Origin of the sequence: Acidovorax sp. LjRoot38, assembly GCF_964252975.1 — a bacterium.
Taxonomy (GTDB): Bacteria; Pseudomonadota; Gammaproteobacteria; order Burkholderiales; family Burkholderiaceae_C; genus Acidovorax; species Acidovorax facilis.
The window spans coordinates 397,285-565,139 of the sequence record NZ_CAXUPT020000003.1; the positions used below are offsets into that span (position 1 = coordinate 397,285).

A 167,855-nucleotide genomic window follows, 5' to 3' on the forward strand; every position below is an offset into this window, starting at 1 on the left:
CCTTGCTGGCGCCCATGCACCGCGATGTGATCACCATCCGCTGAGAATGTACCTATGAAAAATACTATGATTTTTGTAGCTGCTAGCGCTTTGTGGGCAAGCGCTAGCGCCGGAAATGTTCAAATCCAGGTGCTGGACCGCGACGGCAAGCCCGTGCCCGAAGCCGTGGTGGTGGTGTACCCCGGTGGCACGGGCGGCACATCGCCCAGCCTGCTGCAGGCCAACCCCACCATCGAGCAGGAAAAGATGCGCTTTGTGCCCGCCGTCACGGTGGTCGAGCCCGGTGCCACGGTGCGCTTTACCAACCAGGACCGCTGGGACCACCACGTGCGCGGTGCGGCGGCGGGCCTGGCGGCCGCGGCGGGCACAGCCAACAGCGGTTTTGAACTGCGCCTGGCGGGCAAGGCCGACGGCAAGCCTGCCAACTCCTTCGAGGTCAAGCTCGATATGCCGGGGGTGGTGCTGTTGTCATGCCACCTGCACGGCTCCATGCGCGGCCATGTGTTTGTGACGGATTCGGGCTGGACGCTGAAGACCGATGCCGATGGCATTGCCCGCTTTGCAGGCGTGCCGGATGGTGCCGCGCAGGTGCGGGTGTGGCATGCCGAGCAGTTGATTGATTTGCCGCGCAAGGCACTGAACGTGGTGCCGGGACCGGTGCTGGACACCGTGCAGTTGAGCGTGGTGCCGCGCGTGCGGCGGGCGCCACCGGCTGCGCCTCCCACTGCGCCTGGAGGGCCGATGGGGGGATACAGCCAGGGGCCTGCCGGGCATCTGGAACAGGTGGCGCATCGGCATTGATGGGCGAGTTGACCAGGCTACGACCAGCTCAGCCCAACCGATAGAAATTAGCAGTGCGATTTCGGAAATTGCTACCAATTTAATAGCTTCTAGCGCTTACTCAATAAGCGCCAGCACCAAATTTACCAACAACAATCCTCACCCCAGGCCCCGCAGCGCGGCACTCCCCGGCGCCAGCTGCTTCAGCTGCGGCCCCAAAGCAGCCGCCTGCTCGCGCCGCCCCGCATGGCACAAGGCCGACACCAGCATGCCCAGCGTGTCGCCCAGCTCGGGGTGCGTGGGGGCAGTCATGTGCAAGGCGTTGAACAGCTTTTCGGCATCGCCCCATTGCTGCGCACGCGCAAAGCGGCGTGAGAGGCGGGCCATGTCGTCCGGCTGCAAACGGGCACCGGGCTTGGCCTTTTCAAAATACGTGCGGTAGCTGGCGTGTTGAAACTGCAGCGTCTGCTCGTCGTGGGCGTGCAGGCGAAAGATGCGGCGCGCGGCACGGTGGAAGTCTTCGCCGTCGGGCCACAGCGATGCCGTTTTGAACCAGGCGCTGAGCACCGCCTGGTCTTGTGGGCGCAGCTTGGCCGCCGCGCGCCACTGGGCCAGGGCCTGTTCGAACTTCATGCCCTGCGCCAGGCGCTGGGCGTTGGCCACATGGGCGTCAAAGCCGTCGTCGGGCGCGGCGTCCTGCGTCACCGGCACTTCCATCGGTTTCTTGCGCAGCAGCATGGCCAGCGCCATCAGCGATGCGCCGGTCACCAGCCCGCCCAGGTGGGCCATGTAGGCCACGCCCTTTCCGCTCAGCCAGTGCTGCAGCAACTCGTTGGCAATCCACGCGGGCAACAGCAGCAACGCCGGTGCGGTCACGTAGTTGAAGTAGAAAAACAGCTGGTAGAAAAACCGCACGCGCCGCAGCCGGTACAGCACCGCGTACATGCCCATCAGGGCCGACACGGCGCCCGAAGCGCCCAGGCCGTAGCTGCCCATGCCCGCATAGGCCCAGCCCGCCAGCAGCGAGCCGCCCAGGCCACCTAGCAGGTAAAACGCCAGGTACCAGCCCCGGCCCAGTGCCAGCTCCACCGAAAAGCCGAACAGAAACAAAAACACCATGTTGCCGATGAGGTGTCCGGTGCTGCCGTGCAAGAAGGTGGCCGTGAGCCAGGTGACGGGGCGCAACTCCGCGTCTTTTTCAAAGTTCTGCGCCCACTTGCGGGTGAAGGGGGCTGGCATCCGGGCTTCGTACTGAGCGCGCGCGGCCTTCCAGTCGGTGTACTGCGGGTCTTCGGGTGGCACAAAGCGCGGGCTTTTCAGCCGCTGCTGAAAGCCGTCTTCCTGCTCCATCCAGCGCAACAGCATGCGATGGTCGCCCGCCTTTTGCAGGGCGCGGGCCTCTTTGAGGTGCTTGTCGCCGGTCTCTTCCAGCCAGGCCACAAAACGCGGGACTTCGATGGCGGGCAAGGGGCTGGCCACGTAGAAGGCGGCCGCCCGGTCCTGCGCCTTTTCTTCCGAGCGCTGCGGGCCCCAGAACACGAGCATGTTCACCAGGATCAGCAGCACCGTCATCCAGGGCGGGTTGCGCCAGGTGGGCCGGTTTTCGAGGGGGATGGCGTAGAACATGGATCAGTCTGGCAAGGGCAAAGGAGAGGGTCGCGCCACAAGGCAATGGGCCCTGCAGGATGGGCGCAAGCGTAGCAAACACCGAGAGGCTTTAGCGCACAGGCAACGGGCCATTGCCTGACGACGACGACGTCCGGATGGGGCGGCGTCCTACTCCTCGAAAAGCACGGGGGTCCAACGATGTTGGTTGGTCTTGTTTCATTACCCAGAACCCCCAGGAGCGCCCATGGCCCAAACCCCCACTTCGCGCGGCGCGGCAAAAAAATCGCCGTCTGCCCTGCCCTCTTCCACCCAGTCAGACACATTTCGCGGCAACGCAGGCGAGTTGCAGCAGCAAGCTGGTGGCAAGCACCCGGTGCTGACCACGCAGCAGGGCATCCCGGTGGCAGACAACCAGAATTCCCTGCGCCCGTCGCCACGCGGCCCCACGCTGCTCGAAGACTTCATCCTGCGCGAGAAGATCACGCACTTTGACCACGAGCGCATCCCCGAGCGCATCGTGCATGCGCGCGGCTCGGCAGCCCACGGTTTCTTTGAACTCACGCATTCGCTCAAGCAATACACCACCGCCAAGGTGCTGACGGAAGTGGGCGTGCAGACGCCCGTGTTCACGCGCTTTTCGACCGTGGCAGGCGGCGCGGGATCGGTGGACACACCGCGTGACGTGCGCGGCTTTGCCGTCAAGTTCTACACGCCCGAAGGCAACTGGGACCTGGTAGGCAACAACATCCCCGTGTTCTTCATCCAGGATGCGATGAAGTTCCCGGACCTGGTGCACGCGGTGAAGATGGAACCCGACCGCGCGTTCCCCCAGGCGGCCAGTGCGCACGACACCTTCTGGGACTTTGTCTCTCTGATGCCCGAAACCATGCACATGATCATGTGGGCCATGAGCGACCGCACCATCCCGCGCAGCCTGCGCATGATGGAGGGGTTTGGCGTGCACAGCTTCCGGCTCGTCAATGCTGGGGGCGACAGCACGTTCGTGAAGTTCCACTGGCGTCCCAAGCTGGGCATCCAGTCCACGGTGTGGGACGAAGCCGTCAAGCTGCAATCGGCCGACAACGACTTCCACCGGCGCGACCTGTTCGAAGCCATCGAGGCGGGCGACTTCCCGGAATGGGAGCTGTCGGTGCAGCTCTTCACCGAAGAAGACGCCGAGCGCTTCCCCTTCGACCACCTGGACCCCACCAAGCTCATCCCCGAAGAACTGGTGCCCCTGCAGCCTGTTGGCCGCATGGTGCTCAACCGCTGGCCCGACAACTTCTTTGCAGAAACCGAGCAGGTGGCGTTTTGCCCCGCCAACGTGCCGCCTGGCATCGACTTCAGCAACGACCCGCTGCTGCAGGGCCGCCTGTTCTCGTACGTGGACACGCAGCTGTCCCGCCTGGGCGGGCCCAACTTCACGCAGATCCCCATCAATGCGCCCAAGTGCCCGTTCCACAACATGCAGCGCGACGGTCACATGCAGATGCAGGTGCCCAAGGGCCGCGTTGCCTACGAACCCAGCAGCCTGCAGGGTGACACGCCACGCGCCTCACTGGCACAAGGCTTCCGCCACTTCGCTCAGGCCGACGACGGCGATGGCCGAGGAAAAGGCCGTATCCGCCCCGAGAGTTTTGCCGACCACTACAGCCAGGCGCGCATGTTCTTTCGCAGCCAGAGCCCGCTGGAGCAGGCCCACATGGCGTCGGCCTTGGTATTCGAGCTGTCCAAGGTAGCCACCGTGCATGTGCGTGAAGCCGTGGTGGGCCACCTGCAGCATGTAGACCACGACCTCGCCCAGCGTGTGGCCGACGGCCTGGGCATGCAGGCGCTTCCCCCCGCCCCGACTGCCGCCGAGCCAGTGCAGGACCTGCCCCCGTCACCCGCGCTGCGCATCATCGACCGCATGAAGCCTACGCTGCAGGGGCGCTGCATCGGCATCCTGGTGGCCGATGGCTCCAACGGCAACACGATCGCCAACCTGCGCAAGGCGCTGGAGAAGGTGGGCGCCACCGTCAAGATCGTGTCGCCCAAGGTGGGCGGAGCCGTGCTGAAAGACGGCACGCTGTTGCCCGCCGACGGACAGCTGCAAGGCACGCCATCGGTTGTGTTTGACGCTGTGGCCTCCATTCTGTCGCCCGACATGGGCGCATTGCTGGCCAAAGAGGCCGCCGCCGTGGACTGGTTCCGCGACGCGTTCGGCCACCTCAAGGCGATTGCCGCCTGCAAGGGCACCCAGGCCATCCTGCAAGCCGGTGGCATCGAGCCCGACGCAGGCGTGGTGGACCCCGCCGACGCGCAGGGCTTCATCGCCGCCGCACAGACCCGCCAGTGGGAGCGCGAACCCAAGGTCCGCACCCTCGCATGACGCATCCATCCCGTTCCCAACCCCACCACCCAAGGAGAAACCATGCCCAAAGCCCACTATGACAGCCACCAGCTTGATGATCTTGTGCTCCAGATGATGGAAACCGAACTCGGCGGCGAGCAGGTGTACCGCACCGCGCTCACCTGTGCCGTGAACCCCGATCTCAAGAAGGAATGGGAAAGCTATCTGGAAGAAACCTTGACCCACCAGGATGTGGTGCGCAGCCTGTGCGACACCCTGGGGCTGGACCCCGATGCGCAGTCGCCCAGTCGGGCGGTGGTCAAACACATCGGCGAATCCCTGGTCAAGGCCATGCTGCTGGCCAAACAGGGGGGCAACCCCGCCGCCGCCCAGTTGGTGGCCTGTGAATGTGTGGTGCACGCCGAGACGAAAGACCACGCCAATTGGGAACTGCTGGGCAAGGTGGCCGAGGTGGCCACGGGCGACGTGGGCCAGACGTTGAAATCGGCCCACAAGGCGGTGGAGAAAGACGAAGACCACCACCTGTACCACACCAAGGGCTGGTGCCGCGAGCTGGCCCTGGAGGCGCTGGGCCTGCCTGCCGTGCTGCCCCCTCCCGAAGAGGTCAAGAACGTGGAAACCGCCATTGGCGCATCGCGCGCCGAGCAACAGCGCGAAACCATGCTCTGACCTCAGCGATGCCGCAAGGCGGTGGTGCGCCGCCCGGCATTCGCTATTAAAAATATAGCTGCTTGCGCTTTACTGATAAGCGCTGGCGGCTATTTTTCTTTGGCACTTGTACCCTTAGTCCTACTTCCTGTTTGCCTCAACGGATCGTGGCTGGGGGCGCCGACGCCAGTTGGCCCAGTGCAGCCACCCCCACCGGCGGCGTAGCCAGCCAGGGCAGCACATAAGTGCGCTGCGCCAGGCCGTTGGCAATGCGCGCGGCCTGCTGTTGCTCGCCGACCAGGCGGGCCTGCAGCAGCGGGTCGCTGGTGCCCGTGGCCGCCACGCTTTTGTTGATGACCCAGGCCCAGGGCTCGATGTGGGCGCGGCGCAGGTCGTCCTGCAGCGCTGCCGCCTGGCTCACGGGGGTGACTTCGGGCAGCGTGACGATGACCACATGGGTCATGTCAGCGTCCTGCAGCCGCATGAGCGGGGTGATGATGTGTTTGGAGTTTGCGCTGCCTTCGTACTGCTGCGTCATCTGCCGGTGGTAGGCGCCGGTGGCGTCCATCAGCAGCAGGCTGTGGCCGGTGGGTGCCGTGTCCAGCACCACAAAGGCGCTGCGGGCCTCGTTCACCACGCGGCTGAAGGCGTGGAACACGGCCACCTCTTCGGTGCAGGGCGACTGCAGGTCTTCCAGCAGCAGGGCGCGGCCCGCGTCGTCCAGGGCCTTGCCGCGCGTGGCCATGATCTTGTCGATGTACGCCTGTGTCTCTGCGTGCGGGTCGATGCGGCCCACTTTCAGGCCGGGCAGGCTGCCGTCGAGCTGGGCTTGCACATGGGCTGCCGGGTCGGTGGTGGTGAGGTGCACGCTGTGCCCGCGCTGCACCAGGCCCACGGCCAGCGCGGCGGCGATGGTGGTCTTGCCCACGCCGCCCTTGCCCATCACCATGATGAGGCCGTGGCCCTTGGCGGCCAGTGCATCGGCCAGGGACGAGAGGGGTTCGGCCTGCAACAGCACACCCGCCGTGGAGGCAGGCGCGCCCAATGGCACATCGCCGCCCCCCAGCAATGCCCGCAGCGCGGGCAGGCCCACGGTGTCAAAGGCGCGCAGCGGCACCTCGTCGCGTGGCAACTGGGCCAGCGCATCGGGCATCTGGTCCATGGCTTGACGGCCCAGGGCCTCGATGGCATCGGCCACGGTGTCATGCCCCGGCTGGCTCGCATGGAACACGCCGTTGATGGCCAGGCGCTGGTTGGCCAGGCCCAGGGCGCGCAGCTCCAGCGCAGTGCGCGCAGCCTCCTGCATGGGGCGGGGGTCGGGACGGGTGACCAGCACCACGGTGGTCAGGGCCGGGTCGCTCAGCGCGGCCAGGGCGGCGTTGAAGCGCGCCTCCTGCATCTTGAGCCCCGAGTGCGGGCCCAGGCACGACGCCCCCCGGTCGTTGCCCGCCAGGAATCCGGTCCAGGCCTTGGGCAGGCTCAGCAGACGCAGCGTGTGGCCGGTGGGGGCCGTGTCGAACACCACGTGGCCGAACACGTGGCCGATGGCGCTGCCCTCGCTGGCCAGCAGCGCTGCAAATTCGTCGAACGCCGCGATCTCGGTGGTGCAGGCGCCCGAGAGTTGCTCGCGCACCGTCGCGCGTTCGTCGCTGGTGGCTGTGGCCTCCAGCTGCGCCAGCACACGCTGGCGGTAGGCCTCGGCGGCCGTGTCGGGGTCGATGTTGAGCATGTGCAGCCCCGGTACCCCGGGCACGGCCACCGGCTGGTTGGACAGCGGCACGCCCAGCATTTCATCGAGGTTGGAGGCTGCATCGGTGCTGACCAGCAGCACCTGCCGACCAGCATCCGCCAGGGCAATGGCCGCAGCCGTGGACAGCGAGGTCTTGCCCACGCCGCCCTTGCCCGTAAAAAACAGAAAACGCGTGGGCTGGGCGAGCAGGCCCAAGGTGGCGGGGGCGGCGTGTGTGGAAGTCATCTCACCAGAATGGCACAACCACCTGGCGCGGCCTTGAGCCAGGTCAAGGGCGTCAGTGTGCGTGCGCCGCCCCGCTCACCAGCGTCACGATCACCATGCCCGCAATCAGCCAGGCGATCTGCGCAATGGTTTCGCGCGCCGTGAGGCGCTTTTGCAGCTGGGGAATCAGGTCGGCCAGCGCCACATACACAAAACTGCTCGACGCCACGGCCAGGAAGTAGGGCAAGAAGTCCTGCAGCTGCCCCACCAGGAAGTAGCCCACCACGCCGCCCAGCGCCGTCACGGCGCCCGCCAGCGACACCTTGACCAGCGCCATGCGGCGGTTGGGGCTGGTCTGGCGCAGCACCACCAGGTCGCCCATGTGGTGCGGCACCTCGTGCGCCAACACGGACACGGCGGCAATCACGCCCAGGCGGATGTCGGCCATGAAGGCCGAGGCGATCAGGATGCCGTCGCCAAAACAATGCACGCTGTCGCCCGTGAGCACCGCCCATCCGCCAGAGCGCGGCCCGTGGTGATGGTGGTGCGCATGGCCGTGGTCATGGGCGTGATCGTGGTCTGCATGGACGTGGCCGTGGGTGGAGGGCTGTGCGTGGCTGTGCTCATGCCCGTGGTGCCACAGCTCGGCCTTGTCCAGCAAGAAGAAAAACACCACGCCCACCAGCAAGGTGGCAAACAGGTCGTGAGCGCCCGCCTGGCTCTCGAACGCCTCGGGCAGCAGATGCATGAAGGCCGTGGCCAGCAGGGCGCCCGCCGCCAGGCTCAGCAGGTGCTGGGGGCCCACGCTGTCGGTGCGCCCGCCCAGGCCCAGCCGCATCAGCAGTGCGGCCAGCCACACGCTGCCAATGCCCGCAGCCAGCGTGGCCAAGATGATTGCTACTAAAGTCATAGCTTCTTACGCTTTATAGATAAGCCACAGAGCTTATTTTCGTTCAAATCCCACGCCCCGGACGCGAGATTAAAAAAGCCGCCCCGGTGAGGGGGCGGCTGCGGGCGGATTGCAGGGTACCGGCTCAGAGGCTGAGAGTTTTTTGCCCGAGCCCGAAAGGTGCGTCAAAACGCAGCTGATCGAGGCGCAAAGCGCAGCCATAGCTCGGGCTATGGCGAGCATTTGCAACGACGAGCAGCGGTGCTTTGGCGCGCAAGGCGGGCATAGGCAAAAGACTCTCAGCCTCTCAGACTACGCCGTGCGTCTTGAACCAGGCCAGCGCCCGCTTCCAGCCGTCTTCGGCGGCTTCCTTGCGGTAGCTCGCGCGGTAGTCGGCATGGAAGGCGTGGGGCGCGTCGGGGTACACCACAAATTCCGATGCCTTGGCCTGCGGCGAGCCACTGGCCAGGGCAGCTTTCATCTTATCAACCGTGTCAAGGGGTATTCCGGTATCTTTTTCGCCATACAGGCCCAGCACGGGGGCCTTGAGGATGGGGGCGATTTCCACAGGGTGCTTGGGCGTGAGCTCGCTGGCCTGGCCCACCAGCCTGCCGTACCAGGCCACGCCCGCTTTCACGGGGCCATGGGCTGCGTACAGCCAGGTGATGCGGCCGCCCCAGCAAAAGCCGGTGATGCCCATGCGCGCGGCATCGCCGCCGTTGGCAGTGGCCCATTGCACCGCACCATCGAGGTCGGCCATCACCTGGGCGTCAGGCACCTTGGAGACCACTTCGGCCATGAGCTTGGCAATGTCGGTGTACTGCGACGGGTCGCCCTGGCGCGCATACAGCTGGGGCGCAATGGCCAGGTAGCCTGCCTTGGCAAAGCGGCGGCAGGTGTCGGCGATGTACTCGTGCACGCCAAAGATTTCCTGGATCACCAGCACCACGGGCAGACCGGTCTTGCCAGCAGGTGCTGCGCGGTAGGCGGGCACCTTGAAGCCGTTGACGGTAAAACTCACCTCCCCGGCTGTCAGGCCGTCGCTGGGCGTGGCTATGGCCGTCTGCGCCATGATGGGTGCGGCTGCCGCCGCATAGCCCAGGCCAAGGGCGGTCTGTAGCGCCGTGCGTCGGGTGGCGCCCGCCTCGGTGGTGCGGCCAGGCAAAAGCGCGCGTGCGTCGGAGTGGAGGTCTTCAGTGAGCATCGGTTTCTCCAGGGTGAAAGAAGAGGGGGCCAACAAGGGCGGTAACGGACGGAAGCCGCAGTCTAGGCGGTTTGGAGCCTTGCCGCATTTGCCGGTACCGCAAACAGGGGCGCACTGCTAGACTTTCTGCGAACCTGGGACCTACCAACCATGCCCCCTGCTCCACCGCCAGCGCGCGAAGAACCTCCGGCTCTGCTGACGGCGGTCGTGTGTGGGGTCTGCGGCATGGGTGGGCTGGGGCTGCTGGCCTGGGCGCTGGCCAGCCATGTGCTGGAGGCGCCAGTGCGCGCTGCGCTGGTGGCTGCCGGTCTGGCGCTGGGGGCCATGGCCGGCCTGCACTGGCAGCTTGCACGGCGTGCGCAGCGCTGCCAGATGGCGGCAGAGGCTGCACAGCAGGCAGCCCTGCAGGCCAGCGCACAGCTGTCGGCCACGCTCGACATCCTGCCCGACGGCCTGGCCATCTACGACGCGGACGACCGCCTGGTGCTGTGCAACACACGCTACCGCGAGGTGGCCCCGGGCATCACGATGGCGGTGGACTATGGGACACGGTTTGAAGACGTACTGCGCCGGGCCGCCGCTTCGGGCGAGATCCGGGACGCGCGACCAGACCTGGAAACCTGGCTGGCGGGCCGCATGGAACGCCACCGGTCACCGTCCGGCCCCGAAGTGCAGGAGGTGCGGGGCGACCGCTGGATGCAGCTGACCGAGCGCACGCTCGACGGTGGCGGCGTGGTGGTGCTGCGCACCGACATCACCGACACCGTGCACAAGGAACGCGCGCTGAAACAGGCGCTGGCCGACGCCGAACGCGCTGAGCGCCGCCTGCACGAGGCGGTGGACGCCATGCCCGCCGGCCTCGATATCTATGACGAGAACGACCGGCTGGTGCTGTGCAACAACTTCATGGCCAACCTGCGCCCGCACCTGCCCGTGCGGACATCGCTGGGCAAGACCTATGAAGAACTGCTGCGTGAAGGCCTCCAGCACGGCATTCCCGAAGAAGCGCGCGGCCAGGAAGAGCTGTGGCTGGCCCACGAACTGGCCCTGCGCGGCCACCGCCCTGGCCCCGAGGTGCGCCACTACCCCAATGGCGCATGGATGCACATGCACGAAAGCCGCACCCCCTCGGGCATGACCGTGGTGGTGCGGCTGGACATCAGCGACCTGATCGAGCAGCGCCAAAAGGCAGAGGAAGCCCGCCAGGAAAGCCAGCGCATGCGCCAGTTGCTGGAGCGCGCGGTGGAGGCCCTGCCCGTCAGCATCGAGATCTTTGACGAGCAGGACCGGCTGGTGCTATTTAACCAGCAGCTCTCGCGCATGTACCCCCACATGAACTACGCAGAGCATCTGGGCAAAAGCTTTGCCGACATCCTGCGGTATTCGGTGCAGCGGGGGCTGGTCCCCTCTGCCAACGGCCGCGAGGAAACCTGGATTGCCGAGCGCCTGTCAGAGCACGGCAGCCGCACGTCCAACCTGGTGCAGCGGCTGGCCGATGGGCGCTGGATCAACATTTACGAAACCCGCACCCCTGAAAACTATGTGGTGGCGGTGCGCCTGGACATCACCGACCTAATCGAACAGCGCCAGGCACTCGAAGCGGCGCAGGACGAAGCCCAGCAGGCGCGGCAACTGCTGCAGGACGCCATCGAATCGCTGCCCGAGGGGTTTGCGCTGTTCGATGCCGACGACCGGCTGGTGGTGTGCAACGCGCAGTACCGACGGCTGTACCCCATCTCGGCACCCATGATCTTGCCCGGTAGCACCTTTGAGCAAATTGCCCGCTACGGCGTTGAGCGCGGGCAGTACCTGGACGCAGTGGGCAACGAAGAGGCCTGGCTGGCCCAACGTGTGGCCGACCACCAGGCCGCCATCCAGTCCGTTTTGCAGCACCTGACCGACGGCCGGTGGGTACAGGCCGACGAACGCCGCACCCCCCAGGGCGGCATTGCCGGTGTGCGCACCGACGTGACCCAGCTGGTGCGCAAGGAGCAGGAGCTGGCCGCCGCCAACGCCAAGCTGGCGCTGCTGTCCACCACCGACGGTGTCACGGGCATCGGCAACCGGCGCCGGTTTGACGACCGTCTGGCCACGGAATGGATGCGCTGCGGCAGGCACGGCCTGCCGCTGACCGTCATCCTGATCGACATCGACCACTTCAAGCTCTACAACGACCACTACGGCCACCTGGCTGGCGACGAATGCCTGCGCCGCGTGGCCCAACTGCTGCAAGCCACCATCCGACGCGCGGATGAGGTGGCCGCACGCTATGGCGGCGAAGAGTTTGTGCTGCTGCTGCCCGACGTGCCGTTGCCCGAGGCCGTGACCGTGGCACAGCGCTGCATGGACAGCCTGCGGGATGCCGCCCTGGCCCACCCCCGCTCCCCCACGGCGCCCATCATCACGTTCAGCATGGGCATTGCGAGTGTGGTCCCACGCCCGGAGGCCGGGTCTGACACACTGGTGCAGGCGGCCGATGCAGCCCTGTACCGCGCCAAGTATGGGGGCCGCAACCGCTTTGAAGTGTTTGACCCGGGCGCATGAACAGGCCCGGCGCCGCTGACAGCAGCGGAGCCCTCAGCGTTTTCGTGCACCGCTCCAAGAACCCGCACCCGCCGATGACCTTCTTTTCCTTTCAAAGGCACTGTTGATGCACATCCTGCTGACCGGCTCCACCGGATTCATTGGCCACACCGTGGCAGCGGCACTGACCCGCGCAGGGCACACGGTGCACGGCGGGGTTTCACCCCGCCAGCGCACCGCGCAGCCGCTGCAGATCCCCATGGACTTTGCCCGCGACACCACGCCCGATGCGTGGCTGCCACGCCTGGCGGGGATCGACGCAGTCGTCAACGCTGTGGGCGTGCTGCGCGACAGCAGCGCACGCCCTATCGACGCCGTCCATCAGCACACCCCCGTGGCCTTGTTCAACGCCTGTGCTCAGGCGGGTGTGAGACGGGTGGTGCACATCTCGGCGCTGGGCATTGAAGGCAGCACCACGCGCTACGCCAGCACCAAGCGCGCGGCCGACGTGCATTTACAGGCCCTGGCCGCGCGGGGCGCCCTGAACCCCGCCATCCTGCGGCCCAGCGTGGTGTTTGGCAAAGGCGGCGACAGCAGCGCCCTGTTCATGAATCTGGCCCGCCTGCCCGTGGCGCTGTTCCCCGGCCCGATGCTCACGGCGCGCGTGCAGCCCGTGTCGGTGCACGACCTGGCCGCTGCCATCGTTGCGCTGCTGGGTCCAGCCATAGCCACCCAGGGCCTCATTGAATGCCCGGGGCCGGAAGCGCTGACCATGGGAGATTTCGTCGCCAGCCTGCGGCAACAACAGGGCCACGGCCCCGCCCGCGTGCTACGCCTGCCCGACGCGCTGACGCAGCTCAGCGCCCGCATGGGCGATGCGGTGCCCAGCGTGCCCTGGTGCACCGAAACCCTGAGCATGCTGGGCAGCGACAACGTGGGCAATCCGGCCGTGTTCGAGCAGTTGCTGGGGCGCAAAGGCGTGCATTACAGCCAGCTGGTGGCTACGGCCTGGCGTTGAAGGCCCACCCCGCGCGCCACCGTGCCTACTGCGGCACGTAGTCCGACGGGTACTTGAGCGAATCCACCAGCAGGTGCGGCATGCGCATGCCCAGGTTGATGCCTTGGGGCGGAATCGGCTGAGTGAACCACTTGTCATACAGACGGTGCAGCTCGCGGGTCTGGACCAAACGGCGCAGCTCGGCATCCACCACGGCCTTGAGTTCGGGGTTGTTGCGCTCAAACGCCACCGCATAAGGCTCGATGGTCATGGGCTTGCCGATGACCTTCAGGTCCTGCGGCTTGGTGTGGCTGGCGCGCAGGCCGTAGAGCAGCACGTCGTCCATCGCAAAGCCTTCGACCTTGCCGCTGACCACCCAGCCGAAGCCCTCGGCGTGGTCCTTGGCGGGCTCGATGCGCACGCGCACCGACTTGGTGGCAGCCTCGCGCGCCAGCGAATCAATGTTGGTGGTGCCCGCTGTGGATGCGAGTGTCTTGCCATCCAGGTCTTCGATGCGGGAATAAGGCTTGTCGCTTTGCACCACGATGCGCGACGAGGCAATGAAATGCGCAATGGTGAACGCCACGCGCTCACGGCGCGCTGCCGTGTTGGTGGTGGAGCCACATTCCAGGTCCACCTCGCCTTTTTCAATGGCATCGAAGCGGCTGCTGGAAGTGACCAGGCGGTAGGCCACCTTGGTCTCGCGCAGCTTGAGATGGCGCCCCAGCGCCTGCGCAACCTGAAGGCAAACATCCACGCTGTAACCCATGGGTGTTCCGTGGGCCACATAGGACATCGGCATGGACGATTCGCGGTGGCCGATGACCACCACGCCGCTGGACTGGATGCGTTGTAGCGTCTTCCCCTGGGATGGTGACGACGGCGCCGCCTGCGATGGTGCCGCCGCCTGTGCCAGCACCTTGCCGCCACCCGCCATGCTGAACGCAAGCGCAAGCACGGCCGCGCTCATGCTCCCGCCCAGCCTTTTTCCGACCGTCGCAACTGTCATGGTGTTCACCTTCAATCAAGAAGTCGCCACCCCAGGCAGACTGAGGACATGGCAAGAAAAAGGATTCGGCCGCTCACCAAGCCGACGGCAGTGCGCTGGGCTCAGCCCGCAGGATGGATGTGCCAGTAGGCATGCCGGGCCAGGGCCGAGGCCAGCACCACCGAGGGATTCACCAGCGAGAGCCCTTCGAGCCGGGGGTGCTCCGCCAGCGCCAGGGGAATCTCGGTGCAGCCCATGATCAGCGTGGACACGCCGTAGCGCTCCTGCAGCGCAATCGACACGGCCTCAAAGCGCTGTCGCGCCAGCGGATAGTTGCCCGCCTTCACGCCGTCGTAGATTCCCTGCATCAACTGCTCGCGCTCATGGTCGTCGGGTACAAAGCAGCCGATGCGCGCACGCTCCAGCTCACGCTGGTACAGGCCAGCGTCGTAGGCGCCGCGTGTGGCCAGTAGCCCCACGCCCTGCACCTTGCGCGCCGACAGCTCGGCTACCACCTCCTGCACGCCGTGCAAGACCACCATCTGTGGAAACCGCTGCTGCAGGATGCCGTGCCAGGCATGGGCCGTGTTGCAGGCAATCGCCACCACTCGCGCGCCCAGCGCAGCCAGCCGCCCGGTGGCCTGCAGCATGGGGTCTGCGGGCTGGTGCGCGCCGGGGCGCGTGTCGTTCAGCGCGGCCGTGCGGTCCGGTATGGGCACCTGCGCCAGCCAGTGCTCGGGGTAGGCCTGGTCGTGCACCGGAATGCCCAGCACCTCCATGCGGTCGGTGCAGGCCTGCACGAACAGGCGCACAAAGTCAGCCCCGGCGGCCGGGCCCATCCCGCCCAGAATCCCCACCACCTGCGGGGCGTGGGGGTGGCTTGCAGACACTAAAGACATGCGCGCTCCGGCTTACTGTGCGGGCTTGTCGCTTTGGGCCACCAGGTTCTCGCGCAGTTCCTTGCTCATGGCCAGGTTCAGGTTCTGGTTGCGCGGTGGCACGGGCGACATGAACCACTTGGTGTAGAGTTTTTCGAACTCGCCCGACTTCATCATCCCACCGATCACGCCGTTGACCAGCGCCTGGAACTGCGGGTCGTCCTTGCGCAGCATGCAGGCATAGGGCTCCACCTGCAGCGATTCGCCCACCACCGTCCAATCGGCCGGGTTGCGCTGGTTGCCCATCAGGCCGAACAGCAGGATGTCATCCATCGCAAACGCTTCCGCCCGCCCCGTTTCCACCAGCAACACGGAGTCGTCATGGTCCTTGCCCAGCACGATGTCCATGTCGAGGTTGTTGTCGCGGTTGTACTTGCGAATCACCTGTGCATTGGTGGTGCCCGAGGTGCTGGCCACCTTCTTCTTGGCCAGGTCTGCGTAGTTCTTGACGCCCGATGTCTTCTTGGTCAGGAGGCGCGTGCCGGTGTAGAAGTAGTTGATGGCAAATTGCACATCCTTGCCCCGCGCCGTGTTGTTGGTGGTGGAACCGCACTCCAGGTCGATGGTGCCGTTGGTCAGCAGCGGAATGCGGTTCTGCGAAGTGACCGCCTGCAGCCCCACCTTGAGGTCGGGGTTGTTCACACGCTTCTTCACGGCATCGACCACTGCGTTCGAGATGTCCACCGCAAAGCCCACCGGGGCACCGGGGCCCGAGAGGTAGCTGAAGGGCACCGACGACTCGCGGTAGGCCAGCGTGATCCTGCCCGACTCGGCAACCTTCTTGAGGGTGTCGGCACTGGCCATGGTGCTGGCCAGCAGGCCGGTGAGCACGATGGCGGCGGAGGTGACGGCGGAGAGCTTCATGGGAATCCCTTTGCGAAAAATCAGGTGGACGGTTGAAAAATCGAAACGCAGGGGCACTGTAAAAATTCGCGCCACACTTGAACAATTCATTTGCACGGGTACGTCATGACCAAAAGTTATGCCGCCGATCTGGTGCACACCGCCGCACCATCCAAGTGCCATTTTTCCCATTCCGCACGGCTGTTCCGTACTGTGTGCCTTCCATCGGTGCACACGCATAACTTCCCGGCATGGCTGCGCATGGCATTGGCATTGTTCAAAGGCCCGCCCTCACCCTACATTGACTTTCAGTCAACAACGTAGAACACACAAGATGCAGGTATGTGTCCTTGGCGCGGGCATCGTGGGCCTGGCCACCGCCTATGAGCTCCACCAGCGCGGCATGCAGGTGACCGTGATCGACCAGGCTCAGCCCGGTGCTGGCGCCAGCGGCGGCAATGGCGCGCAATTGAGCTACAGCTATGTGCAGCCCCTGGCCAATGCCGGCCTGTGGCACCAGTTGCCCGAACTGCTGCTGTCACCCCGCTCGCCCCTCAAGATGCGCCCGCAGTGGGACGTGCACCAGTGGCGCTGGGGCCTGGAGTTTTTGCGGGCCTGCAACCGGCGCACGTCCGAGCGCAGCACCCAACACCTGCTGACCCTGGCCGCACTCAGCCGCCAAGGTTTTGAGGCCATGCTGCAGGCCGAGCAGCTGGACTGCAATTTCTCCAACACTGGCAAGCTCGTGCTGTACAGCACCCCTGCGGGCCTCGCCGCAGCGCAGCAGCAGATGGAACTGCAGCGCGCCTGGGGTAGCGAGCAGGAAGCCGTCTCGCCCCAGCGCTGTGTGGAGATCGAGCCCGCGCTGCAGCACTACCACCGCAGCATTGCAGGCGCCATCTACACCCCCAGCGAATGCGCGGCCGATTGCCTGGCGGTGTGCCAGGGACTGCAGCGGCTGCTGGCGGCACGCGGGGTGCGCTTTGTGCTGGGCACGCGCGTGGAGGGCTTTGTGCACCATGCGCGGCGCATTGCAGCCGTCCAGACCAGCGCGGGCGCCATCGAGGCGCAGCAATTTGTGCTGGCCCTGGGGAGCGCCAGCCACCAGGCGGCAAAGACCCTGGGCTTTCGCCTGCCCATCTATCCGCTCAAGGGCTACAGCATCACGCTCGACACCACGGAAGCTCCCGGCGCAGCACCCCGCGTCAACGTGACCGATGCTGCGCGCAAGGTGGTCTTTGCACGCATCGGCCGGCGGCTGCGCGTGGCCGGCATGGCCGAGCTGGTGGGGCACAACGACCACATCCCCCCAGCGCGCATCCAGAGCCTGTGCGAGTCCACCAGCGCGCTGTTTCCGGGCTGCAGCGACTTCCGTGAACTGCGCCCCTGGACCGGCATGCGCCCGGCCACGCCCACGGGCGTGCCGCTGGTGGGACGGCACCCCCACGCACCGGAGAACCTGCTGCTGAACACGGGCCACGGTGCGCTGGGTTTCACGCTGGCCTTTGGCACGGCGGCGCAGGTGGCCGCATTGGTAGCGCCCGCGGCCTGACACCGCGCGGGCGAAGGTGCGGGAGCGCAACAGCGTCCTGCACAAGGCGCTATTCGGCCTCCCGCAGACCGACGGACTCCAGCGTCTCGGCCACCGCCTGGCGCATGCACTGCGTCATGGCGCTGGCCAGCAGCGAGCTGGGCCGGTTCACGGTGCGCAATGACTTGATGGGCACGGCAATGTGTGGAGCCAGCGCCAGCACCTCCACCTTGCTGCGGTCGGCCGACGCGGCCGTGCAGGTGTCGACCACCGCCACCGCATGGCCGTGGTGCGCCAGGGCCAGCGCGGCGTGGTAGGTCTGCACCGTGATCGCTGTCTGCAAGCCCACCCCGGCCTCCCGGCAGGCATGGTTGACCACCGTGCCGATGGGGTCACGCACATCGAGCCGCACCACCGGCGTATCCGCCAAGTCGGCCAGGTGCACCACGCCCGCAGCCACCAGTGCGGCATTGAGCATGCCCTTGGGCGCCACACACACCATGCGCCCATCGGCCAAGTGCTCTTGCGTGAGCGCGGGGTGAGCGATGGCGCTGAACACAAAGCCCACATCCGCCTCCTGCAACACCAGGGCCGACACGATCTGCGGCGAATGCAGCGCATCGATGGTGACCTTCACGTCCGGGTGCTTCTGCCGAAAGAACCGCAGCGCACGCGGCAGCACTTCGTAGCTCAGCGCCAGCACGCTCAGGATGTGCAACTCGCCCTCGCGCTGGTCGCCCTTGAGGCTGTTGGCCAGGCGCTGCACATCGTCGAGCTGGGTGAACAGGCGCTCGATGTGGGGGTACAGGGTCTGTGCCTCGGTGGTGGGCACCAGCTTGCCTTTGAGCCGATGAAACAGCGGAAAACCGAGCTGCAGTTCCGCATGGGCCAGGATGCGGCTGACCGCCGGCTGGGTGACGTTGATGAGGCGGGCCGCCGCGCTCACGCTGCCGGTGAGCATGACGGCGTTGAAAACTTCTATGTGGCGAAGGCGCATGGGCTAACAATGCAAGGAACAGGCCCGATGCGCAATCCTTGCATCCACCCATTGCGACTAAAACGGGGACTGGAGCAGCGCGATAGTTAGAGCGACATCGACAGCCGCTGCGCCATGGCCGCACGCCAACGCAGCAAGTGCGGGTGCTGCTCGCCCGGCTTGTGCTTGACCACACGCGCAAAGTCCACCGCCACCACCGCCGTGATGTCGGCCACGCTGAAGCGGTCGGTGGCAATGAAGTCGCGGTCCGCCAGGCGCTCGTTGAGCAGCTGAAAGAACTGCCCCACGCGCACCAGCCCCCGCTCGGCCAGGGCCGGAATTTGCGGGTAGTCCACCGCGCCGGGCAATGCCCGGTTGGCCATGGCGGGCGCGCTGTTGCGCAGCGCCTCGGCAATGGCCAACAGGCCCTCGAACTCCATGCGCCAGTTCCAGCTCGCAATCTCGGCCTTTTCTGCATGCGTCTCGCCCAGCAACGCAGGCTGTGGGTAGCGCGCCTCGACATACGCGGTGATGGCCGCGTTGTCGGTCAGCAGCAAACCCTCTTCGGTGCGCAGCGCGGGCACCGTGCACTGCGGGTTGATCTGGCGGTAGGCATCGCCCAGTTGCTCGCCATTGCGCAGGTCCACCTGCACGGTGTCGTGGGCCACACCCTTTTCTGCCAGCAGGATGCGCGCGCGGCGCGGGCTGGGCGCGGTGGTGCAGTCGTACAAAGTGATCATGGTGACGCCTTGCAAAAACACTCAGCGTGCGGGTGAAGAAGCTGCTGCCGCAGCCTCGATCTTGTCCTGCGTCTTTGTGTCAAAGTCGCTGGCGTCATGCCGCTCGCGCAACTGGCTGGCCAGGTCGCCCTGCACGCGGTTCACCTTGCGCCCCCGCTGCACCGCCGAGCGCTTGGCCACCTGTTCGGCCCAGCGCACCACATGCTTGTACTCATGCACCTGCAAAAACTCGCCCGCGTTGTAGGCCTGCCCTTTCACTAGCAAGCCATACCAGGGCCAGATCGCAATATCGGCCACCGTGTACTCATTGCCCGCCACGTACTCGGTCACGGCCAGACGCTGGTTCAGCACATCGAGCTGGCGCTTGGCCTCCATCGCATAGCGGTCGATCGCGTACTCGATCTTGACCGGCGCGTAGGCATAAAAATGCCCAAACCCTCCCCCCACAAACGGCGCACTGCCCATCTGCCAGAACAGCCACGACAGGCACTCGGCCCGCGCCGCACCGTCCTTGGGCAAAAAGGCGCTACCGAACTTCTCAGCCAGGTACATCAGGATGGCGCCGGACTCGAACACGCGCACCGGGTTGGCGGGGTCGGTGCGGTCCAGCAGCGCAGGGATCTTGGAATTGGGGTTCACAGACACAAAGCCGCTGCCAAACTGCTCGCCCTCGTTGATGCGAATCAGCCACGCGTCGTACTCCGCCCCGCTGTGGCCCAGCGCCAGCAGCTCTTCCAGCATCACCGTCACCTTCACGCCATTGGGCGTGCCCAGCGAATAGAGCTGTAGCGGGTGCTTGCCCACGGGCAGCTCTTTATCGTGCGTAGCCCCGGCAACGGGCCGGTTGATGCTGGCGAACTGGCCGCCGTTTGCTTTGTTCCATTGCCAGATGGCGGGAGGGGTGTAGGGGGTGGAATCGGGCATGCACAGCTCCAGGCAAATGGGATGGAAAGTGGCGGGATCGCCAGCAGTTGCCTGGGGAGTTTAGCGACGCGGTTTGTCCGCCGCTGGGCTGGGGCGAATACCACCGAAGCGCTTTGCCACATTGCACTGCCAGTGCTCTGGCGATGCAACTACCCCTCCACAAAAAGCGAGCTACCCCGAGTGGTCTCGAACCCGCATCAACCCGCCCAGCGCGGCACCCTGGAAAAGGTTGTTGAATAGAGCGCTCGGAGGCGCTGAGTTCAAGGGTTCAGGACAGAACAGTGTTGGCGTGAGACCTTGGTGATCAACGGGCCTGCCTGCTCTTTGAACAGTGCCAAGCTGCCACCCGCATCGTGCGCCACCAGCGCCTCAGCGCTTGCATACAACTCAAACAGCACGACCGAATGGGCGTTTTCGGTGGGCGTTAGCACTTCAAACTGCAGGGTGCCCGGTTCGCCTGCCAGGCAGCGCTGCTTGTGATCCAGCAAAGATTGCAGAAATGACGCTTTTGACTCAGGCTTGAATTCAATTGTTACGACGAGAGCGATTTTTTGCATGGGTTGCATTGATAGTTGATCGTCAACCTTTGACGGCTTGCCCAACGGGCCCTAGACCGCAAGCCGGCCGAGTGCGCTGGGCCCGGCATGGTACGGTGAACATGCAATTGACTGGAAACAGCTTGCAACTTCGAGCTGCAATCGTGGGGCTTCTCAGCCATTGATGGGGCATGGCCCGCGAATGCACTTGCACCGGGTGCCGCCCCCTGAGGGACAGGTCCGGATCTGGCCAGACATCCCCGCCAGCACACCCTAGCCTAGGCAATCCCCAACTTTCAGGAACCCACAATGCCCAGCCCCCTGGCCGCCCACTTTCGAGACCTTCACCATCGGCATGAAGTCCTTTTATTGCCCAACGCCTGGGATGCAGCAAGCGCCCACATTCAGGCGAGGGCGGGGGCCAAGGCAGTCGCCACGTCCAGTGCTGCCCTTTGCTGGGCCTTGGGCTACCAGGATGGCGGCGCGCTGCCCGTGGGCGAACTCCTGTCTGCCATACGCCGCATCGTGCGGACATTGGCCGTGCCGCTGACCGTGGACATCGAGGATGGGTACAGCGACAGCCCCGAGGAGGTGGCAGAGCTGGCGGCCGAAGTCCTCCGATGCGGGGCTGTAGGCATCAACATTGAAGATGGCACTGCACCCAGCGAAATCCTTGCAGAAAAGATTCAGGCCATCCGGTCGCGGACCGGCGCTGCGGAATTGTTCATCAACGCCCGCACCGATGTTTACCTGCGCTCCCTCGCCCCAGAGGGACCCGAGGCGGTGGCCATGGTCAATGCGCGGGCCAAAGACTATGCGAGCGCTGGCGCAGATGGGCTTTTTGTTCCGGGCTTGGTGCAAACGGCAGACGCTGAACAGATCGCCTCAGCAACGCGGCTGCCGCTCAACCTGATGCTGCTGCCAGGGCTGCCGGATGCAGAAAAGCTGGGGCGGGCAGGCATGCGCCGCCTCAGTGCAGGTCCGGCCGTGTTCCTGTCTGCCTACGCACAACTGGAGGCGGACACCACCGCGCTCATGGCGGGCGAAGGTGAGAGAATTTTCAGCCGTGCGCTCCCCTTCGCAAGCGTCAACGCTCTCTTTGCGCAATAGCGTGCACCTCTCCATGTGCTGTGGCAATGCACCAGCGCCGGGCTGTACACAAGCTGCACCGGCCCTTTTTTTCACCCGACTCCAACGCACCCATGCGACTCGTCGAAATCCGCTCCTACCAACTCAAGGCCCACACTGCAGAGGCCTTCCACCAGCTTGTGAGCGAGCGGTCCGTCCCCTTGCTGAGGCAATGGGGGACCGACGTGGTGGCATACGGTATTTCTGCACACGAAGGCAATGGCTACTTCCTCATCCGCGCATACCAGGATCGGGGCGACCTGCAGCAAAGCCAGGACCAGTTCTACGCGTCCGAGGCGTGGCGCAGCGGGCCGCGTGAAGAGATCGTGGCAAAGATCGAAAGCTCCCTGAGCACCCAGGTCTGGCTTTCTGCTGCCGGGGTCGAGGATCTGCGGGCCTCCAACACCGGTACGCAGGGGGCCTGATCCACGCGGCTCAGTGTGCCTTGTCCCAGTTCGGCCCCACCCCCACCTCGGCCAGTAGCGGCACCTTCAGCGCCGCCACTTCCGCCATCAGGCGCGGGATGTGGGTCTTGAGCCAGTCCACCTCGCTCTCGGGCAGCTCAAACACCAGTTCATCGTGCACCTGCATGATCATCTGGATGCTGGGCTTGTGGGCATCCAGCTCCTTCTGCACCGCCACCATGGCCAGCTTGATCAAGTCAGCCGCCGTGCCCTGCATGGGCGCGTTGATGGCGGCGCGCTCAGCCCCGGCGCGGCGGGGGCCGTTGGGGGAGTTGATTTCGGGCAGGTACAGGCGGCGGCCGAACACGGTTTCGACGTAGCCCATGGATTTGGCTGAAGCCTTGGTCTCGTCCATGTACTGCTTCACGCCGGGGTAGCGCTGAAAGTACTTGTCGATGTACGCGGCTGCGGCCTTGGTTTCGATCCCTAAGTTCTTGGCCAAGCCAAAGCTGCTCATGCCGTAGATGAGACCAAAGTTGATGACCTTGGCGTAGCGGCGTTGCTCGCTGGTGACCTGATCGACCTCCACCCCAAACACTTCGGCAGCGGTGGCGCGGTGCACGTCAAGCCCGGCGTGGAAGGCGTGCAGCAGCGAGTGGTCGCCACTCAGGTGGGCCATGATGCGCAGCTCGATCTGGGAGTAGTCGGCGCTGGCAATCACCCGGCCTGCGGGCGCAACAAAGGCCTCGCGCACGCGGCGGCCTTCGGGGGTGCGGATGGGGATGTTCTGCAGGTTGGGGTCGTTGCTGGACAACCGCCCGGTCACCGCCACGGCCTGCGCGTAGTGCGTGTGCACGCGGCCGGTGCGTGGCAGGGCCAGTTGCGCCAGCTTGTCGGTATAGGTGCCTTTGAGCTTGCTCAACGACCGGTGCTCCAGCAGCTTGGCGGGCAGGGGGTAGTCCTCGGCCAGCTTTTCCAGCACTTCTTCGTCGGTGCTGCGGGCGCCGGTGGCGGTCTTCTTCACCACGGGCATGCCCAGCTTGTCGAAGAAGATTTCGCCCAGTTGCTTGGGGCTGCTCAGGTTGAAGGGCTGGCCCGCAATTTCGTACGCCTCGGTTTCGAGCTGCAGGATGCGCTGGCCCAGCTCGTGGCTTTGCGCGGCTAGCGTGGGGGCGTCAATCAGCACGCCATTGCGTTCGATGCGGTACAGGGCCTCGCTGCTCTGCATCTCCAACTCATAGATGAAGCGCAGCTTGTCATCCGCCTGCAGCAGGGGCCACAGGGCGTTGTGCACGTCCAGGGTCTGGTCGGAGTCTTCGCACGAGTAGGCGGCGGCCTTGTCGACCGGCACTTGCGCAAACGGAATCTGGTGCGCCCCCTTGCCGCACAGGTCCTCATACGTGATGCCCTTGCGGCCGGTGTGGCGCTCGGCCAGGCTGGTCAGGTTGTGGGGCTTGTGCACTTCGAGCACGTAGCTTTGCAGCATGGTGTCGTGCGCGTAGCCCTGCACTTCAATGCCGTGGTTGGCGAACACATGGCGGTCGTATTTGATGTGCTGGCCCAGCTTGTGGTGCTTGGGGGTTTCCAACCAGGGCTTGAGGCGGACGAGCACTTCGTCCAACGGCAGTTGCGCGGGCGCATCGGGGCCTTCGTGCCGCAGGGGAATGTAGGCGGCCTCGCCGGGCTGCACGCTGAAAGATATGCCGACGATCTGCGCACGCATTTCGTCGAGGGAGTCGGTCTCGGTGTCGATGGCCGTGAGCGGGGCTTTGTGCAGGCGCTCCAGCCACTGGTCAAAGTCGGCCCAGTTGAGGATGGTGTCGTACACCACCGTGCGGTGCTGGGCCTCTTCGGCCACGGTGCTGGCGGAATGGTCGGCAAACAGGTCGCCGCTTTGGCCGGGCATGGCGACGGTGGGGGCGGTGGCGGCAGAAGCAGTAGCACCCTTGATGGCAGCAGCCAGGCCCTTGAAGCCGTATTGTTCGTAAAACGGCAGCAAGCCAGCGTTGTCTGGCGCGTCGAGCGTGATGTCGTCAAACGCGGGCAGGCCGGGGATGTAGTCGGCCAGCGCGCAGTCGGTCTTCATGGTGACGAGCTGGCGGCTCAGGGCCAGCTGGCCGCTGGCGATCGCCTCGCGCAGGTTGTTGCCTGCCACGCCCTTGATGGCGTCGGCATTGGCAATCAGGTTGTCGAGCGAGCCGTATTCTTCCAGCCACTTGGCGGCCGTCTTGGGCCCCACCTTGGTCACACCGGGCACGTTGTCCACGGTGTCACCCACCAGGGCCTGGTAGTCCACCATCAGCGCAGGCGGCACGCCAAACTCGGCCGTCACGCCTGCCACGTCGCGGCGCTTTCCGCTCATGGTGTCGATGATGGTGATGTGCTCGTTGACCAGCTGGCTCAAATCCTTGTCGCCGCTGGACACGATGACCTCAATGCCCTGTGCGGCCGCCACGTGGGCCAAGGTGGCGATCACATCGTCGGCCTCCACGCCGGGCACGGCCACTACCTTCCAGCCCAGCAGGTCCACCACCTGGTGGATGGGCTCGATCTGGCTGCGCAGGTCGTCGGGCATGGGCGAGCGCGTGGCCTTGTATTCGGTGTACAGGGCGTCGCGGAAGGTGGGGCCCGAGGCGTCGAACACGCACACGGCGTAGTCGGCCACCACCTCTTTGCGCAGGGCCTGCATCATGTTGATCATGCCGCGAATGGCACCGGTGGCAGGGCTTGTGGGGTCGCCCGGCACCGCCCGCAGGTCGGGCATGGCGTGGAAGGCGCGGTAGAGGTAGCTGGAGCCGTCCACCAGCACCAGGGTCTTTTTGTCAGTCATGCACGGATTGTGCACGGCCGGACTCCACCCAGGCAGCGCTCTACAATCGCCCGATGCGCGCTCTCTACCTCCTTTTGCTGCTGGGCATTGCCTCCGGCACCGCCCTGGCCCAAAATCCAAGCCAAAATGCCCCTCAGGGCACGACGGACAAGCGCGAAGCGCTCTCAAATCAAGAGCAATCTGCAGGCCGCACCAACCAGCGTACCGAGCGCATCCAGGTCGAAGACGCGGGCAGCCGCGTTGATGAGCTGCGTGTGGGCGGGCAAACACAGACGATTTCGGTGCAGCCCAAGACCGGCAACATGCCCGGCTATGAAGTGCAGTCGCCCGATGGCGCACGCAGCCGCGCAGGCAGCAACAGCGGCGCCGAGACCACCACCGCCCCGCGTGTCTGGAACGTGCTGAAGTTCTGAGGCCCCTGCGGCGACTGCGGTATTTGGCAGCGCCACCGCGCTGCCCCCATGAAGCCGCTGCACGCCCTGCCCTTCTTCTGCCAGTTTTTCATTTATTTGTAACCCCCTGAGCGATGGCCGTTTTTACCGAAGTCTCCAACACCGAGGCGCGCGAGCTGCTGCGCCGTTTGCAACTGGGTGAGCTGGTAGAGCTGCGCGGCATTGAGGGTGGCATTGAGAACACCAACTACTTTCTGACCAGCGACCAGGGCGAGTTCGTGCTCACGCTGTTCGAGCGCCTCACGGCGGCACAACTGCCGTTCTACCTGTACCTGATGAAACACCTGGCGCACGGCGGCGTGCCCGTGCCCGACCCGCGTGCTGACAAGAACGGCGACATCCTGCTCACCGTATGTGGCAAACCCGCTGCGGTGGTGAACAAGCTGCGCGGCAAAAGCCAGCTCGCACCCCAGGGCGTGCACTGCGCGGCCGTGGGCACCATGCTGGCCCGCATGCACCTGGCGGGGCGTGGGTTTGACCGGCACCAGCCCAACTTGCGCGGCCTGCCCTGGTGGAACGAAACCGTGCCCGTGGTGCTGCCCCACATCGATTCGGCCCAGGCCGCCCTGCTGCGGTCCGAGCTGGCCTACCAGAACCATGTGGCGGCCAGCGCCACGTATGCCGCTCTGCCCAAGGGCCCCGTGCACGCCGACCTGTTCCGCGACAACGTGATGTTCGATGGCGAGGAGCTCACAGGTTTCTTCGACTTCTACTTTGCGGGCGTGGACACTTGGCTGTTTGACCTGGCGGTGTGTCTGAACGACTGGTGCATCGACCTGGCCACCGGCGCGCACGACGCAGAGCGCGCCACCCGCATGCTGGACGCCTACCAGGCAGTGCGCCCGCTCAACGCGGCCGAACGCGAACTGCTGCCTGCCATGCTGCGCGCCGGTGCCTTGCGGTTCTGGATCTCGCGCCTGTGGGACTTTTACCTGCCGCGCGAAGCCTCGATGCTCACGCCGCACGACCCCTCCCATTTCGAGCGCGTCTTGCGTGCTCGCCTTGCACACCCAGTGCACGCCTGAGCCCTTGTGCAGTGGCCGGAATGGGCCGCTGGGGTAAATTCAAAGCTATTGCACTGCCATGGGCGGCCTTCTGGCTGCCGGCAATGCCCGGGCGCAGGCCCCACCTTTCTTCAGCAGCACCTTCATGAAACTCCACATCGTCCCCGCCCGCACTGGCATGACCTGGGTCAAGCTTGGTATACGGACGTTCTGGAAGCAGCCCATGGCATTGGCAGCGCTGTTTTTCATGACCATGGCGTCCATGTCGCTGGCCTCCATGATTCCACTGGTCGGCCCTGCGGTGGCGCTGATGCTGCTGCCATCGGCCACCCTGGCCATGATGGTGGCGGCAGCGCAAGCCTCGCAGGGGCGGTTTCCCACACCGGCCGTGCTGCTGGTGGCGTTTCGTACCGGGCAGCAGCGGCTGCGTGACATGCTGGTGCTGGGCGCCCTGTATGCGGCTTGCTTTCTGGCGGTAATGGGCCTGTCGGCCCTGATCGACGGCGGGCAGTTCGCCAAGGTGTACCTGGGCGGTGCCCAGCTCAGCAAGGAAGTGGCCGAAGACCCGGCGTTCCAGAGCGCGATGTGGCTCTCCATGGTGCTGTACCTGCCGCTGTCGCTGCTGTTCTGGCACGCCCCGGGGCTGGTGCACTGGCATGGCGTGCCGCCGGTCAAGGCGCTGTTCTTCAGCATCGTGGCCTGTGTGCGCAACTTCAGCGCATTCCTGGTCTATGGGCTGGGCTGGCTGGGCGTGTTTCTGCTGGGGGGGCTGGTGGTGGCGCTGGTGTCGGCACTGCTGGCCACGGCGGGGCTTGCGGCATCGGCGGCTGGCGGCATCATGGTGGGTGCCGCGTTGATGATGGCGGCGATGTTCTTCACGTCGGTGGTGTTCACCTTCCGTGACAGCTACGAGCCCCCTTCAACCCCAGAACCCGAGCCGCCCCATGACACACCACCACCCGACTCTCCTGCTCCTGGGCCGGACTGACAACGAGCTTCTCTGGCACCGGCGGCGCAGCCTGTTGCAGGCCGCCGCCGCATGGGTGGCCGCTGGCGGGTGGATGGCCGCGCAGGCGCAATCGCGCAGCAACATCGTCGAAGTGCGCGGGGATGTGCTGCGCAATGGGCAGGCGCTGACGGCACAGGGCAGCATCGCCGCCGGTGACCGCATCGAAACGGGGCCGGGCTCCACTGCCGTCTTTGCCGTGGGCAACAGCGCTTTCATGGTGCGGCAGAACACACGCCTGGCGCTGGAGGGCGACACGCCGACCGCCGTCAAGGTGCTGCGAGTGCTGACCGGCGCGGTGGCCAGCGTGTGGGGGCAAGGCACCGACCGGCAGGTGATTTTGCCCACCGCCACGGCGGGAATCCGGGGCACCGGTGTGTATGCCGAGGTGTTCCCCGAGCTGGACTACCGGGGCTACTTCTGCAACTGCTATGGAACGGTGGACCTGGCCGCTGGCAACGATAGCGTGGTCAGCCAGTCGGTCTACCACCAGTCGTTCTGGGCCGAGCCTGCGCCGCGCGACGGCCGCCTTCTGACCCCTGCAGGTGCCATCAACCACACCGACGAAGAGCTGGAGTTTCTGGCCGGCCTCATCGGCCAGCGCACGGCCTGGCAGATTGCCGGGCGCAAGGGCACCAAAGACGGCAGCGGGCAGATGAACTACCCCGCGCCCGGCGGCACAACGCGGGGAACCACACCGCCGGCACCCACTGCCCCCACCCGCGCCGTTCCACCGCCCCCCGGCGACACCAGCACCTACTGACCGCCGACCGCAACGCACAAGGCCCACTGGCCAGTGGGTTGCCCTGTTGGTGGCAACCCCCTGGCCAGCGGGCCGGGTCGGTCAAAAAACGAACTAGCGGGGGATCAGGTCCCGATCACGCCGCCGTCGTTCTTGGTGATCACGATGGTGGCCGAGCGGGGGCGCTTGCCTGCGCCGTAACCTGCGTTGGCGGGCCACTGGCTCTGGTACTTGGTGGCGTCGCCCACATTGGCCAAGGCGGTGCCTTCACCGGGGTGCTGGATGTTCACGAAGATGGCCTTGCCGTCGGGCGTTTCGGCCACGCCGGTGATTTCGCTGCCCTTGGGGCCGACCAGGAAACGCTTGAGCGTGCTTTCGGTGGCAGCCTTGCCCACGGGGGTCACGATGTCCAGCTTGGTGCCGTCGGTCTTGGTGTAGCTCAGCGTCTTCTTGCCGCCGTCACCCACCTGGCCGGGCACAGCGGCCAGCATCATGCAGTTGGTCACGTCGGTGTAGGCACCGTCGTCGGTCTGGATCCAGCAGATGCCAGTGGCCTTGCTGAAGGCCAGGCCGTCGGGGCTGGAGAAGTCCTGGTCAGCAGTCAGCGACGAGATGTTGACCAGCGCCTTGTCGGCCCCGGCTTCGGCGCCGAACAGGTACACGTCCCAGGTAAAGGCCGAGACCGAGGCGCCTTCCTTCATGCGCACCAGGTGGCCATTGGGGTTGCCGGTCTGTGCCGAGGTGCCCTTCATGTCGGTGTAGGCACGCGGGTTGGCGGCGTCTGGCAGGTACTGGCTACCCGTGGGGTTCACACTGCGGTTGCTGTTGTTGGTCAGCGTGAAATAGATCTCGCCGTTGGCGGGGTTCACGGCGTTCCATTCGGGGCGGTCCATCTTGGTGGCGCCCACGGCATCGGCCGCCAGACGGGTGTTGATGGCGATATCGGCTGCATCGGCAAACTTGTAGGCTGCATAGCCGCTGATGGCGGTGTTGGCCAGCGCCAGCTCGACCCAGGTGCCCGTGCCATCGGCATTGAACTTGGCCACATACAGCTTGCCGCTGTCCAGGTACTTGTCGCCCACGGCCATGCGGTCGGCGGCATTGGCATCGGCGGCATTCCACAGCGCGGTGGACACAAACTTGTAGATGTATTCGCCGCGCGAATCGTCACCCATGTACACCGACAGCGGCTTGCCTGCCTCAACCTTGCCAAACGCCGCGCTTTCGTGCGCAAAGCGACCCAGGCCCGTGCGCTTCTTGGCCATGCGGGTCTTGTCGTAGGCATCGATCTCGACGATGTAGCCCATGCCATTCATCTCGTTGCGGTAGTCGTCGCTGCCGTCCACCGAGGTGCCGGTCTTGCTGTTGTTCCAGCGCTGGTACTGGTCGGCGGAGCCGCCGCTCTCCCAGCCGTGGCGCGATGCAGCACCCTGGTTGCGGCCATAGCGCTTGAGGGCCGTGACGCTCTTGTCGTTGCCGCGTGCTGCATCGTCGGCAGCGCCACGCGTGAAGTAGCCAAACCAGTTTTCCTCACCGGTGAGGAACGTGCCCCAAGGCGTCTTGCCCGTGCCGCAGTTGTTCAGCGTGCCGCGTGTGGTGGTGCCCGTGGGGGAGAACTTGGTGATCATCTGCGCATTGCCACGCGCAGGGCCCGAGATCTCGATGGGGCTCAGTGCCGTGAGGCGGAAGTTGAGCGCAGAGTTCTGCACGTAGGCCCACTTGCCACCCGACTTGGCGACTTCGATCACGGCAATGCCGTGGATCGCCGTTTCCTTGTCGATTTCGGCCGCAGGGCGTGGCAAGGTGGTCGTGCCGCCGTTGGCATGCAGGAAGTGGGATGACAGCTTTTCGTCGGTGGTGGCTTCGTGGTTGATGGCCAGCAGCCCGCGCTCGATGGCGTTGTCGTTGCGCTTGCCGTCAGCACCCAGGCCAAACCATTCCATGCCGTCGTGGTGGTCACCACCGCGCTTGTCGAAGTCACCATCGGTGCCATCGTTCTTGTAGGCAGCCACGCCTGCTGCAATGGGGTCGCCCAGCGCAAACAGCACACTGGCGGTGTAGCCTGCAGGCACGGCCACCACGTCGGCCAGGCTCTTGGGCACCGCGCCAAAGCCCAGCAGCTTGGGGCCGGCAGGGGGTGGAGTCACTGCAGGGTCGTCGCTGCCGCCGCAGGCCGACACGCCAAAGCCCGCCAGCACCGTGGTGCCCACCGTGCCCACGCTGCCCCGCAGAAGGCCACGGCGCGACAGGCGAGCGCCCAGCACCGCATCAAAGCTGGGGTTGGCAGAGGTGTTGGAGTTCTCGTTGTTGAAGTCAATCGCCTGCTCTGGCGCAGCCACACGGTGGTTCATGGGGTTCCTCGGGTTGTTGGTTACAAAACCCATGGAGCGTAGAAACCGTGGGTGACATCGCCGTGAAGCTTTTGCGGCGGTTTGATGACAGCCGGTCCCTGCAAGCTGGTGGTCGCACCAGAGATGGACATACACAAATACGAATCACTACTATTTGTATAATCAAAACCTGCCTTCGCCCACCCAGCCACGCCCTCGCACCTTGTGGTGCACAGGCTCCCTCAGCCAGTGCGGCCCCTTCGTTGACCACCGCAGCGCCCTTGCAGGCCCAACCGCCTTCCATGCCATGGCCTGCGCGCCCCTTTGCCCCGGAGACCTCTGCATGCCCCATTCCTTTCTGAAGACCTCGGTCCTGGTAGCCGCTCTGGCCCTGTGCACCTATGGCACTCACGCAGCAGCGCAGGCAGGTGGTGCGCCGGCCCCGTCGGCCAACGCACAGGCGGTGAACACCAACATGGTGGCCGCGCACTACGGCCACCTGGTGCATGCCAACTACACAGACACGCTGAATGCTGCCAAGGCCCTGCAGGCCGCAGTGCTGGCATTCACCGCCAAGCCCTCTGCAGAAACGCTGGCCGAAGCCCGCAAGACCTGGTTGGCCGCACGCGAGTTCTACGGGCAGACCGAAGCCTTCCGCTTCTACGGCGGCCCCATTGACAACGACAACGGCCCGGAAGGCCGCATCAACGCCTGGCCCATGGACGAATCGTTTGTGGACAGCGTGCAAGGCAAGGCCACGGCCGGGCTGGTGAACAACCGCAAGTTCACCATCAACAAGAAGAACCTGTCCGCGCAGAACGAGCGTGGCGGCGAAGAAAACATTGCCACGGGATGGCACGCCATCGAGTTCTTCCTGTGGGGCCAGGACCTGTCAGACACCGGCCCGGGCAACCGCAGCTTTGAAGACTTTGTGGATGGCAAGGCCCCCAATGCCGACCGCCGCCGCCAATACCTGAACGTGGTGACAGAGCTGCTCATTGACGATCTCACCACGCTGGTGAAGGCCTGGGCGCCAGATGCCAAGAACAACTACCGCGCCCGCTTCGTCAAAGGTGGCCAGGAATCGGTGCGCAAGATGCTGGTGGGCCTGGGCTCGCTGTCGCGCGGCGAATTGGCCGGCGAACGGCTGGAAGTGGCGCTGAACAGCCAGGACCAGGAAGACGAGCACTCGTGCTTTTCGGACAACACCCATCGCGATGCGGTGACCAACGCACTGGGCATCCAGAACGTGTGGCTGGGCCAGTACAAGCAGGCCAACGGCACGGTGCTGCAAGGCCCTTCGCTGCGTGACCTGGTGGCCGCCAGGGACGCCGCGCTGGCCGACAAGACCACGCAGCAGATCGCCGCATCGGTGGTCGCCGCAGAAGGCATTCAGGCCCCGTTCGATCGCGAAATCATCGGCGGCAAGGACGCCCCAGGCCGCCAGCGCATCCAGAAGACCATCGACAGCCTCACACAACAAAGCAAAGACCTGGTCGCTGCCGCCAACGCCATTGGCATCACCAAGTTGACGCTGGTCCAGCCTTGAACATGCAGATCTCGCGAGCCAAACGCCGCCAGCGCGCTGTGCGCCTGGCGGCTGCCAGCACCGCCATCGTCGCGCTCGCCGGCTTCGGCAGCCTGGGCATTCCATCGCTGACGGCGGCCCCCCAACCCGACCCGCAGGGCGAAAAAACCGGCGGCGAGACCACCGTATTCGCCACCGGGCGCAATGCCTTCTCGTTCCCAGCCGCCAACCTGACCGATGAGGAACGCACGCGCTTTGTCATCGGCAACTCGTTCTTTCGCCGCAACTGGGTCGAGGCCCCTGCATCCACCAAGGCCCGTGATGGCCTGGGCCCGCACTTCATCGCGCGCTCGTGCGGTGGCTGCCACGTGCAGGACGGCCGGGGCGAGCCGCCAGCGATCTTCAACCGCCTGGGCGAAACCAAGGACCCGACCGTGGCCCTGCTGATCCGCCTGTCCATCCCCGGCAAAGACGCGCATGGCGGGCCCAAGCCCGACCGGGTGTATGGAGACCAGTTCAACAACGCGGCCATCCAGGGCGTCAGCCCTGAAGGGCGCGTCACGCTGCGCTACGAAACGATCAAAGGCCAGTTTGCCGACGGCATGCCTTACACACTGCAAAAGCCCGTGTATGGCTTCGCCGACCTGGGCTACGGCCCCATGCACCCGGACGTGACGAGCAGCCCGCGCATTGCGCCGCAGATTATCGGCGTGGGCCTCCTCGAAGCGATTGCCGAGGCCGACATCCTGGCCAACGCAGCCGACCAGGCCGCCGCGCCTGGCCCCATCAAAGGCCAGGCCAACAAAGTGTGGGACGCGCCCTCGGGCAGCACGATGACAGGGCGATTTGGCTGGAAGGCCAATGTGGCCACCATCGCGCACCAGACGGGTGGCGCTTTTCTGGGCGACATGGGCATCACGTCCCGCCACTTCGCGCACGAGACCTGCACCCCCGCACAAAAGGACTGCTTGGCTGCACCCAGCGGCAAAAGTGGCAAGGAAGGCGCCAGCATGCAAGGCCAGCCGGCTGTGGAGATCGACGACAAGACCCTCGCCGACGTGATCTTCTACCAGGCCACGCTGGCACCGCCCGCGCGCCGTAACGTCAACGATGTGCAGGTACAACGCGGTCAGGCCTTGTTTGCCCAGGCCCAGTGCGCCACCTGCCACCGGCCCAGCTACGTGACCAAAGAGGGCCCCTTCCCCACGCTGACCAGCAAAGCCCTGAACGGCCAGCGCATCTGGCCCTACACCGACCTGCTGCTGCACGACATGGGCGAACGCCTGGCCGACAACCGGCCCGACTTTGGCGCCAACGGCCGCCAGTGGAAGACTCCCGCATTGTGGGGCACCGGCCTGATCAAGGACGTGAACGGCCACACGCGCCTGCTGCACGACGGCCGCGCGCGCGGCGTGCTGGAGGCGGTGCTGTGGCACGGCGGCGAGGCCGAAGCAGCCAAGGACCAGGTGCTGAAAATGAAGAAGGCCGACCGCGATGCGCTGGTGAAATTTGTGGAGTCGCTATGAGTATTGACCCCCACGCTCCGCCGCTGCGCGGGTCGCTGCCCCCGAGGGTGCCGCGTTTTCACCTTGGGGCGGCCCGGCGATGAAAACATCCCTCCTTGCTGCCGCCCTGCTGCTGACCGCAATGCCCCCCGTAGCTGCGCAGGCCCAGACAGCGGCTGCCGCCCCCGCCTGGCAGCGCGAGGCCGTGCCGTTCTACGACACCGTACACGCGCTGCAGGGCATCTACGGGCATTGGGCCCTGCCCCGCGCCAAAGATTTTGACCAGAGCGCCCGCGCCCTGGCGCCCTCCGTGGCCGCACTGTGCCAGGCCCCGGCCAGTGACAGCAAGACGGCTCTGGCCGCAGCGCGCACAGCTTGGCACGCCACAGCGCGCGCATGGGAGCAGTTGACCGCTGTGTCGATAGGCCCCGTCATCGCCCGCCGCAGCCAGCGCGCCATCGACTTCACGCCCACCCGCCCCGCGCTGATCGAAAAAGCCATCGTCACCCAGCCCCAGGGCGCCAAGGCCTTCGAGCGCATCGGCACCCCCGCCAAGGGCCTGCCCGCGCTGGAATGGCTGCTGTGGACCCGCCCCGTGCAGCCCGGCAGCCCTGCCTGCAGCTACGCACACGAAGTGGCGCAAGACGTGGCACGCGAATCCACCGCCTTGCAAGCCGCCTTCACCACCGCCGCAGGCACCGACTGGGGCGCCGAGGACGAACAGGAGCAGTCCACCCAGGCCATCAGCGAGTTTGTGAACCAATGGGTGGGCGGAATCGAACGCCTGCGCTGGGCGCAGATGGAAAAGCCCTTGCGCGCCGCTGGATCGGGATCTGGCAGCCGCACCCCCGACTACCCCCGTTCTGCCAGCGGCGACACCCTGGCCGCCTGGGCCGCCACCTGGGCAGGCCTGCGCAGCGTGACCGCCCTGCCCGCGAACGCCGCCACACCCGCGCCTGGCGAGGCGCTGGTGCCGCTGGAGATGTATTTGCGCGGCAAGGGCCTGAACCCGCTGGCTGACCAACTGCACCAGGCCACCGGCAAGGTCGATGCATCGATGGCGCAGGTGCAAAAAGCGGGTGTGCAGAACAAGGCCGCCATCCAGCAGACCGCGAAGGATCTGGCCGCACTCAAGTTTCTGGCCGAATCCGAAGTGGCACCGGCGCTGCAGGTGAGCATTGGATTCTCGGACGCCGATGGTGATTGACCCCCACCGCCGCAAAACGCTGGCGGGGCTGGCGGGCCTGGGTGCGTGGGCGTTCGCTCCAGCCGTTGCGTTCGCCAGAAACAACGGCGCCGTGCATCTGGCTGCCGCGTGGGAGCGCGAAAGCAACTTCCACATCGGGCTGCTGTCCACGCAACCGGGCGCCGGGCAGCCGTTGCAGATCCACGCATCGCTCGAAGTCCCCACCCGCGCCCACGGCCTCTTTTTACTGCCCGATGGCTCGGTGCTGGCCACCGCCCGCCGCCCCGGCGACTGGCTGGTACGCTGGTGGCCCGGCCAACGCGCGGAGCCGCAATGGCTGTGGCAGGACGGTGAGCGCAGCTTCAACGGCCACGTTATCGCCAGCGCAGACGGGGCCCGTTTGTTCACCACCGAAACGGATGCAGAAACCGGCGCCAGCTGGGTCGGCGTGCGCGACGCCCGCACCCTGCAAAAAATGGCCGAATGGCCTACCCACGGCATCGACGCCCATGAGCTGACCTGGGACACGCGCACCACCAACCACGGCGCGCCCACCCTCATCGTTGCCAACGGCGGCGTACCCACCGCGCCCGAAACCGGCCGCGTCAAGCGCGACCTGCAAACCATGGATTCGTCCATCGTGCGGCTGGACGGCCACACCGGCCGCCTGCTGGGCCAATGGCGCCTGCAAGATCAGCGCCTGAGCCTGCGTCATCTGGCCTGGGCCCCCGATGATCGGACCCTGGGCATCGCGCTCCAGGCCGAGCATGACCACAGCACCGCCAAAGACGCCGCCCCCGTGCTGGCTCTGTTCGACGGCACCGCTCTGCGGGTGGTGCCCACGCCCGAGCACATCGCGCAAAGCATCCACGGCTACGGCGGCAGCATGGCCGCCACACCTGCGGGTTGGGCCGTGAGCTGCCCGCGCGCCAACGGTATTGCCACGTACACGCCACAGGGCGAATGGCGCGGGCTGGTGCCGCTGCCCGACGTCTGCCCGCTGGCTGTGCACGGCGGCGCGTTGTGGGCGGGCGGCTTGGGCGCCAGCCTGCAGAACGCGCAGGCCGCAGCGCCTGTGAGCCACGCGCATGGCCGCAGCCTGCGAGGCGTGCGGCTGGACAACCACTGGGTGTTGGCAGCGTAGAAAATTGAAGCCAAAAGTGCCTCTAGCGCTTGCTGGATAAGCGCTAGCAGCTATAAATAACTGAGCAAACCGCCTGCACGCCTACGGCTGGCGCGCAAAGCGCCCGGGCGCCAGCCCCACATGGCGGCTGAATGCGGTGCTGAAGGTGCTGGCCGAGCTGTAGCCCACGCGCGCGGCCACTTCGTCGATGCCTATGCGGCCGTCGCTGCCGCGCAGCAGCTTCTTGGCCAGCGCCATGCGCCAGGCCAGCAGGTATTCCATGGGCGGCACCCCCACGGCGCGCAAGAAGCGCTCAAAGAATGTGGATCGCGACAACGCCGCCTCGCGCGCCAGCGCGTCCACTGTCCACGACTGCTCTGGCGCGCTGTGCATCAGGCGCAGGCCCACCGCCACGCGGGCGTCTGCCAGGCCGCGCAGCAGCCCGGGGGGCGTACCCGCCTCGTCGCTCGACCGCAGGGCCTCGATCAGCAGCAACTCCACCAGACGGTCCAGCACCAGGTCTCGGCCGGGCAGCATGGCCAGGCATTCCTGCCGCACCAGTTGCACCAGGGTCGGCAGCCGCGCCACCCCGCGCACATGCAGCAGGTCCGGCAGCAGCGACACCAGCAACGCGGCGTCGGGCGAATCAAACTCAAAGTAGCCGCCCAGCATGCGCATGTCCGGCGGGCCGTCGGGCGTGCCATGGCGCAGCCCGTGCTCGCCATCGGGCGCTGGCAAACGTTGGGGGTCCATGAACACCGGCTGCGCCAGTGGCTGCTCCATGCCCGACAAGGTGAACCCCGGCGTCGCGGGCATCAGCACAAAGTCGCCCGCCTCCAGCGTCACCGGCTCTTGCCCCGCCACGGCCAGCACGCACTGGCCTTCCAGCATGGTGCAAAAGCTCGGACTGCCGAACTCCCCATAACGCACGGCCCAGGCGCCCGCGCCGCTGATCACCTTGGAGAACACGGCGCGCGGCCGCAGCAGCGCAATCACTTGGGCAAGGGGATCCACCACCGCCGGACTCCTACAAACAAAAATTGGACGTTTGATTGTAGTTAATCCAGCCTTGGCCCGATATCGTTGCACCACCTTCCATCTGTTCCCATCCACCATCCCCAAGGAGTTTCACCATGAAGACCATTCTCATCACCGGCTGCTCGTCTGGCTACGGCCTGGCCACCGCCCGCCACTTTCACGCCCAGGGCTGGAACGTGATCGCCACCATGCGCACCCCGCGCGCTGACGTGTTGCCCGCATCAGACCGCGTGCGCGTTCTACCGCTGGACGTCACAGCGCCCAACAGCATCGCCCAGGCATTACAGGCCGCTGGCCCCATCGACGTATTGGTGAACAACGCGGGCCTGGGGCTGTTCGGCGCCTTTGAGGCCACGCCCATGACCACGGTGCGTGACATCTTCGACACCAACACCTTCGGCACCATGGCGATGACCCAGGCCGTGTTGCCGCAGATGCGCGAGCGCGGTGCGGGCCTGGTGGTCAACGTCACCTCCAGCGCCACCCTGGCGCCCATGCCGCTGGTGGCGGCGTACACCGCAAGCAAGACGGCCATCGAGGGGTTCACCGCGTCGCTGGCCTTTGAACTGGCGGCGTTTGGCGTCCGCGTGAAACTCGTCGAGCCCGGCTACGCGCCCACCACCCAGTTCACCGCCAACGGCGCGGAGCGCATGCAGGGGTTGATCCCGTCCGCCTACGCTCCCTACGCCCAGTCAATCTTTGCAGCCCTGGGGCAGCCAGCCGCCGTGACGACCGAACAGGATGTGGCCGAGGGTGTGTGGGCGGCGGTGAACGATGCGTCAGACCGCCTGCGGTATGCGGCGGGGGCAGATGCGGTGGCGCTGGCGGAAGCGACGGTGGGTGAGCTTGCTGTGGCTTAAGAGCACCCAGCAAACCATTGCCACGCACCGGGCACCCGGCACCTTGGTCCAGTCACTCGTAATGGCTGACCGTGACGCTGTACAACACCCCTGGGCGTACCGGCTGCACCGTCACAGCAACAACCCCATCCGCCACAGACGCGTATTCGGCATAACGCACAAAGTAGCCGTTGTGCGCTTGCACAGCCTCCAGCTCCGATGGCTCCAACGCACGCTCTTGCAGGCCGTTTTGCAGCAGGTAGGCGTTGACGGCAACCACAGCCCGGCCCATATCGTTGCGGGCAACTTCAAACGACACCTCCGAGCGTGGTTGCTTGTTGCCGTCACCCACTGTTCCAAAGTACTCCGGCTCCGTCGCAACCCCCACCGCAGGAGCGCCGCGCACCAGCGAAGAAATCCCGAGGTAATAGGTGAGCGTGCCCCGCTTGGGCGTGAAGTCCTCTTGGGAGATGAGAAAGAGCCATGCACTCACCCAGAGTGCCAACGACGCGCAAGCCACCACGCTCAAGGCGATGCCGAGCACGCGCGGACCAAAATGCAAGCGCAGAAACCTGCCGACAAAACCGATCACCTTGGCATCAATCCACCACCGTCAACTTGGCCACGCTGAGCGCCAGCCACTTGGTGCCATGGCGCGGGAAGTTGACCTGCGCACGCGCGTCGTCGCCCGTGCCCTCGATGGCCAGCACCTTGCCTTCGCCGAACTTGGTGTGGAACACGTTGATACCTGCGCGCAGGCCGTGGGACGGCGTGGTCTTCTGCACGGGCACCGGTGGGCTGGCAAATGTCTCGGATTTAAAGCCAAATTGGCCTCTAGCGCTTGATGGATAAGCGCTACCAGCTCCTGAATTAGGAGCATACGATCCAAACCCTTGCTGCTTGGGCGTAATCCACTTGAGTGCGGCCTCAGGCAGCTCGTCAAAAAAGCGGCTCTTGATGTTGTAGCGCGTCTGGCCGTGCAACATGCGGGTTTGCGAGTGGCTCAGGTACAGGCGCTTGCGGGCGCGGGTGATGGCCACATACATCAGTCGGCGCTCTTCCTCCAGGCCATCGCGCTCGCTGGCGGAGTTTTCGTGGGGGAACAGGCCCTCTTCCATGCCGCCGATGAACACACCGTCAAACTCCAGGCCCTTGCTGGCGTGCACGGTCATCAGCTGCACCGCGTCCTGCCCGGCCTGGGCCTGGTTGTCGCCCGCCTCCAGCGCCGCGTGGGTCAGGAAGGCCGCCAGGGGCGAGAGGGTTTCGCCGGTGTCGGCGTCCACGATGCCTGGCACGGCGGGCTTCAGGGGTTCGTCCAGCACCGGTGCGTTGGGGTCCAACCCCTGGCTGACCGGGCTTTGGGCGCTTTGCGTGAGCGGTGTGCCATGTTCGTCCAGCGGCAGGGCGACGGCGTCGCGGCCAAATCCTTCCTGCGTGACAAAACTCTCGGCAGCGTTGACCAGTTCCTGCAAGTTCTCGATGCGGTCGGCGCCTTCCTTTTCGGTGCGGAAGTGCTCCACCAAGCCCGTGGATTCGAGCATCTGCTCGATGATGCCGCGCAGGTTCAGGCCTTGGGTCTGCTCGCGCAGCACATCGACCATGGCGACGAACGCGCCCAGGTTGGCGCCCGCCTTGCCGGGCACGGCGCTCACCGCGTCGTGCAGCGAGCAACCTGCGGCGCGGGCTGCGTCCTGCAGCACTTCGATGCTGCGCGCGCCAATGCCACGCGGCGGAAAGTTGACGACGCGCGTGAAGCTGGTGTCGTCGTGTGGATTCTCCAGCAGGCGCAGGTAGGCCAGCGCATGCTTGATTTCGGCGCGCTCGAAGAAGCGCAGGCCGCCGTACACGCGGTAGGGCACGCTGGCATTGAACAGTGCCGATTCGATCACCCGGCTTTGCGCATTGCTGCGGTAGAGCACGGCGATTTCCTTGCGCTCAAAGCCGTCGTTGCGCACGAGTTGCTTGATCTCATCGACCATCCACTGCGCCTCCGCCAGGTCAGAGCTGGCTTCGTACACGCGCACGGGCTCGCCCGCGCCCTGTGTGGTGCGCAGGTTCTTGCCCAGGCGGCGGCTGTTGTGGCTGATGAGGTGGTTGGCCGAGTCGAGGATGTTGCTGTAGCTTCGGTAGTTCTGCTCCAGCTTGATCTGGCGCTGCACATCGAACTCGCGCACGAAGTCGGTCATGTTGCCCACGCGCGCACCGCGAAACGCGTAGATGCTCTGGTCGTCGTCGCCCACGGCAATCACGCTGCCGCGCGCTTCAAAGCGCCCGCCCACCTCGTTGCCCGCCAGTTGCTTGAGCCAGGCGTACTGCAGCTTGTTGGTGTCCTGGAACTCGTCGACCAGGATGTGCGCAAAGCGGCGCTGGTAGTGCTCGCGGATGGGGTCGTTGTCGCGCAACAGTTCGTAGCTGCGCAGCATCAGCTCGCCAAAGTCCACCACGCCTTCGCGCTGGCATTGGTCTTCGTACAGCTGGTAAATCTCGACCTTCTTGCGCGAGTCGCTGTCGTGCGCCTCCACGTTGGCAGGGCGCAGGCCTTCTTCCTTGCAATTGGCAATGAAATACGCCAGCTGTTTGGGCGGAAAACGCTCGTCGTCCACGTTGTGCTGCTTGCACAGGCGCTTGATGGCCGAGAGCTGGTCTTGCGTGTCCAGAATTTGAAAGGACTGCGACAGGCCCGCCGCCTTGTGGTGCGCGCGCAAAAGGCGATTGCACAGGCCGTGGAAGGTGCCGATCCACATGCCACGCACGTTCACCGGCAGCATGGCGGACAAACGCGCCACCATCTCTTTGGCGGCCTTGTTCGTGAAAGTGACGGCCAGAATGCCACCGGGCGTGGCGTAGCCGTTTTGCAGCAGCCAGGCAATGCGGGTGGTGAGCACACGCGTCTTGCCCGAGCCTGCGCCCGCCAGTATCAGTGCGTGGCCTGCGGGCAGCGTGACGGCCGCCAGTTGCTCGTCGTTCAGATTGGCCAGGAGGGGCGATGCAGCCGAGGCCGCAGCAGCGTGTGGGGGCACCAAGGCTTCGGGTGCACCCGGGAACGGGTCTTGTGGGAACATGCGGCCATTGTAGAAAGCGCCCCGGCACCCTCCCCCGCCCGACCATGAAAAACATTGCCCGCACCCTGGCCAGCGTCCTGGTCCTCACTTACACAGCCTCAGCGCTGGCCCAGGCCAGCTGCAGCAGTGACGGCTTCCCACAGCCCGTGGCCATTTTCGAGCGCTTCATCAGTGCCGACTGCGAAGTCTGCTGGAGCGATGCGGCCACCCCCGCGCCCTCTGCCACGGCGGGCGTGGCGGTGCTGGACTGGATCGTGCCGGGCAAGGCCGGTGACGAAGCGCCCTTGTCGGCCGCCGCCACCAACGACGCCCTGGCCCGCCTGCAGACCCTGGGCCGCAAGCCCCCTGTCACCACCGATGTCCACACTGCGGCCATCGAGGCCGCCACGCCCGCCCGCCTGCGCGTGGCCCACGGCATGCCGTTCAACGACTACCTGGGCGCGGCCATCGCGTTCACGCCCGTGCAGCGCGCTGCACAGCGCAACGTCGCAACGCCCGGAGCCATGGACTTCTACCTGCTGCTTGTCGAATCCGTGCCTGCAGGCACCGAAGGCACGAGAGTGGCACGAAATATGGTTCGAAACATGCTCCACGGCACGTGGGAAAAGCGCGAAAAGCTATCAAAAAAAGAGCAAATGAAATGGATGGAAACCCGGTCCATGCGCATCCCGGAAGGCGCACAGGCCGAGCGGCTGCGCATGGTGGGCTGGGTGCAGGACGCTCAGGGCAGCGTCCTGGCGGCTGCGCAGTCCACCTGCCGATGACATCGGTGATAACGGTCATACCCGCACGGTTATAGGGTCTGCCAGGCAGGCGGGTAGAATCAATCACCGGGCCCAAGTTTCTTGACGCCCGGTTTTTTGTGCCCGAGCAATCTGCGGGGTTCGGAGCTGGCCACCACGCCAGTGCCCACAAAGCCGGTCCCAAGCCAAGCGCCCACGCCCGCGAAATCCTTCGCAGGCGACCTTTTCAAAGGAGCTTGGAATCTCATGGAAATCTTCGATTACGACAACGTTTTGCTGCTGCCCCGCAAATGCCGCGTGGAAAGCCGCTCGGAATGCGACGCCAGTGTGGAGCTGGGCGGCCGCTCGTTCCGCATCCCCGTGGTACCCGCCAACATGAAAACGGTGGTGGACGAAAAGATCTGTACCTGGATGGCCCAGAACGGCTACTTCTATGTCATGCACCGGTTTGACCTGGACAACATTCAGTTCGTCAAGGACATGCACGCCAAGGGCTGCTACGCCTCGATCTCACTGGGCGTCAAACGACCCGACTACGACACCGTGGACCAGTTGGTGGCACTGGGCCTCACGCCCGAATACATCACCATCGACATCGCCCATGGGCATGCCGACAGCGTGAAGAACATGATTGGCTACCTCAAGCAGCACCTGCCCAAGGCGTTTGTGATTGCTGGCAATGTGGCCACGCCTGAAGCCATCATCGACCTGGAAAACTGGGGCGCCGACGCGACCAAGGTAGGCGTGGGCCCGGGCAAGGTGTGCATCACCAAACTCAAGACCGGCTTTGGCACGGGCGGCTGGCAGCTATCTGCCCTCAAGTGGTGTGCCCGCGTGGCCACCAAACCCATCATTGCCGACGGCGGCATCCGCAGCCATGGCGACATCGCCAAGAGCATCCGTTTTGGCGCCAGCATGGTGATGATCGGCTCGCTGTTCGCAGGCCATGAAGAGTCCCCCGGCAAGACGGTGGAGGTGGACGGCGCTCTGTTCAAGGAGTACTACGGCTCAGCCAGCGACTTCAACAAGGGCGAGTACAAGCACGTGGAAGGCAAGCGCATCCTGGAGCCCATCAAGGGCAAGCTGGCCGAGACGCTGATCGAGATGGAGCAGGATGTGCAAAGCTCCATCAGCTACGCTGGCGGCACCAAGCTGATGGACGTGCGCAAGGTCAACTATGTGATCCTGGGCGGCGACAACGCGGGTGAGCACCTGCTGATGTAAACCAGCACCCGGGCCGAGATCAACGCGAGGTCAGGCCCGCAGCAGGTTCTGCGCCATGTGGTGCAGGTCGTGCCCCGGCTGGGCCAGCGCATCGACGATGCTGAAGTGGTGCAGTCCGGGTAATGCCACGCTACGGGGCACGAAGTGGCTGCCCCAGGCGTTCTGCATCAACTGGTTCTGCCGTAGGAACTCGGGGCTTTCATCCGCCCCCACGGCGCAATAGAGCGTACCGATGGCGGGCTCCAGCAGGCGCGCCGGGCTGCACTGCAGCACTTGCTGCTCCGTGAGGTTCAGCACCGTCTGGTACATGGGGGTGTGCATGATGGGCTCCAGATCGTGGACCCCGGAGATCGACAGCGCATTGCGCACCAGCCCATCCGGCAGACCGTCACCGATCAGCGGCCACACACTGGTGAGCAGCAGGGCCGCCAGTTGGCCTCCCGCCGAATGCCCTGCAACGGTAATCCGCTTCGGGTCGCCCCCATGGGCGGCAACGTGGTGCCACACCCAACCCAGTGCTTTCTCCATTTGCCGCACGATGTGCGGAATGGTCACCGGCGCCTCGGGGGTGCCTGGGCACAACGCATAGTTCACCACCACCACACAAAACCCGGCCTGGGTAAAAGGCGGCGCAATGAACGAGTGATCGGATTTGTCGAGCGACCGCCAGTAGCCGCCATGGATGAACACCAGCACAGGCACCGGCCCGCCCGTGGTACGTGCAGACGGAAACACGTCCAGGGTTTCCCCTGCACCGCTGCCATAGGCCACATCCAGCACACAAGGGACGTTGGCCCGCACCTGCGCAGAATCCCGTGCCCAGCGCTGCAGGTAGTCCATGTGGTCGGGCACCAGAGCACGGTTGTTGTACATGCGCTCCAGCCAGGCGGGGTCATGCAGGGGCAAGGTCATGGGTAGGGTCTCCTGAGGCTGTGCGGCATCATCATTCCAATCTAGCCATGCTGCAAGCTCCGTGACAGGGTGATGCACCAAAAAGGCACATGATGCACACAGAGACAACGATCCCGGATGAATGACGCCATGACCACCTCCCCGCTTCGCATTGCAGTCCTGGGCATTGGCATGATGGGCCGCCCCATCGCACGCCGCCTCAAGGAAGCCGGCCATCAGGTCCAGGTGTGGAACCGTACCCGAGCCAAGGCGGAGCCCCTGACAGCGTTTGGCATCACCGTCCATGCCTCGCCCACCGAAGCGGTCCAGAACGCCGATGTGGTGATCAGCCTGCTGGAAAACGGCCCTGTCGTAGGACACGTCCTGTTCGAATCCGGAACGGCCAAGGCGATGCGCAAAGGAGCCCTCTTCATCGACATGGCCTCCATCCAGCCCCGCGAAGCACGGGACCACGCCGCCCGCCTGGGCGAGATGGGCCTGGCCCACCTGGATGCACCTGTATCAGGTGGGACGGTGGGAGCAGAAAACGGCACACTCGCCATCCTGGTGGGCGGGCGCCCTGAAGACTTTGCGCAGGCCCAGCCCGTGTTCGCCGCCTGCGGCCGCGCCACCCATGTGGGCCCGCACGGCGCGGGCCAGCTCACCAAGTTGGCCAACCAGATGATCGTGGGCATCACCATCGGCGCGGTGGCCGAGGCATTGCTGTTTGCAGCCAAGGGCGGCGCAGACATGGCCAAGGTGCGCGAAGCCATTCAGGGAGGTTTTGCCGACAGCCGCATCCTGCAACTGCATGGCCAGCGCATGGTGGAGCGTGACTTTGCCCCACGCGGCCGCATGGCCGTGCAGCTCAAGGACATGCGCAACGCCCTGGCGACGGCCGGCGAGATCGGCTTCGACGCGCCCATCACAGCCCTGTTCGAGACCCTCTATGCCGAAGGCGTAGATCATGGCTTGGGCGAACTGGACCACAGTGGTCTGTTTGTCGAACTCGCCAGCCGCAATGCCATGCAATAATTTTCTGGGTTGCTTGCCAAGCCACAAAAAACTAGTGCATAATTCGAGGCTCTGCAGCAATGCAGACAGATTTATAAAAAGTTTGGGTTCTTAGCTCAGTTGGTAGAGCAGCGGACTCTTAATCCGTAGGTCGAGTGTTCGAGTCACTCAGGACCCACCAAACAAAAGCCGCAAGGCACAAAGCGCCGACGCTATTATAAATATAGCGCCGGCGTTTTTGTTTGGTCCCATGGGACACTGGTGGGACACTTCTTACCAACTCAACACACGCATCTGCAAATCAGCACGAAACCGTGACTGGTAATATCCAGCCCGTGCAACAAGTAGCACAGCGATGAAGCCGATGGCCAGCCTGGCCGGGAGTGGAGCGACGCTGCTGGCACCGAAGCGCGTTCCCACGCCTGCGGTGCTGGCCATGCCAATCCACTTTCTTGAAGGGCATCGCTCATGGCTACCATTGAAGCCCGTCGCGCAGACGACGGCACCCTCTCCTATCGCGCCAAAGTCCGTCTGAAGGGCTACCCCATCGAGTGCGCCACCTTCCGGCGCAAGACCGACGCCACCAAGTGGGCACACAGCGTCGAAGTCGCCATGCGCGAAGGGCGCTACCTCAAAGCCGCCGCGGCCAAGAAGCACACGTTCGCTGACCTCGCAGATCGCTACGCGAAGGAAGTCCTGCCGGAGCGTCCGAAGAACGCCGCCAATACACTGCGCCACCTCAAGTACTGGAAGCAGACGCTGGGGCTGCTTGCCCTCGCGGACATCACCCCAGCGCTGCTGGTGCAGTACCGCAACGAACTGCTGGCAGAAACCACCCGCCGCAAGAAACCCCGCTCGAATGCCACCGTGGTGCGCTACTTGGCGACGATCTCCCATGCTTTCACCGTCGCCATGAAAGACTGGCAATGGGTCACCGACAACCCCGTCAGCAAGATTTCCAAACCGCGCCAGGCCCGCGGTCGGGAAAGGTTTCTCTCTGACGCAGAGCGTGAGCGCCTGCTCCAGGCCTGCCGCGCCTCGCCCAACCGCTATCTGCTGCCCGTAGTGGTGTTGGCGATCTCCACCGGCATGCGCCGTGGCGAGATCATGAACCTGCGCTGGACGGACATTGACCTGCGGCGCGGCACCATCCTGCTGACCGCCACGAAAAACGATACCTCCCGCTCCATTCCCCTCACTGGCCTGGCGCTCCTGCTGCTGGAAGACCTGGCCAAGGTGCGCAGGCTGGACACGCCTCTGGTGTTCTACGGCACCCTGCCGCACAAGCCCATGGACTTGAAAAAGCCTTGGGAGGCGGCCGTGCGTCAGGCGGAGCTGGAAAACTTCCGCTTCCACGACCTGCGGCACACCGCCGCCTCCTACTTGGCCATGAACGGAGCCACCACGATGGAGATCGCCGCCGTTCTCGGGCACAAGACGTTGCAGATGGTCAAGCGATACAGCCACCTCGCCAACAGCCACACGGCCGGCGTGGTGGCGTCTATGAACCGCAAAATTTTTGCACCCTCCCAAGGCGAAACACACACCACCGACAGGGTCAGTTAGCCACGACCTGCGGCGTGATCTGACAAGACTCTGCTACATTTCGGCCCGTGCAATAACTACGCACATGCGTTGAAGCCATTTGTCTCCGGCACGTGGTGGACCCAAGCTGCTTCGGTTTAACAACCGGGGTGACCCAAGTCCACCAACGTGAAGGAATGCCAAATGGCTTTTCTCTTTTCCGGTCCTGCTGCTGACCAGTCCCAGCCCAAGGCACGCCGCACCGCGCGCGTGCAGCAAGCTCCCCAAACCCACCCTACCCCCGCGCGATCCAGCGCACCACAGGTCAGCGCAGCGCCCACCCGGCTGATCCCGCTGACCGATTGGAATCTGCACCACGCGTGGCCGCCCATCGGTGGGCTGCGCCACCTCGTATTCTTCGAGAAGACCAACGGCTTTCACCAAGTGGTGCGCCGAGTCGGTCGCCGTGTGTTGATCGACGAGGCAGCCTTCTTCGCATGGGTTGACAGCAAGGGAGGTCACCATGCCTCTGTCTGATTTCTTGCTCCGTACGCGGGGCCACCTCCATCACCCAAACGTAACGTGCTGCATGCAAGTGGCTACCGCACACACCGTGTGCTGCATTCACCATTTCGTTCGCCAATGGGGAGGTGCCTGATGTTCACGTTCATGCATGTCATTTCCGCACGCGGCGGGACCGCCCTCACCGTCAAGCTGGACCTGAACCCCAGCGATGTCACCGCATGCGATGAAACCACGGGGAAGATGGTCGCAGAGGCGAAGAAAGCCAAACGCAAGTTTTGCGCCATACACCGTGAATACATCGGCACCACTTTGTTCACCTACGACCCAGCCAACCAGGCCCAGATCGAAGTGCAATTGCTGGCGATGCTCTCTGCTCACCACACCGAGGTAACTGTCAACGCTGAAGCAGGAGGCATCGAGTCATGGTCGAGCTGCTGAACCCCGACTTGGAGCAGGCCCGGCGTTTCCTGCAGGCGCTCGACCCCGCCGGAGTCTTCACCTTTCAGACCTTCCCGGAAAACAAAGAGTTGCGCGCGCTACCTGGCCGCATCTTGCACGGCGCTCTCGACGACAAAGCCGATGAGCTGGCACGATTACAGCAACAAGGTGCTGGCGTCTTCGTCATGGTGAACGAAGGCAATGGCGCTGGCCGTAAGAGCTCTGACGTCACGCGAGTACGCGCTCAATTTGTCGATCTCGACGGCTCACCGATAGGCCCGGCTCTGACGGCGGATGCACCGCCTCACATCGTCGTGGAATCCAGCCCTGGCAAGTGGCATGCCTACTGGCGTGTTAAAGGCGCTTCACTGGCTGATTTCAGAGACCGTCAACACGCTTTGGCCGACAAGTTCGGAGGCGATCGTTCCGTATGCGACCTTGCCCGCGTGATGCGCCTGCCAGGGTTCTGGCACCTCAAAGGCACCCCATTCCAAACCCGCCTTGTCTCGCCAACCGCAGAGGTAACTGCGCAATGAATTCAACCACCACACCCTTCTACACCTGGGCTGAACTGGCGCAAAAGCTGGGCCTCACCACCCAAGCTGCCAAACCACGTCGCACCCCGAAATCCCACGTAAGTGGCGCCATTGCAGGCACTACCCTTGCAGAACTCATGCAGCGCCAGTGTGTGGATGGCGAGCGAACCCAACATCTGACCCGGCTGATCGGCACGCTCCTGGCAACTCGCATCCCCGCTGGCAAAGCGCTCGAACAGTGCCATGTATGGAACGGGCAGAACCTCGAACCACTGGACGACGACAAGATCGACTCCACCTTCAGCTCCATCCTTGCCACCGATCAGCGCAATCACCCCGAGCGCTACCCCGGACTCCAGGTGGGGGAGCCTCTGTTTGATTTGAGCGCTGGCCGCATTGACCGCTACCTGGCAACTGATCCGCCGCCCCGTCGTTGGTTGCTCAAAGACCTGATCGTGCTCGGCAAGGTCGGCGCCATCGTCGCACCGGGTGGCAGCAGCAAGTCACAGTGGCTGCTGCAACTGGCCGTGGGCGTGGCCAGCAGCCTGCCTGTGGCGGAACGCTGGGAGATAGGCGAATCAGGCGGCGTGCTGGTGTTCTTTGCTGAAGACGACGAGGACGAAATTCACCGTCGCATAAAACGCATCATTGGCCAGTTCAAGTTGGCGGGTCACGCCACGCAGTTGGCGGGCATTGAAGAACGCCTGCATGTCTTCTCCACCATCGGACACGACACGCTTTTGACCAAGCGCGAAACCACGGGCGAGGTGTCCGCCACCTGCATCGTGCGCCGCATCGCTGCCCTGGCCGGTCAGATCGAGAACCTGAAACTGATCGTCATTGATCCGGCCTCCCGCTTTCGTGGCGGTGAAGAAAACAGCAACGAAGATGCCACCCGTTTCATCGAAGCCCTTGAAACCTTGGCCAAGCACACAGGCGCTACGGTGTTGATTGCACACCACACCAACAAAGGCAGTTACGGTGGTGACGGAGAGCCCGGCCAAGGGGCTTCACGGGGTGCATCAGCGCTGACCGATGGCCTGCGCTTGCAAATGAACCTCAGCCGCGCTTCTGACAAACAGCTCGGAGCCATTGGTGCATCCAAGGACCAAGCCTCTCGCTATCTCGCCGCAAAGGTGACCAAGACGAACTACTCGGCATATCCACCTCCGGTAATTCTTGAGCGACTGGATAACGGTTACTTGACTGCAGTCAGCGCCGCACAGGCACAGCAGCGTGCTGAAACCGCGGCCATCTTACGCATAGTGGCGGTGCTGATGCAGCAGCCAAAACCGATCACAGCGCGTCATCTGGAAGACCGTTTTGGAGGCATGACCGGCCAACTCAACATGCCCAAGCACGAGGTCCGCCGAATAGTGCAGATGGCCACCACGCGAGGGGTCCTAACTGGCGGAGAGCGCAAACCCCTCACGGTTACAGAAGTAGGCCATGCGATAGTCCCAGCAGCCCTCGCGGCGGCGGAGATAGCGAGCAAGCCTCATGAAAAACCAGTTCGCAAAAAAACTTAACAAAATCAATGACTTACGCGCGAGGAGCCAACATGAATGCGCCGCGAAAACACCAATAGAATCAACCACTTAGCGACGCGAGAAATACCTTATAAAGGACAAGGGCCACCTCCGGTGGCCCTTCTGTTGCCTGTCAGCGCACTCAATGCACCCCCTGAACGTCCGTCAGGTCAGCTGGCCTGGTCATTGCAAGAAGCTCTTCATCACTCATGGCCTCCATCCTCCGGCGCTCCTGCTGGCCGGCCACGTCCACATCGACCTTGACCCGGTCGGTATAGAACCCCATCAACTTCCCAATCTCCCGTAGCCCCGCCACCATCCCGGCGGGGTTCATCTGATCTCGTGCCATCTGCACGGCCTCCAGCAGCTGCGCCAGCACGGTTTCGCGCTCTACTGATAGGCGGGTGGCATCAGCCCTTTGGCGGGCCTCTATGGCACTGGAAATGGCTACATTCGTTAGCAATCGGTACGCTGCCACCCTGGCCCCGGCCGCACCGTAGCCCGCCCGTGTGGCAGCCTGGGTGCCATTCGCATCCACGAGGTATTCGTCGATGAACCGGGTCTGTTTGGCAGTCATGAGCTTGTTGGCAGTCATATCTGTATTTTAAGCAATTGCCTAAAAAATAGGCAATTCGAACTCGAAATCAACCCAGTTCGCACCTCCAGCACTTCCTCCCAGCAAGTGATGTAGTTCGGCGATTTCCGTGATTGAAGCATTTGGCATCCTTTATAGGCACCCTCGGTTGAGAGCTTCACCGTGCCCAACGCCTATATGGCTGGTTCAGCACATCCAGCGCCTGCATAAGGCGGTGATTGGTGATGGACCCTGATGCCAGCAGGTTACCCTTGGCGCTGCGTGGCAGGTGTGATTTCGCTGAGCATGACGCAACCGTGTCCCGACGACCTCAGACCGATACCTGGTACGATTGCTCGGCTGCGAGCGATACGCAGCCAAGTTGTGTGTGAATTCAAACTACGTCCTTGTTCAGAAAATTGGCCCGCATAGTTCCTGCTCAACATTGAAGTGAGGAAAGATTGACCGACATCGTTTCGCCGAGAAAACGCAGTGAGATGATGGCAGGCATCCGCGGGAAGAACACAAAGCCCGAGATGCGGGTCCGCAAGGCGCTTTTTGCAGAGGGGTATCGATATCGGCTGCATCGCAGAGATCTCCCCGGGACGCCGGACATAGTTTTTCCTGGACGGAAGGTGGCGATTTTCGTCAATGGCTGCTTCTGGCATGGGCATCTTGACTGCAATCTGGCGAAGGTTCCAAGCTCTCGCACGGATTTTTGGGTAGGGAAACTGGACCACAACAGGCAACGCGACAAGGCGGCAACTGAAGCCCTCACAACATTGGGATGGCGTGTCCTCGTGGTCTGGGAGTGCTTCATTCGAAGCTGCAAAGAGCAGCGCGAACTCGCACGTGCCCTGTCTAGCTGGCTCGACGATCCCACGCGGCAGGACGATTTGCGTTCAGTCGTAAAGGACATCATGTAACGGTCGCACGGCTGTCAACCCAATCCGAACAAGAATTACTAGCATTGCCATCTAAATGACATACAAGATCATCGACCTCTTCGCGGGACCAGGCGGACTTGGAGAAGGGTTCGCTGCATACAAAGACAAAGACAGAGCCAGATTCGAAATTGTTTTGTCTGCCGAAATGGAGGCAGGAGCTCATCAGACACTAACGCTGCGGAGTTTCTTTCGCCATATCCGTGGAGATCAAAAAGCACTGAACGCTTACTACCGCTTCTGTTCGATGGAAGGCGCCCCACACCCGGGCGAGTTGTTCCCGCTCGCATGGCATGCCGCACGATCGGAGGCGCATCAGCTGACACTGGGGAACCCAGAGCACAACAAGGTGTTGGAAGCGTTGCTAGACAAGGCAAAACTGAAAGATGATGAGACGGTACTGATCGGTGGCCCGCCTTGTCAGGCCTATTCCTTGGTGGGCCGATCACGCAACATGGGAAAGATGGACTATGTTGCAGAAGACGATCACCGACACTTTCTCTATAGGGAATACCTACGCATTCTTCATCTAACCAAGCCGGCCGTCTTCGTGATGGAAAACGTCAAAGGGATACTTTCCTCAAGGGTGGGCGGAAAGCTAGTCATCCACGACATCCTCCGAGACCTGACAGATCCTGGTCAGGCACTTGGTCAGACAAGTGGGGCTCGCTACACCATCCACTCTCTCGTGTCTCGCGTCAAGTTCGTGCCGGGGGATGATCCAAGCAAGGTGGATGCGAAGTCATTCATCATCGAGGCTGAAAAGTTCGGGATTCCGCAGGCAAGACATCGCGTGATTCTTTTGGGAGTTCGAGAGGATATCAACTACGACGGCCAGTGGCTTTTGGAGGAGTCAGGTGAGCTGCGGGTGATCGATGCAATCGGTGATCTACCGCCCCTGCGGAGCAAACTTAGCCGGGGTGACAGCGACAGCGCCTGGAGTGACACTGTCATCGCGCTGGCCCAAGCTCTGCATGTCGATGCCGCCAAAAAAAACATGAGCATACTTGCCTTGGAGCTCAAGGCGGGAGCACTCAGTCTAGGCAAGGCAATTGAAACTGGAGCGCTCCGGTACCGTTTTCCGAAGAATAACGGCGGCCTGACAAAGTTCGACAATTGGGTCAGAGACCCTCAGCTTGAGGTCTGGCTGAACCATGAATCCAGATCGCACATGCCCAGCGATCTGGCGCGTTACTTCTACACAGCCGTGTTCGGTCAGGTATACAAGCGGACACCCAAGGGCCATCAGGATTTCCCGCTGACCGGACTCGCCCCGGATCATGCAAATTGGGAATCTGGAAAATTCATCGACCGATTCCGGGTTCAGCGATTCGATGCCCCAAGTTCGACCGTAACCAGTCATATCGCCAAAGACGGGCACTACTTCATCCATCCCGATCCAGGCCAGTGCCGCAGCCTGACGGTCCGGGAAGCTGCCCGTCTCCAGACATTTCCGGACAACTACTTTTTCCAAGGAAATCGCACACAGCAGTACCACCAAGTGGGGAACGCAGTGCCGTCATTACTTGCTAACAAAATCGCTCACGTCGTACACAAAATTCTGACGGAACGTTCGCGGGCACCTTCGGCAGGTTAGCGTGAATCAACCCAAATTTTCATCAATTCTTGAAGCCCTCGACCAGCGCTTTTTTCTCTGCTGCGATTACCCTCTGACTCTGAGGACCGGTGGGTATTTTCCTACTGGTCATGCTGGCAGCCACACCGAGGAAGTCCATCTCACTAGGAGTCATGACCACCCCTTCGCTGGCCCACTTGTGCAGTTTCGACCAGTATGTCGCGCCTCTGCCTACAACATAAGTCTGAGCCTCAATGTCGTTCATAACCTTCTGCTCTCGTCGCGCTGCACGCTTTGCACCCTCTTTCTCATCTGCATCGATCAGGTCCTTATCAAGGTCACTTTCAAGCCGTACATCAACAGACTGCAGGAGATCGTCCCAGCATTTCTCACGCTTGCACCATTCGGTGACGTTTGCGACCCGGTACGCTTCAGCAGATGAAATGATCCTCGCCTGTACCTGCTTTGCAATGCCCAGCAAGACCTGATTGAGCGAGCTGGAGGTGGCCTGCTTGTTCCATATCTTCAGAAAGTCGATGTCTTGTTTGCGGCTCTTCAGCGCATGTGTCAGCAGTGCGATGGAGTAGGTCACAGTGTTGGCCCTGTAGCCCTGCGCGTACCAGACAGCGCTGCCGACCAAGCGTTCAAGCGTGCGGAAAGCGATGGTGGCACCGATGATGCCCTTGAACCATTCTTCACCGAATGCTGCGCCTTCCTCGCCCCAATGCCCTGTCACGTTCTCTGCGAAAAACTTGAAGTTCTTCTGTGCCCCCTGGCTGACCACATGCGGCATGCACATGATTGTGACGAGCACCTTGGCAATGTCGGTTTTCTGGATTAGCTGCTTTCGCGGATTCTGGACCTCGAACTCCTTCTTCTTCGCAGGAGTCATGTAGACGGAGGCATTGGCATATTGGCCTCTGGCCCGTTCGTAGAACCAATGAGTCATCTGCTGTGACCCCTCTGCTGCAGGAGCCCAGACGTTCCTAGAGAAGCTTTCTATGCGCCTGTGGAACGGATGGTTGGAGAAGAAGTCTGCATCACTGACCTTGTTCTGACTGTTCGCATACAGGGAGATCTTGGGAACGATCTCGTCCACAACGTCCGGCCGGACCACGGACAGTTTCATCTGCACTCTGACCTTGTCCAGGTTCTCAGCCTTGTCCCTCTTCATCACGTTGAAGATCGAGGCGGTTGTCTGACCGCCATTGACAATCTGCAGGTTTTCAAGCCGGTTCACCAGAACCTGGTTTCCATCCGGGTCGAACTCGGCCTTTGCAGCGGTCGCAGATATTCCATTGTTGTAGGCGAAGAACATCTGGGGTTCTTCGAGGATGGTCTTGCGTATTCCCTTGTTGACGCCCTTTGTGGCCTGCAGAAAGGTTCTGACGTTCTGCTCAAGAAGTCGCCCGCCGTACAGGTCGTAGATTTCAGCCAGCCAGTCTCCCGGTATCACGGTGAGGTAGGACTCAAGTTCTGCCCCTCCTGAGTTGGCCGGAAGACAGGGCAGTCCTTTGCCAAACATCTTCACAAAGTCGATGACGATTGGTTCCGGCTCGCCCGTTGACAGGAGTCGGCCGATCGCAACCAGATCCCAGACCCTGACTGCCCACTCCCTCTCGCCTTTCTTCTTTGTCGGCAGAGTCTTGACCGCGCTCGAAAGCTTGGCATCGGAAAGAATGTTGAGGCGGATGCGGACAACCGAATGTCCCATCTGTGCAAGCTGCCGGGCGAGGCTCCATACGCCGCTTCCAACGTCGACTTCTACGGAAAGATCTCCGTCTACCGCCCGCTCGAAGAAGGTTTCCGCACGTTTGAGGCAGGCATCCAGACTGGTTTTGGTCAGGCTCTGGATTTCAGGCTCACCGTGATATTCGACCTGGAACAGGTCGAGCGTGGCCTCATCTTCTGTGTAGGCATATCCATCAACCCTCATGCCCCTGTGCACGAAGAAGGCCGGTTCGAATCCTGGCACGGCTCCCGAGTCCACAAGTGCTTCTGCGACAACAGACGCAAAAGCTGTTTCGGAAAAATCGGACGTTGCAACTGATCTGGCAGAGACCTGCTGCTGCAGGTCTGCGAGGAATTCACCGTCTGTCATCATTCAGGCGCCGCTCCATGAAATGGTTGATTCAAACGGGGACATTGCGGCCAGCTGGATACTGTATGTCACTTCCTGGATGCCAGGCATCAGTGTCGATGGGATGATCCTGGGGAAGCCGTCAGTCACTGCGAATGCATCATTCTTCACCAGTGCGAACAATTGAGTCCGATATTCAGGCAAGTCCAGATATCCGAGGCTGACCAGCTTCTCTTCGAATTCTTCGGTTGCGGATGCAGATGCACCAAGGGCTGCTGTCAGTTCGTCGATCAGTACGCCCAGGCATTTCCCGCCAGCGGATACCTCGGACAAGTGATAGACACACAGGTACAGGTCCGTGCTGTCCACCCACAGTTGAGATGGTGACGAGATGCGAACAGACTGGGGTGATCCAACAAGATGTGACTTGATCTCGAAAACCTTGTTGTCCGCTGCAAAGTCCTGAGGAAATCCGGAAGGCCCCTTCCATGCCTGCACAGCGGCGGGACCGAACCTGGGCAGCAGTTCCTGCTGCAAGAAGCTGAGCTCAGCGAACAGGCCACGAATCTCATGTGCGTCGAGAAGACGAGGCCCACCTCTGGAGAGAAGACGTTGCCATTTCAGAAGTCGTGTGCACAAAAGCTCAATGCAGTCAGCATCGGACTGCGCACCGGATGTACAAGTAATCAGATCCTTGCAGAGCAAGCCAAAGAGGTCCACGTCCTGCGCTTTTGCAAGCATCAGATGCAACTCGTGCGTCTTGTCGATCCACAGGGCCCGTAACCCCTTGAGACGCGGGAGATCAGGATTCCAGCGGACAAGGGAGCCCAATTTGAGCACCAGCATCAGCTGGCTTTCAGCATTTACCGCGTAGTAAAAATCGAACGGATGGTCTGGGTCTGCCCGTCTTGCACTCAGTGCGCCGAGCTGAGGTGTTGCCAGACCGTGCCACGGGCTTTCAGTCTTCATCCGCATCTTCCTCCGGGGTCCCATAGTTCTCTGCCCACCATGTGGTGTTCACGACGTACGTCACTTCAGTGGTTTCGTAGCCAGACTCGGGGAAGGCGATTCCCCATGCAACCACACTGGGTGCCGCCGGAGGGTTGACCTTCTCCTTGTCCTTCTCCTTGTCCCAGACATCGAGCACATGCAGCATGAGTAATGGTCGTGTGCGGTGCTTGATGTAACGCCTGTCAGGTATGTCGCTGGTCTTATCCCATGACTTCTCGGCTCCGTTTATCTCCTCACTGCTCATGCCTGCCTTGACCTGCCCGCGACCACCCACTCTGAGTGCCTTGCCACTCACTGCGATGTAGTCGACACCAGCTGGGCTGCGCTTCCAGAGGGACGAGCGAGCTTGGGCGGCGGGCTTGCACGCTCCAAACGATGTTGTTCCGCTCTCATTGGTTGACGGACTAAAAAGACAGATGTCCCATCGCGCCAGCTCGTCTGACTCGCGCATCTTGATGTAGTCGTTGACCGGATTGGCCTGGGTGAGCAATGCAACGTCGTCATGGTTCTGAAATCTTGCGACAAAGTTGCGTACGAGCGGGGCAACTGCAATGTCTTTCCATAGATAACCGAACTCTTTTGCGTGGTCAGGCTTGGAAAGTTCTGTGAGAGAGGTCAGCAGATCACTCAGGACTTCTCTGTTTGCGGCAATTGCATCCGTACGCAGACGTGTCGTTTCGATCAGTTCTCCGGCTAGGGAAACGGAGTGGTTGACCTTTTGTCCGGACCGCATCTTGTTCCTGGCTGTCACGATCAGAGATTCGGGGTGGGCTCGAACCTTCAGGCCGAAGTCGACCGGGCGGGCGCCAGCTCTTTCCATGCGGGTGAACTCGTCACGCAGTTCATCAATGGCGTCCGAGATGTGGGCATACCAGTCGATGGCTTCTTCTGTCATGAAGATTCGGCAGACATCCGCGTAGCCATCGCGATATCCGAACCACCGACCCATCTGCAGAAGGGTGTCGTACATCATGGAGTTGCGAAGGAAGTAGCTGACGGTCAGTCCCTCCAGGGTGAAGCCACGCGAAAGCGCAAACCCGCCGATAGCGATGACATGCAGGCCTTCGTTCTTGTATCGCCTGTAGTCCAGCTTGTCAGGTGACTTGCTGTTCACCTTTCTCACTTCGATCGGCCCTGCCGCGCGCACGAGCGCCGCCTGTACATCTCGCCAGGTCTCTGGTACCTGCCCCTCATACTGGTTTCTCCAGGCCTCGTGCAGCCTGTTCATCTCGGGGTCTCGGAGCGCATCCTCCGCGGGAAGTCCTGCGTGTCCCGTGCAAGCAGCGCGGATGGTGCTCATCAGGTCAGAGACCAGTCCGGTGAGTTTGGTCTGAACCTCGTTGAACCGTGATGCATTGACCAGCATCGATGAATGGCTCTTGTCCTGACCTCGCAACACCCGGATTGCGCGTGCCAGCACAAAGGTGCGAACGGCTTCCTTGAGGCTTTCCGGGATCTGTGTCAGGGGATGCGAGATCTTGTGTTTTTCCGGCAGCAGATCGACATGGTCGTCTACCGTGGTCAAGGTGCCGTGCAGGTCACCGGAGTCGGGAAAAATCCGGGACGCGCCGACATAGTTGGTCGGCGCATCGAGCGAAATGATGAAATCCCTCGGGAAGAGGTCTTCACGCTCCATCGCATCCCGGCTGTCCGGGTCGATGAAGATGTTGGCAAACGGGGTGGCTGTGTACCCTAGATAGACATTCCGGTCGAAGGAGTCGAGAAGCTTGCGAATGCGGTCGTTGATGGCAGACGGGGAGTCGTCGTTCTTGGACACATTGACTGAAGCGTTGTCTGCCTCGTCATCGATCAGCAGCATCGGAACGCTACTGATGCGGGCTCCAGCTTGCCTGTTACGGATCTCCAGCCAGTCGATCAGGTTGGCGAGGGTTCGCGAGTTCTTCTTCATGACGAGCACCAGCGGCTCGCTGAGCGACTGCAAGGAAACACCCAGATCTCGCGTGGTGGACCTGAAGTCGTCGGCGCGTGTGGTCAGGCAGATGGGCTGCCTCTCAAGGCCGTACAGACCGACACCAATCGCCGAATCTCTGCCGTTGGTTGCTTCCGAGCTCCGGCCAGTGAACCCCTCTTCGATCCGCTCCTGAGTCTGAACACGCAGATCCTCCTGGATGCCTGTGAGAATCACGATGAACTTGTAGCCGTAATCGGCTGCCTTGCTGATGACGCCTGTGTAGTTAGCCGTTTTGCCAGATTGCACATGACCGACCACCAAGCCTCTGCGTGCCCAGCGACCAGGTTTCTCTGGGTCCTGCATTAGGCCAACGATCTTGTCCGTGTCCTTGTCAAGAACGCCCAAGACGGCCGAACCGAATCCCCGGTTTCCGAGATGTTTGCGGTACCGGTCGTAGTAGTACGGGGTCAGACTTGCTCGCCTGCCAGGAAGCCACTCCTCGAACTCCACCTGAATCGTCGATGCGTCGCTCATGCTGATCGAAAGGCGCGCCTCGATCTGGCGGGCAGCTTCCTCGATCTGGCCATCGTTGATGGCTGCCGAGAGGCCAGGATAGAGAGGCAACACGGTCCTCAAGACCAGTCTTACCTGCTCCGGAGTGCGGGCGGGCATGTTCGAGAGGATGCCGATGGCGTTGTTCTGAAGATCTTGAAGCGACATTTTTCTCCCTGTTGCGAATCAGTTTGCTGTGGCGCGTTTGGTGATCAAGCCAATTTGGTCTGGGTAGCGGCTGAAGGGCTCCATGCTGGTCAGTACCGTCGCCAGCCCGGTCTGATCAAGATCCGGATTAGCCTGTACAAGCATCTTGGCCAGCGCGAGCATCACATCCATGTCTGGATGCTCGGACTCGATCTGCTTGGGCGTATTGGAGTAGTCGCTAAAGAAAGCAGCTGCAGGAAACGTCTGGCCGAACATCCGGATCATCTGCCTCAGACGCTGCCTGTCTCCTACTTGGAGGTCATTGAGAAGCTCGGCCAGGAGAGGGTGTTCGTCGTTGATGACGTACTCAATCCGATCGTTATGTATCTTGCGGACCCATACTGGCGAGGCATGCGTCTCGACGATCACTCTGCCTCTTTGCGTGTAGGGCCGCTTGGCACCCGACCTGATCTGCTCGATAACCTGCCTGAGCCGGTTCTTGACGATGAGCGGGGGGTGCGCGCGAGCCTTTCGGACATCGATTCCCCAGTGGTGATCCGTGTTGTTCGGGATGTCAATGCGAACACGAGCCAGTTTCGTGAGCTCTTCTTGCCTAGCCAGCCGGAACCAGCTTCCCCAGATGATCAGCCGACGGTTCCGATATATGTAGAAACCTTGGTTTCTGAGGTAACCCTCGGGTCCGGCGAGCCGTTCATATTCTTTCGCGCTCACCTTGGAATGATGTGGCAGTACAAATGCCTGTATCTTGACCTCGCTGTCTCTGAATCGCACGATCTCTAGCGGGAACTTCTGTGTTGCGATGTTCAGTTCTGCAAACGGGTCGTAGGGCTCTATATCCGTCCCGTTGATGGACATGCGAATTTTCTTATGTCCAAGTTCGCCGGCCAGAAAGCGGTGGAAAATTCTCGCAAGATGCTGCCTGACAACTGCCATCAGTTCATTGAGCGTGTCATGTCCAACCTCACCCATACCTGCCAGCTCTAAGCGATCAATCTTTCTCCATAAAACCACAGTTCCAACCCCACTCGAAGACAGTGCAGATGGCAGGTTTGATAACTCATTCCGGTGAACTTCGGTGATCTCCCATTTGTTCGTATCTGAAACCCGATCAAGGTCCCAGCGCATGCCATTAAGCTCCTCAGCCTTTCTGGTAACAACAGTGAGTTCTCGGCATTGACTGAAGGAGGCAGTTTTCAGTCCCAAGCCAAACCGTCCTAGATCGTGTACGGCACGCTCATGCCTTGGATCCTTCGATCCCGGCCTCATCGCTTCCAGCAGTTCCCCTCTCGACATGCCGCATCCATCGTCGACAACCGCAATCCATGGAAGATCGGCCTCCCAGCCAAAACGCAAATCGATATCTTTGGCACCCGCGGCGATGCTGTTGTCAATGATGTCCGCGACTGCTGAGTCAAAGGAATACCCGATGTCGCGCATAGCTTCAATCATCACTGAAGCTCGGGGCATAAGCTCTATGGTGGCTGGATCATTCGACTTATTCACAGGGCCCATGGTCTTTGATTCAATTAATTTATCTTATCGGCCTACCAAGTAGCGCTCACTCTGCCGTAAATATCGTAGTCGTACGAATTCCTATCCCGTTCAGCCCGCCGTTCTAGCGCCGCTTTTGCATTCCATCTGTCGCCATGTTTTGCAACACCAATTTTTGTAACCTCTCGGCATGGCAACCGCAGGAAGCATAAGGATGTTTCCAGTTGTGAGTACACCATCGTACATGGGAGTACTCCCTCGTCAGAGCTCGCCGAGAAGATCTGCTTGTTGATTGCCATCTTCGATTCAAGGAACTATTCCGCCAAATCTTGATGAATGCGCCTGTCCGAAGCGTTGGAGATACCACTCCGGTAGCCGGCACTAGTCGCGGGACATCTTGACGAGCACAGCGGCGATCCACACCAGCAGACCCTGCAAAAATTTTTTTTGAAATTTTTTTGGCACTGAAGGCCTGCATCCAGGAACGCCCGCATGGACCCTATCTCCCGGGTCGATACATCGACCGGGGCCAGTTCGGTATTCCCTTGCCTGGCTTCATAAGGAGGCTCGTCGCCCCCGTGGCAAGGGACTCCTCTTTGTTTCGTCCCACTCCTTGAATCCCCCGGCGGCGAGCCGCCGGGCTGTAGGCGTTGCGCGACCATTTCTCAGCCCCGTTCTTCGTCCGGGTCTGCGTCGTGCGTCTGCCCTTGTCTTTGCGGTCTATCGGCTGCAAAGGCATTTCATAAACTTCAAGGAGTCTCTCATGTTCGAAACCGGTCTGGCCATATTCCTGGGCCTTGTCTTCATCTTCATCAAGCTCAACAGCCGCACCATGCTGCGGCTGTTGCGCCACGACATGGCCATCGACGTGGCCGTGACGCTGCTGACACTGGCTATTCATTGGGGCACTTTCTCCGGTGTCATGGCAGCTACCTTTGCGGGCTTGCTGACCAGCGTGGGCACCTCGCTGGCCAAGAAAGCCTTTGGTTACATCGAAGGCCATCACTACCACCCGGGCTACATCCGCCTGGACATCTGAGTCGGCGGCTGCCCCCCTTTCCTCCATCCCAACCTTTGTCGAGGTCTCACCATGTCTACTTACCGCCGCAACACCATCATTCGCTCCATCGCTGCAGTCTGCGGTGACATCACCGTCGGGCTGGCCGTGGCATCGGCCTGTACCTGGATCATCCAGTCCGCTGCGCTGGGGCTCTTTCTGAGCTTTCTCGTGTGGCTGACCGGCACCTTGATAGCGCTGGCATTCAGCCAGTACATCATCCACCCGGTGATCCATGCCCTGTTGTCCGAGCGCAAGCTCGACCAGGCGCTGGATGCTGTGGCCAGCCTGGCCGATGTGGCGCATGGCGCTGGCGTGCAGGTCGCCGGAGGTCTGGGCCGCTGCATGAACTCCGCGTTCTCAGCAGGTACTGCGCGGTTTCGCGCTGTGTAAGGCCTTGCCAAGCTGGCTGCCGGGTCGCTCCGGCTTCTGGCTTTGATCCTGCCGTCCCCCGCCCTCTTTCGCCCCGCCAAGCTGGTCTTGCCGGGGCTTTTTCGTTTCTGGAGCCCATCATGAAGTCATCTTCCGTTCCTGACCTCTACGCTGCCGTCACGCAGCAAATCATCACCGCGCTGGAAGCTGGTTGCGCGCCTTGGGTTTGCCCATGGGATCGCTCAGGCAGTAGCTCTGCCATGCCCGCCAATCTGAGCACGGGGCGACCCTACCGGGGCATCAATGTGCTGCTGCTCAATATGCAGGTCATGGCCCATGGCTATACGGTCAATCGCTGGATCACGTTTCAGCAGGCCCGCGCGCTGGGCGGCCATTTGCGCAGGGGCGAGAGTGGCACGCCCATCGTGTTTTTCAAGCTGTTGGAGGCTGATGGCGAAGCCCGTGCAGCCAACGATGCGGATGCGTCCGCACGCCGGGTGATTCCGCTGCTGCGGTCTTTCACCGTGTTCAACGCCGCCCAGGTCGATGGCCTGCCCGAGGCGCTGCTCGCCCTGCCGGAGCCAGCCCCTGGCTGGAGCCCGGTGGCTACGGCCGATGACCTTCTGGTGCAGTCCGGGGCCGTGATCCGCCATGGCGGTGAACGGGCCTTCTATCGCCCCGCAGACGACGTGATCCAACTGCCGCTGCCGCAGGCGTTCAAGGCACCTGTGGATTACTACGCCACGGCGCTGCACGAGCTGACGCACTGGACGGGGCATCCGTCGCGCTGCAACCGGGTGCTGTCTGGGCGCCAGCATATCGAGGCCTATGCCTTCGAGGAGCTGGTAGCCGAGATAGGTGCTGCATTTTTGTGCAGTCATATCGGCATCCAGGGAGCGCTGCAGCATGCGAGTTACATCGCGTCCTGGCTGGAGGCGCTGCGTAATGACAAGCGGCTGGTGTTCACGGCCGCGTCAATAGCACAGAAGGCCGTGGACTATCTCATGCCCGAGCTGGCCGCGCCCGTGGCCGATTCCCAAGCGAAGGAAACAGCATGAAACCGGCCACCCTCACCACCCGCGCCCTCGTGGTGCAGCAGGCCCTGGAGCTGCTGGAATGCGAGGCCCGCGAGTCGGATGCGCTGACATCACCCGACGCTGTGCGCGATTACCTGCGCCTTCTGCTCGCTGATCGGCCACATGAAGTGTTCGCTGTGGTTTTCCTGGACGCCCAGAACCGTGTCATCGAGACCATGGAGATGTTCCGAGGAACGCTCACCCAGACCTCGGTCTACCCCCGGGAGGTACTGATCGAAGCCCTGGCCCGCAACGCCGCCAGCGTGATCCTTTGCCACAACCACCCCAGTGGCGTGGCCGAACCGTCACGCGCCGACCAGGCGCTGACACAGAACCTGCGGTCTGCGCTGGCTCTGGTGGATGTGCGCGTGCTGGACCACTTCGTCGTCACCCGTGGCGGCACCGTCAGCTTCGCGGAACGGGGCCTGCTATAGCCAGTTCCCGCCCGTCCGTTCTTTCACCCCATGGCCCGGCTGAGTATCTGCTCACCGGGCGTTACTGTTTTCACCCCTGGAGGCTCACCATGTCCAACATCAACGATTCCGACAACTACTTTGCGCGCCTGAACGCCATCAACGTCAATGAGCATGTCGAGAAGAAGGGCGGCTTCAGCTACCTGAGCTGGCCCTATGCCGTCGCCCAGCTGCGTCTGGCCGATCCCACCGCCACCTGGGAAGTGCGCCGTTTCGAAGGATTGCCCTATCTGGACACCGAAGCCGGGGTATTCGTCGAGGTGGCTGCCACCGTCCACGGCGTGACGCTGAGCCAGATCCACCCGGTGCTCGATGGCCGCAACCGCCCTTTGATGGCGCCTTCGGCCTTTGACATCAACACCAGCCTGCAGCGCTGTCTGGTCAAGGCGATTGCACTGCATGGCCTGGGGCTCTACATCTACGCAGGCGAAGACCTGCCCCAGCCCGTGGGTGCGGAGGCTGCTAACGACCCTATCCAGCCACCGCCCCAGATGGAGCGGCCCAACCTGACCAGCGATCGCCCTCCCGTGCGGCGCGACGACAGACGCGAGCGAATCACCAAGAGCCAGCAAGCCCAGATCCACAGGCTGGCCATCGAGGTGGGCGTGTCGCTCGACCGGGTGCTGACGTACTTCGGCGCGGCCGAACTCGGCGACATCGCCGCCAACGACTTCCTTCGCGTCATCCGTAGCTTGGAGAAGCGCAGACAAGCGGCCTGAACGCTCTTCGCTATTCGCTGCGCTGGCAGCGCGCTGGCATCAACCATCCCCCAAGGCCCTGTCGGCATCCCCGGCGGGGCTTTTTTGTTTCACCCAATGGAGATTTTCATGGCCACGACCATGCACCCCGCACTGGCCCGACAGGGCACCATAGTCCAAGTCGCTCAGTGCAGCCCCGAATGGCATGCCTACCGCCAATCCCGGCGCAATGTCTCGGAGTCGGCCGCCGTCCTGGGATTGAGCCCCTGGATGACGCCCTACCAGTTGTGGCTGGTCAAGACCGGTCGCACCGAGACCCGCGTCACCCATGCCATGCAGCGCGGCACCGACCTGGAGCCCCTGGCCCGTGCTGCCTACGAAGAGCAGACCGGGCTGGTCATGCAGCCACTGGTGCTGGAGGCCGGGGACTACAGCGCCAGTCTGGACGGGATGACGCTCGAAGGCGATCTGGTACTGGAAATCAAATGCCCGCTGCGCGGCACACGGTCCCATCTGTGGCAGGACGTGCAATCTGGGCAGGTGCCCACGCACTACCACATCCAGATACAGCACCAGCTCATGGTGTCAGGCGCCGCCTTGGCCCATCTGTGGGTGTTCGATGGCAATGAGGGAATACTACATGCCATCGAGCCTGACGCCACGGTCATGGAACAGATACGGGCTGGCTGGGACGACTTCGAGCAGTACCTCACAGGGGACACCCCGCCACCACTCGCTGAAGCCGACTCCGTTGTGCGCCATGACCCCGCTTGGGCTGCAGCCGCTGCGGCGTATACCCAGGCCAAGCAGGAGGCCGATGCCCTGGCCGAACGAGTGGAGGCTGCTCGCCAAAATTTGATCGCACTCGCGCGGCACCCCAGAGAGCACGGAGCGGGTGCCAGCGTGACGCGCTATTGGAAACAGGGTGGCGTGGACTACAAGAAGCTGCCTCAGCTTCAGGGCCTGGACCTGAGCCCGTACCGGAGCAAGGCGCGGCAGGAGGTGCGCGTGATGGTTGCCTGACCCATCACGGCCAGTGTCCCATGGGACACTGGTGGGACACTCACTCGCAAAAATTGGCCATCAACTACAACAAAGCACGAACACCAATCTTCGCTAAACTATTGATTTCGTTGACGCTATTTGTTGCCTGGTTTTGTAGAGGCTTGTTTGACAAGCGACTCTTAATCCGTAGGTCGAGTGTTCGAGTCACTCAGGACCCACCAAACAAAAGCCGCAAGGCGCACAAAGCCGGTGCTACTTCAATGTAGCGTCGGCTTTTTTGTTTTTCTGGCTACGACAGAGGCGCGACACGCCCCTTTCTCGGCTGGCTCCGCTCTCAGCAGCATCTTCAGGTTACAAAATAACCTCATCTTGCTCGCACATATGCGCTGTGCACCATAGGCTATCCAGAAGAACCCGTTCCTGTTGGTATTGCAACACGAGGATTTTTATGACTCCAATGCTCCAGAGGCGGACAGCACTTCTCACAGGACTGGGCTTGCTCGTGCCCGCCACGCTGTCACACGCGCAAGGGCAGGCGCTCGCAGTGACGGGTTTGGCGCGCGGCGGCCAATGGCCTGCCTGGGATACCTTCAAGGCCCAATTCACCAGCGAGGAAGGCCGGGTGATCTCGGACGACGGGGAGGGAGGGCGCACCTACTCGGAAGGCCAAGCTTATGGGCTTTTCTTTGCCCTGGTCGCCAATGACCGCAAGGGTTTCGACACCCTCCTGCGCTGGACCGAGAACAACCTGAGCGGTGGAGACCTGGGCGCACGCCTGCCCGCGTGGCTGTGGGGCCGTCGGCCGGACGGAACCTGGGGCGTTATTGACAGCAATGCGGCCTCCGACGCTGACATCTGGATTGCCTATGTCTTGGGCGAGGCTGCACGCCTGTGGAACGCCCCGCAATATCGCGCCTTGGGGTCTCGTCTGGCCGCCCGCATCATTGCAGAGGAGACCGCAGACATCCCTGGCCTGGGGCCGAGCCTGCTCCCTGCGCCAAGCGGCTTTGTGGAGGCCGAAGGCCGATGGAAACTCAACCCAAGCTATATGCCGTTGCAGATCATGCAACGGCTGGTCACGCTCTACCCCCTCCCTGCCTGGAGGCAGCTCACTCAAAGTTCTGAAAAAATCATCGTGGGAGCCTCCCCCAAAGGCTACGCCCCTGACTGGACCTTGTACGACGCACGGCAAGGCTTTCTCATTGACGAAAAAGGCAAGGAAAAAGGCCAGGGCGCCTACAACGCGATTCGCGTCTACCTGTGGGCAGGCATGCTGCACCCTGCCGCACCTGGCCGCAAGCCCTTGCTTTCTGCATTGGCCCCCATGGCGAGATACGTGCGCGAACAGGGGTACCCACCTGAATCGATTGATGTACTGACAGGACAGGGCTCAGGCCCCGGTCCGGCAGGCTTTACGGCAGCGATGCTGCCCTTTTTGCAGGCGCAAGGCGATAGTGCTGCATTGAAAGCGCAGCTCAGCCGCCTCGTCGCGAATCCCGTGCGATCCACGGCGTACTATGAACAGACTCTGGCCCTGTTCGGACTGGGCTGGATGGAGGGGAGGTACCGGTTTTCATCCGGGGGCCAACTGCTGCCGCAGAGAACCAAGTCCTGACAGCGGCTCTTGCCGCAACAGCCGTCATCGGCCCTGTCCGAGCCCCCTGCCCACGCCCGATGTTCTACCCGTTGCCCTCCCCATGAATCCCAACGCCCACACACTTTGGCGCGCGCCCCAATGGACCCTCGCGGCCCTCCTCGCCGTACTCGGCATGCTGGGGCCTTTCTCGATTGACACCTACATACCTGCCTTCACAGGCATTGCCAGTGCCCTGGGCGCCACCCCGGTGGAGATGCAACAGACCCTTTCGGCCTATCTCTTTGGTTTTGCGTTCATGAACCTCTTCCATGGAGCACTCGCAGACAGCTTTGGCCGGCGACCGGTGGTCCTGTGCGGGATCGCCATGTTCACGCTAGCCTCGGCTGGATGCGCGCTGTCACAAAGCATCGGCCAGCTCATAGCGTTCAGGGCATTGCAGGGCTTGTCTACGGGCGCTGGCATTGTGGTGTCGCGTGCTGTCATCCGCGACATGTTTCCCCCAGCGCGCGCGCAGCAGGTGATGAGCCAAGTGACGATCTACTTTGGCATAGCCCCAGCCATCGCTCCCATCGTGGGCGGCTGGCTCTTTGTACATGCAGGCTGGCACAGCATCTTCTGGTTTCTGACCTGCGTGGGTCTGGTGCTCTGGGTCGCAAACTTCAGGCTCCTGCCCGAAACATTGCAGGCCGAGCATCGCCAGCCGTTCAATGTGCCCCATCTGATGCGGGGGTACTGGCAGCTGGGGTCAAGCCCTCGATTTGTGCTGCTGGCGCTCGCAAGCGGCGTTCCTTTCAATGGAATGTTCCTGTACGTACTGGCAGCACCTGCCTTTCTGGGCGAACACCTTGCACTAGCCCCCACGCAGTTCTTCTGGTTCTTTCTACTGACCATTTCGGGCATCATGGGCGGCGCGTGGCTGAGCGGGCGTCTGGCCGGCAAGATCGCTCCAAAACGACAGATACGGCACGGCTTTGTGATCATGTTCACCGTAGCCGTCTTCAACCTGGGAGCAAATCTGCTCTTTCCCGTGCACGCGGCCTGGTCGCTGCTGCCGATTGCGGTCTTTGCGTTTGGCTGGGCACTGATGGTGCCGGTAGTGACCCTGCTGGTGCTGGACCTTCACCCCGAGCGCCGCGGCATGGCCTCGTCCATGCAAGCGTTTGTCGGCTCTACTGCGAACGGCATTGTGGCGGGCATCCTGGTCCCTTTGGTAATGCACTCAACGGTCTTGCTGGCCTTCGCATCGCTGCTCATGATGTGCGTGGGCATGATGGCTTGGATCTATCTGCACCATCGCTGGCCCGATATTGGAAGGACTGCAACGCCAGGTTGAGCCCCTGGCGTTTGTGAATTGCCCTGCGTGCCGCAACAATGAGACCTGACTCTACGCCCCGCCAAGTCAGTGCGCACCCGCGAGAGTGGTATTCCAGGCGCCCGAGTACAAAGCCCAGCCTAACTGGAAGCTTGGCAAGTTTGTCGATGTCGAAGCGTTCAAGGCGGTAAAGGCACAGGTAAAGGCACAGTAGGCACCCTGGCGAAGCCTCTGGAAAGCCGCTAAGCCCGCCAGGCACTGGGGCCATCGATGCCTCGGAGCGCAACTTTCTAGCCAGAGCGCCAACCGGGCGGCTCTACAGCTACGCAGTTCACGCGGGCTGAGTTATGAAGTACACCCCACGGCACCTGACGCCAAGCTTCCGTGCAACCCGGAGGGGGTCCTATGACAGTTGCCGCCGGTCCACCCCTTTTTCCTGGTAGTACCGGATTTTTTCGGCATACATGGCCTGGTCGGCACGATGGATGGCCGCTTCGACCATGTCGCCCGAACGGCACGAAGCGACGCCCATGGCCAGGCTGATCGGCTCGCCAGGATAGAACTGGTTGTTCAAGTCCAACATGGAGAGAATGCGCTCCTGCAACGCAAAGGCGCTGCGCTCGTCCATGCCGGGCAGCAACACCGTGAATTCATCTCCGCCAATGCGCGCGGCGCAGGCTGGCGGGTCCACCGCCTTGGCCAGTACTTCGCCCACCCTGCGCAGCATGGAATCGCCCGCAGCATGGCCCTGCTCATCGTTCACAACCTTGAGCCCGTTCAGATCAATCGCAATGATGGACAGAGGCCACGGCCCCTTGCGGGTGACACGATTGAGTTCTTCCGCATAGAAGGCCCGGTTGCGCAGCTGCGTCAGGACGTCATGCTTGCCAAGGTACTCCAGGTAGGCTTCGGCCTTTTTGCGCGCCGTGATGTCCACCAGCGACAGCAGCACCAGCCCCCAGTCCGCAAGATGGTCTGCCAACACAGAAAACTGCATGTGGATATGCACCGCATCCCCCGACAGCGCGTAGTTGACCACTTCGCGCTGCTGAAAGGTCTTGCCCTCCCACAGGTCCAGCAACTGGTCCGCGAAGGACTCATGCATCTCACCCCTAAACACCCGCCCGATGTTGTTCAGGAGCATCTCCTTGCTGGACGCACCGAACATACGCAACGTCTGCTGGTTGACATCGATCACGCGAATCTCCTGCATGCAGCGCGTGACGAATTCAGGGTGCACCGTGATGAAGGTCTTGAAATCGTCAATGCCCTGCGCGCGAACACCGTCGAGCAGGCTTTTCACGGCACTGAAATCCTCGACCCACAACGAGACCGGGGAGTGCTCGAACAAATCCCGTGCATATTGTTCGCTGCGCCGAAGTTGGCTGGCACTCCGCACTTGGGCCGTGATGTCTTCCAGCGAAAGCAGAACGCGGCTCCAATCCGCTTCATACCCTGGAAGGATGCGTGCGCGAATCTGAACGTCAAGACGCCGGCCATCCAGCGCATAGTTGACAGTCTGGTTCGAAAACTCCAGCTGCCCGGACCACAGCGCCGCCAGCTCATGGAAGACCGCATCGTGCATGTCATCCCTGAAGACCTGGTCCAGATTCGCTTCAAGCACCTGTTGGTTTTCGGCCGCAAACAACTCCAGCGTGCGGCGATTGACTTTCAACACCTTGAGGGCAGCGCTGCATTGCCGCACCCTTGCGGAGTCCTGAGCAAGGTGGGCACGAAGATCGGAAACCCCCGCAGCGCGCCAGCGATCAAAAAGTTGCTTCAGGGCGCTGTAGTCCTCCAGCCAGAGAGACACAGGCGCCAGTTCGAACATGTGTTCAAAGTCTGCCTCGGAAGATAACGAAGACGACACTGCAGATTCCTCCCTGGGCAATTATTGTCGAGCTACTCTGCGTATTCTTGGTCCAGGGTCCCCACAACAACAAAAAAGGCCAGCACCTTGCGGTACCGGCCTTTGCAACAAGGGTGGCGCTAGCGCCACAGACCTGTCAGCGATCAGCGCGCGGGGCGCGCAGGGCGCTTGCGGGCATCGTGTGCCACGAACGGCTTGCCGCCGCCACCAGCTGGCTTGGCAAACGCTGGCTTGCGGGGAGCGAAATCACCACGCGGTGCACCTGCATCACCACGGGGCGCAAAGCTGCCACGGCCTGCGTCACCAAAACCAGGTTTGCGGCCATAGCCTTCACCATCACGACGCGGCGCGAAACTACGGTCACCCCCACGGTCATCACGACCCGCAAAACCGCCAGCGCCTTCACCACGTGCAGGAGCACCACGGTTGTCACGGCCAGCGAAACCACCGCCAAAGCCACCACCGAAACCACCACGGTCATTGCCACCACGTGCAGGACCACCGAAGCGGCCACGCGACTGGTTGTCACGGTTGTCGTACGAACGGCCCGGGGCGCCACGGCCACCACCAAAATCGCCACCGCGAGGTGCCTGCGGCGCGCGCTGCGAGGGCTCCATGCCGGGAATCACTTCGGCCTTGAACTGCTGGCGGCTGTACGACTCAATGTCGTAGATCTTGCGGCGATCGCGGAACTCGGCAAACGTGATGGCCAGGCCATCGCGACCCGCACGGCCAGTACGGCCAATGCGGTGGGTGTAGTCCTCGGCCTTCATGGGCAGGCCGAAGTTGAACACATGGGTGATCGTGGGCACATCGATACCACGTGCTGCCACGTCGGTAGCCACCAGAATCTGCACCTGGCCAGCGCGCAATGCCATCAAACGGCGATTGCGCAAACCCTGACTCAGGGCACCGTGCAATGCAACGGCCGAAAAGCCTTCTTGCTGCAGGTCGTTGGCCAGGCCATCGCACTCCACCTGGGTGCTGGCAAAAACGATGGCTTGGTTGATCGTGGTGTCACGCAGCCAGTGGTCCAGCATCTTGCGCTTGTGCTGGGCGTTGTCGGCCCAGTACAGCATTTGCTTGATGTTGGCATGCTTCTCTTGCGGAGAGTCAATGGTGACCTTCTGCACAGACGAACCTCCGTCGTGCATCACGCGCATGGCCAACTGCTGGATGCGGGGCGCGAAGGTGGCGCTGAACATCATGGTCTGCTTGCGCTGGGCGGTCAGCTGGTTCAGTTCGGCCAGGTCGTCCGAGAAACCCAGGTCGAGCATGCGGTCGGCTTCGTCAACGACAAGGAACTGCACCTTGTCGAGCTTGATCTGCATCGAGCGCTGCAGGTCCAGCAAGCGGCCAGGGGTGGCCACCACCAGGTCGGCGTTTTGCAGCTTGGCGATCTGCAATTGGTAAGGCATGCCACCCACCACGTTAGCGACACGCAGGCCACGGCAGTGCTTGACCAGGTCGATAGCATCGTGCGCGACTTGCTGCGCCAGTTCACGCGTGGGGCACAGAATCAGAGCACCAGGGGTGGCGGCCTTGAAATTGCGCGAGCTGGTGGGGTCCTTGCGCTTGGCGCGCTTGGGGGCAGGTTCACCACGGGCGGCAGCTTCGGCCACAGCGCGCTCGAAAGCAGCGCGTTCTTCGGCTTCGGCAGCAGCCTGCTGGTTGATCAGCGTGTGCAGCACGGGCAGCAGGAAGGCGGCAGTCTTGCCGCTGCCGGTCTGGCTGGAAACCATCAAGTCGATGAACTTGGTGGAGTCGTTGCCACCGCCCATGGCCAAGGGAATGGCCTTGAGCTGCACGCTGGTGGGCTGGGTGTAGCCCAGGTCAGCCACGGCTTGCACGAGTTCAGGGGCCAGGCCCAGTTCGATAAAGCCGTTGGGTTCAGCGGTCACGGCAACGTCGGCCTCGGTGGCAGCTGCTGCCACGGCGTCCAGAGGGGAAGACTGCACGGAAATGTCGGCAGCAAAGGAAGTGTCGGCAGGCGCGAATTCGCCCTGCACCAAAGAGGTGTCGGTCATGATTTTTCTCTCACGAAGACGATCGCAAGCGTAGCCTGCGAGTGGCTTCGTCAATGGTTAAAAAACATCAACCATCAAACGAAACCTGCATTGCTCTGGGCGGATGCTGGTGGGCGTTGTTCGCTAGTCCTGCACTGCGTTGAAAACAGTCGGCTGGCAAGCCCGGTGTGTGAGGGGAGATGCACAATCTGCGAGGAATGGATTCCTGCGCAGCCACTGATTATGGCATGGATAGGTATTTTCCCGCAAGCCCCTCTCAGTTCTTGCGATACAAACCCACAAGGTCTTCAGCCGCCCTCCCCGGAATCCATCACACCGAAAGCAGGTGCTTGCGGTAGTGCGCCAGTTCGTCAATGGACTCATGCACGTCTGCCAGGGCCGTGTGCTTCTGCGCTTTCTTGAAGCTGGTGTAGGCCTCGGGCTTCCAGCGCTTGGCCAATTCCTTAAGGGTGCTCACGTCCACGTTGCGGTAATGGAAGAATCGCTCCAGCTTGGGCATATAGCGCACCAGAAAGCGCCGGTCCTGACCGATGCTGTTGCCGCACATAGGCGCAGTCCCTTTGGGAACGTACTTGCTCAGGAAGGCAATGATCTGCTGCTCTGCCTCCTCCTCCGTCACGGTCGAGGCCTTCACCTTGTCGATGAGGCCGCTGCGACCGTGGGTGCCCTTGTTCCAGGCATCCATCTTGCCCAGCAGTTCATCGGACTGGTGGATCGCAAAAACTGGCCCCTCGATGCGCGGCTCCAGGCTCGGTCCCGTCACGATGACGGCGATTTCCAGCAGGCGGTCGGTATCGGGCTCCAGGCCTGTCATTTCGCAATCGAGCCAGACCAGGTTCTGGTCGGATTTGGCAAGTGCGTGAGGGGTGGGGTTGTTGGCTTCTGACATGGCGCGCATTGTCGCCGATGGCCTAAACTCGCCGCTCATGCCCACTTCCGACGACTTCTCTCCCGCCCTGGCGCTGACGCTTGCGTTTGCCGCAGCTCTCACCCTGGGCCTTGTGCTCAAGTTCTGGCTGGCTACGCGCCAGATCCGGCACGTGGCGCGACACCGCAGCGACGTTCCCGCACCATTTGCCGAACGCATCGCGCTGGCGGCGCACCAGAAGGCCGCGGATTACACGATCACCAAGGCGCGCCTGGGCTTGCTGGAAATGGCACTGGGTGCGGCCGTGCTGCTGGGCTGGACACTGCTGGGTGGACTGGATGTGCTGAATCAGGCCCTGCTCAGCGCCCTGGACGGCGGGATGTGGCAGCAGTTGGCGCTGCTGACCGGCTTCTCCGCCATCAGCGGCCTGATCGACCTACCGCTGTCGCTGTACCAGACCTTCGTCGTGGAAGAGCGCTTTGGTTTCAACAAGATGACCTGGCGCCTGTGGGTTGCCGATGCGCTCAAGGGCCTGCTGGTCGGCGCACTCATCGGCCTACCCATCGCAGCGCTGATCCTTTGGATCATGGCGGCGACCGGTCCGCTGTGGTGGCTGTGGGCCTGGTGCTTCTGGATGGGTTTCAATCTGCTGCTGATGGTGGTGTATCCCACCTTCATCGCCCCGCTGTTCAACAAGTTCCAGCCCCTCGAAGATGAATCGCTCAAGGCCCGTGTCACTGCCCTCATGCAGCGCTGCGGCTTCTCGGCCAAAGGGCTGTTCGTGATGGACGGCAGCCGCCGCAGCGCGCATGCCAACGCCTACTTCACGGGCTTTGGCGCAGCAAAGCGCGTGGTGTTTTACGACACCCTCTTGCGCCAGCTGGCCCCGGGCGAGGTCGAGGCGGTGCTGGCCCATGAGCTGGGGCATTTCAAGCACCGCCACATCATCCAGCGTATCGTGACCATGTTCGCATTGAGCCTGGCAGGCTTTGCACTGCTGGGCTGGCTCTCCAACCAAGTGTGGTTCTACACCGGCCTGGGCGTGCGGCCGAGTATCTCGTTGGACCCCACCCTGGCCGCAGCCCCCAATGACGCATTGGCCCTGCTGCTTTTCATGCTTGTGGTACCAGTCTTCACGTTTTTCATCTCGCCGCTGTTCTCGCAACTTTCGCGCCGCCACGAATTCCAGGCAGACACCTACGCCGTCGCCCAGGCCAGCGGCGCCGACCTGTCCTCCGCCCTGCTCAAGCTCTACGAAGATAATGCATCCACGCTCACACCCGACCCGGTGTACGTGAAGTTCTACTACTCGCACCCACCCGCCACCGAGCGGCTGGCGCGCATGCACAACCCCTCCCATCCATGACTACCATGTTGAAGAAAAAAGACTGGTCAACGCTTACCCGTCGTGCGTTGACAGCTACCGAAGTTGTAGCAAACCTGGCCAAACTCGAAGGCTGGAGCCTGACGGGCGATGGCGCTGATGTCGCCATTGAGAAGACCTACCATTTCGCCAATTACTACGAGACCATCTCGTTCGTGAACGCCTTGGCCTTCATTGCCAATGCCCAGGATCACCACCCCGATCTGTCGGTGCACTACAGCCGCTGCGTGGTGCGCCTGAACACGCACGACGTGCATGGCATTTCTTCCACGGATTTCGAGTGCGCAACGCAGTTCGATGCCCTGGTGGCCTGACCCCATGACCTTGCGCACCACAGGCTCCCATGGCTGAACGCAGCGCACTCATGGACGGCACCGTGGTCGCCAGCCATGGGCGCCACTGCATGGTGGAGACGCCCGACGGCGAACGCCGCATCTGCCACCCACGCGGCAAAAAGAGCCAGGCAGTGGTGGGCGACCATGTGCTGTGGCAGGCGCCCCCGCCCGGCCAGGGCGAAGAGGGCACCATCGAAAAGGTCAAGGAACGGCGCAACCTCTTTTACCGACAGGACGAGATCCGCACCAAGTCGTTTGCCGCCAACCTCGACCAGGTGCTCATCCTGATCGCGGCAGAGCCGGTGTTTTCGGAAAGCCAGCTAGCCCGCGCCCTGATTGCCGCCGAGGCCGAGGGCATCAAGCCCATCATTGCACTCAACAAGAGCGATCTGGTCGAACCTTTCGCCCGCGCCTGGGAGCGCTTGCTGCCCTACCGGCACATGGGCGCCGGCAAGCACTATGGCGTGCTGCCGCTGTCGCTGGCGCTCTCCAGCGACGTGGACCGCGCGCTGCTGATGGAACATCTGCAGGGCAAGACCACGCTGGTGCTGGGCCCTTCAGGGTCCGGCAAGAGCACCCTCATCAATCTGCTGGTGCCAGGCGCTTCCGTGCTCACCGGTGAAATCTCGCAGGCGCTGAACTCGGGCAAACACACCACCACCAGCACGCACTGGTACTGGATGGACAAGGCCCGTACCACCGCGCTCATCGATTCACCAGGCTTTCAGGAGTTTGGGCTGCACCACATTGCCCCCATGCAACTGGCAGCCTGCATGCCCGACATCGCAGCACATGCGACAGCCTGCAAGTTCTACAACTGCACGCACCTGCACGAGCCGGGCTGTGGCGTGCTGGATGCAGTCAAACTGGGCCCCAGCGCAGGCGGTATAAGCGCAACACGCTATAAAATTTATAGCGATTTATTTGAAGAACTGCGCCACACCCGGTACTGAGCCGAGCGCGGCCTCCACCACTGCCACGGCGGAAACCAGCGCACCCGTGGAACTAGCTTGCATGGTTGAGGGTGCGCCCCTGTCCGATGGAAGCCGCACTGCGGTTCAGGGGGCTTGCCAGCTACCCCAGCAACCGCGCCAGCGTGAGCAACGCCAGCAGCAGCATCCACACCACCACCGAGCGCCACACCAACCCCACAACGCTGCGCAGGTGGCCCACCTCGGGCTCGCGGCCGGGGGTGGAATCGCTGTCGCCCATGTCGGCGTCGATCTCCAGGCCCTGTGGCGCGTGCAATTCAGTGCGCGCCTTCAGTGCCTCGCCCCCCAGGCGTACATTGATGGCACCTGCCGTGGCGGCCAGCACCACGCCGTCGTTGTCATTGGGGAAACGCTGTGCGTGAAACCGCCAGCCCTCAATCGCCTCTTCAAAGCTGCCCACCACCGCAAAGCTCAGTGCCGTGAGCCGGGCCGGAAGCCAGTCGATGGCAGTCCACGCCTGCGCAGAGGCCTGCTGCAGGGAGGCGCTGGCAGGCTGAGCGCCCGTGCGCTGCTTGTAATGCCAATAGCGCGATACAAACTCAGCCAACCGGTACAGAACAGCCCCGGTCGGCCCCAGGCCCAGGGCAGCCAGCACGGAGAACCATGCCAACACGCCGAACACATGTCGGTGGGCCGCCAACACTGAATACTCGATCACATGGCGCACGATCTCGCTGCGCGGCAGCGCCCCCACATCCACCTGCTGCCAGTGGGCCAGGCGCTCGCGGGCAGCATCTTCATCGCCCTCCTCCAACGCGTCGCGGATGCCCGTGAAGTGGTGGCTGAACTGCCGAAACCCGAGCGTGATGTACAGCACGGCCACACTCCACAGCACCGCAAAGGGCCACCCCAGCCCCCAAAGCAACAGCCAGTGAATGGCCAGGGTCACCAGGGCCGGAACCAGCACCGCAAGGCTCCAGGCCACCCAGCCGTGGTGCGGCTTGCCCGCATCAAAATTGCGGCTCACGGACAGCGCCCACGCTCGCAGACCCGCATGAATGGGATTGCTGCGTGCCAGCGGGCGGGCCTGCTCGATCAGCAGAGCGAACAGGATGGCGAAGAAACTCATGGGGGGCAATGATACTGGTGCTTTGCCCCGATGCACCCTATCGCACGCGAGCCCGGTTTACGCCTGCATGAAACGGTAGAAGTTGCGCAGCATGCCTGCTGTCGCACCCCAGATGTAATGGTTCTTGCCGCCGTCCTGGTAGGGCATCGAGAACCACTCCCGGTGTACGCCATCCCGGTCGAAAACATGGCGCCGGTGGTTGGCGGGATTGAGCAGAAAATCGAGCGGCACCTCGAAAAGGTCGGCCACTTCATACGGATTGGGTTGGAGCACGCAGTCCGGCTGCACCAGCGCCACCACGGGCGTGATGATGAACGATGAGCCGGTGACATAGATTGGCAACGTGCCGAGCACTTCGACAAAATCCCGAGCAAGCCCCACCTCTTCCTGCGCCTCGCGCAAGGCCGTGTCGGCAGGCGTTGCATCTCCCGCGTCTGCCCGCCCACCGGGGAAGGCCACCTGCCCCGAATGGGTGGACAGGTGGGCCGTGCGTTCGGTCAACAGCACCATGGGCTGTTCGCGCAGCACGATGGCAATCAGCACCGACGCACGGGCGGGCTCGCGGTTCATGAACTTCTTTTCCAGCAGCACCTCAGGCTCCCACTGCGGCGGGTGCGCGAAACGCGCCCGCAGCGCTTCAGCGGTCTGCGCCTGAACCGGCACCGCAGGCAGGTGCGCATCCACCCCCACCACCGGAACAAGGCGGGGGTCAAAGTCGGGCAGGCTCGACAAAGGAGCGATCACCGACGAGACAGCAGGACTGGAAGAAGGGTCCACAAGAAGGGGGAGGTGAACAAGCCAAAAAACAAAAAGCCGCTACAGGCAGACGCTGTAGCGGCTTGTGAGGTCGAGCCTGCGCCTTATGCGGCGGTGGCGACTGCAGCCTTGTTGACACGCGAAGGCAGCTTTTCCTTGATACGTGCCGACTTGCCGCTGCGGTCACGCAGGTAGTACAGCTTGGCACGGCGCACATCACCACGGCGCTTGACTTCAATGCTGGCGATCAGGGGGCTGTAGGTCTGGAACGTACGCTCCACGCCTTCGCCGCTGGAGATCTTGCGCACGGTGAAGCCGCTGTTCAGGCCGCGATTGCGCTTGGCAATCACCACACCTTCGTAGGCCTGCACGCGCTTGCGGGTACCTTCCACCACGTTCACGCTCACGATGACGGTGTCACCAGGGGCGAATTCGGGGATGGTCTTGTTCAAGCGGGCGATTTCTTCCGCTTCCAGGGTCTGAATCAGGTTCATGTTTGATATCCAACGATCTTGTCCGCGCCAAAAATGGCTGCGTCGGGATTGACGTCTCAGTGTTTTGCGGGAGAACTCCCTGTCAAAACGGCCGGCCAGAGGATCGAAAAGCCTTTGATTATAGCAATTCAGCTGAGCTTGGCCAATACTGCTTCATCCGCAGCGGCCAGATGCCCTGCTTTGCGCGCGGCCTCGATGAGATCGGGCCTGTGCCGGGCCGTGGTGGCCAGGCGCTGGTCGCGCCGCCAGCGCTCGATCTGCGCATGGTGGCCAGACATCAGCGCGGCAGGCACCTGCTGCCCTGCCCATTCTTCAGGGCGCGTGTAGTGCGGGCAATCGAGCAGGCCGTCGAGCGCCGGGTTGAAGCTGTCGAGCTGGTGGCTGCCCTCATCATTGAGCACACCGGGCTGCAAGCGCGCCACAGCGTCCAGCAGGGCCATGGCGGCGATTTCGCCACCCGACAACACAAAGTCGCCCAGACTCATCTGCAGATCGACATGGGTATCGATGAAGCGCTGGTCAACGCCTTCATAGCGCCCGCACAGCAGGATTGCACCCGTACTTGCAGACCAGCGCTCCACGGCAGCGTGGTTCAGCGTTTCGCCAATGGGCGAAAAAAGGACCAGCGGCGCCTCACTACTCTCGGCCTCACCACGCTCCACCCGGATAGCTGCAAGACACCGGGCGAGGGGCTCAGCCATCATCACCATGCCCGGCCCGCCGCCAAAGGGCCGGTCATCAACACGACGGTAGTTGCCATCGGCATAGTCGCGCGGGTTCCACAGGCGTACATCGACCTGGCCGCCGGCATACGCGCGGCGGGTCACGCCGCTGGCCAGGAACGGCGCAAACAGCTCGGGGAACAGGGTGATGATGTCAAAGCGCATGGTGGGCGGCGCCAGGGCGGGAGTTCCGATCAGTAGTCCGGCTGCCAGTCCACCGTGATGCGCTTTTCGGCCAAGTCCACGTTGTCAATGAAGGCCGAGACAAAAGGGATCATCCGCTCCTGTGCCTTGCCGTCCTGCTCATAAGTCAACACCAGCACCGTCTGCGGACCGGTGGACATCAATTCCTGCACCTGCCCCAGCGCCACACCTTCGCGGTTGACGACCGCAAGACCGATCAGATCGATCCAGTAGTACTCGCCCTCCGTGGTGGACGGAAAGCTGGAGCGCGGCACAAAGATGCGCGCGCCGCGCAAGGCTTCGGCGGCATCGCGGTCATCAATGCCCTGCGCCCAGGCAACCACGGTGTCCGAATGGTCCTTGGCCTGGCGGATGGACAACAAAACGGTGCCCGCAAAGGTCTTGGCGCCGCGTTCGGAAGGCTGCAGGTACCAGCGTTTGGATGAAAACAGCGCCTCAGGGCTGCTGCTGTGCGACAGCACCTTGAACCAGCCCTTGACACCCCAGGCATCGGCAATGCGCCCCACTTCAACGGCGTCTGTGGGCAGCTCTGCGGGTTCGAGGGTCAGGTTGGTGGCCATGGCGGGGGATTCCAGAATAGGAAAAGGGCGGGTTTCGCCAGGCATGCCGACGAAACCCGCCCTTTTCAGGGAGCTTTAAGCAGCCTTCTTGGCGGCTTGCTTGATCAGGCGGTCCACGGTAGGCGAGGACTGGGCGCCCACGCTCTTCCAGTACGTCAGACGGTCTTGCACGATGCGCAGGCCTTCTTCGGATTCCTTGGCGGTGGGGTTGTAGAAGCCGATGCGCTCGATGAAGCGGCCATCACGGCGCACGCGCTTGTCAGCAACGACGATGTTGAAGAAAGGACGGCCCTTGGAGCCGCCGCGGGAGAGTCGAATGACGACCATGATTTATCCTTCGGGTGGTGAACTCCGGCAACATTTGCCTTGAGCCACTGTGTTCGCAACCATATTCGCAACGCTTGAGACACGCGACATGGCCACCCGGCCAGCGACACGCTGCAAAGCCCGCGATTATATCCATTTCCCTCTTCCATGCCCAAAATTCGTTCCAGCACCGACAGCGATATTCCCGCCATCACGGCCATTTACCAACACCATGTGCTTCACGGCACAGGCACCTTCGAGATCGATCCGCCATCTGAAGCCGACATGGCAGGCCGCCGTGCCGACGTGCTGGCCCGGGGCCTGCCCTGGCTGGTGGCCGAAAAGGACGGCCAGGTGCTGGGCTATGCCTATGCCAACTGGTTCAAGCCTCGCCCGGCCTACCGGTTCTCTGCCGAGGACTCGATCTACGTGGCCGACAGCGCCCGCGGCATGGGCCTGGGCCGCAAGCTGCTGACCGAGCTGGCGGCCCAGGCCGAAGCAGCTGGGGTACGCAAGCTGCTGGCCGTGATTGGCGACTCGGCCAACGCGGGCTCGATCGGTGTGCACCGGGCGCTGGGCTTCACCGACGTGGGTGTCATGCGTTCGGTGGGATGGAAGTTCGGCGCCTGGCGCGACATCGTGCTCATGGAGAAGACCCTGGGCGCGGGCGACACCACATCGCCCGAATGAAAACGGCCCCCATGCTCGCCCCGCAGCGCAGAGCGCAGCCCTCCGAAGCGGCCCCCTTGGAGACCACTTGTTCATCTTAGGGCGGCCCGACGATGAATAATGCCCCATGAAAAACAAAACTTTGGCGGCATGGCTTGCCTTCGTGGGCGGGCCGCTGGGCCTTCACCGCTTTTATCTGCACGGGATCACCGACATGCTGGGCTGGCTGCTCCCGATACCGACGGCCCTCGGTATCTACGGCATCCAGCGCGTGCAGCAGCTCGGCCAGGACGACCACACCAGTTGGATGCTGATTCCTTTGCTGGGCTTCACGATTGCGGGCTGCGCCTTGCAAGCCATCCTGTTTGCACTCAAGACGCCCGAGGCGTGGAACGCGCGCTACAACCCCACGGCCGCACCCGACGCCCCGGCGGGCAGGACCCAATGGATCACCATCGGCGCCATCGTGGTCTCGCTGTTGGTGGGCACGGCGGTGCTGATGGCCAGCCTCGCGTTCAGCTTCCAACGGTACTTCGAGTACCAGATCGAGGAAGCTCGCAAGATCTCGCAGTGACCGACACCCACCAAGCGAACGCCCCATTGAATCCACATTCAAATGGGGCGTTCGCGCTTTTCCATATTGCCTAATTAGCTATACATTCAATAGCAAATCAGGAATCAGGGCATTCAGAATATCTGCAGACTGATCCAGTACGCCACGGCAGCCACAAACGCACTGGCGGGGATGGTCAAGATCCACGCCCAGACGATATTGCCTGCCACGCCCCAGCGCACTGCGCTGGCGCGCTGCGTGGAGCCCACGCCCACGATGGCGCCTGTGATGGTGTGGGTGGTGGACACCGGAATACCCAGCGTTGTTGCCAGGAACAGGGTCAGCGCCCCGCCCGTCTCGGCACAGAAGCCGCCCACGGGCTTGAGCTTGGTGATCTTCTGGCCCATGGTTTTCACGATGCGCCAGCCGCCGAACATGGTTCCCAGGCCGATAGCCACGTAGCAGCTGACAATCGTCCAGGTGGGTGGCGAAGCATCGCTTGCCGACGAATACCCTGTGGCAATCAGCAGCAGCCAGATGATGCCGATGGTCTTTTGCGCATCGTTGCCCCCGTGACCCAGGCTGTAGGCCCCTGCGGACACGAGCTGCAGGCGCCGGAACCATTTGTCCACCCGGCTTGGCCGCGTTCGCCGAAAGATGTGCGCCACAGCCACCATCATGAGAGAGCCCAGCAGGAAGCCGAGCAAGGGCGAAACGAAGATGAACGCCACGGTCTTGAGGATGCCGGTGGAGATCAGCGCGCTGGCACCCGCCTTGGCGATCACCGCCCCCACGATGCCGCCGATGAGCGCATGCGATGAGCTGCTGGGGATGCCGTAGTACCAGGTGATGACGTTCCAGGTGATGGCGCCCACCAAGGCACCAAACACCACATGGGTGTCCACGATGCCAGGCTGCACGATGCCCTTGCCCACCGTGGCGGCCACGCTCAGGTGGAAGACAAAGATCGCTACAAAGTTGAAGAACGCGGCGAACAGCACCGCCTGTGCGGGCTTGAGCACGCCGGTGGACACCACCGTGGCAATCGAATTGGCAGCATCATGGAACCCGTTCATGAAGTCGAACAGGATCGCCAGTGCCACGAGCAGAACCACAACCCAGAGGGCCGTTTGTACGGTTTCCATACTGGTCAGCCTGCCGGATCAGGAGTTTTCGAGGACGATGCCCTCGATGCAATTGGCCACGTCCTCACACTTGTCGGTGATGGTCTCCAGCAGCTCGTAGATGGCCTTGAGCTTGATCACCTCGCGCACATCGGGCTCTTCACGGAAGAGCTTGCTCATGGCGCTGCGCATCACGCGGTCGGCGTCGGATTCGAGCTTGTCGATCTCTTCGCAGGTCTTGAGCGCGGCTTCAGCCACGGCCGGATCGGCGATCTTGTCGAGCAACTTGACGGCATCACGCAGGCGTTCGCAGCACTTGAGGCTCAGGTCGGTCAGGCGGGTGATCTCTTCCGTCATGTGGCGCACGTCGTACAGCGCCATGGTCTCGGCAGAGTCCTGAATCAGGTCGGCCACATCGTCCATGGTGTTGATCAGCGTGTGGATCTGCTCGCGGTCGATAGGGGTGATGAAGGTCTTGTGGATGGCCTTGTTCACCTCGTGCGTCACGCGGTCAGCAGCACGCTCGGCGTTGTCCACATCCTGGTTGTATTTGTCGCGCAGGTGCGGGTCGCTGTAGTTGGCCACCAGTTGCGAGAAAGCCCGGGCCGCCTCGACGATGCGGTCTGCATGCTGGTTGAACATTTCGAAAAAATTGCCTTCGCGTGGCAACAGCTTGGCAAACAGCATGGAGGCTCCTGGATCGGTATCGATTTTTTGAAAATGAGACAAAGCCATGACAAAACCATGACTTTTAAGTGACAGGCGAGTTTAACCGGCCGCCCTCACCCGCAGCCACGGGCGCCCGGCGCGGATACCGGGCAACACGCACCATTCATCAGGCACTGCGGAAAATGAAATACACAGCCCCCACCAGGCACAGGCCTGCCCAGAGGTAGTCCCACTTCAGGGGCTGGCCCATGTAGAACACCGCGAACGGCACAAACACCGCCAGCGTGATCACCTCCTGCATGATCTTGAGCTGCCCCACGTTGAACTGGGTAAACCCGATCCGGTTGGCTGGCACCTGCAGCAGGTACTCGAACAGTGCAATGCCCCAACTCACCAGCGCTGCGGTGTACCAGGGTGACGTGGCCAGGTTCTTGAGGTGCCCGTACCAGGCGAAGGTCATGAAAACGTTGCTGGCAATCAGCAGCAACACGGTCTGGAGTGATACGGGCAAGGATTGCAGAGCGGACATCGACATGCGGCGACAGGTGGTGGCGGGGTGGGTGCAAATTATGAACAAAATTGGCATCTGGCGCTGGATACACATCCGCCGCAAGCTATAAAAAACATAGCAATCAATTCATGCAAACGCCAACGCCTGCACCATAAAAAAAAGGCACCGCCTTGTGGCAGTGCCTTGTGCGACGCACCATGCGCCTGCCCCACGCAGGGCGGGCCGGGCGGGGGTGTTGCCTTATTCGCCCAGGTAGGCGGCGCGTACCTTGGGATCGTTCAGGAGTTCCTGGCCGGGGCCGGCCATGGTGATCAGGCCGGACTCCATCACGTAGCCACGGTCGGCAATTGCCAGCGCCCGGCTCGCGTTCTGCTCCACCAGCAAAATGGTGACGCCCAGGGCGTACACATCGCGCACCACTTCAAAGATCTTGTCCACCATGATGGGCGACAGCCCCATGGAGGGCTCGTCCAGCAGCAGCACCTTGGGCTGGCTCATCAGCGCACGGCCCATGGCCAGCATCTGCTGCTCGCCGCCCGACATGGTTCCGGCCAGTTGGTCCTTGCGCTCGCGCAGGCGCGGGAAGATGGTGAACATCTTTTCGATGTCGGCCAGGATGCCTGCCTTGTCGCGGCGCGTGTAGGCGCCCATCTGCAGGTTCTCGGTGATGGTCATGCGGGCGAACACGCCCCGACCTTCCGGCACCATCACAAGACCCTTCTTCACCAGATCCCAGGCGCCTTTGCCCTTGATGCTTTCACCCAGGTAATGGATGTCGCCATCGTTCATGCCCAGGGTGCCGGTGATCGCCTTCATGGTGGTGGTCTTGCCAGCGCCGTTGGAGCCGATCAGCGAAACCAATTCCCCCTCGCGCACTTCAAAGTCCACGCCCTTCACGGCCTGGATACCGCCGTAGGCCACTTTCAGGCCCTTGACCTGCAGCAGTACCTTGTTGGATTTTTCGGCCATTCTCAATGTCCTCCGGTGCCCAGATAGGCCTCAATCACTTTTTCGTTCTTCTGCACGGTGGCAGGCGTACCTTCGGCGATCTGCTTGCCGTAGTCGAGCACCGTCACGCGGTCGCACAGGCCCATCACCAGCTTCACGTCGTGCTCGATGAGCAAGATGGTGCGGTTGTCGTTGCGGATGCGGTCGATCAGCTCGCGCAGCAGCACCTTTTCGGTGGCGTTCATGCCGGCTGCGGGCTCGTCCAGCGCAATCAGTTGCGGATCGGTGGCCAGGGCCCGGGCGATCTCCAGGCGGCGTTGGTCACCATAGGAGAGGGTACGCGCCTTATAGTCGGCGAACTTGCCAATGCCCACGTAGTCGAGCAGTTCCTGCGCGCGCTTGGCAATGGCCAACTCTTCTTCCTTGAAACCCTTGGTGCGCAGCACCGCGCCCAGCAGGCCGGACTTGGTGCGGATGTGGCGGCCCACCATTACATTTTCCAGCGCCGTCATTTCTGCGAACAGGCGGATGTTCTGGAAGGTGCGGGCAATGCCCGCCTTGGCCACTTCATGCACGGCCGTGGGCTCGTAAGGCTTGCCGGCGAGCTCAAAGGTGCCGCTGTCGGGGGTGTACAGGCCGGTGATCACGTTGAAGAACGTGGTCTTGCCCGCGCCGTTGGGACCGATCAGGCCATAGACCTGGCCACGCTCGATGGTGATGCCCACGTCGGAGAGGGCTTGCAGGCCACCAAAACGCTTGGAAATACCTGCAACCCGCAGCACCACGTCGCTGGCTGATTTCTGAATGTTCTCTGCCATGTTCTAACTTTCTGCGGTGTTCAGGTCTTCTGCGTGAGGCTCTTGCCATGGTCGGGCGCTGGCCACAGACCACGGGGACGCATCAGCATGATGATGATCATGGCCAGTGCGATCAGCAGCTGGCGCAGGATGGCGGAGTCCAGACGGCCGTCCGTCATGGCCTGCAGCGGGCCTGCCACGTAGCGCAGCACTTCGGGCAAGGCCGACAGCAGCACGGCACCCAGGATCACGCCGGGAATGTGGCCGATACCGCCCAGCACCACCATGGCGACGATCATGACCGACTCCATCAGGCTGAACGACTCGGGCGACACAAAGCCCTGGAACGCACCGAACATCGCACCCGATACGCCGCCAAACGAAGCGCCCATGCCGAAGGCCAGCAGCTTCATGTTGCGGGTGTTGATGCCCATGGCCTTGGCGGCGATTTCGTCTTCACGGATGGCCATCCAGGCGCGGCCGATGCGTGAGTCCTGCAGGCGATAGCAAATAACGATGGAGACCACCACCAGAACCAGGAACAGGTAGTAGTACAGCGTGACGGAGCTGATATCAAAGCCGAACACCTCCAGGCGCTTGCCCAGGTCCAGGCCAAAAATCTTGACCGAGTCGATCTGGCCCAGGCCCTTGGGGCCGTTGGTCAGGTTGACGGGGTGGTCCAGGTTGTTCAGGAAGATACGGATGATTTCGCCGAAGCCCAAGGTCACGATGGCCAGGTAGTCCCCGCGCAACTTGAGCGTGGGCGCCCCCAAAAGCGCTCCGAAGAACGCCGCCAGTAATGCCGCCACCGGTATCACAAGCCACAGCGAGGTGTGCAAGCCGTTGGGGAACATGGCGGCAAACGCCGCAAAGTTGTCCGCAAGGTGCGGCGAGGCCATCAAGGCAAACAGGTAGGCGCCCACGGCGTAGAACGCCACGTAGCCCAGGTCCAGCAAGCCGGCGTAGCCCACCACGATGTTCAGGCCCAGGGCCAGCAGCACATACAGCAGCGCCAGGTCGGCAATGCGCACCCAGGCGTTGCCGAAGGATTGCAGGATCAGCGGCAGCACCAGCAGCGCGACGGCGCCGAGGATCCAGTTGGTTTTGGTGTTCTTCATGGTGTGAGGCTCCTCAGGCGCGATCGGCCACACGCTCACCCAGCAGGCCCGAAGGACGCAGCGTCAGGATGATGATGAGCACGATGAACGCAAAGATGTCGGTGTAGTGGCTACCCAGCAGACCGCCCGTGAGCGTGCCGATGTAGCCCGAGCCGATGGCTTCGATGAGACCCAGCAAAATGCCGCCCACCACGGCACCGGCCAAGTTGCCAATGCCGCCGAACACCGCCGCCGTGAAGGCCTTGAGGCCCGGCAGGAAGCCCATGGTGTGCTGCGCCGTGCCGTAGTTGGAGGCATACATGATGCCGGCCACGGCGGCCAGAATGGCGCCGATGATGAAGGTGGCGGAAATCACCATGTCGGGCTTGACGCCCATCAGGGAAGCAACGCGGGGGTTCTCAGCCGTGGCGCGCATCGCGCGGCCCAGGTTGGTGTGGTTCACCAGGTACACCAGCGAGGCCAGGGCAACAGCGGTCACGCCCAGGATCAGGATCTGTGTGGGGGTGATGTAAGCGCCACCCACCTCGAACGGCGCGCTGGGCAACATCGTGGGATAGGGCTTGTAGTTGGGCTTCCAGATGATCATGGCCAGCGTCTGCAGCAGGATCGACATGCCGATGGCGGTGATCAGGGGGGCGAGACGAGGACTGTTGCGTAGAGGGCGGTAGGCCACCTTCTCGATCACAAAATTGAGCGTTGCGGCAACCACGCAGGCAATGAGGGTGGCCAGCAGCAGGATGAGCCAGCCCGGGGCGCCAGGCATTGCAGCCTGCATCATTCCTATACAGCTCCAACTGGTCAGAGCCCCGATCATGAGCACTTCGCCGTGGGCGAAATTGATCAGCTGAATAATGCCGTACACCATCGTGTAGCCCAAGGCTATCAAGGCGTACATGCTGCCGAGTACCAGACCGTTGATGATCTGTTGCAGCAAAATGTCCATAAGAGAAGTCCTTCGTTTGTAACGTACCCACCGCTTTGGCACCGGAATCGGTACAGCCTTGTGGGCCCGACTGCCATCTAGCAAAAAACCCGCCAGAAGTGCAGCTGTGCGGGTTTGTGGACGGGATTGTAGCGAGTAGTCACAAGCGGCCCTCACCAAGCCGGGCGGGGTTTTCCCTCGGGTTGGCGCCACATCAGCGTGCAACGCAATCCATAAGCTCACATGATGCAAGCAGGAAAATTGATGTGCAAACTTATTACCAGCTTCATGCCAAATCAGCATGACGCGGGGTGCGCCTCCCATGGGCAGAGGTTCAGGACTTTTCGTCCGGCCCATCCTCCAGATCGGCTGAAACATTGCGCGCACGCAGCTCACGCAATTTCTGTGCAATCTTGATTTCGAGCCCGCGCTCCACCGGCGCGTAAAAACCGGGCTCCGGCATGCCCTCGGGCAGGTAGTTTTCGCCTGCGGCGAAGCCGCCCTCTTCGTCGTGCGCGTAGCGGTAGCCCTTGCCGTAGTCGAGCTGTTTCATGAGCTGTGTTGGTGCGTTGCGCAGGTGCATGGGCACGGGGCGGGTGCCGTCCTGCTTCACCCAGGCGCGGGCTGCGTTGTAGGCCTTGTAGACCGCGTTGGACTTGGGCGCCACGGCTAGGTACACCACACATTCGGCCAGGGCCAGCTCACCCTCGGGGCTGCCCAGGCGCTCGTATACCTCGGTCGCGTCCAGCGCCAGGCGCAGCGCACGCGGGTCGGCCAGGCCGATGTCCTCGCTGGCCATGCGCACCAGGCGGCGCGCCATGTAGCGCGGGTCGGCACCGCCGTCGAGCATGCGCACCAGCCAGTACAGCGCAGCGTCGGGGTCGGAGCCGCGCACCGACTTGTGCAACGCGCTGATGGTGTCGTAGAACTGCTCGCCGCCCTTGTCATAGCGGCGCATGCGCTCGCCCAGCACCTTGAGCAGCCAGGCGTCGGTAATCTCGGACAGCTTCTCCTGCGTGGCCGCCATGGCCAGGGTTTCGAGTGTGTTGAGCAATCTGCGGGCATCGCCATCGGCATAGGCCACCAGGCGGTCGATTGCTACATCTTCGATAGCTGGCAGCGCTTTCTCCGCCTGCGCCAGAGCCACTATTTGCTTCAAATCCTGTTCGGACAGCGGCTGCAGCACGTACACGGCGGCGCGGGATAGCAGCGCCGAGTTCACCTCGAACGACGGGTTTTCGGTGGTCGCACCAATGAAGGTAAACAACCCGCTCTCCACATGCGGCAAGAAGGCATCTTGCTGGCTCTTGTTGAAGCGGTGCACTTCATCCACGAAGACGATCGTGCGCTGCTGCATCAGACCATCACGCGCGGCCTCGGCACGTTCGACCGCTTCGCGGATGTCCTTGACCCCGCCCAGCACGGCACTGATGCTGATGAACTGCGCGTCAAAGGCATCGGCCATCAGGCGTGCGATGGTCGTCTTGCCCACACCCGGCGGGCCCCAGAGGATGCAGCTGTGCGGGCGGCCCGATTCGAACGCGAGCCGCAGCGGCATGCCCGGGCCCAGCACATGCTGCTGCCCGATCACCTCGCCCAGCGTGCGGGGCCGCAGGCGCTCGGCCAGCGGCTGGTGGGCCGAGGGGTGGGCCTGGGAAGGTGCTGCGGAGGCACTGCGTGCTGCCATGTTCGTATCCTGTCTACATCACGCTGATTTTTAAGCCTAATTGGCCTCTAGCGCTTATCTGATAAGCGCTGGCAGCTATCTTTTTCGCAGCAACTTACTGTTTCACCACATCCGCTCCAGCGGGCGGCTTGAACTGGAAGGTGCTGGCGGGCAGCGCTGCGTTGGCCTGCATGCCATTGAAACGAATCAGGGAGCGCTGGCCAAAGCTGTCCAGAATGTCGAGGGCCGCCAGTTGCTCACCCGCAAAACCCACGCGCACGCTCTTGAGCTGGCCATCCTTTGTCTTGGGGCTGGCCAGCACCCACTGCAGGCCATCCTGCTCAGGCGCTGCTTCGAGCGTGAACTCGGCCTTGAGCGCCGACAGGTCGGGGGCCGATGCGAGCAGCGCGGCGGGCGTGCTGCCCAGCGCCTGTGACTGCGAACGCTGGGTGACCTGGTTCAGGTCCACGTCGTACAGCCACAGGGTCTGGCCATCGGCCACGATGGTCTGCTCGAAGGGTTTCTTGTAGACGAACTTGAAACGCCCGGGGCGCTGGAATTCAAAACTGCCGCTCGATGTCTTGGTGCGCGCGGTCTGGCCGTCCTTGGGGGGCGAAGTCACGGTCTGCGTGAAATCCGCCTTGCCCGTTTGTGCGCCCTTCATGAACGATTCAAGGCTTTTCAAGCCATCAGCGCTGGCCAGCGTTGCGCTGGCAGCTATCAAAATTGCAGTAACGGTCTTTTTCAAAAGGAACTCCTGTGGGGCACGGGCTGGGCTCATCGCCCTACCCTTGTCATTCGCTGCGCGCGGGAACCAGCACTTCGCGCTGGCCGCTGGTGGTCAGGCCACTCACAAGGCCCGCCTTTTCCATGTCTTCCAGCAGCCGCGCCGAGCGGTTGTAGCCAATGCGCAGCTTGCGCTGCACGTACGAGATGCTGGCCTTGCGGTCCTTGAGCACCACTTCGACGGCCTGGTCGTACATGGGGTCCTTCTCGCCCCCTTCGCCACCACCGCTCTCCCCTGACAGATCACCCTCGCCATCCACAGTTCCGCCTTCGAGCACGCCCTCTATGTAGTCCGGCTCCCCTTGTTCCTTGAGGTAACTGACGACACGGTGTACTTCTTCGTCCGACACAAAGGCACCATGCACCCGGATCGGCAGTCCCGTGCCGCTGGCCATGTAGAGCATGTCGCCCATGCCCAGCAGGGCTTCGGCGCCCATCTGGTCGAGGATGGTGCGGCTGTCGATCTTGGAGCCCACCGAGAACGCGATGCGGGTGGGAATGTTGGCCTTGATCAGGCCCGTGATCACATCCACACTGGGGCGCTGCGTGGCCAGGATCAGGTGGATGCCGGCGGCACGCGCCTTCTGCGCCAGGCGGGCGATCAGCTCTTCGATCTTCTTGCCCACCACCATCATCAGGTCGGCCAGCTCATCGATGATGACCACGATGTGCGGCAGGCGCTGCAGCGGCTCGGGCTCTTCGGGCGTCAGGCTGAAGGGGTTGTATATGAACTCTTCGCGCGCCTTGGCTTCATCGATCTTGACGTTGTAGCCCGCGAGGTTGCGCACGCCCAGCTTGGACATGAGCTTGTAGCGCCGCTCCATCTCGGCCACGCACCAGTTCAGGCCGTGCGCCGCCTGCTTCATGTCGGTGACCACGGGCGCCAGCAGGTGCGGAATACCTTCGTAGACCGACATTTCCAGCATCTTGGGGTCGATCATCAACAGGCGCACATCGCGTGCCTCGGCCTTGTACAGCAGCGACAGGATCATCGCGTTGATCCCCACCGACTTGCCCGAGCCCGTGGTACCCGCCACCAGCACGTGCGGCATCTTGGCAAGGTCTGCCACCACCGGGTTGCCCACGATGTCCTTGCCCAGGCCCATGGTGAGCATGCTCTTGGCCTCGTGGTAGACCTGCGAGCCCAGGATTTCGGACAGACGGATGGACTGGCGCTTGGCGTTGGGCAGCTCCAGCGCCATGAAGTTCTTGCCGGGGATGGTCTCCACCACGCGAATCGACACCAGGCTCAGCGAACGCGCCAGGTCCTTGGCCAGGCCCACAATCTGCGAGCCCTTCACGCCGGTGGCGGGCTCGATTTCGTAGCGCGTGATCACCGGTCCGGGCATGGCCGCGACCACGCGCACTTCCACGCCAAAGTCCTTGAGTTTTTTCTCGATAAGGCGGCTGGTCATCTCCAGCGTCTCGGGCGCCACGGTTTCCTGGCGCTGCAGCGGGCCATCGAGCAGGTCCACCAGTGGCAGCTTGCTGTCGGGCATCTCGGTGAACAGCGGCTTCTGGCGCTCCTTCACCACGCGGGTGCTCTGCGGCACGTCTACCAGCACGGGTTCGATGATCTGGATCGGTTGGGGGTGGTGCACCTCGCTCTCGGTGCGTTCCTCGAGCACCACCACTTCACGCTCGCGCGCGGCCTTGCGGCCCACAGCCACATCCTTGGCCACTTCGCGCTTGGCCAGGCGCGACTGCACCAATGCGTCGATGCGCCCTCCCACAATTTCCGCGACATGGCCCCAGGAGAAACGGAACACCAGCGCCGCCCCCAGCACAGCCAGCACAATCGCCAGCAGGCCCGAGCCTGTAAAACCCAGCCACTTCACACTGGCAGGCCCCGTGATGTAGCCCAGCACGCCACCAGCATGCCCCGGCAGGAACGCTTCAAACCGGTACAGGCGCGACCACTCCAGCGCAGTGCTGGCACACATCAGCACCACCAGCCCCACCCAGAACATGGCCCGCCTGCGCATCGGGCTTACCGCGCCCGGGGCCGATTCGCCGCCACGCATCCACCGCGCCAGCGACGACAACCAGGCCCGCACACCGGCCGCCACACACCACCACACCGAAAAACCCAGTGCAAAGTAGCTGCCATCGGCCAGCCACGCACCAAACCGGCCCGCCCAGTTGGCGACCAAACGCCCACCCCGGGCGCCCGAGGTAGACCATGCGGCATCCTGCGCGGAATAGCTCAGCAGGGCCAGCAACCAGAAAACCAGGGCCAGCAGCCCCACCATCAGGCCAATTTCGTGGCCAAAACGGGCAGCGCCCGTACGCGGCGGCGACTTCGCCGCAGCCGATGCATTCAGGGTATTGAGGGAATAGGTCATAAGCGTGCCGGGCGAGCTTACCGCAAGCCCCCCGGGCATGACACCCGGGCTGAAGCGTTGCTAACTCAACGCGTTCAATCGGTCCTTGAGCACAGTGGCGCCACTGGGCAATGCCTCGATAAAGCCACGCTCTTCCAAATCCTTCATCACGCGGCTGACCATCTCGCGGGAGGCGCCCACCATCTTGGCCAGGTCCTGCCGGGAGATTTTGTCTTTGATCACCAACTGGCCCTGAGCGTCGGGCACCGCAAAGTCCAGCAGGGCATGGGCCACACGCCCATACACATCCAGCAACGCCAGTGACTCAATCTTGCGGTCGGCATGGCGCAGACGCTTGACCAGCCCCCGCATCACCACCAACGACATGGAGGCGTTCTCTGTGAGGCAACGCGCGAACTCTGCGCGCCCGAGCATGAGCACATCGGTCTGCACCTCGGCACGCACCGTGGCCGAGTGGGGTTCGTTGTCGATGATGCTCATCTCGCCGAGGTAGTCGCCCTGCGCGAGGGTGGCCAAAATCACCTCACGCCCCCGGCTGTCCGATGTCATCACGCGGGCGCGCCCCGTGAGCAGGATGAACAGGGCGTTGGATTTTTGCCCTTGCTCCACCAGCGCCTCGCCACGCTTGAAGCGGCGCTTGATCACCGCACCACTGATCACCTCGGCCTGGGCCACCGTGAGCAGCGAAAACAAGGGCACCCGGCGCAGCAGGTCCAGGTTGGACAACATCGTCGACATGAAAACTCCTCTCTAGAGCGACCCAACCGGAGCCGCACGGGTTGTGCAAGGGGTATCAATGGGTTCTTACAATCGCCGTGATTGAAAAAGGGACCGCTCGCGTGAGCGGTGCACGGTTGATACTTGCCAGTTCAACCCCCAGCTTCCCCAACAGCGCCGCATGTAGCAGGCGCAAAACACAGGCTTTTACCATGTCCACCACCCAACACGCGAAAGTTCTGATCCTTGGCTCTGGCCCTGCGGGCTACACCGCAGCGGTTTATGCCGCCCGCGCCAACCTGAACCCGGTGCTCATCACCGGCATGGCCCAGGGTGGCCAGCTGATGACCACGACCGAGGTGGACAACTGGCCGGCCGACGTGCATGGTGTGCAGGGGCCGGAGCTGATGCAGCGCTTTCTGGAGCACGCCGAGCGCTTCAAGACCCAGATCATCTTTGACCACATCAACAAGGTCGATTTCAGCCAGCGCCCCTTCACCCTCACCGGCGACAGCGGCACCTACACCTGCGACGCGCTGATCCTGGCCACTGGCGCATCGGCCAAGTACCTGGGCCTGCCTTCGGAAGAGGCCTTCATGGGCAAGGGTGTGTCGGGCTGCGCCACCTGCGACGGCTTCTTCTACCGCGAGCAGGACGTCTGTGTGGTCGGTGGCGGCAATACGGCGGTAGAAGAAGCGCTGTACCTGTCGAACATCGCCCGCAAGGTCACCCTGGTGCACCGACGCGACAAGTTCAAGGCCGAGCCCATCCTGGTGGACAAGCTCAACGAAAAGGTCGCGGCCGGCAAGATCGAGCTCAAGCTATTTCACACGCTCGACGAAGTGCTGGGCGACAACACGGGCGTGACGGGCATCCGCATCAAGAGCACCAAGGACGGAAGCACGGAAGACATCAAGCTGCAGGGCTGCTTCATCGCCATCGGCCATGCGCCCAACACCGAAATCTTCCAGGGCCAGCTGGAGATGGAAAACGGCTACATCATCACCCAGGGCGGCCTCAAGGGTTTTGCCACCCAGACCAGCGTGCCCGGCGTGTTTGCCGCAGGCGACGTGCAGGACCATGTGTACCGCCAGGCCATCACCAGCGCAGGCACGGGCTGCATGGCGGCGCTGGACGCCCAGCGCTTCCTGGAACAAGAGTCTTGATGAAAAACTGGGCAGCAGGCTATAATCTGCGGCTTTGCTGAATTCGGCCCGTTATTGCGGTCCTCCGAAACAGGCAAATCAATCGGGTTACCGCCACCCTTTCTGGCGAGGTGAGGCCGCAAGCCAACCTGGGCAAAACAAGCCCAGGGCCCAGCGAACGGCCGTTAAAAAGTATCGGAGTGTCCTCATGGCACGCGTCTGCGACGTAACGGGCAAGAAGCCCATGGTCGGGAACAACGTTTCCCACGCCAACAACAAAACCAAGCGCCGGTTCCTGCCGAACCTGCAATACCGCCGTTTCTGGGTCGAGACCGAAAATCGCTGGGTTCGCCTGCGCGTTTCGAGCGCTGCCCTGCGTTTGATCGACAAGAACGGTATCGACTCGGTGCTCGCAGACCTGCGCGCACGTGGTCAGGCTTAAGGAGAAGCACCATGGCAAGCAAAGGCGGACGCGACAAGATCAAGCTGGAATCCACTGCGGGTACCGGCCACTTCTACACCACGACCAAGAACAAGAAGACCATGCCCGAGAAAATGCTGATCATGAAATTTGATCCAAAAGCTCGCAAGCATGTGGAATACAAGGAAATGAAGCTGAAGTAATTCGGCCCGTTCCCCAAAAAAGCCGCCCGTCCAGGGCGGTTTTTTTATGCCTGCTGCGCAGACCTTTCACCCAGACTCTTTGCTCAAGCAACCTTGCGCGGCACGGGCAACTCGGCCATCTGCGCAGCCAGCAAGGCGCCCAGCGTGCGGTAGCCCGCCTCCACTTCGGCCGTGAACGGCATCCCACAGCTCAGCCGCAAGAAGTGCTCATACCGCCCGGTGTTGGAGAACATGGGGCCCGGGGCCACACGGATACCGTTTTGCAGCGCCTCGTCGTACAGGCGCGTGGAAGAGATGCCGACCGGCAGCTCCAGCCACAGGCTCAGCCCACCCGGCGGCAGGCTCAGGCGTGTGCCCATGGGAAAGTAGCGCGCCACGGCCCTCGCCGCCTGTTCTCGCTGGATGCGCAGCTGCGCCCGCATGCGGCGCATGTGGCGCTCGTAGGCCGGAGAGTCCACACTGCGCGCCGCCAGCAGCTGCGACCAGGTCTGCATGTTGCGCGTGCGAGCGAACTTGATCATCTGCACACGGGCCTGCCAGCGCCCCGCGCTCATCCAGCCCTGGCGCAAGCCGGGAGCAAAGCTCTTGCTGAGCGATGCGCAATAGATCACCTGCCCGGCATCGCCCTGCCGGTCCCAGGCCTTGGCGGGCCGCAGCACGTGCGGCGACTCCACGAACTCCCGGTAGATGTCGTCCTCGATGAGGGCTAAGCCATGCTCCACGCACAGAGCCACCAGTCGCTCCTTGTGCGCATCGGGCATCACGCTGCCCTGCGGCATCTGCAGGTGGGGGACCACCACGACACCCTTGAGCCGTGGCTCGTTGCGCGCAGCCAGTTCCAGGGCTTCAAGCGACATGCCCGTGTGCGGGCTGCAGGGGATCTCCAGCGCGCGCAGCCCGCGCACCTCGATGGCCTGCAGGATGCCAAAGAAGGTGGGCGATTCGACGGCGATAACGTCGCCCGGCTCGGCGACGGCGTCCAGCGCCAAGTTCACCGCTTCGGAGTTGCCAAGTGTTGCTCCAATGTCGGCTGGCGCGACACACACGCCGAAGGTGAGCGCATGCCGGGCCATGGCCTGCTGGAATTCGGGGTGGGTGGTGGGCGCGGACGGGCCGTACACCAGGACGTCGGGTTGCTCACGCAACAGGCCGTGGGCCAGGCGGTTGAGCGCAGCCGCATCAAACAGGCTCGGCGCGGGCATGGCGCTGCCTAAGTCCAGCGGCAGCGGGCCTGCACGGCGGGCTTTTTCGAGAAAACCGGAAATGCGCTCGTTGATGCCCGCAAACACCCGCGGGTCGTGGGCAAGCGGCTCGTGCAACTCGGGCTCGCGCGCCCGGGGCAACGCCACATCGCCCGGCTCCCGCACAAAGTAGCCCACCCGCTCGCGCGCCTCCACGCAGCCCAGGGATTCGAGATGCCGCAACACCTGCAGCGCGGTGGTCAGGCTCACTTGGTGCCGCTGGCACAGCTCCCGCACCGACGGCATGCGCATGCCAGGCGTCAGGCTGCCAGCGGCTATGGCCTGTTCGTACAAAGCTGCCAGTTGGCGGTAGAGCGGGGCATCCCGCGAATCGGAAGAATGTGACATGGCGGGTATGGGGTACTGCTGCCGAGCCGTGGCGCAGGCTCAGAAGCGCTAGAGGCGCATCGTGCACGAGCCCTCTCTGCGGGTACAGATACAGGAACGCACAGATCGGACCATAACAGCACGCCAGTAATCTGCGCTGTTCTACCCGTTCCTGCACCGCCGTGTACCTGCCGGGGCAACGCTGCTTTTTTTACGCTACAGCCTCACAGCAGCCCTTCCTTCAGGAGCCCCGCACCATGCCACAGCGCAATCCAACCACCATCCCGCCCACCACCCCATCGGCCGCAGTCACCTTGGGCCTCACACCCGGCCAGATCCTGTGGCTGTGCCTGCCGCCCGGCAGCGCAGTGCACACCACTCAGGGAGAGGTGTCACTTCGCTTTGCTCCACGAGACTGTGAGCTCGCGTTGCACACTCTGCCGCAAATGCGGCTTGGGGCGGGCGAACATCTGCCCGAGGGCTGGAACACCAAGGCCGCCTGGGTGCAGGTGGGCAACGCCCTGCACTGCCGCTCTGAGATCCTGGTGATCGAAGCCCCCCCCAGGCCGGGGCTTTGGCACCAAGTACGGCACCTGCTGCGCTCAGCCTTTGCAGGCCGGGACAAAACCGCAAAGAACCGCGCTTTTGGCAAGGTGCCCGCAATGCGGTAACCGCTGCACCAAAGAAAAAGGCCTTGCCAGATGGCAAGGCCTTGGACAATGCGCGGCCCGCTTCAGGCCTGCGCCGCACGCAGCCGTAGCGAGAACTCACGCAGGGCGGCTATACCGCTTTCTTCCGCGCGGCGGCACCAGGCTTGCAGGTCCGCGGTGAGCTGCTCGCGCGATTGCGAGGTGTTGAGCCACAGCTGGCGCAGCTCTTCGCGCATGGTGACCATCTTGTCGAGCGCGGGGTGCGCGGCACGGGCCTGGGCCAGTTGCTGCAATGCGATGGCCGGCACCTTCTCGGCATCGCGGTGCAGCCAGCGCTTGGCGGCCTGGAGCACCGAGGCATCGGCATTGCGTGCCTTGAGCGCTGCGATTTCGTCCTTGCAGGCCTGGCGCACGCCACGCGCATAGCCAGCCATCACCTCATAGCGGTTGGCAATCAGGGCCTCCAGCGTCTTTTCATCGGCTACAGGCTTGACGTCTCCCAACTGGAGCTTGGGCGGCACCTTCTTGACCGTGGCCCAGCCAATCTTCTTCATCATGGTGATGTAGACCCAGCCGATGTCGAACTCATACGGCTTGACCGAGAACTTGGCCGACGTGGGATAGGTGTGGTGGTTGTTATGCAGCTCTTCGCCGCCAATGATGATGCCCCAGGGCGAGAGGTTGGTGCTGGCATCCTGCGCCTCAAAGTTGCGGTAGCCCCAGTAGTGGCCCACACCGTTGACCACACCCGCCGCCCAGAACGGAATCCAGAGCATCTGCACCGCCCACACTGCAGCGCCCAGAGCGCCGAACAGTGCAAGGTTCAGGATCAGCATGAGGCCCACACCCTGCCAGCCGTAACGGGTGTAGACGTTGCGCTCCATCCAGTCATCGGGCGTGCCGTGGCCGAACTTCTTCATCGTCTCCAGGTTCTTGGACTCGGCGCGGTACAACTCGGCGCCACGCCACATCACGGTGTCCAGCCCACGGGTCTGGGGGCTGTGGGGGTCGTCCACGGTTTCGCACTTGGCGTGGTGTTTGCGGTGGATAGCGACCCATTCCTTGGTGACCATGCCCGTACCGATCCACAGCCAGAAGCGGAAAAAGTGCGAAGGGATGGCGTGCAAGTCCAGCGCGCGGTGCGCCTGCGCGCGGTGCAGGAAAATCGTGACCGCCGCAATGGTGATGTGGGTCGTCGCCAGGGTGTACAGAATGATCTGCCACCACGCCAGGTTCCACAACCCATGGCCCAGCCAGTCAATGGCAGCGTTCAGTACAGCCCAATCGGGTAACAGCATATTCAGAAAGCCTTACTTCTACAGAGAACCCGTTCGCCAACGGACCGGGTATCTGATTTTAGAGTGGTCCCCACGAAATAGGTTCGGGGGTATCCATGGTATTTACGTTGATTTAGCGCCTTTAGAGGGCCAAGTCAGGCCTTTTTGGACCAGATTGCGGCAAAGAACCCATCCGTTTGGTGCACATGGGGCCACAGGCGCAAATAACCACTGCCCGACTCACCACCGCTGCACAGAGCCTTGGCCCCCTCCACCTTGAGCTGCTCCAGCAGTTCGCCCGCGTCGAGCAGTTCATAGTAAGGGTGCGATGCGCTGAATGCCTCTGCGATGGCCTCGTTTTCCTGCGGCAGGATGCTGCATGTGGCATACACCAGACGGCCGCCGGGCTTGAGCAGGCGCGCTGCGCTGTCCAGAATGGCGGTCTGTTTGGCCACCAGCTCTTCGATGGCCTTGGGCGACTGGCGCCATTTGAGGTCCGGGTTCCGCCGCAGAGTCCCCAGGCCCGAGCACGGAGCATCGACCAGCACGCGGTCAATCTTGCCCGCCAGCCGCTTGACGCGGTCATCGCGCTCGTGGGCAATGGCGGCGGGGTGCACGTTCGACAGGCCGCTGCGGGCCAGGCGCGGTTTCAGAGCATCCAGACGGTGCGCCGAGACATCAAACGCATACAGGCGCCCGGTGCTGCGCATGCCCGCGCCGATGGCCAGGGTCTTGCCACCTGCACCTGCGCAAAAATCCACCACCATCTCGCCGCGCTTGGCGTCAAGCAGCAGGGCCAGCAACTGCGAGCCTTCATCCTGCACCTCGATGGCACCGCGCGTGAACGCATCCAGCTTGGTCAGCGCAGGCTTGTCGTCAATGCGCAGGCCCCAGGGCGAATACGGCGTGGGGCTGGCCTTGATACCGGCCTTGGCGAGCTCCTTTTGCACGTCGGCACGCTTGTCTTTGAGGGCATTGACGCGCAAATCCAGCGGGGCGCTCTGCGCCAGGCTTTCCACCAGCGGCCAGAAGCCGTCGCCCAGTTGGTCCTTGAGGGGCTTCACCAGCCATTCGGGCAGGTTGTGACGGTGGCGCTCCATCAGGTCATCGACCGTGACCGCATCGCACTGGTCCAGCCAGTTCTTTTCCTGGTCGGTCAGTGCGCTCTTGAGGAAGTCGCGCGGGCCGTAAAACCCCAGGATGGCCAGACGGCGCTCCTTGGGTCCCGAGCCCGAGGGCGCCATGTGGTCGAACAGGAGCTTCTTGCGCAGCACGGTGTAGACCGTTTCGGCCAGGGTGGCCCGCTCGCGGGGGCCCAGGCCCCGGTTGTCGCGGAAGAATCGTGACACCACCGCATCGGCGGGGTGTTCAAACGTGAGGGTGAGCCTGACCAATTCGGCACAGGCGTCGAGAAGAACTTTGGGATGCATGCCCCGATTGTCCCACTGTGGTCTGATTAACAGCCAACCACACGGCTCCTTCAAACGACCCGCATCGATCCTTTCGGTTTGTCAACGCGTGTAGACCGGATCAAACGCATAGCGCTGAATCTCCTTCAGGCTGGGCGATTCACCCGCCCACAGCGCCAGCGCGGGGCCGGGAAGGCTCAGATTGCGCTCCAGGGCGCGGCACAGGTGGTAACGGCTTTCGTCGTCCATCCCCGGCAGCTCGACAAAGATCAGGTACGCACGGCGCTGCGGATGCTCGCGCAGGTTCTTGCGCACTAGCCAGCAGCGGGCAAGGGGCGCACAGCGGGCCAGTTCCGATTGCAGCTCGGCCAGTTCGAAGGGGCTCAGGTCGTGACGCGTGATCTGGCTGAAGAAGGAGGTGCCCGACAGCTCTTCCCAGGCGCGCTCTTCGGATTCCTGCGCGCGCTCCAGCCGCTTGCGCCACTGTTTGAAGGCCGCCGCATCATGCTCCATGCCCATGCGGGGAGTTTCCAGCTCGGCCAGCGCGGTGCGTGCGGCCCAGTAGCGGTCGTTGCTGCCCGCTTCCCACACCCGGTGCAGCAGCAGAAGCTTGCCGTCGCGATCGTCCTCGGGCAGGCAAGGCACCAGTCCACACAGGGCGGGCGCGTACTCGGGGCTGCGCTCCAGCGCCAGCTCATACAAGGCGCGCACATCGGCACGGGGGTCCAGATGGCGCTTGAGGCGGGCCAGCTCCACCAGCTCAGCCGCACTGTTCTGAGCGATGGAAGCCTGCAGCGCCTGGGCGCGTGCGCGCACACGTTCCAGCCACGCGTGGTGCTGCTTCCACTCCGTAGCGTTGTCGCGGCACCATTGTTTGTCGAAGTGTTTGACCCACCGTTTGGCCTCATCGCCCAGCAGGGTCAAGGCATTGCCACGCGACCAGTCGGGCAGTGTGGGCGTGGCATCGAGTGCTTCGATGCGGTCCCGCAAGCCGGGGTGGGTGTCGTCCACACTGCTCAGGCGCTTGAGCGCTTGGCGCAGTGCGTCGTTGGCAAAAGCGGCATCCGGGGCCTCGGCCAGGAAACGGCGCATGCTGCGATAAGGCCCCACCGGCAGCGGATTGCCAGCGGCACCGCACCAGTGGTTGCCCCAGAACTCTGCCTGCAACGCTGCGCCCCGGATCTCGATCTCGGCCAGGGCGGCGGCGGTCACATCACGGCCCAGCAGCTTGCCCGCAATGCGGTCGGCCTCGTATTCGTCCTGGCGGGCCAGCGCAAACGTCTTGGCCGAAAAGCGCGGAAAGTACCAGCGCATGAACGCCTGCGTGGCCGCGGCCACCGGGCCTTCGTCGTCGGCCAGACTGTGGTTCAGGCGCATCCAGGACAGGCGTGTGCGATAGATCCAGGCCGCAAACCGGCCATGGTCGCCGCGCAAATGGCCGTACTCGTGTGCCAGCACGGCGAGAAAACGCGGCCGGTCCAACGCCATCAGCAAAGGCAGCCCGATGCTCAGGTGGTTAACGGCGCCACCCAGCAGGCCGTACTTGGGCAGCTGCTGGATGCTCGCATTGAACTCGTCGTTCAGCGTGACGTTGTGGATGGGCGGGCCCTTGATCTTGCGGCGGATGCGCTCCAGCGCCTCAAAAAGCTCCGGTGCCTCCAGCGCCGTGATCTCCACGCCCTCAGGCGCGTCAAAACGCACCCACAGCGCCCGCAGGCTGACCCACAGCAGGCCCGCAGCCCCCAGCAGCAGCCACACCATGGCAAAGCGAAACTTCCCCTGCAACATCTGCGGCACCACCCACAGCACAATGCCTGCGGCAAGTCCCAGGCACCCCAGCACCCAGGCATAGCCCAGCGCCGCAAACACGGCCACACTGCGGCGGTATGCGCGGCTGTTGTCAGCACTGGCATGCTCGCTCATGCGCACCAGATGCACAAAATCTGCCTGATCCACGGGCTTCCCTCACTCTTGGGTTGTTTTCAACCGCCATCCTAACCACTCACGACCCCGCACCCACCACCATGACCGACGACGACCTGCCAGCACTCATTCGCACACCACCCGGCCTGTACCGCCACTACAAGGGCATGCTCTACGAGGTGATTGATACCGTGCGCCACAGCGAAACGCTGGAGCCCATGACGCTGTACCGCGCGCTCTATGGCCAGCGTGGGCTGTGGGTGCGACCCGCCGCCATGTTTGAAGAGCAGGTGCTCGTTGACGGTGTGATGCGGCCACGGTTTGAGAAATGCGGGGATGAAACCCCAGCGGGTTGAGCCCGGTGGGCTCACGCCGCAGTGCGCGGAAAAATGGCTGCTGCCACCAAACCACCACCCGCAGCATTGCGCAAGGCCAGCCTCCCTCCGTGCCGCCGCACGATATCGCTGGCAATGGTGAGCCCCAGCCCGGCCCCGCCACTCTGGCGGTTGCGCGAGGCCTCGACGCGGTAAAACGGCTCCATGACCCGCTCCAGCTCTTCGGCAGGCAAACCGGGGCCATGGTCGCGCACCTCGATGGTCAGCGCATCAACCGCATCGTGCAGCGTGACCTCGGCGCTGCCGCCGTAGCGAATCGCGTTGCCCACCAGGTTGTCCAGACAGCGCCGCAGCGCCACGGCCTGCACCCGCAGCGGGGCCGCCTGCCCCGCCACCGTGACCCGATGGCCCATGGCGAGCTGGTCGTCGGCCATGCTGTCCGCCAGGGCCTGCGCATCCAGCAGCACCCAGGCCTCGGCGCCGGCCACGCCGCGCAGGTAGTCCAGCGTGGAGGTGATCATGGCGTCCATCTCTGCAATGTCGCGGCGAAACAGCTGCTGGGCGTGGCTATCGTCCAGGCATTCGGTGCGCAGGCGCAGCCGGGTCAGCGGCGTGCGCAGGTCATGCGACACCGCCGCCACAAACCGGTCGCGCTCGGCCAATTGCTGTCGGATGCGCGCCTGCATCTGGTTGAACACACGGCTGGCGTCGCGGCATTCCAGCGTGCCGTCCTCGGGCAGCGGGGGCCGGTCGATATCGCGGCCCAACTCTTGCGCCGCCGTGGCCAGCCGGTGCATGGGGCGCGACAGCCAGCGTGCCGCCCACCAGGCCACGGCCACCAGCGCCGCCAGCCGCACGCTGATGTCGAGCAGCAGCCCCAGTTGCAGCGATGGCGGGGCATTCCACAAGCCCTGCTCTGGCCCCGGCGGCGGCAACCGCAAAGAGTGCCCATCGGCTGCCACCCCGAGGGGCTGCGGGCCAGGCGGGTGCCCGGGGTGCGCGGGGCGCAGTTCAAACATCAAAGTCAGCGCCAGCACATGGCTCACGATGACGGCCACGATAAGCAGCAGAGCGAGCCGGCCAAAAAGGGTGTCAGGCAGCCAGCGCTGCAGCGCCGCACGCCAGCGCGCAACCATCAATGCGGCCATCCCACCTGCCCCTGCAGCGACTGCACGTTGAACACGTAACCAGCGCCCCGCACAGTGCGGATCATCGAGGGCGAGCGCGGGTCGTCCGAGAGCTTGCTGCGCAGGCGCGAGACCAGCAGATCGATGCTGCGCTCGAACGCATCCATGGCCCGGCCTCGCGCCTGCTCCATGAGCTGGTCGCGGCTGAAAATGCGGCGCGGCATGCGCAAGAAGGTGCAGAGCAGGCGAAATTCGGCGTTGGACAGCGGCACCACCACACCCTGTGGGGATACCAGGTGCCGCTCGATGCTGTGCAGGGTCCAGCCATCAAAGCGCACCAGCCCGTCGGGCTCCTGGCGGGCCGGGGCGCTCTCGCCGCGCGTGCGGCGCAGCACGGTCTGGATGCGGGCCACCAGCTCGCGCGGCTCGAAGGGTTTGCCCATGTAGTCGTCAGCCCCCATCTCCAGCCCCAGCACGCAGTCGTAGGGGTTTGCGCGGGCGGTGAGCATGATGATCGGCACCCGGGATCGTTCACGCAGCTCCCGCGCGAGGGTGATGCCGTCGGTGCCGGGCAGCATCACATCCAGCACCACCAAGCCGATGGGGTGCGCGAGCATCTGCGCGCGCATCGACGCCGCATCACACGCCGCGTGGGCGGCGTGGCCAAAGCGGGCGAGGTATTCGGTGAGCAGTGTGGTGATCTCCACATCGTCGTCCACCACCAGGATGTGTTGCATGGGCTCTGTCGTGCAAAAGAACACCCAAGTTTAGGCAGCTACAAACCACCGCTGGCGACGATCTGGCGGGCATTTCCGCCATTGTTCAGTCCTTGTGGACGCCCTTTGTATCGACCTTGGTACAAAGCAGACAAACCCCGGAGACACGCACAACCAAGAATGGTTACGGGCCATGGCTGAGGGCTTCCGTTTTGGGGGACCAGGCACCGACCCACCCTTGGAGCGAAAGGAACGACGATGACGACCATCAGTAGCGTCAGCAGTCCCTGGTCCAGTGCAAGTGTGCAGCGGGCATCACGCCCGGCGCCCACGCCGGAGCGGCTGCTGTCCAAAATCGATACCGACGGCAACGGCGGCGTGAGTGACACAGAACTGCAGGGCCTTCTGGACGATGTGGCCAAAAAATCCGGCGTCAGCAGCCAGACCAGCGCTGCAGACCTGGTCAAGCGGTACGACAGCAATGGGGACGGCAACCTCAACGCTGATGAGCTGGGCAAGACGATGCAAAGCGTGTTGCCCCCGCCACCGTCCACCATGGCTTTTGCCCAGTCGCGGGGCGACAGCGACACCGCCACCGGCTAGGCGGGCGACGACCTCTTTAGCAAGGTGGACAGCGACGGCGATGGCGCCGTGAGCAAGACCGAGCTGCAGGCCCTGCTGGAGGCGATGTCGGGCGGCACGGCGAGCCAAGCGGGCGTCAGCAGTGACGACGTGTTCAGCCAACTGGATGCAGACGGCGACGGCGGCCTGACCCAAGCCGAATTCGACGCGGGCCGCCCTTCCGGCGCGGCGGGTGAAGCAGGCGGCGGCATGCAGGCCATGGGCGGCATGCCAGCGCCACCCGGAGGCCCAGGTGGTGCAAGTGCTTCCGCCGACAGCACCACCACCTACGACGCCCTGGACACCAACAAGGATGGTGAGGTCTCGCTGACAGAACGGCTGGCTGGCAGCCCCAGCAGCGTGGAGCAGGACGCGATCACCGCGCTGTTCAACGCCATCGACACCGATGGCGACGCCAGCATCAGCGCCAGCGAATCCAAGACTTTCATCGACCAGTTGACCAGCCAGCTCCAGCAGCCCCCCAGCCAGGCATCAACATCGGACACCAGCCAACGCAACGACCTGGCGCGGCTGGCCGACTTTGCGCGCCAGCAGTACGCAATGGCAGCCAATGACTGGAATTCGCCCGCCATCACCGGCAGCCTGAGCGCAATGGCCTGATCAAAAGGAAGGGGCTGGCTTGCCACCAGCCGCAGGTTTTCTGGCCACGCGGTGCGATTCGCCCGTCAGTTGACGAGCTGCGTGCGCCGGGATCTTGGAGCCATCCGGCAGCAGAAAATATGAACAAAAATAGGCTCTATCGCTTCATGGACAAGCGCAGTTAGCTACAAATTTAATAGCAAAAAAATATACCCACTGAGCTCACCAAGGCCTGTGGGGGGCGAAAGCCGAACGCTCCCAAACCGATCAGCCTGTGGACTACAAGGCCTGAATCAGCGCCCGCACGGCCCGGGGGTAGATCACGTGTTCCTGCGTGAGCACACGGGCTGAGAGCGTCTCGGCCGTGTCGCCCGGCAGCACCGGCACCACAGCCTGGTCCAGGATGGGGCCCACATCCAGCTCGGCCGTCACCTGGTGCACTGTCACGCCCGCAAATTTGCAGCCCGCATCAATCGCGCGCTGGTGCGTGTGCAGCCCGGTAAAGGCGGGCAGCAGCGAGGGGTGGATATTGATGAGCCGCCCCGCGTAGTGCGCCACAAACCCGGGCGTCAGGATGCGCATGAACCCGGCCAGCACCACCAGGGCGGGCTGGTGGCGGTCGATGGTGGCGGCCAGCTCGGCATCAAACGCCTCGCGGCTGGCAAAGGCCTTGTGGTCCAGCGCCTCGGCAGCGATGCCCTGCTCCCGCGCAAACACCAGCCCGGCGGCATCGGGCTTGTTGCTGATGACGGCCGCGACGCGGGCGCCGTAGCGCTGCTCCCAGTGCTCCTGTTGTGCGGTACGCACGATGGTGGCCATGTTGGAGCCGCCGCCAGAGATCAGAATGACGATGTTCTTCATAAATTGCCACGGATTATCTAGGAGGCTGTCGAGCATGGGGTTGGCTCTGCGCCACCGCCTGGGGGTGCCAGGCAAGGCGCGGGTGAGGCCGTGTGGCCCAGCCACACAACGAACCCGCAACGCAGCATGGCGGCCCCAGGCGGCGGCCCGAAGGGTTGTGCGACATAGCACGCAGGCGGCGTTGCCCATGCTCGCTGCACAGCCAGTGCAGCTTGCGCTGGGCGCCTAGCCTGCATACTCTGTCGCACAACACAGCGCCAACCCCAAGCCCGACAGCCTCCTCATGCCCTTCGATCCCGCCACCCGCCCCCTCACCCCCTACGAAGCCCGCGTGCTCGCCACGCTGATGGAGAAGGCCCGCACCGTGCCCGACAGCTACCCCATGTCGCTCAACGGCCTGGTCACCGGTTGCAACCAGAAAACCAGCCGCGACCCGGTGATGAACCTGAGTGACGCCGAGGCGCAGGAAGCCCTGGATTCGCTCAAGCTGCTGACGCTGGCGTTTGAGAGCAGCGGCAACCGCACCACACGCTGGGAACACAACTTTCAGCGCGGCGTGGGCGTGCCCGAGCAGTCGGCCGTGCTGCTGGGCCTGCTCATGCTGCGCGGCCCGCAGACGGCGGGTGAACTGCGCATCAACGCCGAGCGCTGGTACCGCTTTGCCGACATTTCGTCGGTCGAAGCTTTTCTGGACGAGCTGCAGGAGCGCAGCGCCGAAAAGGGCGGCCCGCTGGTCGTGCAGTTGCCTCGCGCGCCGGGTGCCCGCGAGCAGCGTTGGGCGCATCTGATGTGTGGGCCTGTAGACACCAGCGCCGGTGTGTCAGCCCCCAGCAGTGGCGGCGGTGGCAGCACCGGCACGTCTGCCGCACTGCAAGCGCGGGTGGACGCACTGGAGACCGAGGTGGCCAACCTGCGCACCACGGTGCAGCGGCTGTGTTCTGAACTGGGCATTTCCCCAGACTCCGCGCCGATGTCGCCACCCGGACAGGACTAAAACGAACGACCGTGCTACAAATGCGGATCACTTGGAGACAAACCGATGGATCTCGCATTCACCCCCGAAGAACAGGCGTTCCGCGAAGAAATTCGCGCCTGGGTTCAAGCTAATCTACCGAAAGAAATTTCGCACAAGGTCCACAACGCCCTGCGCCTGACCCGCGACGATCTGCAGGGCTGGGCCAAGATCCTGGGCAAGAAAGGCTGGCTGGGCTTCGGCTGGCCCAAGGAGTTTGGCGGCCCCGGCTGGACGGCCGTGCAAAAGCACCTGTTTGAAGAAGAATGCGCCCTGGCCGGTGCGCCCCGTATCGTGCCGTTTGGCCCGGTGATGGTGGCCCCGGTGATCATGGCGTTTGGCAACGCCGAGCAGCAAAAGCGCTTCTTGCCCGGAATCGCAAGCGGCGAAGTCTGGTGGAGCCAGGGCTACAGCGAACCCGGCTCGGGCTCGGACTTGGCATCGGTCAAGACCCGCGCCGAGCGCGTGGGCGACAAATACATCGTCAACGGCCAAAAGACCTGGACCACCCTGGGCCAGCATGGCGACTGGATGTTCAACCTGGTGCGCACCAGCACCGAGGGCAAGCCCCAGACCGGCATCTCCTTCCTGCTGCTCGACATGAAGTCCAAGGGCGTCACCGTACGCCCCATCAAGCTGCTGGACGGCGAGTGCGAGGTGAACGAAGTGTTCTTCGACAACGTCGAAGTGCCCGCCGAAAACCTGATCGGCGAAGAGAACAAGGGCTGGACCTACGCCAAGCACCTGCTGAGCCACGAACGCACCAACATCGCCGACGTGAACCGCAGCAAGCGCGAGCTGGAGCGCTTGAAGCGCATCGCCAAGACCGAAGGCGTGTGGGATGACCTGCGCTTCCGCGACCAGATCGCACTGCTCGAAGTGGACATCGTTGCGCTGGAAATGCTGGTGCTGCGCGTGCTGTCGGCCGAGAAGTCGGGCAAGAACTCGCTCGACATCGCGGGTCTGCTCAAGATCAAGGGCAGCGAGATCCAGCAGCGCTACGCCGAGCTGATGATGCTGGGCGCCGGCCCCTTTGCCATGCCCTTCATCGAAGAGGCCATGGAAGCTGGCTGGCAGGGCAACTTCCCCGGCGGCGTCACTGCCAACGCGCCGCTGGCGTCCACCTACTTCAACCTGCGCAAAACCACCATCTACGGTGGCAGCAATGAAGTTCAACGCAACATCGTCGCGCAGACGGTTCTGGGCTAAGGAGACAAGAACATGGATTTCGATTTTTCTGACGACCAGGAACAACTGCGCGACGCCGTGCGCAAGTGGGTGGACAAGGGCTACACGTTCGAGCGCCGCCGCGCCGCCGTGGCCGCCGGTGGTTTTGACCGCGCCGCCTGGAACGAACTGGCCGAGCTGGGCCTGACGGCCCTCACCGTGCCCGAAGCGCACGACGGCATGGGCCAGGGCGCCATCGATGCCATGGTGGTGGCCGAGGAACTGGGCCGTGGCATCGTTCTGGAGCCCATCGCCCAGGCCTTCATGGCCAGCAGCGTGCTGTCGCACTACGCACCGGCCAACGTGCAATCGGCTTGGCTGCCCCGCGTGGCCAGTGGTGAAGCCCTGGTGGTACTGGCCCAGCAGGAGCGCAAGGCGCGATACCGCCTGGATGTTTGCGAGGCAAAAGCGGCCCCAGCGCAAGATGGATATGCACTGACAGCTATCAAAAGCGTAGTAGCTGCCGGCGACAAGGCCGATGCGTTCATCGTGCCTGCCCAACTGGACGGCAAGATCGCCCTCTTCCTGGTCGAGCGCACCGCCACTGGCGTGACCACCCAAGGCTACGTCACACAAGACGGCAGCCGCGCCGCCGAGGTGAAGTTCACCAACGCCCCCGCCACGCTCATCACCACCGACGGCCTCGCCGCGCTGGAACTGGCGGTGGACACCGGCATCGCCGCCACCTGCGCCGAAGCCGTGGGCGTGATGGACAAGACCGTGGCCATCACCGTCGAATACATGAACCAGCGCAAGCAGTTTGGCGTGTTCATTGCCAGCTTCCAGGCGCTGCGCCACCGCGTGGCCGACATGAAGATGCAGCTGGAACTGGCCCGCTCGATGAGCTATTACGCCAGCCTCAAGCTGGGCGCCCCTGCCGCAGAGCGCCGCGCCGCCATGGCGCGCGCCAAGGTGCAACTGGGTCAATCGATGCGCTTTGTCGGCCAGCAGGCCGTGCAACTGCATGGTGGCATCGGCGTGACGGACGAGTACATCGTGAGCCACTATTTCAAGAAGCTCACCCAGCTGGAAGTGGCCTTTGGCGACACGCTGCACCATCTGGGCGAAGTGTCCGCCCGCATGCAAGACACTGCAGGCGTGTTTGCCTGATGTGAACTGACGCAGCCATGTAACGCTCGCATGCCATGCTCGTGGATTCACCGATCCACGGGCATTTTTTCTTGTCGGAGACACCTTCATGAACAACAAATTCTGGCTGCAACGCCGATCTCTTCTGCTGGCAACCGCTGCAGCAGCTACCCTGGCCCTGGCCGGTTGCGCCACCAAGGGTCCCAGCCTGGCCGAAGCGCCGCCCATCGTCTTTGTGCACGGCAACGGCGACACCGCCGCACTGTGGCAAACCACCGTATGGCGGTTTGAATCGAACGGCTGGCCGCGCGAACGCCTGCACGCCATTGACGTGTCCTACCCCCTGTCGCGTGATGAAGACGCCAAACCCCAGGCGGGCCGCACCTCGGCCGCAGAGCACATGGCCTACCTCAAGGCCGAAGTGGACAAGGTGCTCAAGGCCACGGGTGCAAGCCAAGTGGTATTGGTGGGCAACTCGCGCGGCGGCAACGCCATCCGCAACTACATCTACAACGGCGGCGGCGACAAGACGGTGAGCCACGCGATCCTCGGCGGCACGCCCAACCACGGCGTGTGGGCGATACCGGGGTTCCGAGAAGGCAACGAGTTCTCGGGCACGGGCCCTTTCCTCAAAGCGCTGAATGCTCCCAAGAACGCGGCGGGCGACGAGGTGAGCGGCCCCGTGAAATGGATGACGATCCGCTCGGACAACAACGACAAGTTCGCCCAGCCCGACGGTCTGTGGATAGGCCAGAAAGGCAAGCCCACCTACGTGACCGCCGCAGGCCCCGAACTCAAGGGCGCCACCAACGTGGTGATTCCGCGCATCGACCACCGCGAGACGTCGTACTCCCCCGCTGCGTTTGAAGCCACCTACAGCTTCATCACCGGCAAGGCACCACAGGTCACCACCATTGCGGCTGAAAAGCAGGTGGTGCTCAACGGCAAGGTCACCGGCCTGGGCGTGGACCCGGCCGACCCCAAAACCGGCAACTTCAGCAACAACCTGCCCCTGGCGGGCGCGCAGCTGGAGGTGTATGCCACCGACCCCGCCACGGGCGCCCGCGCGGGCAATGCCTTGCTGCGCAAGACCGTGGGTGTGGATGGCCAATGGGGACCGCTGACGGTGCCCAACGGCTCGCCCGTCGAGTTCGTGATCAGCGCACCCGGCTATGCCACCACCCACATCTACCGCAGCGGCTTTCCACGCAGCAGCAACCTCATCCACCTGCGCGCAGAACGCATGGCCGATGCCGACAAAAGCGCCGAGAGCGTGGTGACACTGACCCGCCCGCGCGGCTACCTGGACCCGGCACGCGACAAGATGCTGCTGGATGGCGCAGCACCTGCTGGTGTGCCCGCTGGGGCAGGTGTTGCATCTGCCAAGGTCAAGCCCGCGGGGGGCGTGCGCAGCATTGCGGGTGAATTCAATGGCGAACGCGTGGTGGGACAGACCTGGCCCGCTGCCAGCGGCCATCTGGTGTTTCTCGAACTGACTTACTGATGGAATAGGCGTTGCTCGGTGCCTGAGCTCCGTGCAGCACACCACCAAGAGCGGTCAAGACGGCCCCGATGGCTAGGCGCTCCGTCGCAGACAGTACGTAGGGCCTGTCAACCCTCTTTTCGGGGTCGCGAAGGCCCTTGCGGGCGTGCCAATCTAGGCGCGCGACGCAGCGTGCGCTCTTGCACACGTAAGGAGCGGAACGACGAGTGGCGCGCCCGCAGGGGCCTTCCCTTCGGGTTGCCCGGCCTGGGGGCCGTCTGCGGCGTTGCCCGCGCTTGCAAGGTGCCTACCTTGCTGCGCACAGGCGCCTTGCATCCCACCCCCAGGTTGGGCAACGCGATCCCCGAAAAGAGGGTTGGCAGGCCCTCACGGCAAGACGGAGCAACAACGCCAGTGGGGGCGTATTGGCCGCTCTACGCCAAAAGACGCGAGGACTTGGGGACGTGGGCCATCAGGAACTCCATCTGATCGGCCAGGATGCGCCGGTTACGCAGGATGAAGTCCTCCCACAGACTCGGCACATAGGGCGCATACAGCAGCGGCATGTGTGCCTGCTCTGGAGTGCGGGGGCCCTTGCGGTGGTTGCAGGGGCGGCACGCCGTGACCACGTTCATCCAGTGGTCCTGGCCGTTGCGGGCAAACGGCACGATGTGCTCGCGCGTCAGGTCTTCCTCATGAAAATGCCCGCCGCAGTAGGCGCACACATTGCGGTCGCGGGCAAAGAGCTTGCTGTTGGTCAGGCTGGGCTTCAGCTCGAACGGATTGATGCTGGGCACGCCCTTGGTGCCGATGATGCTGTTGATGGCGATCACCGATTGCTCACCCGAGATGGCGTTGTGCCCGCCCCGGAACCGGGCAATCTGTGCACCAGACTCCCAGCGCACTTCCCCGGCGGCGTAATGAATCACCGCCTGCTCCAGCGAAATCCACGATTGGGGCAGCCCTTGGGCTGACAGCTTCAAGACCTTCAAAACACGCCTCCTGGAACACAAAGTACACAAGAATCGGAACGCAGATGTCTCGCGGGCAGCCCTGCGCGGGGCCAGCCGTGGGTCACAATATACTCCGTTTTCATGACAAATTGGCGTCCTGCGCTTGATGGACTTGCGCATGCTGCTATCAAAAAGATAACAAACCGATGAAGATCTTTCGCGGCTTCCACCACCCTGGCATTGCCAATGCCTGTGCGCTGACCATCGGCAATTTCGATGGTGTGCACCGGGGCCACCAGGCCATGTTGGCCTTGCTGAACAGCGAGGCTGCACACAGGGGCGTGGAAAGCTGCGTGCTGACGTTCGAGCCCCACCCCCGCGACTACTTCGCGGGCGCCCACCACAAGCCCGAGCTGGCACCCGCACGCATCGGCACCCTGCGCGACAAGCTCACCGAACTGGCCCGCTGCGGTGTGCAGCAGACCGTGGTGCTGCCGTTTGACGCGCGGCTGGCCGCCCAGTCGCCCGACGCTTTCATCGACGAGGTGCTGGTGCGTGGCCTGGGGGCCCGGTACGTGCTGGTGGGCGACGATTTCCGCTTTGGCCGCCAGCGAGCCGGCGACTACGCCATGCTGGACGCGGCCGGGCAAGCCAAGGGCTTCGACGTAGCGCGCATGAACAGCTACGAGGTGCATGGGCTGCGCGTGTCCAGTTCCGCCGTGCGCCAGGCGCTGGCCGCAGGCGACATGGAAGCCGCGGCACGCCTGCTGGGACGGCCCTACACCATCAGCGGCCATGTGGTGCATGGCCGCAAGCTCGGGCGCGAACTGGGTGCTACCGCCGCCGGTGCAGGCGACGGCTTTCGCACCCTGAACCTGCGCTTTGCCCACTGGAAGCCTGCCGCCAGCGGCATCTTTGCCGTGCTGGTGCATGGCCTTGCCACCGAGCCATTGCCAGGGGTGGCCAACCTGGGCGTGCGCCCCTCGCTGGACCCGAACGACGTCAACGGCGGGCGCGTGCTGCTGGAAACCCATTGCCTGCATTGGCCCGCCGATCTGGGGCCCGGGGGGGCGTACGGTAAAATCGTGCGCGTGGAACTGCTACACAAACTGCACGACGAGCTGAAATACGACGGTCTGGATGCCTTGACGAAGGGCATCGCCAAAGACTGCGCCGACGCGCGTGCCTACTTTGCCTCGGCCCAGGCACCCAACCACACCGAAACCCGGCGCCAGACCACCCGCGACCGAATTTGAGGGAGCTGCTTCTCGCAGCGCCCGCCTGACGGGCCCGCCATCCTTCGCGCTCCAACCCCGTTCTTGCTCCGGGCCTTGCCCCGGAATGCCCCGTTTTTAAGGCTCCCTCATGTCCGACGACAACGCCAGCACTCCTTCCACGGATTACCGCAGCACCCTCAACCTGCCCGACACCTCCTTCCCCATGCGTGGCGACCTGCCCAAGCGCGAGCCGGGCTGGGTCAAGGACTGGGAAGACCAGGGCATCTACAAGCGCCTGCGGGATGCCCGTCGGGGTGCGCCCAAGTTCATCCTGCACGACGGCCCGCCCTACGCCAACGGCCAGATCCACATGGGCCACGCGGTCAACAAGATCCTCAAGGACATGATCACCAAAGCGCGCCAGCTCGAAGGCTTTGACGCGCTGTACGTGCCTGGCTGGGACTGCCACGGTCTGCCGATCGAGAACGCCATCGAGAAGAAACACGGCCGCAACCTGAGCCGCGACGACATGCAGGCCAAGAGCCGCGCGTTTGCCACCGAGCAGATCGCGCAGCAGATGGTGGACTTCAAGCGCCTGGGCGTGCTGGGCGAATGGGATCACCCCTACAAGACCATGAACCCCGCCAACGAGGCGGGCGAAATCCGCGCCTTCAAGCGCGTGATGGAGCGTGGCTTCGTGTACCGAGGCCTCAAGCCCGTGTACTGGTGTTTTGACTGCGGCTCGTCGCTGGCCGAGTTCGAAATCGAATACCAGGACAAGAAGAGCACCACGCTGGACGTGGCCTTCAAGTCGCACGACCCGGCCAAGCTGGCAGCCGCCTTTGGCCTGCCAGCATTGGCCAAGGATGCGTTTGTGGTCATCTGGACCACCACTGCCTGGACCATCCCTGCCAACCAGGCGCTGAACCTGAACCCCGAGATCAGCTACGCGCTGGTGGACACGGGCGAGCGCATCCTGCTCGTGGCCGAGCCGCTGGTGGCCTCGTGCCTGGAGCGCTACGGCCTCACCGGCAGCGTGCTGGCCTCCACCCTGGGCAAGAACCTGGGCGACCTGGAATTCGAACACCCGCTGTACGACGTGGCCAGCGAGGACGGCAGCTTTGGCTACCGCCGCCTTTCGCCCGTGTACCTGGCCGACTACGCCACGGCCGACGACGGCACGGGTATCGTGCACTCCTCGCCCGCCTATGGTCTGGAAGACTTCAACTCCTGCCGCGCGCATGGCATGGCGCTCGACGACATCCTGAACCCCGTGCAGGGCAACGGCACCTACGCGGCCGACTTCCCGCTGTTCGGCGGCCAGCACATCTGGAAGGCCGTGCCCGTGATCATCGAAGCCTTGCGCAACGCAGGCCGCCTGATGACCACCAAGGACATCACACACAGCTACCCGCACTGCTGGCGCCACAAGACGCCGGTGATCTACCGCGCCGCCGCACAGTGGTTCGTGCGCATGGACGAGGGCGAAGGCGTGTTCACCCAGCCCGGCATGAAGCCCGCCAAGACGCTGCGCCAGATCGCGCTCGACGCGATCGAACACACCAGCTTCTACCCCGAGAACGGCAAGGCCCGCCTGCACGACATGATCGCCGGGCGGCCCGACTGGTGCATCTCGCGCCAGCGCAGCTGGGGCGTGCCCATCCCGTTCTTCCTGCACAAGGATTCGGGCGAACTGCACCCGCGCACCATGGAAATCATGGACCAGGCCGCCGACATCGTGGAAAAGGGCGGTATCGAGGCCTGGAGCCGCGTGACGACCGAAGAAATCCTGGGTGCGGCTGACGCGCCCCACTACACCAAGAGCACCGACATCCTCGAAGTGTGGTTCGACTCCGGCTCCACCTTCAGCCATGTGCTGCGCGGCACGCACCCCGAGGTGCACCACGACACGGGCCCCGAGGCCGACCTGTACCTCGAAGGCCATGACCAGCACCGCGGCTGGTTCCACAGTTCGCTGCTGCTGGCATCGGCGCTGGAAGGCCGCGCGCCCTATCGCGGCCTGCTGACCCATGGCTTCACCGTGGACAGCCAGGGGCGCAAGATGAGCAAGTCGCTGGGCAACGGCATCGACCCGCAAGAAATCAACAAGAAGCTGGGCGCCGAGATCATCCGCCTGTGGGTGGCCGCCAGCGACTACTCGGGCGACATCGCAGGCGACGAGAAGATCCTGGCGCGTGTGGTGGACGCCTACCGCCGCATCCGCAACACACTGCGCTTCCTGCTGGCCAACGTGAGCGATTTCGACCCGGCCAAGGACGCTGTGCCGTTCGACCAGATGCTGGAGATCGACCGCTACGCGCTCACCCGCGCATCCGAGTTCCAGGCCGAGGTGCTGGCGCACTACAAGGTGTACGAGTTCCACCCCGTGGTGGCCAAGCTGCAGCTGTACTGCTCGGAAGACCTGGGCGGGTTCTACCTGGACGTACTCAAGGACCGCCTCTACACCACGGCGCCCAAGAGCCTGGCCCGCCGCAGCGCGCAGACCGCGCTCTACAACATCACGCACGCCATGCTGCGCTGGATGGCGCCGTTCCTGTCGTTCACGGCCGAAGAGGCGTGGAAGGTGTTCGGTACTTCCGACTCCATCTTCCTGGAGACTTACGGCAACGTGGCAGGCGTGGGTGCCGGTGCCGACGAAGGCCTGCTGGCCAAGTGGTCGCGCATCCGCGAGATCCGCGATGCGGTGAACAAGGAGATCGAAGCGCTGCGCGCCGATGGCAAGGTGGGCTCGTCCCTGCAGGCCACCGTTACCCTCACGGCGGCGCCCGAAGACCATGCGCTGCTGGCCAGCCTGGGCGATGACCTCAAGTTCGTGTTCATCACATCTGCTATTGAATTGGTAGCTGGTAGCGCATTACAGATAAGCGTCAAGCCCAGTTCTGATGCCAAATGCGAGCGCTGCTGGCACTACCGCAGCGATGTAGGGCAGGACGCCGCCCACCCGACGATCTGCGGCCGCTGCACCAGCAACCTCTACGGCGACGGCGAGAGCCGGGAGCACGCCTGATGGACCGCACATTGCAGGCCGGGCGTTCCGGCGCGAGCATGTGGCCCTGGCTGGCCTGGGCTGTGGTGCTTGTGGTGGTCGACCAGATCACAAAGACCCTGATCCTCAACCACTACCAGTTGGGCGATTCCACGTTCATCACCAGCTTCTTCAACATCGTGCGGGCGCACAACACGGGTGCTGCGTTTTCGTTCCTGTCGGACGCGGGGGGCTGGCAACGGTGGCTGTTCACCGGCATCGGCGTGGCAGCCACGATCTTCATCGTGTGGCAGCTGCGTGCCCACCCGGGGCAAAAGCTCTTCGGCTTCGCGCTGTCGAGCATTCTGGGCGGCGCGGTGGGCAACGTGGTGGACCGGCTGATGCACGGCTATGTCGTGGACTTTCTGGACTTCCATGTGAGCGGCCGGCACTTTCCGGCGTTCAACGTGGCGGACTCGGCCATCACGCTGGGGGCAGCGTGTCTCATTCTGGATGAGCTGCTTCGCGTGCGGCGCGAGCGCTGACGCCACCGGCATCCCCCGTGCAAGCCTTGCAACAGCCCGCCTCGTGCGGGCTGTTTGCTTTGTAGCGCCAGTTGCTCTTGCCGCATGCCGTGTCATGCGCATGTCACGGTCAGCGGTTGCAATGTAAACGTTTACATCAAATGTATTGCACCAAACTGCCATGAGCATTCTGGAAGTCGCCCGCGAGGCCGGTGTGTCGGTTGCCACCGTGTCGCGTGTTTTCAACGTGCCTGACAAAGTGGCCCCGGCCACGCGCGAGCATGTGGAGAACATCGCCCGCACCCTGGGCTATCTGCCCAACGCCAGCGCGCGCACCTTGCGCACCCAGCGCAGCCGTGTGCTGGGCGTTGTGTTGCCCACACTCACCAACCCCGTGTTTGCCGAATGCCTGGAAGGCATTGCCCAGGCCGCCGTAGCGGGTGGCTACGCCATCTCGCCGTTCACCACCGACTACCGCCTGGACCAGGAAGACCGCGCGGTGAACCTGCTGCTGGCGGGCAACGTAGACGGGATGATCCTGGTGGTTTCGAACCCCGCCACCTCCACCGCACTGCAGCGGCTGGCCGAGGTGGGTCTGCCCTATGTGCTGGCCTACAACCACCACCCCGATCACCCCTGCGTGTCGGTGAACAGCGAGCTGGCTGTGGCCGACGTGGTGACCCATCTGGCCACGCTGGGGCACCGCCGCATCGCCATGGTCAGCGGGCTGCTCAGCGCCTCTGACCGTGCGCAACAACGCTGCCGGGGCTACGCGCGCGGCATGGAGCAGGCAGGCCTGCGGGCCCAGCCTGTGTTGCAGGTGCCCTTCGTGGCCGCTGCGCCAGAGGTGCTGGGCGAAGCCCTGAACAGCCAAGTCCGCCCCACGGCCCTGGTGTGCTCCAACGACCTGCTGGCCATCCGCAGCATCCGCGCCGCGCACCTGGCGGGACTGGCGGTGCCGCGCGACCTGAGCGTCGTGGGCTTCGACGGCATTGCGCTGGGGCAAGACCTCACTCCGCAACTGAGCACCGTGGTGCAACCCAATGCCGACATCGGCCGCCACAGCGTGGAGCTGCTGGCCCAGGCCGTGGCCAGTGGCAACCCGCTGGGGCCCGACATGGGTCTGACGCTGGCGCACCAGTTCCGCGCTGGCGAGTCCTGCGCACCGCCCGCCTCTTCCCTTGTTCCTCCCCTCACCTGAACCCAAGGAGCTGATCCATGAAAACAACCCTGAAAAACTTCACCCGCGCCACGCTGCTGGCCTGGGGCCTGGCCGCCGGTGCCACTGCCATGGCGCAAAACGCCATCTGCTACAACTGCCCGCCCGAATGGGCCGACTGGGGCAGCCAGATCAAGGCCATCAAGGCCAAGACCGGCATTACCGTGCCACCAGACAACAAGAACTCCGGCCAATCGCTGGCCCAGCTGGTGGCAGAAAAAGCCAGCCCCGTGGCGGATGTGACCTACCTGGGCGTGACCTTCGCCATCCAGGCGCAAAAGGACGGCGTGGTGGCCGCCTACAAGCCCGCAGCATGGGCCGAGATTCCCGATGGCCTGAAGGACCCGGCAGGCCACTGGTTCACCATCCATTCCGGCACCCTGGGCTTCATGGTCAATGTGGATGCACTCAAGGGCAAGCCCGTACCGCAGTCCTGGGCGGACCTGCTCAAGCCCGACTACAAGGGCCTCATCGGCTACCTGGACCCGGCATCGGCATTCGTGGGCTATGTGGGCGCTGTGGCAGTGAACCAGGCGCGCGGCGGCACGCTGGACAACTTCGGCCCTGGCATCGACTACTTCAAGGCGCTGCAGAAGAACGAGCCCATCGTTCCCAAGCAAACGTCTTACGCCCGCGTACTGTCGGGCGAGATCGCGATCCTGCTGGACTACGACTTCAACGCCTACCGCGCCAAGTACAAGGACAAGGCCAATGTGCAGTTTGTGATCCCCACCGAAGGCACGGTGGTGGTGCCCTACGTGATGAGCCTGGTGGCCAATGCGCCGCACGCCGACAACGGCAAGAAGGTGCTGGACTTTGTGCTGTCCGACGAAGGCCAGGCGCTGTGGGCCAATGCCTACCTGCGCCCCGTGCGCGCCAGCGCCATGTCGAAGGAAGTGCAGGCCCGCTTCCTGCCTGCCAGCGAATACGCGCGTGCCAAAACGGTGGACTACAGCAAGATGGCCGCAGTGCAGAAGGCCTTCTCGGACCGCTACCTGAAAGAAGCCCAGTAAGCCGGGGCGAGCTGGAGAGATGCACATGCGCCAGAACAGCTTTGCTCCATCCCGCGCGCTGCTGCTGGCGTGTACCGCACCTGCCGTGGCATTCTTTGCAGCGTTCTGGCTGCTGCCCATCGTGCAGCTGATTGCGCTGCCCGCCAGCAAGGGCTGGGAGACCTACTTGGTGGTGCTCACCCACCCGCGCTACCTGCAAAGCCTGCTGCAGACACTGGGGCTGTCCCTGGCGGTGACGCTGGCCACCCTGGTGCTGGGCGCGGCCGTGGGCATCACGCTGGCGCGGCACCGTTTTACAGGGCGGCAGCTGCTGCTGTCGCTGCTGACGTTGCCGCTGTCGTTTCCGGGCGTGATCATCGGGTTTTTCATGATCTTGCTCGGTGGCCGCCAAGGCGTGGTGGCGGACCTGACGGACGCGCTGGGCCTGGGTCGCATCACGTTTGCCTACGGCCTGGCCGGGCTGTTCCTGGCCTATCTGTACTTCTCGCTGCCACGGGCCGTTGCGACCTACACAGCGGCGGCCGAGGCCATGGATGCGGCACTGGAAGAAGCCGCCCGCTCGCTGGGCGCGCCGCGCTGGCGGGTGGTGCGCGACGTGTGGGTGCCCGAACTCGCGCCCACCACGCTGTCGTGCGGGGCCATTGTGTTCGCCACGGCCATGGGCGCGTTTGGCACCGCGTTCACGCTGTCCAGCAAGTTCGAGGTGCTGCCCATCACCATCTACAACGAGTTCACCAACTACGCCAACTTCGCACTGGCCGCCAGCCTGTCGATCACCCTGGGGCTCATCACCTGGGTGGTGCTGTGGCTGTCCCGCCGTGTTGCGGGCCCGGCACCGGCTGCCGGGGCGTAACCACCACCATGCGCACGACCCAACAAGCCTCCTTCCCCCTGCTGGCGCTCACGGCGCTGGTGGCGGCGTTCATGCTCGCCCCCATCGCGCTGTCGGTGATGGCGGGGCTCGTCAACAACTACAGCACTGGCATTTCCAGCGGGCTCACCACACGATGGCTGCACGAGGTGTGGGACCTGTACGGTGGCACCGTGGGCTGGTCGCTGGGCCTTGCGCTGCTGTGTGTGCTGGGCAACCTGCTGCTGGGCGTTCCCTGCGCGTATGCGCTGGCACGCAGCCGCTCGCGCGCCGCACGCCTGTTTGAAGAACTGCTGACCTTGCCAGTGGCCGTGCCCGGCCTGGCCAGCGCGCTGGCCTTGATCCTGGCCTACGGCACGCTGCAAGGCTTTCGCACCAGCTTTGCGTTCATCCTGGTGGGGCACATGGTGTTCACCCTGCCGTTCATGGTGCGCACCGTGGGCGCTGCATTCCAGCGCAAGGAACTGCTCTCGCTTGAAGAAGCGGCACGCTCGCTGGGTGCCAGCTTCGGGCAGCGCTTTCTGGGTGTGCTGGTGCCCGCCGTGTTGCCCGCCATCGTGGCGGGCAGCCTGATGGTGTTCACGCTGTCGGTGGGCGAATTCAACCTCACATGGATGCTGCACACCCCGCTGACCCGCACCCTGCCCGTGGGCCTGGCCGACAGCTATGCGTCCATGCGCATCGAGATCGGCTCCGCTTACACGCTGGTCTTTCTTATCGTCATCCTGCCCGTGCTGTGGGGCCTGCAGGCCGTCGGCACCCTGATCGAAAAACACCATGGAACTTGAACGCACGCGCGTGGAGATAAACCAATGCGCCAAAACCTACCCTGATGGCACGCGGGGCCTGCGGCCGACCGACCTCACTGTGGAGCCCGGCGAGGTCGTCGCCTTGCTGGGGCCATCGGGCTGCGGCAAGACCACACTGCTGCGCCTGATTGCCGGGCTGGAGGCGCCCGATGAAGGCAGCCGCATTGCCTTTGGCGGCACCGACGTGACGCGCCTGCCCATCGAGCAGCGTGGCATCGGCATGGTGTTCCAGCACTACGCCCTGTTCCCGCAAATGACGGTGGCAGCCAACATCGGCTACGGCCTCAAGATCCGCAACGTGCCCGAGGCCGAGCGCCGCCGCACCGTGGGCGAGCTGGTGGACCTGGTGCGCCTGCAAGGGTTGGAGCACAAGCACCCCGCTGAACTCTCCGGCGGGCAACGCCAGCGTGTGGCCCTGGCCCGCGCCGTGGCGGTGCGCCCCCGCGTGCTGCTGCTGGACGAGCCCTTGACCGCGCTGGATGCCAAGCTCAAGGAGTCTCTGCGCGACGAGCTGGCCGACCTGCTGCGGCGCCTGCACATCACCGCCATCCATGTCACCCACGACCAGCAGGAAGCCCTGGCCATTGCCGACCGCCTGGCGGTGATGCACGCGGGCCAGATCGTGCAGGTGGGCGATGGCGAGACGCTGTACCGCGCGCCCACCCACCCCTTTGTGGCGCAGTTTCTGGGCCGCGTGAACCGGCTCCAGCGGGACGCCGCCGCAAGCGCCCAGGCCGTGTTGATGCTGGGTGGGCTGCCTCTGCCCTGCCCTGCCGCCGTGCAGGCCCACACGGCCTTGCTCGTGCGGCCTGAAGACATCGAGGTGTCGGCCCTTCAAACTGGCTGGGGTCAGGCCGAAGTCACGCGCCGCAGCTTTCTGGGCGACCGCGTGCAACTGGTTCTGACCCTGGCCGACCAGCCCCCGCTGATGGCCGATGTGCCGCGCGACCACCCCGCCCGCACGGGCGACACCGTGGGCGTGCGCATCGCCCCCGAGCGCCTCATGCCCTGCCACGAAACCAGCGACTGACCCAGCCAGCCCTACCCCGCCTGCACGCCTTTTAGCCATGACCACCACGCTGCTGCTCCAACTGTCTGACCCCCACATCCGCGAGCCCGGCCGCCTGGCCTATGGCCGCATCAATACCGCGCCCTATCTGGCCGAGGCCGTGGCCAGCGTGAACCAGCTGCCGCAGGCGCCCCATGCCGCCGTCATCACCGGCGACCTGACAGACTTTGGCCGCGCCGCCGAATACGAGCACCTGCGCGCCCTGCTGGCGCCGCTGAACATGCCGGTGTACCTGCTGCCCGGCAACCACGACAGCCGAGAGCAGATGCGCGCGAGCTTTCCGCAGCACCACTACCTGGGGTCCGAGGGCTTCATCCAGTACAGCGTGCCGGTGGGCGGCATGCAGCTCATCGCGCTCGATACCGTGGTGCCCGGCGCCAGCGAGGGCAGCCTGTGCACAGAGCGCCTGCAATGGCTGGAGGAAGAGCTGGCACGCCACACCAGCCGCCCGGTGGTGATCGCCATGCACCACCCACCGTTTCGCACGCTGATTGGCCACATGGACGACATCGGCCTGCGCGAAGGCGCCGATGCGCTCGAAGCCATCGTGGCCCGCCACCCGCAGGTGGAGCGTGTGATCTGCGGGCACCTGCACCGGGCCATCCAGGTGCGGTTTGGCGGCACCATCGCGGCCACCGCGCCATCGCCCGCGCACCAGGTGCGGCTGGACCTGGCGCCCAACGCCGCGTCGGCCTGGATGCTGGAGCCGCCCGGCTTTGCGCTGCACGCCCTGCCTGCGGGGGGGCGGCTGGTCAGCCATACCGTGGCCAGCGGCCAATACGCGGGGCCCTACCCGTTTCATGACGGCGGGCAGCTGATCGACTGAAAAAACGGGCCCTGGCGACAAGACCTCCACCGCCGAGCACCCAGCCGCGACAGGGTCATCGCTGCACAACTCCTCAATCAGGAGTATGCTTATATGTCAGTTTTGTGACAAATGATCCGGGTGCCGCAGTATTTTCTGCGCGCTCTTCATCCCGGAAGCCGAGCAGCCAGGCTCATGCCTCCCCGCCTGCCGCCGCCTACGGGCACAGAAATGAATGAAACCGCTTCCCTGCACGGGCGCCAGCTTTAACGCTTGCGTCTGCGCAGTGCATGGCGCATGCTCGTTTGGGTGGACACAAGAAGAAGAAACAACGGTTTTTCATGAAGCATCTCTTGAATCTGTTGGCAGCGGTGTCGCTGCTGATCTGGGGCACCCACCTGGTGCGCACCGGCATCCTGCGTGTCTTTGGCGCCAATTTGCGCCAGTTGATCGCGCACAGCGTCAGCAACCGGTTCACGGCCGTGCTGTCGGGCATCGGGGTGACCGCCGTGGTGCAGTCGAGCACGGCCACGGCGCTCATCGTGTCCTCCTTCGTGGGCCAGGGCCTGGTGGGCCTGCCCGCCGCGCTGGCTGTGATGCTGGGCGCCGACGTGGGCACGAGCGTGATGGCGGTGGTGTTCTCGATGGATTTGTCCTGGCTGTCGCCCCTGTTCATCTTCGCGGGTGTGGTGCTGTTCATCTCGCGCAAGGACACGGCCGTGGGTCGGGTGGGCAGGGTGCTGATCGGCCTGGGGCTGATGCTGCTGGCGCTGCGCCTCATCACCGAATCGACCACGGTGCTCACCCAGTCACCCACGGTGCGTACGCTGCTCGGGGCGCTGACCAGCGACCTGCTGCTGGAGATCTTCACCGGCGCCATCCTGGCCATCGTGGCGTATTCGAGCCTCGCCACCGTGCTGCTCACCGCCGCGCTGGCAGGCTCCGGCGGCATCCCGCCCGACGTGGCGCTGGGCTTGGTGCTGGGTGCCAACCTCGGCAGTGGCGTACTGGCGGTGCTGACCACGATGAAGGCCAACGTGCAAACGCGCCAGGTGCCACTGGGCAACCTGTTCTTCAAGATCATTGGCGTCATCATCATGACCCCGCTCACCGGGCTGTGGCTGCAGCATGTGCGCCCCTACGTGCCCGAAATCGCAGCACTGGTGGTGCTGTTCCACCTGGCATTCAACGTGGTGGTGGGCATCATCTGCATCGGCCTGACGGGCACAGTGGCGCGCGTGGTGCAACGCCTGCTGCCGAAGGAAAAGGCGCAGGCTGCGGGCACCCGCCCCCAGCATCTGGACCCCTCCGCCCTGGCCACGCCCTCGCTGGCCATCTCGTGCGCCGCGCGCGAGGCCCTGCACCAGGCCGACGTGGTCGAATCCATGCTGCTGGGCCTGCACAAGGTGATCCGCACCGACGACCTGCAGCTGGCGCAGGACCTGCGCAAACTGGACGACGAGGTGGACGGCCTTTACTCGGCCATCAAGTACTACATGACCAAGATCTCGCGCGAGGCCCTGGATGAACGCGAGGGCCGCCGCTGGGCCGACATCATCAGCTTCACGATCAACATGGAGCAGATCGGCGACATCATCGAGCGCGTGCTGATCGACATCGAGGACAAGAAGATCAAGAAGGGTCGCCAGTTCTCCGAGGCCGGCATGGAAGAAATCAACGAACTGCACGCCCGCCTGATCGACAACCTGCGCCTGGCGATGAGCGTGTTCCTCAACGGCAGCGTGCGCGATGCGCAAAAGCTGCTCGAAGAAAAAGCCCGCTTTCGCGACCTGGAACACGCGTATTCCGCCACCCACCTGGCGCGCCTGTCGGACAACACGGTGCAAAGCATCGAGACCAGTTCGCTGCACATCGACCTGATCAGCGAACTCAAGCGCATCAACTCGCTGCTGTGCTCGGTGGCCTACCCGATTCTGGAATCGGCCGGAGCACTGGCCCCCAGCCGGCTGCGGGCAATGGCGGACCAGGCTTGAGCAGCGCCTTCAGCAGAAATTCAAGCCTTTTCTGGTCTCTAGCGCTTTATCCATAAGCGCTAAAAGCTATTATTTTTATAGCAACACATCACCACCGTCGCTGTGCGGCGTTGTCTCGCCGTCACTCCACGTCCGCCACGTAGCGCTGCAGCCCCGTCCACAACGCATCCAGCGTGACCTTGCAGCGCGGGCTGGCGCGCAGGTCCTCGTGCATCACCACCCAGGTTTCCAGCCCGTACACAAACTGCTGTGGCAACACATGCACCAGCGCCGGGGTGCTACGGCGCGCCAGTGCCACCTGGCAAACGCCAATGCCGCCCCCGGCGCGCATGAAAGCCAGTTGCGCCACATCGCTGTCGCTGCGCACTGCAAACTGATCGCGCCGCCACGCGGGCACCGCCTTTTGTGCGGCGCGCAAAAAGGGCGTTTCTGCGTCAAAACCAATCAGGCGGTGGTGCGCGAGGTCGGCCAGCGTCTCGGGCACGCCGTGCGCCTGCAGGTAGCTGGGGTGGGCGTGCAGTCCCAAGGGAATGCTGCCGACGCGGCGGGCGATCAGCGCGTCCTGGCGGGGCTCGGTCATGCGGATGGCGATGTCGGCCTCGTGCTGCAGCAGGTCCTGCACGCGGTTGCTGAGCACCAGTTCCACCGTCAGCGCCGGGTGCTCGGCTTGCAGTTGCGCCAGGATGGGCGGCAGCACCTCCACGCCGATCACCTCGCTGGCCGTCACCCGCACCGTGCCCCGCACGCCGCCGCCATGGCTGTCAGCTGCGCGCACCAGGGCAGCGGCGGTGTGGCCCATGGCTTGCGCGTAGGGGCGCAGCGCCAGCGCCGCCTCAGTCGGCAGCAGGCCCTGCTGCGAGCGGGTGAACAGCACCAGTCCCAGCGCCTGCTCCAGCGCCGCAATGTGGCGCCCCACCGTGGGTTGTGTCACCCCCAGCGCGCGGGCTGCGCCCGAGAGCGATCCCTCTTGCACCACGCCCAGGTACGAGCGGTACAGCTCCCAGCCAATGTCTTTGTGTGCAGGTTGTGTCATACATAAATGTATAGCCATGCGCTGATTTTCGGCAATTCCATTTCACAACACCCACGACCACACTGCATCCATCACCACTTTTTTTGGAGCAAAACATGGCAAACACAGGCAATACGGTTCTGGTTCTCGGTGCGACCGGGGGCATCGGTGGCGAAGTGGCGCGGCAGCTGCGCGACCGGGGATGGCAGGTGCGCACACTGCACCGGGGTGTGGCGCAGGCCGGGGAGCAACGCGACGGCATGGCCTGGATTCGCGGCGACGCGATGCGGCGCGAGGACGTGGTAGCCGCTGCCGCAGGCTGCGACGTGATCGTGCACGCGGTAAACCCGCCCGGCTACCGGCGCTGGAGCGAGCTGGTGCTGCCGATGATCGACAACACCATTGCGGCGGCCACCGCAGTGGGTGCCACCGTGGTGCTGCCCGGCACGATCTACAACTACGGGCCCGACGCCTTCCCGGTGCTGCGCGAGGACTCACCGCAGCGCCCCCACACCCGCAAGGGCACTGTGCGCGTGGAGCTGGAGCGGCGCCTGCAGCAGGCGACCCAGCCCCACCCGCTGAGTGCGGGCACCTGCCGCGTGCTCATCGTGCGGGCGGGGGACTACTTTGGCCCCCAGGTGGGCAACAGCTGGTTCTCGCAAGGCCTCGTCAAGCCCGGCCAACCCGTGAAGGCGGTGAACCTGCCTGGCGCACCCGGCGTGGGCCACCAATGGTCATACCTGCCCGACGTGGCGCGCACCATGGTGCAGTTGCTGGAGCGCCGCGCCACACTGCCCGCGTTTGCACGCTTTCACATGGCCGGTTACTGGGACGCCGACGGCACGCAGATGGCCGCCGCGATTGGCCGCACCGTGGTGGCACATGGTGGTGCGGCCCCGCACGTGCGGGCCTTTCCGTGGTGGCTGGTCACACTCGCCTCGCCGTTTGTGGCCACGCTGCGCGAACTGCGGGAGATGCGCTACCTGTGGAGGCAACCGGTGCGCATGGCCAACGACCCGCTGCGCGCCGTGCTGGGCGAAGAGCCCCACACGCCGCTGGACGCGGCGGTGCAGGCCACGCTGTTGGGTCTGGGCTGCCTGCCAGGGGCCAAAGCGCCGCTCACAGCCCCAGGAAACCCGCAATCACCAGCCCGGCTTCCAGCGTGAACCGGCCCTGGGCAACCTGCGCGCGCACCTCTTCCAAGGGCAGCAGTGCAAACTCGTCCACCTCGCCGTCCTGGTTGTCGGGCGCCATGCCCTCTGGCACCACGGCGCGGAACCAGTCGATGCGCTCGACCATGTACCCCGCGCCGCCCCCCTCGCTGCTGGGGCGGCTGAACAGCACATGGCCACCGTGCGCCACGCCGGCAAGGGTGTGCACATGCAGCCCGGCTTCTTCCCAGGTCTCGCGCACCAGAGCTTGGGGCAACGAGTCGGCGGCCGAGATCATGCCGCCCATCAGCGTGTCCCACAGGCCTGGGTCGTTGGGTTTGTTCAGCGAACGCTTTTGCACCCACATGCGCCCATCGGGCGCCAGGCCCACCAGGTGCACGGCGCAGGTGGTGATGCCCAGCACACGCACGGCACCCCGCTCCACGGTGCCCACGACTTCGCCGCTGGGGTTGGTCACCGCCAGTTGCTCGTTGCGCCACGGGCCACACAGGTTGGCGTCGCGCAGCGCTTCGGCCAGGGTGTTCAGGGCATCGGTGGTGGCGTTGACGTTGGCATCAGAGGCCGCTTGGGGCGGCAGGTGCAGACTCCATGCAGGGGCGCCGCCATGCTCACCCATTGATAGCTGGTAGCGCTTATCCAATAAGCGCTGGAGGCTTATTTTGCTTAGAAATCCTTCCGCCACCGACCCTACCACCTGCCCCGCCACCCGCAGGGGTTGGCGTGGCTGGCGGGCGGGCTGGTGCGCCAGTTGCCGCGCGCCCACCAGCCACTGGTCGAACGATGCGCCGGGGGAGGAGGCTGTCACAGCGTGAGGATGGTGCAGCCCGTGGTCTTGCGTGCTTCCAGGTCGCGGTGCGCCTGCTGCACGTCGGCCAGCGGGTAGCGCTGGTCGATGTGGATCTTCACCTGCCCACTGGCCACCACGGCAAACAGGTCGTCGGCCATGGCCTGCGTGCTTTCGCGCGTGGCGATGTGGGTGAACAGGGTCTGGCGAGTGACGTAGAGCGAGCCCTTGGCGCCCAGCGAACCCGGCGCAAACGGTGCCACGGGGCCCGAGGCGTTGCCGAAGCTGGCCATCAGGCCAAAGGGACGCAGGCATTCGAGTGACTTGTCCCAGGTGTCCTTGCCCACCGAGTCGTACACCACCTTCACGCCCTTGCCGCCGGTGATCTCTTTGACCCGGGCTGCGAAATCTTCTTTTTGATAGTTGATGGCATGCGCCGCGCCGTTGGCCAGGGCCAGCTGGCACTTGGCATCGGTGCCTGCCGTGCCGATGAGCTGCAGGCCCAGCGCCTTGGCCCACTGGCTGGCGATCAGGCCTACCCCACCCGCAGCGGCGTGGAACAGCACATGGTCGCCGGGCTGCAGGCCTTCCACGGGCAGCGTCTTCTTGAGCAGGTACTGCGCCGTCAGGCCCTTGAGCATCATGGCCGCGCCCGTCTCAAAGCTGATGGCATCGGGCAGCTTGCACACACACTTGGCGGGCATCACCCGCACTTCGCAATAAGCGCCGGGGGGCTGGCTGGCGTAGGCAGCGCGGTCGCCCACCTTCAGGTGCGCAACGCCCTCGCCCACGGCTTCGACCACGCCCGCGCCTTCCATGCCGATGGTGGCGGGCATGTTCAGGGGGTACAACCCCGTGCGGTGGTACACGTCGATGAAGTTCAGGCCGATGGCGTGGTGGCGGATGCGGATCTCGCCGGGGCCGGGCTCGCCCACGGTGACGTCAACGATGTGAAGTTCTTCGGGACCACCGTGCTGGCGGATCTGGACGGCAAGGCTCATGGCAAAACGCTCCTGGATAACGGGTGTTGAACGGGTCCCCAACGGGCATGGATAGGGCCTGTAACGGGCGAGACAAACGGCGGCCATCCTGCCATGAATCTGAAAGCCTTGTCCTGCCCTGCACCGTTACAGTGCAGCCCATGACTCAAAGACTCACGCCCGGTACGGCGGCGCTGCTGGTGATACCGCCGCTGCTGTGGGCTGGCAACGCCGTCACAGGCCGGCTGGTGCACGACCTGATCCCGCCCATCACGCTCAATTTCATCCGCTGGGTGCTGGCTTTCTTCATCCTGCTGCCGCTCGCGTACAACGTGCTGCGCAAGGACAGCCCGCTGTGGCCCCACTGGCGCCGCTATGCACTGCTGGGGCTGCTCGGCATTGGCCTGTACAACGCGCTGCAGTACATGGCGCTGCAGACTTCCACGCCCATCAACGTGACGCTGGTGGGCTCCAGCATGCCGGTGTGGATGCTGGCCGTGGGGGCGCTGTTCTTTGGCGCGACGGTCACGCGGCGGCAACTGCTGGGCGCGCTGCTGTCGATGTGTGGCGTGCTGCTGGTGCTCAGCCGGGGCGAGTGGTCGCAGCTGCTGGCTTTTCGCCTCGTGCCAGGCGATGTGTTCATGCTGCTGGCCACCATCTCGTGGGCGTTCTACAGCTGGCTGCTGTCGCGCACCAGCGAGCCCGCCCGCATCCGGGGCGACTGGGCCGCTTTTTTGATGGCGCAGATGGTGTTTGGCCTGGCATGGTCGGGCAGCTTCGCGGGCGTGGAATGGGCGATGGGCCACACCCACATCGCATGGGGCTGGCCGCTGATCGCAGCGCTGGCTTTCATCGCCGTGGGCCCCGCCGTGCTGGCCTATCGCTGCTGGGGCGTGGGGGTGGAGCGCGCCGGGCCTGCGGTGGCGGGCTTCTTCGTGAACCTCACCCCGCTGTTTGCGGGCATCCTGTCGGCCGCCTTTTTGGGGGAAACGCCACAGCTTTTCCACGGTGTGGCATTCGCACTGATCGTGGGCGGGATCGTGGTGTCGTCGCGGCGATAGCGGCAGGCGGGGTCAGCCTGCTGCGCCTTCGGCCGAGGCTTGTGTTGCGGCTTTCTGCAACAAGACTTCGAGCTCCGATACCGGCCCGGGCATGCCCAGCAAATAGCCCTGAAAGAGCTGGCAGCCATAGTCTGCCAGCAGGGCTTTCTGCTGTGCGGTTTCCACACCTTCGGCAATCACATCCAGCTCCAGGTTGCGCGCCATGCCGATGATGGTCTGCACGATCACGTCGTCGGTGTGCCGCACACCCAGGTTGCGCACAAACGACTGGTCGATCTTGAGCTGGTCCAGCGGCAGCCGCGTGAGGTAGGCCAGCGACGAGTAGCCCGTGCCGAAGTCGTCCACCGAAAAGCGCACACCCTTGGTCTTGAGCAGGCCCATCTTGGCAATGGTGTCGTCCACGTTGTCCAGCACCAGCGACTCGGTCAGCTCCAGCTTGAGCAGGTGGGGCCGCGCGCCGGTCTCGCGCAGCACCTCGACCACGCGGGCCACGAAGTCGCGCTGGCGGAACTGCCGGGCGCTCACGTTGACCGACAGCGGCACATGCCGGTAGCGGGCATCGTTCTCCCACGCCGCCAGCTGCTCGCACGCGGTGCGCAGCACCCAGTGGCCCATGGGCACGATGAGTTCGCTTTCTTCTGCCACGCCAATGAAGGCGCTCGGCGCAATCAGGCCGCGCTCGGGATGGATCCAGCGGATCAGCGCCTCGGCGCCCACGATGCGCCCGTCCAGATGGAACTGGGGCTGGTAGTGCAGCGCGAACTGCCGCGCGGCCAGCGCGGCCTGCAGATCCCCCTCCAGCTGCGCGCGCACGCTGATGGCAATCTGCATCTGCGGGTCGAAAAAACACAGCGCATTGCGGCCCTGCGACTTGACCTGGTACATGGCGATGTCGGCCTGTTTGAGCAGATCGACCGAGGGCTGCAGCGCCCCGCCCATGAGCGTGGCCCCGATGCTGGGCGTGCTGTGGTGGCTGAGCCCGGCCAGCGAGTACGGCATGTTGAGCGTGCGCAGGATCTTTTCGCCCACGCGGCGCGCATAGGCAGCCGCCTCTTCGCTGTGCAGCGACAGCTCGTGCAGCATGACCACGAACTCGTCTCCCCCCAGGCGCGCCACAGTGTCCTCGCGGCGCACGCAGGTCTTCAGGCGCTCTGCCACCTGGCGCAGCAGCATGTCGCCCACCTCATGGCCCATGGTGTCGTTCAGCGTCTTGAAGTGGTCCAGATCCAGGAACAGCAAGGCCCCGTACTGCCCGCTGCGCACACTGGCCGCGATCACCTGCTGCATGCGGTCCATCAGCAGCCGGCGGTTGGGCAGATTGGTCAGAGGGTCGTAGAAGGCCAGGCTCTCAATCTCGGCGCTGGCGCGGCGCAGGGCCGTCACGTCGTGGTAAGTGATGACCAGACCGCCCTCGGGTGTGGGCCGTTCGGTGATCTGGATCGTGCGGCCATTGGGCAGCACCTGCTCATGGGGCTCATGGTGCTGGTTCTGCTTGAGCAGCCGCAGCTCCACCCAGCGCATGCGTTCTTCCTCGCTGGCGCGCGGCAGATGGTGCCGGGCGGTCTCTTCCATCACGCGCCGAAACGGCACCATGGGCGCCATCACGGCGCGCAGCCACGGGAAAATTTCCTCAAACCGGCTGTTCCATTGCACCACGCGCTGCTCGCCGTCGAGAAGAACAAAACCACTCACCATCGACTCCAGTGCCTGGTCGAGGGTGGCCTTGGACTGCGCAATGGCAAGCCGCGCCTGGGACATGCGGTCCAGGTAGCGCAGCGCCAGGTTGCCCGCTGCCACGATCATGGCCACAAACAACAGCCCCGTCAGTGCAATGGCGTTGCGCTGGTCGCGCCAGCCTGCCAGCGCATCGCGCAGCGGAATGCTCGCCGAGATGCGCAGGTCCTGGTACAGGATGGGTCGGTAGACCACCAGCGCCGGCTCGCCACTCAAGCGGGCGGGTGCCTTCCACGCCTGCCCCAGGGCGGCCACCTCCTGCAGTGGCGGGGACAGCACGGGCGTGATCGCCTCTTCGCGGTTGGGCGCACTCAGCAGCAGCAGCCCTCCGGCACGCTCCAGCGTCACTTGCAGGCCTGTGATGTCCACACCCTGGACCAGCACCGAGCTGAGCGCCCCCACCGGCAATTCGGCAATGGCCACCACAAGGGAACTGTCGGCCATGCGCAGGTGGCGCGCAAAATACAGCACGCGCTCGGCAGTCGCAAAGCTCACCACCGGCGGGCTGATCATCAGGGTGGAAACGGGCTGCTCCAGCACAGACGCCAGAAAACCGGGAGGCAGCTGCAGCGGCAGCGCACTGCCAGCCGCATCGGAAGAGGCGATGGTCTTGCCGTTCGCGTCCAGCAGCGCCACATAGCGCACCATCAGGTTCTGCCGAGCGGAGCTGCGCAGGCGCTGGCTTGCAAGGTCAGGGTCCACCCATTCGCTCATCGAACCCGACAGGCCCAGCAGTTCGTCCATGCTGGCCAGCAGCACGTCCACCGCCAGCAGGGAACGATTGAGCGCCGCTTCGGCACCCGCCACAAAACGGGTGGCCTGGGCTTCGTAATCGTCCAGCGCCACCTTGCGAGCGTTCCATACCAGCGCGGCAGACACCATCACCACCGCCGCAATGAACACCGCCGCCCCGGCCCATACAAAGGCCCTGATGCGCAGTGGGGTCGTGGTATCCCTCATTTCGCCGGGGCCGCAGCCAGGCCACGGACGGGACCGATCGTCTGGTTCCACACCTGGGCGCAACGCGGCCCGCAGCGCTGCACCCAGCGCGGCAGCACGGTGGAGGCAAGGATCTCCTGGCGGCTGCGTTCATCCTGCGCAGACACCGGCACCACCACCATGCTGCCCTTGCGTCCCCCCACACAGGCGGGGATGCCACGGTTGCAGGCCATGCCGTCGGAGGTTTCGCGCTCGGACTCCTCCCAGATGGCGGCCTCCAGCCGGGGCAGCTCGCGCCGCAGCAGAGCCCGCAGATCGGGCGGCAGCGCCTCCCAGGCGGCCTTGTTGGCGCTGAACACCGCCAGTCCCCAAGTCACGGGCAGCGCATGCACATGGGAGGTCATGGTATGCAGCCCCAGCGTGTTGCCCGACATGGTGCCGGTGATGGCGCACTCGGTATTGCCCGCCGTGAGGCTGGGCACGATCTGCGCGAAGCCAGTCAGCACGGGGATGCCGCCGAGCGCCCCGACAAAATCCGCCTGGGTGGATGACGACACGCGCGTGCGGCGCCCGGCCAGATCGGCCAGCCCGCGCAGGGGCTTCTTGCAAAACACCACCTGGGCCGGATACACATACATCGCCAGCGCCTCAACGCCGTGCTGGTCACGCAGACTCTTCTCCAGGTAAGGGCGAAACGCCGCCAGCGTGGTCTTGAGCGTGGCAATGTCGGGGTTCAGCCCCGCCAGATCGGGTGCGGTGTACTCGGGGTACTGGGCCGTGAACGAGCTCATGAGCGTGGTGCCAAAAGGCACCACACCCAGCTGCAGCAGGCGCAGCATTTCGGCGCCAGGCACGCCCGCTCGGTCAAAGGGCACGATTTCAGCGTCAAACCGGCCACCGCTCAAGCGGAGCAGTTCCTTGCTCCAGAAGGGCTCTTCCTGCCGGGTGTACTGGTTGATACCTGCCAGCCCCCCCACGATGCGCAGCTTGTAGGGCGCAGTGGCCGCTGCCGGGGTGGCCGCAGGCTGGCCCACAGCCTGTGGCGAACAACCCAGCGCGGCCCATGCCACGCACAGTGCAGCGATGCGGTGCAGAAGGCGGGAAGTCACAGCGGGTTTGGGCTGCATGGCAACTTCTGGCTCGTCAACCGGGGGGCAGTGGACGGCCACCGCCGCGCACCCTTCATGCCCAGGGCCATGCCAGCGCCCCAGCGGCATCCATGGATCGCATAGAGGTCTGGAAGGCCGCCCTGGGGAGGGATGCGCGGTGTCATGTTCCGGTACTTTCGGGTTGGAATGCTGGGGCACCATTCTTCACCAAGTTTTCCCCCTCGGCGGGCAAAGCTGTCTGCAAAACGCCACGCCCTGCCGCCAGGGAATCTCCTTCGCCCGCCGGTGACCACAGACGACGGGTTGACCTTCTGTCTCAACCCGGGTCAGAAGGTCCCAGGATAAGCGCCGCCGTCCGCCAGCACGTTCTGCCCGGTCATATAACCCGCCTGCTGGCTGCACAGGAAAGCGCAGATGGCACCAAACTCCTGCGCCGTGCCATACCGCCCTGCCGGAATCTGGGCCTGCTGTTGCGCGCGAACATCGTCCACGCTCTTGCCAGCCTTACCGGCAGCAGCGGTCACGGTGGCGGCCAGTCGGTCGGTGTCGAACTTGCCGGGCAAGAGGTTGTTGATGGTGACGCCCCGTGCAGCGATCTTGCTGCGCGAGACCCCCGCCACAAAGCCCGTGAGCCCGCTGCGCGCGCCGTTGGACAGACCCAGGATGTCGATGGGCGCCTTCACCGCGCTGGAGGTGATGTTGACGATGCGGCCAAACCCCCGCGCAGCCATGCCGTCCACTGTGGCCTTGATCAGTTCGATGGGGGTGAGCATGTTGGCGTCCACGGCCTTGATCCATGCATCGCGGTCCCAGTCGCGGAAGTCGCCCGTGGGCGGGCCGCCGGCATTTGTCACCACGATGTCAAAGTCACGGCCCGGGCCACCTGTCACGGAGAACACGGCGGCACGGCCCTCGGCGGTGGTGATGTCAGCAGCTACCGCCAGCACCGTCGGTTTGGAGCTTTTTTGGCCGCCAGCGCCTTCCTGCATTGCGCCTTCAGCTACCAATTGCGTAGCAGCCTGCTCCAGCGCCTGGGCATTGCGGGCGTTGATGACAACATTGACGCCCTCACGCACCAGGGCCAGCGCACAGCCATAGCCCAAACCCTTGCTCGCGCCACACACCAGCGCCCATTTGCCTGCGATACCCAAATCCATAACAATCTCCGGTTCTGCTGCAAGCCGCAGCATTCACAGATCATCATAAGTGGAGAGCTGCAACATGAATTGGCTGCACCGCGGAGCCCTGGCCACCTGGCTGGCATGGGCCGCATTGGCACCCCTGGCAGGTAGCGCGCATGCGCAGGAGGCGGCCGTGGTCAAGCGTGCCACCCAGTTGCGCGACACCCCCGCCGACAGCGGTGCGAGCGTGGCCCCGCTGGAGGCCAACACCGTGGTCACGCGCAGCAACGAGCGCAAGGGCCCCTGGACCAAGGTGAGCACACAGCAAGGCGCCACCGGCTGGGTGCACATGTTCGACCTGGGACCGCAGTCGGGGTCGGCCACGCCCACCAACAACGCCGCCACCAGCGGCCTGCGAGGCTTGGGCGGGCTGTTTGGCGGCAACAGCGGCTCCACCACCACGGCCACCTCCACGGTGGGCATTCGTGGCCTGGATGCTGAAGACATTGCCAATGCGCAGCCCAATCCTGCTGCTGTCGGCCGGGCAGAAAGCCTGCGGGTGAATGCCGACCAGGCGCGCCAGTTCGCCAGCTCGGCGTCCCTGCAATCCCGGGATGTGCCCGCCCTGGCGCAGCCCGCACTGCCCACATCCAGTCGGGGCTCCGGCAGCGGGTCCAGCAACCCCTCCGACCCCAACTACAGCCCTAACTGAGGAAATGGCCATGAACCGGAATTCCGCCTGGAAACGCCGTGCGCAGACGGCAGCCTTGTGCGCGCTGCTCGCTGCAGCGCCCCTGGCCGCCCACAGCCAGAACGTGATGAACATCCTCAACTCCCTGGGGGGCGGGCTGGGCTCGGCCATCACGGGGGGCAAAGCCGCTCCGGCGGCGCAGGGTGACGATCTGATCAGCCTGCTCACGCAGTCGATGGAGAACATCGACGAGGCCAAGGAAATCGAGATCGGCCGCCAGCTGGCCGCCCTGCTGCTGGGCGCCAAGCCCGCCCACCCGGACATGGCGCTGCAGCGCTATGTGAACCGCCTGGGCCGGTGGGTGAGCCTGCAGTCGTCGCGCCCCGGACTGCCCTGGACCTTTGTGGTGCTGGACGACGCAGGCTACAACGCCTTTGCCGCGCCGGGCGGCTATGTGTTCGTGACGAAGGGGCTCATTGACCGCTGCGCCGACGAGTCCGAGCTGGCGGGCATCCTGGCGCACGAGATCACGCACGTGACCTCCAAACACCACCTCCAGGCCATCCGGCAAAGCGCCATGGCAGGGGTCGGCACGCAACTGCTGGCCTCGCAGATCCGCACCAGCAACATCGCCGGGCAGCTCGTCAAGGACCAGCTGCTGTCGCTGTTCCGCACCGTATACACCAAGGGGCTGAGCCAGTCCGACGAATTCGAGGCGGACCGCACCGGGGTGTCGCTGGCGGCCAAGGCGGGTTTTGACCCCTACGGTCTGGTCTCAGTGCTGCAGCAGCTGCGCACCGTCACGCCGGACAACCCCATGTTCACGCTGACGATGTCCACCCACCCCGCCGCACAGGCCCGCCTGGACTACCTGGAGCAATCCATGGGCCGCCAGCTCGATGGGCTGGGCGGGTCGCGCGCGTCGATTGCACAGCGCCTGGGCGGCAGTGCGCCTGCCAATGCTCCGGCACCCTCTGCCCGGCCTGCAGCGGCAAAGAAGGCGGGATAAGTCACCCCCAAGGAGAGCGCGCACCCGCTCTCCGCTGCCAGGTCAGGGCGCTTGGCGGCGCGCCAATTGGGTGAACACAAAAATACCCGTGATCACCAGTGCCGTGCCCGCAGCCACCCACACCGTGAACGGCTCACCCAGAATCCACACCCCCATGAGGATGGTGGACAGCGGCCCCACCATGCCGGTCTGCGCGGTCATTCCAGCGCCCACGCGCTCAATGGCCATCATCACCATGAGCACGGGCGCAGCCGTGCAGAGCGTGGCGTTGAGGATAGACAGCCAGATCACCTCGGGTGCCACCACGGCAGCACTGAAGGGCCGCAGCACCACAAACTGCAGCAGGCACAGCAGGCACGCCACGGTGGTGGCCAGACCCACCAGCCGCAGCGAACCCAGGCGCCGCACCATCTCGCCGCTGTAGACCAGATAGATGGCATAGCTCACCGCACTCAGGAACACCAGCAGGGTGCCCCATGCAGCATTGGTGCCCTGCAAATTGGCCTCGTGGCCGAACACCAGCATCACGCCGCAGTAGCTGATCAGCATGCCCACCGCCTGCCCCCAGGTGATGCTGCGCCGGTACAGCACCCAGCCCAGCATTACCACCAGCGTGGGGTTGAGATACAGGATCAGGCGCTCCAGGCTGGCACTGATGTAGGCCAGCCCTGCAAAGTCCAGAAAACTCGCCAGGTAGTAGCCCGTGAGCCCCAGGCCCAGCACGCCCAGCCAGTCCTTGCGGGTCAGGGGGGGCTTGCCCCGGCTGGCCCACCAAGCCATCACGGCAAAGATGGGCAGCGCAAACAGCATGCGGTACATGATGAGCGTGACCGCATCAACACCATGGCGGTACGCCAGCTTGACGATGATGGCCTTGCCGCTGAAGGCGATGGAGCCCAGCAGGGCCAGGGTGAGACCGGTTGCTACGTTTTTTGTAGCTGCTTGCGCTTGTTCAGATTGCGATGGAGCCACTTTTTTCTATATTCAGTTATTCATTGCGCTGCGCGACAGCACAGCCCATGAAACTGGCACGTCCTGACGCGAGGTGGCCGCGGAACTGGCTTTGCCAGGCCGCTGGCCGCGTCCCCCTCCCGTAGCGCGCAGCGCGTAGAGAGAGGGGGAAGGCGCGAAGCGACTCAGGGGGTGTTCCATCAATACCCCGCCACCTGGCCGTCGCGACGCGGATCGCTGGCGGCCACATAGCCCTGCACTTTGGGATCGCCCATGCGCCAGATGAACTGGCCGGCGCCAAAGTCCTGGTAGGAATCCTGGATCACCTCCATGCGGTGCCCCAGGCCCAGCAGGCCCTGCACCGTCGCGGCGGGCATGGCGGCCTCGACGTTGATCGACAGCCCTTCATTGAAGCGCCAGCGTGGTGCGTCGCAAGCCACCTGTGGGTTCTGGCCGTAGTCCAGCATGCGCACCAGCGTTTGCATGTGGCCCTGCGGTTGCATGTTGGCGCCCATCACTCCGTAGCTCATCACGGGCTGGCCGTTTTGCGTGAGGAAGGCGGGGATGATGGTGTGAAACGGTCGCTTGCCGGGTGCCACCAGGTTGGCCGGGTTGGGGCCCGCCGGGTCGGTGCTGAAAGCCTGGCCCCGGTTCTGCAGGCTGATGCCAAAGGTGGGCTCCACACAACCCGAGCCGAAGCCCATGTAGTTGCTCTGGATGAAGCTCACCATCATGCCGTTTTCGTCGGCAGCAGTGAGGTAGATCGTGCCACCCTTGACCGGATTGCCAGCCCCGAAATCCTGCGCCTTGTTCATGTCGATGAGTTTGGCACGGGAGGCCAGGTACGCGTCATCGAGCATTTGCGCGGGGGTCACCTCCATGGACGATGGCTCGGCCACATAGCGGTACACATCGGCAAATGCGAGCTTCATGGCCTCGATCTGCAGATGCTGGGACGCTGCGCCATCCACGGGATGGCTCGCCAGATCGAATCGGTCCAGTATGCCCAGCGCAATCAGCGCTGCGATGCCCTGCCCGTTGGGCGGGATCTCGTGCAGGGTATAGCCTCGGTAGTTGCGGGCAATGGGCGTAACCCATTCAGGGCGGTGTGCTGCCAGATCCTCCAGCGTCAGGCTGCCGCCCTGGGCCTGCGAGAAGGCGACCAGCGCCTGGGCAATTTCGCCCGTGTAGAACGCCTGGCCTTGTGTGGCTCCGATGGCGCGCAGCGCTCGGGCTGCGGCGGCAAACTGGAACAGCTCACCCACCTGCGGCGCGCGGCCCCAGGGCATAAAGCTTTGCGCAAACCCCGGCTGCGACTGCAGCTCAGGCACTGCAGCGGCCCATTTTTGCTGCACCACCACCGGCACCAGGTAGCCACGCTCGGCAATCTCGGCGGCGGGCTCCATCAGCGCGGCAAAGGGCAGCTTGCCGAAACGCTCGGACAGAGCGACCCACGCGCTGACGGCACCCGGCACAGTGACGGAATCGATCCCGCGTTTGGGAGGGCTCGCCGGGCTCTTGCCGTAGCGGCTGTGAAAGTACCCGGGTGTCCAGGCCGCAGGGGCGCGGCCCGAGGCATTGAGCCCGTGCAGGGCCTGTCCGTCCCACAGGATGCAGAACGCGTCGCTGCCCAGCCCATTGCTCACGGGCTCGCAGATCGTCATGGCCGCTGCCGCCGCCACAGCAGCATCAACGGCATTGCCGCCCTGCTGCAGCATGCGCAGGCCCGCCTGGGCGGCCAACGGATGCGAGGTGGACACCACATTGCGCGCAAACACCGGCAGGCGGGTGCTGGCATAGGGGTGGGTGTAGCTGAAGTGCATCGAGCCATTATGGGTCGCATGCCATGTCCGCACATTGGGCATACGACAAGGGCCTGCCTGCCCGTCGGGCTTGGCCCCACCCCCAGCATCCCTGCTCAGCACTCAGCACTCAGCACTCAGCACGCCGCGGTGCGCTGAGCTGTCTTCTTGTGGATCCCTGCTAGCCGTGCTTGCGGAACACCCGGTGGTGCAGCCGCCTCAGCGACCACCACACGCCGCCCGCCACCACCGGAATGGCGATGGCCGCCGTGGTTTCCGGCGACAGGGGCCAACCAAGCTTCTGCGCCCCCTTGGCCAGGTAGCTCACCAGGCCCACGATGTAGTACGTGATGGCAGCCACCGACAGGCCCTCCACCGTGGACTGCATCTGCAGCTGCAAATCCTGCCGGTGGTTCATGGTGGTCAGCAGCGCCTGGCTGCTTTGCTGCTGCTCGATCTCCACGCGGGTGCGCAGCAGGTTGCTCATGCGGGAGACACGTTGCGACAGCGCATCCTGGCGCCGCGCCGCCCATTCGCAGGTGCTGCGTGCAGGCGTGAGGCGCCGGTCCATGAATTCCCGAATCGTCTGCATCCCGGCCAGGCGCGATTCGGCAATGTCCTGAATGCGCTTGTCCAGCAGTTCGAAGTACGCGCTGCTGGCCGAAAAACGCGAGTGGGTGGCCGCATACTGGCTCTCCACCTGCCCGGCCAGACGGGTCAGGCGGTCCAGCAGCGCAGGCTCTGCGTCGCGGTTGGCGGTGCGGATGGCGTCGGCCAGTTCGGCCAGTTCGCGTTCGGCAAAAGCCAGCACACTGGCGGCCTCGCGCGCAGCGGGCAGGCCCAACAAGGCAGCCATGCGGTAGGTCTCGATTTCGAGCAGGCGCTGCACCAGGCGGCCCAGGCGGCGCTGCGTCATGCCGCCCGCGAGCAGCACCATGCGCGAGAACCCATCGGCGTGGATCGCAAAATCGGTATAGACCTCGCCATGCCCGTCGGCCACCGTGGAGGCCACCAGCGTGTCCTCATGCAGCACATGCTTGACCAGCGACCCCGAACCGAAGGTGTGGGTGGGCAGTACCCACAGGTTCAGGCTGCACAGACAGTGCCCGGGCAAAGCCGCCAGCCACCCGCGGGGCACCGCGTCTGCGGCGCTGGCCGGCTCCCGCTCGCCAAAGGCGTCGGCCGCCATGGGCACCATGAAGGTCCAGGACACAAACTCGGTGTGCAGCTCCCAGCGCATGCGGTAAGCCCCCAGGTCCATGCGCAGGTGCGTGGTGTCCGCATCGGGCAATGCCAGGTGGTGGTCGCGCAACAGAGCCGCCACATGGGCCCGGCTCGCTTCACGCCCTGCGGCATCGGCCAGCATCACGATGTGTGCAATGGCCAGCGGGGCCGTCATGGCCTCGGGCGGACGGGCGTGGATTTCGTTGTGCAGCATCGCCCGGTGGGGATGCTGTGGCAGATGGAATGGAGTGGACATGCGGGCCTCTTGCCCGCCATTGTGTACTGGCGCTGAGAGCGTGCTGCAGCTGCAGATCGCCAAAAAACAACGGCACCCGAAGGTGCCGTTGTTCTGGAGTCGGATGGAAAAGGCCGTGCCGTCAGTCTTCGACGAAGGCTTCCTCGCGCTTGCTCTTCACCGAAGGCAGCAGCACGATGATGAGCAGCAGTGCCGCAGCAGCCAGCAGGCCTGCCGACAGCGGACGCGTGACGAACACGCTCCAGTCGCCACGCGACAGCAGCAGTGCGCGGCGCAGGTTCTCTTCCATCATCGGGCCGAGGATGAAGCCCAGCAGCAGAGGTGCGGGTTCGGTGCCCAGCTTGTGGAAGATGTAGCCCACCAGCCCAAACGCACCCACCATCCAGATGTCCCAGGTGTTGTTGTTGGTCGAATACACACCCACCGCGCAGAACAGCACGATGGACGGGAACAGCCAGCGGTAGGGCACCGTGAGCAGCTTGATCCAAATGCCGATCAGCGGCAGGTTCAAGATGATCAGCATGGCATTGCCCAGCCACATCGAGGCGATCAGGCCCCAGAACAGCTCGGGATTGCTCGTCATCACCTGGGGACCAGGCTGGATGTTGTGGATCGTCATGGCACCCACCATCAGCGCCATCACGGCGTTGGGGGGGATACCCAGCGTCAGCAGCGGGATGAAGGAAGTCTGCGAACCGGCATTGTTGGCCGACTCGGGCGCTGCCACACCACGGATGTTGCCTTGGCCAAAAGGCACTTCACCGGGCTGGAGCTTAGTCTTCTTCTCCACGGTGTAGGCCGCAAACGCAGCAAGCAATGCCCCACCACCGGGCAGGATACCCAGGGCGGCACCCAGCGCCGTGCCCCGCAGCACGGCAGGAATCATGCGCTTGAAGTCGTCCTTGGTGGGGAACAGGCCTTCCACCTTGGCAGTGAACACTTCGCGCTCATCGTCAGGGCGCGAGAGGTTGGCAATGATCTCGCCGTAGCCGAAAACACCCATGGCGATGGTCACAAAGCCGATGCCGTCGGTCAGTTCAGGAATGTCGAAGCTGAAACGGGCCACACCCGAGTTCACGTCGGTACCCACCAGGCCCATCAGCAGGCCCAGCACGATCATGGCCACGGCCTTGAGCAGCGAGCCCGAAGCCAGCACCACGGCACCAATGAGGCCCAGCACCATCAGCGAGAAGTACTCGGCAGGGCCGAACTTGAATGCCACTTCGGTCAACGGAGGTGCGAAGGCCGCCAGGATCAGCGTACCCACGCAGCCGGCAAAGAACGAGCCCAGGCCCGCCGCCGCCAACGCAGGGCCCGCACGGCCCTTGCGCGCCATCTGGTAGCCGTCGATCACGGTCACCACCGACGAGGACTCACCCGGCAGGTTTACCAGAATGGCAGTGGTCGAACCACCGTACTGCGCACCGTAATAGATACCGGCCAGCATGATCAGCGCAGCCACGGGCGGCAGCGCGTAGGTGGCTGGCAGCAGCATGGCAATGGTGGCCACCGGGCCGATGCCGGGCAACACACCAATGAGCGTGCCCAGCAAGCAGCCCACAAAGCAGTAAATGAGGTTTTGGAACGTGAACGCGACGCCAAAACCCATCGCGAGGTTGTCAAATAATTCCATGGTCGGTGCTCCTGCTCAACCCGTGATGAAACTCGGCCACACAGGGAACTGCAGCTTGAGCGCCCAGACGAATGCCACGTAACTGCCAATGGCCAACACGGTGGCCAGGATGAACACGGACTTCGCGTGGAACTCCTGGCCCGCCAGGCTTGCAATGAAGGTCAGTGCATAGATGCCCACGATGAGGCCCATCGCCGGGACACCTATGCTGGGCAAGCCGCCCAGCAGGATACCGAACGCAAAGTTGGCAGCCAGGATGAAGAACAGCGGCTTCCAGGCCCACTTTCCAATCTTGTCACCGTCCTGGGTTTCGACCGTGGTGGCCTTGAAGGTGATCGCGCCGCCGATGATGGCCAGCAAGATACCCAGCAGCAGCGGGAAGTAACCCGGGCCCATGCGGGCCCCGTTTCCGACGTTGTACGTGGTGGCTCCCCACGCAAACGCAACACCAACCCCCATGAACATGAGGCCGGCAAAGAAGTCTTTTTGACTTTTGATTTTCACGAATTGTCTCCTTGGCGGGAAATCTCGACTGCGCGATTGTGCGTGCAACCAAGGCCCGCGCGGATGTGGATTCCACCTACATCCGGTAACGCTTGGGATGTCCTGCATAACCCTCGCGCGTCGGTGGTAGTGCGGATCGGGAAAGGCCGCAAGGCGTCTTTTTGCGGCCAATAGCATGGCTATTGGCAAGAAAAGCAACGCAGCGGACTGCCCGAGACCGCGCTATCACAGACCGCAGGGAGTTATGCAGGACATCCCTTGCTCCTGCGGAGCTGGTTCAAGGTCTTACTCCAGCGGCGGTGTCGCAGCAATCACCTCGTCCAGCGTGGTCAGGCCCTCTGCCACCCGCAGAGCGCCTGCCAGACGCAAAGGCCGCATGCCATCCTGCACGGCCTGGCGGCGCAGCTGGTCGATCGAGGGCGCCTGGTTGATCTTCTCCTTGAGTGCCTCGGTCACGGTGAGCAATTCATACAGGCCCATGCGCCCCCGAAATCCACCCATGCGGCAGTCCACGCAGCCCACGGGCTTGTAGGGGTGGTAGCCGCCACTGAGCTTCCAGGGCTTGACCACCTCCACCAGCGTTTCGCGCTGCGCCGTTTCGTCCTTTTGTTTGCACTGCTTGCACAGCGTGCGCACCAGCCGCTGGGCCAGCACCCCCAGCAGCGTGGCATTGAGCAGATAGGGGGGCACCCCCAGTTCCATCATGCGGGTGATGGCCGACGGGGCGTCGTTGGTGTGCAGTGTGGAGAACACCAGATGCCCGGTCAGCGCAGCCTGGATGGCCATCTCGGCCGTCTCCAGGTCGCGGATTTCGCCCACCATGATGATGTCCGGGTCCTGGCGCATGAGGGCACGCAGGCCCTCGGCAAAGTTGAAGTCGAGCTGGGGCTGCACCTGGGTCTGGTTGAAGCTGGGCTCGATCATTTCGATCGGGTCTTCCACCGTGCTCACGTTCACCTCTTCGGTCGCCACCCGCTTCAAGGTGGAATACAGCGTGGTGGTCTTGCCCGAGCCCGTCGGTCCCGTCACGAGAATGATGCCGTGCGGGCGCTTGACCAGCGCCTCCCAGCGCTCGGCATCGTGCTGGGCAAAGCCCAGGGCGTCCAGATCCTTGACGGCATTGTCCGGGTCAAAGATCCGCATGACCATCTTCTCGCCAAACGCCGTGGGCAGGGTGGACAGGCGCATTTCCACCTCGTCCCCGCGCTGGTTGCGCGTCTTGATGCGGCCATCCTGCGGACGGCGCTTTTCCACCACGTCGATGCGGCCCAGGAGCTTGATGCGCGAGACCATGGCGTTGTGCACGCCCATCGGCATCTGGTAGACCGGGTGCAGCACGCCGTCGATGCGAAAACGGATCACGCCCTGGTCGCGCCGGGGTTCCAGGTGGATGTCGCTCGCGCGCTGGTCAAAGGCATATTGCCAGAGCCAGTCCACCACCTTGACCACGCCCTGGTCGTTGGCGTCGAGCTGCTTGTTGCTCTTGCCCAGTTCCACCAGCTGCTCGAAGCTGCTGCCCCCGGAGTTGCCCCCTGCCTTCTGCGCGGCGCGCACGGACTTGGCCAGGGCAAAAAACTCTGCAGTAAACCGGTGAATGTCCAGCGGGCTGGCCACCACGCGGCGCACCGTGCGCCGGGACTGGCGCTCCACCTCCGCCACCCAGTCCTCGATGAAGGGCTCGGCCGTAGCCACCACCACTTCCTTGGGGGTGACCTGCACGGGCAGCACCTTGTGGCGCTCTGCATAGGTGGCGCTCATGGTTTCGGCCACGCGCCCCACGTCCACCTTGAGCGGGTCGATGCGCAAATAGGGCAGGCCCGCACGCTTGGCGAGGTACTCGGAAAGCGCCTCGATGTCCAGCGGCTTGCCATCGCTGGCACGTTCCATGGCCACGTTGGCCAGGCGCACCAGCGCATGCTGGGAGCTTTCCGCCTGCGAGCAACGGGCGATGGTGCGTTGAGCTTCTTCCTGGGAGATGACTTCGTCATCGCTGAGCCACTGCACCATACGTCGCCAGTCCACCGGACCGACGTAGGGTCGCGCCGCAGTGCTGGCCAGGGAAGCGGAGATTGTTTTCATCAGATACCTTTCCGAAACGGGGCTGTGGGCGGCCCGGGGGCTCAGGCCGCGACGGGCTTGAATGCCCGCAGCCATTTGGTGGTCGGCAGGTCCCAGCGCGCCTGGATGGCCTGCGCCTGCACGTCGAGTTCCGCGCGCTTGGGGCGCGTTGGCGTCTTCTGGGCCAGCACCACGGTGTTGCCTTCTCGCGTGGGCTTGAAGGCCCAGAGTGCCTTGTCACCAAAGGCCGCCGCCATGCTCTGCAGGCTGCGCTCAAAGCTGGACGCCCGCCCGAACAGGTTGACCGTCATGCACCCCGTGTCGGTCAGCAAGGCGCGGCAGTCGGCGTAGAAGTCTGCGCTGTCGAGCACCGGCGCTGCGGCCTCATGGTCGTACAGGTCCACCGCCAGCGCATCCACCGTGCCCTGCCACATGGGGTTCTTGATCTCTTGCGCCGCATCGGCCAGCACCACCCGCAGCTTGGGGCCATCGGGCGGCAGCTTGAACCACTGCCGGCACACCGCCAAGACCTGTGGGTTGAGCTCGATGGCCGTGGTGCAGATGCGCAGCTTCTTGTGGCAGAACTTGGTGATGGCACCGGCCCCCAGCCCGAGCTGCATGGCATGCCCCTTGGACACCTGGGGCAGGTCGGCAAACAACAGCCACGCCATCATGCGCTGCACGTACTCCAGTTCCAGTTCAAAAGGCTCTGCAACGCGCATGGACCCCTGAATCCACGGGGTGCCCAGGTGCAGGTGGCGCACTTCGCCGTCATCAGAGACGCTGACTTCGGGCAGTTCTTGTGATTTTTCTTTTTTGCGGGTCATTCACAACAATCAAAGCAGGCGGTGGGCCGCCATCAGGTCCGCCCAGGCAGCCAATTTACGTTCAAAACTCCAGGAGGCATTGGCCGGGCTGGTCGAGGGCAGACGGTGCGATGCGATAGAGCGGGCGGAACCAGGCCCGGAACCCGTGCCCACGCGCTGATCGGAAAGCACATCATCATGCGCCGCAGCGCGGGGGGGCCGGAAGCTGCTGAGCACCGCCGGGGCATGCTTGAAGCTCTCACCCCCATTGTGGGCGACGGCGGCGAGCTGCGGACACACCATCTGCAGGTGCGCAAAGTCGTTGACCTGCGCATTGCGGATGCTGGTGTCCAGGCTGCCCTCCCGCTCGCAGCTCTCATACACATCCCACAGGCCAAGCCCCCTTGCCAGCAACCAGTCGCAACGTGCGGCATACCCTTCGGACCCTGCGGGCGGTAAGGGATGCAGCGGCCACAGCGCTTGCAAGATCTTCCAGAAATGGTTTTGCGGGTGTGCGTAGTACTGGCGCAGCCGCAAGGAGGCAGCCCCCGGAAAACTTCCGAGGACCAGCACCACCGTGCCTGCAGACACCACCGGCGGCAGCCCCTGAAGGCGCACCGGCGGGGCTGGCGCCGGAGCATCAGGGAGCGGAGGGAGCTGCGTCAGAGCGGCGTCGGGCATCCGCCGATTCTGAACCGAAACCCGTCAGCAACCCCGCGACATCCTCAAAAAAAACGATAGCTGTAAACCCTTTACCACAAAGCGCTGGCCTCCTAAAAACCTACCAATTGGTGGATCAGACGGAGACCAGAGCCTGCAACCGGGGCAGCGCAACCAGCGCATTGGCACAGGTGATACCCGCCAAATCCTCCAGCGGCTGACTGCGCAGCTCGGCCAATGCGCTTGCAATGCGCGGGAGTTCGCCGGGTGCATTGCGCCCTTGGGGCAGGCCTTCGAGCCGCTGGGCGGCGGTGGCATACAACCAATGGGGCGGGATGTCCGGCGCATCGGTCTCCACCACCAGGGCCTCTGCGGGCAGTTCTGCCGCCAGGCGGCGCAGCTGCAGCGCCCGGTCGTAGGTCATCGCGCCGCCAAACCCCAGCTTGAAGCCCAGGGCGATGAACGCCTGCGCCTGCTGCACGCTGCCGTTGAAGGCATGGGCGATACCGCCTTGTACCGGCAGCTCCCGCAAGCCCTTGAGCAATTTGTCGGACGAGCGGCGCACATGCAGGATTACGGGCAGGTCGAACCGGCGCGCCAGCTGAAGCTGCGTGCGATAGAACTGCTCCTGCCGGGCTGGGTCCAGGCCGGGCACAAAATAATCCAGGCCAATCTCTCCGATGGCCACCAGACGCTGGTCAGCCCGGTGTTGCTCCAGTTCCTGCGCCAGCAGCTCCAGATCTGCGTCGTGAGCGCGCCCTGTGTAAAGGGGGTGAATGCCCAGCGCATAGCTATCGCCATGCCGATGGGCCAGGGCGCGCACCGTGGCCCAGTTGCTGCGCTCCACCGCCGGAATCACACAATGGGCCACGCCCTTGGCCCGCGCCTGGGCACGCACGGCATCGCGGTCGGGGTCAAATTCGGGCGCATCCAGGTGGCAATGGGTATCGATCCAGACAGTCATGGAGCGATGATGCCCCATCAGCCCCGACCGCTCCCTCGGCGTGAAACCTTGCAAGTGCACTCTGCAGCGATCCGTGCTAACGTGAAAACCGTGCGCCGTCTCGCGGCGTCTTCCGTAGAAAAGGTGACAGGATGCCCCGGCCCGCCCTCTACAGCAGCTCCCGCCACACCCGCAGCTCCCCGCCCGAGTCGGTTGAAAACGCGCCTGCGCCCACCGAACAACCTGCGGCCAGTGCGATGGAGCCCTCTCCAAACCCTGCCACCAAGCCTGTGGCGGGCACGGCTCTGTCGCGGCGCCATCTGTACGCCCTGTGGGCACTGATCGCGCTGCTGACCACATTGCTGCTCTACAGCCTGTGGCTGCACCAACGCCCCGCCGCCCAGCGGATCACCCAGGAAGACATTGATGCCGCCGTGCTGCGCACGCTGGAGACGACCACCCCGCCCTCCGCCGCCGCCCGCGCTGTGGAAGCGATCTCTCCCTCGATCGTGCGCGTGGTGGGCTACGGCCGCAGCAAAAACGGCAAGGAAGAGGTGGAACGCGGCATCGGCACGGGCGTGGTGATTGTGGACAAAGGCATCATCCTGACCAACCTGCACGTGGTGGCGGGCGCGGACCGCATTGCCATCACCTTCCACGATGGCCTGGAAACCACCGCCAGCATCACGGGCGCCCAGCCCGAAAACGACCTGGCCGTGCTGCAAGCCCACAAAGTACCCGATGACCTCTTCGCAGCCCCGCTGCGCTCCACCCAGGACCTGCGCCCCGGCGACCACGTGGTGGCCGTGGGCTTCCCGTTCGGCATCGGGCCTTCGGCCTCAGCGGGCGTGGTCTCGGGCCTCCAGCGCGAATTCACCTCGCCCGAAGGCAAGCGCCAGCTCAGCAACCTGATCCAGTTCGATGCTGCGGCCAACCCCGGCAACTCCGGTGGCCCACTGGTCACGCTCGATGGCGAGGTGGTGGGCATCGTCACCGCCATCCTGAACCCCACGTCGGCACGCACCTTCATCGGCATCGGGTTTGCGGTGCCCATCGAGAACGCCGCTTCTGCCGTTGGCATGCCCCCATTCTGATCCCGACCCTTCACAAGGAGCACCATGGAAACCACCCCATCGCCCTCTGCCATGAACAACGCCGCCACCGCCACCCTGATGGAGCAGGTGCTCTACGAAGTCAAGCGCGTGGTGGTGGGCCAGGACCGCTTTCTGGAGCGGGTCATGGTGGCCATGCTCGCACAGGGCCATATGCTGGTCGAAGGTGTGCCGGGCCTGGCCAAGACGCTGACGGTGAAGACGCTGGCCAGCACCATCCAGGGCAGCTTCAAGCGCATCCAGTTCACGCCCGATCTGGTGCCCGCCGACCTGGTAGGCACGCGCATGTACAACCAGAAGACCGGCGAGTTCAGCACCACGCTGGGCCCGGTCTTCACCCACCTGCTGCTGGCCGACGAAATCAACCGCGCACCCGCCAAGGTGCAAAGCGCCCTGCTGGAGGTGATGCAGGAACGCCAGGTGACGATTGCGGGCGAGACCCACAAGGTGCCCGAGCCCTTCCTGGTCATGGCCACGCAGAACCCCATCGAGACCGAAGGCACCTACGCGCTGCCCGAAGCCCAGGTGGACCGCTTCATGATGAAAGTGCTGCTGGGCTACCCCACCGAGGAGGAAGAGTTCGTGATCGCCCAGCGCGCGCTCGATGTGCCCGTGCAGGTGCTGCCCGTGGCCACCACCGCGCAGCTGGCGGCGCTGCAGGCCGAATGCCGCACCGTGTATGTAGACCCGTCGATGCTGCAATACGCCGTGAAGCTGGTGGCCGCCACCCGCGAGCCCACGCGGCATGGCCTCAAGGACCTGACCGGCTACATCAGCTGCGGCGCCAGCCCGCGCGCCACCATCGCCCTCGCAGAGGGCGCCCAGGCCCTGGCCATGCTGCGCGGGCGCAACTACGTGCTGCCCGAAGACATGACCGACCTGGCGGCCGACGTGCTGCGCCACCGCATTGCGCTGTCGTACGAAGCGCTGTCCGAAGGGCTGGATGCCGATGCCCTCGTCAAGCGCATCATGGCCAAGATACCGGCGCCTGCTCGGCCTCTGCATCATGAGCAAAAAGTTGCCTGACACCACTTCAACCACGGTCCACACGCTGCCCACCCTGCCGGGGCAGGCGGACCGGCTACTGCGCGAGCTGGAGTGGAAGGTGATCCGCCGCCTGGACGGCCTGCTGCAGGGCGACTACCGCACGCTGATGCGCGGCAGCGGCCTGGACCTGGCCGACCTGCGCGAGTACCAGCCGCATGACGACGTGCGCCACATCGACTGGAACGTGACCGCGCGGCTGAACATCCCCCACGTGCGCGTGTTCACCGAAGACCGCGAGATGTCCGCCTGGTTTTTGCTGGACCTGAGCCCGTCCATCAACTTCGGCCCGCAGGGCAACGCCAAGCGCGACATCCTGACCGGCTTTGTGGCCGTGCTGTCGCGCCTGCTGACGCGCCACGGCAACCGCGTGGGCGCCATACTCTACGGCGCAGGCAATGCACCCGCCCGCGCTGTGGATGCGGTGTTACCGCCCCGCAACAGCCGCGCCCATGTGCTGCATCTGGTGCACAGGCTGTTGACACCGCCCGCCCCTGCCACCGGCACATCCAAACCCGGCGGAGGCGCCACAGAACTGCACCGTTTGCTGCAAACGGGCCTGGCCAACCTGCGCCGCCGCTCCACGGTGTTTGTGGTGTCCGACTTCATCAGCGCACCCGGCTGGGAAAAGCCCCTGGCCCAACTCGCCCAGCGGCACGACGTGGTGGCCGTGCGCCTGCTTGACCCGCTGGAGCTGGAACTGCCCGATGTGGGCCTCATCACACTGCGTGATGCCGAAAGCGGCGAGCAGCTGCAGGTGGACACCCACGACGCGGGCTTTCGCCGCCGCTTCGCCCGCTTGGCGGCCGAACGCGAGGCCGTGCTGCGCGAAGGCCTGACCCGCGCGGGCGCCGACACGCTGGAGCTGTGCACCGACGACGATCTGGTCGATGCCCTGCTGCGTTTCATGGACCTGCGCCAGCGCCGGGTACGCACCTCCCGAGCCGCGCCCTCCCGCGCTGCAGACCCGGCGCAGCACGCCGCCTGAACGAACCACGTCCCCGCCCGAAGGAACACACCATGGTTTTTCTCTGGCCCACCCTGCTCTGGCTGTTGCTGGTCGTGCCCCTGCTGGTACTGATGTACTGGTGGCTGCTGCACCGGCGCAAGAAAACGGCGCTGAGCTATTCCAGCCTGTCGCTGGTGCGCGAGGCCATGGGCCCCGGCCAGAACCTGCGCCGCCACATCCCGCCCGCACTCTTTCTGCTGGCGCTGGTGGCACTGCTGCTGGCCACCGCACGCCCGCTGGCCGTCATCACCCTGCCCTCGCAGGACCAGACCATCATGCTGGCCATGGATGTCTCGGGCAGCATGCGCGCCGCCGATGTGGAGCCAGACCGCCTCACCGCTGCGCAGAACGCCGCCAAGGCCTTCATCGCCGAGCTGCCCCGCCATGTGCGTGTGGGCATCGTGGCGTTTGCCGGCAGCGCCCAGCTGGCCCAGCTGCCCACGCAAAGCCGCGAAGACCTTGTCAAAGCCATCGACAGTTTTCAGCTCCAGCGCGGCACGGCCACGGGCAACGGCATCATGCTGTCGCTGGCCACCATCTTCCCCGACGCGGGCATCGACATCTCCGCCCTGGGCGGCCGCCAGGCCATGCGCCCCAAGCCCATTGACGAAATTGGCAAACAAGACCCGGCCAAGGCTTTCACACCTGTGGCGCCTGGCTCCTACACCTCGGCCGCCATCATCATGCTGACCGACGGCCAGCGCACCACTGGCGTGGACCCACTGGAGGCCGCCAAATGGGCGGCCGACCGGGGGGTGCGGGTGTACACCGTGGGCGTGGGTACGGTGGCGGGGGAGACCATCGGCTTTGAAGGCTGGTCCATGCGGGTGCGGCTGGACGAAGAAACCCTGAAGGCCGTGGCCACGCGCACCAACGCCGAGTACTTCCACGCGGCCACCGCCGCAGATTTGAAAAAGGTGTACGAGACGCTCAGCTCACGGCTGACGGTGGAGAAGCGGGAAACCGAAATCTCGTCATTGCTGGCGTTGCTGGGGGCGACGTTGGCGTTGCTGGCAGCCGGGCTGTCGGTGTGGTGGCACGGGAGGATTTTGTGAGATTTTTTGGCTCTACCGCTTACTAGACAAGCGTAAATAGCTACCATTTTTATAGCATATAGCCTGTAGTGCTTGTCTCGGGCGTGCTTGGGATGCGAGTAAGCGCCACCGTGCACTCCTCAGCATTCTCCAAACCATAGACTTCAAAAAAGATAGCTGTCAGCGCATTACCAGCCAGCGCTACACCCCAAAATCTTTTGGAGTCTGCTCACGCCGCTCCCAGCGCCATCCGCCCCGACGCCGTCGCCTGGCTCGCATGGCGCGTCTCCACCCGGTTGCGCCCCGCGCGCTTGGCGTCGTAGCACGCCATGTCGGCCGCATACAGCACCGACGGCACATCCTGCAGACTCGCATCCAGCACCACCAACCCGATGCTCACCCCCAGCGTGAAGCTGCGCCCCTGGTACGAAGGCTCCCACGCCTGTACCGAGGCGCGCAGCTGCTCCGCCACCGCCTGGCCCCGTGCCAGCGCGCATCCGGGCAGCACCACCGCAAACTCGTCGCCGCCCAGCCGCGCGGCCCAGCCGATCTGGCGCACCTGGGATTCGAGCAAGCGGGCCACGTGGCGCAGCACATCGTCGCCCGCGTCATGCCCGGCAATGTCATTGACCACGGTGAAGTGGTCCAGATCCAGAAACAGCACCACGCCGTCCCCGGCTGCTTCGCTGCTGTCTGCATCCGGTGCGCGCGGGCGCATCGAGCGTTCGGCCAGCAGCAGGCCCAGGCGCTCGTCAAACGCATTGCGGTTGTAAAGCTGGGTCAGGGCATCGTGCGTGCGCTCCCACGCCTGCTGCATCTGTGCCTCGCGTGCAGCGGTGATGTCCTCCAGAATCCAGACGGTGCCGCCCGCCATCTCGTCGGGCCGCACACCACGGCCCTGCACGCGGGCCCACACGGGGGTGCCATCCTTGCGCATGAAGCAGACATCGCCATCGAAGGCGCCATGTGCGGCGAACTCGGCCTGCACACGCTCGCCAATGCGGCCGTATTCGGCATCGTTGGCATACAGGGTGCGCGCCGGATGGCCCTGCAGTTCGCCCTCGGTGTAGCCCAGCATCAGGCAGGCCTGCCGGCTCACCACCTCCAGGATGCCGTGGCGCGAGATGACGATGCCCACGGAGGCACTGTCGAGCACGGCCTGGAACTGCCCGTCCAGCGTGGCCTTGTGCTGCTGCTGCAGGCTGCCCTGCTGCACCATGCCCTGGAACATTTGCACCAGTTCGCCCACTTCACCCCCCGCACGTGGCCAGACGACGGTGCCTTGCGGCAGGCCAGCACGCGTGCTGCGCCGCAGCAGCTGGCGGGCACTGTGCGTGAGCTGCGCCAGCGGCTGCGCCATCCAGGCCATCAGCCCGGCCACGAGCAGCATGCACAGCGCCATGCTGGCGGCGGCCAGCCACCAGGCTTCGCGCTGTGCGCCCTGCAGTGGCGCCAGCAGCGCCTGCGAGGGGCTGACCCGCGCCACGATCCATTGCGGCAGCGGCATGCCCGCCATGCTGACGATGTGCTGGTCTTCAAGATGGGTCGTGCCCCGCCCTACCACTGGCTGGGCCTGCTCCAGCCAGCGGCTGTAGACGGGCGCCAGGCCCGTCTCGTCGCTCACCTTGCCCATGATGCGGGTCGGGTCCGAGTGCGAGAGGATGGTGCCGTCGCGCGTAAACACCAGCAGCCGAGAATCATCGCGCGCGGGCAGCGTCATGGACGGCGGCAGCAGGCCCTGCGATTGCAGGCGCAACGCACCCGCCACCACACCCAGCACAGTGCCGTCTTCGCGGTGCAGCGGCATGGTGAACATCACACGCGCGTCGCTGGTGCGCCCGGCAATCAGCTCGGACACCAGCGGCTTGCCGTCGATGAGCGTGCGGCGCAGCGCATCGCGCTCGGCGGGGTCCAGGTTGGAGGCCTTGTCCAGCCGCCCCCCACGCAAGTTCAGCCGCAGTTCTCCATTGTCGCGGGCGACCTGCATCGCATCAAAGAACTGCACGGCGGGCAGGCCCTGCTGGAGCAGCCATTCGAGGGCCGAGGGTGATTCGAGCATGGCGGGCGTAATACCAGCAGCCACCGTGCGCAACACCTTCTGGCTTTGCTCGATCTTGCTGGCCAGCAGGCGGGCCACCACCTCGACCTCATCGGTCTGCTGGCTCACCACCCGCCGCATGGCCTCTTGCCCGGAGGCCCGCGTAACCAGCCACGCCGACACCGCCCCCGACAGCCCCACGGCCAGCACCGCCACCAGCACCAGCCGCAACACCAGCGGACCGGGCATTGACCAGCCCGGCGCGTCCTGTGGCGGCGCAGGGTGGGTCGGGGGCGTCATGGACACTCCGCGCAGGGGGCGCCCGATGGGCGCAAAGGGGTGGCGTTGGGCATGGGGACAGGTCAAACCGGACAGGTCCCAACAAATATACGCAGCCCCTGCAGCCCAGGGCTTGGGTAGAACCCTCAGTGAAACCCAAGGACAAACCCTGACGAGGAAGCCCCCCTGAGCCGCTGCGCGGCTTCCCCCGGAGGGGGACGCACCCAGGGGCCCGGCAAAGCCAGTTCCACGGGTGCGCTCGCTGGCGGCGCGCCAGTAGCAGAAGCGGTGCGCGCTATTTTTCGCGCGGCGCCAAAACCACCCACGCTGGGTTCAGTTCAGCAACCCGCCATCGACTGCAGCGCCCGGGGCTGAGGCAGGTTCAGCACATTGCCCGTGCCATGGATCAGTCCCAGTTCCCGCAGATGGCGCAGCACGCGCGAGAAGGTTTCGGGGGCGATACCCAACTGCGCCGCAATCAGGCGCTTGCGCTGGTGCAGCGTGACCTGCATGGTGCCGCTGTGGTCGGGCTGGGCGTGGTTGAGCAACCACTGCGCGCAGCGCGATTCGGCATCCTGCGCGAGGCGGCTCACGGCCAGCTCGGACTGCTGGCGGTAGCCCTGAGCCATGTCGAGCAACAGGCCCCGTGCACCCGCCGGCATTTCTGCAAGGCTGCGGCGAAACTCCTCGATGGGAAGGCGGCGCACCTGCACACGTGTATCGGCCACCATGTCCACCGGCAGCGGCATGCCCATCAGGGCCGACGCGGCATCGAGCCAGAACGGCCCTTCCACGGCCCCCAACTGGTGGCGCAGGTAGCCATCGTCGAGCACACCGCGCAGCACGCGGCCACTTTCGAGGTGCAGCACAGACGTCAGCACCTCGTTGCGCCTGCGCAGCACTTCACCGGCGGCAATCACCTCGGTTTCGGCGGGCAGTGAGAAATAGGTAGAGGGCAGCATGGGACGGACTGTGCCGCGCCCCGGACCGCTGGGCATTGAGCAAGATCAAACCGAACCCTCGCGGCAGCCCTGCCGCTGCGCCAGGGTTGAGCCAACGCATGAACAACCTGCATGCCCCCCAACGTCCACCCCAGGGAATGGCCTGCCACCTGACGGAAACAGTGTGTAACAAGGTTGTCACACCCGGCCGATATCGTGGGCTCCTTGCTCAGAGCCCCCCCATCTACCGTGACGCACAACCCCCTTTGGAGCCGACTGGAGGCGATGATGGCCTTGCTGTCCCCGGCTGCGCGCCATGGCAAGGGCCCTCTGGCACAACTCATGCGCGAAGGGGGCCTGCACTGCGTGTTTCAGCCCCTGGCCGATCTGCGCGAGGGCAGCGTGTATGCCCACGAAGCCCTGATCCGGGGCCCCGAGGGCACCCCTTTGCACACGCCCGATGCCTTGCTGGAGCTGGCGCGGCGCGAGCACATCCTTCAGGACTTCGAGCTGCTGTGCGTGTTCACCGCCTTGCAGCAGTGGCGCGTTCAGAAGGCGCCGGGCCGCCTGTTTGTGAACATCAGCGCCGACGCGCTGGTGCACGGGGTGGCCCTGGTGGGCGCGCCGATGCTGGGCGAGGCCGTGCGCAGCTTTGGCGTGAGCGCCCGCCTTCTGGTGCTGGAAATCACCGAGCACGAGCGCGTGACCGACATGCCCCAGCTGCGCCAGGCCATCAAGGCGGTGCACGCCTGCGGCGCGCGGCTGGCGCTGGACGACTTTGGCGACGGCCGCTCCAGCCTGCGGCTGTGGTCCGAGGTGAAGCCCGACTTCGTGAAGATCGACAAATACTTCATCCGCGACATCAGCAACCAGCCCGAAAACCTGCAGATGCTGCAGGCCATCAAGGGCATAGCCCATATGTTTGGCACCAAGCTGATTGCCGAAGGCATCGAGACACGCGACGACCTGCGCGCACTGCGGGACCTGGACGTTCCTTACGGCCAGGGCTGGCTGCTGGGCCGCCCTGCCAAGGCCCCGCGTGAGGCCGTGGAGAGCCCGGCACAGGAAGTGATGCAGGACCGCCGCGTGGCTGTGCTGCCGCACCTGGGCCAGACCGCACGCCCGGGCATCCTGCGCAGCCTGCTGGTGGTGCAGGCGCCCACCGCCGCGCCCGCCACCAGCAACGATGCAGTGGCCGCCATGTTCCATGAGCGCACCGACCTGCACGCGCTGGCCGTGGTGGACGGCACGCGCCCCGTGGCGCTCATCAACCGCCAGCAGTTCATGAACCACTACGCCACGCTGTACTTTCGCGAGGTGCATGGCCGCAAATCGTGCCTGGCGTTTGCCAACCAGGCACCGCGCGTGGTCGAGCTGGACTGTGACGTGGACCAGCTCGTGGGCATCCTCACCTCGCAGGACCAGCGGTATCTGAACGACGGCTACATCGTCACCGACAACGGCCGCTACCTAGGCCTGGGCACGGGCGACCAACTGGTGCGCGCCGTGACAGAAACCCGCATCGAAGCCGCGCGCCATGCCAACCCACTGACCTTTCTGCCCGGCAACATCCCCATCAGCCTGCACATGCAGCGCCTGCTGGACCACCACACCGAGTTCGTGGCGTGTTATGCAGACCTGAACAACTTCAAGCCCTTCAACGACCACTACGGCTACTGGCGCGGCGACCAGATGATCCGCCTCGTCGCCCGCCTGGCCACAGCGCACTGCGACGCGCGGCGCGACTTTGTGGGCCATGTGGGTGGGGACGATTTCATGCTGATCTTTCAGAGCAGCAACTGGCTGCAGCGCTGCAAGAACATCGTGGACGCCTTTGCCCGCGAAGCGCTCACGCTGTTTGACGACGAGGCCCGGCGCGCCGGTGGCATCCAGGCCGAAGACCGGCATGGGGTGCCACGGTTCTTTCCGTGTACCACGCTGGCCATTGGTGCGGTGCGCATCACCCCCGGGCGTTTTCGGCATGCCGAGGAAGTGGCCAACCTGGCGGCCGTGGCTAAACATGAGGCCAAGCAGGCAGCGACCGGGGTAGTGCTGCATGGTGGGTTTACCGAGTCGAGCCTGGGCGCACTGGCGGCTGCGCGGGCGTTGCAGGATGTGCTGGCGGCATAGGGGGTGGAGGGAGCAGCGTAGTTTCCGTCGCGTATTGGGGCTGGGCGATTCACGCCGCAAGCCAGTCCGCTTCGGTTCCAAGCGTGCCTATGGGCACCGCCCCATCGGTTCATGGTTTCCGTGCGTAGCTCAAACCGGAGTCTCAGTCACTCTGCCGTTCGATCTCGCAGGCTATAGTTTGCCCGGCTGAGGAATGCCGTATTTCGCGGAATTTCTTTATCTGGGTATCTTCGGCAGTCCGAGGCTGCAAGCCATTTCCATAAGCATTCCGTGTCCAGAAGACCCCGCACTGCCCAGCTTATTTCGCTAGGTTTGCAGGGTGCATCACGTTAGACCTCCATGCGACCCATCCTGAATTTCGCAAGAGCCATCGCGATTGCGAGCGTCCTCGCAATACCTGTCGCCTATTCCACTGCAGAGCCAGCAGGTGAGTTCAGCACAGCCCTCGGAAAGTTGGTTCGATCCGAGAAGGTCCACGAGGTAGATCTGGCAAACGTACTCCCACTGTACTGGAGTGAACTGTTCACCTTTGGCCCGTACTCTACCCGCGAGAGCAACTGCCAGGCGTTGCAACTTGGCTGGCTCAAGTGCCGCATAACGCTGCCTGCCGAAGTGAATGAGGGCGAATTCGTCCTGGTCTTCCGATCAAACTCCAAAGTCGTGCATGTGGAGCATCATCGGCGGTGGAATGGCGACTTCAGCTCGCGGACCAGTCCGCGACCCCAACCGATACTGCGGTCAGCTGCAAAGTTCTCTGTCAGTCTGGTGTCCAACCGGGTGCCAGAGGGTGAGCAGTGGTACCAACTTGAGCATCAGGCCCATGACTGATCACCTGCAATGACGAGGCCTAAACCTCATGCCAAACGCTAGGCGTCACAAAAGAACTCGCGCCACATCTCCCTCTGCAGCACCCATGAACGAAGCCGAAATCGCCTCAGGCCTGCCAAGCACGCCGAACTATCAATACGCGCAGCGCGTGGGGAATCAGCTCTTCCTTGCAGGCCAGGTGCCACAAGCTCCCGATGGCTCGATCAAGGCGCCCGGAGATCCGTGCGCCCAGGCATCGCAGTGTTTGGAGAATCTGAGCAAGGTTCTGGCTGTTCACGGGTTTGCCGCGCCAGACATTCGCCGCCTTGTTGTCTACGTCGTTGGCGAACAGGCCGACCTTTCAGCGGCTTGGGGTGCCGTGACCGAGCACTTTGGCGGGCAAGTGCCTCCGGCAACGCTCTTGGGCGTCGCCCGCCTGGGATACCCGGGGCAGGTGGTGGAGATCGACGCCACCGTCGTCAAGGGCTAGGAGTCTGCACGGCTTCGCTGGAGTGCAATTGGACGCCTCCTCCACAACCCTCAAGGCCCTGTAGGCGCCCCCGCCTCAAACCACCGCCCAATCAGTGCCCGCTCCGCGTCGGTGATCTGCGTGGCGTTGTTCATGGGCATGAGTTTTTGCACCACCACTTGCTGGTAAATCGCCTGGGCGTGTTGCTTGACGCTGTCGGGTGAATCGAGCCGCAGGTTCTTCATCTGCACCGCCTCGCCGTGGCACAGGTAGCAGCGTTGCTCCAGCACGGCTTGCACCGACTTGTAGTCATTTTGGCCGCTAGCGCTTGCTGCAATTGCGCTAGCAGCTCCTGAAACAGGAGCACCACTGACAGCAGCCATGGGCGCGGGGCGCATCCACACGATGGCGCCGACGATGACGGCCACGCCCACCAGCGCATAGGGCAGCGGGTTGCCGTTGCGGCCCAGCTTGTAGCCGTGGCGCATCACAAAGAACTGGCGGATGGCGGCGCCCGCAAACATCATCAGGATCAGCACCAGCCAGTTTTGCGGGTGGCTCCAGGTAAAGCTGTAGTGGTTGCTCAGCATGGCAAACAGCACCGGCAGCGTGAAGTAGGTGTTGTGCACGCTGCGCTGTTTGCCGCGCTTGCCGTGGATCGGGTCCACCGGTTCGCCCGCCTTGATCTGTGCGATCACGGTGCGCTGGCCGGGGATGATCCAAAAGAAAACGTTGGCACTCATGGCCGTGGCGATCATCGCGCCCACCAGCAAGAAGGCTGCGCGGCCAGCAAACCAGTGGCAGGCCAGCCACGAGGCGATGCACACCAGCACGAAGACGAGCGCACCCACGATGGCGTCGCCGTTCTTCCTCTGGCCAAAGATGCGGCAGATCGCGTCGTACAGCAGCCAGAACACGACGAAGAACGCGAGCGCCACCACGATGGCCGTGACAGGCGCCCAGTCCATCTTCGACTTGTCGATGAGGTAGGTGCTGGCGCTGTAGAGGTACGACACGGTGAACAGCGCAAAGCCGCTGATCCAGGTGCTGTAGCTTTCCCAGAAGAACCAGTGGAGGTGGCCGGGCAGCTTGGGCGGCGACACGGCGAACTTGACCGGGTGGTAGAACCCGCCGCCGTGCACGGCCCAGAGTTCGCCGCTCACGCCCTGTTTCTTGAGGTCGTCGTCCTCAGGCGGCGTGAGGCTGCTGTCGAGGAAGACGAAGTAGAACGACGAGCCAATCCAGGCGATGGCGGTGATGACGTGGACCCAGCGCAACAGCAGGTTGGCCCAGTCGAGAAAGTAGCTTTCCATATCTCAACCTTGATGGCGCGTCAGCGCCAAACAGCAAACCTGCTCACCACTGCGGGCGCTCTGAGCAGAAATTTTGGTCGCGCACCTTGGCGGGCAAACCCGCCGGGGCACCGCTGCGACCCGTAAACCGTCAACAAATCCGTTGAAAAGTGTATGCAGGAATTGTTCCCGACTCCAGCCCCAATCCGAGGCATGGAGGCCCGGAATTACCCTCAGCCCGCCCCCTTCAGCGTCTGCAGCAGCTGCGCAGCCACCGCGACGGCGATCACTTCGGGCTCCTTGCCCTCAATGCCGGGGATACCAATGGGGCAGGTGACCTGGGCCAGTTCGTCCTGTGCAAAGCCGCGCCCGTTCAGGCGATTGCGAAACGTCGCCCATTTGGTCTTACTGCCTATGAGGCCGATGAAAGGCAGGTCGCCCTGTTCACGCTGGCGGCGCAGGCAGGCGGCCACCACGTCCAGGTCTTCGGCATGGCTGAAGCTCATGATCAGCACGCGGCTGCCCGGCGCCAAGCGGGGCACAGCCAGTTGCACGGGCTCGGAGTGTTCGCAGACCACGCCCTCGGGCGTGGGGCTGGGGAAGATGCCGTCGCGGCTGTCGATCCAGGTCAGCGCAAACGGCAGCGGCGCCAGCACCCGCGCCAGCGCGTGGCCCACATGGCCGCCACCGAACAGTGCCACGGGGTGCTGGTGCGGCGACAGGCGCGCGCGCAGACCCGCAGCGGGGGCCAGGTCGGCTGCGGTCAGCACCTCAAAACCCAGGTACACCACGCCCCCGCAGCATTGCCCCAGCGCCGGGCCCAGTGCAAAACGCATGGGCGGCTGCCCCGGGGCCGGGCCGGGCACACCGCCCAGGCGGCGGCGCGCTTCGGCAATCGCCTGCAGCTCCAGATGGCCGCCGCCGATGGTGCCCACGATACGGTCTGCGAACACGGCCATCCACGCGCCGGGTTCACGCGGGGCCGAGCCTTCGGTAGACTCCACCCTTACCAGACAGGCGGGGGCGGCTGCAAGGCCGTCCAGCAACAAAAGTACATCAGTCAATCCAGATCCTTCACGCCACCAAGGGTCGCCCGCCCCACGGGGCATCGTTCAGTTCACAAAAGCCATCATGCCGCCCACCCCCACCGAGCGCTCCTCCAGCCACCGCAGCCCCTGGCTGCTTGCCGGACTCATGGCCGCCGTTGCATCGCTGGTGGCGGCCTGTAAGTCGGCCCCCGAGCCACCAGCCCCGGCGCAGGACAGCACCATGCCCAGCCCGGACACCGCCAGCGTCAAGGGGCCTGTGCCCGCTGCCGCAGGCTCGGCCCGCGCGTCTGCCGCCAGCACGGCCCGCGCCTACCGCGAAGACGCCGCCACCCACCTCTATGGACTGAACGCACAGCGTGTGTACAAGGGCAAGCTGCCGCCCATGCTGTATGCCATCGGTGTGCTGGAGGTGGATATCGACCGCGCCGGCAAGGTCACGCGCCTGCGCTGGATGCGTGCTCCCAAACACGCCCCCGAGGTGGTGGCCGAAATCGAACGCACCGTGCGCGCCGCAGCCCCCTTCCCTGCGCCCACGCGCATGGGCAAGGTCACCTACACCGACACCTGGTTGTGGGACAAAAGCGGGCATTTCCAGCTCGATACGCTCACCGAAGGGCAGCATTAGGTACATCCCCCTGAGCGGCTACGCCGCTTCCCCCTTCTCTCGAAATCGCTCCGCGACTTCGGGAAAGGGGACGATGCCCTCGCTGCGGGGCGGCCCTTGCTTGGCATCCCTGGTCCGGGCAGCGCCAGTAAATACGGCCACGCGATGCCACGCACCGCAGCAGTACGTCTCACGACCCACGGTAGGTCGAATAGCTCCACGGGCTCACCAGCAAGGGCACGTGGTAGTGCTGGTCGGCGTGCGCAATGCCGAAGTCCAGGCTCACCTGGTTCAGAAAATTGGGTTCGGGCAACTCCACACCCCGGGCCTTGAAGTACCCCGCCACATCAAACCGCAGCCGGTAGGTGCCGGTGCGCAGGCTGGCGTTGTCAAACAGCGGGGCATCGGTGCGGCCATCGTGGTTCAGCACCAGGCGCTTGATGAGGGTGGCGTTGTCGCCGTCGGTGGAGTACAGGGCCACCTCCATGCCAGCGGCGGGGCAGCCGTTCATGGTGTCCAGAACGTGGGTGCTCAATCCCATAGGGAATCTCCTGAAGTGGGGACCACGGCCGATCGGCGAGGATTGCCGGACCGCAGTGTGTAGACCAAAAGTGTATACACTTTTCGCCATCCACCGTATCATGCCGCCATGGAATCCTCATCCACCAGCGCCATTGTTGACGCTCTGACCCGCGCCATCGTGGAGCACCGCCTGCAGCCAGGCACCAAATTGGCCGAGCAGAAACTGGCCGACCACTTCGGCGTGTCGCGCACGCTGGTGCGCCAAGCGCTGTTCCAGCTCGCACAGAACCGCCTCGTCACGCTGGAGCCCGCGCGCGGTGCGTTCGTGTCCACCCCTTCGGTGGAAGAAGCGCGCCAGGTGTTCGCCGTGCGCCGCATGCTGGAGACCGAGATGACCCGCGCCTTCGTGCAGAGCGTAACCCCCGCCAAGATCAAGGCGCTGCGCACCCATGTGGCCAGCGAGAAGGCCGCCATGGACACCGCCGACGCCAGCAGCCGCACCGAGTTGCTGGGCGACTTCCATGTGCGCATGGCCGAGCTGATGGGCAACGAGGTGCTGGCGCAGATGCTGGGCGACCTGATCTCGCGCTGCGCCCTGATCACGCTGATGTACCAGTCGGCCAGCGCCGCAGAACACTCGCACGAGGAGCACGCCGACATCGTTACAGCCCTGGCCGCGCGCGACGAAGAACGCGCCGTCGCCCTGATGCAAAGCCACCTCGAACATGTCGAAGCCAGCCTGACCTTTGACCGCAAGCGCCCGGCCAGCGACCTGGCCGCCGCCCTGGCCCCCATCACTGCCTGACCTTCCGACGTTTTCCGCATTCCCATGATCTACGACTCCACCCAAGCCTACCCCCGCGACCTCATCGGCTACGGCAAGACCCCGCCCCACGCGCAGTGGCCGGGCGGTGCGCGCATTGCCGTGCAGTTTGTGCTGAACTACGAGGAAGGCGGCGAAAACGCCGTGCTGCATGGCGATGCAGGCAGCGAGCAGTTCCTCTCCGAAATGTTCAACCCCGCCAGCTACCCCGAGCGGCACATGAGCATGGAGGGCATCTACGAATACGGCTCGCGCGCCGGCGTGTGGCGCATCCTGCGCGAGTTTGAAAAGCGCAACCTGCCGCTCACGGTGTTTGGCGTGTCCACTGCTCTGCAGCGCCACCCCGAGCTCACAGCCGCCTTGGTGGAGCTGGGCCACGAGATCGCCTGCCACGGCCTCAAGTGGATTCACTACCAGCACATCCCTGAAGAGGTGGAACGCGCCCACATGCAAGAGGCCATGGACATCCTCCAGCGCATGACGGGTGAGAGACCCCTGGGCTGGTACACCGGCCGCGACAGCCCCAACACCCGCCGCCTGGTGGCCGACTTTGGCGGCTTTGAATACGACAGCGACTACTACGGCGATGACCTGCCCTTCTGGATGAAGGTGCGCAAAACGGATGGCAGCACGGCACCCCAGCTCATCGTGCCCTACACGCTGGACTGCAACGACATGCGCTTTGCCCTGCCACAGGGTTACTCGCACGCCGACCCGTTCTTTCAGTACATGAAGGACACCTTCGACGCACTGTATGCCGAGGGTGACCCCGACGGTGACAACGCCCCCAAGATGATGAGCATCGGCATGCATTGCCGCCTGTTGGGCCGCCCCGGCCGCATCACGGCGCTGCAACGTTTTCTGGACCACATCGCACAGCATGACAAGGTATGGGTGGCGCGGCGCATCGACATTGCGCGCCACTGGGCGCAGCATCATCCCGCGCCAACCGTGTGAGCCACATTGATGAACCAAATTGGCCTCCAGCGCTTATCCGATAAGCGCTAGCAGCTCACTTTTTTGAAGCACCCACCATGCCACTGACCCTGGAACAACTCAACGCCGCCAGCCCCGCCGAGGCCTTGGCGCTGCTGGACGGGCTGTACGAACACTCGCCCTGGATTGCCGAGCAGGCCCTGGCGCAGCGGCCCTTCCGAACGCTGGCGCACCTGAAGCACGCGCTGGCGCAGGTGGTGCGCACCGCCGAGCTGGACGCCCAGCTGGGCCTGATCCGCGCCCACCCCGAGTTGGCGGGCAAAGCCATGGTGGCGAAAAACCTCACGGCCGAATCCACCAACGAGCAAAGCACGGCGGGCCTGACCCAATGCACGCCCGAGGAGTTCGAGCGCATCCAGCAGCTCAACGCGGCCTACAACGAGCGCTTCGGCTTCCCGTTCATCCTGGCCGTGCGCGGGCCGCGCGGCACGGGCCTGCCCAAGCGGGAGATCATCGACACCTTTGCGCGGCGCCTGGACAACCACCCTGAGTTCGAACTGGCCGAGGCCCTGCGCAACATCCACCGCATTGCCGAGATTCGCCTGAACGACAAGTTCGCCGCCGAGCCCGTGCTGGGCAACGACGTGTGGGACTGGCAGGAAAAACTGGCAGAACACTCCGACCCGGGCTTTGCCGAAAAAGGCCAGCTCACCGTCACCTACCTCACCGACGCGCACCGCGCCTGCGCACAGCGCATCAGCCACTGGATGCGCGACTGCGGCTTTGACGAGGTGGAGATCGACGCCGTGGGCAACGTGGTGGGCCGCTACCACCCGGCGGCCACAGGCGCACGCTACCTCATGACCGGCAGCCACTACGACACCGTGCGCAACGGCGGCAAATACGACGGCCGCCTGGGCATCTTCGTGCCCATGGCCTGCGTGCGCGAGTTGCACCGCTCCGGCAAGCGTCTGCCCTTCGGCATCGAGGTGGTGGGTTTTGCCGAAGAGGAAGGCCAGCGCTACAAGGCCACCTTCCTGGGCTCGGGCGCGCTCATTGGCGACTTCAACCCCGCCTGGCTCGACCAGAAGGACGTGGACGGCATAACCATGCGCGCGGCCATGCAGCATGCAGGCTTGTGCATTGACGACATCCCCAAGCTGCAGCGCGACCCGGCGCAGTACCTGGGCTTTATCGAAGTCCACATCGAGCAAGGCCCCGTGCTCAACGAGCTGGACCTGCCCCTGGGCGTGGTCACCTCCATCAACGGCAGCGTGCGTTTTCTGTGCGAGATGATCGGCACCGCCAGCCACGCCGGCACCACCCCGATGGACCGCCGCCGCGACGCGGCCGTGGCCGTGGCGGAGCTGGCGCTGTATGTGGAGCAGCGCGCCGCGCAAGATGGCGACTCGGTGGGCACCATCGGCCAGCTGCAGGTGCCCGCTGGCTCCATCAACGTGGTGCCGGGGCGTTGCCTGTTTTCACTGGATCTGCGCGCCCCCACCGATGCCCAGCGCGATGCGCTGGTGAGCGATGTGAAAGAGCAGCTCGCCCACATCGCGGCTCGGCGTGGCCTGCGCTACACCCTGGAAGAATCCATGCGCGCCGCCGCCGCGCCCAGTGCGCCCGCCTGGCAGCACCAGTGGGAGCGCGCCGTGGACACCCTGGGCGTGCCCGTGTTCCGCATGCCCAGCGGCGCGGGGCACGACGCGATGAAGCTGCACGAAATCATGCCCCAGGCCATGCTCTTTGTGCGCGGCCAGAACTCCGGCATCAGCCACAACCCGCTCGAATCCACCACCAACAACGACATGCAGCTGGCCGTGGACGCCTTCACCCAGGTGCTGCGCCAACTTGCCGAGGAACCACAACCATGACAACGAATAACAACTACGCCGCGCTGGACGCCTGGATCGACCAGCACTTCGACGAGGAAGTGCGCTTTCTGCAGGCCCTGGTGCGCGTGCCCACCGACACACCGCCCGGCAACAACGCACCCCACGCCGAACGCACGGCCGAGCTGCTCAAGGAGCTTGGCTACGAGGCCGAAAAACACGCGGTGCCCGCTTCCGATGTGCTGGCCTACGGCATGGAGTCCATCACCAACCTCATCGTGCGCCGCAAGTACGGTGCGCAGGGCGACGGCGGCAAAACCATTGCCCTGAACGCCCACGGCGACGTGGTGCCCCCCGGCGAAGGCTGGACGCACGACCCCTATGGCGCCGAGATCGTGGATGGCGCCATGTATGGTCGCGCCACTGCCGTGAGCAAGAGCGACTTTGCATCGTTCACCTTTGCCGTGCGCGCCCTGGAAGCCATGGCCAAGCCCACGAAAGGCGCGGTCGAGCTGCACTTCACCTACGACGAAGAGTTTGGCGGCGAGCTGGGCCCCGGATGGCTGCTTCAAAAGGGGCTGACGAAGCCCGATCTGATGATTGCCGCAGGCTTCAGCTACGAAGTGGTCACCGCCCACAACGGCTGCCTGCAGATGGAAGTGACCGTGCACGGCAAGATGGCCCACGCCGCCGTGCCGCACACCGGCGTGGACGCGCTGCAGGGCGCTGTGCACATCCTGAACGCGCTGTATGCGCAGAACGACGAGTACAGGAAGGTCACGTCCAAGGTCGAAGGCATCAAGCATCCGTACCTGAACGTGGGCCGCATCGAGGGCGGCACCAACACCAACGTCGTACCCGGCAAGGTCATGTTCAAGCTCGACCGCCGCATGATCCCCGAAGAAAACCCGGTGGAAGTGGAAGCCGCCATCCGCCGCATCATCGAGCAGGCCGCGGGCGAGCGTGCCGGCATCAGCGTGGAGATCAAGCGCCTGCTGCTGGCCAACGCCATGACCCCGCTGGCGGGCAATGCACCGCTGGTCGAGGCGATCCAGAAACACGCCCAGGCCGTGCTGGGCGAGCCCGTGCCCGCCGTGGGCACGCCGCTGTACACCGACGTGCGCCTGTATGTGGAGCGCGGCATCCCCGGCGTGATCTACGGGGCCGGGCCACGTACGGTTCTCGAATCCCACGCCAAGCGCGCCGACGAGCGACTGCAGCTGGAAGACCTGCGCCGTGCGACCAAGGTGATTGCGCGGGCGCTGTGCGATCTCCTGGCGTGAACTGTCAGGCAGAACTTGGGGGGAATTAGCCTCTAGCGCTTATCCATCAAGCGCTAGAAGCTACAAAATTAATAGCGCACGGAAATCGTTTACGTTGGTGTGGGTAGGCCCCGTCACCACCAGATCCCCCAGGGGCTCAAAGAAGCCATAGGCGTCGTTGCGGTCCAGGTGGGCTGCGATGCGCAGGCCCGCCGCCTCGGCCCGCGCCAGCGTGTCGGGCGCCACGCGGGCACCCGCGTTGTCCTCCACGCCGTCGATGCCGTCGGTGTCTGCGGCCAGCGCCCACACACCCGGCTGCCCCTGCAGCGCCTGCGCCAGGCCCAGGCAGAACTCGCCCGCGCGGCCACCCCGCCCCCGGGGTGTGCCTGGCGGCTGTGGGCGTACCGTCACGGTCGTCTCGCCGCCCGACAGGATCACGCACGGCCTTGTGAAGGGCTGACCACGCCGCGCCACGGCCCGCGCCAGTGCGGCGTGCACCTTGCCCACCTCGCGCGATTCGCCTTCGATTTCGTCCGACAAGATGTGCGCCTGCACACCCGCCGCCCGCGCGGCCTCGGCCGCAGCTTCCAGCGACTGCTGGGGAGTGGCGGTCATGTGCACCACATGGTGGGCAAACACGGCGTCGCCGGGCTTCGGGGTTTCCGGCGTGCCCGCTTCGAGGGCTGAGCGCACTGCAGTGGGCACCTCGATGCGGTAGCGGTCCAGGATCGCCAGCGCATCAGCGCAGGTGGTGGCGTCAGGCACCGTGGGGCCGCTGGCAATGACCGAAGGGTCGTCCCCCGGCACATCGCTGATGGTGAGCGTGACCACCCGCGCAGGTGCGCAGGCTGCCGCCAGCCGCCCGCCCTTGATGCGCGAGAGGTGCTTGCGCACACAGTTCATTTCGTCGATGGCAGCGCCGCTTTCGAGCAGCGCCTTGTTGATGCGCTGCTTGTCCTCCAGCGTGAGGCCGTCGCCCGGGAGCGTGAGCAGGGCGGAGCCCCCGCCCGAGATGAGGCACAGCACGAGGTCGTTTTCAGTCAGACCCTGCGTCAGCGCCAGGATGCGCTGCGCAGCAGCCAGGCCCGCCGCATCGGGCACGGGGTGGGCGGCCTCGACCACTTCGATGCGCTGCGCCAGGCCTTGCGGCCGCGGCGGTGTGTGGTGGTAGCGCGTGACCACCAGCCCCGACAAGGGTGCATGCGCAGGCCACAGTGCTTCGACGGCCTGCGCCATGGCGCCGCCCGCCTTGCCCGCGCCCAGCACCAGCGTGCGGCCTCCGCTTTCGCGGCTGGGCGGCGGGGGCAAAAAGGCTGCGGTGTTGTGCAGCGGCAGCGCGCGGCGCACGGCAACACCGTAGAGATATTCGAGGAATTCGCTGCTCTGGCGAATGGGGTTTGGCACGGTGGGGGGGGTGGTCATGAATGGTCGTCTCCGCGAGCGATTGTGCGGGCACGGCCAGGGCATGACCGTGCGCAGAAGTCAAAACTACTTCAACCCAGCCCACGGCGGCATGACGCGGTGGCGACGCGGTTGCCACGCGCAGCGCGGGATAACCCCATGTTCTGGCCCGCAACTGTTGTCTACATTTCTTGTATGCAAGATTGACCAACAGTATCGCCTTCCTATCCAAAGGGTTCACATGCTCCGCTTTCTCAACTCATTGTTTGGCCGGGTGGTCCTGGCCTTGATTGCTGGCGTGGCCATAGGGCTGCTCTGGCCCGACACGGCCGTGCAGCTCAAGCCGCTGGGCGATGGTTTCATCAAGCTCATCAAGATGCTGATCCCGCTCATCGTCTTTTGTGTGGTGGTTCACGGCATCGCGGGCACGGGCGACCTGAAGCGTGTGGGCCGCGTGGGCATCAAGTCGCTGATCTACTTCGAGGTGGTCACCACCATCGCGCTGGTGCTGGGCCTGGCGCTCGCGTTCTGGTTTGAACCCGGTGTGGGCATGAATGTGGACCCGAAGGCGCTCGACCCCAAGGCGATGGGCGCCTATGCAGACAACGCCACCAAGCTCACGGGTGGCGGCTTCAGCGACTTTTTGCTCAAGCTCATCCCCACTACCGCCGTGAGCGCCTTCGCCAATGGCGATGTGCTGCAGGTGCTGCTGTTCTCCATTGTGTTTGGCTGCGCGCTGGCGCTGATGGGAGAGCGCGGCGCGCGCGTCACCAGCCTCATCGAAGACCTGTCGCACGTGCTGTTCAAGACCATGGGCCTGATCATCAAGCTGGCGCCGCTGGGTGTGCTGGGCGCGATTGCGTTCACGGTGGGCAAGTACGGCATTGGCTCGCTCAAGCAGCTGGGCATGCTGGTGGTGCTGTTCTATGCGGCAGTGGCCATCTTCGTGGTGGTGGTGCTGGGCCTGATCATGCGGTTTTCGGGCTTCAGCCTGTTCAAGCTGCTGCGCTACCTGCGCGAGGAGCTGGCCGTGGTGTTTGCCACCACGTCGTCCGACAGCGTGCTGCCGCAGATCATGGCCAAGCTCAAGCACATGGGCATCCGCGACTCGACCGTGGGCCTGGTGATCCCCACGGGCTACTCGTTCAACCTGGACGCGTTCTCGATCTACATCACGCTGGCGGCCGTGTTCATCGCCCAGGCCACGAACACGCCCATCTCGATGGCCGACCTGCTGACCATCCTGGCGATCTCGCTGGTCACGTCCAAGGGCGCTCACGGTGTGCCGGGCTCGGCCATTGTGGTGCTGGCCGCCACGCTGCACGCAATCCCGGCCATCCCCGCCATCGGGCTGGTGCTGGTGCTGTCGGTGGACTGGTTCATGGGCATTGCCCGCGCCCTGGGCAACCTGATTGGCAACTGCGTGGCAACCGTGGCCATCGCGGCCTGGGAGGGCGACATCGACCGCGAGCGCGCACATGCCGTGCTGGACGGCCGCAGCACGCCGCCGCTGGCCCCCGAGGTCTCGCCAGAGATGGCGCCCCCGGTAGCGCCACAATCGGCCGCATGAGCATCAACCAGACCCAGATCGCCCAGCAGGTGGTGGAATCCATCCTTGCGCAAAAGCTCTCACCCGGCGAGCGCCTGGGCGAGCAGGAACTGGCCGACCTCTTCGGTGTGAGCCGTACCCTGGTGCGCGAGGCGCTCATGCAGCTGCAGGCCCGTGGTTTTGTCGAAGTGCGGCCACGCCGGGGCTGGTATGTGGTGGAGCCCACGGTGGAAGACGCACGCGATGCGTTCTCGGCCCGGCGCATCATCGAGTCGGGTATCCTGGCCGATGCGGGCCGCCCGCTGCAGAGCGTGACCCGCCGCCTGCGGGCGCACATCGCCGAAGAACAGCAGGCCATCGAAGGTGCAGATGCCGCCACACGCGCCTTTCTGCTCGCAGACTTCCACGTCTGCCTGGCCGAGGCGATGGGACACCGCAGCCTGAGCGACATCCTGCGCGACCTCACGGCGCGCACCACTTTGGCGGCCTCGCTGTACCAGTCGCAGCACGCGGCCAGCCAGTCGTGCGCCGAACACGCCGCCATCGTCGAAGCGCTGGAAGCAGGCAACACCACGCTGGCCCGCGAACGCATGCTGGCCCACATCGGGCATGTGGAAGGCGCCCTCAACCCCGGCCAGCCGCTGGTGCGGGACCGGCTGCGTGAATCCCTCGCACCGCTGACCAGCCAACGCACCAAGGCGGCATCGACAGCCCTGAGCTAGCCCAAGCCGGTCGCGCCACGGCCACAAACCTTCCAATCGCCTGCATCCACTGCAGGCGGGTATTTTGCTGCGCCCCTC

Annotated in this window: 153 protein-coding genes, 1 tRNA gene and 1 pseudogene (1 of these 155 running past the window's edge); 83 read left to right on the forward strand and 72 right to left on the reverse strand. The window is 64.2% G+C overall.

All coding sequences use genetic code 11. The features are described from left to right. Both ACSQ22_RS06960 and ACSQ22_RS06965 read left to right on the forward strand, forming a co-directional pair. On the forward strand, positions 1-44 hold the final stretch of the coding sequence (locus tag ACSQ22_RS06960; RefSeq protein ID WP_121420816.1) for a group I truncated hemoglobin. It extends 415 nt beyond the left edge of the window; 44 of the gene's 459 nt are visible here — the last part of the coding sequence; its start codon lies off the left edge, out of view; it ends in the stop codon at positions 42-44. 10 nt (positions 45-54) lie between these two features. Then, positions 55-801, forward strand: a complete 747-nt coding sequence (locus ACSQ22_RS06965) for a cupredoxin domain-containing protein (RefSeq protein WP_436129840.1) — start codon at positions 55-57, stop codon at positions 799-801. Positions 802-939: 138 nt separating this feature from the next. Here ACSQ22_RS06965 and ACSQ22_RS06970 read toward each other — a convergent pair whose 3' ends face one another. After that, on the reverse strand, positions 940-2,406 hold the full coding sequence (locus ACSQ22_RS06970) for a rhomboid family intramembrane serine protease (RefSeq protein ID WP_436129841.1): 1,467 nt from the start codon (positions 2,404-2,406) through the stop codon (positions 940-942). A 226-nt stretch (positions 2,407-2,632) separates the two neighbouring features. Here ACSQ22_RS06970 and ACSQ22_RS06975 point away from each other — a divergent pair, with 226 nt between their 5' ends. Both ACSQ22_RS06975 and ACSQ22_RS06980 read left to right on the forward strand, forming a co-directional pair. Continuing rightward, positions 2,633-4,759, forward strand: a complete 2,127-nt coding sequence (locus tag ACSQ22_RS06975; RefSeq protein WP_436129842.1) for a catalase — start codon at positions 2,633-2,635, stop codon at positions 4,757-4,759. Between the two features lie 42 nt (positions 4,760-4,801). After that, positions 4,802-5,410, forward strand: a complete 609-nt coding sequence (locus ACSQ22_RS06980) for a hypothetical protein (RefSeq protein ID WP_055400597.1) — start codon at positions 4,802-4,804, stop codon at positions 5,408-5,410. Positions 5,411-5,546: 136 nt separating this feature from the next. On the opposite strand, the gene arsA is transcribed toward ACSQ22_RS06980, so the two are convergent. From arsA to ACSQ22_RS06995, 3 genes are all read right to left on the reverse strand, one after another. Next, on the reverse strand, positions 5,547-7,364 hold the full coding sequence (arsA, locus tag ACSQ22_RS06985) for an arsenical pump-driving ATPase (protein WP_436129843.1): 1,818 nt from the start codon (positions 7,362-7,364) through the stop codon (positions 5,547-5,549). Positions 7,365-7,416: 52 nt separating this feature from the next. Next, positions 7,417-8,253, reverse strand: coding sequence for a ZIP family metal transporter (locus ACSQ22_RS06990; RefSeq protein WP_121505704.1), 837 nt, complete (start codon positions 8,251-8,253; stop codon positions 7,417-7,419). A 286-nt stretch (positions 8,254-8,539) separates the two neighbouring features. Continuing rightward, positions 8,540-9,436, reverse strand: coding sequence for a dienelactone hydrolase family protein (locus ACSQ22_RS06995; RefSeq protein WP_228896651.1), 897 nt, complete (start codon positions 9,434-9,436; stop codon positions 8,540-8,542). A gap of 150 nt (positions 9,437-9,586) precedes the next feature. On the opposite strand from ACSQ22_RS06995, the gene ACSQ22_RS07000 reads away from it, so the two are divergent. Further along, positions 9,587-11,980 (forward strand): PAS-domain containing protein, encoded by a 2,394-nt coding sequence (locus ACSQ22_RS07000; RefSeq protein ID WP_436129844.1) that lies wholly within the window; start codon positions 9,587-9,589, stop codon positions 11,978-11,980. A 106-nt stretch (positions 11,981-12,086) separates the two neighbouring features. Next, complete coding sequence (locus ACSQ22_RS07005) at positions 12,087-12,977, forward strand: NAD-dependent epimerase/dehydratase family protein (protein ID WP_436129845.1); 891 nt, start codon at positions 12,087-12,089, stop codon at positions 12,975-12,977. Between the two features lie 25 nt (positions 12,978-13,002). Here ACSQ22_RS07005 and ACSQ22_RS07010 read toward each other — a convergent pair whose 3' ends face one another. From ACSQ22_RS07010 to ACSQ22_RS07020, 3 genes are all read right to left on the reverse strand, one after another. Further along, a complete protein-coding gene (locus ACSQ22_RS07010; protein ID WP_436129846.1) occupies positions 13,003-13,965 on the reverse strand; it encodes an amino acid ABC transporter substrate-binding protein in 963 nt (320 codons plus the stop codon). A gap of 101 nt (positions 13,966-14,066) precedes the next feature. Then, complete coding sequence (locus ACSQ22_RS07015) at positions 14,067-14,843, reverse strand: aspartate/glutamate racemase family protein (protein ID WP_436129847.1); 777 nt, start codon at positions 14,841-14,843, stop codon at positions 14,067-14,069. A 12-nt stretch (positions 14,844-14,855) separates the two neighbouring features. Beyond that, complete coding sequence (locus tag ACSQ22_RS07020) at positions 14,856-15,746, reverse strand: transporter substrate-binding domain-containing protein (protein WP_436129848.1); 891 nt, start codon at positions 15,744-15,746, stop codon at positions 14,856-14,858. 313 nt (positions 15,747-16,059) lie between these two features. On the opposite strand from ACSQ22_RS07020, the gene ACSQ22_RS07025 reads away from it, so the two are divergent. After that, complete coding sequence (locus ACSQ22_RS07025) at positions 16,060-17,277, forward strand: D-amino acid dehydrogenase (protein WP_436129849.1); 1,218 nt, start codon at positions 16,060-16,062, stop codon at positions 17,275-17,277. Positions 17,278-17,326: 49 nt separating this feature from the next. On the opposite strand, the gene ACSQ22_RS07030 is transcribed toward ACSQ22_RS07025, so the two are convergent. The 4 genes from ACSQ22_RS07030 to ACSQ22_RS07045 all read right to left on the reverse strand — a co-directional run bounded on the left by ACSQ22_RS07030 (position 17,327) and on the right by ACSQ22_RS07045 (position 20,453). Next, a complete protein-coding gene (locus ACSQ22_RS07030) occupies positions 17,327-18,253 on the reverse strand; it encodes a LysR family transcriptional regulator (protein WP_057226658.1) in 927 nt (308 codons plus the stop codon). 86 nt (positions 18,254-18,339) lie between these two features. Then, entirely contained in the window at positions 18,340-18,972 is a 633-nt protein-coding gene (locus tag ACSQ22_RS07035; protein ID WP_055403111.1) for a glutathione S-transferase family protein, read from the reverse strand. A gap of 21 nt (positions 18,973-18,993) precedes the next feature. Beyond that, positions 18,994-19,896 carry a glutathione-dependent disulfide-bond oxidoreductase gene (gene yghU, locus ACSQ22_RS07040; protein WP_436129850.1) on the reverse strand — a complete coding sequence of 301 codons (903 nt, stop codon included), beginning with the start codon at positions 19,894-19,896 and terminating at the stop codon, positions 18,994-18,996. 260 nt (positions 19,897-20,156) lie between these two features. After that, the gene (locus tag ACSQ22_RS07045) at positions 20,157-20,453 is read right to left on the reverse strand and encodes a putative quinol monooxygenase (RefSeq protein ID WP_436129851.1); all 297 of its coding nucleotides are present in this window, start codon (positions 20,451-20,453) and stop codon (positions 20,157-20,159) included. A 288-nt stretch (positions 20,454-20,741) separates the two neighbouring features. Between ACSQ22_RS07045 and ACSQ22_RS07050 the strand changes: the two genes are divergently transcribed. After that, complete coding sequence (locus tag ACSQ22_RS07050) at positions 20,742-21,542, forward strand: isocitrate lyase/PEP mutase family protein (RefSeq protein ID WP_436129852.1); 801 nt, start codon at positions 20,742-20,744, stop codon at positions 21,540-21,542. Between the two features lie 92 nt (positions 21,543-21,634). Beyond that, a complete protein-coding gene (locus ACSQ22_RS07055; RefSeq protein ID WP_436129853.1) occupies positions 21,635-21,985 on the forward strand; it encodes an NIPSNAP family protein in 351 nt (116 codons plus the stop codon). A 10-nt stretch (positions 21,986-21,995) separates the two neighbouring features. Here ACSQ22_RS07055 and polA read toward each other — a convergent pair whose 3' ends face one another. Further along, complete coding sequence (polA, locus tag ACSQ22_RS07060; protein ID WP_436129854.1) at positions 21,996-24,794, reverse strand: DNA polymerase I; 2,799 nt, start codon at positions 24,792-24,794, stop codon at positions 21,996-21,998. Positions 24,795-24,847: 53 nt separating this feature from the next. Here polA and ACSQ22_RS07065 point away from each other — a divergent pair, with 53 nt between their 5' ends. From ACSQ22_RS07065 to ACSQ22_RS07080, 4 genes are all read left to right on the forward strand, one after another. Beyond that, positions 24,848-25,207, forward strand: a complete 360-nt coding sequence (locus ACSQ22_RS07065) for a hypothetical protein (protein ID WP_055401044.1) — start codon at positions 24,848-24,850, stop codon at positions 25,205-25,207. A 113-nt stretch (positions 25,208-25,320) separates the two neighbouring features. Next, on the forward strand, positions 25,321-26,271 hold the full coding sequence (locus ACSQ22_RS07070) for a homoserine kinase (protein ID WP_436129855.1): 951 nt from the start codon (positions 25,321-25,323) through the stop codon (positions 26,269-26,271). Positions 26,272-26,395: 124 nt separating this feature from the next. After that, positions 26,396-27,238 carry a BPSS1780 family membrane protein gene (locus tag ACSQ22_RS07075; RefSeq protein ID WP_121422818.1) on the forward strand — a complete coding sequence of 281 codons (843 nt, stop codon included), beginning with the start codon at positions 26,396-26,398 and terminating at the stop codon, positions 27,236-27,238. After that, complete coding sequence (locus tag ACSQ22_RS07080; RefSeq protein ID WP_436129856.1) at positions 27,195-28,019, forward strand: iron dicitrate transport regulator FecR; 825 nt, start codon at positions 27,195-27,197, stop codon at positions 28,017-28,019. Before ACSQ22_RS07075 ends, ACSQ22_RS07080 begins: the two co-directional genes overlap by 44 nt. 104 nt (positions 28,020-28,123) lie before the next feature. Here ACSQ22_RS07080 and ACSQ22_RS07085 read toward each other — a convergent pair whose 3' ends face one another. Further along, positions 28,124-30,349: a PhoX family protein gene (locus ACSQ22_RS07085; RefSeq protein WP_436129857.1), complete on the reverse strand. Its 2,226-nt coding sequence runs from the start codon at positions 30,347-30,349 to the stop codon at positions 28,124-28,126. Between the two features lie 322 nt (positions 30,350-30,671). Here ACSQ22_RS07085 and ACSQ22_RS07090 point away from each other — a divergent pair, with 322 nt between their 5' ends. The 4 genes from ACSQ22_RS07090 to ACSQ22_RS07105 all read left to right on the forward strand — a co-directional run bounded on the left by ACSQ22_RS07090 (position 30,672) and on the right by ACSQ22_RS07105 (position 35,691). Next, complete coding sequence (locus tag ACSQ22_RS07090; protein ID WP_436129858.1) at positions 30,672-31,877, forward strand: imelysin family protein; 1,206 nt, start codon at positions 30,672-30,674, stop codon at positions 31,875-31,877. Positions 31,878-31,879: 2 nt separating this feature from the next. Further along, positions 31,880-33,382, forward strand: a complete 1,503-nt coding sequence (locus tag ACSQ22_RS07095) for a di-heme oxidoredictase family protein (protein WP_436129859.1) — start codon at positions 31,880-31,882, stop codon at positions 33,380-33,382. 79 nt (positions 33,383-33,461) lie between these two features. Then, positions 33,462-34,568 carry an imelysin family protein gene (locus ACSQ22_RS07100; protein WP_436129860.1) on the forward strand — a complete coding sequence of 369 codons (1,107 nt, stop codon included), beginning with the start codon at positions 33,462-33,464 and terminating at the stop codon, positions 34,566-34,568. Then, positions 34,558-35,691, forward strand: coding sequence for a DUF1513 domain-containing protein (locus ACSQ22_RS07105; RefSeq protein ID WP_436129861.1), 1,134 nt, complete (start codon positions 34,558-34,560; stop codon positions 35,689-35,691). The genes ACSQ22_RS07100 and ACSQ22_RS07105 overlap by 11 nt, the downstream gene beginning before the upstream one ends. 81 nt (positions 35,692-35,772) lie before the next feature. Here ACSQ22_RS07105 and ACSQ22_RS07110 read toward each other — a convergent pair whose 3' ends face one another. Beyond that, positions 35,773-36,687, reverse strand: coding sequence for a cupin domain-containing protein (locus ACSQ22_RS07110; RefSeq protein WP_436129862.1), 915 nt, complete (start codon positions 36,685-36,687; stop codon positions 35,773-35,775). A gap of 116 nt (positions 36,688-36,803) precedes the next feature. On the opposite strand from ACSQ22_RS07110, the gene ACSQ22_RS07115 reads away from it, so the two are divergent. Next, positions 36,804-37,568: an SDR family oxidoreductase gene (locus tag ACSQ22_RS07115; RefSeq protein WP_436129863.1), complete on the forward strand. Its 765-nt coding sequence runs from the start codon at positions 36,804-36,806 to the stop codon at positions 37,566-37,568. 52 nt (positions 37,569-37,620) lie between these two features. Here the strand turns inward: ACSQ22_RS07115 and ACSQ22_RS07120 are convergent, their stop codons facing one another. Together ACSQ22_RS07120 and ACSQ22_RS07125 are read right to left on the reverse strand one after the other, a co-directional pair. Continuing rightward, on the reverse strand, positions 37,621-38,139 hold the full coding sequence (locus ACSQ22_RS07120) for a hypothetical protein (RefSeq protein ID WP_436129864.1): 519 nt from the start codon (positions 38,137-38,139) through the stop codon (positions 37,621-37,623). Positions 38,140-38,146: 7 nt separating this feature from the next. Then, positions 38,147-40,609, reverse strand: coding sequence for a UvrD-helicase domain-containing protein (locus ACSQ22_RS07125; protein WP_436129865.1), 2,463 nt, complete (start codon positions 40,607-40,609; stop codon positions 38,147-38,149). 44 nt (positions 40,610-40,653) lie between these two features. On the opposite strand from ACSQ22_RS07125, the gene ACSQ22_RS07130 reads away from it, so the two are divergent. Continuing rightward, positions 40,654-41,373 carry a hypothetical protein gene (locus tag ACSQ22_RS07130; RefSeq protein WP_436129866.1) on the forward strand — a complete coding sequence of 240 codons (720 nt, stop codon included), beginning with the start codon at positions 40,654-40,656 and terminating at the stop codon, positions 41,371-41,373. Positions 41,374-41,598: 225 nt separating this feature from the next. Then, on the forward strand, positions 41,599-42,576 hold the full coding sequence (locus ACSQ22_RS07135) for a GMP reductase (protein ID WP_121505680.1): 978 nt from the start codon (positions 41,599-41,601) through the stop codon (positions 42,574-42,576). A gap of 30 nt (positions 42,577-42,606) precedes the next feature. On the opposite strand, the gene ACSQ22_RS07140 is transcribed toward ACSQ22_RS07135, so the two are convergent. Then, the gene (locus ACSQ22_RS07140) at positions 42,607-43,488 is read right to left on the reverse strand and encodes an alpha/beta hydrolase (protein ID WP_228896605.1); all 882 of its coding nucleotides are present in this window, start codon (positions 43,486-43,488) and stop codon (positions 42,607-42,609) included. Positions 43,489-43,617: 129 nt separating this feature from the next. Here ACSQ22_RS07140 and ACSQ22_RS07145 point away from each other — a divergent pair, with 129 nt between their 5' ends. The 7 genes from ACSQ22_RS07145 to ACSQ22_RS07175 all read left to right on the forward strand — a co-directional run bounded on the left by ACSQ22_RS07145 (position 43,618) and on the right by ACSQ22_RS07175 (position 49,033). Next, on the forward strand, positions 43,618-44,502 hold the full coding sequence (locus ACSQ22_RS07145; RefSeq protein ID WP_436129867.1) for an NAD(P)-dependent oxidoreductase: 885 nt from the start codon (positions 43,618-43,620) through the stop codon (positions 44,500-44,502). Positions 44,503-44,586: 84 nt separating this feature from the next. Then, a tRNA-Lys gene (locus ACSQ22_RS07150) sits at positions 44,587-44,662 on the forward strand. A 287-nt stretch (positions 44,663-44,949) separates the two neighbouring features. Beyond that, positions 44,950-46,047 carry a tyrosine-type recombinase/integrase gene (locus ACSQ22_RS07155; RefSeq protein WP_436129868.1) on the forward strand — a complete coding sequence of 366 codons (1,098 nt, stop codon included), beginning with the start codon at positions 44,950-44,952 and terminating at the stop codon, positions 46,045-46,047. A 162-nt stretch (positions 46,048-46,209) separates the two neighbouring features. Further along, a complete protein-coding gene (locus ACSQ22_RS07160) occupies positions 46,210-46,542 on the forward strand; it encodes a hypothetical protein (protein ID WP_436129869.1) in 333 nt (110 codons plus the stop codon). 120 nt (positions 46,543-46,662) lie between these two features. After that, complete coding sequence (locus tag ACSQ22_RS07165; RefSeq protein WP_436129870.1) at positions 46,663-46,968, forward strand: hypothetical protein; 306 nt, start codon at positions 46,663-46,665, stop codon at positions 46,966-46,968. Beyond that, the gene (locus ACSQ22_RS07170) at positions 46,953-47,504 is read left to right on the forward strand and encodes a DNA-primase RepB domain-containing protein (RefSeq protein ID WP_436129871.1); all 552 of its coding nucleotides are present in this window, start codon (positions 46,953-46,955) and stop codon (positions 47,502-47,504) included. Before ACSQ22_RS07165 ends, ACSQ22_RS07170 begins: the two co-directional genes overlap by 16 nt. Beyond that, the gene (locus tag ACSQ22_RS07175; RefSeq protein ID WP_436129872.1) at positions 47,501-49,033 is read left to right on the forward strand and encodes an AAA family ATPase; all 1,533 of its coding nucleotides are present in this window, start codon (positions 47,501-47,503) and stop codon (positions 49,031-49,033) included. Before ACSQ22_RS07170 ends, ACSQ22_RS07175 begins: the two co-directional genes overlap by 4 nt. Before the next feature lie 142 nt (positions 49,034-49,175). On the opposite strand, the gene ACSQ22_RS07180 is transcribed toward ACSQ22_RS07175, so the two are convergent. Both ACSQ22_RS07180 and ACSQ22_RS07185 read right to left on the reverse strand, forming a co-directional pair. Then, entirely contained in the window at positions 49,176-49,628 is a 453-nt protein-coding gene (locus ACSQ22_RS07180; protein ID WP_436129873.1) for a terminase small subunit, read from the reverse strand. Further along, positions 49,625-49,789 carry a DUF4113 domain-containing protein gene (locus tag ACSQ22_RS07185; protein ID WP_436129874.1) on the reverse strand — a complete coding sequence of 55 codons (165 nt, stop codon included), beginning with the start codon at positions 49,787-49,789 and terminating at the stop codon, positions 49,625-49,627. Before ACSQ22_RS07185 ends, ACSQ22_RS07180 begins: the two co-directional genes overlap by 4 nt. A 279-nt stretch (positions 49,790-50,068) precedes the next feature. Between ACSQ22_RS07185 and ACSQ22_RS07190 the strand changes: the two genes are divergently transcribed. Then, on the forward strand, positions 50,069-50,533 hold the full coding sequence (locus ACSQ22_RS07190; RefSeq protein ID WP_436129875.1) for a very short patch repair endonuclease: 465 nt from the start codon (positions 50,069-50,071) through the stop codon (positions 50,531-50,533). 55 nt (positions 50,534-50,588) lie between these two features. After that, positions 50,589-52,148: a DNA cytosine methyltransferase gene (locus ACSQ22_RS07195; protein ID WP_436129876.1), complete on the forward strand. Its 1,560-nt coding sequence runs from the start codon at positions 50,589-50,591 to the stop codon at positions 52,146-52,148. 22 nt (positions 52,149-52,170) lie between these two features. On the opposite strand, the gene ACSQ22_RS07200 is transcribed toward ACSQ22_RS07195, so the two are convergent. From ACSQ22_RS07200 to ACSQ22_RS07215, 4 genes are read right to left on the reverse strand one after another with little or no spacing between them, the layout of a single operon-like run. Continuing rightward, a complete protein-coding gene (locus ACSQ22_RS07200) occupies positions 52,171-54,231 on the reverse strand; it encodes an AIPR family protein (protein WP_436129877.1) in 2,061 nt (686 codons plus the stop codon). Beyond that, complete coding sequence (locus tag ACSQ22_RS07205) at positions 54,232-55,176, reverse strand: PD-(D/E)XK motif protein (RefSeq protein ID WP_436129878.1); 945 nt, start codon at positions 55,174-55,176, stop codon at positions 54,232-54,234. It lies immediately after the preceding gene. Continuing rightward, on the reverse strand, positions 55,166-57,850 hold the full coding sequence (locus ACSQ22_RS07210) for a Z1 domain-containing protein (RefSeq protein ID WP_436129879.1): 2,685 nt from the start codon (positions 57,848-57,850) through the stop codon (positions 55,166-55,168). The genes ACSQ22_RS07205 and ACSQ22_RS07210 overlap by 11 nt, the downstream gene beginning before the upstream one ends. A gap of 18 nt (positions 57,851-57,868) precedes the next feature. After that, on the reverse strand, positions 57,869-59,299 hold the full coding sequence (locus ACSQ22_RS07215) for an ATP-binding protein (protein WP_436129880.1): 1,431 nt from the start codon (positions 59,297-59,299) through the stop codon (positions 57,869-57,871). Between the two features lie 805 nt (positions 59,300-60,104). Between ACSQ22_RS07215 and ACSQ22_RS07220 the strand changes: the two genes are divergently transcribed. From ACSQ22_RS07220 to ACSQ22_RS07255, 8 genes are all read left to right on the forward strand, one after another. Next, positions 60,105-60,380, forward strand: a complete 276-nt coding sequence (locus tag ACSQ22_RS07220) for a hypothetical protein (RefSeq protein WP_436129881.1) — start codon at positions 60,105-60,107, stop codon at positions 60,378-60,380. 51 nt (positions 60,381-60,431) lie between these two features. Then, on the forward strand, positions 60,432-60,791 hold the full coding sequence (locus ACSQ22_RS07225) for a hypothetical protein (protein WP_436129882.1): 360 nt from the start codon (positions 60,432-60,434) through the stop codon (positions 60,789-60,791). Positions 60,792-60,910: 119 nt separating this feature from the next. Next, on the forward strand, positions 60,911-61,828 hold the full coding sequence (locus ACSQ22_RS07230) for an ArdC family protein (RefSeq protein WP_436129883.1): 918 nt from the start codon (positions 60,911-60,913) through the stop codon (positions 61,826-61,828). Then, positions 61,825-62,280: a RadC family protein gene (radC, locus tag ACSQ22_RS07235; RefSeq protein WP_436129884.1), complete on the forward strand. Its 456-nt coding sequence runs from the start codon at positions 61,825-61,827 to the stop codon at positions 62,278-62,280. The genes ACSQ22_RS07230 and radC overlap by 4 nt, the downstream gene beginning before the upstream one ends. Before the next feature lie 89 nt (positions 62,281-62,369). Next, positions 62,370-63,038, forward strand: coding sequence for a DUF1071 domain-containing protein (locus ACSQ22_RS07240; RefSeq protein ID WP_436129885.1), 669 nt, complete (start codon positions 62,370-62,372; stop codon positions 63,036-63,038). 108 nt (positions 63,039-63,146) lie between these two features. Beyond that, the gene (locus tag ACSQ22_RS07245; RefSeq protein ID WP_436129886.1) at positions 63,147-64,040 is read left to right on the forward strand and encodes a YqaJ viral recombinase family protein; all 894 of its coding nucleotides are present in this window, start codon (positions 63,147-63,149) and stop codon (positions 64,038-64,040) included. Positions 64,041-64,524: 484 nt separating this feature from the next. Further along, positions 64,525-65,637: a cellulose synthase complex periplasmic endoglucanase BcsZ gene (gene bcsZ, locus ACSQ22_RS07250; RefSeq protein WP_436129937.1), complete on the forward strand. Its 1,113-nt coding sequence runs from the start codon at positions 64,525-64,527 to the stop codon at positions 65,635-65,637. A gap of 82 nt (positions 65,638-65,719) precedes the next feature. Then, complete coding sequence (locus ACSQ22_RS07255) at positions 65,720-66,952, forward strand: multidrug effflux MFS transporter (RefSeq protein ID WP_436129887.1); 1,233 nt, start codon at positions 65,720-65,722, stop codon at positions 66,950-66,952. A 382-nt stretch (positions 66,953-67,334) separates the two neighbouring features. Here the strand turns inward: ACSQ22_RS07255 and ACSQ22_RS07260 are convergent, their stop codons facing one another. The 3 genes from ACSQ22_RS07260 to orn all read right to left on the reverse strand — a co-directional run bounded on the left by ACSQ22_RS07260 (position 67,335) and on the right by orn (position 71,717). Continuing rightward, the gene (locus ACSQ22_RS07260) at positions 67,335-68,801 is read right to left on the reverse strand and encodes a sensor domain-containing diguanylate cyclase (protein ID WP_436129888.1); all 1,467 of its coding nucleotides are present in this window, start codon (positions 68,799-68,801) and stop codon (positions 67,335-67,337) included. A gap of 143 nt (positions 68,802-68,944) precedes the next feature. Then, positions 68,945-70,828, reverse strand: coding sequence for a DEAD/DEAH box helicase (locus ACSQ22_RS07265; protein ID WP_436129889.1), 1,884 nt, complete (start codon positions 70,826-70,828; stop codon positions 68,945-68,947). 310 nt (positions 70,829-71,138) lie between these two features. Beyond that, complete coding sequence (orn, locus tag ACSQ22_RS07270; protein WP_008904975.1) at positions 71,139-71,717, reverse strand: oligoribonuclease; 579 nt, start codon at positions 71,715-71,717, stop codon at positions 71,139-71,141. Positions 71,718-71,754: 37 nt separating this feature from the next. Between orn and ACSQ22_RS07275 the strand changes: the two genes are divergently transcribed. From ACSQ22_RS07275 to rsgA, 3 genes are read left to right on the forward strand one after another with little or no spacing between them, the layout of a single operon-like run. Continuing rightward, on the forward strand, positions 71,755-73,062 hold the full coding sequence (locus ACSQ22_RS07275; protein WP_436129890.1) for a M48 family metallopeptidase: 1,308 nt from the start codon (positions 71,755-71,757) through the stop codon (positions 73,060-73,062). Beyond that, positions 73,059-73,394, forward strand: coding sequence for a 4a-hydroxytetrahydrobiopterin dehydratase (locus tag ACSQ22_RS07280; RefSeq protein ID WP_121505674.1), 336 nt, complete (start codon positions 73,059-73,061; stop codon positions 73,392-73,394). The genes ACSQ22_RS07275 and ACSQ22_RS07280 overlap by 4 nt, the downstream gene beginning before the upstream one ends. 29 nt (positions 73,395-73,423) lie before the next feature. Then, positions 73,424-74,368 carry a ribosome small subunit-dependent GTPase A gene (gene rsgA, locus ACSQ22_RS07285; protein WP_055403045.1) on the forward strand — a complete coding sequence of 315 codons (945 nt, stop codon included), beginning with the start codon at positions 73,424-73,426 and terminating at the stop codon, positions 74,366-74,368. A 121-nt stretch (positions 74,369-74,489) separates the two neighbouring features. Here the strand turns inward: rsgA and ACSQ22_RS07290 are convergent, their stop codons facing one another. From ACSQ22_RS07290 to rpsP, 6 genes are all read right to left on the reverse strand, one after another. Next, positions 74,490-75,476: a CobD/CbiB family protein gene (locus ACSQ22_RS07290; protein WP_055403047.1), complete on the reverse strand. Its 987-nt coding sequence runs from the start codon at positions 75,474-75,476 to the stop codon at positions 74,490-74,492. 57 nt (positions 75,477-75,533) lie between these two features. After that, positions 75,534-76,253, reverse strand: a complete 720-nt coding sequence (locus tag ACSQ22_RS07295; RefSeq protein WP_055403048.1) for a CoA pyrophosphatase — start codon at positions 76,251-76,253, stop codon at positions 75,534-75,536. An 83-nt stretch (positions 76,254-76,336) separates the two neighbouring features. After that, positions 76,337-76,726 (reverse strand): 50S ribosomal protein L19, encoded by a 390-nt coding sequence (gene rplS, locus ACSQ22_RS07300; RefSeq protein WP_436129891.1) that lies wholly within the window; start codon positions 76,724-76,726, stop codon positions 76,337-76,339. Between the two features lie 128 nt (positions 76,727-76,854). After that, positions 76,855-77,613 carry a tRNA (guanosine(37)-N1)-methyltransferase TrmD gene (gene trmD, locus ACSQ22_RS07305; RefSeq protein WP_436129892.1) on the reverse strand — a complete coding sequence of 253 codons (759 nt, stop codon included), beginning with the start codon at positions 77,611-77,613 and terminating at the stop codon, positions 76,855-76,857. 29 nt (positions 77,614-77,642) lie between these two features. Continuing rightward, entirely contained in the window at positions 77,643-78,212 is a 570-nt protein-coding gene (gene rimM, locus ACSQ22_RS07310; protein WP_055403096.1) for a ribosome maturation factor RimM, read from the reverse strand. A gap of 75 nt (positions 78,213-78,287) precedes the next feature. After that, on the reverse strand, positions 78,288-78,539 hold the full coding sequence (gene rpsP, locus ACSQ22_RS07315; RefSeq protein WP_008904984.1) for a 30S ribosomal protein S16: 252 nt from the start codon (positions 78,537-78,539) through the stop codon (positions 78,288-78,290). Between the two features lie 147 nt (positions 78,540-78,686). Here rpsP and ACSQ22_RS07320 point away from each other — a divergent pair, with 147 nt between their 5' ends. Next, positions 78,687-79,208 carry a GNAT family N-acetyltransferase gene (locus ACSQ22_RS07320; protein ID WP_055403054.1) on the forward strand — a complete coding sequence of 174 codons (522 nt, stop codon included), beginning with the start codon at positions 78,687-78,689 and terminating at the stop codon, positions 79,206-79,208. A 106-nt stretch (positions 79,209-79,314) separates the two neighbouring features. Next, positions 79,315-79,761, forward strand: a complete 447-nt coding sequence (locus ACSQ22_RS07325; protein ID WP_055403056.1) for a TM2 domain-containing protein — start codon at positions 79,315-79,317, stop codon at positions 79,759-79,761. Between the two features lie 113 nt (positions 79,762-79,874). On the opposite strand, the gene ACSQ22_RS07330 is transcribed toward ACSQ22_RS07325, so the two are convergent. From ACSQ22_RS07330 to ACSQ22_RS07340, 3 genes are all read right to left on the reverse strand, one after another. Next, complete coding sequence (locus ACSQ22_RS07330; protein ID WP_055403058.1) at positions 79,875-80,885, reverse strand: inorganic phosphate transporter; 1,011 nt, start codon at positions 80,883-80,885, stop codon at positions 79,875-79,877. 18 nt (positions 80,886-80,903) lie between these two features. Next, entirely contained in the window at positions 80,904-81,551 is a 648-nt protein-coding gene (locus tag ACSQ22_RS07335; RefSeq protein ID WP_055403060.1) for a DUF47 domain-containing protein, read from the reverse strand. A gap of 148 nt (positions 81,552-81,699) precedes the next feature. Beyond that, positions 81,700-82,062 carry a DMT family protein gene (locus ACSQ22_RS07340; RefSeq protein WP_055403097.1) on the reverse strand — a complete coding sequence of 121 codons (363 nt, stop codon included), beginning with the start codon at positions 82,060-82,062 and terminating at the stop codon, positions 81,700-81,702. Here ACSQ22_RS07340 and ACSQ22_RS07345 point away from each other — a divergent pair. After that, positions 81,992-82,153 carry a hypothetical protein gene (locus tag ACSQ22_RS07345; RefSeq protein ID WP_436129940.1) on the forward strand — a complete coding sequence of 54 codons (162 nt, stop codon included), beginning with the start codon at positions 81,992-81,994 and terminating at the stop codon, positions 82,151-82,153. The genes ACSQ22_RS07340 and ACSQ22_RS07345 overlap by 71 nt on opposite strands. A 131-nt stretch (positions 82,154-82,284) precedes the next feature. Here the strand turns inward: ACSQ22_RS07345 and ACSQ22_RS07350 are convergent, their stop codons facing one another. The 8 genes from ACSQ22_RS07350 to ACSQ22_RS07385 form a co-directional block, all read right to left on the reverse strand. Beyond that, positions 82,285-83,013: an ABC transporter ATP-binding protein gene (locus tag ACSQ22_RS07350; protein ID WP_055403062.1), complete on the reverse strand. Its 729-nt coding sequence runs from the start codon at positions 83,011-83,013 to the stop codon at positions 82,285-82,287. A 2-nt stretch (positions 83,014-83,015) separates the two neighbouring features. Beyond that, on the reverse strand, positions 83,016-83,810 hold the full coding sequence (locus tag ACSQ22_RS07355; protein ID WP_055403064.1) for an ABC transporter ATP-binding protein: 795 nt from the start codon (positions 83,808-83,810) through the stop codon (positions 83,016-83,018). A 20-nt stretch (positions 83,811-83,830) separates the two neighbouring features. Next, positions 83,831-84,907 carry an ABC transporter permease subunit gene (locus tag ACSQ22_RS07360; RefSeq protein ID WP_121422823.1) on the reverse strand — a complete coding sequence of 359 codons (1,077 nt, stop codon included), beginning with the start codon at positions 84,905-84,907 and terminating at the stop codon, positions 83,831-83,833. A 13-nt stretch (positions 84,908-84,920) separates the two neighbouring features. Then, positions 84,921-85,850, reverse strand: coding sequence for a branched-chain amino acid ABC transporter permease (locus tag ACSQ22_RS07365; protein ID WP_055403068.1), 930 nt, complete (start codon positions 85,848-85,850; stop codon positions 84,921-84,923). A 313-nt stretch (positions 85,851-86,163) separates the two neighbouring features. Beyond that, positions 86,164-87,516, reverse strand: a complete 1,353-nt coding sequence (locus ACSQ22_RS07370; RefSeq protein ID WP_121505669.1) for a replication-associated recombination protein A — start codon at positions 87,514-87,516, stop codon at positions 86,164-86,166. Between the two features lie 94 nt (positions 87,517-87,610). Continuing rightward, positions 87,611-88,243 (reverse strand): outer membrane lipoprotein chaperone LolA, encoded by a 633-nt coding sequence (lolA, locus tag ACSQ22_RS07375; protein WP_436129893.1) that lies wholly within the window; start codon positions 88,241-88,243, stop codon positions 87,611-87,613. 46 nt (positions 88,244-88,289) lie between these two features. Continuing rightward, the gene (locus ACSQ22_RS07380) at positions 88,290-90,626 is read right to left on the reverse strand and encodes a DNA translocase FtsK (protein ID WP_436129894.1); all 2,337 of its coding nucleotides are present in this window, start codon (positions 90,624-90,626) and stop codon (positions 88,290-88,292) included. A gap of 60 nt (positions 90,627-90,686) precedes the next feature. Next, entirely contained in the window at positions 90,687-91,364 is a 678-nt protein-coding gene (locus tag ACSQ22_RS07385; protein ID WP_121505666.1) for a Crp/Fnr family transcriptional regulator, read from the reverse strand. Between the two features lie 191 nt (positions 91,365-91,555). On the opposite strand from ACSQ22_RS07385, the gene trxB reads away from it, so the two are divergent. The 3 genes from trxB to rpmG all read left to right on the forward strand — a co-directional run bounded on the left by trxB (position 91,556) and on the right by rpmG (position 93,112). Further along, positions 91,556-92,509 (forward strand): thioredoxin-disulfide reductase, encoded by a 954-nt coding sequence (gene trxB, locus ACSQ22_RS07390; protein WP_055403077.1) that lies wholly within the window; start codon positions 91,556-91,558, stop codon positions 92,507-92,509. 187 nt (positions 92,510-92,696) lie between these two features. After that, positions 92,697-92,930 (forward strand): 50S ribosomal protein L28, encoded by a 234-nt coding sequence (gene rpmB / locus ACSQ22_RS07395; RefSeq protein ID WP_007859763.1) that lies wholly within the window; start codon positions 92,697-92,699, stop codon positions 92,928-92,930. Between the two features lie 11 nt (positions 92,931-92,941). After that, positions 92,942-93,112 (forward strand): 50S ribosomal protein L33, encoded by a 171-nt coding sequence (gene rpmG / locus ACSQ22_RS07400; RefSeq protein ID WP_008904999.1) that lies wholly within the window; start codon positions 92,942-92,944, stop codon positions 93,110-93,112. Between the two features lie 83 nt (positions 93,113-93,195). Here rpmG and ACSQ22_RS07405 read toward each other — a convergent pair whose 3' ends face one another. Next, the gene (locus tag ACSQ22_RS07405; RefSeq protein ID WP_121505665.1) at positions 93,196-94,701 is read right to left on the reverse strand and encodes a PLP-dependent aminotransferase family protein; all 1,506 of its coding nucleotides are present in this window, start codon (positions 94,699-94,701) and stop codon (positions 93,196-93,198) included. 236 nt (positions 94,702-94,937) lie between these two features. On the opposite strand from ACSQ22_RS07405, the gene ACSQ22_RS07410 reads away from it, so the two are divergent. After that, complete coding sequence (locus tag ACSQ22_RS07410; protein ID WP_436129895.1) at positions 94,938-95,351, forward strand: hypothetical protein; 414 nt, start codon at positions 94,938-94,940, stop codon at positions 95,349-95,351. Between the two features lie 62 nt (positions 95,352-95,413). On the opposite strand, the gene ACSQ22_RS07415 is transcribed toward ACSQ22_RS07410, so the two are convergent. From ACSQ22_RS07415 to ACSQ22_RS07425, 3 genes are all read right to left on the reverse strand, one after another. Next, positions 95,414-96,628, reverse strand: coding sequence for a DesA family fatty acid desaturase (locus ACSQ22_RS07415; protein WP_436129896.1), 1,215 nt, complete (start codon positions 96,626-96,628; stop codon positions 95,414-95,416). A gap of 134 nt (positions 96,629-96,762) precedes the next feature. Next, complete coding sequence (locus ACSQ22_RS07420) at positions 96,763-98,037, reverse strand: RsmB/NOP family class I SAM-dependent RNA methyltransferase (RefSeq protein WP_436129897.1); 1,275 nt, start codon at positions 98,035-98,037, stop codon at positions 96,763-96,765. An 81-nt stretch (positions 98,038-98,118) separates the two neighbouring features. After that, the gene (locus tag ACSQ22_RS07425; RefSeq protein WP_436129898.1) at positions 98,119-99,972 is read right to left on the reverse strand and encodes a M48 family metalloprotease; all 1,854 of its coding nucleotides are present in this window, start codon (positions 99,970-99,972) and stop codon (positions 98,119-98,121) included. Positions 99,973-100,040: 68 nt separating this feature from the next. On the opposite strand from ACSQ22_RS07425, the gene ACSQ22_RS07430 reads away from it, so the two are divergent. After that, entirely contained in the window at positions 100,041-100,295 is a 255-nt protein-coding gene (locus ACSQ22_RS07430) for a DUF1653 domain-containing protein (protein WP_121420860.1), read from the forward strand. Positions 100,296-100,306: 11 nt separating this feature from the next. On the opposite strand, the gene ACSQ22_RS07435 is transcribed toward ACSQ22_RS07430, so the two are convergent. Continuing rightward, positions 100,307-101,422, reverse strand: a complete 1,116-nt coding sequence (locus ACSQ22_RS07435; protein ID WP_436129899.1) for an ATP-binding protein — start codon at positions 101,420-101,422, stop codon at positions 100,307-100,309. After that, positions 101,410-102,138, reverse strand: a complete 729-nt coding sequence (locus tag ACSQ22_RS07440; protein WP_121505659.1) for a response regulator — start codon at positions 102,136-102,138, stop codon at positions 101,410-101,412. Before ACSQ22_RS07440 ends, ACSQ22_RS07435 begins: the two co-directional genes overlap by 13 nt. Before the next feature lie 237 nt (positions 102,139-102,375). Here ACSQ22_RS07440 and ACSQ22_RS07445 point away from each other — a divergent pair, with 237 nt between their 5' ends. From ACSQ22_RS07445 to ACSQ22_RS07455, 3 genes and pseudogenes are all read left to right on the forward strand, one after another. Next, positions 102,376-102,720 carry a hypothetical protein gene (locus ACSQ22_RS07445; protein WP_436129900.1) on the forward strand — a complete coding sequence of 115 codons (345 nt, stop codon included), beginning with the start codon at positions 102,376-102,378 and terminating at the stop codon, positions 102,718-102,720. A 15-nt stretch (positions 102,721-102,735) separates the two neighbouring features. After that, positions 102,736-102,789: pseudogene (locus ACSQ22_RS07450) on the forward strand (hypothetical protein); the annotation flags it as partial. Then, complete coding sequence (locus tag ACSQ22_RS07455) at positions 102,769-103,359, forward strand: hypothetical protein (RefSeq protein WP_436129938.1); 591 nt, start codon at positions 102,769-102,771, stop codon at positions 103,357-103,359. The pseudogene ACSQ22_RS07450 and the gene ACSQ22_RS07455, both read left to right, overlap by 21 nt. 258 nt (positions 103,360-103,617) lie before the next feature. On the opposite strand, the gene purN is transcribed toward ACSQ22_RS07455, so the two are convergent. Continuing rightward, on the reverse strand, positions 103,618-104,199 hold the full coding sequence (purN, locus tag ACSQ22_RS07460) for a phosphoribosylglycinamide formyltransferase (RefSeq protein WP_431150247.1): 582 nt from the start codon (positions 104,197-104,199) through the stop codon (positions 103,618-103,620). A 283-nt stretch (positions 104,200-104,482) separates the two neighbouring features. On the opposite strand from purN, the gene ACSQ22_RS07465 reads away from it, so the two are divergent. The 4 genes from ACSQ22_RS07465 (at position 104,483) to ACSQ22_RS07480 (ending at position 109,031) form a co-directional block, all read left to right on the forward strand. Then, positions 104,483-105,193: a YceH family protein gene (locus ACSQ22_RS07465; RefSeq protein WP_121420865.1), complete on the forward strand. Its 711-nt coding sequence runs from the start codon at positions 104,483-104,485 to the stop codon at positions 105,191-105,193. Between the two features lie 45 nt (positions 105,194-105,238). Further along, positions 105,239-106,420, forward strand: coding sequence for an acyl-CoA dehydrogenase family protein (locus tag ACSQ22_RS07470; RefSeq protein ID WP_436129901.1), 1,182 nt, complete (start codon positions 105,239-105,241; stop codon positions 106,418-106,420). A gap of 12 nt (positions 106,421-106,432) precedes the next feature. Continuing rightward, entirely contained in the window at positions 106,433-107,548 is a 1,116-nt protein-coding gene (locus ACSQ22_RS07475; protein WP_436129902.1) for an acyl-CoA dehydrogenase family protein, read from the forward strand. 88 nt (positions 107,549-107,636) lie between these two features. After that, positions 107,637-109,031 (forward strand): alpha/beta fold hydrolase, encoded by a 1,395-nt coding sequence (locus ACSQ22_RS07480; protein ID WP_436129903.1) that lies wholly within the window; start codon positions 107,637-107,639, stop codon positions 109,029-109,031. A gap of 413 nt (positions 109,032-109,444) precedes the next feature. Here ACSQ22_RS07480 and ACSQ22_RS07485 read toward each other — a convergent pair whose 3' ends face one another. Further along, the gene (locus ACSQ22_RS07485) at positions 109,445-110,002 is read right to left on the reverse strand and encodes an HNH endonuclease (RefSeq protein WP_055401504.1); all 558 of its coding nucleotides are present in this window, start codon (positions 110,000-110,002) and stop codon (positions 109,445-109,447) included. A gap of 167 nt (positions 110,003-110,169) precedes the next feature. Here ACSQ22_RS07485 and ACSQ22_RS07490 point away from each other — a divergent pair, with 167 nt between their 5' ends. The 10 genes from ACSQ22_RS07490 to ACSQ22_RS07535 all read left to right on the forward strand — a co-directional run bounded on the left by ACSQ22_RS07490 (position 110,170) and on the right by ACSQ22_RS07535 (position 122,470). Further along, positions 110,170-111,219, forward strand: a complete 1,050-nt coding sequence (locus ACSQ22_RS07490) for a bifunctional riboflavin kinase/FAD synthetase (protein WP_436129904.1) — start codon at positions 110,170-110,172, stop codon at positions 111,217-111,219. A 109-nt stretch (positions 111,220-111,328) separates the two neighbouring features. Then, positions 111,329-114,208 (forward strand): isoleucine--tRNA ligase, encoded by a 2,880-nt coding sequence (ileS, locus tag ACSQ22_RS07495; protein ID WP_436129905.1) that lies wholly within the window; start codon positions 111,329-111,331, stop codon positions 114,206-114,208. Then, on the forward strand, positions 114,208-114,711 hold the full coding sequence (lspA, locus tag ACSQ22_RS07500; protein WP_436129906.1) for a signal peptidase II: 504 nt from the start codon (positions 114,208-114,210) through the stop codon (positions 114,709-114,711). Before ileS ends, lspA begins: the two co-directional genes overlap by 1 nt. A 160-nt stretch (positions 114,712-114,871) precedes the next feature. Continuing rightward, positions 114,872-115,891 (forward strand): LacI family DNA-binding transcriptional regulator, encoded by a 1,020-nt coding sequence (locus ACSQ22_RS07505; protein ID WP_436129907.1) that lies wholly within the window; start codon positions 114,872-114,874, stop codon positions 115,889-115,891. A 17-nt stretch (positions 115,892-115,908) separates the two neighbouring features. Then, positions 115,909-116,922, forward strand: a complete 1,014-nt coding sequence (locus ACSQ22_RS07510; RefSeq protein WP_306554223.1) for an ABC transporter substrate-binding protein — start codon at positions 115,909-115,911, stop codon at positions 116,920-116,922. Between the two features lie 25 nt (positions 116,923-116,947). Continuing rightward, complete coding sequence (locus tag ACSQ22_RS07515) at positions 116,948-117,775, forward strand: ABC transporter permease subunit (protein ID WP_436129908.1); 828 nt, start codon at positions 116,948-116,950, stop codon at positions 117,773-117,775. Between the two features lie 8 nt (positions 117,776-117,783). Next, a complete protein-coding gene (locus tag ACSQ22_RS07520; RefSeq protein WP_121420874.1) occupies positions 117,784-118,581 on the forward strand; it encodes an ABC transporter permease in 798 nt (265 codons plus the stop codon). Next, positions 118,571-119,632 (forward strand): ABC transporter ATP-binding protein, encoded by a 1,062-nt coding sequence (locus ACSQ22_RS07525; protein ID WP_436129909.1) that lies wholly within the window; start codon positions 118,571-118,573, stop codon positions 119,630-119,632. The genes ACSQ22_RS07520 and ACSQ22_RS07525 overlap by 11 nt, the downstream gene beginning before the upstream one ends. 37 nt (positions 119,633-119,669) lie before the next feature. Next, positions 119,670-120,497, forward strand: a complete 828-nt coding sequence (locus ACSQ22_RS07530; protein ID WP_436129910.1) for a phosphodiesterase — start codon at positions 119,670-119,672, stop codon at positions 120,495-120,497. A 320-nt stretch (positions 120,498-120,817) separates the two neighbouring features. After that, positions 120,818-122,470 (forward strand): Na/Pi cotransporter family protein, encoded by a 1,653-nt coding sequence (locus tag ACSQ22_RS07535; RefSeq protein ID WP_121422825.1) that lies wholly within the window; start codon positions 120,818-120,820, stop codon positions 122,468-122,470. A 121-nt stretch (positions 122,471-122,591) separates the two neighbouring features. On the opposite strand, the gene ACSQ22_RS07540 is transcribed toward ACSQ22_RS07535, so the two are convergent. After that, a complete protein-coding gene (locus tag ACSQ22_RS07540; protein ID WP_218300458.1) occupies positions 122,592-123,503 on the reverse strand; it encodes a LysR family transcriptional regulator in 912 nt (303 codons plus the stop codon). A gap of 95 nt (positions 123,504-123,598) precedes the next feature. Between ACSQ22_RS07540 and ACSQ22_RS07545 the strand changes: the two genes are divergently transcribed. Beyond that, positions 123,599-124,648, forward strand: coding sequence for an NAD(P)H-binding protein (locus ACSQ22_RS07545; protein WP_436129911.1), 1,050 nt, complete (start codon positions 123,599-123,601; stop codon positions 124,646-124,648). Here the strand turns inward: ACSQ22_RS07545 and ACSQ22_RS07550 are convergent. Beyond that, positions 124,602-125,459, reverse strand: coding sequence for an NUDIX hydrolase (locus ACSQ22_RS07550; protein WP_055401483.1), 858 nt, complete (start codon positions 125,457-125,459; stop codon positions 124,602-124,604). The two genes, ACSQ22_RS07545 and ACSQ22_RS07550, sit on opposite strands and share 47 nt — an antisense overlap. Further along, on the reverse strand, positions 125,456-126,439 hold the full coding sequence (locus ACSQ22_RS07555; RefSeq protein ID WP_121505643.1) for a quinone oxidoreductase family protein: 984 nt from the start codon (positions 126,437-126,439) through the stop codon (positions 125,456-125,458). The genes ACSQ22_RS07550 and ACSQ22_RS07555 overlap by 4 nt, the downstream gene beginning before the upstream one ends. Before the next feature lie 140 nt (positions 126,440-126,579). Between ACSQ22_RS07555 and ACSQ22_RS07560 the strand changes: the two genes are divergently transcribed. Next, positions 126,580-127,479 carry a DMT family transporter gene (locus ACSQ22_RS07560; protein WP_121505642.1) on the forward strand — a complete coding sequence of 300 codons (900 nt, stop codon included), beginning with the start codon at positions 126,580-126,582 and terminating at the stop codon, positions 127,477-127,479. A gap of 12 nt (positions 127,480-127,491) precedes the next feature. Here ACSQ22_RS07560 and ACSQ22_RS07565 read toward each other — a convergent pair whose 3' ends face one another. The 3 genes from ACSQ22_RS07565 to ACSQ22_RS07575 all read right to left on the reverse strand — a co-directional run bounded on the left by ACSQ22_RS07565 (position 127,492) and on the right by ACSQ22_RS07575 (position 132,418). After that, positions 127,492-130,173 (reverse strand): bifunctional diguanylate cyclase/phosphodiesterase, encoded by a 2,682-nt coding sequence (locus ACSQ22_RS07565; RefSeq protein WP_436129912.1) that lies wholly within the window; start codon positions 130,171-130,173, stop codon positions 127,492-127,494. Further along, a complete protein-coding gene (locus ACSQ22_RS07570) occupies positions 130,170-131,279 on the reverse strand; it encodes a TRAP transporter substrate-binding protein (protein ID WP_228896551.1) in 1,110 nt (369 codons plus the stop codon). Before ACSQ22_RS07570 ends, ACSQ22_RS07565 begins: the two co-directional genes overlap by 4 nt. A gap of 308 nt (positions 131,280-131,587) precedes the next feature. Continuing rightward, on the reverse strand, positions 131,588-132,418 hold the full coding sequence (locus tag ACSQ22_RS07575; RefSeq protein ID WP_228896549.1) for an SDR family oxidoreductase: 831 nt from the start codon (positions 132,416-132,418) through the stop codon (positions 131,588-131,590). A gap of 64 nt (positions 132,419-132,482) precedes the next feature. On the opposite strand from ACSQ22_RS07575, the gene ACSQ22_RS07580 reads away from it, so the two are divergent. Both ACSQ22_RS07580 and ACSQ22_RS07585 read left to right on the forward strand, forming a co-directional pair. Continuing rightward, on the forward strand, positions 132,483-133,094 hold the full coding sequence (locus ACSQ22_RS07580; protein ID WP_121505639.1) for an SH3 domain-containing protein: 612 nt from the start codon (positions 132,483-132,485) through the stop codon (positions 133,092-133,094). A 10-nt stretch (positions 133,095-133,104) separates the two neighbouring features. Further along, positions 133,105-134,082, forward strand: a complete 978-nt coding sequence (locus ACSQ22_RS07585) for a M48 family metalloprotease (protein ID WP_436129913.1) — start codon at positions 133,105-133,107, stop codon at positions 134,080-134,082. 42 nt (positions 134,083-134,124) lie between these two features. Here ACSQ22_RS07585 and ACSQ22_RS07590 read toward each other — a convergent pair whose 3' ends face one another. From ACSQ22_RS07590 to ACSQ22_RS07630, 9 genes are all read right to left on the reverse strand, one after another. After that, a complete protein-coding gene (locus tag ACSQ22_RS07590; RefSeq protein WP_436129914.1) occupies positions 134,125-135,054 on the reverse strand; it encodes a DMT family transporter in 930 nt (309 codons plus the stop codon). A gap of 179 nt (positions 135,055-135,233) precedes the next feature. Continuing rightward, positions 135,234-136,856: a gamma-glutamyltransferase family protein gene (locus ACSQ22_RS07595; protein ID WP_436129915.1), complete on the reverse strand. Its 1,623-nt coding sequence runs from the start codon at positions 136,854-136,856 to the stop codon at positions 135,234-135,236. A gap of 160 nt (positions 136,857-137,016) precedes the next feature. Next, on the reverse strand, positions 137,017-138,315 hold the full coding sequence (locus tag ACSQ22_RS07600; protein WP_121505636.1) for a DUF3422 family protein: 1,299 nt from the start codon (positions 138,313-138,315) through the stop codon (positions 137,017-137,019). Between the two features lie 121 nt (positions 138,316-138,436). Next, positions 138,437-139,948 carry a tripartite tricarboxylate transporter permease gene (locus ACSQ22_RS07605; RefSeq protein ID WP_055401467.1) on the reverse strand — a complete coding sequence of 504 codons (1,512 nt, stop codon included), beginning with the start codon at positions 139,946-139,948 and terminating at the stop codon, positions 138,437-138,439. 15 nt (positions 139,949-139,963) lie between these two features. Then, entirely contained in the window at positions 139,964-140,452 is a 489-nt protein-coding gene (locus tag ACSQ22_RS07610) for a tripartite tricarboxylate transporter TctB family protein (protein ID WP_055401465.1), read from the reverse strand. A gap of 285 nt (positions 140,453-140,737) precedes the next feature. After that, on the reverse strand, positions 140,738-142,531 hold the full coding sequence (locus tag ACSQ22_RS07615) for a GspE/PulE family protein (RefSeq protein WP_055401463.1): 1,794 nt from the start codon (positions 142,529-142,531) through the stop codon (positions 140,738-140,740). Between the two features lie 41 nt (positions 142,532-142,572). Further along, entirely contained in the window at positions 142,573-143,337 is a 765-nt protein-coding gene (locus ACSQ22_RS07620) for a hypothetical protein (RefSeq protein ID WP_055401461.1), read from the reverse strand. 9 nt (positions 143,338-143,346) lie between these two features. Continuing rightward, on the reverse strand, positions 143,347-143,997 hold the full coding sequence (locus ACSQ22_RS07625) for a DNA-deoxyinosine glycosylase (RefSeq protein WP_436129916.1): 651 nt from the start codon (positions 143,995-143,997) through the stop codon (positions 143,347-143,349). A 115-nt stretch (positions 143,998-144,112) separates the two neighbouring features. Further along, on the reverse strand, positions 144,113-144,940 hold the full coding sequence (locus tag ACSQ22_RS07630; RefSeq protein ID WP_436129917.1) for a TatD family hydrolase: 828 nt from the start codon (positions 144,938-144,940) through the stop codon (positions 144,113-144,115). A gap of 131 nt (positions 144,941-145,071) precedes the next feature. On the opposite strand from ACSQ22_RS07630, the gene ACSQ22_RS07635 reads away from it, so the two are divergent. Genes ACSQ22_RS07635 through ACSQ22_RS07650 form a run of 4 tightly spaced genes read left to right on the forward strand, consistent with a single transcriptional unit; the run spans position 145,072 to position 149,139 of the window. Then, positions 145,072-146,013: a S1C family serine protease gene (locus ACSQ22_RS07635; RefSeq protein ID WP_436129918.1), complete on the forward strand. Its 942-nt coding sequence runs from the start codon at positions 145,072-145,074 to the stop codon at positions 146,011-146,013. Positions 146,014-146,037: 24 nt separating this feature from the next. Further along, positions 146,038-147,057: an AAA family ATPase gene (locus tag ACSQ22_RS07640; protein WP_436129919.1), complete on the forward strand. Its 1,020-nt coding sequence runs from the start codon at positions 146,038-146,040 to the stop codon at positions 147,055-147,057. Continuing rightward, the gene (locus ACSQ22_RS07645) at positions 147,038-148,063 is read left to right on the forward strand and encodes a DUF58 domain-containing protein (RefSeq protein WP_436129920.1); all 1,026 of its coding nucleotides are present in this window, start codon (positions 147,038-147,040) and stop codon (positions 148,061-148,063) included. Before ACSQ22_RS07640 ends, ACSQ22_RS07645 begins: the two co-directional genes overlap by 20 nt. Positions 148,064-148,095: 32 nt before the next feature. Next, positions 148,096-149,139 carry a VWA domain-containing protein gene (locus ACSQ22_RS07650; protein WP_121420892.1) on the forward strand — a complete coding sequence of 348 codons (1,044 nt, stop codon included), beginning with the start codon at positions 148,096-148,098 and terminating at the stop codon, positions 149,137-149,139. Positions 149,140-149,347: 208 nt separating this feature from the next. Here the strand turns inward: ACSQ22_RS07650 and ACSQ22_RS07655 are convergent, their stop codons facing one another. Both ACSQ22_RS07655 and ACSQ22_RS07660 read right to left on the reverse strand, forming a co-directional pair. Continuing rightward, entirely contained in the window at positions 149,348-151,456 is a 2,109-nt protein-coding gene (locus ACSQ22_RS07655; protein ID WP_436129921.1) for a diguanylate cyclase domain-containing protein, read from the reverse strand. A 317-nt stretch (positions 151,457-151,773) separates the two neighbouring features. Then, positions 151,774-152,397, reverse strand: a complete 624-nt coding sequence (locus ACSQ22_RS07660; protein WP_055401449.1) for a Crp/Fnr family transcriptional regulator — start codon at positions 152,395-152,397, stop codon at positions 151,774-151,776. A gap of 264 nt (positions 152,398-152,661) precedes the next feature. Between ACSQ22_RS07660 and ACSQ22_RS07665 the strand changes: the two genes are divergently transcribed. The 3 genes from ACSQ22_RS07665 (at position 152,662) to ACSQ22_RS07675 (ending at position 155,803) form a co-directional block, all read left to right on the forward strand. Further along, positions 152,662-154,506, forward strand: a complete 1,845-nt coding sequence (locus tag ACSQ22_RS07665; protein ID WP_436129939.1) for an EAL domain-containing protein — start codon at positions 152,662-152,664, stop codon at positions 154,504-154,506. Positions 154,507-154,845: 339 nt separating this feature from the next. Beyond that, complete coding sequence (locus ACSQ22_RS07670) at positions 154,846-155,334, forward strand: hypothetical protein (RefSeq protein ID WP_436129922.1); 489 nt, start codon at positions 154,846-154,848, stop codon at positions 155,332-155,334. Positions 155,335-155,419: 85 nt separating this feature from the next. Next, positions 155,420-155,803 carry a RidA family protein gene (locus ACSQ22_RS07675; RefSeq protein WP_436129923.1) on the forward strand — a complete coding sequence of 128 codons (384 nt, stop codon included), beginning with the start codon at positions 155,420-155,422 and terminating at the stop codon, positions 155,801-155,803. A gap of 50 nt (positions 155,804-155,853) precedes the next feature. On the opposite strand, the gene ACSQ22_RS07680 is transcribed toward ACSQ22_RS07675, so the two are convergent. Continuing rightward, positions 155,854-157,095, reverse strand: coding sequence for a urate hydroxylase PuuD (locus tag ACSQ22_RS07680; RefSeq protein ID WP_436129924.1), 1,242 nt, complete (start codon positions 157,093-157,095; stop codon positions 155,854-155,856). Positions 157,096-157,307: 212 nt separating this feature from the next. Beyond that, positions 157,308-158,138: a xanthine dehydrogenase accessory protein XdhC gene (gene xdhC / locus ACSQ22_RS07685; RefSeq protein ID WP_431150310.1), complete on the reverse strand. Its 831-nt coding sequence runs from the start codon at positions 158,136-158,138 to the stop codon at positions 157,308-157,310. Positions 158,139-158,205: 67 nt separating this feature from the next. Between xdhC and ACSQ22_RS07690 the strand changes: the two genes are divergently transcribed. After that, on the forward strand, positions 158,206-158,748 hold the full coding sequence (locus tag ACSQ22_RS07690) for an energy transducer TonB (protein ID WP_431150312.1): 543 nt from the start codon (positions 158,206-158,208) through the stop codon (positions 158,746-158,748). A gap of 169 nt (positions 158,749-158,917) precedes the next feature. On the opposite strand, the gene uraH is transcribed toward ACSQ22_RS07690, so the two are convergent. Then, positions 158,918-159,268, reverse strand: a complete 351-nt coding sequence (gene uraH / locus ACSQ22_RS07695) for a hydroxyisourate hydrolase (RefSeq protein WP_055394878.1) — start codon at positions 159,266-159,268, stop codon at positions 158,918-158,920. 108 nt (positions 159,269-159,376) lie between these two features. Here uraH and ACSQ22_RS07700 point away from each other — a divergent pair, with 108 nt between their 5' ends. The 4 genes from ACSQ22_RS07700 to ACSQ22_RS07715 all read left to right on the forward strand — a co-directional run bounded on the left by ACSQ22_RS07700 (position 159,377) and on the right by ACSQ22_RS07715 (position 164,126). Beyond that, on the forward strand, positions 159,377-160,054 hold the full coding sequence (locus tag ACSQ22_RS07700) for a GntR family transcriptional regulator (protein ID WP_055394876.1): 678 nt from the start codon (positions 159,377-159,379) through the stop codon (positions 160,052-160,054). 24 nt (positions 160,055-160,078) lie between these two features. Then, positions 160,079-161,029, forward strand: coding sequence for an allantoinase PuuE (gene puuE / locus ACSQ22_RS07705; protein WP_431150315.1), 951 nt, complete (start codon positions 160,079-160,081; stop codon positions 161,027-161,029). 77 nt (positions 161,030-161,106) lie between these two features. Next, positions 161,107-162,885 (forward strand): 2-oxo-4-hydroxy-4-carboxy-5-ureidoimidazoline decarboxylase, encoded by a 1,779-nt coding sequence (gene uraD / locus ACSQ22_RS07710; protein ID WP_436129925.1) that lies wholly within the window; start codon positions 161,107-161,109, stop codon positions 162,883-162,885. Next, positions 162,882-164,126, forward strand: a complete 1,245-nt coding sequence (locus tag ACSQ22_RS07715) for a M20 family metallopeptidase (RefSeq protein ID WP_436129926.1) — start codon at positions 162,882-162,884, stop codon at positions 164,124-164,126. Before uraD ends, ACSQ22_RS07715 begins: the two co-directional genes overlap by 4 nt. Positions 164,127-164,186: 60 nt before the next feature. Here ACSQ22_RS07715 and ACSQ22_RS07720 read toward each other — a convergent pair whose 3' ends face one another. Further along, positions 164,187-165,527 carry a glycerate kinase type-2 family protein gene (locus ACSQ22_RS07720; protein WP_436129927.1) on the reverse strand — a complete coding sequence of 447 codons (1,341 nt, stop codon included), beginning with the start codon at positions 165,525-165,527 and terminating at the stop codon, positions 164,187-164,189. 220 nt (positions 165,528-165,747) lie between these two features. On the opposite strand from ACSQ22_RS07720, the gene ACSQ22_RS07725 reads away from it, so the two are divergent. Together ACSQ22_RS07725 and ACSQ22_RS07730 are read left to right on the forward strand one after the other, a co-directional pair. Then, on the forward strand, positions 165,748-167,076 hold the full coding sequence (locus tag ACSQ22_RS07725) for a C4-dicarboxylate transporter DctA (RefSeq protein ID WP_436129928.1): 1,329 nt from the start codon (positions 165,748-165,750) through the stop codon (positions 167,074-167,076). Beyond that, positions 167,073-167,777, forward strand: a complete 705-nt coding sequence (locus ACSQ22_RS07730) for a GntR family transcriptional regulator (RefSeq protein ID WP_055394866.1) — start codon at positions 167,073-167,075, stop codon at positions 167,775-167,777. Before ACSQ22_RS07725 ends, ACSQ22_RS07730 begins: the two co-directional genes overlap by 4 nt. Positions 167,778-167,855 lie beyond the last annotated feature (78 nt).

Bases quoted from the DNA above. Each gene is read 5' to 3' on its own strand.
- purN (WP_431150247.1), bottom strand. From the start codon at position 104,199: ATGAAGAACATCGTCATTCTGATCTCTGGCGGCGGCTCCAACATGGCC.
- orn (WP_008904975.1), bottom strand. From the start codon at position 71,717: ATGTCAGAAGCCAACAACCCCACCCCTCACGCACTTGCCAAATCCGAC.
- ACSQ22_RS07595 (WP_436129915.1), bottom strand. From the start codon at position 136,856: ATGCACTTCAGCTACACCCACCCCTATGCCAGCACCCGCCTGCCGGTG.
- ACSQ22_RS07510 (WP_306554223.1), top strand. From the start codon at position 115,909: ATGAAAACAACCCTGAAAAACTTCACCCGCGCCACGCTGCTGGCCTGG.
- ACSQ22_RS07140 (WP_228896605.1), bottom strand. From the start codon at position 43,488: ATGACCTTGCCCCTGCATGACCCCGCCTGGCTGGAGCGCATGTACAAC.
- ACSQ22_RS07465 (WP_121420865.1), top strand. From the start codon at position 104,483: ATGCCCTTCGATCCCGCCACCCGCCCCCTCACCCCCTACGAAGCCCGC.
- ACSQ22_RS07115 (WP_436129863.1), top strand. From the start codon at position 36,804: ATGAAGACCATTCTCATCACCGGCTGCTCGTCTGGCTACGGCCTGGCC.
- uraD (WP_436129925.1), top strand. From the start codon at position 161,107: ATGCCACTGACCCTGGAACAACTCAACGCCGCCAGCCCCGCCGAGGCC.
- ACSQ22_RS07480 (WP_436129903.1), top strand. From the start codon at position 107,637: ATGAACAACAAATTCTGGCTGCAACGCCGATCTCTTCTGCTGGCAACC.
- ACSQ22_RS07345 (WP_436129940.1), top strand. From the start codon at position 81,992: ATGAAAACGTTGCTGGCAATCAGCAGCAACACGGTCTGGAGTGATACG.
- yghU (WP_436129850.1), bottom strand. From the start codon at position 19,896: ATGCCCGATTCCACCCCCTACACCCCTCCCGCCATCTGGCAATGGAAC.
- ACSQ22_RS07095 (WP_436129859.1), top strand. From the start codon at position 31,880: ATGCAGATCTCGCGAGCCAAACGCCGCCAGCGCGCTGTGCGCCTGGCG.
- ACSQ22_RS07540 (WP_218300458.1), bottom strand. From the start codon at position 123,503: ATGACACAACCTGCACACAAAGACATTGGCTGGGAGCTGTACCGCTCG.
- ACSQ22_RS07630 (WP_436129917.1), bottom strand. From the start codon at position 144,940: ATGACTGTCTGGATCGATACCCATTGCCACCTGGATGCGCCCGAATTT.
- ACSQ22_RS07105 (WP_436129861.1), top strand. From the start codon at position 34,558: ATGGTGATTGACCCCCACCGCCGCAAAACGCTGGCGGGGCTGGCGGGC.
- ACSQ22_RS07165 (WP_436129870.1), top strand. From the start codon at position 46,663: ATGTTCACGTTCATGCATGTCATTTCCGCACGCGGCGGGACCGCCCTC.
- ACSQ22_RS07245 (WP_436129886.1), top strand. From the start codon at position 63,147: ATGGCCACGACCATGCACCCCGCACTGGCCCGACAGGGCACCATAGTC.
- ACSQ22_RS07280 (WP_121505674.1), top strand. From the start codon at position 73,059: ATGACTACCATGTTGAAGAAAAAAGACTGGTCAACGCTTACCCGTCGT.
- ACSQ22_RS07015 (WP_436129847.1), bottom strand. From the start codon at position 14,843: ATGTCTTTAGTGTCTGCAAGCCACCCCCACGCCCCGCAGGTGGTGGGG.
- ACSQ22_RS07525 (WP_436129909.1), top strand. From the start codon at position 118,571: ATGGAACTTGAACGCACGCGCGTGGAGATAAACCAATGCGCCAAAACC.
- rpmB (WP_007859763.1), top strand. From the start codon at position 92,697: ATGGCACGCGTCTGCGACGTAACGGGCAAGAAGCCCATGGTCGGGAAC.
- ACSQ22_RS07210 (WP_436129879.1), bottom strand. From the start codon at position 57,850: ATGTCGCTTCAAGATCTTCAGAACAACGCCATCGGCATCCTCTCGAAC.
- rsgA (WP_055403045.1), top strand. From the start codon at position 73,424: ATGGCTGAACGCAGCGCACTCATGGACGGCACCGTGGTCGCCAGCCAT.
- ACSQ22_RS07180 (WP_436129873.1), bottom strand. From the start codon at position 49,628: ATGACTGCCAACAAGCTCATGACTGCCAAACAGACCCGGTTCATCGAC.
- ACSQ22_RS06975 (WP_436129842.1), top strand. From the start codon at position 2,633: ATGGCCCAAACCCCCACTTCGCGCGGCGCGGCAAAAAAATCGCCGTCT.
- ACSQ22_RS07405 (WP_121505665.1), bottom strand. From the start codon at position 94,701: ATGTCACATTCTTCCGATTCGCGGGATGCCCCGCTCTACCGCCAACTG.
- ACSQ22_RS07075 (WP_121422818.1), top strand. From the start codon at position 26,396: ATGAAACTCCACATCGTCCCCGCCCGCACTGGCATGACCTGGGTCAAG.
- ACSQ22_RS07225 (WP_436129882.1), top strand. From the start codon at position 60,432: ATGTCTACTTACCGCCGCAACACCATCATTCGCTCCATCGCTGCAGTC.
- trmD (WP_436129892.1), bottom strand. From the start codon at position 77,613: ATGCGCTTTGACATCATCACCCTGTTCCCCGAGCTGTTTGCGCCGTTC.
- ACSQ22_RS07660 (WP_055401449.1), bottom strand. From the start codon at position 152,397: ATGCTGCCCTCTACCTATTTCTCACTGCCCGCCGAAACCGAGGTGATT.
- ACSQ22_RS07025 (WP_436129849.1), top strand. From the start codon at position 16,060: ATGCAGGTATGTGTCCTTGGCGCGGGCATCGTGGGCCTGGCCACCGCC.
- ACSQ22_RS06965 (WP_436129840.1), top strand. From the start codon at position 55: ATGAAAAATACTATGATTTTTGTAGCTGCTAGCGCTTTGTGGGCAAGC.
- trxB (WP_055403077.1), top strand. From the start codon at position 91,556: ATGTCCACCACCCAACACGCGAAAGTTCTGATCCTTGGCTCTGGCCCT.
- ileS (WP_436129905.1), top strand. From the start codon at position 111,329: ATGTCCGACGACAACGCCAGCACTCCTTCCACGGATTACCGCAGCACC.
- ACSQ22_RS07565 (WP_436129912.1), bottom strand. From the start codon at position 130,173: ATGAGGGATACCACGACCCCACTGCGCATCAGGGCCTTTGTATGGGCC.
- arsA (WP_436129843.1), bottom strand. From the start codon at position 7,364: ATGACTTCCACACACGCCGCCCCCGCCACCTTGGGCCTGCTCGCCCAG.
- ACSQ22_RS07130 (WP_436129866.1), top strand. From the start codon at position 40,654: ATGAAAAACATTGCCCGCACCCTGGCCAGCGTCCTGGTCCTCACTTAC.
- ACSQ22_RS07090 (WP_436129858.1), top strand. From the start codon at position 30,672: ATGCCCCATTCCTTTCTGAAGACCTCGGTCCTGGTAGCCGCTCTGGCC.
- ACSQ22_RS07690 (WP_431150312.1), top strand. From the start codon at position 158,206: ATGCCGCCCACCCCCACCGAGCGCTCCTCCAGCCACCGCAGCCCCTGG.
- ACSQ22_RS07655 (WP_436129921.1), bottom strand. From the start codon at position 151,456: ATGACGCCCCCGACCCACCCTGCGCCGCCACAGGACGCGCCGGGCTGG.
- ACSQ22_RS07325 (WP_055403056.1), top strand. From the start codon at position 79,315: ATGAAAAACAAAACTTTGGCGGCATGGCTTGCCTTCGTGGGCGGGCCG.
- uraH (WP_055394878.1), bottom strand. From the start codon at position 159,268: ATGGGATTGAGCACCCACGTTCTGGACACCATGAACGGCTGCCCCGCC.
- ACSQ22_RS07535 (WP_121422825.1), top strand. From the start codon at position 120,818: ATGAAGCATCTCTTGAATCTGTTGGCAGCGGTGTCGCTGCTGATCTGG.
- ACSQ22_RS07080 (WP_436129856.1), top strand. From the start codon at position 27,195: ATGACACACCACCACCCGACTCTCCTGCTCCTGGGCCGGACTGACAAC.
- ACSQ22_RS07205 (WP_436129878.1), bottom strand. From the start codon at position 55,176: ATGAAGACTGAAAGCCCGTGGCACGGTCTGGCAACACCTCAGCTCGGC.
- ACSQ22_RS07265 (WP_436129889.1), bottom strand. From the start codon at position 70,828: ATGACCGACACCTCTTTGGTGCAGGGCGAATTCGCGCCTGCCGACACT.
- ACSQ22_RS07720 (WP_436129927.1), bottom strand. From the start codon at position 165,527: ATGACCACCCCCCCCACCGTGCCAAACCCCATTCGCCAGAGCAGCGAA.
- ACSQ22_RS07020 (WP_436129848.1), bottom strand. From the start codon at position 15,746: ATGAAGCTCTCCGCCGTCACCTCCGCCGCCATCGTGCTCACCGGCCTG.
- ACSQ22_RS07335 (WP_055403060.1), bottom strand. From the start codon at position 81,551: ATGCTGTTTGCCAAGCTGTTGCCACGCGAAGGCAATTTTTTCGAAATG.
- ACSQ22_RS07430 (WP_121420860.1), top strand. From the start codon at position 100,041: ATGACCGACGACGACCTGCCAGCACTCATTCGCACACCACCCGGCCTG.
- ACSQ22_RS07520 (WP_121420874.1), top strand. From the start codon at position 117,784: ATGCGCACGACCCAACAAGCCTCCTTCCCCCTGCTGGCGCTCACGGCG.
- ACSQ22_RS07585 (WP_436129913.1), top strand. From the start codon at position 133,105: ATGAACCGGAATTCCGCCTGGAAACGCCGTGCGCAGACGGCAGCCTTG.
- ACSQ22_RS07670 (WP_436129922.1), top strand. From the start codon at position 154,846: ATGCGACCCATCCTGAATTTCGCAAGAGCCATCGCGATTGCGAGCGTC.
- ACSQ22_RS07085 (WP_436129857.1), bottom strand. From the start codon at position 30,349: ATGAACCACCGTGTGGCTGCGCCAGAGCAGGCGATTGACTTCAACAAC.
- ACSQ22_RS07410 (WP_436129895.1), top strand. From the start codon at position 94,938: ATGCCACAGCGCAATCCAACCACCATCCCGCCCACCACCCCATCGGCC.
- ACSQ22_RS07725 (WP_436129928.1), top strand. From the start codon at position 165,748: ATGCTCCGCTTTCTCAACTCATTGTTTGGCCGGGTGGTCCTGGCCTTG.
- ACSQ22_RS07215 (WP_436129880.1), bottom strand. From the start codon at position 59,299: ATGATTGAAGCTATGCGCGACATCGGGTATTCCTTTGACTCAGCAGTC.
- ACSQ22_RS07730 (WP_055394866.1), top strand. From the start codon at position 167,073: ATGAGCATCAACCAGACCCAGATCGCCCAGCAGGTGGTGGAATCCATC.
- ACSQ22_RS07010 (WP_436129846.1), bottom strand. From the start codon at position 13,965: ATGACAGTTGCGACGGTCGGAAAAAGGCTGGGCGGGAGCATGAGCGCG.
- ACSQ22_RS07700 (WP_055394876.1), top strand. From the start codon at position 159,377: ATGGAATCCTCATCCACCAGCGCCATTGTTGACGCTCTGACCCGCGCC.
- ACSQ22_RS07530 (WP_436129910.1), top strand. From the start codon at position 119,670: ATGACCACCACGCTGCTGCTCCAACTGTCTGACCCCCACATCCGCGAG.
- ACSQ22_RS07240 (WP_436129885.1), top strand. From the start codon at position 62,370: ATGTCCAACATCAACGATTCCGACAACTACTTTGCGCGCCTGAACGCC.
- ACSQ22_RS06995 (WP_228896651.1), bottom strand. From the start codon at position 9,436: ATGCTCACTGAAGACCTCCACTCCGACGCACGCGCGCTTTTGCCTGGC.
- ACSQ22_RS07005 (WP_436129845.1), top strand. From the start codon at position 12,087: ATGCACATCCTGCTGACCGGCTCCACCGGATTCATTGGCCACACCGTG.
- ACSQ22_RS07445 (WP_436129900.1), top strand. From the start codon at position 102,376: ATGACGACCATCAGTAGCGTCAGCAGTCCCTGGTCCAGTGCAAGTGTG.
- ACSQ22_RS07490 (WP_436129904.1), top strand. From the start codon at position 110,170: ATGAAGATCTTTCGCGGCTTCCACCACCCTGGCATTGCCAATGCCTGT.
- ACSQ22_RS07515 (WP_436129908.1), top strand. From the start codon at position 116,948: ATGCGCCAGAACAGCTTTGCTCCATCCCGCGCGCTGCTGCTGGCGTGT.
- ACSQ22_RS07045 (WP_436129851.1), bottom strand. From the start codon at position 20,453: ATGCAAAAAATCGCTCTCGTCGTAACAATTGAATTCAAGCCTGAGTCA.
- ACSQ22_RS07320 (WP_055403054.1), top strand. From the start codon at position 78,687: ATGCCCAAAATTCGTTCCAGCACCGACAGCGATATTCCCGCCATCACG.
- ACSQ22_RS07175 (WP_436129872.1), top strand. From the start codon at position 47,501: ATGAATTCAACCACCACACCCTTCTACACCTGGGCTGAACTGGCGCAA.
- ACSQ22_RS07355 (WP_055403064.1), bottom strand. From the start codon at position 83,810: ATGGCAGAGAACATTCAGAAATCAGCCAGCGACGTGGTGCTGCGGGTT.
- radC (WP_436129884.1), top strand. From the start codon at position 61,825: ATGAAACCGGCCACCCTCACCACCCGCGCCCTCGTGGTGCAGCAGGCC.
- ACSQ22_RS07605 (WP_055401467.1), bottom strand. From the start codon at position 139,948: ATGGAATTATTTGACAACCTCGCGATGGGTTTTGGCGTCGCGTTCACG.
- ACSQ22_RS07635 (WP_436129918.1), top strand. From the start codon at position 145,072: ATGCCCCGGCCCGCCCTCTACAGCAGCTCCCGCCACACCCGCAGCTCC.
- ACSQ22_RS07365 (WP_055403068.1), bottom strand. From the start codon at position 85,850: ATGGACATTTTGCTGCAACAGATCATCAACGGTCTGGTACTCGGCAGC.
- ACSQ22_RS07135 (WP_121505680.1), top strand. From the start codon at position 41,599: ATGGAAATCTTCGATTACGACAACGTTTTGCTGCTGCCCCGCAAATGC.
- ACSQ22_RS07145 (WP_436129867.1), top strand. From the start codon at position 43,618: ATGACCACCTCCCCGCTTCGCATTGCAGTCCTGGGCATTGGCATGATG.
- rplS (WP_436129891.1), bottom strand. From the start codon at position 76,726: ATGAACCTGATTCAGACCCTGGAAGCGGAAGAAATCGCCCGCTTGAAC.
- ACSQ22_RS07030 (WP_057226658.1), bottom strand. From the start codon at position 18,253: ATGCGCCTTCGCCACATAGAAGTTTTCAACGCCGTCATGCTCACCGGC.
- ACSQ22_RS07385 (WP_121505666.1), bottom strand. From the start codon at position 91,364: ATGTCGACGATGTTGTCCAACCTGGACCTGCTGCGCCGGGTGCCCTTG.
- rpsP (WP_008904984.1), bottom strand. From the start codon at position 78,539: ATGGTCGTCATTCGACTCTCCCGCGGCGGCTCCAAGGGCCGTCCTTTC.
- ACSQ22_RS07065 (WP_055401044.1), top strand. From the start codon at position 24,848: ATGCGCGCTCTCTACCTCCTTTTGCTGCTGGGCATTGCCTCCGGCACC.
- ACSQ22_RS07640 (WP_436129919.1), top strand. From the start codon at position 146,038: ATGGAAACCACCCCATCGCCCTCTGCCATGAACAACGCCGCCACCGCC.
- ACSQ22_RS07200 (WP_436129877.1), bottom strand. From the start codon at position 54,231: ATGATGACAGACGGTGAATTCCTCGCAGACCTGCAGCAGCAGGTCTCT.
- ACSQ22_RS07220 (WP_436129881.1), top strand. From the start codon at position 60,105: ATGTTCGAAACCGGTCTGGCCATATTCCTGGGCCTTGTCTTCATCTTC.
- ACSQ22_RS07505 (WP_436129907.1), top strand. From the start codon at position 114,872: ATGAGCATTCTGGAAGTCGCCCGCGAGGCCGGTGTGTCGGTTGCCACC.
- ACSQ22_RS07350 (WP_055403062.1), bottom strand. From the start codon at position 83,013: ATGGCCGAAAAATCCAACAAGGTACTGCTGCAGGTCAAGGGCCTGAAA.
- ACSQ22_RS07560 (WP_121505642.1), top strand. From the start codon at position 126,580: ATGACTCAAAGACTCACGCCCGGTACGGCGGCGCTGCTGGTGATACCG.
- ACSQ22_RS07650 (WP_121420892.1), top strand. From the start codon at position 148,096: ATGGTTTTTCTCTGGCCCACCCTGCTCTGGCTGTTGCTGGTCGTGCCC.
- ACSQ22_RS07170 (WP_436129871.1), top strand. From the start codon at position 46,953: ATGGTCGAGCTGCTGAACCCCGACTTGGAGCAGGCCCGGCGTTTCCTG.
- ACSQ22_RS07050 (WP_436129852.1), top strand. From the start codon at position 20,742: ATGCCCAGCCCCCTGGCCGCCCACTTTCGAGACCTTCACCATCGGCAT.
- ACSQ22_RS07615 (WP_055401463.1), bottom strand. From the start codon at position 142,531: ATGAAAACAATCTCCGCTTCCCTGGCCAGCACTGCGGCGCGACCCTAC.
- ACSQ22_RS07575 (WP_228896549.1), bottom strand. From the start codon at position 132,418: ATGGATTTGGGTATCGCAGGCAAATGGGCGCTGGTGTGTGGCGCGAGC.
- lspA (WP_436129906.1), top strand. From the start codon at position 114,208: ATGGACCGCACATTGCAGGCCGGGCGTTCCGGCGCGAGCATGTGGCCC.
- ACSQ22_RS07625 (WP_436129916.1), bottom strand. From the start codon at position 143,997: ATGCCCGACGCCGCTCTGACGCAGCTCCCTCCGCTCCCTGATGCTCCG.
- ACSQ22_RS07680 (WP_436129924.1), bottom strand. From the start codon at position 157,095: ATGGAAAGCTACTTTCTCGACTGGGCCAACCTGCTGTTGCGCTGGGTC.
- rpmG (WP_008904999.1), top strand. From the start codon at position 92,942: ATGGCAAGCAAAGGCGGACGCGACAAGATCAAGCTGGAATCCACTGCG.
- ACSQ22_RS07360 (WP_121422823.1), bottom strand. From the start codon at position 84,907: ATGAAGAACACCAAAACCAACTGGATCCTCGGCGCCGTCGCGCTGCTG.
- ACSQ22_RS07545 (WP_436129911.1), top strand. From the start codon at position 123,599: ATGGCAAACACAGGCAATACGGTTCTGGTTCTCGGTGCGACCGGGGGC.
- ACSQ22_RS07470 (WP_436129901.1), top strand. From the start codon at position 105,239: ATGGATCTCGCATTCACCCCCGAAGAACAGGCGTTCCGCGAAGAAATT.
- ACSQ22_RS07645 (WP_436129920.1), top strand. From the start codon at position 147,038: ATGAGCAAAAAGTTGCCTGACACCACTTCAACCACGGTCCACACGCTG.
- ACSQ22_RS07600 (WP_121505636.1), bottom strand. From the start codon at position 138,315: ATGTCCACTCCATTCCATCTGCCACAGCATCCCCACCGGGCGATGCTG.
- ACSQ22_RS07340 (WP_055403097.1), bottom strand. From the start codon at position 82,062: ATGTCCGCTCTGCAATCCTTGCCCGTATCACTCCAGACCGTGTTGCTG.
- ACSQ22_RS07055 (WP_436129853.1), top strand. From the start codon at position 21,635: ATGCGACTCGTCGAAATCCGCTCCTACCAACTCAAGGCCCACACTGCA.
- ACSQ22_RS07000 (WP_436129844.1), top strand. From the start codon at position 9,587: ATGCCCCCTGCTCCACCGCCAGCGCGCGAAGAACCTCCGGCTCTGCTG.
- ACSQ22_RS07440 (WP_121505659.1), bottom strand. From the start codon at position 102,138: ATGCAACACATCCTGGTGGTGGACGACGATGTGGAGATCACCACACTG.
- ACSQ22_RS07620 (WP_055401461.1), bottom strand. From the start codon at position 143,337: ATGACCCGCAAAAAAGAAAAATCACAAGAACTGCCCGAAGTCAGCGTC.
- ACSQ22_RS07160 (WP_436129869.1), top strand. From the start codon at position 46,210: ATGGCTTTTCTCTTTTCCGGTCCTGCTGCTGACCAGTCCCAGCCCAAG.
- ACSQ22_RS07195 (WP_436129876.1), top strand. From the start codon at position 50,589: ATGACATACAAGATCATCGACCTCTTCGCGGGACCAGGCGGACTTGGA.
- ACSQ22_RS07230 (WP_436129883.1), top strand. From the start codon at position 60,911: ATGAAGTCATCTTCCGTTCCTGACCTCTACGCTGCCGTCACGCAGCAA.
- ACSQ22_RS07070 (WP_436129855.1), top strand. From the start codon at position 25,321: ATGGCCGTTTTTACCGAAGTCTCCAACACCGAGGCGCGCGAGCTGCTG.
- ACSQ22_RS07580 (WP_121505639.1), top strand. From the start codon at position 132,483: ATGAATTGGCTGCACCGCGGAGCCCTGGCCACCTGGCTGGCATGGGCC.
- puuE (WP_431150315.1), top strand. From the start codon at position 160,079: ATGATCTACGACTCCACCCAAGCCTACCCCCGCGACCTCATCGGCTAC.
- ACSQ22_RS07675 (WP_436129923.1), top strand. From the start codon at position 155,420: ATGAACGAAGCCGAAATCGCCTCAGGCCTGCCAAGCACGCCGAACTAT.
- ACSQ22_RS07125 (WP_436129865.1), bottom strand. From the start codon at position 40,609: ATGTTCCCACAAGACCCGTTCCCGGGTGCACCCGAAGCCTTGGTGCCC.
- ACSQ22_RS07475 (WP_436129902.1), top strand. From the start codon at position 106,433: ATGGATTTCGATTTTTCTGACGACCAGGAACAACTGCGCGACGCCGTG.
- ACSQ22_RS07555 (WP_121505643.1), bottom strand. From the start codon at position 126,439: ATGAGCCTTGCCGTCCAGATCCGCCAGCACGGTGGTCCCGAAGAACTT.
- ACSQ22_RS07100 (WP_436129860.1), top strand. From the start codon at position 33,462: ATGAAAACATCCCTCCTTGCTGCCGCCCTGCTGCTGACCGCAATGCCC.
- ACSQ22_RS06970 (WP_436129841.1), bottom strand. From the start codon at position 2,406: ATGTTCTACGCCATCCCCCTCGAAAACCGGCCCACCTGGCGCAACCCG.
- ACSQ22_RS07035 (WP_055403111.1), bottom strand. From the start codon at position 18,972: ATGATCACTTTGTACGACTGCACCACCGCGCCCAGCCCGCGCCGCGCG.
- ACSQ22_RS07420 (WP_436129897.1), bottom strand. From the start codon at position 98,037: ATGCATCCCAAAGTTCTTCTCGACGCCTGTGCCGAATTGGTCAGGCTC.
- ACSQ22_RS07715 (WP_436129926.1), top strand. From the start codon at position 162,882: ATGACAACGAATAACAACTACGCCGCGCTGGACGCCTGGATCGACCAG.
- ACSQ22_RS07155 (WP_436129868.1), top strand. From the start codon at position 44,950: ATGGCTACCATTGAAGCCCGTCGCGCAGACGACGGCACCCTCTCCTAT.
- ACSQ22_RS07415 (WP_436129896.1), bottom strand. From the start codon at position 96,628: ATGCTGTTACCCGATTGGGCTGTACTGAACGCTGCCATTGACTGGCTG.
- polA (WP_436129854.1), bottom strand. From the start codon at position 24,794: ATGACTGACAAAAAGACCCTGGTGCTGGTGGACGGCTCCAGCTACCTC.
- ACSQ22_RS06980 (WP_055400597.1), top strand. From the start codon at position 4,802: ATGCCCAAAGCCCACTATGACAGCCACCAGCTTGATGATCTTGTGCTC.
- ACSQ22_RS07255 (WP_436129887.1), top strand. From the start codon at position 65,720: ATGAATCCCAACGCCCACACACTTTGGCGCGCGCCCCAATGGACCCTC.
- rimM (WP_055403096.1), bottom strand. From the start codon at position 78,212: ATGGCCACCAACCTGACCCTCGAACCCGCAGAGCTGCCCACAGACGCC.
- ACSQ22_RS07330 (WP_055403058.1), bottom strand. From the start codon at position 80,885: ATGGAAACCGTACAAACGGCCCTCTGGGTTGTGGTTCTGCTCGTGGCA.
- ACSQ22_RS07290 (WP_055403047.1), bottom strand. From the start codon at position 75,476: ATGAGTTTCTTCGCCATCCTGTTCGCTCTGCTGATCGAGCAGGCCCGC.
- ACSQ22_RS07275 (WP_436129890.1), top strand. From the start codon at position 71,755: ATGCCCACTTCCGACGACTTCTCTCCCGCCCTGGCGCTGACGCTTGCG.
- ACSQ22_RS07665 (WP_436129939.1), top strand. From the start codon at position 152,662: ATGATGGCCTTGCTGTCCCCGGCTGCGCGCCATGGCAAGGGCCCTCTG.
- ACSQ22_RS07570 (WP_228896551.1), bottom strand. From the start codon at position 131,279: ATGCAGCCCAAACCCGCTGTGACTTCCCGCCTTCTGCACCGCATCGCT.
- ACSQ22_RS07435 (WP_436129899.1), bottom strand. From the start codon at position 101,422: ATGGCCGCATTGATGGTTGCGCGCTGGCGTGCGGCGCTGCAGCGCTGG.
- ACSQ22_RS06990 (WP_121505704.1), bottom strand. From the start codon at position 8,253: ATGACTTTAGTAGCAATCATCTTGGCCACGCTGGCTGCGGGCATTGGC.
- ACSQ22_RS07370 (WP_121505669.1), bottom strand. From the start codon at position 87,516: ATGGCAGCACGCAGTGCCTCCGCAGCACCTTCCCAGGCCCACCCCTCG.
- ACSQ22_RS07380 (WP_436129894.1), bottom strand. From the start codon at position 90,626: ATGACCTATTCCCTCAATACCCTGAATGCATCGGCTGCGGCGAAGTCG.